Raw genomic sequence first — 227,708 nt, 5'->3', positions numbered from 1 at the left:
TCGCTGCCGCAGGCCGCCTACACCGACCCGGCCGTCTTCGCCGCCGACCTGGACCACGTGTGGGCCACCGGGTGGCTGTTCGCCGGCCACACCTGCGAGCTGGCCCACCCCGGCGACTACGTGACCCGCGACGTCGGCCGGGACCGGGTGATCGTCGTCCGCGGCGAGGACGGCGCGCTGCACGCCCACCACGACGTCTGCGCGCACCGCGGGTCACGGCTCACCACCGCCGACCGCGGCTGCGTCCGCGCGTTCGTCTGCCCGTACCACCAGTGGGTCTACGGCACCGACGGCCGGCTGCGCTCGGCCCGGCTGATGGGCACCGGCTTCCCGGTCGGCGACTACCGGCTCGCCCCCGTCGCCGTCCGCGAGATCGAGGGGCTGGTGTTCCTCTGCCTGGCCCCCGACCCGCCGGACATCGAGGGGTTCGCCGCGGCGCTGGCCCCGCAGCTCGCCCCGCACCGGCTCGCCGACGCCCGCGTCGAGACACGCCTGTCCTACCGGGTCGCGGCCAACTGGAAGACGCTCGTGGAGAACAACCGCGAGTGCTACCACTGCCGCGGCAGCCACCCCGAGTTCACGCTGTCCAACTTCGACCACGGCGTGAACGGCGATGTCCGGTCGAGCCCGCGCTACGAGGCCGCACTCGCCGACGCCAGGGCGCGGTGGACGCGGCGCGGGCTGCCCGGCGAGGAGGTCAGCTTCCCCGGCGGCGCCTGGTACCGGACCGCCCGGCTCCCGCTGCGCGACGGGTTCGTCACCGAGTCCCTCGACGGCCGCCCCGTCGCCCCGTTCCTCGGCACGCTGACCGCGGAGGACGCGGGCAGCCTGCGCATCGTGGGGCTGCCGGACCTGTGGGCGCACGCCAACTGCGACTACGCGGTGACGACCCGGCTCTCCCCCGTCGACGCCGGCACCACCGACGTCGAGGTCTGCTTCCTGGTCCGCGCCGACGCCTCGGGCGTCGACACGGACGCGCTCACCGCGGTGTGGCGCTCGACCTCGGAGCAGGACTGGGAGCTGTGCGAGAACAACTACGCCGGGATCGCGTCGCGCGGGTACCGGCCGGGGCCGCTCTCCCCGGTCGTCGAGGCGTCCGTGGAGGGGTTCCTCACCTGGTACACGGCCGCCCTGGACCGGGGCCGCGCCGCCTCGGCCTGATCCATCCCCCGGCGGGCACCCGGGGTGCGACGGGGGCCTGCCGGGTGGTGTGTGCGACCGCCCTCACTCGGGCGTACGACGCCGGTCGACCGGGGACGAGTGCCCCGCCACACCGGCGGATCCCCGCCCCGGTACCAGCGGTAACGTCGATGTCGAGACCCCGGGGCCCCGCCCGGAAGAGCGGCGGGCCGGGCCGGGGAGTGGAGGTGTCGGATGACGGGTGAGTCGCCTGCGGAGCGCGAGATCCTGCTGCACGGCCAGCGGGTCAGCTACCGCGAGACCGGTGCGGAGCACCGGCGTGCCGTCCTGCTCGTGCACGGCCTGGCGGGCAGCTCGTCGACCTGGGCGCCCGTGCTCGCCCCGCTCGGGCAGCACCTGCACGTGATCGCCCCGGACCTGCTGGGTCACGGTTCCAGCGAGGCCCCGCGCAGCGGCGACTACTCCCTCGGCGGGTTCGCGACCGGCCTGCGCGACCTGCTCGTGGCCCTCGGCATCGAGCGGGTGACGATCGTCGGGCACTCGTTCGGCGGCGGCGTGGCGATGCAGTTCGCGCACCAGTTCCCCGAGTACGTGGAGCGGGTGGTGCTGGTCTCCAGCGGCGGCCTCGGCCACGACCTCGCCCTGGCGCTGCGCGCAGCCAGCCTGCCCGGCACCGAGCTGGTGCTGCGGTCGGCGGCGTCGCTGACCCCGCGCTGGATGCGCCGCACCGTGCACCGGATCGCGCACCGGGTGGGCAGCGTCCCCGCCTCCGACGTCGACGGCGTGCACGCGGCCTGGGAGTCCTTCGCCGACCGCGGCACCCGCGGTGCGTTCGTGCACACCGCCCGCGGCGCGCTCGAACCGTCCGGGCAGCGCCTCGACGGCGCGCAGCGCCTGCACCTGCTCGACGAGGTCCCGGTGCTGCTGGTCGGCGGTGACCGGGACAAGGTCATCCCGCTGGAGCACACCCTCGCCGCACACGAACGCCTGAGCGGCAGCAGGCTGGAGGTCTTCCCCGGTGCCGGGCACTTCCCGCACGCCGAGCAGCCGTCGCGGTTCGCCGCGCTGCTGCACGAGTTCGTCGACGGCACCGCACCCGCCGACGGCGGCCGCGACGCGGTGCGGCGGCGGATCCTCGGTCTCCCCCGGCTCGGCGCCGCCCCCGACGACCTCGCCGCGGATGGCATGGCGCGCTGAGCGCCCACCTCACCCGGGCGTCACCGCGACGTCCAGCTCGTCGCCGTCGGCGGTGAGCCGGACGGTCCCGCCGGGCCGCAGGTCCCCGGACAGCAGCAGCCGGGACAGCCGTCGCTCCACCTCGCGGCCGATGGTGCGGCGCAGCGGCCGCGCGCCGTGCTCGGGCCGGTGCCCGCGGCGGGCGAGGAGGTCGATCGCGGCGTCGTCCGCGTCGAGGGTGACGCCCTGGGCGCGCAGCCGCTCCCCCGTCTCGGCCAGCATCATCTCCACGATCCGGTGCAGCTGCGCCGGGGTGAGCGGGGCGAACAGCACGATCTCGTCGATCCGGTTGAGGAACTCGGGCCGGAAGTGACCGCGGGCGAGCGCCAGCAGCGGCTCGCGGACGTCGTCGAGCGGGGTCCCGGCCGTGGCGGCGGCGAGCAGCTGCTCCGAGCCCAGGTTGCTCGTCATGATCACGATGGTGTGCCGGAAGTCGACCGTGCGGCCGCGGGCGTCGGTCAGCCGGCCGGCGTCGAGCACACCGAGCAGCGCCGAGGTGACCTCGACGTGTGCCTTCTCGATCTCGTCGAGCAGCAGGACGCAGTACGGGGTGCGGCGGACGGCCTCGGTGAGGCGGCCGCCGTCGTCGTGCCCGACGTAGCCGGGCGGTGCGCCGATCAGCCGGGACACCGACGCGCGGTCGGTGTACTCGCTCATGTCGAGGCGCACGATCCGGTCGGGCGAGTCGAAGAGCGCGTCGGCGAGCGCCCGGGCCAGCTCGGTCTTCCCGACCCCGCTGGGCCCGAGGAACAGGAACGACCCGACGGGCCGGTCCGGGTGGCCGAGCCCGGCCCGGCCGGCACGGACGGCGTCGGCGACGGCCTCCACGGCGTCGTCCTGCCCGACGACGCGGGCGTGCAGGTGGTCCTCCAGCGCGAGCAGCCGGTCGCGCTCGTCGGTGCCGAGCCGGGCGACCGGGATGCCGGTGCGCCGGGAGACGATCTCGGCGACATCGTCGGCGGTGATCTCCGGGCGCCCGCCGGACGGGGACGCGGCACGCAGCCGTTCCAGCTCCCGGGTGAGCATCGCGGCCCGCTCGAAGTCCTCGGAGTCGACCGCCACCTCCCGGGCCCGGCCCAGCTCCTCCGCCTGCCGCGCGGCGGCACCGGCCGCGGCGTCGCCGCCCGCGGTGCGCATCCCGGCCCGGGCGGCGGCCCGGTCGAGGAGGTCGATCGCCTTGTCCGGCAGGAACCGGTCCGGGAGGTAGCGGGCGGACAGCGCGACCGCGGCGTCGAGCGCGCCGTCGGTCAGCCGGACGCCGTGGTGGCTCTCGTACCGGGCGCGCAGCCCGTGCAGGATCGCGACGGTCTCCGGCTCGGTCGGCTCGGGCACCGGGACCGGTTCGAAGCGCCGCTCCAGCGCCGCGTCCCGTTCGATGTGGCGGCGGTAGTCCTCGGTGGTGGTCGCGCCGATCATCCGGAGCGCGCCGCGGGCGAGCACGGGCTTGAGGATCGACGCGGCGTCCATCGCGCCCCCGTCGGCGGCGCCGCCCGCTCCGACGACCAGGTGCAGCTCGTCGACGAACACCACGATCCGCCCGTCCGCGGCGACCACCTCGTCGATCACCGCGGTGAGCCGCTCCTCGAACTCGCCGCGGTACTTCGTGCCCGCCACCATCCCGGCGAGGTCGAGCGCGACCACCCGCACGCCGCGCAGGACCGCGGGGACCTCGCCCGCCGCGACCCGGGCGGCGATCCCCTCGGCGATCGCGGTCTTCCCGACGCCCGGTTCGCCGACCAGCACCGGGTTGTTCTTCGCCCGGCGGCCCAGCACCTCCAGCGCGGCGTCGATCTCGGCGGCGCGCCCGACGACGGGGTCCAGGCGCCCGGCGGCGGCGTCCGCGGTGAGGTCGCGGCCGAACCGGTCGAGCCCGCGGGTCCCCCGGCTCCCGGGTGGGCGACGGTCGGGGTCGGTGTCCTGGCCGGAGGTGCCGTCGAGGTCGCCCAGGGTCTCGAACAGCCGGCCGAGCAGCGGTTCGAGCGGGCCGAGCGCATCGCGGAACGGGTCCTGGGGCATGGCGGCCTCCTCCGGGCGGCCGTGCGGTACGTCCGCCCCTCCACGGAGATGGTGCACCGTCAGCGCAGGCCGAGCACGCGGGCCGCGTTCTCCTTGAGGATCAGCGGGCGCACCTCGTCGCGCAGGTCCAGGCCCGCGAAGTCCTCCAGCCACCGGTCCGGCGTCACCACCGGGAAGTCCGACCCGAACAGCACCTTGTCCCGCAGGTAGCTGCCCGCGGCCCGCACGAGCTGCGGAGGGAAGTACTTCGGCCGCCAGCCGGACAGGTCGATGTAGGCGTTCGCCTTGTGCGTGGCGATCGCGATCGCCTCGTCCTGCCAGGGCACCGACGGGTGCGCCATCACGATCGTCAGGTCCGGGTGGTCGGCCGCGACGTCGTCGAGCAGCATCGGGTTCGAGTAGCGCAGCTTGATGCCGCGCCCGCCCGGCAGGCCCGCGCCGATCCCGGTCTGGCCGGTGTGGAACAGGGCGGGGACCCCGGCCTCGGCGACGGCCTCGTACAGCGGGTAGTGGGCACGGTCGTCCGGCTCAAACTCCTGCAGCGACGGGTGGAACTTGAAGCCGCGGGCGCCGCGCTCGGCCAGCCGGCGGATCCGGGCCACCGACGCGGCACCGCCGTGCGGGTCGACCGAGCCGAACGGGATCAGCACGTCCGGGTGCTCCGCCGCGGCGTCGAGGATCTCCTCGCTCGACAGCGCCGGGTGCCCGGTCGCCGTGGCCGCGTCGACGGTGAAGACCACGGCCGCCATGGACCGTTCCCGGTAGTGGGCGGCGATCGTCGCGACGGTCGGGGTGCGGTCCTGGCCGGCGCGGAAGTACCCGGCCGAGGCGTCCATCAGTTCCTGGTCGAGCGACAGGCAGCCGTGGCCGTCCTGCTCGACGTGGGTGTGCACGTCGATCGCGACGAGCCGGTCGAGGTCGAGCGTCACGGCGGTGTCCCCTCCCCGGGGTCGGTCAGTGCGGTGTAGCCGAGCTCCAGGCTCTGCCGGAACAGCGGGTGCTGGACGTCGGGCACCGCGCCGAGCATCTCCTCCTCGATCGCCCCGACCAGCGGGTCGCAGCGTTCCAGCAGGTCACGGCCGGTGGTGGTCAGGGTGAGCAGCAGGACACGGCGGTTGTCCGGGTCCCGGCGGCGGACGACGTGGCCGTGCTTCTCCAGCCAGCGCACCATCTCGTTCATCGTCTGCGGGGTGACGAAGGAGCGCCGGGCGAGCTGCGCGGACGACAGCCCGTCCCGTTCGCGCAGGGCGGTGAGCGCCGTGAACTGCAGGGTGGTGAGCCCGTGCGGGCGCAGCGCCTCGTCCATCCGGGCCCGGATCGCCAGTTCCAGGCGCTTGACGAGGTACAGGGTGAGCGGTCGGTCCGGCACCGCAGGATCCTCCCGCACCGGCGCGGCGGGCGTCGTCGCCGTCATCCGTACCGCTCCCGCAGGGCGGCCTTGAGGACCTTCCCGGACCCGGTGCGCGGCAGGTCGTCGGCGAAGTCCACGTGCCGGGGCACCTTGTACCCGGCGAGCCGGTCGCGCAGGTGCGCCCGGATGCCGTCGGCGTCCGCCGCCGCCCCGGCCCGCAGGACGACGACCGCCCGGGGAACCTCGCCCCACCGCGCGTCCGGCGTGCCGACGACCGCGCACAGCTCGACGGACGGATGCTCGTAGAGCGCGGACTCGATCTCCGCGGGGTAGACGTTCTCCCCACCCGAGATGATCATGTCCTTGATCCGGTCGACGACGGTGACGTAGCCGTCGGCGTCGGCGGTGGCGACGTCACCGGAGTGCATCCAGCCCCCGGCCAGCGCCTCGTCGGTGGCGTCGGGCCGGTTCCAGTAGCCGAGCATCACGTTCGGCCCGCGCACCAGGATCTCGCCCCGCTCCCCCGGTGCCACCGGCTCGCCGGACGGGCCGGCGATCCGGACGTCGGTGAAGAACGACGGCACCCCGGCGGTGCCCGCCTTGGTCCGCGCCGACGCCGGGTCGAGCACGAGCACGCCGGGCGCGGTCTCGGTCATCCCGTAGCCCTGCACGAACGCGAGGCCCCGTTCCAGCCACCGGCGCGCGGTCGCGGCCGGCACCGGGGACCCGCCGCAGAGCAGGGTCCGGACGCTCGACAGGTCGGTGTCCGCCCACTCGGGGCGGGCGGCGAGCGCGTCGTACATGGCGGGGACGCCGAACAGCAGCGTCACCCGGTGCCGGGCGACGAGCTCCAGCGCGGCGGTCGGGTCGAACGCCTCCATCAGCACGCACGTCCCGCCCTTGAGCAGGGTGGGCAGGCACGTCATGCCGAGCGCCGCGGTGTGGAACAGCGGTGCCGCGACGAGCGCCACCTCGTCGCCGGAGAGGTCCGACTCGACCAGGACGTTCACGCAGTTCCAGGTCAGGTTGCCGTGCGAGAGCACCGCACCCTTCGGCCGGCCGGTCGAGCCGGAGGTGTACATGATCAGGCACGGGTCGTCCGGCCCGACCGGCTCGTCGACCGGCTCCGCCGCGGCGCCGGCCAGCGCGTCGTAGGAGCCGCCGACGACCAGCCGCTCGCGCAGCGTCCGGGCCGCGGCGGCGTCGACCAGCGCCCCGGCCGCCGGGGTGTGCACCAGCACCGACACCCCGGCGTCGTCGAGCACGAACGCCAGCTCGGGGGCCGCCAGCCGGGCGTTGACCGGCACGAACACCGCCCCGAGCGACGCGGTCGCGAACAGTGTCTCCAGGTACGCCGGGTGGTTCGGGCCGAGGTAGCCGACCCGGTCGCCGCGCCGCACCCCGAGCCCGCGCAGCCCGGCGGCGAGCGCCGCGGTCCGCCGGGCCAGGTCGGCGTAGGTGTCGTGGCGGTCGCCGTGCACCAGCGCCGTCCGGCCCGGCGTCATCCGGGCGCGGCGCGCGGGCCACGACCCCAGTCCGTCGTCGCGCACCGGGCTACTCGCTCGCGTACGCCGACAGGCCCGGGCGGTAGGACTTGTCGTCGAGGAACTGGCTCAGGCCCTGCTGCCGGCCGCGCTCGGCGTCGAGGAACTGGGACTGCTCGAGCTTGGCGTAGAGGTAGTCCTCGGCCTGCTCCCACGGCATCTCCTGGGCGAGCTTGTAGCCCACCTTCGCCGCCCGCATGACGACCGGGTTCATCGACGCCAGCTTGAGCGCCAGCTCGCGGGTCCGCTCGCGCAGCCGCCCGGCCGGGACCGCCTCGTTGACCAGCCGCATCCCGGCGGCCCGGCGCCCGTCGAACGGCTCGCCGGTCATGATGAAGTACAGCGCGTCGCGCTGGCTCACGGTGGCCGCGAGCGCGCGGGACACCACGCCGCCCGGCGGGATCCCCCAGTTGATCTCCGACAGGCCGTACTGCGCCTCCTCGTCGGAGATCGCCAGGTCACAGGCCACGAGCGGGGTGAAGGCCCCGCCGAAGCACCAGCCGTTGACCATCGCGACCGTCGGCTTGGACCAGTTCGAGAGGCGCTTCCACTGCCACTCGGCCGAGGCGCGGCGGACCCGGATCTGCAGGCCGGGGTCACCGGACTCGTCGACCTCGCGGAAGTACTCCTTGAGGTCCATCCCGGCGGAGAACGCGTCGCCGGAGCCGGTGAGCACGAGGACCCTGCAGCGCGGGTCGCCCTCGAGGGCGTCGAGGGTCGCGACCATCTCGTCGTTCAGGGTCGGGCTCATCGCGTTCCGCTTGTCCGGGCGGTTCAGCGAGACCCAGGCGATCCCCTCGTCGAACTCGACGAGGACGGTGTTGCCCCAGGGTTCGGTCATGGTCGTTCCTCTCAGAAGGGGTAGCGCGCGGACTCCGCGCGGACGGTGACCCACTGGGTCTCGGTGAAGGCCTCGACGTTGGCGCGGGCGCCGCCGACCCGGCCGACGCCGGAGGCTCCGACACCGCCGAACGGGGCGGACGGGTCGTCGTTGACGGTCTGGTCGTTGACGTGCACCAGGCCGGTCGGGATCCGGTCGGCCAGTGCGAGCCCGGCCGCGGGGTCGGCGGTGATGACGCCGAGGGACAGCCCGTACTCGGTGTCGGACGCCGTCTCGGCGGCCTCGTCGAGGGTGTCGAACGGACGCACGCAGGCGACCGGGCCGAACACCTCCTCGGCGTAGGCGGGGACGCCCGGATGGCAGTCGGCGAGCACCGTGGGCCGGAAGAAGGGGCCGTCGGCGGTCCCGCCCTGCACGAGCCGGGCGCCGGCGGCGACGCTGCGCTCGACGAGATCGGCGACCTTCGCGAGCTGGCCGTCGTCGATGATCGGGCCGAGCGCGACCTCGCCGGTGAACGGGTCACCGACCGGCAGCTGCTCGGCCTTCTTCCCGAGGAGCTCCACGTAGCGGTCGTAGAGCGAGCGGTGCACCAGGTGCCTGCCGGTGGCCATGCAGATCTGCCCCTGGTGCAGGAAGCTGCCGAACGCCCCGCAGGAGGCGGCGGCCTCCAGGTCGGCGTCCGCACACAGGACGAGCGCGCTGTTCCCGCCGAGCTCGAGGTGGGCGCGCTTGAGCAGCTCCCCGGCCTTCGCGCCGATCGCGCGCCCGGCCCGGGTGGACCCGGTGAAGGACAGGACCGGCACCCGCGGGTGCTCGACGAGCGCGGCGCCGGCGCCGGCGCCGCCGGGCAGCACCTGCAGCACCCCGGCCGGGAGCCCGGCGGCCTCGAGGACGCGCGCGATGACGACGCCGCCGCACACCGCGGTGCGCGGGTCCGGCTTCACGACGACCGCGTTGCCCAGCACGAGCGCCGGGGCGACCGACCGCATCGACAGCAGCAGCGGGAAGTTGAACGGCGACACCACCGCGACGACGCCAGCCGGCACCCTGCGCTCCAGGCTCACCCGGCCCGCGGCCGGGAGCAGCTCGCCGTACGGGGCCGACGCCAGCGCGGCGGCCTGCGTGCACTCGCCCGCCGAGCCGTCGATCTCGATGCCGGCCTTGAGCCGGACCGACCCGGACTCGCGGACCAGCCAGTCGGAGATCTCGCCCGCGTGCTCGGCGAACAGGGTCGCGGCCCGCAGCAGGACGGCGGCGCGCTCGGTGTGCGGGGTCGCCGCCCACTCCTTCTGCGCCGCCACGGCCCGCTCGACGGCGGCGTCGACGTCGGCGGGGCCGGCCGCGCCGACCGAGCCGAGGACGGCACCGGTGGCCGGCTCGCGGACCTCGCGGACGCCGTCGCCACCGGGTGTCCAGGCACCGGTGAACACCCGGTCCTGCCACGTCGCGGGATCGAGGAAAGCCACCCGAACCTCCTTGGTCGATTATCAGGTTTCCTGATGAAGATGAGCCGAGAGTGCGGCGATGAGATGCGTGAGCGCAAGACTGAGTGGCCCGCGTCACCCGTAGAGCGGAAGGATTCCTGTCGTTCAGACCGAGGGGCGGCCGCGCCGCACCTCGTCCAGCCTGCGCGCCCGGACGGCCTGCTCGAACGGCGTGTCCCCGCGCGAGCCCCGGTCGCCGAGCTCGTCGTGCAGCCGGGAGATCCGCGTGCTGTCGTGGTGCGAGGCGAGCTCGGCGAGATCCGGGTCGGACTCGGCGAGCAGCTGCCGGAACCGGTGCTCGGCCAGCGGTCCGAGCCGGTCGTAGACCTCCAGGAACAGCCGCTGGGCGTCGGTGCGCAGCCACCCCGGCGGCAGCATCTCGGCGGGGAGGTCGGGGTCCCGCTCCGGGAAGGCCCGCCACGCCACCCGCAGCTCGGTGCGGATCCGCAGGGCATCGGCCGGCCCGATCCGCCCGGCAGCCAGGTCCTCGCGGAGCGGCTCGTAGGTCCGCACGAATCCGCGGTAGTCCGCGGCCAGCCCGTCGAGGTCGAACGCCGCCGCGGGCCCGCCGCCGGACGGCCCGCCGGGCACCTCGGTCGCGCGCAGCACCGTGGCCCGCGCGACGCCCAGCTCCGCGACGAGGTCGCGGGCGGGCCCGGCGAGATCGCGCGGCGAGACCCAGAGCCCGTCGTAGAGGGCGGCCAGGCCGAGCACTCGCAGCCGGGACCGCAACGCGGTGCGGACCTCGCGCTCCTGCTCCGGCACCGAGAACGCGACGACCGTCCAGCACCCGTCCCACTCGGGGGCGGACGCTCCGAAGGTGAGCATCCGGTGCGTGCGGTCGACGATCACGTCGCTGGTCCGGGGCGGGATGCCGTAGGCGGTCGTCCGGCCGTGCCGGGACACCGTCAGCAGGTCCTTCGCGGCGAGCCGGCGCATCGCGGCACGCGCGTTCTCCTGCCCGATGCCGAACTCGGCGAGCAGCCGCACCAGCGCCGCGGACGGGATGTGCTCGTCCCGCCAGTACCAGTAGTCACCGAGCAGCGAGGTCAGCAGCAGCTGCGGCTCGGCCCTGGCCCGCCCGTCGTCCGACATCGGCATCCCTCCGTCCGGGAGCGTACGTGTCGCCGATCGGACTTCCGCACAGCGGAAGCGGGGTGTTGTATTAGGCGACATCTCATGCGACGCTCGTCGCCATCATCGTCGGCAATGGTCCGGTGCACCATCCCGGCCCCGACGACCACATGGCTCGACCCAACGCAGGGAGAACCTCGCCATGCGCCTCATCCGCCACTCGCGCCCAGGTCGCTGGGCCCTCGCGGTCGTGGCCGCGTCGGCCGCGCTGGCCACCGGCTGTGGAGCGACCGTCGGGGAACCCACCCGGACGCCCCCGCAGCCCGGCGCGAACACCGCACTGCACGCCACGCTGCCGGACTCGGTCAAGGAGTCGGGAGTGATCCGGTTCGCCGGGGACTCGCACCCGCCCTACCGCACCGTCGGCGGCGGCGGCGGCGGCGAGATCACCGGCATCGACGCCGACATCCAGGACGAGCTGAGCCGGGTGCTCGGCGTCCGGATCGAGACCAGTGTGGTCGACAGCCTGCCCGCGGCGCTGCAGGGCATGCTCGCCGGCCGCTACGACGCGTTCAACGGACCGGTGAAGGTCACCGCCGAGCGCGAGCGCCAGTTCGACACCGTCACCTGGATGACCACCCGGACGTCCTACGTCGTCCCGGCGGACCCCCCGACCCCGATCGCCGCGACCGAGGACCTCTGCGGGCGGCGCGTCGCGGTCGTCTCGGCCAGCGTCGTCGAGGAACAGCTGCGCCGGCTCTCCGGCTACTGCGAGCGGACCGGGCGCGGCGCCGTGGAGTCCGTCGGGCTGGCCGACACCAACGCCACCCTGCTCGCCGCCCAGTCCGGCCGGGCCGAGGCCGCGGGCATGACCCAGGCCGCGGCGATCGACGTGACCAGCCAGCAGCAGGGCGCCTACACCTACGTCACGCAGACCGAGGAGCAGGGCGCGACCGCCGACAAGCTCGCGCTCTACGTGGCCAAGTCCAGCGAGCTCGGGCCGGCGATGCAGGGCGCCTTCGAGGAGCTGTTCCGGGACGGCAGCTACCGCCGGATCATGCAGAAGTGGGGCCTGGACGACGTGACCGTGCCCGCCCCCGAGTACAACGCGGGGACCGCACCGTGACCGCCGCCGGGACGACCGGCACGCCTGCCACCGGGACCACCGCCGGGGCCGCACCGGGCGGGCCGCACGACGTCGCCACCGCGCGTCCCCGGCTCCGGCCGGGCCGGATCATCGCCTCGGCCGTGCTGGCGCTGATCGCCGTCCAGCTCGTCGCGTTCGGCGTCGGCAACGAGCGGTTCCAGTGGGACGTGGTGGCCGAGCACCTGTTCGATCCCTCGGTCCTGCGCGGTCTGGGCACCACGATGCTGCTCGCCGTCCTCGCCATGCTGATCGGCTCCGTGCTGGGGGGGCGCGCTGGCCGCCGCGCAGCTGTCCGACTTCGGGCCGACCCGGTGGGCCGCGACCGTCTACGTCGGCGTCTTCCGCGGCATCCCGCCGCTGGTCCAGCTCATCTTCTGGTTCAACCTGGCCTACCTGCTGCCGCGGATCTCGATCGGCGTCCCGTTCGGCCCGACGCTGCTGAGCTGGGACGCGAACGACCTGATCACCCCGCTGACCGCGGGCGTCATCGGCCTGTCGCTGGTCCAGTCCGCGTACATGGCCGAGATCATCCGCGCCGGGATCCTCGGCGTGGACCACGGCCAGCGCGAGGCCGCCTCGGCGATGGGCTTCACCCCGGCGCAGACCTTCTTCCGGATCATCCTGCCGCAGGCCATGCGGGTGATCATCCCGCCGTCCGGCAGCCAGTTCATCACGGTCGTGAAGGGCACCGCACTCGTCTCGGTGATCGCGATGAACGACCTCCTGCACTCCGTGCAGGTGATCTACAACCAGACCTACGAGATCGTCCCGATGCTGATCGTGGCGTGCCTCTGGTACCTGACGGTCGTCACGCTGCTGACGATCGGGCAGCGCAGGCTGGAGCGCCGCTTCGCCCGCGGTCACGTCCGGACGACCCCCTCCGGAGGTGCCTCGTGAACCCCGTCCTGTCCCTGCGCGGCACGACCAAGCGCTTCGGCGACCACACCGCGCTCGACGCGGTCGACCTCGACGTGGCCGAGGGCGAGGTCGTCGTCGTGATCGGGCCGTCCGGCTCCGGCAAGTCGACCCTGGTGCGCTGCGTCCACCAGCTCGAGTCGATCGACGGCGGCGGCATGTACCTCGACGGCGAGCTGCTCGGCTACTCCGAGCACCGCGGCGCGCTGCGCCCGCTCACCCCGAGGGGGACCGCCGCCCAACGCCGCCGGATCGGCATGGTGTTCCAGCAGTTCAACCTGTTCCCGCACTTCAGCGCGCTGCGCAACGTCACGGAGGCACCGCGGCGGGTGCACGGCCGCAGCGCCGCCGACGCCGAGCGCGACGCCATGACGCTGCTGGAGCGGGTCGGGCTCGGCGACCGCCTGCACCACTACCCGCGCCAGCTCTCCGGCGGCCAGCAGCAGCGCGTCGCGATCGCCCGCGCGCTCGCCACTCGGCCCCGGATCCTGCTGTTCGACGAGCCCACCTCGGCGCTCGACCCGGAGCTCGTCGAGGAGGTCCTCGGCGTCCTGCGCGGCCTCGCCGCCGACGGCCTGACGATGGTCGTCGTCACCCATGAGATGGCCTTCGCCCGCGAGGTCGCCGACCGCGTGGTGTTCATGGAGGCTGGCCGCATCGTCGAGACCGGGCCGCCGTCGCAGATCTTCGGGAACCCGTCGAGCGAGCGGCTGCGCACGTTCCTGTCCCGACACACCCGGGAGGTCCCCGCATGACGGCACCGACGGGCATCACCGTCGCATCGGTCCCGGACCTCATCCTCGACGAGCCCGACCCGGCGTCGTTCCTGGCGCCGTCGGCGGCGCTGCTGCGCGCCGCGGACGTGACCGTCGGCCACGTCGAGGTCCCGCACTCGACGACCACGGTGCAGGTCTCCACCGACGTCCCCGCCCCACCGGCGGACCCGGCCGCGCTCGGCGCGCTGACCGCCGCCGGGTTCGACGTCGTCACCCTCGCGGGCAACCACGTCTTCGACGCGGGCGAGGAGGGCGTGACCGACACGGTCGCGCACGCCCGGAAGGCGGGCCTGCTCACCGCCGGGGCCGGGGCCGACCTCGCCGAGGCGCGCGCCGCGGCCGTCGTCGAGCGGGGCGGGCTGCGGATCGGCGTGCTGTCCTACAACTGCGTCGGGCCGCGGGAGTCCTGGGCGACCTCCCGCAAGGCGGGCTGTGCCTACGTCCACGTGCTCACCCACTACGAGCTCGACCACGCGAGCCCCGGCGGGCCGCCGCGGATCTACACCTTCGCCGACCCGGGCTCGCTGGAGGCGATGGCCGACGACGTCGCGCGGCTGCGCGCCGAGGTCGACGTCGTGCTGGTCGGCCTGCACAAGGGCGTCGGGCACACCCCCGCCGCGGTGGCGATGTACGAGTCGCCGGTGGCCCGGGCCGCCGTCGACGCCGGCGCCGACGCCGTGTTCGGCCACCACGCGCACATCCTGCGCGGCATCGAGGTCTGGCGCGGGAAGCCGATCTTCCACGGGCTCGGCAACTTCGTCACCGTCACCCACGCCCTGACCCCGGCGTCCGGCGGGGACAGCGCCGAGCGCGACGCGTGGGCGGCGAAGCGGAAGGAGCTCTACGGCTTCGCCCCCGACCCGGACATGCCCTTCTACCCGTTCCATCCCGAGAGCCGGGACACCGTCGTCGCCACCTGCCGGTTCGACGGGTCCGGCGGCCTCGTCGAGGCGGGCGTCGTCCCCTGCCGCATCGACGACGCCGGCCGCCCCGTCCCGCAGGGACCCGACTCACCGGTCGTCGGCTACGTCCGCGACATCACCACCCGCGCCCGGCTGGGCGGCAGGCTGGTCCGCCGCGGCGACGACTGGCTCGTCGCCGGGGCGGGCACGTTCGAGGAGATCGCATGACCCACCAGCCGCTCGCCGGCCGCACCGTCATCGACCTGACCACCGCGCTCGCCGGGCCCTACGCGACCCTGCTGCTCGCCGGTCTCGGCGCCACCGTGATCAAGGTGGAGAACCCCGCCACCGGCGGGGACACCTCCCGCAACAACTCCCCGTACCTCGGCCGGGACGGCCTGGCGCTGGGCCGCACGCACGACGACGACATGTCCGTCTCCATGCTGCTCCGCGGCCGGGGCAAGCTCAGCGTCACGCTCAACCTGAAGGACCCGCGGTCGAAGACCGTGTTCACCGACCTGGTCCGCGGCGCCGACGTGCTCGTCGAGAACTACTCGCCGGGCGTCACCACGCGGCTCGGCATCGACTACGCCGCCGTGCGGGAGATCAACCCGAAGCTCGTCTACACCTCCATCAGCGGGTTCGGCGCGCAGGGCGGGCCCGGCTCCGGCAAGGCGATGGACGCGATCATCCAGGCGCTGTCCGGGGTGATGATGACGGCCGGGGAACCGGGCGGTGATCCGGTCCGCTTCGGCCTGCCGGTCGGGGACCTGCTGGCGCCGCTGTACGCGGTCGTCGGGACGGTGTCGGCGCTGCTGCAGTCCGAGACCACCGGCGAGGGCCAGCACGTCGACGTCTCCATGCTCGGGGCGCTGACCTCACTGGTGGCCTGCGAGCCGTTCGACGCCTACGACGCCGTCGGCCTGGAGCAGCGCACCGGCGCGATGGTGCCGCGGCTGGCGCCGTTCGGGATCCTGGAGGCCGCCGACGGGCACATCGCGCTGTGCGCGCCCACCGACGCGTTCGCCCGCGGGGTGCTGCGCGCGATGGGCCGCGACGACCTCGTCGACGACGACCGCTACCGCACCCGCGACCAGCGGGTCGAGCGCGCGGACGAGCTGCACGCGCTGATCGGCGCCTGGTGCCGCGGGCTGCCCCGGGCCGAGGTCATCGACCGGCTCACCGCCGAGGGGGTGCCCGCCGCCGAGGTCCGCGACCCGCGGGAGGCGGTGCGCGACCCGCTGGTGCGCGACCGGCGCGAGGTCGTCCCGCTCGCCCACCCGCGGCACGGCGCGACCGCCGACCTGTCCGCGACCGGCGTGCCGATCGTCTTCTCCGGCTCCGACGTCGGGCTCGACGGGCCCGCACCCGCGCTCGGCGAGCACAACGACCGCGTCTACCGCGAGCTGCTCGGCTACGACGCCGACGAGATCGCGGCGCTCACCGCCGACGCCGTCATCTGATCCTGCCGACCCACACACCGTCCCGGGGGACCACCATGTCCGCAGCACTGGCTGCGCTGCTCGACCCTGCCCTGCCCGGCCGCACGCCGGACCGGCCGGTCGCCGGCTACGTCGGCGCCGACGTCCCGGTGGAGCTGCTGACGGCGGCCGGGTACCACCCGCTGCGGCTGTCCGGCTCGCCGCACGAGGACGCCTCGCCCGGCCGCCGGCTCCTCGGCGGCGGACTGGACCCGGTCGCCTGCTCGGTGCTGACCCGGCTGCTCGCCGGGGCGTACGGGCAGCTCGACGTGCTCGTCGTCTCGCGGGACTGCGAGGCGTCGCTGCGGCTGTTCTACGTGCTGCGCGAGCTCGCCCGGGTGGAGCCGTCGGTGGCGCTGCCGCCGGTCCACCTCGTGGACGTCCTGCACCTCCCGCACCGCACGACCACCCGCTACGTGCTGGCGAAGGTCCGCGGTCTGCGCACCTGGCTGGCCGGGCGGTCCGGGCGCCCGGCCGGTGACGACGCGCTCGCCGCCGCCGTCGCCGCGCACGACCGGGTCCGCGGCCTGCTGCGGGCCACCGGCGACCTGCGGGCGCAGCGCGGGCTCACCGGGACCGAGTTCCTCGGCGTCGTCGACGCCGCGACCGCGCTCCTGCCGGACCGGGCCGCGGAGCTGCTGACCGCACTGGTCGCGGAGCTGCCGGACCGGGGCCCGCGGCCCGGGCACCCGGTGCACCTCACCGGCTCCTCGCACGACTCCCCCGACGTGTACGCCGCGGTGGAGGCGGCCGGGCTGCTCGTCGTCGGGGAGGACCACGACCGCGGCGACCTCCTCGCCGCGACCGACGTCGGCGACCCCGGCGACCCCGCGGGCCTGGAGCTCGCGCTGGCCGAGCGGTACCAGTTCAACGGGCCCGCGGCGCCGCGGGCGTCGATCGCGGAGCAGGCCGCGCACACCGCGGCCCGGGTCCACGCCCGCGGCGCGGCCGGGCTGCTCGGGTACGTCCGCCGCCACGACGACGGCCCGCCCTGGGACTGGGCCGCGCAACGCGCCGCCGCGGGCGTCCCGGCGGCGTCGCTGGAACACCAGCCCTACGGCCGCGTCGATCCGGACGCCCTCGACCGGGCGGTGCGCACGCTGCGGGCCCCGGCGGTGGCCGCATGAGCGCCCCGGCCCGCACCGGACGGCTGCCCAGCGCGGCCGCGGCGACGGCGTACCAGCGGCAGTGGTTCGCCGACCTGCACCGCGACCACGTTCCCGGCGCCCCGCTCGCCCTGGTCAACGCGGACGCCCCGCAGGAGGTCTTCCGCGCGATGGGCATCCCCTACGTCGTCAACCAGTGGTGGGCCTCGATCGTCGCCGCCAAGCGCCGCACCCAGGACCACCTCGCCCGGCTCCGCGAGCGCGGCTACCCCGACCACACCGAGCAGTACAGCTCCACCGCGCTCGGCAGCGCCTTCGACCCGGACCCGGCGAGCGCCCCGTGGGGCGGGCTGCCGATGCCGTCGATCGTGCTCGCCGAGACCACCGGCGACGCGTCCCGCAAGATCTTCGACGTGTGGGGCGAGCAGCCCGGCGTCACCTTCTACCCGCTGGAGAGCGCGGCCGCGGACACCGTCCCGGAGCGCTGGTGGGAGCTGATGCCGCACCACTGGGAGGACGCGGTGGGCTCCGACCGGCTCGACCTCATGGTCGGCGAGCTGGAGGGCCTCATCCGGTTCCTGGAGCAGACGACCGGCCGCCGGTTCTCCGAGCAGCGCTTCGCCGAGGTGCTGGCCCTGACCAACGAGCAGGAGGAGTGGAACCGGCGCACCCGCGACCTCGTCGCGGCCGCCCGGCCGTGCCCGGTCGCCGTCACCGACTCCATCCCCGCGGTGATGATCCCGCAGTGGCACCGCGGGACCACGTGGGCGCGCGACGCCGCCCACCGGCTGCACGACGAGGTCGCCGGCCGGGTGTCCGCGGGCGCCGCCGTGTGCGACGGCGAGCGGGCCCGGCTGATGTGGGTCGGCCGCGGCCTGTGGTTCGACCTGGAGTTCTACCAGCGGTTCCAGGAGCGCTACGGCGCCGTGTTCGTGTGGTCGATGTACCTGGCGATCGCCGCCGACGGCTACGTCCGCTACGGCGACGACCCGCTCCGCACCCTCGCCGCGCGGTTCGCGGCGTTCTCCGACCAGCTCTACACCCCGCCGTGGTCCGCCGAGTGGTACGTGAAGGAGGCCCGCACGCACGGCGTGCAGGGTGTCGTCCACCTGGTGTCCGACGACGCCCGCGGCAGCTGGGCGACCAGCCGCGCGCTGCGGGCCGCCGGGATCCCGGTGCTGGAGCTGCACGCCGACAACGTCGACGCCCGCCGCTCCGACCCGGACCACCTGGACCGCACCGTCGGGAGCTGGATCGAGGCCGAGGTGCTGCCCCGGGCCGATGACTGAGGCCCCGCCCCGGCCCCGTACCGGGCTCTCCACGCCCGCGGTGCTGGCCGGGGCGCTGGTCGCGCTGTTCACCGGCTCCCTCACCAACACGATCATCGGGATCGCGCTGCCGACGATCGCCGGTGAGCTCGGCGGGCAGGACCGGGTCGCGTGGGTGGCGGCCGCGGCACTGCTCACGATGACGGCGGCGACCCCGGTGTGGGGCAAGCTCGCCGACCGCCGGGGCCCGCGGCCGATGCTGCTCGCGGCGATCGCGCTGTTCGTCGTCGCGTCCCTGGTCGCCGGGCTCGCCCCCACGATGGGCTGGCTGATCACCGGCCGGGCCCTGCAGGGCGCGGCGTCGGGCGGCATCCTGGCCTGCGCGAACGCGCTCGTCGCGGTGCTCGTCCCGGCCCGCGAGCGCGGCCGCTGGACCGGCTGGTTCGGGCTGTCGTTCGGCACCGCGTCGGTGGCAGGGCCGCTGATCGGCGGGCTGCTGGTGAGCCCGGGCGCGCCGGGCTGGCGCTGGTGCTTCCTCGGCGTCGTCCCGGTGACGCTGGCCGCCGCGCTGCTCGTGCGGCTCGCCCCCGACCACCGCCCCGGGTCCCGCGACGCCCCGCTGGACCACCTCGGTGCCGCGCTGCTGGCGCTCGCCTCCGGTGGGCTGGTCGTCCTGCTCTCGGCGGGCGGGGTGGCGTGGCCGTGGTCGTCGCCGGTCACCGTGGTGCTCGCCGTCGCCGTCGTGGTGACGACGGTGCTCGCCGTGCTGCGCGAGCGCCGCGCACCGGACCCGATCCTGCCGCCGCGGCTGTTCCGCAGCCGCACCGTCACCATCGCCTGCGCCGCCGGCCTGCTCGTCGGCACGGTGATGTTCGGCGGGATCATCTACCTGCCGCAGTTCCTGCAGGTGGTGCACGGTCACGACGCCATGACCGCGGGGCTGCTGATGCTCCCCCAGATCGGCACCATGATCGTCGCCTCGGCGGTGGCGGGCCGGCTGATCGTGCGGACCGGGCGCTGGAAGAGGTTTCCCGCGGCCGGTTGCGCGCTGCTCGTCGCCGGGCTGGCGGTGCTCGCCCCGCTGACCCCGGCCACCCCGGCCTGGCAGGTCGCCGCCGGGATGGCGCTGCTCGGCGCCGGGACCGGACTGACCCAGCAGGTGCTCGTGCTCGCCGCGCAGAACGCGGCCGGGCCCGGCGACGTCGGCGTCGCCGGGTCGTCGGCGACCTTCGCCCGCACCCTCGGCGGCGCCGTCGGGGTCGCGGTGTTCGGCGCGCTCATCGCGGCCCGGCTGCGCGCCGACCTGCCCGCCGCGCTGGGCGCGGCCGGGCTCCCCGCCACCGACGACGGCGTCCGGCGGCTGCTCGGCACCCCCGCGCAGGTCGCGGCGCTGCCCGGCCCGCTCGCCGACGCCGTGCGGGCCTCCTACACCCACGGGCTCCAGCTCGTCTTCCTCACCACCCTCCCGGTCGCGGTGCTCGCGCTCGTCGCGGTGCTGCTGATCCGCGAGACCGCGCTCGACGAGGGCGCGCCCGCCCCCTGACCCACCGCTCCACGCCCGACCCGACCGCTGCACCATCGACCGCTGCACGGAGGCTCCGCCATGCCCGGAAACCGCCGCCGGACACTGCTCGTGTCCGCACTCGTCGTCCTCGGCCTGGTGGCCGCCCTCGGCATCGCACTGCTCGTGGTGCCACGCCCCGCGGTCGCCACCGCGGACTCCGCACTCGGGTCCTACGCACCGGAGAAGCAGTTCACCGAGCGGATCACCGAGTCGTTCCTCCTCCCGATGCGCGACGGCACCCGGCTCGCGGTGAAGCTCGACCGGCCGGCGGTCGACGGGCGGGCCGCGCCGGGGCCGTTCCCGGTGCTGTGGCAGCACAGCCTCTCGACCGAGCGCAAACCCGAGGACGGCGCCGGCCCGAAGACCGGCGGGATCCAGACGATCCCGACGCTCACCGACCACGGCTACGTCGTCGCCCAGGTCGCCCGCCGCGGCAACGGCCAGTCCTTCGGGGTGCGGCGCGGCTACAACGACCGGCTGGAGGCGAACGACACCTACGAGGTCACAGAGTGGCTCGCCGCGCAGCCCTGGTCCGACGGCAACGTCGGCGTCTACGGCTGCTCGAACACCGGTGACGCCGCGATGCACACCCTCACCGTCCGGCCGCCGCACCTGAAGGCGGTGCTCGCGGGCTGCTTCTCCTGGGACAAGTACGACGCGTGGCGGGTCGGCGGCATCTCCGCCCAGTGGGGCTTCGGGCCGTCGCGCACCGTCGAGCAGGACCTCGCGAACACCCCGGTCGACGGCGACGAGGACAAGACCCTCCTGCGGGAGGCCGCCGTCGAGCACCAGAGGGCGACGCCGCTCGCGGACATGTGGCGCGGGATGCCGTACCGGGACAGCTGGACCTCCGCGACGCAGTCCCGGTTCTGGTCCGAGGGCAGCGTCGGCAGCTACGCCGACCAGGTCCGGGCGGCGGACGTCCCCGTCTACGTGATCGGCGGCTGGCACGACGAGCTCCGCGGCCAGGGCATCGCGACACTGCTGAACGTGCCCGGCTCACGGCTGCTCGTCGGGCCGTGGAAGCACTGCGAGAACGCGGGGTTCGGGCTCGTCGAGGAGGCGCACCGGTTCTTCGACCAGCACCTCAAGGGCATCGACACCGGCATCGACGCCGAACCGCCGATCCACTACGCCACCCCGCGGTCCGACGCCGCCGACGCCACCGGCCTGGAGTGGACGGCGGCGCAGAGCTGGCCCCCGGCCGGGACCGCCCCGCAGCCCACGACGCTCGGCGGCGACGGCGTCCTCGGCTCGGCCGCACCCGGCGCCCGCGGGTTCACCGTGGACACCGCGGCGGAGTGCCCCACCGACCCGGGCAGCGGCTCCACGATCCAGCCCTGCCACATCCCCGGCAGCGGGACGAGCTGGACCGGTCCCGTGCTCGACGCGGCCACCGAGCTCACCGGCACCCCGGTCGCCGACCTGACCGTACGGACCGACCGTCGCGACGGCGACGTGTTCGCCTACCTCGAGGAGGTCGCCCCGGACGGCCGGACGACCGTGATCACCGAGGGCCGGCAGCGGATCTCGCTGCGCGCCGAGCACCCCGCGCCCTACACGCTGCCCGAGGGCGTGCCGTGGCACCGCGCCTACGCCGCCGACGCCGCCCCGGTCACGCCCGGCGCGGCGGTGCGGCTGCGGTTCGCGATGCTGCCGACGTCGTACGAGGTCCCGGCCGGGCACCGCATCCGGGTCACGGTGACCGGGCACGACCCGCGCGCCACCGGCCCGCTGCCCGACGCCGACGGCGCCCGCATCGAGGTGCTGTCCGGTCCGGACACCGCGTCCTCGGTGACGCTCCCGCACCACACCGGCTGACCCACCGGACCACGGAGGACATCCCATCAGGACCGCCGCCGGTGGTGGCCCCGTCACAGCGGGCAGCCACCGGCGGGCCGGGACATCTACCATCGCCCGGTGACCGAGAACCACCACGTGATCATCGGGGCGACCGGTTGACCGCTCCCGGACCGGCGGGTACCGACCTCGCCGGAACCCCGGGCAAGGGACTGCGGACGGGCGCGATCGGGCTGTGGGGCAACACGGCGATCGGTCTGGGTGCGACGGCACCGGCGTACAGCCTCGCCGCCACCCTCGGCTACGTCGTGCTCGCCGTGCACGACAAGGCGCCGGCGATGTTCCTCGTGGCGTTCGTGCCGATGCTGTTCGTCGCCGTCGCCTACCGCGAGCTGAACCGCTCCGTCCCGGACTGCGGGACGACGTTCACCTGGGGCACCAAGGCCTTCGGGCCGTGGGTCGGGTGGATGGGCGGCTGGGGCGTCGCGGTCTCGGCGATCATCGTCCTGGCCAACGTCGCCGAGATCTCCGCGATCTACACGCTGCGGGCGGCCGGGCTCGACGACCTCGCCGAGAACACCCTGGTCAAGGTCGGTCTCGGCGTCGCGTTCATCGCGGTGATGACCTGGATCAGCCACCGCGGGATCGTGCTGTCCGAGCGGTTCCAGAACGTGCTGGTCGTCGCCCAGATCGCCGTCCTCGCGCTGCTCGCCGTCGGTGCGCTGGTGCTGGTCGCGACCGGTGACGCCGGCCCGCAGGCGGTCGCGCCGAGCTGGGAGTGGTTCAACCCCGTCGGCGTCGACGGCTCCGCGCTGGCCGAGGCCGTCATCCTGTGCATCTTCATCTACTGGGGGTGGGACGCGTGCCTCGCCGTCGGCGAGGAGACCCGCGGGTCGGACTCCACCCCCGGCCGGGCGGCGCTGCTCGCGACGGCGATCCTGCTCGCCGTCTACCTGCTGGTGGCGGTCGCCGTGCAGTCCTACGCGGGGCTCGGCGCCGAGGGGATCGGGCTGGGCAACGCGGCCAACGCCGAGGACGTCATCACCGTGCTCGGCGCGCCGATCGGTGGCCCGGTGCTCACCACGGTCCTGCTGCTGACGGTCGCGATCTCCGCGGCCGCCTCCACCCAGACGACGATCCTGCCGACCGCCCGCGGGGCGCTGGCGATGGCCGTCTACGGGGCGGTGCCGCCGCGGTTCGGGCGCACCCACCCGCGGAACCGGACGCCCGACTTCGCCACGCTCGTCATGGGCGTCTCGGCGATCGCGTTCTACCTCGTCCTCGGCCTCGTCAGCGACGACGCGCTGCAGGACACGATCGCCTCGCTCGGCCTGGCCGTGGCGTTCTACTACGGCATCACGGCGTTCGCCTGCGTCTGGTGGTTCCGGGACTCGCTGCTGACCTCGGCCCGTCACCTGCTGCTGCGCGGGCTGCTGCCGCTGCTCGGCGGGCTGGTCATGGTGTGGGCGTTCGTGCAGAGCGCGATCGACATGCTCGACCCGGAGTACGGCGAGACCAGCTTCGGCCCGGTCGGCGGGGTCTTCGTGATCGGCGTCGGGATGATCGTGCTCGGGGTCCCCCTGATGCTGGCCTGCGCGGTACGGCTACGGGCGTTCTTCCGCGGCGAGCTCCTGCACGCCGGCACCCCCGTCCTGGTCCCCGAATCCGGCGACCCGCCCCACGGCGGCTCCTGACCCGTCCCCGGTGGTCACGGATCGGGAAGGGATCCGGCCACATGTGGCCGCCACACCTCCCGATCCGTGATCACCGGCCCAGGGGGCCGGTCAGGGCGTCGTCCAGGATCGCGAGCCCGCGGTCGATCTCGGCGTCGGTCGCGGTCAGCGGCGGCGCGATCCGGAAGGTCCCGCCCATCCCCGGCAGCTGGACGATGTTCATGTGCAGGCCGAGCTCCGCGCACCGCCGGGTCACGGCGGCACCGAGCCGGTCCGCACCCGCGCCACCGGCCTCGCCGTCGTCGACCAGCTCCAGCCCGACCAGCAGGCCCCGCCCGCGGACGTCGCCGACCGAGGGGTGCCGCGTCGCCAGCTCGTCCAGCCCGGTGCGCAGCCGGGCGCCGAGCTCGCGGGCGCGCAGGTCCAGGCGGTCGCGTTCGAGGACGTCCAGCACGGTGTTGCCGACGGCGGCGGGCAGCGGGTCGTTCACGTGCGTGGTGAGGAAGAGGAACCCGCGGTCGTGCGCCTGCTCCTCGATCTCCGCGCTGGTCAGCACGGCCGAGAGCGGGAGCCCGGCACCGAGGGTCTTGGACAGCGTGAGGATGTCGGGGACGACGCCGTCGCGCTCGAAGGCGTAGCGGTCACCGGTGCGGCACAGCCCGGTCTGCGCCTCGTCGAGGATCAGCAGCATGCCGCGCTCGTGGCACTTGTCGCGCAGCGCCGCCAGGTAGCCGGGCGGCAGGTCGATCACCCCGCCCGAGCTGAGGATCGGCTCGACGATGCAGGCCGCGAGCGCACCGGTGGACTGCGCGTCGATCAGCGAGAAGCCGAGGTCCAGCTGGCGGCGCCAGTCGAGCCCGCCCGCGGCGTCGACGACGTCCGGACGGAACCGGTCGGGCACCGGGAGCGCGAAGTTCCCCGGGGCCGCGGGCCCGTAGCCGTGCCGGCCGGCGACGTAGGTGGCGTTCGCCGCGGCGCCGGTCATGCCGTGCCAGGACCGGGCGAACGACACGATCTCGTGCCCGCCGGTGACGAGCTTGGCCATCCGGATCGCGGCTTCGTTGGACTCGGCGCCGGTGCTGAGCAGCTGCACCTTGTCGAGCGCCGGGACGCTCTCCGCGAGGCGCCGCGCCAGCTCGATCACCGGGCGGGACAGCATTCCGCTGAACAGGTGATCCAGCCGTCCGACCTGGTCGCGGACGGTCGCCACGATCTCCGGGTGCGAGTGCCCGAGGATCGCGCTCATCTGGCCGGAGGTGAAGTCGAGCAGCTCGCGGCCGTCCTCGGTGAACACCGAGCAGCCCTCGGCGCGGTCGATCACGCCGGGGCTGAACGTGCCGTGGCCGAAGTAGCGGACGAGGTGCCGGTCGGCGGCGTCGTCTCCGGCGGTCGGGGCGGCGGGCGCGGTCGCGGTGTCCGTCATGGGTCCGACGCTACGAACCCGTTCTGTGCGCGTCCATCGCACGATGCCGACGCTGCTGTTCGACCTGGCCGCACAATGGGTGGGTGCTGAACCCCTACCGGCTGCGCATGCTGACCCTGCTGGACGGCCTCGGGACCGTCCGGGCGGTGGCGGAGACGATGCACGTCAGCCCGTCGACGGTGTCCCAGCAGCTCGGCGTGCTCGAGTCCGAGACGCGCAGTGGCCTGTTGGAACGGACCGGGCGCCGGGTCCGGCTCACTCCGGCCGGGCTGGTACTCGCCCGGCGCGGGCGGGAGATCCTCGACCGGATGGCCGACGCCGAGGCCGAGCTGCGCGCCCTGCACGACGAGCCGATCGGGAACGTGCGACTCGGGGTGTTCCAGAGCGCGATCCACACCCTCGCCGTCCCCGCCGCGGAGCGGCTGGCGGCGTCGCACCCGCACCTGCACGTCGAGCTCGTCGAGTCCGAGCCGCACGAGAGCGGGCCGGCACTCGGTACCGGGGAGCTGGACGTCGTCGTCACCACCACCGACCACGTCGCGTTCCCGTGGGACCGTGACCTGGAGATCGTCCCGCTCGGGACGGACCCGGTGGTGCTGGTGCTGCCGCCGGACCATCCGCTGACCCGGCACCGGGTCGTCGACCTGGCCGCGTGCGCGACGGAGACGTGGGCCCTCGACCGCCCCGGGTCCTACATGGCGGAGCTGACGGCGCGGCTGTGCCACGAGTCGGGGTTCGAGCCCCGCACCGCGTGCCGGTTCGGCAACTACCTGCTCCTCCTGCAGCACGTCGAGGCGGGACGCTCGGTGGCGCTGCTGCCCGCGCTGGCCGTCGCGCCGGGGCACGCCGTCGTCACCCGCGGGCTGACGACGCCGGTGCACCGCAACGTCGCCGTCGTCCGGCGACGGGCGAGCGGGCTGCGCACCGCGGTCGACGCCGTCGTCGAGGCACTGCTCGACCATCCCGAGCTGGCAGCCCTGTCCGCCCCGGGTCCGCCCTGACCCGCCCGACGCCCCGCCACCTCCGCCGCCCCGCCGCCCCCCGTTGCGCGTCCCGCGGAACGGGGGCGCCGACCACCGCGCTCACCGGATCCGCCGACGCTCACCGGATCGCGTGAGCGTGGCCGGGTTCCGTGAGCGCGGCCGGACTCGGCGAGCGTGCCGGACTCGGCGAACACAGCCGGACCTGGTCGCCACGCCCGGACCCGCCACGGGGCCGCGACCTGCACGCTCACCGGATCGGCTCCGCTCACCGAACCTGCCCGCGCTCACCGGATCGCGTGAGCGCGGGCAGGTTCGGTGAGCGCCACGGCCCTTGCCGCGTTCCGCGGAACGTGGCAACGGGGCAGCGGGGCGGGGCGGGGCGGGGCGGGGTGGTTCAGGACACGAGCAGGAAGGGCACCACCATCGTCAGGATGGTGAAGGCCGGGCCGATGAGGACCATCGCGAAGCCCCACACCGTCAGCCGGTTGGAGAGCACCTTGCGCTCCGGTTCCGACGCCGAGGCGACGATCGTCGCGCCGGTGGTGGAGAACGGCGCGCAGTCCACCAGCGACGCCGAGATCGCGAGCGCGTAGATGAAGCCCGTCGTCTCCAGCCCGCCGCCGACCACCAGGAGCGGCACCGCGAGCGGGATGAGCGCGCCGAGGATCCCGATGGTGGACGCGAACGCCGACACCAGACCGGCGATCACACAGAGCACGATCGCCGCGACCAGCGGGACGTTCACCGAGCGGGCGAGCTCCCCGAGCTGGTCGATCGCACCGAGCCGGGTGAGCACGCCGACGTAGGTGAGGATCCCGCCGAGCAGCAGGATCGTGCCCCAGTCGACCTTCGACACGGCCTTGCGACCGACCTCGGGGTTCCAGAGCGAGAGTCCGACCGCGAGGGTGAGCGCGACGACGCCGAGGTTCACGTCGACGTCGAGGATCGTCAGGGTGAAGAACCCGACCACCAGCAGGACGAGCGTGGCGAGCACGCCGATCTGCAGCCCGTTCAGGGGCGGGGCCGGTTCGGTCTCCGCGCGCGTCGCCGTGGCGACGCCGCCACCGGCCGGTCCCCCGGTCGACGACGCCGTGCCGCTCCCCGAACCACCGGTCCCGGCACCGCCGTTCCCGGCACCCCGCGAGCGCCGCACCAGCTCCGGCCCGCCGAACATCAGGAACGCGACGAGCACGACCAGGGCGTTCACCCCGACCGACAGGAAGAACATCAGGCCGGCGTCGTAGGGGATCCCGGCCGTGCGGGCCACCGTCCCGACGGTGATGCCGTTGATGCTGGTCGGCGCGAGCGCCCCGCCGACGATCGCGGAGCTCATCGCGATGCCCATCAGCGTGGGGCTGATCCGGTGCGTGGTCGCCAGCGACATCGCGATCGGCACGACCGCGAACGCGGCGTGCGAGGTGCCCAGGCAGGCCACGGCGGTGCCGATCAGCCACATCGCCCACGGCAGCAGCGCGACCCGGTCGCCGACCACGCGCACCGAGCGGTCGACCAGCCAGTCGATGGTGCCGGTCTCCCGGGCCATGCCGAACAGGTAGGTGATGCCCAGGAGGATCAGCAGGGCGTCGACGGGGAAGTCGGCGAGGATGTCGTCGAGGCTCTCCCCGACCACCCCGATGCCGACGAGGAACGCCGCCACCAGCGCGAGCGCTCCCATGTGCACGTTGCGGATCGCCGAGATCGCGAACACCGCCGCGAACACGACCAGCGCGATGACCTCGGCGCTCATGCCGGCACCCCCGCCCCGGTCATGGCGGACTCGGCGACCCGGTGCGCGGCGAGCGCCCCCGGGTCGGCGCCGTCGAGGTCGTCGACGCGTACCAGCTCACCGGCCGGCACCGCGCGGTTCAGCCGGGTCCCGGCGAGCAGGTAGTACGGCGCGGTACCGGGCTCGGCGGTCACCATCACCGGCGCGACGCCGGCGATCTCGTGGTGGTGGCCGGTCACGGTGAACTCCGTGCCCGCCTCCAGGTCACCGGCGGTCCGGGCGGCCAGCAGGGTGGTCGGCCGGGGCTGCGGTGCGGGCCCGGACCCGTCGACGGCGGCGTGGATCGTCAGCGGCGTCTCCGCGCCCATCGCGTGGTACGGCCAGTAGAGGCAGGCGTAGCGCCCGTCGCGGCTGACGACGTGCCCCTTGCCGCGCAACATCTCCCAGGTCACCGGGTCGCCGGTGCGGACGACGGCGAACACGCCCCCGGCGACGCTCGCCTCGCCGGGCAGGCGCAGCGCGGAGAAGACGTCGACCACGCCGTCGTGCTCGCGGACCCCGCCGTGCTCGCGTGCGGCGTACACGTCGGCGAGCTCGGCGATCCGGGCGACCGGGTAGTGCAGGTCCTCCCGGTCGGGGACGGCGCCGGTGCGGGTGGCGACCACGGTCATCTCGCAGAGGTCGGCCGCGGCCGACCGCTTCAGGCCGGCGACGGCGTCGGCGCGGGCCGCGAGGGTCGCCCGCACGTCGGTGCCCAGCTCCAGCAGCCCGGCCAGGGCCGGCACCTCGACGGTCACGTCGTTCTGGACGAGGGTCCCGGCCGCGGGGTCGAGGACGAGGTCGTACTCCCCCGCCTTGCCGATCGCGACGATCTCCAGCCCGGTGGCCGACACCCAGTCGACGAGGCGGATCAGGTTGGCGGGCTGGTCGCCGTCGGCGGGGAGGTAGGCGCGACCGGCGGCACGGGCCCGCTCGGCGAGGGCGACGCCCGCGACCGTGTCGACCTCCTTGGAGACCATGACGACGTGCACGCCATGGTCGAGGGCCGCCGCGGCGCAGGCGGTCCCGACGTCGATCCGCCCGGTGGCCTCCACGAGGACGTCGACACCGTCCCAGGGCACGTCCGCGGCGTCGGTGAGCACCGTGGGGCCGCCGGAGCCGGGGCCCAGCTCGGCGAGGGTCCGCTCCAGGCCGTCGACGTCGGGATCGACCAGGACGGCCGGCACCAGTTCCGGTGTCTGCCGCAGCTGGGCGAGCAACGTGCGGCCGTAGCCGCCGTTCGCCCCGGTCAGCGCGATCCGGACGGGCGCATGGGCCCGTGCGGAATGGGGATGGATCACCGTTGCTCCAATCTGGCACCGCACTCTCGTCCCCCGGCCGGACCGGGGGTGGCGTGACTCTGACACAGGATCTAGATTTCTACAAACATGCCCCAGATTTTCACAAGGAGGCTCATCCGATGCTCGGAGCCGTCGCCGACGACTTCACCGGCGCCACGGATCTGGCGATCATGCTCCGCCGCAACGGTCACCGCGTGGCCGTGGTGATCGAGGAGCACGACCCGGATCCCGCCGTGCGCGAGGGGCTCGACGCCGTCGTGGTGGCGTTGAAGTCGCGTACCGCGCCCGTCGCCGAGGCGGTCGCCGCGTCGGAACGGGCGGTGGACCGGCTGCGCGGCTGGGGCGCCGACCGGCTCTACGTGAAGTACTGCTCCACGTTCGACTCGACCGACCGCGGCAACATCGGCCCGGTGCTCGACGCCGTCGCCGACCGCGCCGGGGCCGGCACCGTCGTCGTCGCGCCGGCGCTGCCCGCCAACGGCCGCACCGTCTACCAGGGACATCTGTTCGTCGGCGCCGAGCTGCTGGAACGCTCCCCCATGCGGCACCACCCGCTCACGCCGATGACCCGCTCCCGGGTCGCGGAGCTGCTCGCCCCGCAGACCCCGCACGCCGTCGACGAGATCCACCTCGCCACGGTCCGCCGGGGCCCCGGCGCGGTACGCGCCGCGCTCGCGGAGGCGGCGGGCCGCTACGTCGTCGTCGACACGGTGGACGACGACGACCTGCGGGTCCTCGGCGCGGCCGTCGCCGGCGCACCCGTCGTCAGCGGCGGCTCCGGGCTCGCCCTGGGGCTGCCCGATCCCGGGACCCCGGCCGACGACTGGCGCCCCGCCGCCCCCGGACGGGTCCGCCTGACCCTGTGCGGCAGCGCCTCCGCCGCGACCCGGCGCCAGGTCGCCGACGCCGCCCGCACCGCACCGTCGCTCCGGATCGACCCGGTGACGGCGGTGCGGGACCCGGACGCCGAGACCGCGCGGCTGACGGCCTGGGTGCGGGAGCAGCCGGTGGGCTCCGCGCCCGTCGTCTACGCGACCGCGGAGCCGGGCGACGTCGTCGCCGAGGTGGACGGCGCCGCCGTCGCCCCCGCCGTCGAGGCGGTGCTCGCGGCCGCCGGGCACGCGCTCGTCGCCGACGGCACCGTGTCCCGGCTCCTGGTCGCGGGCGGCGAGACCAGCGGTGCCGTGGTCCGGTCGCTCGGCGCCGGCCTGCTGCGGATCGGGCCGGAGATCGCCCCGGGCATCTGCTGGACGGCCGCGACGACCGCGGACGGCCGGGCGGTCACCCTCGCCCTCAAGAGCGGGAACTTCGGTCCCGACGACCTGTTCACCTCGGCCTGGGACGTGCTCGCGTGAACGCCGTCGACGCGCTGCTGGCCGCGGGCGCCCGGGTGGTCGCCGATGGGCTGAGCCCCGGCACCAGCGGCAACATCAGCGTCCGCGACGGGGACCGGGTCCTGGTCAGCGGGTCCGGGACCTCGCTGGGCCGGCTGGGCCCCGACGACGTCGCCGTGCTCGACCTCGACGGCAGGCACCTCGACGGTGCCCGGCCGTCGAAGGAGTGGCCGCTGCACCTGGCGTTCTACGCCCGCGACCCGGAGCACCGGGCCGTCGTGCACGTCCACTCCCCCTACGCCGTCGCCGCGTCCTGCCTGGAACCGTGGTCCGACGCGAGCGCGGTGCCGCCGCTGACGCCGTACTACGTGATGCGGGTCGGGCAGACCCCGCTGCTGCCCTACCGGCCGCCGGGCGATCCCGGCCTGGGCGACGACCTGCGCGGGTGCCCCTGGGAGCTGCGCGCGGCGCTGCTCGCCAACCACGGCTCCGTCGTCGCCGCGGCGGACGCGGCGCAGGCGTGCGAGATGGCCGTCGAGCTGGAGGAGGCGTGCCGGATCGCCCTGCTCACCACCGGGCTGCCGCGCCGCGGGCTCACCCCGGACGCGACCCGCGAGCTGGCCCGGCGGTGGGCGAGCCCGTGGGGCGGGCGCACTACAGTCGGATCGTCGAGGAGGTAGCCATGGCGAGCCCGCCGCTCATCCCCGAGCAACGCAGGCAGGAGATCCTCCGGCTGCTCCGGCAGTCGCAGGTGCTCAGCTTCAACCAGCTGACCGAGCAGCTCGGCGTCAGCCACATGACCGTCCGGCGCGACGTCGAGGCGCTCGCGAAGCAGGGCGCCGTGGAGTCCACACCGGGCGGTGCGCGGCTCGCGAGCCGGCTGCTGCGCGAGCCGGACCGCGACGAGAAGGCGGTGGCCGACCGGCCGGAGAAGGAGGCGATGGCCGTCGCGGCGGCCGCCATGGTCACCGACGGCATGACCGTCTACCTCGACGCGGGCACCACCGTGCAGGCCATGCGCCCGCACCTCGGGCACCTGCGCGAGCTGACGGTGGTCAGCAACGACCTCGCGACCGTCGCCGACTTCCTCGACCACCCGGGAGTGGACCTCATCTGCCTGGGCGGGCGGGTCGAGCGGGAGAACCGGTCCACCGCGGGGCGGCTCGCGACCCTCGCGCTCAAGGAGCTGTCGCTGGACGTCGCGTTCCTGTCGTCGAGCTCGTGGGACGTCGGGCACGGGGTCACCACGCCGGTCGAGGCCAAGGTCGACGTGAAGCGCGCGGCGCTGGCCGCCGCCGGGTCCACGGTGCTGGTCGCGGGCAGCAGCAAGTACGGCCGGTTCGCCCGCTACCGGGTGCTGCGGCTCGACGAGGTCGACACGGTGATCACCGACGACGGCCTCGGCGACGCCGCGGCCGGCGAGATCGAGGGGTCCGGTGCGGAGCTCGTCCGGGTCCCGGCCGCAGCGCGCTGAGCCGGCCGGTGGGCACCGGCCGCTGCCCGCCGGGACCGGAGCTACCCTCGGGAACGTGGCAAGATCGGAACCGGGACCGGACGGCACGCCCGTCGAGCCGGAACGGCGCGACCGGCGGTTCCCGGCCCGGCTGTTCCGTGCGGGCACCGAGCCCGACCCGCGGTTCACCCTCGCCAACGAGCGCACCTTCCTCGCCTGGATCCGGACCGCGCTGGCACTCGTCGCCGGTGGTGTCGCACTGGAGGCCCTCGGCCTCGACCTGCAGCCGGGCCTGCGGCTCGCGGCGTCGGTCCTGCTGATCGTCGCCGGGCTGCTCACCCCGGTGCAGGCGTGGGTCGGCTGGTACACCACCGAGCGGGCGCTGCGTCTCCGACGACCGCTGCCGCCGCCCGCGCTGGCGCTCCCCACCGGGATCGCGGTGGTCGCGGCCGGTGTCCTCGTCGGGCTGGCCGTGCTGCTCCGATGAGCTCCGAGCGCACCGGGCCGCTGTTCGACGCCGGCCTGCAGCCCGAGCGCACGGGCCTGGCCTGGCGGCGGACGGCGATCTCCCTCGCGGCCGGCTCGCTCGTCGCGATGCGCATCCTGCCGGGCGACTCCGGGGACCTGCTCCTGCTGCTGCCCGGGGTCGTCGGGTTCGCCGTCGCCGTCGGACTCCTGGTCATGACCGAACGCCGCTACCTGCACGTCCACCGGACCCTGGCCTCGGACCACACACCGCTCGTCGGGGGCGGGGTGTCGATGCTGTGCACCGCCCTGGCCTGCGTGCTGTTCGCGGTCGCCGCGCTCGGATTCGTGCTCGCCGGCTGACCCGACCCGCGTCGCACCGGTGCAGGATGTCGGTGGACCCCGCACGACCCCACGTGAACGACCCGAGAGGTGCAACCGGACGTGACGACACCATCCCCCGAGGACCTGCCCGCCGCCGGGCTCCCGCGCCCGCTCGACGGCCTGCGGGTCGTGGAGTGCGCGAGCTTCGTCGCCGGACCGACGGGCGGGATGACCCTCGCCCAGCTCGGCGCCTCGGTCATCCGGATCGACCCGATCGGCGGCGGCCCGGACCACGGACGCTGGCCGGCCGCCGGGCACGGCACCGGCGACTCGTACTACTGGGCCTCGCTCAACAAGGGCAAGCGCTCGGTCACCGTCGACATGCGGTCCGACGAGGGCCGGGAGCTCGTGCTCGCCCTCGCCACCGCCCCCGGCGAGGACCGCGGGGTGCTGGTGGACAACGTCGTCGGCCGCCGCTGGATGGCCAACGACGCCCTCACCGCCCGCCGCGCGGACCTGATCCACGTCCGCGTCCAGGGCTACCCCGACGGGCGCCCCGCGGTCGACTACACGGTCAACGCCGAGGTCGGGATCCCGCAGATCACCGGCAGCGAGGAGGGCGCGGCACCGGTCAACCACGTGCTCCCCGCCTGGGACCTGGTCACCGGCCTCACGGTCTCCACCACGGTGCTCGCGGCGCTGCACCAGCGGACCCGGACCGGGCGCGGGGTGTACTCGGAGATCGCGCTGTCCGACGTCGCGCTCGCCGGGGTCGCGAACCTCGGCTGGCTGTCCGAGGCCGAGGAGCACGGTCACGAGCGGCCACGGCACGGCAACCACGTCTACGGCAGCTTCGGCGTGGACTTCGCCTGCTCCGACGGGGAACGCGTCATGGTCGTCGCGCTCACCCCGGGGCAGTGGAACGCGCTGGTCACGGTCACCGGCACCGAGGCCGTGTTCAGCGCCCTGGAGAAGGCGCTCGACGCCGACCTCGCCGACGAGACCGAGCGCTACCGGCTGCGCGAGACGATCGCCGCCGTGCTCAAGCCGTGGTTCCTCGCCCGGGACTCGGCGACCGTCGAGACCGAGCTCAACCACGCGCGCGTGCTGTGGGGCCGCTACCAGGGGATGACGCACGTGGCCGGCGAGCACCGGGCGGGCGTCCACCCGCTGCTGGCCGATCTCACGCTGCCCGGCGGGGCGAGCGGCATCACCGCCCGCTCCCCCATCCGCTGGGACGGCGAACACGGCGCCCCCGGGAACGCGCCGCAGCTCGGCCGGGAGACCGACGACGTGCTGGCCGGTGAGCTCGGGCTGTCCGAGGCCGAGATCGGCGCGCTGCACGACCGCGGCGTCGTCGGCTGACCGCACCGCGCGGGCCCGACCGTTCCGGGCCCGCCCGGCAGGACGCCTGCGCCGTCAGCCCGAGCCGGTGAGCGCCCCCGCGACCGGGCCCAGCGGCGGGGCCCACTCGCGGATCTGCACGTCGGCGATGACGCCGGCGGCGGTGTAGGGGTCTCCGTCCACGATGGCCTGCACGGCGTCGCGGCCGGGCGCGCTGAAGACCAGCAGACCGCCGGCGGGCTCGTCCGGCGCCCATGCACCGGCGACGAGCAGCTCGGGCCGCTCGGCCAGGTAGCTGCGGTGGGAGTCGCGGGTGGCGAGCCTGCGGTCGTGGTCGTCGGTGTAGGTGTAGATCACGGCGAATGTCGGCACGGCACCATCCTGCAACATCACCGGCGGCCGCGGGACGGTCAGGCCGGTCGTCCGACGTGCGGGTGCACCGCACGCCCGTCTCCGGGCATCAGTCCCCGTCCGTGGGCGGGGCGGTCCGCAGCGGGTCGTCGAGGGACATGGTCGCCCGCTCGCTGGAGCGGACGTGATCGCGCATCGCGAACTCGGCGCCGAAGCCGTCCTTCTCCCGCACCAGGTCCAGGACCCGCCGGTGCTCCGACAGCGACGCACCGAGCCGGCCGGGCCGCGTGAGCGATGCCGACACCAGCCGGTGGTACGCGAGCTGGTTCATCAGCGTGCGGTAGTGGGCGGTCAGCCGGGTGTTGTCGGCCCCGGTGACGACGAGCTCGTGGAACTCGTGGACGAGGTCGGCGTAGGTGCCCGCGTCACCGGCGTCGACGGCCGCGCCGGACCGTTCGAGGTTGTCCTCCAGCCGGTCCAGCACCGGGGTGTCGCCCCGTGCGGCGAGCAGCCGTGCCGCCATGCCCTCGAGCATCTCCTTGAGCTCGAACAGCTCGACGAGCTCGCGCCGGCTCGGCACGCGCACGAAGGTCCCGACCCGCGGCCGGATCTCGACGAGACCCTCGATCTGCAGCTGCTTGAGCGCCTCGCGCACCGGGGTGCGGCTGACGTCGTACTCGGTGGCGAGCGCGAGCTCGGAGAGCGGCTGCCCCGGCTGCCGGGCCCCGCTGACGATGGCCTCGCGCAACCCGTCCAGCACCCGGGCCTGCGCGCCCCGGCCACTGCCGGTCGAGGGCCCGCCGCGCTCCGTGACCACACCCATGCCGGGACCCTAACTTGCATGCCAGGGGTCCCGTCAGGCCATCGCCAGGTACTGCGTCTCCAGGAAGGCCCGGATCCCCTCCCGTGCCCCCTCGCGGGACAGGCCGCTCTGCTTCATGCCGCCGAACGGCGCGCTCGGCTCCGAGACGACCCCGCGGTTCAGCCCGACCATCCCGCACTGCAGCGAGCGCGCGATGTCCGTCCCGGCTCGCACGTCCCGGGTGAACACGTAACCGGCCAGCCCGTACTCGGTGGCGTTGGCGATCCGCACCATCTCCGCCGGGTCGGTCCAGGTGGTCACGGGGGCGACGGGGCCGAAGATCTCCTGCCCGGCGAGCGGCGAGCCGGGGGCGACGTCGCGGAGGACGAGGGGCGCGACGAACGAGCCGGCCGCCGGGATCCCGGCGGGATCGTGTGCCGGGACGGCGCCGGCCCGGACCGCGTCGTCGACCAGGGCGTTCACCCGGCGCACCGCCCGGTGGTCGATGAGCGGGCCGATCGTGGTGCCCTCCTCGGAGGCGGGCCCGACCCGCTGCCCGGTCACCGCCCGGGCGAAGGCCTCCACGAACTCGTCGGCGACGGCGGCGTGCACGAGGAAGCGGTTCGCCGCCGTGCACGCCTGCCCGGCGTTGCGGAGCTTGGCGGTCATCGCCCCGGCGACGGCGGCCTCCACGTCGGCGTCGGCGCAGACCACGAAGGGCGCGTCGCCGCCCAGCTCCATCGAGCAGTTCACGACCCGCTCGGCGGCCCGCCGCAGAAGCAGCCGCCCCACCGGCGTCGACCCGGTGAAGGACAGCTTCCGGACGGCGTCGTGCTCCAGCAGGGCGGCCGCGACGTCCCCGGCGCGGGTCGTCGGGAGCACGGTCAGCACGTCCTCCGGGGCGCCCGCCTCGACGAGCAGGTCCCGGATCGCCAGTGCCGTCAGCGGCGTCTCCGCGGCCGGTTTGAGCACCGCGGTGCAGCCGGCGGCGAGCGCGGGCGCGACCTTGCGGGTGACCATCGCGGCGGGGAAGTTCCACGGCGTGATCAGCAGGGCGACGCCCGCCGGCTGCGCCGTGACGACGGTGAGGCTACGGCCGTCGGGCGACGTGCCGAAACCGCCGTCGGGGCGCACGCCCTCCTCGGCGAACCAGCGGAAGAACTCCGCCGCGTAACCGACCTCGGCCACGGCGTCCGCCGTGGACTTGCCGGACTCGCGGCTGATCAGGGCGGCGAGTGTCGTGGTGCGTCCGACCATCAGCCGGTGCGCGGTGGCGAGGATCTCCGACCGGCGCCGGGGCGGGAGGCCGGACCAGCGGGGCAGTGCCGCCGCGGCGGTGTCCGCGGCGGCGACGGCGTGGGCGGGATCGGCGTCGGCGACCCGCGCGATCTCCTCGTCGGTCGCGGGATCGGCGACGGCCAGCTCGCGCTCGGTCGCGACCGGCCGGCCGCCGACGAGCAGCGGGTGCCCGGGCAGGGTGGTGGTCATCGTGGTCTCCGCGGGGCGTCGTGGGGTGGGGCGGCCGGGACGGCGTCGATCCCTCCGGCGCGCAGGTCGTCGGGGTGCAGCGGGCCGGGGCGCAGCCGGACCGCGGTGAGACGCAGCTCGGCGGCCACCGCGGCGGCGATCCCCGCGGCGCCGGCGAAGTCCCCTCCCCCGCATCCGCCGGACGCCCGGCCGCCGGCCGGTGCCCGGAGGTGGACCACCGCGCCGCCGGTGCGGGCGACGGCGGCCAGCGAGTCGTCCAGCTCACGGCGGCACCGGCAGGTCCGGCCGCCGAACACCTCGCCCGCCGCGCACTCGACGTGGACCGCGAGGGTGGGACGGTCGGTGGCGGCGTGCGGGCTCAGCAGCGCGAGGTGCTCGGCGCCGGTCGGCTCGTCGAGGAGGCCGACGACGTCGAACGGGCCGTGGTCGGTGGGCAGCGTCGTCCGCGAGCTGCGGCGGAGCCGCACGCCGTGCCGGTGGCGGTGCCGGACGAGGCGCGCGACGTCCAGCACGGGGACGTCGTGCCGGCCGGCGAGCGCGTCGATCTCGGCCCGGTCCGCGGTGCGGCCGGCGCCGGGGTCGCCGGGACCGGTCACGAGCTCGGCGATCAGGCCGACCGGCGGCAGGCCGGCCAGCCGGCAGAGGTCCACGGCGGCCTCGGTGTGCCCGGCCCGCTCGAGGACGCCGCCCGGCCGGGCGCGCAGCGGCAACACGTGCCCGGGCCGGGTCAGGTCGCGTGCGACGCTCGCCGGGTCGGCCAGCACCCGGGCGGTGCGGGCCCGGTCCCGGGCACTGATCCCGGTGCCCACGCCGGTGGCGGCGTCCACCGAGACCGTGTACGCGGTGCCGTGGTGGCCGGTGTCGTGCCGCACCATCGGGGGCAGGTCGAGCTCGTCGGCCCGGGCGGCCTCCATCGGCACGCGCAGGAAACCGGAGGTGTGCCGGACCGTCCAGGCCACCCACGACGGCTCGGCGAGCGCGGCGGGGAGGACGACGTCGCCCTCCCCCTCGCGGCCGGCGTCGTCGACGACGAGGACGGGCCGCCCGGCCCGGAGGGCGGCGAGCGCGCCGGCGACCCCGTCGCACCGCGCCGCGGCGGGGGCCCCGGCCGGTTCGAGGACCGCGGTCACGACGCCGTCTCCAGCTGGGCCAGCGCGTGGAACCCGCTCTCGTGGAAGACCAGCGGGCCCCGGCCGGGGTGGGTGCACTGCCGGTGCACCCGGAGGAGCACCAGGTCGTGGTCACCGGCGGGCACGGCGCGCTCGACCGAGCAGTCGAGCCAGGCCGACGCCCCGCCGAGCAGCAGCGCACCGTCGTCGGTGGGGTGCAGGTCGAGTCCGGCGAACCGGTCGCCCTGCTTCGACGCGAGCGCGCGGCAGGCCCGGTCCTGCCCGTCGCCCAGCACGGACAGGCCGATCCGGGCCCGGTCGCGCAGCCGCGGCCAGGTCGTGGAGGTGTGCTGGACGCAGAGCCCGACCAGTGGCGGGTCGAGCGAGACGGCCACGAACGAGCTCGCGGCCATCCCGACCGGGGTGCCGTCGTCGTCCAGCGCGCACACCGCGGTGACGCCGCTGGGGAACCGCCCGAAGACGCGCCGCAGCCCGGTGGCGTCGACGGCCCCATCGGCCATGGTGGGGATCAGCTCGGACATCGGTGCGTTCCTCCTAGTGTCATGAGTCGCGAGTTCGCGACATATTTGTAAGGTGGTCTGGTGGCACGGACCGGACGACCCAAGGCCGAGCTGATCCTGTCCGACGATGAGCGGTCAGCGTTGGAGGAATGGATTCGCCGCGGGTCGACTCCGCAGGCGTGGGCGCTGCGGTGTCGGATCATCCTGGCGTGCGCTTCGGGCGCGACGAACAAGGAAGTCGCGGCGCAGACGGGGTCGGCTGCGCACACGGTGGGCCGGTGGCGTGCCCGGTTCGTTGCTCACCGGATCGCCGGGCTGGGGGACCTGCCCCGTCCGGGCGGTCCGCGCACGGTCACCGACGCTCAGGTCGCCGAGGTGATCACCACGACGTTGGAGTCCAAACCGGCTGATGCGACGCACTGGTCGACCCGCGGGATGGCCGAGCATTCGGGGTTGTCCCAATCGACGATCTCGCGGATCTGGCGCACCTTCGGGTTGGCCCCGCACCGAGCCGAGACGTTCAAGCTGTCCACCGATCCGTACTTCATCGAGAAACTCCACGACGTCGTCGGTCTCTACCTTGACCCGCCCGAGCGGGCGCTGGTGTTCTGCGTGGACGAGAAATCCCAGATCCAGGCCTTGAACCGGTCCCAACCAGTGCTGCCGATGATGCCCGGCATCCCGCAGCGACTGACCCACGACTACGTGCGGGCAGGAACCACGACGTTGTTCGCCGCGCTCGAGGTCACGACCGGGAAGGTGATCGGGTCGCTGCATCGCCGCCATCGCGCGAGCGAGTTCCGCACGTTCTTGACCAGGCTCGACCGCGAGGTCCCCGCCGAGCTGGACGTGCACCTGGTGCTGGACAACTACGCCACCCACAAGACCCCGGCTATCAAGACCTGGCTGGTGGCTCACCCGAGGTTCCACCTGCATTTCACCCCGACCGGATCGTCGTGGCTCAACCTGGTCGAGCGTTGGTTCGCCGAGCTGACCACCAAGAAGATCCGCCGCGGCGTGCACACCTCGGTCCCCGCCCTCGAAGCCGACATCCGCGACTGGATCGCCGGCTGGAACAACAACCCCAAGCCCTTCGCGTGGACCAAGACCGCGGACGAGATTCTCGAACGACTCACCCGATATCTGAAGCGAATCCCTGACTCAGGACACTAGGACCGCAGGACGAACGGGTCGCCCGCGGGCTCGTCGCTGGTGTTGATCCACACGCTCTTCAGTCGCGTGTACTCGCGGACGACCTCGGTGCCGTGCTCGACACCGAGACCGGAGGCCTTGAACCCGGACCGCGGCGACAGGGGGGACATCGCGCGGTACATGTTCACCCAGACCGTGCCGGCGTCCAGGGCGGCCGCGGCCCGGTGGGCGCGGGCGAGGTCGCGCGTCCAGATGCCGGCGGCGAGGCCGTAGTCGGTGTCGTTCGCGATCCGCAGTGCCTCCTCGTCGTCGAACGGGATGATCGCGACGACCGGGCCGAAGATCTCCTCGCGGCACATGCGGGTGTCGTTGCCGAGGCCGGTGAACACGGTGGGCTCGTGGAACCAGCCGCCGAGCCCGGTGTCCGGGCGTCCGCCGCCGTGGGCGACGACGCCGCCCTCGGCGCGTCCCGCGGTGACGTACTCCTCGACCTTGGCGAGCTGGGCGGCCATCGCGAGCGGCCCGAGCTCGGTGCCCTCGTCGAGGGGGTCGCCGATCCGGATCGTGCGTGCCCGCTCGACGACACGCTCGACGAGCTCGTCGTAGACCGACCGGTGGGCGAGCACCCGGCTGCCGGCGATGCAGGTCTGCCCGGCCGCGGCGAAGATCCCCGCGATGACACCGTTGGCCGCGCTCGCGACGTCGGCGTCGGCGAAGACGAGCTGCGGGGACTTGCCGCCGAGCTCGAGCCCGGCGCGCACCAGGCGCCGTCCGGCGCGCTCGGCGATCCACGACCCGGTCGCGGTGCTCCCGGTGAAGGACAGCTTGGCGACGTCGTCGTGGTCGACGAGCGGGGCACCCGCCTCGCCGCCGAACCCGGTCACGACGTTCACGGCGCCCGCCGGGAAGCCCGCCTCCTCGAACAGCGGGGCGAGCGCGAGCATCGAGGCGCTCGTGTACTCCGAGGGCTTGACCACGGCGGTGTTGCCGCAGGCCAGCAGCGGCGCCAGCTTGGCGACGGTCAGTGTGAGCGGCGAGTTCCACGGGGTGATCGCGCCGACCACGCCCACCGGCTCGCGCAGCGTGTAGTTGAGGACGTCGACGCTGCTCGCCGGGATCGTCTCGCCCTGGATCTTGTCGGCGAGCCCGGCGTAGTAGAAGAAGTACTCGGGCAGCCCGGCGAGCTGGGCCCTCATCTCGCGCAGCAGCTTGCCGTTGTCGGTGCTCTCGGTGCGGGCGAGCTCCTCGGCGTGCTCGCCGACGAGCTCCCCGACCCGCCGCAGCAGGGCACCGCGCCGGGTCCGGGACATCCGCCGCCACCCGGGCGACTCGAACGTCGTGCGGGCCGCCTCGACCGCGCGGCCGACGTCCGCCGCCGTGCCGCGGGCGGCCTCGTACCAGGGCTGCCCGGTGGTCGGGTTGTCGCTGCCGAAGTAGGCGCCGTCGGCCGGCGCGACCCGCTCGCCGCCGATGAGGTGGTCGTGGCGCGGCAGCGGGGTGGTCCGCCGCTCCGGCGCGGCGGGGGCGTCCGGTGTCGTGGTCATGGGGCCAGCGCTCCTCACGAGGGGTCGGTCGGGGTGGGTACCGGGTCGGGGTCGCCGAGCAGGTCGAGGACGGCGTCCGGGCGCTCCAGCGGCAGCAGGTGGCGGGCGCCGTCGACGACCACGGCCCGCCCGTGCGGGACGCGGCCGGCCAGCGCCCGCGACATCGCCGGTGTGGAGCCCGGGTCCTCGGACCCGGTCACGGCCGTCACCGGCGGGACGAGCCGGGGCAGCTCCGGCCAGAGCTCGGCGTCCGCCCGGGCGAACACCGCGTAGCAGGCCAGGTAGGACGACGGCCGGTTCGCCGCGAGGGTCCGCCGGACCCGGTCGGCGAGCTCCGGCTCCGCGGCGGTCCACTCCGGGGAGAACCAGCGCCGCACCGCCGCGTCGAAGGTCGCCGCCAGGTCGGTGCCTGCCGCGCCGAGCCGGGCGGCGACCGCGGCCCGCTCGTCGTCCGAGCGGCCTGCGACCCCACTGACCAGCGTCAGCCGGGCGACCCGGCCGGGGTGGTCGAGCGCGACCCGGGTGGCGACGAGCGCGCCGAGCGAGAAGCCGACGAGGTGCACCGGACCGCCGGCCCCGGCGACGACCTCCGCGACCGGCGCGGCCAGGTCCGCCAGCTTCGTCCCGGCCGGGGCGTCCGGTGCGGAGCCGTGCCCGAGCAGGTCGGGGGCGTGCACGGTGTGTCCGGCGGCCGACAGCTCCGGCGCGACGCGGTCCCACAGGGTGTGGTCCAGGCCCACACCGTGCAGCAGGACCACGTCGGCCGGGCGGCTCACTTCTCGCTCGACAGCGGTGCGAGGCGGGCCTGCGGGCGGCCCTGCGCGGCGGCGGCGAGACCGACGACGATCTCGTCGGCGCGGGGGCCGTCCGGGACGCGCGCCTCGACGGTCTGGTGGTGCGAGCGGATCGTCGCGTCGGTGACGTGCTTGAGCGGGATGTCGAACACCGTCCCGGCGGCGGCCCGCTTCTCGACGGCCGGTAGCAGCGTGGTCGCCTGCGCGGCGTCGCGGAAGTGGTTGCCGAACTTCAGGGTGTGGATCAGCCCGGAGCCGTGCTCGATCTCGCCGTCGAGCCCGACGATCGCGGCCTTGCCGTAGGCCTCGACCGGCGCGCCGAGCGCGGCCACGACCCGGTCGGACAGCAGCTTCCCGAGTTCGGGGGCGACCTCGTCGATCGTCGGGCCGAGGTCGTCGACGAAGCCGTGGCCGGCCCACGGGTTCTCGACCACGGCCAGCACGACCGCGACCCGGGCGGCGGGCTCGACCGGCCGGCCGCCCTCGGTGTGGATCTCGTCGACGACGGTGTGGATGCTGCGGACGGTGACGCTCATGAGACGGACTCCATGTGGTTGCGGTGGTCGGTGGACGGGCCCGGCGCCCGGTCCAGGACGTGCCGGTCGAGCGCGGCGTCGGAGCGCCGGTCGCCGATGCGGGCGTTCGGGCGGGGACCGTCGGCCGCGGCCGCGATGACGGCGATCTCCCCGGGCCGCGGGCCGTCGGGCACCCGGACGGTGATGGTCTGGTAGTGCGAGCGCGTCGCGGCGTGGTCCTTGTGCCACAACGGGACCGTGAGCGGGGTGCCGGCGGCCGCGCGCTGGTCGGAGAACACGATGATCGACTCGCCCTCGGTGCGGTGCCGGAGCACGTTGCCGAAGAACGGCGTGTGGATCAGCGCACCGGCGTGCTCGAGCTCGCCGTCCAGGCCCACGATCGCCGCCTTGCCGAACGCCTCGACCCCGGCCGCGCCGCCGAGCGCGGTGAGCAGCCGGTCCGACAGCTCGTGCGCGATCTCCGGAGCGAGCCCGGCGACCTCCGGCGAGAGGTCGTCCTGGATCCCGCGGCCCCGCCACGGGTTCGCGACGACGGCGACGACCGCGGCCCGCCGGACCGGTGTCCGCACCGGCTCCCCGAGCTCCCGCACGCTCTCCTCGACGACGGTGACGATCCGCCGGATCGCGCTCACGCGGAGCCCTCGGCGAACTGGGGCATGACCTTCTCGGCGAACAGCTCGAAGCTGCGCATCGCCTTGCCGTGCTCGAGACCGGGGTGGGTCGTCCACAGCAGCAGGTCCTGCAGGTTCAGCTCGGACTGCAGCTCGTGCACCTTCTCCGCGACGTGGTCCGGGGTGCCCACCAGCAGGTTGCGCTCGGCGAGGAAGTCGTAGTCGAGGTCCCGCCCCGTGATGTCCTCGCCGACCTCGCGCAGGTTGTTCAGTCCGCGCCAGTGGCAGATCCAGCGGTAGGAGGTCAGCAGCGCCTCCTCGAAGTCGGCGCGGGCCTGCTCCATGGTGTCGGCGACGTAGACGTCGCGGACCAGCGACAGGCCGGTGCCGAGTGCCTGCTCGACGCCGGTGGCCTCGGACAGGGTGTCCCGGTAGAGCTCGAACCGGCCCTTCAGCTCGGAGATCGGCGGCATCCAGAAGATGCCCTTCATGCCGGCGCGGGCGGCGCCCTGGATCGATCGCGGGGTGTCGATGACCTGGGAGAGCGGCGGGTGCGGCCGCTGGAACGGCTGCGGGACGACCTTGAGCGCGTCGAGCGTGCCGTCGGCGCCGACGAACTCCGGCGAGGGCGGGGACAGCGGGTGGTCCCAGCCGATCCCGGGCGCGGGGTAGGTGTGGAAGTCCCCCTGGTGGGAGAAGAAGTCGCCGCTCCAGGCCTTCCGCAGCACCTCGACGGTCTCCTCGAACAGGGCGCGGTTCTGCTCCTGGTCACGGGGGTCGGCGGACGGGTTGAGGTTCATCGCCTCGCGGCCGTAGAGCCCGCGCCCGACGGCGACCTCGGCCCGGCCCCGCGAGAGCTGGTCCAGCATCGCGATGTCCTCGGCGAGGCGCATCGGGTTCCAGAAGGTCACGATGTTGGCGGCCTGGCCGATGCGGATCCGCGAGGTGCGTGCCGCGATGTCGGTGCCCATCAGCACCGGGTTCGGGACGAGCTCGTAGCCCTCGTGGCCGAAGTGGTGCTCGGTGTACCAGATCGAGTGGTAGCCGGCGGTGTCGGCGTAGGTCGCGACGTCCCGGATCTCGTCGAGCACGCCCGCGACGTCGTCGAGCCGGCCGGGGGCGCCGACGTTGTGGAAGATGGAGAAACGCATCTCAGGACTCCTTCGTCGATGAGTGGCCGCCGATCCGGTGGTCGGCGGTGAGGGTGGCCCGCTCGCTGGAGCGGACGTGGTCGCGCATCGCGAACTCCGCCCCGATGCCGTCCTTGCCGCGGACGAGCTCGAGCACGTGCCGGTGCTCGGCGAGGGACTCCCCGAGGCGGCCGGGCCGGGTCAGCGAGGCCGACACCAGCCGCTGGTAGGCGAGCTGGTTCATCAGCGTGCGGTAGTGCGTGACGAGCTGGGTGTTGTCGGCGCCGGTCACGAGCAGCTCGTGGAACTCGTGGACCAGTGCGGCGTACCCGTCGGCATCGCCACGGGCCACCGCGCGGTCGGAGCGCTCGATGTTCTCGTCGAGACCGTCGAGCTCCCGGACCGGGCCGCGGGCGGCGAGCAGCCGGGCCCCCATGCCCTCGAGCATCTCCTTCAGCTCGAACAGCTCGACCACCTCGCGGCGGCTCGGGGCGCGGACGAACGTCCCCACCCGGGGCCGGATCTCGACCAGCCCCTCGATCTGCAGCTGCTTGAGCGCCTCCCGGACCGGGGTCCGGGACACGTCGTACCCGTCGGCCAGCACGACCTCGGACAGTGGCTGCCCGGGCAGGTACAGGCCCTCGATGATGGCGCGCCGCACCCCGTCCAGGACGCGCTCCTGCGCACCCCGCCGAGCGACCAGCGCCGCGGTCTCTTGCATGCATCACAAGCTAAGAAGTAGCGAGGTTCCCGTCAAGAGCGAGCGGTCGATCTCTGCGCCTCTGGTGCATTTCGCCTGATAAATGCCAGGTCGACGGGAGCGGTCATGTCGCGACGCGACGACATGGCGAGGGTTGACCACCCCCGTCTTGCATGCCACAGTCCCGCTCATTGCAGCCCGGGACTCGCCCGGCTTCTCGCTGCACCGCTCCATCGCTCCACGCACCGGAGGCATCAATGTCGACGCCCAGAGCCGAGTCGTCGCGGACCCGACGACCCGGCCCCGTCCTGTTCGTCTCGCTCGGGCTGACGCTCGCGATCGTGGCCTGGGGAGCCGCCGCCGGTGAGTCGCTGTCCCGCGCCGGGTCCGCCGCGCTCGACGGCATCACCCGCGGCTTCGGATGGGCCTACCTGCTGGTCTCGCTCGGGTTCCTCGTCTTCCTGCTCTTCCTCGCCTGCAGCAGGTTCGGCCGGCTCCGGCTCGGCCGTGACGACGAGCGGCCCGCGTTCCGCAGGCTCACCTGGTACGCCATGATCCTCTCGGCCGTGATGGGTATCGGGCTGATCTCCTACGGGGTCGCCGAGCCGATCGCGCACCTCGCGGCCCCGCCGCACGGCCTCGCCGCACCGATGACCACCGACGCCGCGGTCACGGCGATGCAGTTCTCGTTCTTCGACTGGGGCCTGCACGCCTGGGGCATCTTCGCCGTCGTCGGGCTCGCCATGGCGTGGTCGATGTTCCGGCGCGGCCGCACCGGCCTCGTCAGCGCGCTGTTCCGGCCGCTGCTCGGGCGCCGCGCCGACGGCCCGGTGGGTGGCGCGATCGACGTCTTCGCCGTCGTCGCCACGCTGTTCGGGACGACGACGTCGCTCGGACTCGGCGCGATGCAGATCAACGGCGGGTTCACCGCCCTGTTCGGGATCCCGAACTCGACGGGCGTCCAGTTCGTGATCATCGGGGTGATCACGCTGCTGTTCACCGCGTCCGCACTCACCGGCGTCGCGCGCGGCATCCGCTACCTGTCCGAGGCGAGCATGGGGCTCGGCGCGGTCCTGTTCGTGTTCGTGCTGATCGCCGGGCCGACCGTGTACCTGCTCGACCTGTACGTGCAGTCGGTGGGCCGCTACCTGAGCGAGCTGGTCGCGACCAGCCTGATCACCCCGGCCAACGGCGACATCGACTTCATGCAGTCCTGGACCTACTTCATGCTGGCCTGGTGGCTGTCCTGGGCCGCGTTCGTCGGCGTCTTCCTCGCCCGCATCTCCCGCGGCCGCACGGTGCGCGAGTTCGTCGTCGGGGTGCTGCTCGTCCCGAGCCTGGTGTTCTCGATCTGGTTCACCGCGTTCGGCGGGACGGCCATCCACACCGACCTCGCCGGGACGACCCGGGTCGCCGCCGCCGCGGCGGCGGACGCCAACTCCGCCTTCTTCACCATGCTGCAGTCGCTGCCGCTGCCGTCCGTCACCTCGGTGGTGACGATCGTGCTCGTCGTGCTGTTCTTCGTGTCCGGCGCGGACGCCAACACCTACGTCCTCGGCATGCTGACCAGCCGCGGCACCGAGCACCCGCCGGCCTGGATCCTCGCGCTGTGGGGCCTGGTCACCGGGGCCGCCGCGATGGCGCTGCTCGTCGCGGGCGGCCTGGAGTCGCTCCAGCAGATGGTCATCGTCAGCTCCGCGCCCTTCCTCGTGGTCGTCGTCGGGGTCGCCGTCGCGTTCTGGCGCGACCTCTCGACCGACCCGGTCCTCCCGCCCGCCGGGCCGGGACCCGCCCCCGGCGACCGGGAGACGACCGGCGGGGAGGACGCGGCCGTCCGGCAGGTCCCCGACGAGGCCACGACGGCCGTCCGCTGACCCACGCATCCCGGCCCGGCCGCCGGGTACCCGACCCCGAGGAGCCGCCATGCCCGACAGCCCGCCGCTCGCCGGTCTCCGCTTCCCCGGCGGGGAGGTCCCGGCCGAGGTCCGCTGCGACGACCTGCCCCTGTTCGACGGTCCGGTGTGGACCAGGATCGCGCGCCGGGCGGACGCCCCCGGCGGGCTCACCGTGATGGCGACCCGGTTCGCCGCCGGCGCCGGGACGGCCTGGCACCACCACGACTCCGACCAGACCCTCGTCCTGTCCGCCGGCCGGGGTGCGGTCGAGTACGCCGACGGCCGCGCGCTCGCGCTCTCGCCGGGTGACGTCGTCACCGTCGCCGCGGGCGAGCGGCACCGTCACCTGGCCGGCGCCGACGGCATGACCCACCTGTCGGTGACCACCCTCGGGGACACCCACCTCGACCCGTGAGCCCACGGAGGGCTGACAGGTGTTGACCGTGCCGTGGCGGCATGGTGTCGACTACGGGTGTCGAGCTGCCCGGCCGGTCCGGTGCACCGCCGGGACGAGGGGACGATGACCGTGCAGAGCGAGAACCTGATCGTCGAGGACGTGCTCCTCCTGCTGATGGACGACACGTACGGCGTCCCGGCCGGGGCCGGGACGCTGCACCAGACGCTGGGCGGAGCGGTACTGGTCGAGCTCGCCCTGCTCGGCCGGATCCGCCCGGAGGACGGGGGTGCCTGGTACAAGGGCACGACGATCGTCGCCACCGGCGACGGCCCGCTCCCCGACCCGCTGCTGCAGGACGCCTACGACACGGTCGCCGCGCGGCCGCGGCACGTCCAGTCCCAGCTGGTCACGATCGGATCCACGCTCTGGAAGCCGCTGACGGAGCGCCTCGTCGAGCGCGGGTTCCTGCGCCGCGAGCGCAGGCGTTTCCTGGGCCTGGTCCCGACGACCAGGCTCCCCGCGGCGGACACCGGCTACGAGTACGCACTGCGGGAGCGGATGCAGGCCGTCCTCGAACGCGGCGAGGAGCCCGACGCCCGGCTCGCCGCGATCATCGCGCTGATCTCGGCCAGCGGGACGCTGCCGAGCCTGGACCCGGTCCCGAAGTGGTCGGGCCGGGTCGCGACCCGAGCCAAGGAGCTGGAGCAGGGCAACTGGGGTGCCGCCGCGGTGAGCAGCGCGGTGATCGCGGCCGCGGCGGCGCTGTCCGCCGCCAGCGCGGCCGTCGTCGTCACCACGGTGTCGTCCTAGACCTCCCCACCCTCCAGCAACACCACCGGGACGTCGACGAGGCGGCTGCGCAGGTACTCCCCCAGTCCCTTGGCCTGCGGATCCGGCCGGGTGGCCGACGCGACGCCCGCCCCGAGGATCCCGACGACGACGATGTTGACCGCCCGCAGGTTCGGCAGCTCGTAGCGGTGGATCTCCAGGTCCGCGGCCTCGGGCAGCAGCTCCCGGACCGTCGCGGTCGTCAGCAGCCCGCGCAGCCAGGCGTACTCGGCGTCGGTGCGGACCCAGACGCCGATGTTGGCGTTGCCGCCCTTGTCCCCCGACCGCGCCCCGGCGATCTCACCGAGCGGAAGCCGCCGGGTCGGCCCGCCGACCGGGGCCGGCGGCGCGGCCTCCGGGGCGGGGTCCGGGACCGGACCCGTCACCGGGGCGTGTCCGACGGTGCGCACGGCACCGTCCGGCATGGTGACCCGGTGCCCGACCTCGGACGCGGGCACGAGCGTGGGCCAGTACACGCCGAACGCGCTCTCCGCCGAGGGCGGGGTGGTCGTGTGGAAGCCCGGGTAGCCGCCGAGCGCGAGCTCCATGGTGGTGTTGGAGAACGCCCGCCCGACCTTCCGCCGGTCGGGGTCCTTCACCGTGATCCGCAGGTGCGCGGTGGCCTCGGCGTTGGCCGGTGCGTCGGGGTGGTCGAAGCGCAGCAGCTGCGTGTCGAACTCGGCGAACCGGTCCCGCCCGCCGAGCAGCTCGGCGAGCTGCTCGGTCGCCCACTCCGCCTTCTCCTCGATCCGGGTGCCGGTCAGCACCAGGGTCATGGTGTTGCGGTAGCCGCCCTCGTGGTTGAGCGCGACCTTGAGCTCGTCGGTGGGGGCGCTGCCGCGGGTGCCGGAGATCCGGACCCGGTGCTCACCCTCCTGGCTCAGCTGCGACGTGTCGAAGTGCGCCACGGCGTCCGGGCCGAGGTAGGCGGGCCGGCCGATCTCGTAGAGCAGCTGCGCGGTGACGGTGCCGACCGAGACCAGGCCGCCGGTCCCCTCGTGCTTGGTGATCACCGAGGAGCCGTCCGCCTCGACCTCGGCGATCGGGAACCCGGGATAGCGGCGGTCGGTGACCTCGGAGAAGAACGCATAGTTGCCGCCGGTCGCCTGCGGCCCGCACTCGATGACGTGCCCGGCCGCCATGGCACCGGCGATCGCGTCGAGATCGGTCCGCTCCCAGCCGTGCCACCAGGCCGCCGGCCCGACGACGACCGAGGCGTCGGTGACCCGCCCGGTCACGACGATGTCGGCGTCCGCCCGCAGCGCCTCGGTGATCCCCCAGGCGCCCAGGTAGGCGTTGGCGGTCACCGGGTCGACCCCCGCGTCGGCGAGCTTCGCACCGGTGTCGAGGTGGGCCAGCGGGTGACCGGCGGCCTGCAGCTCGTCGAGCCTGCCGACGAGGTCGTCGCCGTCGACGTGGGCGATCCGCGGGGCGAGCCCGAGCCGCTCCGCCAGCGCACCGAGCTCGGCGGCCAGGCCCGCGGGGTTGAGCCCGCCGGCGTTGGAGACGATCCGGATCCCCCGGTCCAGGCAGGTGCCGAGGATCTGCTCGACCTGGGTGAGGAAGGTCTTCGCGTAGCCGGTGGACGGGTCCTTCTGCCGGGCCTTCCAGAGGATCAGCATGGTGAGCTCGGCGAGGTAGTCGCCGGTCACGACGTCGACCGGGCCACCCTCGACCATCTCGCGTGCGGCGGAGATCCGGTCGCCGTAGAACCCGGAGCAGTTGCCGATCCGGACGGCGCGGCGGGGTTCGGCGGTCACGGGCGTCCTCCTGGGGTGTGCGGGACGGGCACGGCGCCGGGCGCACGGCCGGGGCCGGGAGCACCGGCGAAGGTCTGCGCGATCGAGATCCACTCGGTGGCGACGGGGCCGTCGACGGCCAGCGCGGTGTCGGAGACGTGGCGGCGCTGGGTGACGGTGAGGCAGAAGTCCAGGGCGGTGCCGGTGACCCGGTCGGCGGCGTCGGCCGGGCCCCACTCCCATCGCGCACCGGACGGGGCGTCGAGCTCGACCCGCACGGGCGTCGCGGGCACCGGGCGTTCGTGGAGCGTGTACACGAACCCGAACGTCCGGACGCCGAGGTGGGCGACGTGCCGGAGCCGGTCGCTGGGTTCGCGGACCGCACCGAGCGCGTCGGCGACGTCCTGGCCGTGCGCCCAGGTCTCCATGAGCCGGGCCGTCGCCGAGGACAGCGCGCTCATCTCCGGGCCGTACCAGGGCAGCCTGGTCCTCGGCTCCAGGCCACGGAAGGTCCCGACGAACGCGGAGCGGGCACGGTCCAGCCAGGCCCGGACCTCGTCGGCCCCCAGGTGGGCGTGCTCGGCGGCGATCCGGTCCGGGAAGTCCGTCCCGCCCGCGACGAGGACGTCGGCGTCGCGGCGGAACCCCTCCGGGTCGGCCGCGGCCTGCGTCGCGGTCTCGTCGAAGTACGCCAGGTGGGTCAGCTGGTCGCGGACGTCCCAGCCGGCGGCGGGGGTGGGCGTGGCGATGCCGTCGTCGTCGAGTGCGGCGACCAGATCGGCCAGCACGCGCGTCTCGGCGACGAGGTCGTCGAGGACGCCGTCCAGGGTCACCGTCATCGTCAGACCCCCTGCCAGACCGGCGTGCGCTTCTCCCGGAAGGCGAGCGGGCCCTCCTGGGCGTCACGGGAGCGGTACACCGGCTCCCAGATCTCCTCGGCACGGTCGTAGGCCTCGGCGCGGGAGTGGGTCGCGGACAGGTACGCCGTCCGCTTCGCGGCGAGCACCGACAGCGGGGCGTTGGCGGCGATCCGTTCCGCGAGCTCCTGGGTGCGCTCCCGCAGGCGCTCGGCGGGCACGACGTCGTTGACCAGGCCGTACGCCTGGGCGCGCGCCGCGTCGATCGGGTCGCCGGTCAGCAGGATCTCCATCGCGATCCGGGGCGGGACCAGCCACGACAGCGGCGCCGCCCACGGCGACCCGCGGCCGATCCGCACCTCGGAGACGGCGAACCGGGCGTGCTCGGCGGCGACGACGAGGTCGCACTGCTGGGCGAGCAGGAACCCGCCGCCGAAGGCGATGCCGTTGACCGCGGCGATCGTCGGCTTGGCAACGTCGATGTTGCGGCCCAGCTGGGGCAGGAAGTCCGGCGGCGGCACCGTCAGCGCCGTGTCGTTCATCTCCTTGAGGTCGCCGCCGGCGCAGAACGCCTTCTCCCCCGCGCCGGTGAGCACGAGCACCCGGGCCCCGTCGTCGGCGTTGAACCGGTGCACCCCGTCGAACAGCCCCTCGCGCACGGCCCTGCTCAGCGCGTTCCGTGCCTCGGGACGGTCGATGGTCAGCCAGGCGACGCCGTTCACGACCTCGTAGGTCACCTCGGACATCAGGCATCCTCCTTCTCGTCCGCGATCTCGTCGATCACGGCCAGGACCGCTCCGGTGTCGACGGTCTGCCCGACCTCGACGGCGACCTCCGCGACCACACCGGCCAGCGGTGCCCGCACGGAGTGCTCCATCTTCATGGCCTCGAACACGACGATCACCGCGCCGGCCCCGACCTCCTGCCCGGCCTCGGCCGCGACCCGGACGACGGTGCCGGGCATGGGCGCGAGCAGCGACCCCGGGGCGGCCTCGGTACCGGGCTCGGGCAGCCGCGGCCGCTCGGTCAGGGTCGTGCCGCCGAGCACGCTGTCGCAGAACACCTCGTCCCCGGCGACGTGCACGGAGACGGTGCGGCGGACGCCCGCCACCCGCAGGTCGACCCGGTCGGGCCGGGCCTCGATCAGCACCGGTGAGTCCAGCGGGGTGCCGTCGACCGACGCCGTGAGGCCGTCCCGGGTGATCCGGTAGCGCACGTCGACGTCGGTCTCGCCGATCCGGTACCAGGCGTGCTGGGACGCCCCGCCGACGTTGCGCCACCCGGTCGGGACCGGGCGCTGCACGGGGGCGTCGGCGCGGCGGGCCGACTGCGCGGCCAGCGCCGCCGCCAGCGCGTGCACCGCCACCGTGTGCTGCGGCACGGTGCCGACCAGGGCCGACGGATCGTGCCGGGTGAGGTAGCCGGTGTCGGTGCGCCCGGCGAGGAACTCGTCCTCGCGCAGGACCGCCACGAGCAGGTCGCGGTTGGTGACCAGGCCGTGGAGCTGCGCCTCGGAGAGCGCGCGCGCGAGCTTCCGTGCCGCCTCCGCACGCGTGCGGCCGTGCGCGATCACCTTGGCCAGCATCGGGTCGTAGTGCGTCCCGACCAGCGAGCCGTCCCGCACCCCGGTGTCGACACGGACGCCCGGCAGCTCCGGGATCCGGAACCGGTGCAGGGTGCCGGAGCCGGGCAGGTAGTCGGCCGCCGGGTCCTCGGCGTAGAGGCGGGCCTCGATCGCGTGCCCGGTGATCGTCGCCCCGCGGACCTCGGCCGGGAGGGGGTCGCCCTCGGCGACGCGCAGCTGCAGCGCGACCAGGTCCAGCCCGGTGACCTCCTCGGTGACCGGGTGCTCGACCTGCAGCCGGGTGTTGACCTCCAGGAAGAAGAACTCGCCGTCGGGGGCCATGACGAACTCGACGGTGCCGGCACCGGTGTAGCCGATCGCGGCACCGGCGGCCACGGCCGCGTCGCCGAGCTGCGCCCGCAGCGCGTCGTCGACGGCCGGGGACGGGGCCTCCTCGATGATCTTCTGGTAGCGCCGCTGGATCGAGCACTCCCGCTCGAAGAGGTGGACGACGGTGCCGTGGGTGTCGCCGAAGATCTGCACCTCGACGTGGCGGGGGTCCTCGACGTACCGCTCGAGGAACACGGTGCCGTTGCCGAACGCGGACGTCGCCTCGCGCCGGGCACCGGTGACGGCGTCGACGACCTCGTCGGCGGCGCGCACGATGCGCATGCCCCGGCCGCCGCCGCCGTACGCGGCCTTGACCAGCAGCGGGTAGCCGATGCCGTCGGCCATCGCGGCGATCGTGGCGGCGTCGACCTCCTCGGCGTCGTCGACGGTCGCGCCGGGCAGCACCGGCAGGCCCGCCTTCTCCATCAGCTCCTTCGCCGCGATCTTGGAACCCATCGCCTCGATCGCCTCGACCGGCGGGCCGACGAAGGTGATGCCCTCGTCGGCGCAGGCGCGGGCGAACCCGGCGTTCTCGGAGAGGAAGCCGTAGCCGGGGTGGATCGCGTCGGCCCCGGTCGCCCGCGCCGCCTCGATGATCTTCTCGACGCGCAGGTAGGTGTCCGCGGGTGCGGCGCCGGGGAGCAGCACCGCCTCGTCGGCGGCCTCGACGAACAGTGCGTCGGCGTCCGGGTCGGAGTGGACGGCGACGGTGGCGATGTCGAGCGCACGGGCCGACCGGATGATCCGCTCGGCGATCTCACCGCGGTTCGCCACCAGCAGCTTGTGGATGGTCATCTCCTGCCTCACATCCGGAAGACGCCGAAGCCGCGGCGGCCCTCGACGGTGTTCGAGTGCGCGGCCGACAGGGCGATACCGAGCACGGTGCGGGTGTCACGGGGGTCGATCAGGCCGTCGTCGTAGAGCTTCGAGGTGACGGCGAACGAGTGCGACTCGGACTCGATCTGCTCCTCGATCGCCGCGCGGTTCCGCTCGTCGGCCTCGGCGTCGAACTCGCGCCCCGACGACTCCGCGGACTGCTTCCCCACGATCGACATGACGCCGGCGAGCTGGGCGGCCCCCATCACGGCGAGCCGGGAACCGGCCCAGGCGAACATCATCCGCGGGTCGTAGGCGCGTCCCGACATGCCGTAGTTGCCGGCGCCGAACGAGGCCGCCAGGTTGACCGTGATGTGCGGGACCTTGCTGTTGGCCACCGCGTTGATCATCTTGGAGCCGTCCTTGATGATCCCGCCCTGCTCGTAGGACTTCCCGACCATGTAGCCGGTGGTGTTCTGCAGGAAGATCAGCGGCGTGTCGGTCTGGTTGGCCAGCTGGATGAACTCCGCGGCCTTCTTCGCCTCCTCGCTGAACAGCACCCCGCGGGCGTTGGCGAGGATGCCGACCGGGTAGCCGTGGATCGACGCCCAGCCGGTGACCAGGCTCGTCCCCCACAGCGGCTTGTACTCGCCGAAGCGGGAGCCGTCGACGACGCGGGCGATCACCTCGCGCGGGTCGAACGGGACCTTGATGTCCGACGGCGCGATGCCCAGCAGCTCGTCGGGGTCGTGGACCGGCTCGTCGGCGGGCCGCGTCGGGCCGGGGCCGAGCTTGTGCCAGCCGAGCTCGGAGACGATCTCGCGGCCGATCCGGATGGCGTCGTGCTCGTCGACGGCGAAGTGGTCGCACAGCCCCGACACCCGGGCGTGCATCGACGCGCCGCCGAGCTCCTCGTCGTCGGCGTCCTCGCCGGTGGCCATCTTCACCAGCGGCGGGCCGCCGAGGAAGACCTTGGCCTGCTGGTCGACCATCACGGCGTAGTCGCACATACCGGGCACGTAGGCGCCGCCCGCGGTGGAGTTGCCGAACACCAGCGCGATCGTCGGGATCGCCATCGAGGAGAGCTCGGTGAGGTCGTGGAAGATCTTGCCGGCGGGCACGAACAGGTCCGACTGGGTCGGGAGGTCGGCGCCCCCGGACTCCACGAGGTTGATCACCGGGAGCCGGTTGACGCGGGCGATCTCGAGTGCGCGCAGCGTCTTCTTCAGCGACCACGGGTTCATCGCCCCGCCGCGGACGGTCGGGTCGTGCGCGATGAGCACGCACTCGACCCCGGAGACGACGCCGATGCCGGTCACGATCGACGCGCCGACGGTGAACCGGGTCCCCCAGGCGGCCAGTGACGACAGCTCCAGGAACGATGCGTCGCGGTCGAGGAGCAGCTCGATCCGCTCCCGCGCGAGCAGCCGTCCGCGGTCGTGGTGGCGCTTCTGGTAGCGCTCCCCACCACCGGCGACGGCGGTCTGCAGCTGCTCGTCGAGCTCGGCGAGCACCTTCTCAGACTGGCTGCGGTTGCTGAGGTAGGTCTCGTCCGCGGTGTTCAGCGCGGAACGCAGGACGGTGGGCATGGTTCTGCGGGCCCCTTCGGATCGGAGGAGATCAGTACGAGCGGGTGAGCCCGAGGCTGTGCTGGGCGACGAAGTTGAGCACCATCTCCCGGCTGACCGGGGCGATCCGCAGCAACCGCGAGATCCCCCAGTACGGCAGCAGGCCGTACTCGGTCGCCAGCCCGTTGCCGCCGTGGGTCTGGATGGCGGCCTCGACGGCGGCGCCGGCGGCCTCGGCAGCGGCGTACTTCGCGACGTTCGACGCCTCCCCGGCCGGCAGTCCCCCGTCGTGCAGCCAGGCGGCCTTCGACGTCATCAGCGCCGCCAGGTCGGTCTCGATCCTCGCCTTGGCCAGCGGGTGCGCCACGCCCTGGTGGCTGCCGATCGGGACGTCCCAGACCGTGCGGGTGGTCGCGTACTCCGCGGCCCGGCCCAGCACGTGCCGGGCGACGCCGACGCACACCGCGGCGCCGGTGATCCGCTCCGGGTTGAGCCCGTGGAACACCTGCTGGAAGCCCTTGTGCTCCTCGCCGAGGAGCGCCTCCGCGGGGAGGCGGAGGTCGTCGAAGTGCAGGACGAACTGCTTCTCGGGCAGCTTCGCCGACACCGGCAGCGGGGTCCGCACCAGGCCCGGTGCGTCGGTCGGCACCAGGAACAGTGAGAGCTTCCCCTTGCCGGTGTTCTCGTCGACCCCGGAGCGGGCGACCAGCAGGATCGCCTCGGCCTCGTCGACACCGGAGATGTAGTGCTTGGTCCCGTTGACGACCCAGTCGGCACCGTCGCGCCGGGCGACGGTGGAGAGCCGGTGGGTGTTGGAGCCGGCGTCGGGCTCGGTGATCGCGAAGACCACCTTCGCCTCGCCGGAGGCCATCCGGGGCAGGTAGTGCGCCTTCTGCTCGGGCGTCCCGAAGTCGGCGATCATCTCGCCGGAGATCGCCGCCGACACCAGCAGGAGCAGCTGCGGGCAGCCCGCCGCGGCGGTCTCCTCGCACACCATCGCGAGCTCGACGAGCCCGGCGCCCCCGCCGCCGTACTCCTCGGGGAGGTTGATCCCGAGGAAACCGCTGCTCCCCAGCTTGGCCCAGAGTTCCGAGGTGGGCTCGCCCGCCTCGGCCCGCGGGACGTAGTACTCCGGGCCGAACTCCGCCGCGATCGCCCGCACCGTGTCCCGGAGGTCCCTGTGCTCGGGGCTCTCCCGAAAGTCCACCTCGACTCCTTCAGCCGTCCTCGGCCGGTCGCCCCGGCGCGGAGTACATCGTCGTTCACTTTCGTCGACGTTGGCAAGCCCCGGCGCCGGGCCGCTCGACCCGGCAAGTCGGCAGCTCATGCCCGGTTTCGACGCCCACCTCGACACCTTCTCATGACGGGGATCACACCGCCATATCTCGGGCTTATGTGAATCGAGTGTGACTCAAGGGTTGTCTTCGTCACCCGAGCCCGCGATGCTGACCGCCGTCCGGTGAACGGCAAGGAGGCTGGTGTGGACCTGCTCGGGAAGATCGACGTCACGACGCTGCGGGGCAGGCGGGCGGTGAACCGCTGGGAACGCACGGCCGTGGGGGACGTCTTCGAACGGCTCACCTGGAGCTACCCGGACGCGACGGCCGTCACCGGACGGCCCGGCGCCTACGGTGAAGAGAGATTCGCATCGGTGACCTACCGGCAGGCCGACGAGATCGCCTGCCAGGTGGCGCACGCGCTCGCCGGCCAGGGCCTCGAACCGGGCGCCCGGGTCGTCCTGTTCTGCGAGAACTCGGTGGAGGCCTACCTCGCGAAGATCGGCATCGCGAAGGCGGGCATGGTCGCGATGCCGATCAACCCCTCCCTCGCCACCGACGTGCTGGAACACCTGATCGCCCAGGCGGAGCCCGGCCTCGCGATCGTCGACGCCGAGCTGTGGCCGCGCGCGGAGGAGGCGTTCACCGGGACCGGCCTGCGGGTCGGGGCGACGGTCACCATCGGCGGCGGCCCGGTGGCGGGGTCCCCCTCCTTCGGCGGCTTCCTCGACGGCCACCCCACCACCGAGCCCGAGGTCGAGATCCACGGCGACGACATCTGGCAGCTGCTCTACACGTCGGGGACCACGGCGATGCCGAAGGGCGTGATGACCTCGCACGCCGCCAGCCACCTGGCCGGCCTGAACTTCGCCGTCTCGCTGACCCGTGGGCTCCGGGTGGAGACCGAGCTGAAGGTCCTCACCTACCTGCCGATGATCTACCACGTCGGCGACCAGATCTTCACGCTCTCCGCGTTCCTGTCCGGCGGCTCGCTGGTGCTCGGCCGCCGGCCGGTGCCCGACCAGGTCGTGGCCGCGATCGCCGAGGAACGGCCGACGGCGGTCTGGGCCGGGTCCCCGCAGTTCGTCGCCGCGCTGGCCGCGGAGGCCGACCGCACCGGGGCCGACCTGTCCAGCCTGACCGTGCTCGTCTACGGGTGGGGCGCGCTCGCCCCCGACGTCTACGCCACGCTGCTGCGCGAGGCGCCGGGACTGACCGTGCTGGGGATCTTCGGCCAGACCGAGGCGATCGCCTGCCACCGGTTCTGGCCGGCGAAGTGGCCCGAGGTCTACGACCGCTCGGCACCGGCCGTCAACTACGTCGGGGTGCCCAGCCCGCTGCTCGCCTCCGACGTCGTCGACGAGACCGGCGCCTCGCTGCGGGACGCCCCGCACACGCCGGGCGAGGCCGTCTACCGCAGCCCGATCGTCACGGCCGGCTACTACCTGAACGAGGACGCCACCCGCGAGGCGTTCCGCGGCGGCTGGTTCCACTCCGGCGACAGCGCCGCGGTCGACGACGACGGCCTCCGGATCATGGTGGACCGCTTCAAGGACATCGTGAAGTCGGGTGGCGAGAACGTGTCCAGCCTGCGCGTCGAGTCGGTGCTGCACTCCCACCCGGCCGTCGAGAAGGCGGCGGTGATCGGACTCCCGCACGCGCACTGGGGCGAGGCCGTGACCGCCGTCGTCGTGCTCCGGGCCGGCGCCGCGGCCGACCAGGAGTCGATCATCGAGCACTGCCGGGCCCGGCTCGGCGGCTACGAGACGCCCAAGGCGGTCGTGTTCGCCGACGCCCTGCCCGAGACCGTCGGCGGGAAGATCCTCAAGTACAAGCTGCGCCACGAGCACACGACGCTGTTCGGCCAGGGCTGAGGGGGACGACGATGCCGCTGGTCACCCTCGACGTCGACGACGGGATCGCGGTCGTCCGGCTGGCACGGCCGGAGCACCTGAACGCCCTGTCCGACGAGCTGCTCGACGACCTGGAGTCCACCCTGGACACCATCGATTCCCGCGCCGACGTGCGCGCGGTCGTCGTCGCCGGCAGCGGGCGGGCGTTCTGTGCGGGCGCCGACCTGCGCCGGCTGCGTGCGCGCCTCGACGGCGCGCAGGACGCGATCCTGGCCTTCGTGCGGCGCGCCGGGGAGTTGTTCGCCCGCGTCGAGGCCTCGCCCCGGCCGGTCGTCGCGGCCGTCCACGGCTACGCGGTGGCCGGTGGCTTCGAGCTGGTCCTGGCCGCCGACATGGTCGTCGCGGCCGAGGGGACGCTGCTCGGCGACGGGCACCTGCGGTTCGGGATGACCCCCGGCGGCGGTGGCGCGGTGCGGCTGCAGCGCAAGGTCCCGGCCAACGTCGCGACGCGGCTGCTGCTCACCGGCGACCTCGAGCCGGCCGAGCGGTTCGTAGGGTGGGGCCTGGTCGAGGAGGTCGTCCCCGCCGACGACCTCCTGCCCGCGGCGCTGCGCCTCGCCCGCCGCGTCCTCACGCGGAACGACCGCGGGGTCGCCGAGATCAAGCGGGTGGCCCGCGCCGCCCGCGACCTGCCGACCGACGAGGCCCTGGAGCTGGAGTTCGACGCCTTCGCGGGCTACGTCGGCTCGGACGAGCTGCGGGCCGGGCTGACCAGGTTCGCCGAGCGGAGCGGGTGATCCCCTCTTCACCGGCGGGCCCCCGATCGACATCATCGGCGGACATGGACTTCTCCCTCCCCGACGACCACCGCGACATCCGGGCCGCCGTCGCCGACCTCGCCGGCCGGTTCGACGGCGACTACTGGACCCGGCACGACCGGGAGCACCTGTTCCCCACCGAGTTCTACCGGGCCTTCGCCGAGGCCGGCTGGCTCGGCATCGGGATCCCCACCGAGTACGGCGGTGGTGGCCTCGGTGTCGCCGCCGCCGGGCTGCTGCTGGAGACGATCGCCGCGTCCGGGGCGGCGATGAACGGGTGCACCCCGCTGCACCTGAGCGTGTTCGGCATCAACGTCGTCACCCGGCACGGCAGCGAGGAGCTCCGCCGGGAGGTCCTCCCCCGGGTCGCGACCGGGGAGCTGCAGGTCTGCTTCGGCGTCACCGAGCCCGATGCCGGCACCGACACCTCGCGGATCCGCACCGTCGCCGTCCGCGACGGCGACGGCTACCGGATCAGCGGCCGCAAGGTGTGGATCTCCAAGGCGGCCGAGAGCGACCGGATCCTGCTCGCCACACGGACCGCCGAGCGCGACCCCGCCGCGCCGATGGAGGGCCTCTCGATCTTCCTGGTCGACATGGACGACCCCGGCATCGCGACCCGGGCGATCCCCAAGATGGGGCGCAACGCCGTCGCGTCCTACGAGGTCACCCTCGACGACGTCCGCGTCCCCGCCGGCCGGCTGGTCGGCGCCGAGAACGAGGGCTTCCGGGTCCTGCTCGACGGGCTCAACCCGGAGCGCATCCTGCTCGCCCACGAGGCGCTCGGCATCGGGCGGGCCTCGGTCGACGCCGCCGTCCGCTACGCCGGCGAGCGGGAGGTCTTCGGCAGGCCGATCGGGCAGAACCAGGGCATCGCGTTCCCGCTCGCCGAGGCGAACGCCCGCCTCGACGCGGCCGAGCTCGTCTGCCGGCAGGCGGCCTGGCTCTACGACCGGGGCGACCGCTGCGCCCGCGAGGCCAACACCGCGAAGTTCCTCGCGGCCGACGCCGGGTACCGGGCCGCCGACCAGGCGCTCCAGACCTTCGGCGGGATGGGGTACGCCGACGAGTACCACGTGAACCGCTATTTCCGCGAGGCCCGGCTCATGCGCATCGCGCCGGTCAGCCAGGAGCTCGCGCTCGCCTTCATCGCCCAGAACGTCCTCGGGCTGCCCAAGTCCTACTGACCAGGAGACCACCACCCATGAGCCTGCCCGTCGGCGTGAACGCCGGACACTTCTCCACCGGGATCCCGGACGGTTTCGCCGACCGGGTGCGCGAGATCGAGGACCTCGGGTTCGACGGCATCTGGTTCGCCGAGGCGTACGGCTCGGACGTCTTCACCCCGCTCGCGTTCTGCGCCGCGCTGACCGGCCGGATCCGGCTCGGCACCGCCGTCGCCCAGATCCCCGCCCGCACCCCCGCCGCCACGGCGACGACGGCCGCCACGCTCGACCACCTGTCCGGCGGGCGGGTGGTGCTCGGGCTCGGCGCCTCCGGCCCGCAGGTGTCCGAGGGCTGGCACGGGGTCGCCTACCCGCGCCCGCTCGCGCGCACCCGCGAGTACGTCGACGTCGTCCGGCAGGTGCTCGCACGCGAGCGACCGCTCACCTACCGCGGCGAGTTCCACGAGCTGCCCCTCGACGGCGGCACCGGGCTCGGCAAGCCGCTGCGGTCGTCGTTGCACGTGCGGCGCCCCGGCCTGCCGATCCAGCTCGGGGCGGAGGGGCCCCGCAACATCGCGCTCGCCGCCGAGATCGCCGACGGCTGGCACGCGATGTTCTTCTCCCCCGCGTTCGACGGCTTCTACCGCGAGGCGCTCGACGCCGGGTTCGCCCGCCGCGGCGGCCGGCCCGACCGGTTCGAGGTCGTCGCGACCCTGCCGGTGGTCGTCGACGACGACGTCGACCGCGCCGCCGACCGGGTCCGCCCCGACCTGGCCCTCTACATGGGCGGGATGGGCGCGCGGGGCGCGAACTTCCACCACGACGTCTTCGCCCGCATGGGCCACGCCGAGCTCGCCGCCCGCGTGCAGGACCTCTACCTGCGCGGGGAGAAGGCGGCCGCCGCCGCGGCGATCCCGACCGCGCTTGTCGAGCAGGTCGCCCTCGTCGGCCCGGCCGCGAAGATCCGCGACGACCTCGGCCGCTGGGAGGACACGGTCGTCGACTCCATCGCGGTGCAGGGCCTGCCCGAGGACCTGGCCGCGGTGTCCCGAGCCCTGATCCCCTGACCCGCGCCCGCACCCGCGCCGCACCGCACCGCGCCGCGCCGGCCGCCCGCAGGGCTCTCACGACCCGCGCCGCGCACCCGCGCCGGACCGCTCCCGCACAGGTTGAGGGCACCCCGCACAGGTCCAGACTCGTGCGGCTACCTCACAAGGGGCGCGGCTGCGCCATACGGTGCGCGGCTGCGCCACGAGGCGTGCGGCTGCACCCCAGCGCCCCGCGCCGCCCGCCGCGCCGCGCCCGGCACCGCCGCGCCCGCCACGCCGTGGCCGCACAGGTTGATGGCGATCCGCACAGGTTCGAAGGCGTGCGGCTGCACCACAAGGCGGCTGGCACCTCAGAAGGTGTGCGGCTGTCTCACGGGGTGGGGCCGCGTCGCGAGGTGTGTGGCTGCGGTGTCGGGACCGCTCAGGGGAACATCCTGCGCAGGTCCGGGCGGTTCAGCTTGCCGCTGCCGGTCCGCGGCAGCGCCTCCACGACCTCGATGCGGCGGGGCTTGTGCATCCCCCGCAGGTTCGGGTTCGTCGCGCACCAGTCCGCGACGGCCTCGGCGGTCACCCCGTCCCGGTTCGGTACGACGACCGCGGTCACCTGCTCGACCCACCGATCGTGCGCCGTACCGATCACCGCGACCTCGGCGAGGTCGGGGTGCGCGGCGAGGTGTTCCTCGACCATCTGCGGGAAGACGTTCTCCCCGCCGGAGACGATCATGTCGTCGATCCGGTCGACGTAGTAGAGGTAGCCGTCGGCGTCGGTCGACACGAGGTCACCGGTCCGGAACCAGCCGTCCGACCACTTCTCGGGTGCGTCGATGTTCCAGTACCCGGGGGTGACGGCGTCGCCGCGCACCCACAGCTCGCCGACGCCGTCGTCGCCGGGGCGCAGGTCGGGACCGCCGTCGACGGGCACGAGACGGGTGTCGACGATCTGCTCCAGCGGGCGGCCCATCGAGTCCGGCCGGCGGGTGTCACCGGCCCGGTAGGAGACGACGAGCCCGTTCTGCTCGGTCTGCCCGTAGATCTCGACGCCGACGATGCCGGTGCCCGCCTCCAGGCGTGCGATCGCCGCCGACGGCGTCCGCGAGCCACCGAACATGCAGATCCGGAACGAGTCGAGCACGACCGGGGCCTTCACCGTCCGGTTGCCGACGTCGATCATCATCGTGGAGATGAGGCCGCCGTAGGTGGGCCGCAGCCGCTGCGCCAGCTCGATCCAGCGGACGACGTCCCACCGCGGCATGAAGGTGATCTGACCGCCGCGGACGAGGATCGGCAGGCTCGCCAGCTGCAGGCCCCCGACGTGGAAGAGCGGCATGCAGTTGAGGACGTGGTCGTCCGCGGTCAGCTCGTAGAAGTCGATCGCACCGTCGACCTCGGCGGCGATGTTGCGGTGGGTCTGCCGCACGCCCTTGGGTTTCCCGGTGGAGCCGGAGGTGTACATCAGGCAGGCGTCGTCGCGGTCCAGCCGCGGTACGACGGTGCCCATCGGCTCGTGCGCGGCGACGGCGGCGGCGAACCCGCCGTCCGGGCCGGTGGTGAGGAGCTCGGGGCCGCCGCCGTCGAGCAGGGCGCCGACGCGGTCCCGGTCGTCGGCGGTCAGGACGAGGACCGTCACCCCGGAGTCCTCGATCGCGTACCGCAGCGGGTCGTCCGGGAACATGTGGTTCAGCGGGACGCCGACCGCCCCGGCCTGCCAGGTGCCGAGCAACCCGACCAGGTACTCCAGGCAGTTCGGCAGGAAGAAGCCGACGCGGTCGCCGGGCCGTACGCCGGACGCCCGCAGGTGCGCCGCGAAGCGGGCGCCCTGCTCGGCGAACCCCGCGTAGTCGATCTCGACGTCGTCCAGGCGCAGTGCGACGGCGTCCGGCCGGTCCGCCGCGGAGCGGCGCAGCAGGGTGGCGATGTTCAACTCGGCTCGTTCCTTCCGACCTGACCGCATGTGTGGCCGGCGGCGCACGGTGCCCCGCCCCGGGCCCGGGTCGTGGACGGATCGGCCGGCCACACCCTCGGGACCGTGTGCATCAAGTCACAGGCGCGCCGCGGTTGTCAATAGCCATTCACTAAGACGGACGCGCGTGTCCGCCCGAGCGGCGTGCCGGCCCCGGTCGCGAACCCCTCAGCGGCCGGCGGACGCCGTCGCCGGCCGGGTGCCGGTGCCCGACCCGTCCGGCGACTCCAGCCGCAGGATCGCGTGGGCCGCGTCGCGCAGGAGGCCGCGGAGGGCGGCCTCGGGCAGCAGGACCTGGTGGAACAGCACGGACTGGATCGCGCCGATCGCGGTGTGCGCGAGCGTGCGGACCACGTTCTCGTCGCGGCCCGGGGCGAGCTCGCCGAGCAGATGCACCCACTCCTCGATGTAGAGGCGCTGCTTGCGGCGCAGCCGGACCTGGTCGTCGGCCGGGAGGTTCTGGATCTCGTTGTGGTACACCTGCGCCAGGACCCGCTTGCCCACCACGAAGTCGACCTGGCCCGCGATGAGGTCCTCGAGCGCGTGCTCCAGGTCGGTCGCGCCCTCCACACTGCGGCGGCCGTCCTCGAGCAGGTCGTCGATGATCCGCTCGAAGAGCGCCACCAGTATCGCGGACTTGCTGTCGAAGTGGCGGTAGATCGCGGAGCCGGTGATGCCCGCGCGCTCGCCGATGTCCGCCATGGAGACGGCGTGGAAACCGTTGTGGGCGAGCAGCTCGGCGGCAGCACGAAGGATCTTCTGCTTGCGCGCGGGATCGCGGGTGCGCTGCACCACGGCTACCTCACACCTGAGCGGGTCACGGGCGGATGTTATCAGTCGTTCACCGGTCGGGCCGCCGCGACGCGTGCCGGAGCCGTAACGGACCGGGGCCGGGCACCGAGTTCCGGCGACCCTGGTGGGGCCGCCCGGCCGGTGCCGGGCCTCCCGCCGTCGGCAGGCCCGGAGGCGCCCATGTCCACCGAACCGCCCGGCGGCGACGGCCCGTACTACGTCATCGTCGACGTCGACATCCACGACGTGTCCCGCTACGCCACGTACATGGAGCGGGTGCGGCCCGCGCTGGAGGAGGCCGGCGGTCGCTACCTCGTCCGGGGCGGCGCCCAGACCCGCTACGAGGGCGAGTGGGCCCCGGCTCGGCTGGTGCTGCTGGAGTTCCCCTCGAAGACGGCGTGGGAGTCGTTCTACTACGGCGACGCGTACGAGGGCATCAGGACGATCCGCGACGAGACGAGCACGGCCCACATGGTCGGTGTGGAGGGGATGACGCCGACGGACCGGTGACCTGGACGGGCCGGCGCGGACGGCCCCGTGCCGGGACCTGTCCCGCAGGGTCGCCAATTCTGGGGTTGGCCGGGGAGCGGTCCCGGCCCGACGCTCGGACACCCGTCCCGGACACGCGGAGGCACCCGTGACCGACACCGACCCCGCAGGCACCGCCCTCGACCGGAAGGAACTGGCCGCGCGCGCCATCCGGATCATGGCCGACGGCACGCCCGCCGACTTCGAGGCCGTCGTGCACCCGGAGGCGCTCAACCGCGAGGCCGACCGCGAGCCGGCGGCGGCGCGGGGGCGCGGCCCGGCCGCCTTCCACGCGACCGCGCAGTGGCTGCGCGCGGCCTACGGCGAGCTGGCCTGGGAGATCCACGACGTCGTGGCGGACGGGGATCTCGTCGTCCTGCACACCACCATGTCCGGCCGGCAGACCGGCACCTTCGTCGTGTTCGACGACGACGCCCGGCCCCTGCACGCCTTCCCACCGACCGGGCGGCGGTTCGCCGCCACCCAGACCCACTGGCTCCGCTTCGCCGACGGCATGGTCGTCGAGCACTGGGCCAACCGGGACGACCTGGGCCAGGCCGCGCAGCTCGGCTGGAACCCGCCGTCACCGTGGTACGTGCTGCGGACGGTCCTGGCGTCCCGCCGCGCGCGCCGGGACGCCGCCCCGTCGTGACGACGCTCAGACCGGCTTGATGTTGACGTTGCGGTGGAAGACGTTGCCCGGGTCGTACTCGGCCTTGATCCGGGCGAGCCGGTCGAGCTTCTCCCGCCCGTAGGCGGCCAGGACGCGCTCGTCGTCCACCTCGTCGGACATGGAGTTCACGTACCCGCCGATCCCGAGACCCAGCGGTCGGAGGTCGTCCCAGATCGCACGCGCCCACCTCCGATCCCTCACGAGCTCCTGCGGATCGGCGCAGACGGGGGACAGGAACACCTCGTACTGCGGTATCCGCCGACCGCCGTAGGCGGTGTCCTGCTCGCCGGTCTCCAGGTAGGCCTCGTCGAGCCGGTAGACGATCATGGCCGTGAGCGGCGAGACCTTCTGCGGGAGGAGTTCGGTCAGGACCTCGATGACCGGCTCGGTGAAGTCTCCGATCTCGATGCTCTTCTCGTAGCAGTGGAACCCCCAGGCGGCGCCCTCGTCGAGCAGCTGCTGCAGTTCGGTGTAGTGCATGGGCGTCACGAAGTCGAACAGCGGTGGGAGCCCGGCCCGGACCCGGTCCACGACCTGCGCGTGCGCGGCGGGGTCGCCGAACCCGCTCAGCAGGAGGACGTAGCCGGGCCGGTGGTGCTGCTCCTCGGGGACGAACGGCGCGGGCGGCGCGTTCGTGAACGCGATGAACGCGTTGAGCGAGCGCGGCAACGCCCCGACGACGTCGCGCATCAGCCGCAGCGCCTCGGCGCCCCGCTCGACCTCCCAGAAGAAGAACCCGAACTCGACCATCGGACCGGCCTCGTGGAGGCGGAACTCGAACTCCGTGACGACACCGACGTTGCCGCCCCCGCCCCGGACGGCCCAGAACAGGTCCGGGTTCTCGTCGGCGGAGGCCCGCAGCACCCGCCCGTCGGCGACGACGACCTCGGCGGACTCGAGGTTGTCGATCGTCAGGCCCGCCTGCCGGCTCAGCCAGCCCATCCCGCCGCCCAGCGTCAGGCCGGCGACGCCCGTGTGGCTGATCGCCCCGAGCGGGACCGCGAGCCCGTACGCCTGGGTGGCGGCGTCGACGTCGGCGAGCAGGGCGCCCGCCCGCACCCGGGCGCGCCGGGCCTCCGGGTCGACCACGACACCGCGCATCCGGCTGAGGTCGATCATGAGGCCGTCGTCGCCGGTGCACCGGCCCGCGACGTTGTGCGCCCCGGAGCGGATCGAGATCTCCAGCCTCACCGCCTGCGCGTACCCGACGGCGGCGACGACGTCCCCCGTCGACACGCACTGCGCGATCACCGCGGGCCTGCGGTCGATGTCGGCGTTCCAGACCCGCCGGACGTCGTCGTAGTCCCCGTCCTCGGCAGTGACGACGCGACCGTCCAGCGCGGTGCGGAGTGCCTCGTGGGCGTCGGCTGTCCGGGTCATGGTTCCTCCACGGACCCGCCGTCCGGCGCTCGGCAGGCCGGAGCGGGCCCCGGCCATGGTCCAGCGCCCCGCTCCGGCGCCCATCGACCGGACTGGTGAAATCCCGTCAGGCCCGGTGATCACGGATCGGGAGGCGAGGCGGTCACGGATGTCCGCGTGGCTTCCCGATCCGTGATCACGTCGGATCAGGGTCAGGGTCAGGTGCGGGAGCGGCCGGTCCAGTGCGGTTCCACGCGGGCCCAGTCCTGGGCCCAGGCGCGGGCGTAGCACCGCGCCGTCCACCGGAACAGGAGTGCGGCGAGCAGCCACAACGCGCCTCCGGCGAGGACCGCCGCGATCGTGCCGACGGCGAGGGTGGCGACCCAGATGTCGGCCGCGGCGGGCGGCGGCGGCACCAGCCGGTCGTCGGCGGTGGTCCACACCTCGACCGCGGACCCGGCGGGGCCGGTCACCGGGACGACGGTGTGTCCGGTGTGGATCTCACCGTCGTGGCCGGTCCAGCGCACGGTCGCCGGGTGGTGGAGGGCCGGGGCCTCGCGCCCGACGGTGACGGTGCCGGTGACCAGCACCGCGGCCGTCGGGCTGCGGTCGGCGGCCTCGGCCCGCGCCCGCCCGACGGCGTCGGTGTGGACCGTGGACGCGAGCGTCAGGCACAGCACCGCGGCGAGGGCGGCCAGGACGCCGAGGAACACCGACAGACCGTCCTCGATGCGCTCGGTGCGCCGCCGGAGCCGGGACGGCGCGTCGGTACCGCCGGTGTTGTGGCCCATGACCGGCCTCCGATCGACCCCGCCGATCGTGGGCACCGGCGCCGCGGCCGGACAGGGCCGGACGCACGGATGCAAGGGGCCGGGGGTCCCGTCCGCACCGGGCCGGACGGCACGGGGACGACCGGACCAGCGAGGACGGGTGACCTGGGTCCCGGGCACGACGGGTCGTTCGCGCCTGTCGCGGAGCGCGCACCGGGTGGGATCGTCGGGCGCCGTCAGGGCACGCAACGTGGGAGGGGACCATCCGATGATCACCAGGATCGACGGTCTGCCGGAGGGCGTCGACGGCGTCCGTGCGTCGGGCACCATCTCCCGGGCCGACTACGAGGCCGCGGTCGTCCCGCTGCTGGACTCCGCAGCGGCCGCGGGCCGCCGGCTGCGCGTGCTGGTGGTCCTCGACGACGCGTTCGACGGCATCACGCCCGACGCGATGTGGGAGGACGTCACCCTGGGCCTGCGTGCACTCCCGCTGTTCGACGGGTGCGCCGTCGTCAGCGACCGGGAGGCGGTCCGTGTCGCCTGCCGGGTCGCGGCCGTGCTGACACCGTACTCGCTGGCCGTGTTCCCGGAGTCGCAGCAGGACCGCGCCGTCGCCTGGCTCGAGGGGCTCCCGGCCGCCGGGTTCTCGGTGGAGCTGCGGCCCGACGACGGCGTCGCCGTCGTCCGGGTGGACCGGGCGTTGCGGGCCGCCGACTTCGACCGGCTCCGGCAGGAGATCGACTCCTGGTACGCCGCGCACGGCGAACTGGCCGGTCTGGTGCTCGTCGCGTCGTCGTTCCCGGGGTGGGAGAACCTGAGCGGCCTGGTCCGGCACGCCGAGTTCGTGATGCAGGAACACCGCCGGGTGCGGCGGGTCGCGCTCGCCCTCGACGGGATCCTGCCCACCCTCGCCCCGGCCGTCGCCGGGACCGTGCTGCACCCCGGCGTCCGGCACTTCCGGCACGCCGACGTCGAGGCCGCGATCGCCTGGGCGGGCGCGGACCGCCCGGCCGCGGTCGACCACTGAGGTGACCGGCCGGGAGGTGGACGACGTGCCGCTGGGCACCCACGTGACCGGTCTGCGGCTGGACCGGGCGGAGATCCTCGCCGTGCTGGGCGCGGCGACCCGCGCGCCGTCGGTGCACAACACGCAGCCGTGGCGGTTCCGGCTGCGCTCCGGGACGATCGACGTGCTCCGCGACCCCGAGCGGTGGTTGCGGGTCGCCGATCCCGACGGCCGCGAGCAGCGGCTCGCGTGCGGGGCGGCGGTGCGCACGCTGCGGCTCGCGTTGATCGGGCTCGGGCACCGGCCGTTCGTGACCCTCCACCCGGACCGGACCGATCCGTGGCTGATGGCCACCGTGCGCCGCGGGAGCGGACGCCCGGCCACCGTGCCCGAGCAGGCGATGCTCGACGCGATCGGCGTCCGGCGGACCCAGCGCACCGACTTCGGCCCGGGCGGGGTCACGGCCGAGGCCCGGCTCGCACTGCGGCGGGCCGCGATCGACGCGGGGGTCTGGCTCGATCTCGTCGCCGACCCCGAGGTCGCCGACCGGCTCGGGGCGATGGCCCGGCGGGCCTACCGGACCCGGATGGACGATCCCGCGTTCCGGGCGGAGGTGGCCCGCTGGACGTCGTGGGCCGACGACCGGCACGACGGGGTGGCAGCCGATCTCGGCGGTCCGGCGGTGTCCCCGTCGGCGGTGTGGCTGCCCGGTGGCGCGCGGCCGGCCGACGGGCAGGGCCTGTCACCGTCGTCGCCGCTGCTCGGGTTCGTCAGCACCCACGCCGACGGGCCCGCCGAGGAGGTCCGCGCCGGTGAGGGCCTGCAGTCCGTGCTGCTCGCCGCGGCCGCGCACGGCCTGTCCGCGGCGTTCCTGTCCGAGCTGATCGACGTCGAGCCGGTCCGCACCGACGTGCACCGCCTGCTGGGGCGGCCCCGCCGGATCCAGGCGGCGATCCGGCTGGGTGTGGCCACCGCGAGCCCGCCCACGCCCCGGCGGCCGGTCGAGGACGTCCTCACCGAGGACTCGGAGCCACTGCCCCCGTGTGACCGGGCCCGGCCTCACACCTCGGCGGCCGGGCCCGCAGCGGTGACGTCGGCGTCGGCCGGGGTCTCCGCCCGGGCGGGGACGATCACGACCGGGCACCGCGCCCGCCGGGAGCACGCGGCGCTCACCGAGCCGAGCAGCATCCGGCTGACCGGCCCGTGCCCGTGGCTGCCGAGTACCAGCATCGCCGCTCCGGCGGACGCGGCCACGAGCCCGTCGACGACGGGTTCCTCCCGCAGCTCGCCCTCCACCCGGATCCCGGCACGCGGGAGCACCGCCGCGAGGTCGGCCTCCAGCGCGAGCTGCTCCTCGTGGCGGACGGTCGACCGCATCTCGACGACCGGGGCGGGCGGGGCGAACAGCGCCGTCGGGTCCCAGACCCGCACCGCGCGCACCCACCTCCTGCTCCGTGCAGCCTCGGCGAGCGCCCAGGTCAGGGCGGTGCGGGAGGTCGGTGACCCGTCGACGCCGACGACGATCTCGTCGGGGCGCGGGCCGGTCCGTCCGGTGGCGTCCATGGTGTCTCCTCGGTGGGTCGGTGCAGGGGGTGTCCGCAGGCTGCGCTCTCCGGCCGTGTCCTGTGACCGGCACTCCCACCCGCCCCGGTGGGGACCATCGCCCCGCGGGCGACAGGGCCTTCGCGACTGGGAACGGCGACGGGCGGGGGCCACCGTCGGGGCCCGTCCCGCCTCCGGGAGGAGCATCCCGTGCACGCGCAGATCGTGGTCGAGTCCCTGTTCGGCAACACCCGGACCGTCGCCGACGCGGTGGCCGACGGCCTGCGCGGGCGGGGCTGCGACGTCGTCGTCGACCCGCCCTCCCCCGGCACCCCGCTGCGCCCGGGCGACCTGCTGGTCGTGCTCGGCCCCACGCACGCGCTCGGGATGAGCCGGCCCTCCACCCGCGCCGACGCCGTGCGGCAGGGCGCGGGCGGGTCCGGCGCCGACGGCATCCGCGAGTGGATCGACCGGTTGCCGCCCGCCTCCCCGGGCGACGCACGGTTCGCCTGCGCCGACACGCGGGTCTCGCCGTGGATCCCCGGGTCCGCCGCACGGTCGGCGCACCGCGCGCTCCGCCACCGCGGGTACCGGCCGGCGGCACCGCCGGAGTCGTTCGTGGTCACCGGCAACGGCCCGCTGCGTCCCGGCGAGCCTGACCGGGCCCGGGCGTGGGCGCGCACCCTCGTCCCCGCCCCGACGACGACCGGCACGCCCTGACGGCGGGCCGGGCCACGCCGCCGGGGCTCACCGCTGGTCGCCGTCGGGCAGCGGGCGCGCGCCGACGACGATCAGTGCCACGCCCACGAGCAGCACCACGGACCCGGCGACGACCGCCGCCACCACGGCGGCGAGGCCGGTGGCCCCGGTGCCGCCGCCGATGCCGAGCCCGGCGCCCAGCAGCACCAGCCACGCCCCGATCCCGAGCAGGACCGACCGGCCCGTCGGGGGAGGCTGGACCACGGCCGCCGGCGTGACGGTCGTCGTCCCGGGCCGGGTGCGCAGGGCCGTCGAGCCCGCGGCCGCCTCGGTCGCCGCGGGTGCGGCGGCGCGGGCCGAGGTGCCCGGGCCGGGCAGCGGGCCCGCGGGATCCGTCCCGCCCTGGTCCATCCGCATCGGGGGGTAGGCGTCGGTCATCAGACCGGCGTAGGCGACCACCCGCAGCACCCACCGGTCGATGCCGGTGACCAGGCCGAACAGTCCTGCCGGGTAGCCCCCGGTGAACAGCAGCAGCACCGCGACGAACAGCACGAGCAGGGACAGGAGCCCACCCCCTGCCCGGGCCAGGCCGGTCCCGCCTGCGCCCACCAGGAACGCCAGCACCGCGTAGTGCGGCAGCGCGAGCAGCCACCACTTGACCAGCACCAGCCCGCGGGACAGGGAGCCGGGGTAGGCGACGTCGAGCCGGGCCGGGTCGTCCGGGGAGTCGTCGAGGGCGAACCGCGGGTAGCGGTCCGTGCCGAGGCCGCCGTAGCCGTACCAGGCCACCCGCCACCACCACCGGATCACGCCGAGGTTGAACCCGAACAGCACGCGCGGGTAGCGGCCGGTCACCAGGATCGCGAGGAACGCCGCGATCGTCAGCACCCACACCGCCGCCCCGAGCACCGCGAGCACCACGATGTGCGGGACCAGCAGCAGCCATTTCACCAGCCAGAGCCACCGCGACAGGACGGGATCGAGCCGGGCCTGCAGGCGCACCGGTGACCCCGGGTCCGAGGTGGCCGGATCCGTCGAGTTCGTCATGCACAGACGGTTCGCCCGTCCGCGGAACCGGGGCCAGTGACGACCGTCCCGTTCCGGGGGCCGGAGGTCACGGGCGCGGCGGGCCGGTCGGCCCTGCCGCCGTCAGGTGCTCGTGGCCTCGACCTCGGGCATGATCTCCTCCTTGATCCGCTTGAGGTCGTCGAGCGTCTTCGCGACCGGCACGTCCGCGAACGGCGGCCAGAACATCGGCATCGTCATCCCGGCCTCCTTGTAGGCCTTGAGCCGGTCCGTGATCTGCCGTGCGGACCCGACGAGGAGGTTGGTGAGCTTACCGCCGGGAGACTGGTCGACGTCGGTGTCGGTGATGACGGTCCACAGCATGCTGCTGATCTCGAGGTCGTCGACCGTGCGCTCGCTGCCGATCTCACCGAGCTCGCGAGCGATCTCGGTCCGCCAGCGGGTGATGTCCTCCGGGGAGTCCTGGATCCCGATCCAGCCCGCGAGGCCGTACCTGCTGATCCGCGTGGCCGCGCGCCGCGGGTCCTTCAGGCCGCTGAAGAAGATCGGCGGGCCGGGCTTCTGCAGCGGCTTCGCCCCGAACCCGCAACGGTCGAAGTCGGCGAACTCGCCGTGGTACTCGAAGACGTCGTCGCCCCAGACGCCCTGCATGATCTCGATCGTCTCGCGCACGTGCTTGTTGCGCTTCGGGAAGATGTGCGACGCGCTGGAGGCCGCGAACTCCTCGGGCATCCACCCGGCACCGACGCCGACGTTCAGCCGTCCGCCCGACAGGTGGTCGATGGTGGCCATCTCGGCCGCCAGGACACCCGGGGACCGGAACGGGGTGTCGATGATGCTCATCCCGATCCGCACCGTCGACGTCTTCGCCGCGAGCCACGGGATGAGCGGCATGCCCTGCAGCCACTCGCCGCGCGAGGACACCGGGAGCCCCTTGGGCATCTCGGGGATCATGCCGAACGAGTACTGCAGCTCCCCGCGGTCCGACGCCTCCGGCACGACGATGCGGTCGAGCGTCCAGACGGAGTCGAAGTCCAGGTCCTCGGCGAGGGCGGTCAGGTCCTCCAGCTCCGTGACCGTCACCTTGTCGCGGAAGTTGGGGAGATAGAGAGCGAGCTTCATGCAGACGGCCTCCTCGCCGTTCGGGGGTGATGTTCCGGGGTGGAGCGGGATCAGGTCGCGACGTCCAGGAACGTCTTCCTGATGTCGGCCTTGAGCACCTTCCCGATCTTCGACCGGGGCAGGTCCTCCCAGACCTCGATCTGTTTCGGCGTCTTCACGCTGCCGATGCGGGTCTTCACGAACGACGTCAGCTCCGCCGGGTCCAGCGTGCTGCCGGGCCGGACCTGGAGGACGGCGGTGAGCCGCTCGCCCCACTTGTCGTCGGGAAGGCCGATGACGGCGCAGTCGGCGACGGCGGGATGGGCCATCAGCACCTGCTCCACCTCGGAGGAGTAGACGTTGAACCCGCCGGTGATGACCATGTCCTTCGCCCGGTCGACGATGAACAGGAAGCCGTCGTCGTCTAGGTAGCCGATGTCGCCGGTGTGGTGCCAGCCGTGCGCCGAGACCTCCGCGGTGGCCTTCTCGTTCCGGAGGTAGCCACGCATGACGAGCGAACCGCGGACGACGATCTCGCCCCGTTCGCCCCGGGCGAGCAGCCGGCCGTCGTCGGTCATGATCCCGACGGTGACCAGCGGGGACGGCCGTCCCGCCGAGGACAGCCGCTCACGGGCGACCGTCCCGTCCGGCGCGAAGTGGTCCTCCGGCGCCATCGTGGAGATCATCATCGGGGCCTCGGTCTGGCCGAAGAGCTGCGCCATCACCGGGCCGATCCGGGAGAGGGCCTCCTCCAGCCGGGTCACCGACATCGGCGCGGCGCCGTACCAGAAGCACTGCAACGACGACAGGTCCCGCCCGTCGAGCGACGGGTGGTCGAGGACCATGTAGATCAGCGTCGGCGGCAGGAACGTGTGCGTCACCCGGTGCCGTTCGACGTGGTCGAGGAAACCGCCCACGTCGGGGGCGCGCATGACGACGATCGAGCCGCCGCGGCACAGCACCGGGAAGCACAGCACGCCCGCGGCGTGGGTGAGCGGTGCCAGCGCCAGGTAGGTGGGCCGCCCGCCGTCCGGCGGCCACGGGTAGCTCATGAGCGTGATCGCCGTCATCGTCTCGATGGTCGTCCCGGTGAGCACCACCCCCTTGGGACGGCCGGTGGTGCCGCCCGTGCCGACGACCATCGCGACGTCGTCCGGGCACTGCCGGTCGACCGGCCCGGCGTCGGCCCCCGCGGCCAGGAACTCCGCCCAGCCGGTGGCCCACTCCGGATCGGCGTCGAGGCAGACGAGGGTCCGCAGCCGCGGCAGGTCACCGCGGATCGCGTCCACGAGCGGCGCGAACGACGACTGGAAGATCAGGACCGAGCACTCGAAGAGCTCGAGGAGCTCGCGGTTCTCGCCCGCCTCGTTGCGCGGGTTGATCGGGCACCACACGGCACCGGCGCGGCTGATCCCGAACACGCAGGTGAACGACGTCGGGTCGTTCGCCGAGAGGATCGCGACCGTGTCCCCCGGCTCGACACCGTGCCCGACGAGTGCCGCGGCGACCCGGTCGCCCAGCTCCCGCACGTCGCCGTAGGTCGCGACCTCGCCGTCGCAGACCAGGCAGGGCGCACCCGGATCCAGGGACGCCCCCTTGTCGAGATGGTCGACGAGGCGCATCACATGCCCATGCCGCCGTCGACGGGCAGGCCGGCGCCGTTGACGAAGCGGGACGCGTCCGACGCCAGGAACGCGACGGCGTCGGCGATGTCGGTGACCTCGCCGAGCCGGCCCGACGGCGTGAGCTCGACGACGGCGCCCACGGCAGCCTCCGGGCTCTCGAACAGCCCGAGCCCCGCGGTCTCGACGGCGAGCTTCTGGCCCATGGCCGTCGGCACGAGCCCCGGGAAGACGCAGTTGACCCGGACCCCGTAGCCGAGCTTGCCCGACTCCATGGCCGCGACCCGGGTGAGCCGGTCGATCCCCGACTTGGTGGCCGAGTACCCGCCGATCGCGGGGAAGGCGATGGTCGCGGCGACCGAGGCGATGTTGACCACCGAGCCGCCCTGCCCGGCCGCACCGCCCGGGCGCATGGCGCGGAACGCGTGCTTGATCCCCAGCATCGTGCCGAGCATGTTGACCTCGAGCATGGCCCGCACGTCGCCCGGGTCGGTGTCGACCAGGAGCTGGGTGACCTCGAGACCGGCGTTGTTGACGACCACGTCCAGCCCGCCGAACCGGTCCACGGTGGAGGCGACCGCGGCGGACCACGACCCGTCGTCGGTGACGTCCAGGTGCACGGAACCGTGCCGCTCGCCGAGCGACTCGGCGAGCTTGGTCGCGAGATCGTCCTGGATGTCGGCGACGACGACCGAGGCCCCGGAGTCGGCCAGTGCGCGGGCCATCCCCTCACCGAGGCCCTGCGCGCCCCCGGTCACGAGCACGGTGCGTCCGGTCAGGTCGATCTGAGTCACTGGCACTCCTTCATCGGCGGTGATGGGAGCCACACCCTCGTGGAAACTCTGACCGACTGTCAAGATATCGCTGACCAGTCGTCCAGATTTTGGTGACCATCCGTCACGAGGATCGGTTAGGGTGGCGATCCGGACGACCGGGGACGAGGGGCGGTGGCATGGCGCGGGCCAATCCGATCGACAAGCACGACGCACGCCGCAGGGCGCTCGCGGACTCGGCGCTGCGCACGCTCGGCGAGCTGGGTTTCGCCCGGTCGTCGCTGCGGGAGATCGCGAACAACTCCCCCTTCAGCCACGGCGTCGTGCACTACTACTTCGGCGACAAGCTGGACCTGATCGTGTACTGCGTCCGGCAGTACAAAGCCGTCTGCGTGACCCGCTACGACGGCGCGGTCGCCGGCTCGACCACCGCCGACGGCCTGGTCGCCGCCTTCGCCGACACGCTGCGCCAGACGATCGTCGATGAGGCACCCATGCACCGCCTCTGGTACGACCTGCGCTCTCAGAGCATGTTCGAGGAGGGCCTGCGGGAGGCCGTCCAGCAGATCGACCGGACGCTCGAGGACATGGTCTGGCGGGTCGTCACCCGCTACGCCGAGCTGGCCGGCTCCGGCACCGCGCTCACCCCGCACACCGCGTACGGGATGTTCGACGGCGTGTTCCAGCAGGCCGTGCTGGGCTACCTCGCCGGGCACGAGCAGGAGGCGCTCGACGTGCTCCGGGCCGAGGTGCACGACCTCATGCCGCTCACCCTCCGCGCACCTCGGGCCGACGCGGCCTGACGGGGCGCGCCGCCGGTGGGAGCATCCCCCGCGTGGACGACACCACGACGCTGCTCGACCTCACCCACGCCTGGCACCGCGCGATCGCCCGGAACGACGCGGACGCCATCGCGGCGTTCATGGCGCCGGACTGGGTGCTCGTCGACCACGACGGCGTGGGTACCCGCGAGAACTTCCTGTCCCTCGTCGCCACCGGCCGGCTGCGCCACAGCCTCATGAAGCCGGTTCCGCGCAGCGAACGCGTCCGGGTGCACGGAGACCTCGGGTACGTGACGGCCCGGGTCCTCAACACCGCGCACGTCGAGGGCCGGGAGCACCACGCCGACGAGTGGACCACCGACGTCTTCGTCCGGCGTGCCGGCCGGTGGGAGTGCGTGCTGTCGCAGGTCACCGCCGCACGCCCGGACGACGACGGGTAGTCAGCAGGCGATCCGCACGGGGCGGCCGGACCGGACCGGCACCCCGCTCGCGAACATGACGTGATCCGGGCGGCGCCCCGCCGCACCCGGGACGCCGGTGGCGGGACCAGCCCCGTCGCCGTCGTCGAGCACTTCCGCCGTCCGCAGCGGCCCATCCGACCGGCCAGGACCGGCAGGACCCGGGCCGTCCGTCACGGCTCCGACGATGACGCACACACGCGTCCCCGGCCCCTGCGCGATCCGCGTCTGGACAGCCGTCGGGATGCAAACGTATATTCTTTACCATCAGAATATACGATCATCGGCGATGATCATCTTCCACCACGGAGGTCAAGGGTGACCGACTCGCAGATCGCTGCCCGGAGCGCCGACGGCGTGCCGGGCGGTGATCCCTCACCACAGCCGAACCGCCGGATGCGGAACCGGGTGCTCCTGTCGAGCTTCGTCGGTTCGGTCATCGAGTGGTACGACTTCTACCTCTTCGGCATCGCCTCGGCCGCCGTGTTCGGGCAGCTGTACTTCCCCGAGTTCAGCTCCACGGCCGGCACCCTCGCCGCGTTCGCCACCCTGGCCGCAGGCTTCATCGCCCGGCCCCTCGGCGGGATCGTCTGGGGCCACTTCGGCGACCGGGTCGGCCGCAAGGGGATGCTCGTGCTGTCCATCGTGCTGATGGGCGTGGCGACGACCGTCGTGGGGCTGCTGCCCACCTACGCGACGATCGGCATCTGGGCGCCGCTGATCCTGGTGCTGATGCGCCTGGTCCAGGGCGTGTCGGCCGGCGGCGAGTGGGGCGGGGCCGTGCTCATGTCCATGGAGCACGCACCGAAGCGCCGCGGCCTGTCCAGCTCGGTCGCACAGATGGGGCTCTACGGCGGGATCCTGCTGGCCAACGGGGCCTTCGCGGCGGCGGCCGCGCTGACCGGCGACGCGTTCCTCGAGTGGGGCTGGCGCATCCCGTTCCTGCTCTCGGCCGTGCTCGTCCTGATCGGTCTGTGGATCAGGCTCGGGGTCGAGGAGAGCCCGGTGTTCACCCAGGCCCGTGAGCAGGCGGACCTGGCCACCGCCGAGAAGCCGCAGGTGCCGCTCGTCGAGGTGCTCCGCCACCCGAAGAACCTGCTCCTGTCCGTCGCGCTCGTCCTCGGTGCGTTCGCGGCGAGCGCGCTCTACGGCACCTGGATCGTCAGCTACGGCATCACGGAGGGCTTCCCGCGCGCGGACATCCTCAACGCCGTCCTCGTGGCGGCGGCGATCGGCTTCGTGTTCCAGCCGGTGTTCGCCTACCTGTCCGACCTGTGGGGCCGGCGCGTCGTCGTCGGTGTCGGCGCGGTCCTGCAGGCGCTCAGCATCCCGGTCATGTTCGCCCTCATGGACGGCGGCGGCACCGGCGCGATGTACCTCGGGATCTCCCTCGCCGCGTTCGCCCACGCCATCGTCTACAGCCCGCTCGGCGCCTGGCTCGGCGAGCTGTTCCCGACCACCCAGCGGTACACCGGGGCCTCACTCGGCTACCAGATCGCGGGCACCATCGGCGGCGGCTTCACCCCGCTGATCTGTGCCTCGCTGCTCGCCGCCTCGGGCGGCGGCACCACCGGCATCTCCCTGTTCATCGGCGCGACCTGCCTGCTGACGGTGATCGCCGTGTTCTTCGCCGCCGAGACCAGCCGCAGCACGCTCCGGTGACCGCGCCGACCCGCCCGTCCGGCACGCCGCAACTCCGCAGAGGAAACCCATCATGACCCTCACCGACGCCCGTCCCGCCGACGCGCCCGTCGAGGAGAAGCTCGGCATCATCGACACCGACTTCCACCCGATGCCGCTGCCGACCGACCCACAGGTCGCCGAGCACCTGCCGCAGCGCTGGCGCGACTACATCGCCCGCTACGGCACGGGCAGTTTCGGCGGTGGGGTGTCCCCCTCGCAGCGCGAGTTCACCCACCGCCTCGACGCGGTGGACGGGCACGGGCGGGTCGGCGTCGACCCGCACCTGGCCGTGGAGCAGGTCGTCGACCGGTACGACATGTCCGCCGTCGTGCTGACCTGCCCGCAGACCTACATCATCACCCACGGCGGGGCGAACATGCCCCACGAGTGCGCCGTCGCGATCTATCGCGCCTACAACGACGCGCTGGCCCACACCTGGGCCGGCGCCGACGACCGGTTCAAGGCCAGCATCACCCTGCCGCGCGACCTCGCCGGTGCCGCCGACGAGATCGTGCGCTGCAAGGAGGGCCCGCACGGCGACTCCTACGTCCAGGTCCTGATGTCCCCCGCCGGGCAGGACCCGCTCGGCAAGCAGCGCTACTGGCCGATCTTCGAGGCGTGCGAGCACTACGACATCCCGCTGGGCTTCCACGTCCCGGGGATGGGACGCCAGCCGACCGGATCCGGCCGCCAGAACTTCTACGCCGAGATGCACGCCGCGTTCGCGGTGCTGCCGATCTCGATGGTGTCCAGCCTGGTCTTCGAGGGTGTCTTCGAACGCTTCCCGAGGCTGAAGGTCGCACTGCTCGAGCTGGGCTGGGACTGGGTCGTACCGTTCTCCTGGCGCCTCGACGCGACCTTCGACAAGCTGCGCGACGAGCTCCCGCACCTGACCCGCAGGCCGTCGGACTACCTGCGCGAGCACTTCTGGTTCTCCACCCAGCCCGTCGAGGAACCGGAGGACCCGGCGTGGACGCCCGACGTCTACGCGATGTTCGAGGAGTCCGGCTTCGCGGACCGGCTGATGTTCTCCTCCGACTATCCGCACTGGGACTTCGACTCGCCCTACGAGTCCGTGCCGCAGTCGTTCCCGCTGGAGCGACGGCGCAGGATCCTGGGCGCGAACGCGAGCGCCCTGTACGGGATCCCGCTGCGGCCGGGGCACGGTGTCCCCGCGGTGGGTGCCTGACATGGCGATCGTCGAGACATCCCGTCGCCGGCGGGCCGCCCGGCTCCTCGACCACACCGACGCCCGGCGCGCTGCGGCGCGGGCCCTGCCCCGCGGCATCCGGGAGTACGTCGACGGCGGCTCCGAGGGCGAGGTGACGTTGCGGCGCAACGCCCGGGCCTTCCAGGACGTGGCGTTCGCCCCGCGGATGGCCACCTGGGTCGACGAGCCCGGCCTCTCCACGACAGTGCTCGGCACCCCGGTCGACCTACCCGTGCTGACCGCCCCGTGCGGGGGAATGCGCCTGGTGCACCCGGACGGCGACATCGGGCTGGCGACGGGTGCCGCGCGGGCGGGCACGATCCACGTCGCCAGCTCCGCCGCCGGATACACGCTGGAGGAGATCGCCGCCGTCGCAGGTCCGCAGTGGTTCCAGCTCTACCGCTTCTCGTCGCAGGCCACGATGGAGAACCTGGTCGGCCGCGCGCAGGCGGCGGGCTACACCGCACTCGTCGCGACCGTCGACACCGCTGTGGCGGGTTTCCGCCCGCGCGACTACAAGAACGGATTCAGCTACTCGATGCGGGTCAACGCCCGCAACGCGGTCAAGCTCGCGCCCCAGCTGCTGCCGAAGCCGGCGTGGCTGGCCCGGTACCTCGCCGACGGGCTGCCGTTCGAGATCCCGAACACCGCCGAGGTGACGGTCGACGGCAAGCCGATGGTGCTCACCGAGATGACCAAGGGCGGCGCGGGCTCGCACTCCCCCACCTGGACCGACGTCGACTGGCTGCGCGCGCACTGGAACGGGCCGCTCGTGGTCAAGGGGGTCATCACCCCCGACGACGCCCGCCGTGCCGTCGCGGCGGGTGCGGACGCGGTGATCGTCTCCAACCACGGAGGGCGCCAGCTCGACGGATCGCCCGCCACCCTCACCGCCCTGCCGCGGATCGTCGACGCCGTCGGTGACCGGACGGAGGTGCTGCTGGACAGCGGGATCCGCCGCGGCAGCGACGTGCTCAAGGCGCTGTCGCTGGGGGCCCGCGCGGTGCTCGCCGGCCGGCTGCCCGCCTGGGGTCTGGCCGCCGCAGGCACCGCAGGCGTCGAGCAGGTGCTGGAGATCCTGCGCAGCGAGATGGTCCGGACCATGCGGCTGATGGGCTGCCGCGACGTCGCCGACCTCGACCCGACCTGGCTGGACCCGTACACGGTTCCCGGCCGTCCCACGAAGGAGGTGGAGGTCCCGTGACGACCTCACCCACGCGGCGCCCGGGCCGCACGACCCGGTTCGTCGTCGGCCGGGTCGACGAGATCCCACCGGGAGAGCGCCGGATCGTCGAGGCCGGTGGCCGCGAGATCGGGGTGTTCAACATCGGCGGCCGCTACTACGCGATGCTCAACCGCTGCCCCCACCTGGGGGCGCCGCTGTGCGAGGGCGGGGTCGTCAACCAGATCGAGTCCAGCGCCCCCGGCGACGTCCGCCTCGACGAGGGCCGGACGTTCGTGACCTGCCCCTTCCACAACTGGGAGTTCGACGTCGAGACCGGCCGATCCTCCTGGAACCCGGCGCTGCGGGCACGCGCGTTCGGCGTCGCCCTCGAGGGCGCGGACGAGGTCCGGGCCGCCCTCGACCGTGGCGAGATGGGCCGGATCCCCGGCCCGTACACCGTCGAGACCGTCGACGTGGCGGTCGAGTCCGACTACGTCGTGCTGTCACTGCGCCCCGCACGAGGAGGAATCCGAATGACCGTGTCAAGCCGCGATAGCGGGTTGTGGTGCGGTGATGGTGAACATCCTCCGGTCACGCAGCAGGGCCCACAGGACGTCGACCAGGCGTCTGGCCAAGGCGAGCAGAGCCTGGGTATGAAGCATTCTTTCGCTGCGTTTGCGCTGGTAGAAGGCCCGGGACGGGCCATTGACCTTGAGGCTGGACAGTGCGGCCATGTAGAACACTCGCCGCAGGCGGCGGTTGTAGCGTCGTGGGCGACGCAGGTTCCCGCTGATCCGGCCGGAGTCCTGGGGCACCGGGACGAGTCCGGCGTAGGAGGCCAGCCGCCCTGGAGAGGTGAATCCGCCCAGTTCAGGGCCGACACCGCCGTGGGTGGCGGTGAGGAACTCCGCGCCCAGGATGGGTCCGAGACCGGGCAGCGACTCGATGATCGCCGCGTCCGGGTGGGAGCGGAACACGGTGGTGATCAGCTTGTCGGTGTCCTTGATCTCCCGGTCGAGTTCCAGCAGTCGTCGGGCCAGGCCGGCAACAAGGATCGCGGTCCGCGTCTCGCTGGGCAGTGCCACGGTCTGGGCGTGGGCGACCTCGACCGCGGTGGCGGCCATCGCAGCAATACCCGGTGCCCACGCCCGATGGGCACGCAGGTACTCGATCACCCCTGCCTCGCCGGCGTCCCGGAGGGCCTGGGGTGTCTGGAACCCGGTGACCAGCACCAGAGCGCTGCGGGTGGAATAGTCGAATGCCGCCTCGAGACCGGGAAAGATCGACCCGAGCAGGTCACGCAGCCGGTTGACCCCGCGCACCCAGTCGGCCATCAGGTCCTCGCGATGGGCCACGAGCCGGGCCAGTTCGGCAGTGGTCTCATCAGTGGCGGTGACCGTGGTGAGGTCGGCGCCGCGCATGCGGGCGGTCTCGGCGATGACCTTCGCGTCACGGGCGTCGGTCTTGGCCTCGCCCCGGAACACGCCGCTCATCCGGTCGACGACCCGACCGGGGACATAGACCACCTGCTGGTCGGCCGCGGTGAGGACCACCTGCAGCAGCGCCGCATAGCTGCAGGTCAGGTCGATGGCCCACCGCACGTCCTGGGCCGCTTCCGCAGCGCGGGCCAGCAACGCCTCGATCGCGGCCTGGTCGTTGCTGACCTTGCGGGAGAACACCACCTTGCCGTCGGTATCGATCGCGCACGCATGGTGCGTCCTCTTCCCGACGTCGATCCCGATCCAGATCACTGGCCGTTGCGCCACGCGCAGGCTCCTGTCGTTGCAGGTCACGCCCGTGGACAACCCGCCATCAGGTCCCTAATCAGCGACGGTCCGCACAGATCCGAATCAGTGGCCAGGCCTGTCCAGCACGACGGGGCGGCCATTCCTTCCGAGCCACCGAAGCGACAACACCTCATCAGCCACACCCCGTCGTCCCGGGCATCCGGGGCACCAACCCCGAACACCTACGACCTTAGGGACACCTCATGACCACCCCCCTGCTGCAGGGCACCACGCGCGACGCCGTGTGGTCCGGCCCGGTGATCGACTGCGACGTGCACGCCACCCCGCCCTCGCTCGAGGCGCTCTTCCCCTACACCGACCCGGTGTGGGTGCAGGGCGCGCGGGAACGCGGGTGGCGGGGCCCCAACGGGCAGGCTCTCGCCTACCCGCCGAACGCCCCGACCACGGCACGGGACGAGTGGCGGCCCGAGGACCGCCCGCCCGCGTCCCGGCTGGCGGACCTGCAGGACCACATCCTCGACCCCTGGCGGACCGAGGTCGCGCTCGTCAACACCGCCTACGGCGTCGACTCGCTCCGGCACCCCGACTGGGCAGCGGCGCTGGCCCGCGCCGTCAACGACTGGCTGATCGCCGAGTGGCTCGACCGCGACCCACGGCTGGTCGGTTCCATGGTGGTCCCCGCCCGCGATCCCGCCGCGGCCGCCGCCGAGATCGAGCGCGTCGGTGGGCACCCGCGGATCGTGCAGGTCACCATGCCGGTGCGCTCGGAACGGCTCTACGGACAGCGGGTGTTCTGGCCGGTCTACGAGGCGATGACCCGGCACGACCTGGTCATGGGGCTGAGCTGGGGCGGCACCTCCGAGGACGCACCGTCCCCGACCGGGTACGCCTCCTGGTACGCCGAGGAGTACGCGGCGGAGATCCAGGTCTACGGCGCGCAGATGACCAGCATGATCTACGAGGGGATCTTCCAGAAGTTCCCCGGCATGCGGGTCACCATGCTGGAGAGCGGTTTCGGGTGGGTGCCCACCTGGAGCTGGAGCATCAACAAGAAGTGGAAGGGCCTGCGCCGGGAGATACCGTGGGTCGACCGGCTGCCCACCGAGATCATCCGGGACCACTTCCGGTTCTCCATCGCCCCGGCCGACCTCGGCCCGGACGAGCACGCCCGGAAGATCATCGAGTGGCTGGGGTCCGAGGACCTCCTGCTGTTCGCCACGGACTACCCGCACCTGCACACCGACGATCTCTCCCGGGTGCTGGACCTCATGCCGGAGTCCATGCGGCCCCAGGTGATGCACGCCTCGGCGAGGCACTGGTACCGGCTGGACAGGGCGCTCGGATGAGCTACGCCGTCACCACCGAGACCCACCCCAACCGCCTCCGCGGGATCCTGGAGGCGGGCGGCACCGCCGTCGGGCTGGCCTGCCACACCGGCGACCCGCACGTCGCGGAGACCCTGGCCGTGGCCGGGTTCGACTACCTCTACCTCGACCAGCAGCACAGCGTCGGCGGGCTGGCCACGCCCGTCGACATGCTGCGCGCCACCGCCCGGACGGGCACCACCGCGCTGGTCCGGGTCGCCGCGAACGACCCCGTGCTCGTCGGGCGGGCGCTCGACGCCGGCGCCGAGGGCGTGATCGTGCCCGGCATCGAGTCGGCGGAGGAGGCCCGCCGGGCCGCGGCGGCCGTGCACTACCCGCCGACGGGGGTGCGCAGCTGGGGCCCGACCCGCTCGGCCTACGGCCTGGGCCCGGACCCCGTGACCGTCAACGGACAGGTCCTGTGCCTGGTCATGATCGAGACCGCGGTGGGCGTGGCGAACGCGAAGGACATCACTGCGGTCCCCGGCGTGCACGGGGTGTACATCGGGCCCGGCGACCTCGCCGTGAGCCTCGGCCTCGACCCGGTCACCGGGCCGCGTGAGGAGCCGCACCGGGCCGCCGTCGCCGGGATCGTCTCGGCCTGCGCCGCGGCCGGGATCGCCGCCGGGATCACCGGCGACCCGGTCACCGAGTCCGGCCGCGGCTTCCGCATGGTCACCGCCGGCTCCGACGTCGGCTTCCTCAAGGCGGGTCTGGGTGCCGCGCGCGCCGCCCGCGACGCACTGATCGAAGGAGACTCATGAGCACCGTGAACACCCTGCGGGGCCCGATCGACGCCACGCGGATCGGCACCACCCTGATGCACGAGCACATCATGGCCCGCAATCCCGAGCTCGAGCAGAACATCGAGCACCCGGAGTACGACGAGGCCGCGATCGTCGAGCGCGCCCGGACGAGCCTGACCTCGCTGCACGAGGACAAGGGCATCGACACCTTCGTCGACCTCACCGTGCTGGGTCTGGGCCGCGACATCCCGACCGTCCAGCGGCTCGCCGAGGGGGTGCCGCTCAACATCGTCGTGGCCACCGGCTACTACACGGCCAAGGACCTGCCGACCTACTTCCACACCCACGCGCCGGACGGGCTCGTCGGGAGGACCCTCGGCGGGCCGGACGTGCTGGAGACGATGTTCACCCAGGACATCACGACCGGCATTCCGCGCACCGACGGCGTCCGTGCCGGGATCATCAAGATCGTCACCGACGAGCACGGGATCACGCCGGACCTCGACCGGGTCTACCGGGCCGCCGCCCGCGCCCAGGCCGAGACCGGGGTCCCGATCTCCACGCACACCAATGTCGCCCACGCCAACGGCCGCGACCAGCAGAAGTGGTTCGCCGCCAACGGTGTTGACCTCGAACGCACGGTCATCGGCCACAGCGGCGACTCCACGGACCTGGACTACCTCAAGGAGCTCATGGACAACGGTTCCTTCATCGGCATGGACCGCTTCGGCATGGAGTTCGTGCTCGACGACGCGAGCCGCATCGACACGCTCGTGACGCTGCTGGGACAGGGGTACGCGGAGAAGATCACGATCTCGCACGACGCCGGATTCTTCTCGATCAACACACCGCCGTCCTGGCGCGCGGAGCACACGCCGAACTGGCACCACCACCGCATCTCCGACCACGTGCTGCCGGAGCTGCGCAGGCGTGGGGTCACCGAGGACCAGATCACGCAGATGATGGTCGTCAATCCCGTCCAGGTGCTCACCGGCGACACCGCGGCCGCGCAGGCGGTCGCCGCGACGGCGCTCGGCGCGGGGGTCTCGTGACGGCCGAGCAGCCGACCGAGGTCACCGCGGCCGTCACCGCGATTAAGCCGGAGGCCGACGGCATCGTCTCGCTGCACCTCGCGCCCGCTGCCGGGGACAAGCTGCCCGCCTGGGAGGCGGGTGCGCACGTCGATCTCGTCCTCGGCCCGGGCCTCGAACGGCAGTACTCGCTCTGCGGGGACCCGGCCGACCTGACCCGCTGGCGGCTCGGGGTTCTCCGGGAGCCGGAGAGCCGGGGCGGCTCGGCCCACGTCCACGAGCGGCTGGCGGTCGGCGACGAAGTGGTCTGCCGGGGACCGCGGAACAACTTCTCCCTGGTCGACGCCGACCGGTACCTGTTCGTCGCGGGCGGGATCGGCATCACCCCGATCCTGCCGATGGTCAGGGCGTGCGAGGTGGCGGGAAAGCCGTGGCGCCTGTTCTACGGCGGGCGGGCCGAGCCCACCATGGCGTTCCGGGAGGAGCTCGCACACCACGGGGACCGGGTCGTCCTGTGGCCACAGGAGTCCCACGGTGTCCTCGACCTGGACACCGTGCTGGGCTCCCCCACGGCCGGCACCGCGATCTACTGCTGCGGGCCGGGCGCCCTGCTCGACGCCGTCGAGCAGCGGTGCGCCGCCTGGCCGGCCGGTTCGTTGCACCTCGAACGGTTCCGGCCCAGGGACGGGGCGCTCGACGGCGGGAACACGGCGTTCGAGGTCGAGCTCGACGCGTCCGGCATCACCCTCACCGTGGGGGCCGGCCAGACCCTCGCCGAGGCGATCGAGGACGCGGGGGTGGACCTGCCGACCTCGTGCCGGGAGGGGACCTGCGGGACCTGCGAGACCTACGTCCTCGAGGGGGAACCGGACCACCGCGACTCCTACCTCACGGCGGAGGAACAGGCCTCCGGCGAGGTGATCATGCCGTGCTGCTCCCGCTCCCGCTCGGCCCGGCTCGTGCTGGACCTCTGACGAGCCCGGGCCGGCTCAGCCCGCCAGGCGCCCCGGGCTCCGGGGCGCCTGCGGCATGTCCGGCTCGCCCCAGAACTCCAGCGAGTCCAGCCACCGCATGAGCAGCTCACCGGTCCCGGCGAAGTGCGCAGCCGTCCGCTCCCGAGAGGCGTCGACGTCGCCGGCGGCGAGGGCGTCGATCAACGGAGCGTGCTGGGTGCGGTTGACCTCGGACCAGCCGGGCACCACGTGGAAGTTCTCGGGGAACTGCAACGGCACCAACCTGCTCGCCGCCCGCGCGAACCAGTCCAGCTTCGGGGCGTCGGCGATCACCGACACGTAGTGGTGCAGCGTGGAGTTGAGCTCGGTGGCGAGGTGCCCGTCGTCCGGGTCCGCACCGCGGATCCGCCGGTCGATCTCACGCAGGTAGTCCACGTCCCGCGCGGTCGCGCGGGAGGCGGCGCGCGCCGCGATCTCGCCCTCCGCTGTCGACCACATCAGGTAGGTGTCCTCGACGTCCTTGCGCCGGATGGCCGCGACCCGGAACCCCCGGTTCGGCTCGTGGCGCACCCACCCGTCCTGGGACAGCAGCAGCAGGGCCTCACGCACCGGGGTCACGCTGACGCCGAGCTGCTCGGCCAGCTGCCCGAGCCGGAGCGTGTCACCGGGGTGCACGGTCCGCGCCATGATCTGGTCCCGGATCGCGCTCGCGACGTTCCCGCGGAGCTGCTCCTTCCCTGCTCGTGCCACGGCGACGATCCTACCGGCGAGAGGTGGCCGCGGCGCCGCACGACGCAGCCCGGGATCGCCCGGCCCGCCGTGGTGTGACGAGATCGGGCGACTACGGGGAGCGGGACTTGAGTGTGCCGTAGCGGCACGGTGTCCGATGGACCCCGACACCGACACCCGGGGAGCACACCATGACCGTGACCGGACGCCCGACCGGGCAGCAGCCGGCACTGATCGACATCGAGACCTTCTTCGCCGACCCGGAGTTCGGCAGCCCGTCGCTCTCCCCCGACGGCACCCGGATCGCCTACCTCGCGCCCGCGCACGGACGCCGCAACGTCTGGGTCCGCGGCATCGACGAGACCCACGACGACGCCGTCTGCGTCACCCACGACACCCGCCGCGGGATCACCACCCACCTGTGGACCGACGACCCCCGCTGGCTGCTGTACCTCCAGGACACCGACGGGAACGAGGACTGGCACCTGCACCGCGTCGACCTCGACGCCCCCGACGAGCCGGCCGTCGACCTGACCCCGATGGATCCCGGGTCGCGGGTGTTCGCCGCCGACCCGGAGACCACGGTGCCCGGCACCGTCATCGCGTGGATGAACCCGCGCCCGCTCTACGTCGACGTGTTCCGGATCGACGTCGCGACCGGCGAGTGGACCCCGCTGGTGGAGCGGACCGATCCGGCCGAGACCTTCCTCGTCGACCGGACCGGCCGGGCGTCGTGGTTCGTGTCGCAGGACGCCGACGGCACCTACGAGCTCGCCGCCGCCGACCCGGAGACCGGCAGCAGGCACGTCGTCCACCGGGCCGGCGGGCCGGAGCACCCGATGGGCGTCTTCGCGGTCCCGACGCCGGACGGCAGCGCCGCCCTGGTGGGCGACTACCAGGACTCCGACGACCTCCGGCTGCTCCGGGTCGACCGCACGACCGGCGAGCAGACCGTGCTCGCCGCCGTCGAGGGGCACAGCCTCGACACCCTGAGCGCGGCGTCGGACGCCCTGCCGCCGACGGTGTTCGTCAGCCGTCGCACCGGCGAGGTCGTCGCCGCCCGGTTCACCGGGGACCGGCCCCGGATCGTGCCGGTCGACCCCCACTTCGCCGAGATCCAGGCCGCGCTGGAGACGCTGTCCGACGGCGTGCTCGGCTGGGTCCACTCCGACCTGGACGAGCAGCGCTGGCTGGTCACCTTCCTGCACGACCGGGAGCCGCAGACCACCTGGTTCTACGACCACACCACCGGCGACGCCCGGCGGCTCGACGGCGGCGCCCCGGCTCTCGACCCGGCCGGGCTGGCGCCGATGGCAGCGGTCCGGTTCCCGGCCCGCGACGGCCTCCCGCTCCACGCGTTCCTCACCCTGCCCGTCGGCGTCGCACCGGAGGGCCTGCCGCTGGTGCTCCTGGTCCACGGCGGACCGTGGATGCACGACACCTGGGGCTACAACCGGACCGTCCAGCTCCTGGCCAACCGCGGCTACGCCGTGCTCCAGGTCAACTTCCGCGGCTCCACCGGATACGGGCGCCGGCACCTCACCGCGGCGGTCGGCGAGTTCGCCGGCGCCATGCACGACGACCTGATCGACGCCGCCGACTGGGCCGTCGCGCAGGGGTACGCGGACCCCGCCCGGATCGCGATCGCCGGCGGCTCCTACGGCGGCTACGCCGCACTCGTCGGCGTCACCGTGACCCCGGACCGGTTCGCCGCCGCCGTCGACTACGTCGGCATCTCCGACCTGGCCAACTTCCTGGCCACGCTGCCCCCGTTCGTCCGCGCGAACATGACCAACAACTGGATCCGCTACGTCGGCGACCCCGACGACCCCGACCAGCTGGCGGACATGCGGCGCCGCTCCCCCATCACCATGGTCGACCGGATCCGCACCCCGCTGCTCGTCGCGCAGGGTGCGAACGACGTGCGCGTCGTCCAGGCCGAGTCCGACAACATCGTGGCCCCGCTGCGCGAGCGCGGCGTCCCGGTCGAGTACCTCGTGGCCGGCGACGAGGGCCACGGCTTCGAGAACCCGGAGAACCAGGTCATGCTGCACCGGGCGATCGAACGGCACCTCGCCGAGCACCTCGGGGGCCGCCGGGCCGCGGCCGGCTGACCCCCGCGACCCGCCGCAGGGCCGTGCCGATCGCGCTCCGCGGCGGACCGGGATATCATCGGGTCACGGGACACCTGGCGCATCCGGCCGGAGGCACGACGACGCGCTCCGGCAGGCACGAAAGCCACGGACGTGATCGCCCAGCAGGTCCCGGACACGTCTCGGGGCGCGCTCGGCATTCCCCGATGCTCGTGACCCGATCGCAGCACCCTGCGCGGTGGGGCCGGCTCGGCCGCCCTGCCGGCTCGGCGAAGGAGAAGTTGTTGGCTCGACGAGGCAGGCCCCAGACCAGGGCTCGCCAGGACACACCGAAGTCCCCGAAGTCCCGCAGGCGTGGGCGCGACCACGGCGGTGAGCGCAGCGACGTCATGACGGTGCTCGCCCGGTCCGTCCGCGAGGTCCAGGCCGCGCTGCGGAACAGCCGGGTGACGCCCGCGACCCGCACGAAGTTCCAGGCGGTGACCCTGCTGCTGCGTGACGGGCGCGCGCGGATCCTCGCCGACGGGCAGACCACCGAGGCGCGCCGGTCCGAGCAGCTCAAGCGGCTCGACGAGCTGGCGCGGACGCTGGCGTCGACCGCCCGTCCGCGACGCGGGGCTTCTGGCCCTGCTCAGCGAGGACGCCGTCGTCTCCGACGAGGCGCGGGCGCTCACCCGGGACGTGCTGCGCGAGGCCGGCGTCGAACCGGCCGACAGCACGGTCACCGAGGTCGTCCCGCCCCCGGAGCCCACGGTCACGGCGAGCAGGCCCGGGGTGGTGCCGCAGTCGGTCGTGTCGCGGCAGATGGCCAACCCCTTCCTCGCACCCGACCTGTCGGCCGCCCGGCCCAGCACGACCCGCCCCACCCCGCTCACCGGCTGGGAGCTGCTCGACCCGCTGCTGCGGTCGTTCGAGCGCGCCGGGACGGGTGCCTCGGCCTGCATGTCCCTCCCCGAGCCGGACGACCGGCCCGCGCGGAGCCGCGTGGACCTCATGCCCCACCAGGCCGGGCTGGTCGCGGCGGCCGCGGACGGGCACCGGACCTTCCTGCTCGCCGACGAGCCGGGGCTCGGCAAGACCGCCCAGGCGCTGCTGGCCGCGGAGGCCGCGGACGCCTACCCGTTGCTCGTCGTCGTGCCCAACGTCGTGAAGACGAACTGGGTGCGTGAGGCGGAGCGCTGGACGCCGCGGCACCCCGCCACCGTGATCTACGGCGACGGCGACTCGATCGACGGGTTCGCCGACGTCGTCGTCGTGAACTACGACGTGCTCGACCGGCACGTCGGGTGGCTCGGCGGCTTCGGGTTCCGCGGGATGGTCATCGACGAGGCGCACTTCATCAAGAACAAGACCTCCCAGCGTTCGCAGCACGTCCTGGAGCTGTCCGAGCGGATCCGGGCCTTCACCCCGCGCCCGCTGCTGATGGCCCTCACCGGCACCCCGCTGATCAACGACATCGAGGACTTCCTCGCCATCTGGCAGTTCCTGGGCTGGATCGACGGGAAGAAGCCGCTGCCCGACCTGATGAACGCCCTGACCGCGACCGGGCTGACGCCGGCCGACCCGCGCTTCTACGCCGCGGCCCGGCAGTGCGTCGTCGATCTCGGCATCGTCCGCAGGCGCAAGATCGACGTCGCCGCCGACATCCCGGCGCGGCGCATCGCCGACCTGCCCGTCGAGCTCGACGGCCCCGCCGGCCGGTCGATCCGCGCGGCCGAACGCGATCTCGCCCGGCGCATGGTCGAGCGCTACTCCGACGCCCTCGCGAACCGGCGGTCCGGCGCGGTCGTCGACGGCATCGACCACGACCTGGTGCGCCAGGTCGCGCGGTGGGAGCAGAAGGACGCGCTGTCCTCCCCGAGCGGTGACAACGTGTTCGGCACGATGCGCCGCATCGGCCGGGCCAAGGGCGGGCTCGCGGCCGACTACGCGGCCCAGCTCGCCCGCAGCGCCGGCAAGGTCGTCTTCTTCGCCAAGCACGTCGAGGTGATGGACACGGCCGAGGAGCTGTTCGCCCGGCAGGGGATGCGGTTCGCCTCGATCCGCGGTGACCAGACGGCCGCCGCGCGCCAGCGCAACATCGACGCGTTCACGAACGACCCGGACGTCGCCGTCGCGGTCTGCTCGCTCACCGCGGCCGGGGTGGGGATCAACCTGCAGGTCGCGTCGGACATCGTGCTCGCGGAGCTGTCCTGGACCGCCGCCGAGCAGACCCAGGCCATCGACCGCTGCCACCGCATCGGCCAGACCGCGCCGGTCACCGCCTGGCGGGTCATCGCCGCGCAGACGATCGACGCGCGGATCGCCGAGCTGATCGACGGCAAGGCCGGGCTGGCCGACCAGGCCCTCGACGGCATCGAGGACGACGGTGACTCGTCGGGTGACATCCAGCTCGAGGCGATGGTGTCGCTGCTGACGACGGCGTTGTCGGAGGCACCGGCGCACCACGGCACCTGACCGGGCGGTTCAGCCCGTCCGGTCGAGGCCCGCGTCGTGGACGAGCAGCGCCACCTGGACCCGGTTGTTCAGGTCGAGCTTGGTCAGGATGGCCGAGACGTGGGTCTTGACCGTGGCGATGCTGACGTGGTGTCGGGCGGCGATCTCGGCGTTCGACCGTCCGGCGCCGAGCTCGATCGCGACCGCGCGTTCCCGCTCGGCGAGCACCGCCAGTCTGCGGCGCGCCACGTCGCGGGCCGAGTCCTCCCCTCCGCCGGCCACGCGGTCGATGAGCCGCCGGGTGACCTCGGGCGAGAGCACCGGGCGCCCCGCCGCCGCGTGCCGGATGGCGAGGACGAGCTCGTCGGGCGGGGTGTCCTTGAGCAGGAACCCGGCCGCTCCGGCCCGCAGCGCCCGCAGGACGTGCGCGTCGGCGTCGAACGTCGTGAGCACGACGACCTGCGGGGACCGGGGACGCCGGCGCAGCGTCTCGGTCGCGGTCAGCCCGTCGGTGCCGGGCATCCGGATGTCCATGAGCACCACGTCCGGTGCGTGCCGCTCGGCGAGCTCGATCGCCTCGGCGCCGTCACCGGCCTCGGCGACCACCCGGATGTCGGGGGCACCACGCAGCATCATCGTCAGTCCGAATCGGACGACCGGGTCGTCGTCCACGACCAGCACGTCGACGGTCGGGGCGGGCTCGGTGCTCACGCCGGCCACGGTAGCCGCATCCCGACCCGCCACCCACCCGACGCCGTCGGGCCGTAGTCCAGCCCTCCGCCGACGAGCGTCGCCCGCTCGGCCAGCCCGCGCAGACCCTCCCCCGACCCGGCCGGGGCGGCGGGGACGTCCGGTGGCGCCGGCGGTGTCCGGTTCTCGACCTCCGCGGACAGGTGGTCGCTGGGCTCGCCCTCGATCCGGACGACGACGGGGGCGCCGGGAGCGTGCTTGCGGGCGTTCGTCAGGCTCTCCTGCACGAACCGGTAGAGGGTCCGCCCCACCGTCTCGGGGACCTCCCGCCCGCCGGTCGTCACCGCGTGGGCGTCGCGCAGCTCGACCGGGGTCCCGGCCCGGTCCGTCTCGTCGATCAGCTCGGTGATGTCGGCGACGCCGGGCAGCGGGAGCTCTCCCACCGGTGCCCGGAGCACACCGATGACCTCGCGGAGGTCCTGCAGGGCGCGGTGGGCGTTCTCCCGGATCACCTCAGCGGCCCGTGCGGTCTCCTCCGCCGACGCCGTCCGGTGGAAGGCCAGCGCACCCGCGTGGACGCTGAGCAGCGACAACCGGTGGCCGAGGACGTCGTGCATCTCGCGGGCGAGCGTCTCCCGGGCCTCGTGCTGGGAGCGTTCGGCGCGCAGGCGCGCCTCGACCTCGGCGACCGAGGCCCGTTCCCGCAGGGACGCGACGAGCTCGCGGCGGCTGCGCACGAGCATGCCCCACGCGACGACGGCGGCGTGCCCGGTGACCAGCAGCACGACCATGACCCAGGCCGGGATCCCGGGCTCGGGCCGGAACCCGAAGAACACCCCGAACGCCGCCAGGCTCGCCACAGTGAGCGTCAGCGTGACCCGCGTCGAGCAGTGGACCGCCACGGTGAACAGCGCGACGAGTGCCGCCGTGCTCGCCGACTCGGAGAACGTGCAGACCGCGACGAGGGTCGCCGCGAGTGCGACCGGGTACCGGCGCCGCCACCACAGCCCGAGGCAGCAGAGCAGTCCGACGACGAGATCGAGGTGGACGAACCACTCCGGCAGCGGGCCGGGCATCCCGAGGCGCCGGTCGGCGGTCTGGAGCGTGACCACGACGGCGATCACGAACAGCGTGGCGTCGGTCCCGCGGGAGCGCCACGCCGCCCGCTCCTCGCCTGATACCCAGCCCATGGCGCCGAGCCTAGGGCCGCGGCCGGGGCCGCTCCTCCCCCTCGTGGCCCGTCCTCTCCGACTTCGGTCGGAGGATCGGCGCCCGTCGGCCGATCCGGGCGGCCGGGCGGCCTTCCTAGCGTCCGTCCCATGTCCACACGGACCCGACAGACCGGTGCGACGGCCGCGCCTCCACCGGCAACCACCACCGTCCGGCCCGGCTGGGGCGAGATCGTCGCCGGCCTGGTCCTCATGGGGATCGCGGTGTACCGGATCCCACCGATCCTCGGCGACCACGCCGCGGCGCTGGGGCCCTGGTACGGCATCGCGCTGCTCGCCCTGCCCGCCGTCGCCGCCCTCGGCGGGTTCACCACCTCGGCCCGGGCGCGCGTCCGGTCCTGGAGCGCCGTCGGTGTCCGCCGGGCCTCCGCGCGGGCCGTGCTCGCCGGCGCCGGCGCCGGGGTCGCCGCGCTGGCGCTGACCGTGGCGGTCACCGCGGTGCTCGGCGCCGCCGGGGTCCCGCTCGGCGGGGCCCGGCCGGACACGACGGTCGTGGGCCTGCTGGTCCTCGGCCTCGTCACACCCGTGGCGCAGGAGCTGCTGCTGCGCGGGGTCGTGACCTCGGCGCTGCTGCGGCACGGTGCGGTCGTCGGGGTGCTGGGCAGCGCGGTCGTGTCGGCCGCCGCCGCGGTGCTCGTCCTCGCGCTGCTGCCCACCGCGTCCATCGGTGTGGTGTCCGCGGCCGTCGTCGGACTCGTCGCCGCGGAGCTCCTGCGGCGCACCGGGTCCGTCTGGCCGGGGGTCGCCGCGCACGTCGTCTGCACGACGCTCGCCCTGACCCTGGTGATGCTGTCGTGAGCGGCGCCGCCGGTCAGCGGTCCGGTGACGGCCCCGGCAGCCGGGCCAGCGCGCCGTAGCCGTTGGCGTCCCCGTCCTCGCGCGGGTCACCGGACCCGCCGGGTTCGGGGCGCCAGCGGGGAAGCAGCACCACGCCCGGATCGAGCACCGTGTACCCGGCGAGCATGCCGGTGACCTGCTCCCGGGTGCGCATGGTGACGGGTGTGGGCGTGGTGTCGAACACCTCGTTGACGACGGTCTGCTGCTCGGCGGAGAAGCTCGTCGCCGCGAGATGGGAGACGGCCAGGTAGCTGCCCGGGGCGCAGGCCTCCCGGTACGCGGCGACCATCCCGGCGGGATCGTCGGCGTCGGGCAGGGCGTGCAGGATCGCGATGGCCAGCACGGCGACCGGACGCCCGAAGTCCAGCAGGTCCGCGACCCCGGGCGCCGCGAGCACCTGCTGCGGATCACGGACGTCGGCGTGGGTCATCGTCGCGCGGGGATTGCCGGCCAGCAGCCGGCGAGCGGCCGTGACCGCGACCGGCTCGATGTCCACGTAGGCCACCCGCGCCCACGGGTTCGCCGCCTGGGCGATCTCGTGGACGTTCCCGACCGTCGGCACCCCCGATCCCAGATCGAGGAACTGGTCGATCCCGGCCGCGACCAGGCCGCGGACGACCCGGCCCAGGAACGCGCGGTTGGCCAGGGCGAACGTGCGGGCGTGCGGCGCCGCCCGCAGGGCCCGGTCCGCGGCCTCGCGGTCGATGGCGAAGTTGTGGGACCCACCGAGGTAGTAGTCGTACATCCGGGCCAGGTTCGGCACGTCCAGGTTCGGGACCGGCGCATCACCGTCGCTGCCCACTGTGTCCACGACGTGGACGGTACCGACCCCCGGGTGCCCGGGCAGCACGACTAGTGCAGGGTCTGCAGCGCGTCCTTGGTGAACGGGACGAGCTCGGACTCCCGGCCCTCCAGCACCTTCTGCGCCCACTCCGGGTCGGCCAGCAGGGCGCGCCCCACCGCCACGAGGTCGAACTCGTCGTCCTCCAGGCGGTCCAGCAGGCGCTCGACGCTCTCCACCCCGGCCCGGGCGGTGCCGCCGGCGAACATCTCCGGCGCGAAGACCTGGTCCAGGCCGACGGAACCGACCGTGATGGTCGGCCTGCCGGTGACCTTGCGGGCCCATCCGGCCACGTTCAGGTCCGAACCGGACTCCGGGAACTCCGGCTCCCAGTAGCGCCGCCCCGACGCGTGGAACGCGGTCACACCGGCGTCGGCGAGCGGCGTGAGCACGGTGGCCAGCTCGTCGGGGGTCCGCGCGAGCTTCGCGGCGTAGTCACCCGCCTTCCACTGGGAGAACCGGAAGACGATCGGGAAGTCCGGCGAGACGGCCCCGCGGACCGCCGCGACGATCTCGGCGGCGAACCGCGCCCGCTCGGCCGGGCCGCCGGCGTAGGAGTCGGTGCGCCGGTTGGTGCGCTCCCACAGGAACTCGTCGATCAGGTAGCCGTGGGCGCCGTGCAGCTCGACGCCGTCGAAGCCGACCCGCTCCGCCTGCCGTGCGGCCTCGGCGAACGCGCCGATGATCCGCTCGAGGCCTGCCGCCGTCAGCGCCTCACCGGCGCCCTCGGTCCCGTCCAGCCCGATGCCGGACGGGCCGACGGTCGGGGCCTCCGGGAACGGCTCGCTGCCGGGGGCGCGGGTGATGCCGACGTGCCAGAGCTGCGGCATGATCCGGCCGCCGGCCTCGTGCACGCCCGAGACGACCTCGCCCCAGCCGGCCAGCGCCGCCTCGCCGTGGAAGAACGGCACGGTCGGCACGTCGCCCGCGGACGGGTCGTCCACGTAGGTGCCCTCGGTGATGATCAGTCCGGTGCCCGCCGCGGCGCGGCGCCGGTAGTAGGCCGCGACGTCGTCACCGGGGACGCCGCCGGGCGAGAAGGCCCGGGTCATCGGGGCCATGACGATCCGGTTCGGCAGCTCGGCGGAGCCGAGGGTGAGCGGCCGGGCGAGGATCTGTGCTGCGCGCGTGGACATGTCGGTTCACTGCTCCTGGATGACGGGGCCGTCCACGGGCACGTCGGCGGGTCCGGACGGGAACGGATCGAAGTGTTCTGATCAAAGATACATATGAGCGCCCGAAGTGCAACCGTGACCATTACAGTTTCTCACGTGGCCGGTCCGGCCGGTACGCTGTGGCCACGACCGTGGAGGGGAGGCCCGCCGTGCTGGACATCCGGTTCTCCAGTGCCCTGCAGGCGATGCTGTACCTCGCGATCGCCGCCGAGCGCGACGAGCCCACGACGAGCTCCGCACAGCTGGCGGAGGCGCTCGGCACCAACCCGAGCCTCGTCCGCAAGCTGCTGGTGCCGCTCGGCGCGGGCGGGCTGATCGTGTCGACCAAGGGGCGCACCGGCGGCACCCGGCTGAGCCGGCCGGCGGAGCGGATCACCCTCGCCGAGATCTACCGCTGCGCCGTGGGCGAGAAGCCGCTGTGGGCATGCCGGCCGGAGAGCGAGCACGTCTGCCTGGACACCGGGAACGCGGCCCGGTACTTCGCCGAGCTGACCGCCGAGACGGAGCGGGCGGTGCTGGAGTCGCTCGAGCACCGCACCCTCGCCGGCGCCGTCGCCGAGATGCGGCGGCTCGACCGGGAGCCCGCGACGACCTGAGCGCGCCTCAGCCCGCGCCGGCCGCCATCCCCCGCCACAGCAGGTCGGTGAGCTCCGCGGCGTGACGCTGCCACTCGCCGTCCGGATCGAGGTAGAGCAGGCCCCCGAGGCCGCGCAGCACCGTCTCGGGGTCCAGGTCGGCACGCACGGCCCCGGCCCGGACGTTCGCCCGGACCAGCGTCGACGCCGCCTCCACCATCGCGGCGTACGCGTCGGCGGCCACGCCCTCGCCGGACGGGCCCGCGGCCTGCAGCGCACCGGCAAGGCCACGCTTGGTCATCATGTAGCGGGCCAGGTGGTCGGTCGCCCAGGTGCGGAACGCCTGCTCCGGGCTGAGCGACTCGAGCAGGCCGGGGACCACCTCGACGAGGTGCCGGACCTCGCGCCGGTACACCGCGAGGACCAGCGCGTCCCGCGTGGGGAAGTGCCGGTAGACGGTGCCGACACCGACGCCCGCCTTCTTCGCGATGGCGTTGAACGAGGTCTCGCCGCAGGTGATCGACTCGGCGGCGACGGCGAGGATCCGGTCGTGGTTGCGACGCGTGTCCGCACGGCGGTGACTGACCGATCCGCTCGTCATCGCTCCTCGCCCGGTCGTTCCTCGTCCTGGTCGGGTCACCGTAGTCCAGAACCGCGGACGTGCGGGGACACGCACGCTTTGCCGAGCGGATAACTATCCGCTAGCGTGGGACACGGCGCCACTCACCCACCCGACCACCACCGGGCCCCTGCGACGGCCGCGACCGGCCGGGGCCCGCGGGAAAGAGAGACAGTGGACATCTCCCTCGACATCAATGGTATGAGCGAACGACTGGACGTCGAGCCGGGCGTGACCCTGCTCGACGCGTTGCGCGAGCGGCTCGACGTGACCGGCCCGAAGAAGGGCTGCGACCGGGGCCAGTGCGGTGCCTGCACCGTGCACGTCGGCGGCAGGCCGGTGCTCTCCTGCCTCACCCTGGCCGCGACGGTCCGGGAACCGGTGACCACCGTGGAGGGCCTCGCCGCCGGGGACGAGCTGCACCCGGTGCAGCAGGCCTTCGCCGACCAGGACGCCCTCCAGTGCGGCTTCTGCACCTCGGGGCAGGTCATGTCGGCCGTCGCCGCGGTCGAGCAGGACGTCGCCGACGTCCGGGAGTTCATGTCCGGCAACCTCTGCCGGTGCGCGGCCTACCCGAACATCGTCGCGGCGGTCGAGCAGGCGAGGCGGGCCGATGCGACCGTTTGAGCTGACCGCACCCGGCACCGTCGACGACGCCCTCGACTCCCCCGGCGCGTTCCTCGCCGGCGGGACGACGCTCGTCGACCTGATGAAGCTGGACGTCCTCACCCCGGAGCGGGTCGTGGACATCAACGCGCTGCCGCTGCGCGGCATCGACACCACCGACGGTCTCCGGATCGGCGCACTGGAGCGGATGAGCGACGTCGCGGCGCACCCCGGGACTCCCCCGGTGATCGCACGGGCCCTGCTGCTGAGCGCCTCCCAGCAGCTCCGCAACATGGCCTCGATCGGCGGCAACCTGATGCAGCGCACCCGCTGCGGGTACTTCCGCGACGTCGCCGTGCCCTGCAACCGCCGCGATCCCGGCAGCGGCTGCCCGGCGATCGGCGGGGCGAACCGGATGCACGCGGTCCTGGGCACCAGCGACGCGTGCGTGGCGACCCACGCGAGCGACCTCGCGGTCGCCCTCGTCGCCCTCGACGCCCGGCTCCGGCTGGCCGGGCCCGACGGTGACCGCACCGTCGCGCTGACCGACTTCTACCGCACGCCCGGGGACACCCCTTCGGTCGAGAACGACCTGCGCACCGGCGAACTGATCGGCGAGGTGCTCGTCCCCCGGCACGACCACCTCACCCGGTCCACCTACGTGAAGGTGCGCGACCGGCAGTCCTACGAGTTCGCACTCTGCTCCGCGGCGGTCGCCCTCGACGTCCGCGACGGCCGGGTCGACGACGTACGGGTCGCGGTCGGTGGCGTCGCCACCGTCCCCTGGCGGCTGCCCGCGGTGGAGGACGCGCTGCGCGGCGCCCCCGCGACGCAGGCGTCCTTCGAGGAGGCGGCCGCGGTGGCGTCGGACGGCGCCCGCCCGCTGTCCGGGAACGCGTTCAAACTCCCCCTGGTGCGCCGGACCGTGGTCCGCGCACTGCTCGAGGCGATGCAGGAGGACCCCGCATGAGCGCCAGGCTCGAGGCACCGCTGAAGGTCACCGGCCGGGCGCGGTACGGGGCGGACCACACGCCGCCCGGCACCGTGTACGGGTACGTCGTCCTCAGCACGGTCCCGCACGGCGAGATCACGGCCATGGACGTCACCGCGGCCCGGGGAGCACCCGGCGTCGTCGCCGTCTACACGCCGTTCGAGCCGCTGACCCTGCGCACGCCCGAGACGATGCTGGGCCGGACCTGGGTCCCCCTGCAGGACACGGAGGTCACGTACTACGGCCAGCCGGTCGGGTTCGTGGTCGCCGAGACGTTCGAGCAGGCACGGGACGCGGCGGCGACCGTCGACGTCACCTACCGGCCCCGGCCGGCGTCGACCTCGATGCAGGACGGCCTCGCGACCGCCGAGGACGCACCGCCCGCCATGGACGGGTCGCCGCCGTCGCTCGCCGTCCTCGCGTCCGGCGTCGGGTCCATCGAGGACGCGATCGCCGCGAGCCCGGTCGTAGTCGACGCCACCTACACCACCGCGACGCAGAACCACGCCGCGATGGAGCCGCACTCCGCCGTCGCGGTGTGGGAGGACGGCAGGCTGACCCTCCACAGCGGGAACCAGGGTTCGGACCTGCAGGCGGCGTCGGTCGCCGACGCGCTGGGCCTCGACCACGCGGCGGTGCACGCGGTGAACCCGTACGTCGGAGGTGCCTTCGGCGGGAAGGGACACACGTCGGTGCCCGCCTTCCTCGCCGCGGCCGCCGCCCGCGACCTGGGCAGGCCGGTCAAGGCCGCGCTCACCCGCGAGCAGGTGTTCACCGCCACCGCGACCCGGCCGGCGACGGTGCAGCGGCTGACGGTCGGCGCCGGGAAGGACGGCTCGCTGGTCGCCCTGCGCCACGACTCGTGGTCCAGCACCCCGATGGACCGCTCGTTCGTCGAGCCGACCTCGCACGGCACCTCGCGCGAGTGGTACGCCACGCCGAACCTGGCCATCAGCCAGAAGATGGTGCCGCTCAACGTCCCGCCGACGACGTTCATGCGCGCACCGGGCGAGGCGCCCGGCTCCTTCGCGCTGGAGAGCGCGATCGACGAGCTGGCGGTCGCGCTGGGCATGGACCCGATCGAGCTCCGTCTGCGGAACAGCTCGCTCGCACCTCCCGGCAAGGACCTCCAGTGGTCGAGCAAGTACCTCGACGAGTGCTTCGCGCTGGGTGCCGCCCGGTTCGGCTGGTCGGAGAGCCGGCGGCGGGACCGGACCGACGGCGACTGGCAGGTCGGGGTCGGCACCGCGACCGCGATGTTCCCGGCGCTGCGGTTCCCGGCGTCGGTCCGGGTGACTCTGCACGACGACGACACCGCCGAGGTCGCCACCAGCGGCGCGGACCCGGGTACCGGCCTGCTGACCGTGATGTCCCTGGTCGGCGCCGAGAACCTCGACGTCGACGCCTCCCGGGTGACACCCCGGCTGGGCGACTCGGAGCTGCCGGCGGGCGGGATGTCCGGTGGCTCGACGGGGACGGCCAGCGTCGGCTCGGCGATCATGGTCGCCGCACCGCAGGTCCTCGACCGGCTGCTCGGGCTGGCCGCCGGACCGGGAGGGCCGTTCGAGGGCGCCGAGGTCACCTACGCCGAGGGCCGGGTGCTCACCCGCGACGGCGCGAGCATGACGTTCGGCGAGGTGCTGCGCGCGACCGGCCACGCGTCGGTCGCCGCCGTCGGCTCGTCCGCCCCGGGCGAGGAGCTGACCAAGCACTCGTTCAGCTCGTTCGGCGCCCAGTTCTGCGAGGTCCGGGTGCACCGGTGGACCCGCGAGATCCGCGTCTCGCGGATGCTCGGCGTCTTCGACGCCGGCCGGATCGTCAACGACCGGGCGGCCCGCAGCCAGATCCTCGGCGGCATGATCTGGGGCGTGTCGGCCGCGCTCCACGAGGGACTGGAGATCGAGGGCGACGGCCGGCTCGCCAACGGCGACCTCGCGGGCTACCTGATCCCGGTGAACGCCGACATCCCGGAGATCGACGTCGAGTTCGTGCAGCACCCCGACACCTTCCACAACCCCGTCGGGGCCCGCGGGCTCGGCGAGATCGGGGTGGTCGGCATGGCCGCGGCGGTGGCCAACGCGGTCCACGACGCGACCGGCGTCCGGGTCCGGAACATCCCGATCATGCTCGAGGACCTCCTCGGGGAGGACGGTTGACCGTCCACCGGTCCCCGGCCACCCGCCCGCCGACACGGCGCCGGGTGGCCGGGTCCGGCCGGACCGGGTGATCACGAAAGGCCCGGTGCGCCCCGCTCACCCCAGCGCGGCCGAGATCGTCCGGGTGGTGTCCAGCAGGCGGTCGAGGTGCTCACGGAGCGCCCCGAGATCGGCGACCATCCGGATCGAGGTGATCGACAGCGCGCCGACGACGGTCCCGGTGGAGTCGGCGATCGGCGCGGCCAGGCAGTTCACGAACTCCTCGTGCTCGCCGTCGTCCACCCCCCAGCCGCGCTCGGCGATCCGGTCGAGCTCCCGGTCGAGCTCGTCGGGACCCAGGGTGGCGGGGGTGTGCCGCGTCCAGTCCGCGTCGGCCAGCAGCTCCGCCCGCCGGGCTGCCGGGAGCTGGGCGAGCACGACCTTGCCGACCCCCGTGCAGTTGAGCCGCACCGGGAGCCCGATCCGCGAGTACATCCGGATGCCCGAGGCGTCCTCGACCTTGTCGATGTAGAGCACCTGCCCCTCGATGAGCTGCGCCAGGTGCAGGGTGTGTCCGGTCTGCTCGTGCAGCCGCCGGACGGCGTCGTGCGCGATCCGGCGCAGGTCCAGCTTCTCCAGGGCCTGCTGGGCGATCGCGATGATGCGCGGCCCGATCGCGAAGGTGCCGTCCGAGTAGCGGATCAGGAAGCTCGCGCGCTCGAGCGTCTGGAGCTGGCGGAAGATCGTCGACGGGTGGACCTGGAAGTGCTCGGCCACCTGTGCGGTGCTGCGGGGTCCTTCGGCGATCAGCTCGATGATCTGGGTGGCCCGGTGGACGGTCGACGACATCGGGGCCCTTCTCGGTCTGCGGAGCGGCTTGACGGGAGCGGCTAGGCTCCGGCTGCATCATTCTCAACAGCGATTGCAATTATTGCAACCACCCGGAGGAGTGTCGTGGCCGGCCCACCCAACATCGTCTTCGTCATCACCGACCAGCAGCGGTTCGACACGGTGGGCGCGCTCGGCCACGAGCACGCGCGGACCCCCACCCTGGACCGGCTGGTCGCCGAGGGCACGGCCTTCACACGCACCTACGTGACGGCGCCGTCGTGCGCCCCGTCGCGGGCGAGCCTGTTCATGGGCATGTACCCGCACTCCACCGGGGTGCTGCGCAACGAGGACCCCTGGCACCACAGCTGGGTCGAGCAGCTGGCGGACGCCGGGTACCGGTGCGTGAACGTCGGCAAGATGCACACCTACCCCTACGAGACGTCCGCCGGGTTCCACGAGCGGCACGTCGTCGAGAACAAGGACCGCTTCCCGCTCACCAACCCGCACTACCTCGACCAGTGGGACAAGGCGTTCTGGACCCGCGGGGTGACCAAGCCGGGCCGCGGCGTCTACCGCGAGCGGCCCGACTACCGGGAGCGGATGGGCGCCTTCGTCTGGGAGGCCCCCGACGACCTGCACTCCGACACGTTCGTCGGCGGGCTCGCCGAGATGTGGCTGGACCGCTGGACCGGCGACGGACCGTTCTTCCTGCAGGTGGGGTTCCCGGGACCGCACCCGCCGTACGACCCGACCGCGGAGGCACTGGAGCGCTACGACGGCGTGCCCATGCCGCCCGCCGTCCGCACCGCGGACGACCTCGCCGCGCAGCCGGCCGCGCTGCAGGAGCTGCGCCGGCACAACGAGGAGACCGACCACGACTCGGTCGTCCACCTGGCCGACCCGGACGACGAGCAGATCGACCGCCAGCGCCGGCACTACATGGCCAACGTGTCCATGATCGACGACCAGGTCGCGGGCATCGTGGAGGCGCTGCGCCGGCGCGGGGTGCTCGACGACACGGTCATCGTGTTCGCCTCGGACCACGGCGACTGCCTGAACGACCACGGGCACATCCAGAAGTGGACGATGTACGAGCCCAGCGTCCGGGTGCCGCTGATCGTCTGGGGCCCGGGACGGGTCGCCGCCGACCGGCGGATCGACGGACTGACCTCGCTGATGGACGTCGGCCCGACGGTGCTGGAGCTGGCGGGCGTCGAGCCTCCGGAGTGGATGGAGGCCCGGTCGCTGCTGCCGGCGCTGCACGGCGAGGAGTGGCCGGGCCGCGAGCACGCGTTCTCCGAGCACGCCCGGGACAAGGTGCTCACCGGGACCGCACTGATGACGATGGTCCGCGACGACCGGTACAAGCTGGTCGAGCTCGTCGACGACGACCGCGGGCAGCTCTTCGACCTCGAGCGCGACCCGCAGGAGGAGCACGACCTCTGGTACGACCCCGCGTACGACGAGGTCCGCCGCGAGCTGCTCGGGGTGATCTCGCGGTGGCGCGCACAGAGCGCGCTCACCACGGCCCCGTGGAAGGCCGCCTTCCGCTGACGACGTGGACACCCCGGCGGGTCCCGGCCGCACCCGGGCCCCGCCGGGGGCGGTCACCACTCGGCGAGCGAGCCGTCCGGGTAGCGCCAGGTCGGGCTGCGCCAGGCGTGCCCGCGCCGGTCCGCGTCCCGGACGGCGGCCTCGTCGATCTCCACCCCGAGCCCGGGCCCGGTGAGCCGCTCGATCCAGCCCGAGCCGAACTCCAGGACCGACGGGTCGGTCACGTAGTCGAGCACCTCGCCGTCGTCGTTGTAGTGGATGCCGATGCTCTGCTCCTGGATCAGGTGGTTCGGCGCGGCGAAGCCCACCTGCAGGCTGGCGGCCAGCGCGATCGGCCCGAGCGGGCAGTGCGGGGCGATGTGCGCACCGTGGGCCTCGGCGAGCGCGGCGATCCGGCGCACCTCCGAGATGCCGCCGGCGTGCGAGAGGTCCGGCTGCAGTACCGCGACCCCCGCGTCGAGCACGGGGAGGAAGTCCTGCCGGGAGTACAACCGCTCGCCGGTGGCGATCGGCACCGAGCTGGACTCGACGATCCGCGGCAGCAGGTGCCCGTTCTCCGGGACGACCGGCTCCTCGACGAACAGCGGCCGCAGCGGCTCCAGTGCGGCGAGCAGCCGTCGCGCGTCGGCCGCACCGACCCGGCCGTGGAAGTCGACGGCGACGTCGCGGTCCGGCCCGAGGACCTCGCGGGCCGCGGCGACCCGCTCGGTCACACCGTCCAGCTCCCGGTGCGTCGCGAGCGGCCCGATCCGGCCGCTCGCGTTCATCTTCACCGCCGTCAGGCCGGACTCCACACGGGCCGCGACGGCGTCGGCCACCTCGGTGGGCTCGTCACCGCCGATCCAGCCGTAGATCCGGATCCGGTCACGGACGTGCCCGCCGAGCAGCGTGTGCACCGGCACCCCGAACCGCTTGCCCGCGATGTCCCACAGCGCCTGGTCGACCCCCGCCACGGCACTGGCGAACACCGGACCGCCCCGGTAGAAGGTGCCGCGGGTCATCGTCTGCTACAGGTCCTCGATGCGTGACGGGTCGGCCCCGTGCAGCAGCTCTGCCAGCTGGCCGACCGCGGCACGGACGGTCTCCGCGCTCCCCTCGACGACCGGCTCGCCCCAGCCGACGAGGCCGTCGTCGGTCTCGATGCGCAGGAACAGCCAGCGCGGCGGGACCAGGAACGTCTCGACACGAGCGATCTTCACCAGGACTCCTTCGTCGCCTGTGGATGCGGGTTGACACGCCGCCGGGCCTGGTTAGGGTAAGTCGCACTCCGGATATTGCACAAACGATTGCATTATTTGCAATCACTCGATGCACACCGGCGTGTCCCGGCACGGAACCCAAGGAGGGGTAGTGGTGCGTCGACACGGGGTGGCCCTCGTCGCGATGGCGGTGGCGTCGTTCCTGCTCGCCGGGTGCGGCTCCGCACCCGCAGGTGGGCCCGGTGCCCCACCGGAGGCGGGCGGGACGCTGACGTTCGCCAACTGGCAGTGGAACGAACCCGGCCGCGGCGAGAAGATCCTCGAGGCCGTCGAGGCCTACAACAAGGCCAATCCCGCCGCCCGGATCGAACCGGTCGCGATCACGCGCGCCGACTACGAGAAGACGATCAGCACCCAGATCGGCTCCGGCGGCGGGCCGGACCTCCTGGCCAGCCCGGCGCCGTTCTTCCACACGATGGCCGACGCCGACGTGCTGGTCCCGCTCGACGACGTCCTCGATCCCGGGCAGGAGGCCACGCTCCGGCCGAACAACGCCGAGCTGCGCGTCGACGGGTCCCGGCTCGGCCTCGTCTGGGGTGTCGCCCCGTACGCGCTGTTCTGGAACCAGCGCCTCCTCGACGAGGCCGGTGTCACCGCGCCGCCGCGCACGTTCGACGAGCTGCTCGCCGCGGCGACCCGGGTGCACGAGCGCACCGGGAAGATCGGCTTCGCCACCCGGCACCAGCTCAACGAGGAGGACGCCTGGTGGGACGACTTCGCCAGCTGGGTCTACGGGTACGGCGGCGGCTGGTCCACCGACGGCCGCCTCACGATCGACAGCCCGCAGAACGTCGCCGCCGTGGAGGCGTTCGCCCGGATCTACTCCTCCGGGGCCTTCGCCGTCGGCGACGACGCCTCCACGTTCCGGAGCAAGTTCGGCGCCGGTGAGGTCGCGTTCGTGCTGGACAACGCGACCGTGGTGAGCAGCGCGCTGGCCAACAGCTCCGCGCTGACCCCGGCCGACGTCGGCTCCGCGGTCCTCCCCTTCCCCAGCGGATCGTCCGGCGCCCAGTCCAACGTGATCGCGATCAACGCGAACTCACCGAACCAGGCGCTGGCCAAGGACTTCCTGCACTGGATGTACACCGAGGGCCCGCAGCGCGGCCTCGCCGACGCCCAGTTCCCGGCCGGCAACGGCACGACCGTCGCGCCGCCCGCCGCGAAGGTCGCCGCGAACCGGTGGGTGGACTCGTTCTACACCCAGCTCGAGGACTCGCAGAGCCTCGTCGTCCCCGGGTTCGAGACCGAGACCCCGCAGATCCGCAACATCGTCCTGACCCGTGTCCAGCAGGTGCTCACCTCCGACGTGAGCGCCGCCGAGGCCCTGGCCGAGGCCCAGCAGGACGCCGAGCAGCTGCGGTGAGCCCCACCCAGCCCGACACGTCTGGAGCAACGATGCCCGGTCCCGCAGCTCCGCCGGGCGCGGCCACCGCGTCCCGCCCGGCCCCACCGGCGACGGCCGCACCGGCGCGGCGCCGGCCGCGCCGCGTCCTCGCGCCGTACGCCTACGCCGGCCTCGGCGCGGTCTTCCTGCTGGTCTTCGCCGGGATCCCGCTGCTGTGGGGCATCGGCCTGAGCGTCACCGACACCCGGCTGCTGCGCCCGAACGGCGGCTCGTTCGTCGGCCTGGAGAACTACGCGCAGCTGTTCTCCGGCAGCGCGCTGCTCCGCTCGGTGCTCACCACCCTCGTCTACTCCGCCGCCACCGTGGCCGGTGCGCTGGTGCTCGGCACCGTCTCGGCGGTCGTGCTGAACCGGGCGTTCCCCGGCCGGCTGCTCGCCCGCGCCGTGATCGTGATGCCGTGGGCCGTCCCGACGGTCGCCGTCGCGCTCGTCTTCCGGTGGATCTACAACGACTCGGCCGGTGTCGCCAACACCGGCCTGCGGGCGCTCGGGATCGGCGAGGCCGGCTGGCTGACCGACCCGGACTTCGGGATGGTCTCGGTCCTCCTCGCCACGGTCTGGAAGGTCACGCCCTTCGTGATGCTCGTGGTGCTGGCCGCGCTGCAGTCGGTCCCGGAGGAGCTGTACGAGGCCACCCGGGTGGACGGCGCCGACGCGCTGGCCACGTTCCGCCTCGTCGTGCTGCCGTTCCTGGCCCCCACCCTGAAGATCGCCGGGCTGCTGATGACGATCTGGTCGTTCCGGCGGTTCGAGATCATCTGGCTGCTGACCGGCGGCGGGCCGGTGGACGCCACGAACACCGTCGTCGTCTCGCTGTACCGGGAGGCGTTCAACAACAGCCGGCTCGGCCTCGGCGCCGCGATCGGCGTCGTCGGCCTGAGCCTGTCGGTCGTCGTCACCGCCGTCTACTCCGCGATCGAGCGGCGCAACGCGCGGCAGGAGGCGGGCTCGTGATCGGCCGTCGCAACCTCGGGGCCGGGGTGCGGACGCTGCTGGCCGTGGCGCTGGCCGTGCTCGCCGGCTTCCCGCTGTACTGGATCGTCAACACCGCGATGACCCCGACCGACCAGCTCTACGGCGGCGGGCAGACCCTCCTCCCGGACTTCACCCGCTCGCTCGAGGTGTTCTCGGTCCTCACCTCCGACACCCCGTTCCTGCGGTGGATGGGCAACTCGGCCGTCGTCGCGTTCGGCACCACGCTGTTCAGCCTGCTGATGGCCACGCTCACCGCGTACGCCCTGTCCCGCTACCGGTTCACCGGCAAGGGGCTGCTGGGCTTCGGGTTCTTCGCGACCCAGATGCTGCCCGAGGCGCTGCTGGTGGTGCCGCTGTACTCGATGTTCGCCGCGCTCGGGCTGCTCAACGAGCTGTTCGGGCTCGTGCTGGCGAACACGGCGTTCGCGATGCCGGTGGCGACCTTCCTGCTCAAGGCCGCGATGGACGGCGTGCCCTACGAGATCGAGGAGTCCGCCCGGGTCGACGGCGCGGGTTCGCTGGGGATCCTGCAGATCATGCTCGTCCCGCTGGTCGCGCCGTCGATGGCGGCCGCCGCGGTGATCGTGTTCTTCGACGGGTGGAACGAGTACCTGTTCGCCACGACGTTCATGTCCGAGCGGGACAGCTGGACCGCCTCCACCGGGCTCGCGTCCTTCATCGGGGAGTACCTCACCCCGCTCGACACCGTGTTCAGCGCGGCGCTGGTGTTCACCCTGCCCGCGATCGTGTTCTTCCTGCTCATGCAGCGCAGGATCGTCTCCGGCCTCACGGCCGGGTCGGTGAAGGGATAAGCCGATGCCGTCCATCGTGTTCGACCAGGTCTCGAAGAGCTTCGGGGACACCCCGGTGATCGCGGACTTCCACGCCGAGGTGCCGGACCGGGACTTCCTCGTCCTGCTCGGCCCGTCCGGCTGCGGGAAGTCGACGATGCTCCGGATGATCGCCGGGATCACCGAGCTGAGCTCCGGCGAGATCCGGTTCGACGACCGGGTGGTCAACGACCTGACCCCGCGCCAGCGCAACATCGCCTTCGTCTTCCAGAGCTACGCGCTCTACCCGCACATGACGGTGCGCGCCAACATCGGGTTCCCGCTCGTCATGGACCGGGCCCGCTGGTGGCACCACGTCCCCGTGCTCGGTGGGCTGGCCCGGCGCGCGATCCTGCGCAGCCCCGAGGTCAGCGCCCGCATCGAGGAGGTCGCGGCGACCCTGGAGCTGACCGGCTACCTCGACCGCAGGCCCAAGGCGCTGTCCGGCGGGCAGCGGCAACGGGTCGCGCTGGCCCGCTCGCTGGTCCGCGAGCCGGACGTGTACCTGCTCGACGAGCCGCTGAGCAACCTGGACGCGAAGCTCCGCACCCAGATGCGGGCCGAGATCTCCGCCCTGCACGCGCGGGTCGGGAAGACCTTCGTCTACGTCACGCACGACCAGGTCGAGGCGATGACCATGGGCACGCGGATCGTCGTGCTGAACGACGGCGTCGTCCAGCAGTACGGCGAGCCCCGCGAGATCTACGAGCGCCCCGCCAACGAGTTCGTGGCCCGGTTCATCGGGTCGCCGCCGATGAACCTGGTCGACGCCGAGGTGGACGACGGCCGGCTCCGGGTGGGCGGTGTCGCCGTCCCCGGCACCACCGGGGCGGCCGCCGCGCTCACCGCGCAGGACCGCACGACGATCCGGATGGGCGTGCGGGCCGAGCGGATCCGGGTGGACCCCGCCGAGGGGCCCACCGGTGACGGGCTCGCGGCGCGGGTCACCACGGTCGAGCACCTGGGGGCGGAGACGATCGTCGGGTTCCGGCTGGACGGGGACACCGCGCCCGAGGAGCCGCTGCTGGCCCGGATGCCCGGCGACGTCCGGCTGGACCCGGGCGCGCCGTGCCACGTCCACCTCGACACCACCGGGGCCGGCTGGTTCGCCCCGGAGACGGGAGTGCGGGTTGAGCTCTGAGCACGCCGCACCGGTCCCGTCCACGCTGTGCGTGGGCGAGACGATGATCCAGCTGGCCACGTCCAGCGGCCGGCCGTTGACGAGCGCCCCCGACCTGGACGTGCGGGTCGCCGGCGCCGAGGCCAACGTCGCCGTCGGCATGGCCCACCTCGGCGCCGACGTCGAGTGGTTCGGCCGGATCGGTGCGGACCCGTTCGGGACGCGGGTGCTCGACCTGCTCCGGGAGCGCGGCGTGCAGGTGGACCGGGCGCCGGCGGACCCGGCGCTGCCCACCGGGCTCTACGTCAAGGACGTCGCCGTACCCGGCAGCCCGGTCTACTACTACCGGCGCGGGTCGGCCGCCTCGGCGCTGTCCACCGACGACCTGCCCGCACTGCGGCTGCCCGACCGCAGGCTGTGCCATCTCAGCGGCATCACCCCGGCCCTGTCCGCGTCCTGCGACGCGCTCCTCGAGCGGATCGTGCGGGGGCGGACGGGCGCAGGCCCGCTGGTCAGCTTCGACGTCAACCACCGTCCGGGGCTCTGGTCCGCGGCCTCGGCCGCGCCCCGGCTGCTGGAGCTGGCCCGCGCGTCCGACGTCGTGATCGTCGGCCGGGACGAGGCGGAGCGGCTGTGGGACACCCCCGACGCCGCAGCGGTCCGCGCGCTGCTGCCGGGCGTCCCCGAGGTCGTCGTGAAGGACGACGACCGGGGCGCGACCGTGTTCACCGGGACCGCGGAGGTCTTCGTCCCGGCCCTGCAGGTCGACGTGATCGAGCCGGTCGGGGCCGGGGACGCGTTCGCGGCCGGGTACCTCGCCGGGCTCCTGGCCGGGTACGACGCCGCCCGCCGGGCCCGGCTCGGCCACCTCATGGCGGCGCTCGCGTTGCGGCACATCGGCGACCTGCCCCCGCTGCCGGAGGCGGACCGCATCCGCCGGCTCGCCGAGGGCACCACCGACGACTGGGCGGCCCGCCGCGGCACCGGGCTGCACGAGCTGGAGGCGCTGCTGTGAACCCTGCCGAGGAGCTGTTCGCCGGCCACCGGGTGATGGCGATCCTGCGGAACCTGCCGCTCACCGAGACCCTGCGCCTGGCCCGCACCGCCTGGGACCTCGGCATCGAGCTGGTCGAGGTCCCGATCGGGTCGGCGGACGCCGTCCCCGTGCTGGAGGCGGTGCTGGCGGAGGGGCGTGAGCGGGGCCTGCCGGTGGGGGCGGGCACCGTCACCCGCCCCGAGCAGGTCGACGTGTGCGAGCAGCTCGGTGTGCCGTTCTGCGTCGCCCCGGGCCTGGACGCCCGGATCGTGACGGGCTGTGCCGAGCGGGGCATCGCGCACCTGCCCGGGGTCGCCACCGCCTCGGAGATCCAGGCCGCGGTGGCGCTCGGCTGCACGTGGGTGAAGGCGTTCCCGGCCGACGCGCTGGGCCTGCGCTGGTTCACGGGGATGGCCCGCGGGCCGTTCCCCGAGGTCTCGTTCGTCGCCACCGGCGGGATGGACGCCCGGTGCGCGCCGGACTACCTCGCGGCCGGGGCGTCGATGGTCGCCGTCGGGTCGGCGCTGGACGACCCGGACCAGCTGGGCCGGCTCGCGGCCGTCGTCGGGGGCACGGGGTGACGGACGGGCGCCGCCGGCCGGGGCCCGGTCAGCCCTCCCCCGGAGCGGCCGCGGCGCGGGCGGCCTTCTTCTCCCGGTCCTCCTTGTAGCCGCGGTAGCCCGCGCGCACCGACACCACGGCCACCAGTCCCAGGGTGATCCACAGGGCGTAGTCGTCGATCATCAGGACCACGTCGACCGCGTGCTGTCCGACCCCGTAGCCCAGCCCCGCCACGAGGCCGGTGATCATCGCGGCGCCGATCGCGTCGAAGACCAGGAACCGGACCAGCCCCATACCGCTCAGCCCGGCGACCGCGAACACGGCGGGTGCCGGGATCCCCGGCAGCGCCGCTGCCATCACGACCAGCGGCATCGCCCACGCGGGCCAGGACCGGACCCGCGCCACGAACCGCTTCGCGACGTCGCCCGGCGCCCACAGCTCGATGATCTTCTCGCCCCACCGGCGGCCGGCCAGCCAGAACAGCCAGTCGAACTTGATCATCCCGAACACGCCGGCGGCGACCACCAGCCAGAGTGCGCCCTCACCGATCCGGGCGAACGCGGCACCGGCACCGATCGCCGACAGGCTGCCGGTGACCGCGCTGAGGGCGATCGGGTGCGACGCCAGGAGGAACGGCCGCACCGGCATCGACGCCATCATCAGCAGCACGACACCGAAGGTCGCGAACACCAGGAACTTGTCGCCCCGCGACATCGGGTGGTCCCACGGCACGGCGTCCCGCCATGCCTGCTTCGCCTCGGCCAGCTCCTCCGGCGAGTAGTCCTTGCTGCGCCACCGGAAACGCTTCCGCGGTGCCGGCGGAGCCGGGGCGGCGACACCCGCCGCGGGGACCACCGGGATCGGCTCCGTCGTGCTCCGCGCGGCGTCCCGCTCGCTGCGCCGCGGCCAGCTCGTCCCCGGTGCCCGGCCGTCCGCGTGCTCGTCCATCCTGGTCATCGCTCCTGCTCCCGTCGCTCGTCGTCGGTGGGAGCAGTCGACACGATGCCGTTACGGCACGGTCAAGTCAGGCGCCGGCGGCGTCCTGCCGGGCGAGCTCGGCGACCAGTGCGTCGGCGGCCGCCTTCAGCCTCGGGACGGCGGAGTCGACCAGGGTGTCGGTCATCCGGGTCGTCGGCCCCGAGATGGAGACGGCGGCCGGCAACGGCCCGTCCAGCGCGACGGCGACGCACCGCACCCCGAGCTCCTGCTCGCCCTCGTCGATCGCGTACCCGGTCGCACGGACCTTCTCCAGCTCGGCGCCGAACTGGTCGATGTCGGTGACGGTGTTGTCGGTGTGCCGGACGAAGTCGGTGTGCCGCAGGATCTCCCGCGCCCGGTCGGCCGGCATGCGGGCGAGCAGCGCCTTCCCGACGGCGGTGCAGTGCGGCGACACGCGGCGCCCGACCTCGGTGAACATCCGCATCGAGTGCCGGCCGGGCTCCTGGGCCACGTAGACGACCTGGTTGCCCTCCAGCATCGCCAGGTTGGCGCTCTCCCCCAGCTCGTCGACCAGGCTCGCCAGCCGCGGCTGGGCCCAGACGCCGACCAGCCGGCCCGCGGTGTCCCCGAGCCGCACGAGGCGGGGGCCGAGCGCGTACTCCCGCGACGACTGCTGCCGGACGTAGCCGCGCCCGGCCAGGGTCCGGACGAGCCGGTGGATCGTGGGCAGCGGCAGCCCGGAGCTGGCGGCGAGGTGGGACAGGCTCACGGTGCCGCCGGCGTCGGCCATCGCCTCGAGCAGGTCGACGGCCCGTTCGACGGCCTGGACGGTCCCGGAGCGCGCGGGGACGCCACCGGCCACCTCGGCCGCCACGTCGTCGTCGGACACGTTCTTCCGCATGACGGAAGTCTAGCCCTCGTCCGGCGCCGGGGCGTGGACCTCGGCGGCCCGCTCCACGACCTGCTCCACCGACCCGCGGCGCAGCAGCCGGCCCCGGGGCACCGCGCCCGCTCCGGTGTCCACGTCGTGACCGGCCAGGATCGTCCGGCGGACCACGCCGGCGAGCGACCGGCCGGCGTAGGCGCTGACCTTGTTCTTGTGGTGCAGCCGGGCCGGGTCGACGACGAACGCGGCGTCCGGGGCGAAGACGGTGAGGTCGGCGTCGTAGCCCAGTGCGACCTTCCCCTTGGAGGTGAGCCCGACCAGCTCGGCGGGCTTGGCCGCCATCCACCGCACGACCTGCTCCAGCCCGATGCCGCGCCGCCGGGCCTCGCTCCACACCAGGGACAGCCCCAGCTGCAGCGACGACACCCCGCCCCAGGCCAGCCCGAAGTCCCCGGAGTCGAGCAGCTTCAGCTCCGCCGTGGAGGGCGAGTGGTCGGAGACGATGCAGTCGATCGTCCCCTCCAGCAGCCCCTCCCAGAGCAGCTCCCGGTTCGACGCCTCCCGGATCGGCGGGCAGCACTTGTGCGTGGTGGCGCCGTCGGCGATCTCCTCGGCGAACAGCGTCAGGTAGTGCGGGCAGGTCTCCGCGGTGATCCGGACGCCGTCGCGGCGCGCGGTCGCGAGCATCGGCAGCGCGTCCGACGACGACACGTGCAGCACGTGCGCCCGCGCCCCGGTCCACCGCGCCCGCTCGATCACCTCGGCGATGGCGAGGTTCTCCGCGCCACGGGGCCGCGATGCCAGGAACGACGCGTACGCCGAACCGTGCGGGGTGGGCGCCTTCTCGATCGCCCGCGAGTCCTCGGCGTGGACGATCATGACGGCGTCGAACGTGGCCAGCTCGGCCATGTCCCGCTCCATCTCGTCCGCGTCGAGCGGCGGGAACTCGTCGACGCCGGAGTGCAGCAGGAAGCACTTGAAGCCGAAGACGCCCTCGTCGTGCAGGCCGCGCAGGTCACCGGCGTTGCCCGGCACCGCGCCGCCCCAGAACCCGACGTCGACGAAGGCCTGGTCGGCGGCGACCTTGCGCTTCACCTCCAGCGCCGCGACGTCGACCGTCGGCGGGATGGAGTTCAGCGGCATGTCGACGATCGTGGTGACCCCGCCGGCCGCGGCGGCCCGGGTCGCCGAGGCGAAGCCCTCCCACTCGGTGCGGCCGGGCTCGTTGACGTGCACGTGGGTGTCGACGAGCCCGGGCAGCAGCACCTCGTCGTCGGCGAGCTCGATCACCCGGGTGCCGTCGAGGCCGTTGCCCAGCGGCTCGATCGCGACGATCCGCCCCCCGGTGACGCCGACCTCCCGGGGCTGCTCCCCGGCCGTCGTCATGATCCGCTGCCCGCGGACCACCAGGTCGTAGCTCGTCACGATGCCTCCAGGGGGAATCCGGTGATCTTCTTGGTGCGCGGGGCCGCGTAGGTGCGGGACTTCGAGGTGGACAGGCCCAGGCGGACCAGCGACTCCGCCACGGTGACGGCGGCGGGGACACCGTCGACGACCGGCACGCCGGTCTCGGCACGGACCTTCTCCTCCAGGCCGGCCATCCCGCCGCACCCGAGGCAGATCACCTCGGCGCCGTCCTCGGCGACCGCCCGGCGGGCCTGCGCGACGATCGCCGCGACCGCCCGGGCCGGGTCCTCCTCCAGCTCGAGCACCGCCAGCCCGGACGCGCGGACCGACGCGCACCGCCGGTCCAGCCCGGCCAGCAGCAAGCGGTCGGAGATGAGCGGGACCGTGCGGTCCAGGGTGGTCACCACCGAGTAGCGGTGCCCCAGGTACATCGCGGTGGCGGCGGCCGCCTCGGTGATGTCGACGACGGGTACGTCGAGCATCTCCTGCAGACCCTCGCGGCCGTGCTCGCCGTAGCCGGCCTGGATCACCGCGTCGAACGGCTCGCGGTAGCGGGCGACGGCGTCGGCGACACCGACGGCGGCGAGGTAGCTCTCCAGATTGCCCTCGACGGACTCGGCGCCGAACCGCGGCGTCAGCCCGACGATCTCCGTCCCGGGCGCCGCGACGGCACGCGCCGACGCCGCGATCGCCTCGGTGACCGACTCGGTGGTGTTGACGTTGACGACGAGGATCCGCATGTCGCGCAGTCCTTCCGTTGCAACTCGGGAGGGCGGGGGTCAGTGTGGTCAGTGTGGTCAGTGCTCGGAGGACCGCACCGCGATGTGCTCGCCGGACACGGCACGGTAGTCCGCGCCGCGCGGGGCGACCAGGACCGTTCCGATCGCGGCGACCGCGGCGCCGAGGAACCAGGAGAACGGTGCGACGGCCTCCATCGCGGGGACGAACCCGGCCACGACGGCCAGGGCCGCCGAGGGGACGAAGACCGCGACCGCGCGCAGGTTGACCCCGCTCCGGTAGTGGTAGGCACTGTCCGGGTCCTCCGAGTAGAGCGCGGGCACGTCGACCCGGCCGCGCCGCACCAGCCAGTAGTCGGCCATCACGATCCCGAACAGCGGCCCGAGCAGCGCGCCCAGCACGCCGAGGAAGTAGACGATCACGACCGGGTTGTCGTAGAGGTTCCACGGCAGGATCACCAGGCCGAGCACGGCGCTGACGATCCCGGCCCGGCGGAAGTCCAGGACCGTCGGCATCAGGTTGGACAGCGCGTAGCAGGGCGCGACGAAGTTGGCCATGAGGTTCACCGCGACCGTCAGGACCAGCAGCGCGGCCGAGGCGAGCAGCAGCAGCGGCGTGTTCGGGATCGTGTCGACGACGTCGCTGGGGCTGGAGATTACCTGCCCGTCGATCCGGAACTGGCCACCGGCCAGCACGACGACCACGAACCCGAAGAACAGCGTGTTCGGCAGGATCCCCCAGAAGCTGCCCCGGCGGATCGCCGACGTGCTGGTGGAGTTGCGGGTGAAGTCGCAGAAGTTGAGGACGAACGTCCCGTAGATCGCCGTCCACAGAGCGGCACCGGCGAGGATCTGCACCCACATGGTGCCCCCGGTGAGGGGCTCGGGCACCGACCAGGCGATGTCGCCGCCGGTCTGCCAGAGCATCCAGCCGGCCAGCGCGGCCAGGGTGACCAGCACGACCGGCCCGGCGAACGCCTCGTAGCGGCGGATGCCGTCCATGCCGTACAGCAGGATGACGACCTGGATCACCCACAGCGCCAGGAAGCAGATCCAGCCGAGCGCGGACAGGCCGAGGAACGAGACCTCCTCCAGCGCCCCGGCTCCGGGGGCGACGGCCAGCACCATCACGGTGAGCACCTGGGTGGCGAGGTAGGTCTGGATGCCGAACCAGGCGATCGCGACGACGCCCCGGACCATCGCCGGCAGCTGCGCGCCCCGGACCCCGAACGAGATCCGGCTCATCACCGGGAACGGCAGCCCGGTCCGCCAGCCCATGTACCCGGCGACCGTCAGCAGGACGAACAGCAGCAGCGCCCCGATGCCCAGCGACACCATGATCTGCCAGGCGCCGAGACCGAGCGCGAACAGGCCGAGCGCGAAGCCGTAGTTGCCCAGGCTGTGCACGTCGACGGCCCAGAGCGTGAAGATGTTGTAGGCCTTCCACGACCGGCCCTCGACGCGGGTCGGGGCGAGGTCGTGGTTGTACAGCCGCGAGCTGAGATCACCGGGTACGGCGTCCTGCTCGGCGGAGGTGCCGGTCGTACCGGGGCGCGTCATCGGGCCACCTCTCCGCCGGTTCCGCGATACGGAACCGTTCTCTTGTCTGGCGGAATCACGCTATGGCGGCGGTCACGACGCCGTCAAGGGGTCGCCGCCGACCGGCGGCGCTTGACAGCCTTGACCGGCCGTGTTGCGATTCTCACCGCACTACGGAAACATCTTTCCGCATTGTGAAATCTGCTCGGAGGCTTCGGTGACCGCTCTCTTCTGTTCCGGCGACGCGATGCGCGGCGGACGGCTGCACCACAACGTGTCCGCGCACCCCTTCCTCGGGGCCGTGCGCACCGCGCCGCACTACCGGATGTACTCCGTGCGCGACGGGTTCCCGGCACTGCTCGAGGACCCGTCCGGCGGGGTCCCGCTGGCCGGGGAGATCTACGACGTCCCGCTCTCGGCGATCCGCACCGACTTCCTTCCGGACGAGCCGCCGGAGCTGGAGCTGACCGTCGTCGAGCTCGACGACGGCCGCGACGTCCTCGCCGTCGGCCTGCGGCCCGGCGTGCTGGAGCGGCAGGCCGACGAGCTCACCGACATCACCGCGCACGGCGGGTGGCGGGCCTACAAGGGCCTGCCCGACCCCGCCTGACGCCCTCGACGAGGAGGCACTGTGTCCACGTTCCCGTCCACGCCCCTCCCCCTGACCGTCAACTGTTCCATCGTCTTCGGCGACGTCCCGCTGCTCGAACGGCCCGCGGCCGCCGCGGCGGCCGGGTTCGACGCCGTCGAGTTCTGGTGGCCGTTCGACCGGCCCGTCCCGTCCGACCACGAGGTCGACGCGTTCGTGACCGCGGTGTCCGACGCCGGTGTCGTCCTCACCGGGCTCAACTTCGCCGCCGGTGACATGCCCGCCGGCGAGCGCGGGATCCTGTCCGACCCGGACCGCGCGACCGCGTTCGCCGACAACGTCGAGGTCGCGGTCGGGATCGGGTCCCGGCTCGGGACCACCGGCTTCAACGCCCTCTACGGCAACCGGATCCCCGGCGTCGCCCCGGAGGCGCAGGACGAGCTCGCCGCCGAGCACCTCGCCCTCGCCGGGCGCGCGGCCGCCCGGATCGGCGCGGTCGCGCTGCTCGAGCCGGTCAGCGGGGTCGACGCCTACCCGGTGCGGACCGCGGCCGACGCCGTCGCGGTACTCGACCGGGTCGGGTCCGACGACGTCCGGCTGCTGCTCGACGTCTACCACCTGGCCGTGAACGGCGACGACCCCGCGGCCGCGATCGACCGGTACGCCGGCCGGATCGGCCACGTCCAGATCGCCGACGCCCCGGGACGCGGCGAGCCCGGCACCGGCGGTCTGCCGATCGCCGGCCTCGTCGACCGGGTGCACGCCGCCGGCTACCGCGGCCGGATCTCGCTGGAGTACAAGCCCACCACCTCCGAGCCGTTCGCCTGGCTCGCCCGCCCGGAAGGAGCACGCGCATGAGCAGGACCGTTGCGTTCGTCGGACTCGGGATCATGGGCGGTCCGATGGCCCGCCACCTGGCCGCGGCCGGGCACGACGTCGTCGGGTTCAACCGCAGCCCGGAGAAGACCCGCGCGCTGGTCGAGGCAGGCGGGCGGGCGGCGGCGTCGGTCGCGGAGGCCGTCGACGGTGCCGACGTCGTCGCGCTGATGCTGCCGGACTCGCCGGACGTCACCTCCGTCCTCACCGACGGGGTGTTCGACGCCGCGAAGCCCGGCACGCTGATCGTGGACTTCTCGACGATCCGGCCGGACGTCGCCCGCGACCTGGCCGCGCAGGCGTCGGACCGGGGGCTGCGGATGATCGACGCGCCGGTGTCCGGCGGGCAGGCCGGCGCCGAGAACGCCGCTCTCTCGATCATGGTCGGCGGCGCGGAGGCCGACGTCGCCGACGCGCGCCCCCTGCTCGACGTCGTCGGGAAGACCGTCGTGCACGTCGGGCCGAGCGGCGCCGGGCAGACCGTGAAGGCCGCGAACCAGCTGATCGTCGCGGGCAACATCGCGCTGCTCGCGGAGGCGCTGGTGTTCCTGGAGGCGCACGGCGCCGACCTCCCGGCCGCGGTCGAGGTGCTCGGCGGCGGGCTCGCCGGATCGGCGGTGCTGAACCAGAAGGCGCCGAAGATGCTGGACCGCGACTTCGGTCCCGGTTTCCGGATCGACCTGCACCACAAGGACATGGGCATCGTGTCCGAGGCGTCGCGCAGCGCCGGGGTCGTCACGCCGGTGGCGGCCCTGGTCGCCCAGCTCGTCGCCGCGACCCGCGCGGCGGGCGACGGCGACCTCGACCACTCGGCCCTGTTCCGCACGGTCGCGCGCCTGAACGGGGCGGAGAAGTGACGCGCATGCGGGCCGTCGACGCGGCCGTGCGGATCCTGGAGATCGAGGGTGCGACGCAGGCCTTCGGCGTCCCGGGGGCGGCGATCAACCCGTTCTACGCGGCGATGCGCCGCCGCCGCGCCGAGCTCGGCGACCGCGCGGGCGGGATCGGCCATGTGCTGGCCCGGCACGTCGAGGGCGCCGCGCACATGGCCGAGGGCTACACGCGGTCGGGCCCGGGGAACATCGGCGTCTGCATCGGGACGTCCGGCCCCGCGGGCACCGACATGATCACCGGCCTGTACTCGGCGGCCGCCGACTCGATCCCGATCCTGGCGATCACCGGGCAGGCGCCGGTCGCGCGGCTGCACAAGGAGGACTTCCAGGCCGTCGACATCACGGCCATCGCCGCCCCGGTCACGAAGATGGCGATGACGGTGCTGGAGGCCGCGCAGGTGCCGGGCGCGTTCGCGCAGGCGTTCCACCTGATGCGGTCCGGGCGGCCCGGCCCGGTCCTGATCGACCTGCCGGTCGACGTGCAGCAGACCGAGATCGAGTTCGACCCGGACACCTACACGCCGCTGCCGGTGCACCGGCCCGCTGCCACCCCGGCGCAGGCGTCGAGGATGCTGGACCTGCTCTGCTCCGGGGAGCGGCCGGTGATCGTCGCGGGCGGCGGGATCGTCAACGCCGACGCGAGCGCCGAGCTCGTCGAGCTGGCCGAGGTGCTCGGCGTGCCGGTGGTGCCGACGCTGATGGGCTGGGGCACGATCCCCGACGACCACCCGCTGGCGGCCGGCATGGTCGGGCTGCAGACCGCGCACCGCTACGGCAACGCCACGTTCCTGGAGTCCGACGTCGTGCTCGGCATCGGCAACCGGTGGGCGAACCGGCACACCGGCGGGCTCGACACCTACCGGCGCGGGCGCCGGTTCGTGCACGTCGACATCGAGCCGACCCAGATCGGACGGGTGTTCGCCCCCGACTACGGCGTCGTCTCCGACGCCGGCGCCGCGCTGCGGGTGCTGCTCGACGAGGCCCGCCGCCGGCGCGACGCGGGCACGCTGCCCGACCGCTCGGAGTGGGCGGCACAGTGCCGGGAGCGGCGGGCGACCCTGCTGCGGCGCACCCACTTCACCGAGATCCCGATCAAGCCGCAGCGGGTGTACGAGGAGATGAACCGGGTGTTCGGCCCGGAGACCCGCTACGTCACGACGATCGGGCTCTCGCAGATCGCCGCCGCCCAGTTCCTGCACGTCTACCGCCCGCGGCACTGGGTCAACTGCGGCCAGGCCGGCCCGCTGGGCTGGACGATCCCGGCCGCGATCGGTGCCGCCGTCGCCGACCCGTCGACGCCGGTGGTCGCGCTGTCCGGCGACTACGACTTCCAGTTCATGCTCGAGGAGCTGGCGGTCGGCGCCCAGTTCGGCGTCCCCTACGTCCACGTCGTGGTCAACAACTCCTACCTGGGGCTGATCCGGCAGGCGCAGCGGGCGTTCGACATGGACTTCGAGGTGCAGCTCGGCTTCGACAACATCAACGCCGATCCCGAGAGCGCGCTGCCGAAGGGCTACGGCGTCGACCACGTCCGGGTCGCCGAGGGGCTCGGCTGCGTCGCGCTCCGGGTCGCCGACCCGGAGCTGCTGGAGCCCACCCTGCACCGGGCGTCGCAGCTGGCCCGCGAGCACAAGGTGCCGGTGGTCGTCGAGGTCGTCCTGGAGCGGGTCACGAACATCGCGATGGGCACCGCCGAGATCGACGCGGTGACCGAGTTCGAGGACCTCGCGCACACACCGGAGGACGCGCCGACCGCCGTCGGCCACCGCCGGTGAGCGCGATCCTGCTGGCACCGGACAAGTTCAAGGGCTCGCTCGACGCGGCCGGGGTCGCCGCCGCACTCGCCGACGGCATCGCCGGGGTGGCGCCGGACCGGGAGGTCCGGCGCTGCCCGGTCGCCGACGGCGGTGAGGGCACCGTGGCCGCGGCGCTGGCCGCGGGCTGGACACCGGTCACGGTGCCCTCGACCGGCCCCACCGGGGTCCCGCTCACCGCGACCTACGCCCGTCGCGGTGCGGTGGCGCTCGTCGAGCTGGCCGCCACCTCGGGGCTCGCGGTGCTGCCCGGCGGCGTCCCGGACCCGCTCGGGGCGGGGACCGAGGGGCTCGGCACGGTGCTCGCGCACGCCCTCGGTGCGGGGGCGACGGAGCTGGTCGTCGGGCTCGGCGGCAGCGCGACGACCGACGGTGGCGCCGGGATCCTGCGGGGGCTCGGTGCGCGCGTCCTGGACGGCGACGGCCGGGACCTCCCGCCGGGCGGCGCCGCGCTCGCGCGGGCCGACCGGATCGACCTCACCGGGCTGCACCCGCGGCTGCGCGGCACCCGGATCGTCCTCGCCGCGGACGTCGACAACCCGCTGCTCGGGCCGGACGGCGCCGCCGCGGTCTACGGCCCGCAGAAGGGCGCCGACCCGGCGCAGGTCACCGCGCTCGACGCGGCGCTCTCCCGGTGGGCGCGCGTCGTCGCCGGAGCGGCAGGCCGCGACCCGGCAGCACTCGCGGCAGGCCGCGACCCGGCGGCACTCGCGGGCGGCACCGGCGCGGGCGCCGCGGGCGGGGCCGGGCTCGGTCTGACCGCGCTGTGCGGCGCCACGCTGCGACCCGGCCTCGGCACCGTGCTGGACCTGACCGGCTTCCACGACGCGCTCGGCGGCGCCGGGCTCGTCGTCACCGGCGAGGGCCGGCTCGACGGCCAGACCCTGCACGGCAAGGCACCGGCCGGTGTCGCCGCCGCGGCACGGGCGGCCGGGGTCCCGGTCGTCGCCGTCGCCGGGGAGGTCGCGCTCGATCCGGCGGCCGTGCGCGCGGCCGGGTTCCGTGCCGCGCACGCCCTCGTCGACCTCGCCTCCGACCGGTCGGAGGCGATGACCGACGCCGCCCGGCTGCTGCGCCGGGTCGGCGCCACGATCGCCCGCCTCGTGTAGGAGGGCGGGCGGGTCACCCGCCCGTCGCCACCGCCCGGTCCCGGGCGGCCGGGGCGCCGGAGCCCGGCCCGTCGACCCGGTGGGTGTCCGCGCGCCGCGGCGCGGGGACGCCGGCGGTCCCGCCGGGTTCGCGGGACCCCGCGAGCTCGCGGACCGCGACCTCCGCGGACGGGTACGCGCTGCACCGCAGCAGGACCCTGCGGGCCGGGAGCGGGAGCAACTCGGCCCGGCCGCCGCACCCGGCGAGGTGGGTGTGCACGGCCCCGCCGCGGGTGCGGCCGACGAGCGAGCCGAGCGTCTCGACCGCGGTGCCGTCGAACTCGGTCACCCCGGTCACGTCCACCACCAGGTGCGCCGGGACCCGGCCGCACGCGCGCTGGGCGTCGAGGAGACGCCCGAGCGCGGCGACACCCGGGCCGTCCAGCCGTCCGCTGACCCGGACCAGCCGCACCCCGGGTGCCGCCGTCTCGACCGCCAGCCCGATCCCCGGATCCACCTGCACGTCGTCCTCCCTCGCCGTCGTCGCGGGCACGGACGGCCCGCCGGGGGGACCTACCCGGCGCCGGAGCGTCCACACCCGCGTGCGGACGACCGGTCCGGTCCGGTCGTCCGCACGACGGGCCGGCCGCGACCCACCGGAACGAGTGTGATACACATCACCGGTCTTCGGAACCGGTGCCGGGAGGACTTTCGGCCCTGACGAGCACCGGAGCACGGGGCGCACTCTCGTCGGGTCGGTCGCACCGGCCGACGACGGACCCGCCACCCGCCGCTGGGGAGCGGGCGGGTGGTACCCCGGTCGGGGTCGGCGCGCTCGGGACCGCCGGCCCCGGCCACCGTCGTGAGAGGCCGCAGACCGCGCACGGGGCCGGGACGCACCGCGCGGCAGTCGGCCGGACAGGGGTCAGGCGGGCGTGCGGCCGGAGCGCGGCACGACGGGCGGGCCGCGGTGCGATCCGCCGGTGCGCGACGACGTGCGCGACGCCGTGGTCGCCGCGGTGCCGGTGCTCGGCACCCGGCCCGGGCGGGGGCCCGGTCCGGAGACGGCCGCGCGCCACCGCGGCCAGCATCTCGAGGATCGACTCGAGCGACGGGTAGCGCCCGTCGGGAAGCGGTGCGAGCTGGTTGCGCAGCACTCCGCTGACCCCCCAGGCCTCGGCCTCGGCGATGACCTGCCAGCGACAGGCGGGCCACTGCAGGCCGGCCAGGACACGTCGCAGGTTCTCGCGCAGGTGCTCGACGTGCGGCGGGGCCGGCGGCGGGAGCGGGGGCGGCGGGACCGGCGCCGGCAGCGGCAGCCGGCGCCGTCGGGCGGGACCGTTCACGCGACCTCCCCCGTCCCGAGGTCGAGCTGCTGGGCGCCGGTGCACTCGGGGTCACCGTCGAGGTGCCGGTAGCTGAAGGTCGGCATCTCGGTGGGTGCGGCGGGGTCGGCGTGGCGGAAGATCCGGCACACGGATCCTTCCGCCACGGTCGACCAGCACCGCTCGCATATTCGTAGTCGGGGAGTGTTCTGAGGCATGGGTTCACCGCCAGGGCCGGGACTGGACACGTCCTGCCGCAGGGCCGCCTCGGGAAGGTCGGCGGACCGGCGTGCCGGACCGTCCGAGTGTGGGTGATGACACACCCCGGGTGCCACTCGTGGCGTCCGGTGCCACCCGCCGGGACGCAACCGGTCCCGATTTCCGGAACGGTCCGTGTTCGGACTCCCGCCTGCCGGGGTACGGGTCAGCCCCCGTCGCCGGCCCGGTAGGTCTGCTCCAGATCGCGGATCTCGCCGATGCCGGCGAGCTCGGCGAACGCGTCCAGCCCGCCGAGCCGGTCGAGCATCCCGGCCGGGGTCCCGTCCGCCTTCAGGCGCGCGAGCAGCTCGGTCATGCCCGCGGTCGCCGCCAGCAACGTGCCGACGGGGAACAGCACCAGGGCGAAACCGAGCTCGGCGAGCCGGTCGCGGGAGAGCGGCGGGGTCCGTCCGCCCTCGGCCCAGTTGAACACCAGCCTGTGCCCCTGCAGCGCTGTGGCGACCGTCTCGATGTCGGCCTCCGACGTCGGCGCCTCCACGAACAGCAGGTCGGCACCGGCGTCGGCGAACCGGCGCGCCCGGTCGATCGCCGCGTCGAGTCCGTCGACGGCGGCGGCGTCGGTCCGGGCGATGATCAGCAGGTCCGGATCGGTGCGGGCGTCGGCCGCGGCCCGGATCTTGGCCGCCATCTCCCCGGCCGGGACCACCTGCTTGCCGGCGAGGTGCCCGCACCGCTTCGGCATCACCTGGTCCTCGAGGTGCAGTGCGGCCACCCCGGCCCGCTCGTAGTCACGGACCGTCCGGATGACGTTGATCGCGTTGCCGTAGCCGGTGTCGGCGTCGGCGATCAGCGGCAGGTCGACGGCGTCGGCCAGCCGGGCCGCGTGCGCGGCCATCTCGGCCCCGCCCAGCAGCCCGACGTCCGGACGGCCGAGCAGGCCCGCCGTCGTTCCGAAGCCGGTCATGTAGACCGCGTCGAAACCCGCCTGCTCGACGAGCCGGGCGGACAGCGCGTCGTAGGCGCCCGGGGCGAGCACGGGCCCGCCCTCGTCGAGCAGGGCGCGCAGCCGGGCACGCCGGTCGCCGGGGGCGGGGTGGCTGATCAGGTCGGCCACGGGTGGCTCCTTCCGTCGTCGTAGGGGTGAGTGAACCCTGTGCACCGCACGGACGCACGCAGGGATCCGGCCGGGTGACACCCTCGTCGCGACGTCCCGGGGACGGGGGTTCTCCCCACTGTCCGCGGTGGTGCGGCCCGGAATGATCGGACGTCGTGACCGCCCCCCGGCCCGTCGCCCCGCGCGACCTCTCCGACCGTCTCCGCCATCCCGTCCCCCAGCTGTTCGTCTACGCCTTCGCGATCGTCCCGGCGATCGCGCTCGTCGCCGCCGTCCCGCTCGCCTGGGGATGGGGCCTGACCTGGCTGGACGCCGGGCTCGCGATCGGCATGTACGTCGTGTCGATGCTCGGCGTGACGGTCGGTTTCCACCGCTACTTCACGCACGGCTCGTTCAAGGCGACCCGGGCGCTGCGGATCGCGCTGGCGGTCGCCGGCAGCCTCTCGGTGCAGGGACCGGTCCGGCACTGGGTCGCCGACCACCGCAGGCACCACGCCTACGCCGACGCCGAGGGCGACCCGCACTCGCCGTGGCGGTACGGCACCTCCCCCTCCGCGCTGGTCCGCGGGTTCTGGCACGCCCACATGGGGTGGATCTTCGACCGCTCGCTGACCGACCAGCGCCGGTTCACCCCGGACCTGCTGGCCGACCCCGACATCGACCGCGTGCACCGCGGCTTCACCCTGCTCACGATCCTGTCCGTGTTCGGCCCGGGTGTGGTCGGCGGCCTGGTGACCTGGTCCTGGTGGGGCGCGTTCACCGCGTTCTTCTGGGCCGGGCTGGTGCGCGTCGCGGTCTCGCACCACGTGGCCTGGTCGACGAACTCGATCTGCCACATGATCGGCGAGCGCCCCTACCGGGCCCGGGACAGGTCGACCAACGTCTGGCTGCTCGCCATCCCGAGCATGGGCGAGTCGTGGCACAACATGCACCACGCGGACCCGACGTCGGCGCGGCACGGCGCCGGCCGCGGCGAGATCGACATCTCCGCCGGGACGATCCGGCTGTTCGAGCGGCTCGGCTGGGCGCACGACGTCCGGTGGCCGACCGAGAAGCGGCTCGCGCGGCTCGCGGCGAACCGGACCGAGGACGCCACGGCCTGACCGCTCCGGGCGGCACCCGGGGTCACCCCTCGGTCGCCGCCGGCGGGACGGCGTGCACCGCGCCGTCGATCCGCAGCCGGCACCGGTCGCCGGGTGCCCACCGCTCCCCCGGGGCCGTCCGTACCCGCACCGGCGGTCCTGCCGGTCCGTCCGGACGTGCCGAGACCAGCAGTGCCTCCCCGCCGAACTCGGTGCGCTCCACCACGGCCGGTGTCCCCGGCGCGGTCGGCCCGTCGATGAGCACCTGCTCCGGGCGGAGCACCACGACGACCGCGCCGTCCGGGCCGTCCAGGTCCGGCGCCGTTCCGGGACGGATCGGCGCGCGGCCCAGGACCGTCGTCGCGACGCCGCCGGTGCGGTGGGCCGGGAGCAGGGACGCCTCGCCGACGAACCCGGCGACCCGCGCGGTCGCCGGGGCGGTGTAGAGCTCGCGGGGGCTCGCGGTCTGGACCAGCACGCCGCCGTCGAGGACGGCGACCCGGTCGCTCACCGAGAGCGCCTCGCGGTGGTCGTGGGTGATCAGGACGGCAGTGCTCCCCGCCGCACGCAGCGCCGCGACGGCGTCGGCCCTGACCTGGTCGCGGAGGCCGGCGTCGAGCGCGGAGAACGGTTCGTCGAGCAGGACGACCGCCGGCTCCGGTGCGAGCGCGCGGGCCAGCGCGACGCGCCGCCGCTCCCCGCCGGAGAGCTCGTGCGGCATCCGGGCCCCCTTGTCCGCCAGCCCGACCAGCTCCAGCAGGTCACCGACCCGGCGGCGCCGCACCGCACGCACCGCGGCCACCTGCCGCCACCGCCCGGGGCCACCGGCCCGCAGCCCGAACCCGACGTTGCCGGCCACGTCGAGGTGGGAGAACAGGGCGCCGTCCTGCGGGACGAGGCCGACCCGGCGCCGCTCGGCGGGCGTGCCCGTGACGTCGGTCCCGAGGAGGCCGACGGTCCCGGCGTCCGGCCGGTGCAGCCCCGCGACCACCCGCAACAGGGTGGTCTTCCCGCTGCCACTCGCCCCGAGCACCGACACCAGCTCGCCGGGACCGGCGTCGAGGTCGACCCCGTGCAGGACGGGCGCGCCGCCGTACCCCGCGACGATCCCCCGCACCGACAGCGTCGTCCCCGCTGTCACCCCCGCTGTCATGCCCGGTCCCCCCGGACCAGCAGTGCCGCGGGCACGCACGCCAGCAGCAGCAGGGCCAGCGCCGCGGGGGCGGCCGCCCCGTAGGCACCGCGGGCGGTCTGCGCCCACAGCTCGGTCGCCAGCGTGTCCACCCCGGTCGGGCGCAGCATCAGCGTCGCGGGCAGCTCCTTCATCGCCGTCACCGTCACCAGCAGCCCGCCCGCGGCGACCCCCGGCCACGCCTGGCGCGCCGTCACCGTCCACCACGTGCCGGACGCGCTGCGCCCCAGCGTGCGGGCCACCTCCTCGACCTCCACCGGCACCCGCTCCACCGACGACCGCACCGCCCCCAGCGCCTTCGGCAGGAACAGCAGGGCGTAGCCGAACACCAGCACCGGCGCCGTCTGGTAGAGCCCGGGCACGACGGCCAGCGACAGGAACACCAGCGACAGCCCGACGACGACGCCCGGCAGCCCCTGCCCCAGGTAGGCCACCGACTCCACGGCGGCCACGACGCGCGAGCGGTGGCGCGCGGCCAGCACCCCGACCGGCAGGGCCAGGAGCACCGCGAGCACCGCAGCGGCGCCGGACAGCAGCAGCGTCCAGCCCGCCGCCGTCAGCAGCCGGGGCAGGTCGGCACCGACACCACCCGCCGCGACGATCCGCCCCACCAGCACCGCCGGTGGCGCCAGCAGGGTCAGCGCGGCGACCGTGCCGAGCCCGGCCACGCAGAGCGCCCGCACGGCGGCACCGGGACGGTGCGGGGGGATCCGGTGGGTCGCCGTCGTCGCGGGGGCCCGGGTGAACCGGCGCCGGGCCGCGCGCTCGGCGGCGACCAGCAGCAGCGTCAGCACCGCCAGCACCAGGGCGGTCACCGCGGCGCCGGTGCGGTCGATCGTGCCCTCGTAGGCGGCGCGGACCGCCCAGGTGAAGGACTCGTAGCGCAGCAGTGCGGGCGCCCCGAAGTCCGACAGCGTGTACAGCGCGGCGAGCAGTGTCCCGGCGAGTGCCGCAGGCAGCGCCTGCGGCAGCGTCACCGCGCAGAACGCGGCGACCGGGCCCCGGCCGAGGGTGCGTGCGACGTCCTCGGGGCCGGTGTCGGCGGCCCGCAGCGCGGCGGCCGCGGGCAGCGTCACGTACGGGGTGCAGGCGGCCACCAGCACCAGGGTGAGCGGAACCAGCCCGCTCGCCGCCGGCCGCACGGCGAGCACGGCGAACGCGAGCAGGTAGGACGGCACGGCCAGCGGCAGCGCGGCGAGCACCCACCACAGCCGCGGCCAGGGCAGCCGGAGGCGGACCAGCAGCGCCGCCGTCCCGAGGCCGAGGACGAGGCAGCCGGCGGACACGCCGAGCACGAGGACACCGGAGTTCACCGCGAGCTGGAGGGTGCGCTCGCGGACGAGCAGCGACCGGACCCGCTCGGGTGCGGCCTCCCCGACGCGGACCACCAGCCAGACGAGCGGCAGCGCGGCGAGTGCGGCGACGGACGCCCCGGCGGCCGACAGCGTCCGCGGGGTCCGGGAGCGCCGCGCGGCCGGGACGCCCGGAGCGGTGTGCTCCGGGGCCCCGGCCGGGCGGACGGCGGCGGGTGCGCTCAGAGCAGCCCGGCCTCGGTCATCATCCGGGTGGTCTCGTCGAGCGAGGCGAGATCGGACAGGTCGAGCTCGGGACCCGCGAGCTCGGCGAGCGCCGGCACGCCCTGGGGTCCCGGCACGCCCGCGACCAGCGGGTACTCGGTGGTCTCCTCGGCGAAGTACCGCTGCGCGGGCTCGGAGACCAGGAACCGGACGAGCTCCTGTGCCTCCGCGGACTGCGCCGCCCCGGTGAGGATGCCGGCGCCGGTGACGTTGACCAGCGCGCTCGCGGTGCCCGGATCCCCGAACCGGAGCTTCGCGCGCTGCATCGGGGTCTCCGCGCTGGTCCAGTAGTAGTGGTTGATCAGGCCGGCGTCGACGGTGCCCGCCTCCACCGCCTCCAGCACGGCACCGTTGCGCTCGAAGACCTGTGGCTCGTTCGCCGCCAGCGCGGTCAGCCACTGCCGGGTGGCCTCCTCGCCGTCGGTGACCCGCATGGCCGTGACGAACGCCTGGAACGACGCGTTGGTCGGCGCGTACCCGACCCGCCCACGCCACTTCGGGTCGGTCAGCTCCCGCACGTCACCCGGTGCCTCCGCCTCGGGGACGTCCTGGCTGTCGTAGGCGACGACGCGGGCCCGGCCGGTCAGCCCGACCCACGTCCCGTCGGTGGAGGTGAACCCGGCGGGCACTGCACCGGCGACGTCGGCGGGCAGCGGCGCGAACCGCCCGGCCCCGGCGAGGACGCCGAGGGCACCCGCGTCCTGGGACAGGTAGACCTGCGCCGGGGTGCCGTCGCCCTCCTCCTGGATCTGCGCGGCCAGCTCGGTGGTGGAGCCGTAGCGGGTGTCGACGGTGATCCCGCTCTGCTGCTGGAACTGCTGGATCAGCGGGGCGATCAGCTCCTCGTCCCGTCCGGAGTAGAGGGTCAGGGTGCGTGGCCCCTCGGCGGCCGGGCTCGCCGCCGGCTCGGCCGGAGCGGGGGCGCCGCCACCGCACGCGGTGACCAGCAGCGAGACGGCGAGCAGCGCGCCCGCCGCCAGGCCGCGCTTCGGGGATCGGATCACGTCGGAGTCCTCCGGATTCTCATGGCGGGGTGTCCGGAACGCGTCGGGTGTCCGATCACTCCCGTTCCGGGCGAGGGCAGGCTAACCTCGGTCGACGGTGGGGGGATCTCCCGAGAATTGAGGGGGTGCGTGGCCGTGCTGCGGGTGCTGCTGGTCGACGACCACCGGTCCTTCACCGACCTGCTCGTCCTCGGCCTGGGGGCCGAACCCGGGATCGGCGTCACCGGTGTGGCGCACACGGTCGACGCGGCGCACGCCCTGCTCGACGGCTGCGACGTCGTCGTGCTCGACGTCCGCCTCCCCGGTGGCGGTCTCAGCCTGCTCCCGGCCGCGCACGCGGCGGGTGCCCGGACACTCGTCCTCACCGCGCACCCGCGCCCCGAGCCCGCCCGCCGGGCGCGCGCGGCGGGGGCCGCGGGCTTCCTGGGCAAGGAGACGCCACTGGCCGGCATCGTCGCCGCGGTCCGCACCGTCGCGGCCGGCGGGACCGTGCACGGGACGGCCGTCCTCGAGCTCCCGCACCTGACCCCGCGCGAGCGTGACGTCCTCGGGTCGCTGGCCCGCGGCCGCGACGCGACCCGCATCGCCCACGAGCTCGCACTGTCCGTGCACACGGTGCGCGACCACGTCCGGGCGCTGCTCGGCAAGCTCGACGCCCGCTCGCAGCTGGAGGCGGTGGTCACGGCCGAACGTCTCGGCCTGGTCGCGCTCGATCCGGAGGGCGAGCCCCTGGCCGGCGGCCGATGAGCCGGACCGGCCCGCACCCGGTCCGGCGGGCGTTGCTCGGGCACGTCCTGGGCACCGTCGCGGCGGCGGCCCTGGTGTGCGCGCTCGTCACCGCCGGGGTCTGGTGGCTGGCCCACGACGAGGCGGAGCGACGGGCGGAGCAGGTCTCACGCCGGGTCGCCGCGGCCGTCGTCGTGCCGCTGGCGGACCGCGACCTGGCCGCCGCCGGCCCGGCGGCGCGGGACCGGCTGCTGGCGGACCTCGCCCCGTTCCGGACGGTCGGCATGGTGAGCCGGGTGAAGATCTGGCTGGTGGAGGGCCCGTCGGCGCGGGTGGTGTTCTCCGACGAGCCGCGGCTGGAGGGGTTCACCCGGCGGTTCGATCCCGACCTGGCCGCCCGGCTCGACGGTGGCGCTGCCGTCGTCCTCGCGGTGCCCGACGACCCCGAGCACCGCTTCGAACAGGGCGGCGGGCTGCGCGAGGTGTTCCTGGGGTTCACCGACGCGGCGGGTCGGCCGGCCCGGGTGGAGGTCTACGTCCCGGTCGACGTCGAGGGCTCGACGGCTCGCGCCGTGGGCCTGCTGGTGCCACCCGTGGTGGGCGGGCTGCTGGCCGTCGCACTCGCGGTGCTGCCGCTGTCGGTCGCGCTGGCGCGGCGCCGGGAGCGGGAACGGATCGAACGCCGGGACGCGGCCCGCTACGGGCTCGCCGCCGGGGAGCTCGCACGCCGCGACCTGGCCCGCCGCCTGCACGACGACGTCCTCCCCGGCCTGGCCTCGGCCGGGCTGATGCTGGATCTCGCCCCGGCCCGGCCGGAGCTGGTGAGCCGGGCACGGGAGACCGTCGGCGACGGCGTGCTCCGGATCCGCTCGGTTCTCGACGACCTGCTCCCCGCCGACGTCGACGCGGCGGGTCTCCCGGACGCGCTGCACCGGCTGGCCGCCGGCGGGGAGCCCCGCGCGAGCGTCGCCGTCCCCGGCGCGGCGGGCCTCCCGGACGCCACCGCGGTCCTGCTGCACCGGATCGCCGGCGAGCTGCTGCGCAACGTCCGCGCGCACGCCGCGGCGTCGGCCGTGGGGGTGGACCTCGCGGTCGGGGGTGGCCGGGCCCGGCTCACCGTCACCGACGACGGCACCGGGTTCGACCCGGGCCGTGGCCCCGAGCCGGGGCACATCGGCCTGCTGCTCGTGCGCGACGCCGCCCGCGACGCCGGTGGGGAGGTCACCGTCCGCAGCGCCCCGGGCAGCGGGACCACGGTGACCGTCGACCTCCCGGACGGCCGCTGACCCCGCACGGGCGGGGCGCGCGACCGATGTGTGCGTGATGTGCGCCGTCGCACTCTCGGCAAACTTGCGCATCGTGCACGTTCGCCGCGTACGATAGTTGCGTGACGTCAACTACTCGCTCTCCGGAGGAGGCCGCCGCCCACCGCCGCGCCGTGCTGCTCCCGCTCAGCGGTCTGCTCATGGCCCTGTTCGTGGGCGTGCTCTCCAGCACGATCGTGTCCAACGCGCTGCCGCGGATCCTCGGCGACCTGGGTGGTACCCAGGCCGAGTACACCTGGGTCGTCTCGGCCTCGCTCCTCGCGATGACGGCGTCCACCCCGATCTGGGGCAAGCTCGCCGACCTCTACTCCAAGAAGCTGCTCGTCCAGGCCGCGATCGGGATCTTCCTGATCGGCTCGCTGCTGTGCGGCCTGGCCACCGAGACCTCGCAGCTCATCGGCTTCCGGGTGCTCCAGGGCCTGGGCATGGGCGGGCTGCAGGCGCTGACCCAGGTCGTCATCGCGGCGATCATCACCCCGCGCGAGCGCGGCCGGTACATGGGCTACCTGTCGGCGATCATGTCGCTCGCGGTGGTCGGCGGCCCGCTGCTCGGCGGCGTCATCGTCGACTCCCCGCTCGGCTGGCGCTGGTGCTTCTTCGTGGGCGTCCCGCTGGCCGCGATCTCGCTGGTCGTGCTGCAGCGCACGCTGAACGTCCCGACCGAGCGCCGCGACGACGTCTCGATCGACTACGTCGGCGCCCTGCTCATCGCGGCGGGCGTCTCCGCGATGCTGCTGTGGACCTCGCTCGGCGGCAAGCAGTTCGAGTGGTCGTCGCCGCTGTCGTTCGGCCTGGTCGGCGGCGGTGTGGTGCTGCTGGCGCTGGCGGTCCTCGTCGAGCGCCGCGCCAAGGACCCGGTCGTCCCGCCGTTCCTGTTCCGGGACCGGACGTTCGTGCTCGCCACCGTCGCCAGCCTCTTCGTCGGCGTCGCGATGTTCGGCTCGACGATCTTCCTGTCGCAGTACTTCCAGCTCGCCCGGGGCGCCACGGCGACCGAGGCCGGCGTGCTCACCCTGCCGATGATCGTCGGCATGTTCCTGGCCTCGAACGTCGCGGGACAGCTGATCAGCCGCTACGGGCGCTGGAAGCGCTACCTCGTGATGGGCGGCGTGTTCCTCACCGCCGGCCTCACCCTCGGCGCCACGGTCATCTCCTCGACCGTGCCCTACTGGCAGGTCGGGCTCGCCATGCTGCTGGTCGGCCTCGGCGTCGGCATGACCCAGCAGAACCTCGTGCTGGCCGTGCAGAACACCGTGGCGCTGCGGAACATGGGCGCCGCCAGCTCGACGGTGACCTTCTTCCGGTCCCTCGGTGGCTCGGCGGGCGTCGCCGGTCTCGGCGCGCTGCTCGCCTCGGTGGTCGCGACACGGACGTCGTCGGGGCTCGCCGCAGCCGGTGTCGACGGCGGCGGGGCCACGCAGGGCGGTCAGGTCCCGAACATCGCGGAGCTGCCCGAGCCGGTCCGCTCGATCGTCATGGACTCCTACGGCCACGCGATCGCGGAGATCTTCCTGGTCGCCGCGCCGCTGGGTCTGCTCGCGCTGATCGCGATCCTGTTCCTGCGCGAGCAGCCGCTGCGCGACACCATCGACCTGGAGCCGGAGACCCCGGCCGAGGGCACAGCCGCGGCACCGGCGGTCCGCCGCGACGACACGCACGGCGCGGCGCCCGGCCCGGTGCTGCACGGCGTCGTCCGCGCCGACGGGGTCCCCGCACCGGGGGCGGTCCTCACCGTCCTCGACCGCAACGGGACCGAGGTCGGCCGCACCCGCGCCGACGACGACGGCCGGTACCGCGTCTGCGTCGCGACCGGCACCGTCTCCACGGTCTACCGGTGGGACGGCCGCCCCGCCGCGCACCGGCTGACCGTCCCCGCGACCGGCCTGCGGTTCGACGTCGACCTGGCCCCCTCGGCCGGGCCGGTCCGGCCCGAGGTCGTCTCGGTGATCGACCGGCCGGCACGGGAGAACGCGCGGGCCGACCGTGTCTGAGCAGCAGGCGCCGCCCGGGCGCCGGGAACGGAAGAAGGCCGCGACCCGGGCGGCGCTGGCCGCCGCGGCGTTGCAGCTGTGCAGCGAACGCGGTCTCGACCAGGTGACCGTCGAGCAGATCGCCGACGCCGCCGACGTCGCCCCGCGCACCTTCTTCAACTACTTCACCTCGAAGGAGGAGGCGATCGTCGCGGGGAACGCGGCGACCGCCGACACCCTGGTGGCCGCGTTCACCACCCGGCCCGACGACGAGCCGGTCGTCGTGGCGCTCCGGCACGCGCTGCGCGCCGTCGTCACCGATCCCGGCTATCTCGGCCGGGTCCGGCAGATGCGGGCGCTGCGCGAGTACCCGACCGTCGTGGCGCACCACATGGCGGCGTTCGCGGCGCAGGAGCAGGCGCTCGCCGCCGCCGTCGTCACCCGGACCGGGACCGACCCGGCCCGGGACCTGTTCCCGACGCTCGCCGCGGCCGCGGCCGTCACCGGGCTGCGGGTGGCGGTGCAGCACTGGCTCGGCGACCACGGCCCCGATCCGCGCGGGCCCGAGCTCACCGAGCTGGTCGACGAGGCGATGGCCGTGTTCGACGGTGGCCTGCGCGCCGTCGCCGGGGCCCCGGCCTGATCCGGCCGGGCCGCCGGGGATCATCACGGGCGTGACCGTCACGACCCTGGCGCTGCCCACACCGGCGCCGCTCGAGCTGACCGTGCACGCCGCCGACGACCCGGCGGCGCCCGTCCTGCTGGTCGTGCCGGCAATGGGGATGCGGGCGTCGTTCTACACGCCGCTGCTCACCGCGCTGCGGAGGCCGGGACGTCCGCCGCGGTCACCGAGCTGCGCGGGCACCAGGCCCGGCCCGCTCCCCCGCCGTCACGCCGGAACGACCACGGCTACGACGACCTCGTCGGCGACCTCTCCGCCGCCGTCGACACGGTGCGGGAGCAGCTGCCCGGCGCGCCGGTACTGCTCGTCGGGCACAGCCTCGGCGGGCACCTGGCGGCCGCGTACGCCGCCCGGCACCCGGACCGGGTCGAGGGCCTCGCGCTCGTCGCGTCGGGCAGCGTGCACTGGCGGGCGTGGGGGCCGGTGCACCTGCTGCGGACCCAGGCGGCCGTCGCCACGTCGCGGTTGCTGGGGCACTTCCCCGGCGACCGGGTCGGCTTCGCCGGGCGTGAGGCGCGCGGCCAGATGGCCGACTGGGGCCGGTGGGCCCGGACGGGGCGGCTGGCGTTCGGGACCCCGCGGGTCGACCACGGACCGTCGATCGCGGCCGTCCACCTGCCCGTCCTGGGAGTGACCTTCGAGGGCGACCGGCTCGCCCCGCCCGCGTCGGCGGAGGCGCTGATCGGGATGTTCCGCTCCGCCGACGTCACGCGCCGCCGGCTCCCGGCCGGCGGCAGGCGCCCGCACTTCGGCTGGGCCCGCGAGCCCGGCACGACCGTGCCGGAGCTGGTGTCCTGGGCACGCCGGGCCACCGGGGGCTGAGCGCCGGGGAGGGTCAGGCGCGGCGGCGGCCCGACCAGTGCGGCTCGTGGTCGGCCCAGTCGACCTGCCACGCGTGCGCGAACCGGCGCGCGGTCCAGCGGAAGCCGAGATGGCCCGCACCCGCCAGCACCACGCCCCAGGCGACGAGCGTCATGAACGCGGCCGCCACGCCGACCGTCACGGCATCCGAGGGGGTCGACGGCGGCGGCGTCAGCTCACCGTCGGGCCCCACCCAGACCGTGATCCGGTCCCCCACCTGGTAGAGCCCGGGGACCGAGGTCTCCCCGCTGCGCGCCGCTCCGTCGGGAGCGGTCCAGCCGACGGTGACGGCCTGCTGACCGGTCTGCATGTCGCTCACCGCGGTCGTCCGGTCGGTGACCTGCGCCGGCACCGCGGTGCGTTCCGCTGACTCGGTGGCGCCACGCTCGACGACGGTGCCGTGCGCGGAGGTCCCCGCCATCCAGGCGACGAGCAGGCCGACGGCGACGAGCAGGCCGAGCCCGACCGCCAGCACGTCCTCCCAGCGGGCCGCCGAGCGGCGCATCCGGTCGGCGCTGCCCGGGGCGGGCCGTGGGCCGGTGCGTCCCGGGCCGTCGGCTGTGCGCATCGTTCCTCCTCGAGATCAGGTCGTCGGGTCCCACGACCGCCGGTGAGGACCCGATCACCGAGAAGTACCCCCGTTATTGCTTCGAGACATCGTCTCGCGACGAGGATCACGCGTGACGCGGTCCACGACCGGCGCACGTCACACCGGGTCAGGACGCAGGTCGGCGCACCGTCGTCGCTCCGGGCCGCCCGCTCGCCGCCCCTGGCCTCCCTCTCGTCGCGGGACCGGGTTCCGCGGCAACCGCCGCCGCACCGGGGGCGTCCACCGGAGGTCGGTCCGCGACACCACCCGTCCGGGTGAGGGGTGGACGCGACGGCGGAGGGACGGTGCGCGATGGGTGACCGTGAGCGGCGGCGACGCCGGGCGGCGGTGGTGACCGGCCTGGTCCTGGTGACCGGTGTCGGGCTCGGCGGCACGGCGGTCGCGACGGCCGATCCCGAGCAGAGCCGGGTCGCTGCGGCCGCGCACGCGGAGCCCGCGGCGCCGGGAACGCCCTGCTCGGCGTCGGTGCGGGCGTGCGTCGATCTCGAGACGCGGCAGGCGTGGCTCGTGTCCGGCGGGACGGTCGAGCGGGGCCCGTTCCGGGTCACGACGGGAGAGGCCGGCAAGGAGACCCCGGTCGGGCACTCCTTCCGCGTCTACCGCAAGGAGGCCGACCACCGCAGCGGCGAGTACCCGGGCCCCGACGGCCGGCCCGCGCGGATGCCGTACTCGGTGTTCTTCGCCGACGGCGGCGTCGCCTTCCACGGCGGTGACCTGTCCCGCGAGTCGGCCGGCTGCGTGAAGCTGCAGCGGGCCGACGCGAAGCGGTTCTTCGACACCCTGCAGATCGGCGACAAGGTCCAGGTCGTGCGGGGGTCCGTCGAGAACGGGCACCGCGCGGAGGCCCGCGGGCGGGCCTGACACCCGGCCTCGGGCGGGGTCAGCCGGCGAGCACGACCTGGGTGCGCTCCGGGACGCGGTAGGCGTCGACGATGCGGTTCAGCTCGGCCTGGTAGTACAGCGTCTGCAGCCCGAACACGAAGCAGAGGAGCAGCCCGACGACCGGGTTGCAGGTCACGGCCAGACCGGCGGACCGCTGCGCGTCGGCGATGCGTCGACCGGTGTTGTAGAAGGAGATCAGCGGAGCGATCACCGTCCACCCCAGAAGGAGGAGGACGAGCATCGGGCCGGCGACCGGGACCTGACGGCGGGGGTCGAACTCGGCCATCTCCCGGTGGATCTTGTAATACCAGACCAGGCTGTAGATCCCGAGGGTGATCAGCGGGAGTCCGAGCCAGACGGCCACGGGATGCCGACGCTTCATGGCGAGACCGGTCGCAGCGCGCTGGGGGGCGGCGAGCTCGCCGGGACGCCACGGCTCGATTCCCGTGCCGGGGTGTCCTCCGGCCACCGGTGCGGCCGTCCCGCCGTACGACCCTGCACCGGTTCGCTGTCCCGCCTGGTGCCGCCGGTCCGGCTGGTACCGCGGGTCCGGCTGGTGCCGCGGGTCCATGGGCGGGCGCACCCCGGACGGGGGAAGGTGCGGGTCGGACGGGTACTGCGGCCGGGTCATCGACGCTTCCGATCTGCAGGGAGCGTGGTGTCGGCGACCGCGCTCGTCACTGCAGGTTCGAGGGTTGCGGCGGTGTCGTTAACCGGGCGGCCAGGGTGCCGGCCGCATCTCATCAGAAGTGACGAATCGGGCTCTGCACACGGCCAGGGCCGACCCGCGACGTCGTCGCGGACCGGCCCCGTGCGGTGTGGCGGGTCAGCTCGTGCTGGCCGCCCGCTTCGGCAGCACCCAGTCCGGGCGCGGGAAGTGGCAGGTGTAGCCGTAGGGGTACTTCTGCAGGTAGTCCTGGTGCTCCGGCTCGGCCTCCCAGAAGTCACCGGCCGTGACCACGTCGGTGGTCGCGGGCCCCGGCCACAGCTTCGAGGCGTCCACGTCGGCGATCGTGTCGAGCGCGACCGCCTTCTGCTCCTCGGTCGTGTAGTAGATCGCGGAGCGGTAGCTGCGCCCGACGTCGTTGCCCTGCCGGTCCTTCGTCGACGGGTCGTGGATCTGGAAGAAGAACTCCAGGATCTCCCGGTAGCCGATCCGCTCGGGGTCGAACACGATCTCGACGGCCTCGGCGTGGTCGCCGTGGTTGCGGTAGGTCGCGTTCGGGGTGTTCGGGTCGCCGGAGTACCCGACCCTGGTGGAGACGATGCCCGGGCGCACGCGGAGGAGTTCCTGCACGCCCCAGAAGCAGCCGCCGGCGAGGATCGCAGTCTCGGTCATCGATCTGACCTCCCTGTGTCGGTTCCGCCCGGTCCAACGACGACCGCGTCCCCGATGTTCCGCGGGGACCGCGGCCCTCAGAGCAGCCGGGTGACCTTGTTCAGCCCGTCGTAGCGCACCGGCGAGATCTTCACCCGTGCCCCGGAGTACGGCGCCTCGATCATCTTGCCGTCGCCCAGGTACATCGCGATGTGGTGGGTCCGGCCGTTCTCCGCCCAGGAGAGCATGTCGCCGCGCTGCATGTCCGAGATCGACACCTGCTCGCCGGCGTCCGCCTGGTTCCCGCTGTAGCGCGGCAGGTCGATGCCGGCGCCGGCGAACGCGTAGAGCATCAGCCCGGAGCAGTCGAAGCCGACCTTGTTGTAGTCGCCGTAGGAGTCGGCGACGCCGCCGTCGCGGATGCCGGTGGTCGGGCCGCGGGAGTTGCCGCCGCCCCAGGCGTAGATCGTGCCGATCTGCGCCATCGCGCGGTCGATCACCATCTCGACCGCGGACGACCCGGTACGGCGCGGCGCCGGCCCGGAGTCCGACGGCGCCTCCTCCCGCGCGACCCGGCTGCGGGCCTCCTGCCGGGCACGCCGGTCGGCCTCGGCCTGCAGCCGCGCCTGCTCGGCCTGCCAGGCGTCGAACCGCTGCCGCTGGGCACGCAGCCCGGCGTCGGCGTTCTCGGCCGCGTCCAGACGTGCCTGGACGCCCGCCCGCTCGGCCCGCACGCCGTCGAGGCGGCCCTGTTGCTCGTCGGCGGACGCGGCGGCGGAGGCCAGCGCGTCGTCGGCGGCGGCCGACGCCTCCTCGGCGGCGGCGCGCCGCCGGTCGGCCTCCTCCTGCGCGGCCCGCGCGAGCGAGTCCGCGTTGGCCTGGGCGATCCGGGCCTGCTGCAGCTGTTCCAGCACGGCGGCCTGGTCCTCGCTGAGCGCGTCGGTCAGCCGCGCGCGGTCCACGAGGTCCTGCGGGTCGGTCGCCCGGGACAGCAGCCCGAGCGGGCCGAGGTCGAGACCGTGGGTGTAGACGTCGCCGACGAACGAGTCGAGCCGGGTCCGGGCGTCGTCGACCGCGCGACCCGCCTCCTCGGTGGCCCGGCGGGCGTCGAGCGCGCGGGCCGCGGCCGACTCGGCCTCCCGGCCCGCGGTGTCCGCGGTGTCGCGGGCCTCGAGCGCCTCCTCGTTGCGGGCGGCGACCTGGATCTGCAGCTGTTCGAGCTGCCCGTCGAGCTCGGCGAGCCGGGCGGTGAGCCTGCCGACCTCCGCGGTCCGCTCCTGCACGCCCTGCCGGCTCTGCTCCAGCTCGTCGTCGCCCGGGTTGGGCGGCGGGGGCGGCGGCTGTGCCGGCGCTCCGGGAACGGTCGTCGCCGCGGTGGTGACGACACCCGCCGCACCGACCGACGGCGTCGCGAGGAGTACGGCGCCGAGCAGCGCCAGCACGCCGACGGCCGTCGGCACACGCTTGCGCGTCACGCGTCGTCCTCCCCTCGGAGCGGGTACGGGCCGCGCTCGGGGTGCGAGGGCCCGTTGATCGCGACGAAGGGTGCCACTCCTGCCCCGCCGACCACGTGCGACACACCGGGCGCAGCGCTCCCGTCCGCCGCTCGGGCGACGCGACGGGCACCACACCCGCCTCGCGCGGCTTATAGGACAGGCGTACTATTTGGGTCACCAGGGTCCGCGCTGCCGTGTCAGAGGCGGTGCGCGAGACTCCGACACGACGCCGGTGAGCAGCCCGGTCGCGAACGGCCTGCCGCTCACCGAAACCGGACGCAGCACGCCCACCACCACGGGAGGGACCACCAAGTGGCCAGCACCGACAGCTTCGGCGCCAGAGGACAGCTCGACGTCGGGGGCACCGGTTACGAGATCTTCCGGCTCTCCGCGGTGGAGGGCTCGCAGCGCCTGCCGTTCAGCCTGAAGGTCCTGCTCGAGAACCTGCTCCGCACCGAGGACGGGGCCAACGTCACGGCGGACCACATCAACGCCCTGGCGAACTGGGACCCGCAGGCCGAGCCGGACACCGAGATCCAGTTCACCCCCGCCCGCGTGATCATGCAGGACTTCACCGGTGTCCCCTGCGTGGTCGACCTCGCGACCATGCGCGAGGCCGTGACCGAGATGGGCGGCGACCCCGCCAAGGTCAACCCGCTCGCGCCGGCCGAGCTGGTCATCGACCACTCGGTGATGATCGACTTCTTCGGCACCGCCGACGCGTTCGAGAAGAACATCGAGTTCGAGTACGGCCGCAACAAGGAGCGCTACCAGTTCCTGCGCTGGGGCCAGGGCGCCTTCGACGAGTTCAAGGTCGTCCCGCCCGGCACCGGCATCGTGCACCAGGTCAACATCGAGAACCTGGCCCGCGTGGTCATGCCCCGCAACGGGCAGGCGTACCCCGACACCCTGGTCGGGACCGACTCGCACACCACGATGGTCAACGGCATCGGTGTGCTGGGCTGGGGCGTCGGCGGCATCGAGGCCGAGGCCGCCATGCTCGGCCAGCCCGTCTCGATGCTCATCCCGAAGGTGCTCGGCTTCAAGCTGACCGGTGAGATCCCGACCGGTGTGACCGCCACCGACGTGGTCCTGACGATCACCGAGATGCTCCGCCGCGAGGGTGTCGTCGGCAAGTTCGTCGAGTTCTACGGTGCGGGCGTCGGCGCGGTGCCGCTGGCCAACCGCGCGACCATCGGCAACATGAGCCCGGAGTTCGGCTCGACCGCCGCGATCTTCCCGATCGACGACGAGACCGTCCGCTACCTGAAGCTGACCGGCCGCTCCGCCGAGCAGATCGCGCTCGTCGAGGCCTACGCCAAGGAGCAGGGGCTCTGGCACGACCCGGAGCACGAGCCGGTCTACTCGCAGACCCTGGAGCTGGACCTGTCGACGGTGAAGCCGTCGATCGCCGGCCCGAAGCGCCCGCAGGACCGCATCGAGCTGTCCGAGGCGAAGCCCGCGTTCCGCAAGTCGGTCCACGACTACACCGACGACGAGGCCGCCGAGGGCACCCTCAGTGGGGTCGACGAGTCGGGCGACGAGTCGTTCCCCGCCAGCGACGCCCCGGCGCTGAGCTTCGCCGACGACGACGCCGCGCCGGTCGTGCACTCCGCCGCGAACGGTGGCGAGGGCCGCCCGTCCAAGCCGGTCACGGTGAGGTCCTCCTCGCGCGGCGAGTTCGTGCTCGACCACGGCGCGGTCGTGATCGCCTCGATCACCTCCTGCACCAACACCTCGAACCCGAGCGTCATGCTCGGCGCCGCGCTGCTGGCCAAGAACGCGGTCGACAAGGGCCTGACCACCAAGCCGTGGGTCAAGACCTCGATGGCCCCGGGCTCGCAGGTCGTGACCGACTACTACGAGAAGGCCGGCCTCTGGCCCTACCTCGACAAGCTCGGCTACAACCTGGTCGGCTACGGCTGCACCACCTGCATCGGCAACTCCGGCCCGCTGCCGGAGGAGATCTCGCAGGCGGTCAACGACAACGACCTCACCGTCGTGTCGGTGCTGTCGGGCAACCGGAACTTCGAGGGCCGGATCAACCCGGACGTCAAGATGAACTACCTGGCATCCCCGCCGCTGGTCATCGCCTACGCGCTGGCCGGGACGATGGACTTCGACTTCGAGGCCCAGCCCCTCGGGCAGGGCTCGGACGGCACGGACGTCTTCCTGCGCGACATCTGGCCGTCGAGCGAGGACATCACCTCGGTCGTCGACTCCGCGATCGACTCGGACATGTTCACCAAGAACTACTCCGACGTCTTCCGCGGCGACGAGCGCTGGCGCGCGCTGCCCACCCCGGAGGGGCAGACCTTCGAGTGGGACCAGCAGTCCACCTACGTCCGGAAGCCCCCGTACTTCGAGGGCATGGCCTCCGAGCCGTCGCCGGTCTCCGACATCGCCGGTGCCCGGGTGCTCGCCCTGCTCGGCGACTCGGTCACCACCGACCACATCTCGCCGGCCGGCGCGATCAAGCCGGGCACCCCGGCCGCGCAGTACCTCGACGAGAACGGCATCGAGAAGAAGGACTACAACTCCTTCGGCTCGCGGCGCGGCAACCACGAGGTGATGATCCGCGGCACGTTCGCGAACATCCGGCTGCGCAACCTGCTCCTGGACGACGTCTCCGGTGGCTACACGCGGGACTTCACCCAGGACGGCGCGCCGCAGGCGTTCATCTACGACGCCGCACAGAACTACGCCGCCCAGGACACCCCGCTGGTCGTGCTCGGCGGCAAGGAGTACGGCTCCGGGTCGTCGCGCGACTGGGCGGCCAAGGGCACCGCGCTCCTGGGCGTCAAGGCCGTGATCGTCGAGTCCTTCGAGCGGATCCACCGGTCGAACCTGATCGGCATGGGTGTCATCCCGCTGCAGTTCCCGGAGGGCGAGTCGGCCCGGAGCCTCGGGCTGGACGGCACCGAGACCTTCGACGTCGCGGGCATCACCGAGCTGAACGACGGGAAGACCCCGAAGTCGGTGCACGTGACCGCCACGAAGACGTCGGGCGAGACCGTCGAGTTCGACGCCAAGGTCCGCATCGACACCCCCGGTGAGGCGGACTACTACCGCAACGGCGGCATCCTGCAGTACGTCCTCCGGGGCATGCTGAAGAGCTGACGCGCACACCACCACACGCGGAGCCCGTCCCCCCGTCCCGGGGTGGCGGGCTCCGTCGCGTCGGGCGGGTCAGCCCGGGGCACCGAGCTCGCGGGAGATCCGCCGGGCCGCGTCGACGGCGGCGCGGCCGTGGTCGTCGAACACGTCGGCGGTCATCCGGACGGTCGGGCCGGACACCGACAGCGAGCCGACCGGACGGCCGTCGGTCCCGACGATCGCCGCCCCCACCGCCGCGATGCCGTCGGAGAGCCCCTCCGGGTTCACCGACCACCCGCGCTCACGGACACCGGCCAGCCGGTCCCGCAGCGTGTCCGGGTCGGTGACCGTGAACCGGGTGGAGGGCGGCAGCGGCCCCTGCAGGTAGGCGTCGATCTCGGCGTCGGGGCACGCGGCGAGGTACGCCTGCCCGGTCGCCGAGGCGTGCAGCGGGATCCGGTGGCCCAGCGGCAGGAACGCACGCAGCCGGTGCGCGGTGTCGAGCCGCTCGATGAGGACGAGGTCCCGGCCGTCCGGTGCCGCCAGGTGGATCGTCTCCCCCGTGACGAGCTGCAGCTCGTGCAGCACGGGCAGCGCGCGGTCGCGCAGGCCGCCGGCGTCGCGGGCCTGGTTCCCGACCGCGAACGCGCGGTAGGTCAGCCGCCAGCGCGACACGTCGTCGGTGGTGCACCAGCCGACCTCGGCCAGCGTCAGCAGCGTCCGCTGCACCGTGGACTTCGGCAGCCCGACGGCCCGGGCGAGATCGGACAGGCCGATCGGCTGCCGCTGGCCGACGGCCTCGATCACCCGCACCGCCGAGACCACGCTGTTCGTCGCCGCCACTGCTTGACCCCTCACGGACGAGTGATTACGGTCCCATCGTCGGTCCATTCAGCGAACCACTGTGCCATCTGATGGACCGATACGACAAGGACGCATACCAACGGGGGTAGGCACGTGGCGGTACAGATCATCGCGCTGGCGGTGTTCGCGGCGGTGTTCGTGATCGCCGAGGTCCGGCGCTCGCACATCGGCATCGTGATGTTCGCGGCCGCCGCCGGGATGGGCCTGCTCGTCGCCGGCCTGGCCCTCGACGACATCGTCTCGGGGTTCCCGGTCGACATCCTGATCCTGCTGGTCGGCGTCACGTTCTTCTTCGGGATCGCCAAGGCCAACGGCACGATCGGCCGTCTCGTGGACCGGGCACTGGTCGTGGTGGGCGACCGCAGCGGCGCGCTGCCGCTGACGTTCTTCGTGCTCACCGGCGTCGTCTCGGCGATGGGCTCGCCGCTGGGCGGTCTGGTCATGGCCCCGATCGGCATGTCGGTCGCGCACCGCCGCGGGATCGACCCGATGCTGATGGCGCTCGCGATCGGCACCGGGCTCTCCGCGGGCGGTTTCGCGCCGACGTCGCTGTTCGGCATCGTCACCTGGGGCACCGCGAACACGGCGGGGATCCCGCTGAACCCGCTGGCCCTGTTCGCGGTCGCGATCGTCGCGAACCTGGTGCTGCTGGCCGTGTCGTACCTGATGTTCGGCTCCCGCAGCCGGTCCCGGACGGCCGTCACCACCGGTGGGGGCGCCGGTCCGGAGCTCGGGGACGACGAGCCGCCGGTCGCTCGCGAGCCGTTCCGGGCGATCCACCTGATCACGGTGACGGCGATGCTGGGCCTGGTCGCGGCCGTCGTCGTGCTCGCGGTGCTCGGCAACGAGCCCGACGTCGGTGTCCTCGCCTTCGCCTTCGGCGCGGCCCTCACCCTCATCGACCCCGACCACGGTCGCGGCGCGCTGAAGGAGATCGACTGGTCGACCGTGCTGCTCGTCGGCGGGATCATCACCTACGTCGGCGTGCTGCAGGAGATCGGTGCGGTCGACCTGCTCGGCGACCTCGCTGCGCAGCTCACCGTGCCGCTGCTCGCCGCGTTCGTGATCTGCGCGGTCTGCGGGCTGGTGTCGGCGTTCGCGTCGACGACCGGCATCCTCGCCGCGCTCGTCCCGCTCGCGATCCCGCTGGTCCAGCAGGGCGGCCTCCCGGGCTGGGCCCTGATCTGCGCGCTCGGCGTCTGCTCGTCCATCGTGGACGTGTCGCCGTTCTCCACGGTGGGTGCGACGCTGGTCGCGACCACCGTCGACCCCGACGAGCGGCCGCGGATGACCGCGCTGCTGACCCGCTGGGGCCTGTCCATGGTCGTGATCGGCCCGCTCGCGCTGGTCGGTGCGCTCGTGCTGCCCGCGATGGCCGTCTAACCGTCACGTCAGGAGTTCGCAGTTGTTCCTCACCTCGCTCACCTCGGGTCACGACCTCGACCGTGCCGTCGTCGTCGGCGACGAGGCGGTGTCCCGCGCGGAGCTGGTCGACCGCGCCGGCCGGTTCGCCGCGGGCATCCCCGGTGACGGCCCGGTCGCGGTGCACGCGACGGCGTCGCTCGACACCGTCGTCGCGGTCACGGGCTGCATCCTGGCCGGCGTCCCCGTGGTGCCGGTCCCCCCGGACTCCGGGCCGGCCGAGCGCGGCCACGTGCTGCGCGACTCCGGTGCGACGGCGTGGGCCGGGGACCGTCCCGACGGCGTCGACCTGCCCGCGGTCGTCCCGGGCGGCGCCGCGGTCTCCCTCCGCGAGATCGATCCCGAGCGCACGGCGATGCTGCTCTACACCTCGGGGACCACCGGCGCCCCGAAGGGCGCTCAGCTCTCCGGCCGGGCCATCGCGTCCGGCCTGGACGGCCTGTTCGACGTCTGGGACTGGACCCCGGACGACACGGTCGTGCACGGTCTCCCCCTGTTCCACGTGCACGGCCTGATCCTCGGCGTGCTCGGGGCGCTGCGCCGCGGCTCGCGGGTGGTGCACACGGTGAAGCCGCAGCCGGCCCGCTACGCCGCGGCCGGCGGGACGATGTACTTCGGCGTCCCGACGGTCTGGAACCGGATCGTGGAGGACCCGGAGTCGGCGCGGGCGCTCGGCCGGGCCCGGCTGCTGGTCTCGGGCAGCGCGCCGCTGCCGGCGACGCTGTTCGAGCGGATCGCCGGTCTGACCGGGCAGGCGCCGGTCGAGCGGTACGGCATGACCGAGACCATGATCACGCTGAGCGCACGGGCGTCCGGCGAGCGGCGCGCGGGCTGGGTCGGGATGCCGGTCCCCGGCGCGGAGACCCGGCTGCTGCCCGCGGCCGACGGCGAGACCGGCGAGGTCCCCGACGACGGCGAGACGGTCGGGCGGCTCGAGGTCCGCGGCCCGATGCTGTTCGGCGGCTACCTCAACCGCCCCGACGCGAACGACGAGTGCTGGGCGGGCGACGGCTGGTTCCGCACCGGCAACCTCGCCGTACGCGAGCCGGGCGGGTTCCACCGCATCGTCGGCCGCGAGTCCACCGACCTGATCAAGTCCGGCGGGTACCGGATCGGGTCCGGCGAGATCGAGGCCGTGCTGATGGACCACCCCGGGGTCGCCGAGGTCGCCGTCGTCGGGGCCCCGGACCCGGACCTGGGCCAGCGGATCGTCGCCTTCGTCGTCGGTGAGGGCACGGCGGAGGCGCTCATCGACCACGTCGCGTCGCAGCTGTCCTGGCACAAGCGGCCGCGCGAGGTCGTGTTCGTCGACGCGCTGCCCCGCAACCCGATGGGCAAGGTGCAGAAGAAGCTGCTCGGTCAGTAGCTCCGCGGGAGTCCGAGGACCTGGGTCCCGATGTGGGCGAGCACCAGCTCCTCGGACACCGGGATGTTCCGCGCGATGCGGGCATCCCGGAACAGCCGCTCCACCGGGTACTCCTTGGAGTAGGCCATCCCGCCGAACGTCTGGAACGCCCGCTCGGCCGCCTCCCAGCCGACCTGGGCGCCGGTCAGCTTCGCGATGCTGGTCTCCGCGTGGCAGGGCTGTCCCTGGTCGTAGAGCCACGCGGCCTTGTAGGTCATCAGCCTGCCCAGCTCGGTCTTCGCCTTGATCTGGGCCAGCGGGAACTGCACGGCCTGGTTGGCGCCGATCGGGCGGCCGAACACCTCGCGGTCGCGGGCGTAGCGGACGGCGACGTCGAGCGCGGCGTCGGCGGACCCGACCCCGCCCGCGGCGGCGAGGATCCGCTCCGGGTTGAGCACGTCCCACAGCACCGCGAAACCGGCGTCGACCTCGCCGATCACGTGGTTCTCCGGGACGCGGACGCCGTCGAGGAAGACCTGGCTGGAGGTCACGACGTTCGAGCCCATCTTCGGGATCGGCGTGTACCGCAGCGTCCCGGCGGCGACGGCCTCCTTCACGTCGACCAGCAGCAGGGTGAACCCGCTGGTCCGGGGACGGGCGTCGGCGGCGGGGGTGGTGCGGGTGATCGCGACCATCCAGTCGGCGTTCTCCAGGCCGGAGATCCAGATCTTCTGGCCGTCGATCACGAAGTCGGAGCCGTCGCGGACCGCCCGGGTGCGGATGCTCAGCGCGTCGCTGCCCGCGTCGGGCTCGGTCAGCGCCATGCAGAAGTGCAGCTCGCCGGACGCCAGGCCGGGCAGCAGCCGGGCCTTCTGCTCGGCGGTGCCGTGCCGGGCGAGGGTGGTCGCGCCGAAGCCCGGGGTGAGGATGTAGAGGAAGGTGCCCGCGGTGCCGCCGGACGCCGCGAGGGTCTCGCAGGCGACGGCGAGCTCCAGCATCCCCTGGCCGCCGCCGCCGTACTCCTCCGGGACGGTCAGCCCGAGCCAGCCGCCCGCGGCGAGTTCCTCCCACACCTCCCACGGGAACCGGTGCTCGTCCTCCAGCCGGGACCAGTAGGCGTGGTCGTGCCGGGCGCCGATCGCGCGGACGCCCTCCTGCACGGCGAGGGCGGTCTCGGGCAGCGCGAAGTCCATCGGGCGTCCTCTCGGGATCGGTCTCAGACGAGCGGCCGGCCGAGCCGGCGGCGCACGCGCATGTCGGTCAGGCAGGCGTTGTAGGGCAGCCGGCGCACGGCGGGCGGGAGCCGGAACAGCATCGCGCCGGTCCGTCGCATCCGCTGCTCGAACGCGCGCCGGTCGTCGTCGGACCAGGGCAGGCCGAGCATGCTCCGGAACGGCTCGTGCAGGAAGCCGGTGGTGTACCAGCGGTGGCGCGCGGCGCCGATCCGGCCGGCCGGGCCGAGGTACTCGCGGTCCAGCAGGCGCTCGAAGTACGCACGCATCCGGTCGTCGATCGCGACATCGGCGAGACCGGCCGCCCAGTACTCGTCGAACGCGTCGCGGTCGGCCGGCCACTGCTCGGGCCGGACCTGCAGTGTCGTGCCGAGGGCGGCGCACTCGCGGTAGACGTCGTCGGGCAGCCGCATGCCGGGCTCCCCCACCAGCAGCCCCCAGGTGTCCTCGAACGCCCGGTACAGGCAGGCCGCGACCCAGAGCTGCAGGTCCCGGTCGGTGGCCCGGTAGGCCACCGGGCTCTCCGCGGTGGAGACGACCCGGGCGTGCGAGCGGCCGACGGCCCGGCGGTAGGCGCGCCGGTCGTGGTCGGTGCCGAGCAGCGCGACGCCGAGGTAGGTGTTCGTCGTCCGGAACCGGTGGACCGGGTGCTCGAACAGGTTGCCGCTGGTCACCCGGCTCTCCCGGACGCCGTGACCGACCGGCGGCAGGGACAGCTCCATGATCACGTTGGCGGTCGCCGAGAGCAGGACGGGCCCGAGCACGAGATCGCGGGCCGTCCGCGGCAGCCGGGCGGGTGCGACGACCGTCATCGGGACCTCCTGCAGCGGTGCGGGATCTGAGAACGACCGTACTCAGATTGCCGGGCGGTCGGCAAGCGGGCACCATCGGCACGGTGAGCGACCTGCGGACCTACGGCGGCGTCGACGGCGACCGGCGCCGCGCGGACCGGCGGGCGCAGCTGGTCGGTGCCGGGCTGGAGCTGCTCGGCACGCCCGGCGGCGACCTGACCGTGCGCGCCGCCTGCCGCGGGGCCGGGCTCGCGACCCGCTACTTCTACGAGAACTTCACCGACCGGGACGCACTCGCCGCCGCGGTCTACGACGCCGTCGTCGACGAGGTGGCCCGCGCCGCGGCCGGGGCCGTCGACGGCGCCCCGGGCCCGCACGAGGCACGGGTGCGGGCCGGGGTCGAGGCGATCGTCGGGGTGGTGGTGGACGACCCCCGCAAGGGACGCGTGCTGTTCGGCCCCGCCCAGGCGGCCCGGCACGCCGAGACCGCGAGGCTGTTCGTGCGGCTGTTCGTCGAGCGCCGGCCGGACCCCGACGACCTGCTCGGGGCGTTCGCGGTGGGCGGGCTCGCCCGGGTGCTCGGCTCGTGGACCGCCGGTGACCTCCCCGTGGACCGTGCGCATCTCGTCGACCGGTGCACGGCGCTGCTGGTGGCGGTGCAGCGCGGCTGACTCACGCTCGCACGCGCGGCCGGCGCGCTGCTAGCGTCGGCGGTGCGCCCCCGATGGGCCCAGCCGGAAGGAGTCCCCGCACCCGCCGACGCCATGCGTCGTCGGCGTTCCCGCACGGGCCCGCGGGCGCAGCTCTCCTTCCACGTGTCTCCGCGCGCGGTCCCGCACCGACCCGGAGGAGATCCATGACCTGCACGTTCAACCACACCATCGTCGCCGCACGGGACCGCTCGGTCTCGGCGGCGTTCTTCCGCCACGTGTTCGAGGCGGCCGAGGCCCCGTCCTGGGGGCCCTTCACCAACCTGCTGCTCGACGGCGGAGTACTGATCCAGTTCGCCGATCTGCCCGAGGACCGGTTCCCGGAGGTCCAGCCGCAGCACTACGCGTTCCTCGTCGACGACGAGCTGTTCGACCGGGCCTACGGCCGGCTCGTCGCCGACGGCGTCGAGCACTGGGCCGATCCGCAGCAGACGCTGCCCGGGGAGATCAATCACGGGCACGGCGGCCGCGGGGTGTACTTCCGGGACCCGGCCGGCCATCACCTGGAGATGATCACGCAGCCCTATCTGTAGGACGGCGCGGGCCCGGGCGGCCAGACTGTCGTCGTGATCGACGACGACGCGACCGTCGCCCGGGCCCGCCGCTGGCTCGACGCGGCACGGGTGCACCCCGGCCGGGCTCCGTCCTGGATGGATCCGCTGCTCGCCGGGCTCGGCACCGCGCAACCGGGCGACATCAGCCGCAACGACCATCCGGCCGACCACGTCGGGCCCCGGCAGTCGGCGGTGCTCGTCCTGCTGGCCCTCGGCGACGACGGGCCGGAGGTCGTGCTGGAACGCCGTGCCCGCCGGTTGCGTCACCACTCCGGGGAGATGTCGTTCCCGGGCGGGCGCCGCGACGAGGGCGACGCCGACCCGGTCGCGACCGCGGTCCGCGAGGCCGTCGAGGAGACGGGCCTGCGTCCGTCCGGGGTGGACGCGGTCGCGCTGTTCCCGCGGCTCGTCCTGCTCACCGGCTTCCATGTGACCGCGGTGCTCGCGCACTGGCACACCCCCGGGCCGCTGGCCGCCGTCGACCCCCGGGAGACCGAGGCGGTGCTGCGGGTGCCGCTGGCCTCGCTCGCCGACCCGGCGCACCGGTTCGCGCTGCGCGCCGGTGGCGGGCGGTGGCGGGGCCCGGGCTTCCGGGTCGGCGACGACGTCGTGTGGGGCTACACCGGCGAGGTGCTCGACGCCGTGCTCCGGTTCGGCGGGTGGCACCGTCCCTGGACGCCCGGCCCGGAACAGGTCTGGGAGGAGCTCGCCCGCCGCCCCGACTGACTCCCGCCGAGATGCAGCTCAGCGTCGCCGGAAAGACCGGCGGAGAGCGCTGAGCCGCATCTCGGCGGGGACGGTCCGGATGCGGACGAGTCGGGTCAGGGGTGCGGGTGTCCCGGGTCGACCCACGGCACGTGCTCGGGATCGGCGACGCCGTCGATGTCGAGGTTCACCACGACCGGCTCCTGCCCGGAGCGGGTCAGCACGCACTCCAGGGGCTCGTCGTCGAGCGCGTTGATCTCCTGGTGCGGGACGTACGGCGGCACGAAGATGAACCCGCCCGGCCCGGCCTCCGCGGTGAACTCCAGGTTCTCGCCCCACTTCATCCGGGCCCGCCCGCGGACCACGTAGATCACGCTCTCCAGCTCTCCGTGGTGGTGCGCACCGGTACGGGCACCGGGGTGGATCGTGACCGTCCCGGCCCACAGCTTCTCCGACCCGACGCGGTCGTGGGTGACCGCCGCGGCCCGGTTCATCCCCGGCGTCTGCGGGGTGTTCGTGTCGAGCGCGTCCCCGGGGATCACGCGGACGCCGTCGTCGCGCCAGTCGGTGGTCATGCGGCCACCGTAACCGTCAGGACGGACGGGTGGCCCGGAAGCGGAACGACCGCCCGCCCAGCTCGGTGCCGGGTTCCGCCAGCCCGGCCGCGGCCAGCCGGGCGGGCAGCCCGTCCGGGTCGACGACGGTCATCGTGTCGCCGACGTGGATCAGCCGGAACCGCAGGCTGAGCCGCGAGTCGATGCCCGCGAACGTCCCGCCGGGGCGCAGCACCCGGGTGGCCTCGGCGAAGAGCCGGTCCTGCTCGGCGGGCGTCGGTACGTGGTGCAGCATCGTGAAGCAGACGACGGCGTCGAAGCTCCCGTCCGGGAACGGCAGGGCCGCACCGTCGCCGTGCCGGACGTCGACGCCCAGCTCCCGCCCCAGCCCGTCGCGCAGGTCGGCGGCCATCACCGGGTCCACCTCGAGCGCGGTGAGCGCACCGCTGCGCGGGGCCAGCCACCGGGTGGTGACGCCGTAGCCGGGCCCGATCTCCAGCACCTCACCGGCGAGGTCGACACCCCGGGTCGCCCACGGCAGCGTCGTGCCGTGCATCCGGTCCGCCCACGAGTCGGAGCGGCAGATCCGCTGATGGAGAACGTTCATCGCCATGCAGGCGACGCTAGGGCGCCCGCCCGGCGGCCGGGAGTCGCTAGGCTGCCGGATCGTGTCGCGTTCCGGCCTCCCGGCGCACGTGCCGGACGTCCCGGGCGCCGCCGTCCTGGTCTCCCGGATCCCGCTGGACCGCGGGCACGTGTTCGGTGAGCACGCGCACCCCGCGCACCAGCTCGCCTGGGCCGGGCGGGGTGTGCTGCGGGTGACCCTCGGTGCGACCGGCTGGGTGCTCACGCCGGGCCGCGCGCTCTGGATCCCGGCCGGCGCGGCGCACACCACGGCCGCGACCGAGGCGTCCGCGATGCGCGGGGTCTACCTGTGGCCGGACCGCTGCCCCGCCGCCTGGGACGCACCCGCGGTGCTGGCGGTCGACCCGCTGCTCGCCGCGCTCATCGACCACCTCGCCGACCTCGGGCTCGACGACGGCGAGCGGCACCGCGCCGAGATGGTGCTGTTCGATCGCCTCGGCCCGGCCCGCGACGCCGGCGGGCCCGGAACCGCCGTCCGGCTGGTGTGGCCCCGCGACCCGCGCGCCCGCCGGGTCGCCGACGCACTCGCCGCCGATCCCGCCGACCCGCGCGACCTCGCCGCCTGGGGCCGGCTCACCGGGGCCGGGGAACGGACCCTGTCGCGGATCTTCCTGGCCGAGACCGGTGTCGGCCCCGGCCGGTGGCGGACCCTGCTGCGGGTCCGGACGGCGCTGGAGCTGCTGGGCTCGGGGCTGCCGGTCGGCACGGTCGCGCGACGGGTCGGCTACGCGACGCCGAGCGCGTTCGTCGCGGCGTTCCGGCGCGCGACCGGCACGACGCCCGCCGGTGTGTTCGGCCGCTCCGGCCGGTAGCCACCGGCCGGACGGTCAGACCAGCGCCGCCGAGACGACGACGGCGACCAGCGCCCCGGCCCCGACCAGCACCCCGAGTGCCGCGCTCCACCACGCCCGCGGCGCGGGGACCGCCTCGCGCCACCGGACCGTCGCGATGCCGAGGCCGGCACCGGCCAGGGCGCACCCCAGCACCCAGAACGGCAGGAGCGCCCAGGCCACGTCCCCCCGTGCCCAGGACAGGACCAGGAAGAACAGCGCCCAGCCCGCGGCGCCGACGAGCTCCGGCCGCCGGAACGGGCCCGTCGCCCACCAACCGCCGCGCGCCGCCACGAGCACCGAGATCCCCGCGTAGACGGGGAACACCGTCGCCAGCAGGATCTGGATCCAGCCGACGAGGCCCGGCCCGTCCGAGTCGTCGCCGAACAGCGCCGGGGCGTCGAGCAGACCGACCGCGATCCGGTCGACGCCGCGGTCGGCGTTGCCGAACACCACCACGGCCCGGTCCGCGGCGGGCTCGACGAGCACCGACGTCCGGATGCCGCCGGAGCCGCCGTTCTTCCAGAGGAACGTGCGGCCGTCCTCCTCGAGGGTCTCCCAGCCGTAGCCGATCCGGCCCAGGTCGGACGGGAAGCGCGGCTGTGCGGCCGCCGAGACCACGGATCCGGGGTCGTCGAGTGCACCGACGTACCGGACGAGGTCGTCGACCGTGGACCAGACGCCGATCCCGGCCGGCGCGTCGCCGGCGCTGATCCAGGGGTGCAGCGGACGGTCGCGCAGGTCGTGCCCGATCGCGGCGCCGGTCGGCGGCGCGCCGGGGAGGCCCGTGGAGGCCATGCCGAGCGGTCCCGTCACCACCTGCTCGACCAGCTGCGGGTAGGGGGTCCCGGTCCGCTCGGCGAGCACCTGGCCGAGCAGCGCGAAGCCCAGGTTGGAGTAGACGTCCTCGCCGCGGGGGCCGAGTGTCGCGCCGTCGGCGGCGGCGAACACCTCCTCCGGGGTGCGCTCCACCGGCGGCGTGCCGACGAACCCGTTCGCCATGTTGTGCAGCAGCAGCGGGGCGCCGCCGGCGTCGACCGGCAGCCCCGACCGGTGCGACGCCAGCTCGGCGAGGGTCACGTCGCCGACCGGGCCCCACGGGCGCTGCGGGAGCACGTCACGCACCCGGTCGGTGCCGCGCACGACACCGCCGAGCTCGAGGTCGGCCAGTACCGCGCCGGTCACGGTCTTGGTGACCGACCCGATCTCGAACGGCGTCGAGGCGTCCAGCGGGGTGCCGCGGCCGTCGTCGCCGACCCCGGCCGTGACGGTCGTCCCGTCCCCGGTCACCGAGGCGACCAGGCCGTGGGCGCCGTCGTCGCCCGCGAGTGCCCGCAGGCGCTCGGCGAGCACCGGGTCCCCGGTGGACTCCGGCCCGATCGTGGCGGGGGCGGGCGCGAGCAGGGCACCGAGCGCCCCGCACACCAGGGCACCGGCCAGCGCGGCACCCAGCAGGCGTCGACCGGTCGTGGGCTCGGCGGAGGTCATGCGCCTACGTTATTCCGGAATTACGTCATAGAGCAACTCAGGAGGCGGTGAGCAGGCTCAGCGCGAACCGCCCGTCGGGGTCGGTCCACCGGCGCGTCGGCGCGAACCCGGCCGACGCGACGACCTCGTCGAGCGCCTCGGGACGGAACTTGGCCGAGATCTCGGTGACCAGCTCCTCCCCCTCGGCGAACGCCACGTCGAGATCCAGGGCGGCGACCCGGACCCGCATGTCCCGGCCCGCCCGCAGCCGCATCTCGATCCACGAGTTCTCCGCGTCCCAGAGCGCGACGTGCGAGAACGCCTCGACGTCGAAGTCCGCGCCGAGCTCCCGGTTCAGCACCCGCAGCACGTTGCGGTTGAAGTCGGCGGTGACGCCCTGCGCGTCGTCGTAGGCGGGCACCATGACGCCCGGGTCGGTCGCCAGACCGGTCCCCAGCAGCAGCTGCTCCCCCGGCGCGAGCACGCTGCGGACGTGCGCGAGGAACTCGTGCCGCGGCCCGGGCAGCAGGTTGCCGATCGTGCCGCCGAGGAAGGCGATCATCCGCTTCCCGCCCGGCTCGGCCCCCGGGAGCCGGTCCAGGTCCTTCGTGAAGTCACCGACGACCCCGTGCAGCGCGAGCGCCGGGTAGTCGCGGTGCAGCTCGTCGATCGCGCCGCGCAGGGCGGACTCGCTGACGTCCTGCGGGACGTAGCGGTGCAGTGTCCCGGCCTCGGCGAACGCGTCGAGCAGAAGCCGGGTCTTCGTCGACGATCCCGACCCCAGCTCGACGACGGTGTCCGCGCCCGACGAGCGCGCGATGTCGGCGACGGAGTCGGTGAGCAGGGCCCGCTCGGTGCGGAACGGGTAGTACTCGGGCAGCTCGGTGATCCGCTCGAAGAGCTCGGACCCGCGGGCGTCGTAGAACCACTTCGGCGGGAGCTCCTTGGGCCACGCGGTGAGGCCGCGGGTGACGTCGGCGCGCAGCGCGGCGCCGGCGTCGGCGCCGGTCAGGTGGACGTCCAGCTGGATCGTGCCGGGTGAGGTCACGGTGCTCCTTGGGTTACCGGTCGGGTGTCACCGGGTGCAGCTCGTGGTGACCCGGGCGGGCCACCACCAGGTGCCGGTCGGGCACCTGGGTCCAGTCGGGGAACGCGTGGGTGGGTTCGGAGGCGACGGTCGTCGCGTCCGGGGTGGAACGGACGGCGAGCGCGTGCCGCCAGGCCGTCGCCCAGACCGTCCCGCCGTCGGTGAGCAGCAGGTTCAGCCGGGAGTCCGGGGCGTCACGCTCGACGAGCTCGCAGGTCTCCGCGAGCACCGTGCCGGGGTCGTCGCCGGCGGCGAGCCTGCGTCGGACGAGCGCCCACAGCACGGCGGAGTCGGTCGGGGCGTCGAGGGTCATGAGGTCCTCGGCCGGGAGCCCGGACGCGGCCTTCACCAGCGACCCCGGCCACCCCCGGACGACGCCGTTGTGGCTGAACAGCCACCGGCCGTCGGTGAAGGGGGCGGCGGCCGTCTCCACGACGGGCATCCCGACCGTCGCGGACCGGATCGCCGCCAGCACCGCGCCCGACGACGTCGCCCCGGCCAGCGCCGCGAACGACGGGTCGGCCCACAGCGGGCTCGCCGAGCGGACCCGGACGGGCGCGGCGCCGGGCGCCGGGTACCAGCCGGCGCCGTAGCCGTCGGCGTTGATCGTGCCGCCGCCCCGCATGTCGGCCGGGGCGTAGGACTGCGCGAGCAGCCCGTGCTCCGGTTCGAGCAGGATCGAGGCCAGCGTGCGCGGCGGACCGAGGTGGGCCAGGTGCCGGCACACCGTCAGCGGGCGGTGTCGACGGCCGGGCGGGCGTCGCGCGCCAGCCGGAACCCGGAGAAGATCTGCCGGCGGATCGGGTGGTCCCAGTTGCGGAACGTGGCCCGCACCGCGGCCGGGTCGGTGCCGAACGATCCCCCGCGCAGGACCTTGTAGTCCTTGCCGAAGAACACCTCGGAGTACTCGGGGTACGGGTACATCCGGTAGCCCGGGTAGGGGTGCCAGCCGGAGTCGCACCACTCCCAGACGTCGCCGAGCAGCTGGTGCACGCCCAGCGCGGAGGCGCCGTCCGGGTAGGCGCCGACCGGCGCGGGCCGCAGGTGCCGCTGCCCGAGGTTGGCGTGCCGCGCGGCCGGCTCGTCGTCGCCCCAGGGGAAGCGCCGGGAGCGGCCGGTCGCCGGGTCGAACCGGGCGGCCTTCTCCCACTCCGTCTCGGTGGGCAGCCTCCTGCCCGCCCACCGGGCGTAGGCCTGGGCCTCGTGGAAGGTCACGTGGACGACGGGCTCGTCGTGCAGGACCCGCTCGACGACGCCGAACCGGCGCCGCCACCAGGTGCCGTCCGCGTCGCGGGACCAGAACCGCGGCGCGGTCAGGTCCTCGGCGAGCCGGTGCGCCCAGCCGGTGTCCGTCCAGAGCCGCTGGTCGTCGTAGCCACCGGCATCGACGAACGCGAGGTACTGCCCGTTCGTGACGGGGTAGGCGTCGATGAGGAACGCCGGCACGTCGACGGTGTGCGCAGGACGCTCGTTGTCCAGCGCCCACGGCTCCGCGGAGGTGCCCATCTCGAACGGTCCCGCCGGGACGAGCACCTCGGCGCCCGGGGTCGCCGGTGTCGCCGGGCGGGGCGGGGGCGGCGCGTCGAGCACCGGGGTGCCGTCGCGCAGCTGGTGGGTGGCGAGCATCGTCTCGTCGTGCTGCTGCTCGTGCTGGACGATCATGCCGAAGGCGAAGCCGTCGGTCTCCAGCGGACGGCCGCGCAGCGGGCTGCGGTGCAGCGCGTCGAGCGCCTTGTCCCGGACCTCCCCGACGTACTGCCGGGCCTCGGCCGGGGTGAGCAGCGGTAGCTCCACCCGGGACGAGCGGGTGTGCTGGAAGGCGTCGTACAGGCCGTCGATCTCGGGGCGCAGCGGCTCACGGCCGCCGACGTCGCGGACCAGCCACAGCTCCTCCTGGGAGCCGATGTGGGCGAGGTCCCAGACCAGCGGGGACATCAGCGGGGAGTGCTGGGCCTGCAGCTCGGCGTCGTCGAGTGCGGTGAGGCCGGTGCTGCGGTCGCGGGAGCGGGCGAGCAGCGCGGCCACGCGGTCGCGCATCGCCTCCGGGGACTCGCCGGGCACGGCGGGTCCGGTGGTCGGCTGGACGGTCATCGCACACCCTCCTCGATGCGGTGGCGCTCGGCGGTCTCGCGGGGTCCCGGGACGTCGCCCAGGTGGAGCCCGGCCGGGAACGGGACGGCGGCGGCCGCCGCGGTGCCGTCCTCCAGCGGGAACACGTCGTCGGCGGGGCACCGGCCGCGCAGCACCCGGTGCTCGGTGATCTCCCGCAACCGGGCGAGCAGCGGCCCCGGCGCGGTGGTCAGGGGGTGCCCGCCGGCGGCGAGGACCTCGTGGGCGAGCGGGAACAGCGCGGCCGCGGCGGCGGCCAGTGCCGGGTCGGCGAGCGCGTCGCGGGCCGCGGGCACCCACGCGTCGCGCACCGGCTCGCAGATCTCCCGGACCCGATCGACGACCCCGTCCGACGACGTCAGCGCGAGCAGCACCGCCGCCGGGACCGCCCAGTCGTCGCCGGGCTGGCCGTCGACGTAGCGGACCTCGAGATGGCCCTGCGGGCGGACCGGCGGGAACAGGGTCGAGACGTGGTAGTCGAGATCGGCGAGCGTCGGTGGCCGGGCGAGGATGCCGTCGCGGACCGCGCCGGAGGCCCAGTCGGCGAACGTCACCCCGGGCGGCACCGCCCAGGAACCGGTTCCGCGGACGCAGAGCAGCGGGGTGTCGACGACCCGCCGCGCCCAGGCGGCGGCCGGGTCCTCCCCCGCGGCCAGGAGCTCCGGCGGCGCGGTGCGGGACGGGTCCAGGCTGAGCCAGCACGCCTGCCGGGACGACTTCCAGCCGGTCCGGCGGCCGTGCTGCACCGGCGAGTTCGCGAACGCGGCGAGGAGCACCGGGCCCAGCTCGTGCAGCACCGCCCAGCGGTCGGCGACCGTGTCGGCGGGACCGGCGTCGAGGCTGACCTGGACGGCGGAGGTGGAGCACATGCCGCTCCGGCCGTGCGGTCCGACCTGGTCGAACACGCACTCCATCGCGGCGTAGCGCGGGAGGTCGAGGAGCCGCTGCGCGGGGCGGACCGGGTCCGCGGCGCGCGCGTGCGGGTGCAGCCCGTACCGGGCGAGGAGTCCGTGGAGGTGTGCGGCGTCGGCGGTCACGTCACCGATCAGCGGGGTGAGGCCGTCCGACGGGGCACTGGAGATCTCGATCTGGCCACCGGGCTCGACGGTGACGACACCGCCGGCGGGCAGCGGCAGCCCGTGCGAGGCGGGATCCAGGGCGGGTGGGGTGTGTGCACCGAGCGCGGTGCGCAGGAGGTCCGGGTCGACGGGGTCGGCCGGACGGTCAGGGTGGTGGAGCATCCACTCGATCTCGACGCCCACCAGGGCGGGGGGCCCGTGCTTGAAGCAGACCGAGGCGATGTAGGCCTCGGCCGCAGCCCGGCTCCGGAGCACACCGTCGCCCCGGCCGGTGCTCTCCTCGTGCGTGGTCACCACGAAAACGCTACCCCTGCCGTGTGACGATCGCAGGTCGTCGGCGGGTCCGGATCGCCACACCCGGGACGCGCCCGTCACGGCCCCCGGCAAGCCGGACAACCGTACGGAATACTGGTGCCCATGCCCCGCGTCAGCACGGACCAGCTCGCCGCACGACGGCGGCAGATCCTGGACGGCGCGCGCACCTGTTTCGCCGACCACGGCTACGAGGGCGCGACCGTCCGCCGGCTGGAGCAGTACACCGGGCTGTCCCGCGGCGCGATCTTCCACTACTTCCGGGACAAGGAGGCGCTGTTCCTCGCGCTCGCCGAGGACGACGCCGGCCGGATGGCGGGTGTCGTCGCCGAGCAGGGCCTGGTGCAGGTGATGCGCGAGCTGCTCGACGACCGCTCGGACCGCAGCTGGCTGGGCACCCGGCTGGAGGTGTCCCGGCGGCTGCGCACCGACCCGGAGTTCCGGGCCCGCTGGCAGGAGCACTCCGGTGCGCTCACCGCGGCGACCCGGGCCCGGCTGGAACGCCAGGCCGCGGCCGGCGCGCTGCGCGACGACGTCCCGGTGCCGGTGCTCGCCCAGTACCTGGAGCTGGTGCTGGAGGGCCTGGTGTCGCACCTGGCGATGGGCCTGCCCGCCGACGACCTCGACGCCGTGCTGGACGTCGTGGAGAACGGGGTCCGGGCCGCCGCCCACACCCCCTGATGCGTCGCGGCCTGCGCGGCAGGATGATCGGGCGCATGCCGTTCCCCTTCCACCCGGCCGGTGACGACCCGGTACCGGTGGCCGTCCGCGGGTTCGCCCGGGCGCACGCCGATCTCGTCGAGCTGCGCGAGGACCCGATCCACCTGGTCGCCCGGCACCGCGCGCCCGGCAGGCGGGTCGGCCTCGTCTCCGGCGGCGGCTCCGGGCACGAGCCGCTGCACGCGGGCTTCCTCGGCCGCGGGATGCTCGACGCCGTCGCCCCCGGCCCGGTGTTCACCTCACCGCACAACAAGGCCGTGCTGCACGCCTCCCGCGCCGCCGCGGGCCCCGGGGGCGTGATCCACGTCGTCAAGAACTACACCGGCGACCGGATCAACTTCGGCATCGCCGCCGAGCGGCTGCGCATGGAGGGGATCGACGTCCACCGGGTCCTCGTCGACGACGACCTCGCCACCGACGGCCTCGACACCGCCACCGGGCGGCGCGGCACCGGTGCGACCGTCGTCGTGGAGAAGATCCTCGGTGCGGCCGCCGACGCCGGCGCCGGAGCGGCCGAGCTGGCCGCGCTCGGGTCCGACGTCGCGGCCGCCTCGCGGAGCCTCGCCGTCGCGTCCCGGGCGCAGACCTCCGCCCGGACCGGTGAACCGGCGTTCGCCCTCGACGGCGAGCTCGACTACGGCGTCGGCATCCACGGCGAGCGGGCGCAGCGCTCGATCCCGCGCCCGCCCACCGGGGAGCTCGTCGCCCGGATGCTCGACGAGATCGTGGCCGGGCTGCCCGACGAGGTGGGCGGACCGCCGAGCAGCGACGTCGTCCTCGTCGTCAATGGCATGGGCGGCACCGCGCTGCTCGAGCTGTACGTGCTCGCCGAGCTCGCCGCCACCGGGCTCGCGGAGCGCGGGCTGAACCTCGCCGGGCTCCTGGTGGGCACGTTCGTCCCGGCCCTCGACATGGCCGGGTTCTCGCTGACCCTGACCCGGATGCAGCCCGCGTGGAAGGACCACTGGGCCGCACCCGCCGAGACCGCCGCGTTCCCGCGGCAGCACGAGGAGGTGGCCCGGTGATCGACCAGGACGCCGTGCTGGACCGGTTCGCCCGCGCCGTCGAGGACGGCCACGGGGCGCTCACCGACCTCGACCAGCACTCCGGCGACGGCGACTTCGGCGACAACCTGCGGGCCGGGGTCCGGCACGCGGTGCGGCTCGCCGAACGGGGCCCGCGGCGCGGGTTCTCCGCGCTCGGCGAGGTGTTCCTCGACGAGGTCGGGGGCACGAGCGGCCCGCTGCTCGGGCTGCTGTTCACCGAGATCGCACGGTCCCTGACCTCGTCGCACGCCCCCGGCACCCACGACGTCGCCGCGCTGGCCGCCGGCGCCCGGGCCGGGCTGACCGCGATCCAGCGGGTCGGCGAGGCCGAGGTCGGCGACCGGACGCTGGTCGACGCCCTCGCCCCGGCCGTCACGGCCTTGGGCCGGGACGGGGTCGCCGCGGCCGCCACCGCCGCCCGTGAGGGTGCCGAGGGGACCGCCGACCTCACCGCACGGCACGGCCGGGCGTCGTACGTCGGTGAGCGGGCCAAGGGCGAGCCCGACCCGGGCGCGGTCGGGGTCGCCGTGCTGTTCTGGGCGATCGCGCGCGTCGCCGAACCGGACGCCACGCTCACGCCGCCGCTGCCCGGCCTCGGCTGAGCGCTACGTCCGCGCCTCCTCCGGCGCGAACTGGGTCCGGTGCAGGGTGGCGTACCGGCCGCCGGCGGCCAGCAGCTCGTCGTGCGTGCCGGTCTCCACGACCTGCCCGGCCTCCAGGACGGCGATCCGGTCCGCCGCCCGCACCGTGGACAGCCGGTGCGCGATGACGATCGCCGTCCGCCCGGCGAGCGCCTCGGTCAGTGCCTCCTGGACGGCGACCTCGGACTCGGAGTCCAGGTGCGCGGTCGCCTCGTCGAGGATCACCACCCGCGGCCGGGCGAGCAGCAGCCGGGCGATGGTGAGCCGCTGGCGCTCACCGCCGGAGAGCCGGTAGCCGCGCTCCCCCACGACGGTGGCGAGACCGTCGGGGAGCAGGGCGAGCAGCTCCCCCAGCCGTGCCCGGTGCAGCGCGTCGACCATCTCGTCGTCGGTGGCGTCCGGGGCGGCGTAGCGCAGGTTCCCGGCGATCGTGTCGTGGAACAGGTGCCCGTCCTGGGTGACCATGCCGACCGCGCCGCGCAGGGTGGCGAAGCTCAGGTCGCGGACGTCGACGCCGGCCAGCTCGACGGCGCCGGAGCCGACGTCGTAGAGCCGCGGGACCAGCGAGGCCAGCGTGGACTTGCCGGCGCCGGACGTGCCGACCAGCGCGAGCAGCCCGCCACCGCGGATGTGCAGGTCCACCCCGTGCAGCACCTCGGTGTTGGTCCGCTGGTCGAGCACCGCCACCTCCTCCAGCGAGGCCAGCGAGACGTCCTCGGCGCTCGGGTAGGTGAACCGCACGTCGCGCAGCCGGACGTCGACCGGGCCGGCGGGCAGCGGCGAGGTCCGCGGTCGCTCGGTGATCGCCGGCCGGAGGTCCAGCACCTCGAAGACGCGCTCGAACGCGACGAGCGCGGTCATGACGTCGACGCGGGCGTTCGCCAGCGCCGTCATCGGCGTGTAGAGCCGGGTCAGCAGCAGCCCCAGCGCGACGACGGTCCCGGGCGGGATCGCGCCGGTCACCGCCAGGTAGCCGCCGAGCCCGTAGATCAGGGCCTGGGCGAGCGCGGACACCAGCTGCAGGGCCGTGACGAACAGCCGGGAGACCATGGCCGACCGGACCCCGATCTCGCGGACCCGGGCGACCTGCCCGCGGAAGACCGCCGCCTCCTCGCCGGGGTCGCCGAAGAGCTTCACCAGGGTGGCGCCGGGTGCGGAGAACCGCTCGGTCATCTGGTTGCCCATGGTCGCGTTCAGCTCCGCGGCCTCCCGCCGCAGCTCCGCGAGCCAGATGCCCATCCGGCGGGCGGGGAGCACGAAGATCGGCAGCAACAGCATCGCCAGCACGGTGACCTGCCAGGCGAGCCCGATCATCACGGCGACGGCCAGGACCAGCTGGATGCTGTTGGACAGCACCGTCGACAGCGTGCCGGTGATCGCGGTCTGGGCGCCGATGACGTCGTTGTTCAGCCTGCTGACCAGCGCGCCTGTGCGGGTGCGGGCGAAGAACGCCAGCGGCATCGCCTGCACGTGCGAGAACACCGCGACCCGCAGGTCCTCGATCAGTCCCTCGCCGAGCCGGGAGGAGAACCAGCGGCCGGCGAGCCCGACGACCGCCTCCAGCACCGCCATCCCGGCGATGCCCGCGGCGATCACGATGATCACCCGGGCGGCGTCCGGGAGACGGTTCGCGTCGACGATGGTGTTGACCACCCGGCCGGCCAGCAGCGGCGTGACGACACCGATCACCGCGGTGACGGTGGTCAGCGCCAGGTAGGCCAGCAGCCAGCGCTTGTACGGGCGGACGAAGGCCCAGATGCGGGGCCAGGTGCCCTCCGCGATGGAGCCACGGCGGATGGACGTCGAGTCCGCTCCCCGGACGACTCCGCGCATCAGGGTGAGCGGGCGATCCAACGGTGTGTCCCTTTCGCCGGTGGTGGACGGCGAAGGTCCACGTTACGACGACGCGGGACGCCCGGCGCGGCGACCGGTGCCGGACGGACGACGACGCCGCCCCGGGCCCGTGTCGCGGGCCCGGTCGACGGCGTCGCCGGAGGTCGTTCCTGGGCGCGCGCCGTGCCCGGCGCGCGCCGTGCCCGGCGCGCGCCGCCGCGGGTGCTACTTCTTCTTGGTGCGCGTGGCGCCTCCGCGCCCGCGCAGCGTCACTCCGGTCTCGGAGAGAACGCGGTGCACGAATCCGTACGAGCGACCGGTCTGCTCGGCGAGCGAGCGGATGCTGGCGCCCTTCTCGTACTTCTTCTTCAGATCCGCGGCGAGTTTCCCCCGCTGCGTCCCGGTGATCCGGGCGCCCTTCTTCAACTCGGCCATGGGCCCTCCTCATCCCCACCGCGGATGCCCCCGCGGACCGCCGCATCCGGCGCGACGATCAGGCCATGATGATCCAGATGATGATTTCTGGCCAGAACGCGGAAAACGAGATCGGTGAGCGGTTACCCCAAACGGCGCATACCGATCAGTGACCGGTCGAACACGGGTAGATCGATCAGCAGAACCACGTCACCCGATGGAATCTGTAGCGGACAATGGGTAGAACCCGATCATCACAGGAGCGGTCACCATCCATGATCGCGATGCTCCGGTCGGGTGATCACGACGCCGTGCGACGACCGGTGGGTGATCACCGGTCCGGCCGTCACGCGAGCTGGACGAGCTCCAGGTACTCCGCCGACCAGTGGTCCTCGGTGCCGTCCGGGAGCACGATCACCCGGTCCGGCTCCAGCGCCTCGACCGCGCCCGGGTCGTGCGTCACCAGCACCACGGAGCCCTCGAACCGGCGCAGTGCGTCGAGCACCTGCTCCCGGCTGGCCGGGTCCAGGTTGTTCGTCGGCTCGTCGAGCAGCAGCACGTTCGCCGCGGACGACACCAGCCCGGCCAGCGCGAGCCGGGTGCGCTCGCCGCCGGACAGCGTCCCGGCCGGCTGGTCGAGCTGCTCGCCGGAGAACATGAACGACCCCAGCAGCGTGCGCAGCTGCTGCTCGTGGGCGTGCGGCGAGGCGTGCCGGATGTTGTCCCAGACGCTGGCGTCCATGTCGAGCGTGTCGTGCTCCTGGGCGAAGTAGCCGGTCCGCAGCCCGTGCCCGGGGACGACGTCACCCGCGTCCGGCGTCTCGGTGCCGGCGAGCAGGCGCAGCAGCGTCGTCTTGCCCGCGCCGTTGAGGCCCAGCACGACGACCTTCGACCCGCGGTCCACCGCGAGGTCGACGCCGGTGAACACCTCCAGCGAGCCGTACGCCTTGGACAGCCCCTCGGCCGTCATCGGCGTCCGGCCGCAGGGCGCCGGGATGGGGAACCGGATCTTCGCGACCCGGTCGTCCTGGCGCTCCTCGTCGAGCCCGGCGAGCAGCTGGTCGGCCCGGCGGGCCATGTTCTTCGCGGCGACGGCCTTGGTGGCCTTCGCACCCATCTTCGCGGCCTGGGTGTGCAGCGCGGACGCCTTCTTCTCGGCGTTCGCACGCTCCCGGCGGCGGCGCTTCTCGTCGGTCGCCCGCGCCTCGAGGTACCGCTTCCAGTCCATGTTGTACTGGTCGGCCTCGCCGCGGGTGGCGTCGAGGAACCAGACCTTGTTGACGACCGCGGCCAGCAGGTCGGTGTCGTGGCTGATCACGACGAGCCCGCCCTCGTGGTTCTGCAGGAACCCGCGCAGCCAGGTGATCGAGTCGGCGTCGAGGTGGTTCGTCGGCTCGTCGAGCAGCAGCGTCGTCGCCGACTGGGAGCCGCCGTCGGAGGCCGCGAACAGGATCCGGGCCAGCTCCACCCGGCGGCGCTGGCCACCGGACAGGGTGCGCATCGGCTGGGCGAGCACCCGGTCCGGCAGGCCGAGGTGGGTGCAGATCCGCGCGGCCTCGGACTCCGCCGCGTAGCCGCCGAGTGCGGAGAACCGCTCCTCGAGGCGGCCGTACTCGCGGACGACCTTCTCGTTCTCCGGGCCGTCGACCAGCTCGGCCATCGCCGTCTGGGCCTTCTCCATCTTGGCCAGCAGCGTGTCCAGGCCGCGGGCCGACAGCACCCGGTCCTTCGCGGTGACCGACAGGTCACCCTCGCGCGGGTCCTGCGGGAGGTAGCCGACCGGCGAGTTCGACGCGATGTCGCCCGAGTAGGGCTCACCCTCCCCCGCCAGGACGCGCATCGAGGTGGTCTTGCCTGCGCCGTTGCGGCCGACGAGGCCGATCCGGTCGCCGGGCTGGATGCGCAGGTTCGCCCCGGAGAGCAGGATGCGGGACCCGGCACGCAGTTCGAGGTCGGTCGCGGTGATCACGTGAAGAAGCTCCAGACGGAGTGCGGAGGGCGGCGCTGAGAGGACGGGCTGCGGGCACGGCGGTGCCCGGTGCGCCGGCTACTCGATCAGGACCACGCGCCAAGGCTACCGGCCCGGTCGAACGGTTTCCCCACGTAGGGTCGGTCGCCATGACCGATCTCACCTCCCTGTCCGGCCGTGCGGCGCTGGTCACCGGCGCCTCGCGCGGCATCGGTTACGGCATCGCGGCCGGCCTGCTCGCCCGTGGCGCGTCCGTCACGGTCACCGGTCGCAAGGTCCCTGAGCTGGAGGCGGCGGCCGCCTCCCTCGCGGCGGAGACCGGGGCCGGCCCGGACCGGGTCCTCGCGGTGGCGGGCAACGCGGGCGACGCCGCGCACCGCACCGACGCCGTCGACCGGACGGTCGCGGCGTTCGGCTCCCTCGACGTCCTGGTCAACAACGCCGGGACCAACCCGCACTACGGGCCGCTGGTCGAGGCCGACCTCGACGCCGTCCGGAAGGTCTTCGACGTCAACGTCGTCGCCGCGCTCGGCTTCGTCCAGGAGGCACACCGGGCCTGGCTGGGCACCCACGGCGGCTCGGTGGTGAACGTCGCCTCCGTCGGCGGGCTGCGGCCGGCCGGCGCGATCGCGGCGTACGGGGCGTCGAAGGCCGCCCTGATCAAGATCACCGAGGATCTCGCCGGGCAGCTCGGCCCCGGGATCCGGGTCAACGCCGTCGCGCCCGCGGTGGTGAAGACCCGCTTCGCCGAGGCGCTGTACGCGCACGACGAGGAGGGGGTCGCCGCGACCTACCCGCTCAAGCGGCTCGGGGTGCCCGCCGACGTCGCCGAGGCCGTCGCGTTCCTGGTGTCCGACGCCGCGTCCTGGATCACCGGGGAGACCCTGCGGATCGACGGCGGCAGCCTCGCCACGGGCCGCCACGCGTGACCTCACCCGGCGACCGTCCGCCGAGCGGGTGCGAGGTCGACGTCCTCGTGCTCGGCGGCGGTCCGGCCGGTCGGGCGCTGGCAGGCGCCTGCGCGGCCCGCGGCCTGCGCACCGCGCTCGCCGACCCCGCGCCGGACCGGCCCTGGACGGCGACCTACTGCGCCTGGCCGGAGGAGCTTCCCCCCGGTCTCCCGGAGTCCGCGGTCGCCGCCCGGCCGCCGGCGCGCGTCGTCGTCCCGGGGGACGGTGGCACCCGCGATCTCGGTCCGTACCTGGTGCTGGACACCGGGGGGCTGCGCGCGCACCTGGACGCAGGACTGACCGGCGTCACCGTGCTGTCCGGCCGCGCCGACGACGGCGACGTCCGCCCCGGGCCGGACGGGTACCGGGTCCGGCTCCGGGGCACCGGCGCAGGCACCGGCACCGGCACCGGCACCGGGCACGTCACCTCCGCGCTCGTCGCCGACGCGACGGGCGCGCCGTCCCGGCTCCGCCCGGCGGCCGGGACCCGGGCCGAGCAGACCGCCTACGGCGTCGTCGTCCCGGAGGCGGCGGCCGCACCGGTCGTCGCACCGGGCGAGGCCGTGTTCATGGACTGGCGCTCCCCCGCCACCGAGCCCCCCGCGGGATGGACCGACTGGCCGACGTTCCTCTACGCCGTCCCCTACGGCGACGGCTCCGTCCTCCTGGAGGAGACCTCGCTGGCGCGGCGGCCCGGGCTGCCGCTGCCGGAACTGCGGGACCGGCTGGCCGCACGGCTGGACGCGCTCGGCGTCGTCGTGCCCGGGGACGCGCCGGTCGAGCGGGTGCGCTTCCCCGTCGACACCCCGCGCGGGCCACGCCACCCGCTGCCGTTCGGCGCCGCGACACCGCTGGTGCACCCGGCCACCGGGTTCAGCGTCGCCCCCGCACTGCGGCTCGCTCCGGCGGTCGCCGACGTCCTCGCCCGGCACCTCCCGGACGACCCGGCCCGCGCCACGACGGCCGCGCACCGGCTGCTCTGGTCACGGTCGGCCCGCCTGGTGCACCGGCTGCGACGGCACGGGCTGCGGACCGTGCTCGACCTGCCGGCCGGTCTGGTGCCGGCGTTCTTCGACGCCTTCTTCACCGGACGCCGCGGACGGGCGTTCCTCACCGGCCGCGACGACCTGCCCGGGACCCTCGCCGGGATGGCGGGGGTGTTCGGGGCCGCCACCGCACCGGTCAGGTGGCACATGCTCCGCTCCGCGGCACCGTTTCACCCGAAAGGACGGTGACCCGCCGCCCTCATGATCAGTTGAACGGGTACCAGTAGTAGCGTCGAACGACTCAGTGCAGAGGACCGCCTGCGGCGCGGAACCGGGGTGGTCCGCTCCCCACCCGGAGGTGGCCCATGCCCGCTTACCAGACCATCGTCGTCGGCACCGACGGCTCGTCCACCTCGTTCGCCGCCGTCGAGCGTGCCGCCGGGGTCGCCGCCGACAGCGGCGCCACCCTCGTCATCGTGTCGGCCTACACCCCGGCGAGCCGCGAGGACACCGCCGCGGCGGAGGACGCCCTGAAGGACGAGGCCTACCTCGTCACCGGCTGGACACCTGCCGAGGAGGCGCTCCGCGAGGCCGCCGACCGGGCCGCGAAGGTGGGTGCTGCCAACGTCAGCACGCACGCCGAGGACGGTGCTCCGGTCGACGTGCTGCGCAAGGCGGTCAAGGACCACCACGCGGACCTGCTCGTCATCGGCAACCGTGGCCTGAACACCTTCTCCGGGCGCCTGCTCGGCTCGGTCCCGGCCGACGCGACCCGCCGGGCCGGTGTCGACGTCCTGGTCGTGCACACCACCTGAGCGGTGTCGGACACCTCGCCCGGCGACGACCGGGAACGCACGGAGCTGCCGGATCCTGCGTCGATCGACTGGAGCGAGCTCCCGGACGCCGTCCTCGACGAGCTCATCCTCGGTGCGCCCCGGGAGTTCACCCGGGACGAGCTCGTCGAGATGACGGGTCTCGACCCGGAGGAGTCCGGGCGCCTGTGGCGCGCGATGGGCTTCCCGGACTCCGACCCGGACGAGCGGATGTTCACCCGCGCCGATCTCGACGCGGCACGCAAGGTCCGAGCGCTGAGCCGGGACTGGCTGCCCGATCCCGGCGCCCGGGAGGCCGTGGCCCGCGCGGTCGCGCAGTCGCTGTCCCGGCTCGCCGAGTGGCAGATCGGGATGCTCGCGCAGATCGCCGCCACCTACACCGGTGAGCTGACCCCGCGCGCGGCCGCCCAGGTCGCGGCGGACGTCCTGCCCGAGCTGGAGCACCTGCAGGCGTACGTGTGGCGGCGGCACCTGGCGGCGACGGCCTCGCGGTGGACGGCCGGCGCGCAGCGCTCCGACGCCGAGACCATGGTCGCGGACACCTGGCCGTTGTCGGTGGGGTTCGCCGACATGGTGGGCTTCACCCGCACCACCCGGCGCCGCACCATGGACGAGCTCGGCGAGATGGTGGAGCGGTTCGGCGCGGCCACCAACGAGGTGATCGCCAACGGGCGCGGGCGCATCGTGAAGACGGTCGGCGACGAGGTCCTCTACGTGACCGAGCACCCGGCCGACGCCGCCGCGATCGCGCTCGGTCTCCGGGACCGGGTGCGGACCGAGCCGTCGCTGCCGCAGCTGCGGATCGGGATCGCGCACGGCATGGTCCTGTCCCGCTACGGCGACGTCTACGGCGAGGTCGTCAACGTCGCCGCCCGGCTCACCTCCGAGGCCCGGCCGGACACCGTGCTGGTGGACCGGGAGATGCACGAGGCCCTGCGCGACGACCCGCGGTTCGACCTGCGGCGGATCGCGACCCTCCACACCCGCGGCTACACCCACCTGCGGGCCTGGGCCCTGCGCGGTGCCCGGGAACGCTGAGGCTTGACCTGCAGCCCGGTTCAGGCGGCAGGCTCACGGCCATGGCGACAACCAGCGCGACCGGCGCCCCACCCACCATGGCGGCCTACCTCGACCGCATCGGCGTCGCACCGGGGCCGCCGGACCTGGCGCTGCTCACCCGGATCGTGCGCGCCCACGTCGCGGCCATCCCGTTCGAGAACCTCGACCCCTTCACCGGGGTCGAACCGCCCGTCGACGGCGACGGCGTCGCCGCGAAACTGGTGCACGGCCGTCGCGGGGGCTGGTGCTTCGAGCACAACCGCCTCCTGCACGACGTCCTGCGCGACCTCGGGTACCAGGTCACCCCGCTGGTCGGCCGGGTCCGCATCGGGCTCGGCGACGACGCCCCCGCCACCTCACGCACGCACCGGCTGACGCTGGTCGCGACCGGCGAGGGCACGTTCGTCGCCGACGCCGGCTTCGGCGGGACCGTGCCGACCACGCCGCTGCGGCTCGTCGGCGGCACCGTGCAGCCCACCCCGCACGCCGATCACCGCTACCTCCGCGGCGACGACGGCGGGTGGCGGCTGCAACGGCGCGGGTCCGGCGACTGGGTCACCCAGTACGACTTCGACCTCGTCCCGACGCCGGACGTCGACTACGCGATGGGCTCCTGGTACCTCGTCCACCACCCGGACTCGGGGTTCCGCAACGGGCTCACCGCCGCCCGCTCCGCGGACGACCACCGCGCGACCCTCGACGGGACCCACCACACCGTCCGGTACGTCGGCGGACCCACCGAGCGTCGCGAGCTGACCTCACCGGCCGAGGTCGTCGACGTCCTGGAGGACCGCTTCGGGATCGACACTTCCGGCGTGCCCCGCCTGGAGGACCGGATCCGCGAGGTGCACTTCTCCTGAGCCCGTGCCCGGACACACGCCGGGCCGGACCCCCGCGCGGGGGTCCGGCCCGATCGTCGTGTCAGGTCGGTACCGGTGTCAGACCCGGAACCCGAGGGCGCGCAGCTGCTCGCGGCCGTCCTCGGTGATCTTCTCCGGGCCCCACGGCGGCATCCAGACCCAGTTGATGCGGATGTCGGACACCAGGCCGCCGTCCGGACCGGCGGTCAGCGCGGAGCGGGTCTGCTCCTCGATGACGTCGGTCAGCGGGCACGCCGCCGACGTCAGCGTCATGTCGACCACCGCGGTGTCGCCGTCCCGGTCGATGCCGTAGACGAGACCCAGGTCGACGACGTTGATGCCCAGCTCGGGGTCGACGACGTCCTTCATCGCCTCCTCGAGCTCCTCGACGGACGCACCCTCGGTGCTCGCCGGAGGCTCGGGCATCCCGGCCGCGCCGCGGACGACGTCCTCGGTCTCGGTGTTCTGCTGTTCGGTCGTCTCGCTCATGCCGGAGAACCCTCCGTCTCGCTGGTCGGATCGGGCAACACTGCGTCGGTGCGGGACACGGCGTCCTTGAACGCCATCCACCCCAGTAGAGCGCACTTCACCCGTGCCGGGTACTTCGCGACGCCGGCGAAGGCGACACCGTCGCCGATCACGTCCTCGTCGGGCTCGACCTGGCCCCGCCCCTGCGCCATCTCCTGGAACGCGGCCATCATCTTCCACGCCTCGCCCACCGGGCGTCCGGCGACGAGATCGTGCAGCACCGACACCGACGCCTGGCTGATCGAGCAGCCGAGCGTCTCGTAGGACACGTCGGTGACCGTCCCGCCGTCGACCTTGACCCGCAACGTGACCTCGTCCCCGCAGGTGGGGTTCACGTGGTGGGTCTCGGCGTCGTACGGCTCGCGCAGGCCGGACCCGTGCGGGTCGCGGTAGTGGTCCAGGATGATCTCCTGGTACATCTGCTGGAGCTGCACGATCACACCGTCCCGAAGAACTTCTGGGCGGCCCGGATGCCGTCGGCCAGCGCCTCGACCTCGTCCACCGTGTTGTACACCGCGAACGACGCCCGCGCGGACGCGACGATCCCGAACCGCCGGTGCAGCGGCCACGCGCAGTGGTGGCCGACCCGGATCGCGACGCCGCGGTCGTCGAGCACCTGGGACAGGTCGTGCGCGTGGATGCCGTCCACCAGGAACGACACCGCTCCCCCGCGCAGCTCCGCCCCGGGCGGACCGATGATCCGCAGCCCGTCGATCGCCGGCAGCTGCTCCAGGGCGGCCGCCGTGAGCGACGCCTCGTGCGCCGCCACCGCGTCCATCCCGATCGCCTCGAGGTAGTCGACGGCCGCACCGAGGCCGACGGCCTGCGACGTCATCGGCACGCCCGCCTCGAACTTCTGCGGCGGCGGGGCGTAGGTGGAGCCCTCCATCCGCACCAGCTCGATCATCGACCCGCCGGTGAGGAACGGCGGCAGCGCCTCCAGCAGCTCCCGGCGGCCCCAGAGGACACCGACGCCGGAGGGTCCGAGCATCTTGTGCCCGGAGAACACCGCGAAGTCGACGCCGAGCGCGTGCAGGTCCACCGGCATGTGCGGGACGGACTGGCACGCGTCGAGCACCGTCAGCGCGCCGACCGCCTTCGCCCGCTCCACCAGCTGCGCCACCGGCGCGACGGCGCCGGTCACGTTGGACTGGTGGGTGAAGGCGACGACCTTGGTGCGGTCCGAGAGCTCGAGCGAGTCGAGGTCGATCCGACCCTCGTCGGTGACGGAGTACCAGCGCAGGGTCGCCCCGGTCCGCCGGCACAGCTCCTGCCAGGGCACCAGGTTCGCGTGGTGCTCCAGCTCGGTGATCACGACCTCGTCGCCGGGACCGAGCGCGAACCGCTCGGACTCCGGGCCGAGGCCGTCCCGGACCGACGCGTTGCCGATCCCGTAGGCGACCAGGTTGACACCCTCGGTGGCGTTCTTGACGAACACGACCTCGTCGACGCTCGCGCCGACGAACGCCGCGATACGTGCCCGGGCGGACTCGTAGGCGTCCGTGGCCTCCTCGGCCAGCTGGTGCGCGCCCCGGTGGACGGCGGCGTTGTGCCGCTCCAGGAACGTGCGCTCGGCGTCGAGCACCTGGCGCGGACGCTGCGACGTCGCGCCGGAGTCGAGGTAGACCAGCGGCTTGTCCTCGCGCACGGTGCGCCCGAGGATCGGGAAGTCCGCCCGGACCCGGGCCACGGCGTCGGCGTCGAGGCCGGCCGTGGTCCCGGTTCCGTGGGTGAAGGTCATGTCAGACCGCCGCGGCAGCCTGGGTGAACCGGACGTAGCCGTTCTTCTCGAGCTCGTCGGCCAGCTCCGGACCGCCGGACTCGACGATGCGGCCACCGGCGAACACGTGCACCCGGTCGGGCTTGATGTGGTTCAGGATCCGCGTGTAGTGCGTGATCAGCAGCACGCCGGTCTCGCCACCCTCGCGGTACCGGTTCACACCCTCGGAGACGACGCGCAGGGCGTCGACGTCGAGGCCGGAGTCGGTCTCGTCCAGGACGGCGATCTTCGGGTTCAGCAGGCCGAGCTGCAGCACCTCGTGGCGCTTCTTCTCACCGCCGGAGAAGCCCTCGTTCACCGAGCGGTCGGCGAACTCGGCGGAGATGTCCAGGTCGGACATCGCCTCCTTGACCTCCTTGACCCAGGTGCGCAGCTTCGGCGCCTCGCCGCGGACCGCGGTGGCGGCCGAGCGCAGGAAGTTCGCCATCGACACGCCCGGGACCTCGACCGGGTACTGCATGGCGAGGAACAGGCCGGCACGGGCCCGCTCGTCGACCGCCATGTCCAGGACGTTCTCGCCGTCCAGGAGCACCTCGCCGGAGGTGATCGTGTACTTCGGGTGGCCGGCGACGGCGTAGGCCAGCGTCGACTTGCCCGAGCCGTTCGGACCCATGATCGCGTGCGTCTCGCCCGCGCGGACGGTGAGGTTCACCCCGCGCAGGATCTCCTTGGGACCGTCCTCGGTCTCGACCGAGGCGTGCAGGTCCTTGATCTCCAGAGTGGACATCTTCTCTTTCCGTGGTGGTCGCAGTGCCCGATGGTCGCTTCGCCGGTTGCGCTCAGGCGCCCGTGATGGCCAGCTCGGCCTCGACGGCCGCCTCGAGGCGCTCGCGCAGCTCGGGGAGGGTGATCTTGTTCAGGATCTCGCCGAAGAAGCCCCGGACGACGAGTCGCCGGGCCTGGTCCTCGGGGATGCCGCGGCTGCGCAGGTAGAACAGCTGCTCGTCGTCGAACCGGCCGGTCGCGCTCGCGTGACCGGCGCTCACGATCTCGCCGGTCTCGATCTCGAGGTTCGGGACCGAGTCGGCACGGGCGTGCTCGGTGAGCACCAGGTTCCGGTTGAACTCGAACGTCTCGGTGTTCTCCGCCGCGGCCCGGATCAGCACGTCGCCGATCCACACCACGTGCGCGGAGTCCTTCGAGTCGCTCTGCAGCGCGTTCTTGTACAGCACGTTCGACTTGCAGTTCGGGACCGCGTGGTCCACGAGCAGCCGCTGCTCGAGGTGCTGCCCGGCGTCGGTGAAGCCCAGGCCGAGCAGCTCGGCGTCCCCGCCGGGACCCGCGTACCGGATCGTCGACGACACCCGGACCAGGTCGCCGCCGAGCTGGACGGCGGTCGCGCGCAGCGTGGCGTCACGGCCGACGTTGTAGTGCTCGGCGCCGACGTGCACGGCGTCGTCGGCCCACTCCTCGGTGACCACCAGGGTCAGCCGGGAGCCGTCGCCGAGGACGACCTCGGTGTTGTCGGCCAGCACACCCGAACCCCGGTGCTCGACGACGACCGTCGCCTGCGTGTGCGGGGTGGTGCGGATGTGCAGGTGGCCGGCCGCCGTCGCGCCCGCACCGGGGCCCTCGACGGTGATCGTCACCGGGTCGAGCTTCTCGCCGTCCAGCGTCACCACCGTGGCCTCGGTGAAGCCGGACCACGCCGCGGCGGCGACCCGGTCGAAGGGCACGCCGCCCTCGCCGAGCCGTGCGTCGCCGCGGCCGACCGTCTCCGTGGTGACCCCGGCGGTCTCGGTCACCGAGACCTTCGCCGAGCCCTGCAGGTCGGCGGACCCGTCGTGCAGGCCCTTGAGCCTGCGCATCGGGGTGAACCGCCAGTTCTCCTCGCGACCGCCGGGAACCTCGAAGGCCTCGACGTCGAAGGACTGGAACCGCTCGCCGGCCGAGGCGATCGGCACCTCACCCTGGCCCTCCTTGGCCCCCTTCAGCTCGGGGGCGAGGCCAGCAACATCCGACGTCATCCGACGGAACCCTCCATCTGCAGCTCGATCAGCCGGTTCAGCTCCAGCGCGTACTCCATGGGCAGCTCGCGGGCGATCGGCTCGACGAACCCGCGCACCACCATCGCCATCGCCTCGTCCTCGGTCAGACCGCGGCTCATCAGGTAGAAGAGCTGGTCGTCCGAGACCTTCGAGACGGTGGCCTCGTGCCCCATCGACACGTCGTCGTTGCGGATGTCGACGTAGGGGTACGTGTCCGACCGCGAGATCGTGTCCACCAGCAGCGCGTCACACTTCACCGTCGAACGGGAGTTCTTCGCACGCGGGTTGACCTGGATCAGGCCGCGGTAGGACGTCCGGCCGCCGCCGCGCGCCACCGACTTCGAGATGATCGACGACGACGTGTTCGGCGCCAGGTGGACCATCTTCGCGCCGGCGTCCTGGTGCTGGCCCTCGCCCGCGAACGCGATCGAGAGGACCTCACCCTTGGCGTGCTCGCCCATCAGCCACACGGCCGGGTACTTCATGGTCACCTTGGAACCGAGGTTGCCGTCGACCCACTCCATGGTCGCGCCCTCCTCGGCCTTGGCGCGCTTGGTGACCAGGTTGTAGACGTTGTTCGACCAGTTCTGGATCGTGGTGTAGCGGCAACGGCCGCCCTTCTTCACCACGATCTCCACCACGGCCGAGTGCAGCGAGTCCGTCTTGTAGATCGGCGCGGTGCAGCCCTCGACGTAGTGCACGTAGGCGCCCTCGTCGACGATGATCAGCGTCCGCTCGAACTGACCCATGTTCTCGGTGTTGATCCGGAAGTAGGCCTGCAGCGGGATGTCGACGTGCACGCCCGGCGGCACGTAGATGAAGGAGCCACCCGACCAGACGGCCGAGTTCAGCGCGGAGAACTTGTTGTCCCCGCTCGGGATCACCGAGCCGAAGTACTCCTTGAACAGCTCCGGGTGCTCCTTGAGGGCGGTGTCGGTGTCCAGGAACACCACGCCCTGCTCCTCCAGGTCCTCGCGGATCTGGTGGTAGACGACCTCGGACTCGTACTGCGCGGCGACACCGGCGACCAGGCGGGCCTTCTCCGCCTCGGGGATGCCCAGCTTGTCGTAGGTGTTCTTGATGTCCTCGGGCAGGTCCTCCCAGGAGGTGGCCTGCTTCTCCGTGGACCGCACGAAGTACTTGATGTTGTCGAAGTCGATCCCGGACAGGTCCGAGCCCCAGCGCGGCATCGGCTTCTTGCCGAAGATGTCGAGCGCCTTCTGCCGGAACTCGAGCATCCACTCGGGCTCGTCCTTGAGGCGGGAGATGTCGGCGACGACCTCCGAGGAGAGGCCACGCTTCGCGATGGCACCCGCCTCGTCGGAGTCGGCCCAGCCGAAGTCGTACCGGCCGAGCGCCGCGATCGTCTCCTCCTGGGTGAGCTCGGTGCGCACTTCAGGAGTGGTCGTCATACGGACTGCCTCCCTTTCGGGGACCGTGGTGGGAGATGGTCCCGCCTTCGGCGGGGCCTTCTTCTTCTTGCATCTTCCGCAGCCAAGCAGCTGGTTGCGGATCTACGGCGCGGGACGGCGGCGCCGAGTTCTCTTGCACGCTCCGCGACCAACCTGCTGGTTGCGGATCTACGGCGCGGGACTCCGACACCGAGTTCTCCTGCACGCTCCGCGACCAACCTGCTGGTTGCGGATCTACGGCGCGGGACGGTAGCGCCGAGTTCTCCTGCACGCTCCGCGACCAACCTGCTGGTCGTGGAGCTGCGGCGCGGGGGGTCGGCACCTTCTCCCGCTCCCCCTGCCGTGCCCGCGCGCGGAGTTCGGGATCCTCGAGCGGGACGTGTGTGGTGCACGCGGCGTCGCCGCGTGCGATCGTCGCCAGCCGCTGCACGTGGGTGCCCAGCAGCTCGGCGAACGCCTTCGTCTCGGCCTCGCAGAGCTCCGGGAACTCGGCGGCGACGTGCGCCACCGGGCAGTGGTGCTGGCACAGCTGCACCCCGAACCCGCCCCGGCGCGTCTGCGCAGCGTAGCCACGGGCGCTCAGCACCCGGGCCAGCACCTCGGCGCGGTCCTGCGGGTCACCGGCGGAGACCACCTCGGTGATCTCGGTGCCCAGCAGGTCGTGCACGCGGCGGCGCGCGAACGCGTCCACCGCGTCGTCCCCCGCCGCCTCGGCGAGGAAGCGCAGGGCCGACGTGGCCAGGTCGTCGTAACCGTGCCCGAAGCGGACCCGGCCCGCGTCGGTCAGCAGGTACTCCTTCGCCGGACGGCCGCGCCCGCGGGGGCGGGCGGACCGTACGGGTGCCCGGACCTCGGCCTCGCCGTCGGCGATGAGCGCGTCCAGGTGCCGCCGCACGGCGGCCTCGGTGAGCTCCAGCTCGGCCGCCACGACGGCGGCCGTGACCGGCCCCTGCTCCATGAGCACCCGGGCCACCGCGGCCCGGGTCCCGCTACCGGACGCGGGCAGCACCGCGTCGGACCCGTGCCCGCAGGCGGGGTCCGTGCGCGTCTGCGCCGTCCGGTTCGTTTTCACAACACCAGTGTTGCGGATATCCCGGCGGGGGGCAAAACCGGCCCCCGTTCGTCGTGACGCGGCTCACCCGTCCGGACGGTCGCGGCCGGTGAGGACCGGGGCCCCGGGCCCGGAAGCCGCCCCACTAACCTGCTGGGTCATGGTGACGCCCGAGGTCGCCCCACCCGGGCGCGACGACTCCTCCACGCGAGCGGCGCCGGCGCCCGGCTCGTCCGGACCCGGCGCCGACCCGCCGCGGACCGCCCGGCGCGGGCTGCGCGAGCAGGCACGCATCGCGCGGATCATGGGGCTGACGGGCGCGATCCTGATGGGGATCAGCGCGCTGGGGTCCGGCGCCTTCCCGGCACCGCACCCGATGAACGGCCTGCGGCTGATCGGGCTGCCCGCCCGCAACGTGACCCTGGCGATCGCCGTGACCTACGCCGGGCTGCTGATGGTCGTCACGGCATGGCTGTGGATCGCCCGGATGCTGACGGCCCGCGGCGCGAAGCACCCGGCACCCGAGCGGCGTGAGCTCACCCGCACGGCGCTGCTCTGGGGGATCCCGCTCGCGCTCGCCCCGCCGATGTTCTCGAAGGACATCTACAGCTACCTGGCACAGAGCGCGACGCTCGCCCGCGGGATCGACCCGTACACGATCGGCCCGGCGCAGGCACTCGGCGTCGACGACCCGCTGACCCGAGGCATCCCGACGATCTGGCGGGACACCCCGGCGCCCTACGGCCCGCTGTTCCTCGGGCTCGGCCGGGTGATCACCGCGTTCAGCGGCGACGACGTCGTCCTCGGGATCTTCCAGCACCGGATCCTGGCGCTGGCCGGCGTCGCGATGCTGGTCTGGGTGCTGCCGCGGCTGGCGAAGCGGTTCGACCTCGACGCCGGTCTCGTGCTCTGGCTCGGCGCCGCGAACCCGCTGGTGCTGTTCCACATGGTCAGCGGCATCCACAACGAGTCGATCATGATTCCGCTGATGCTGGTCGGCCTGCACGTGATGCTCGGCAAGGACGAGGGCGTCCGGTCACCATGGCGGATCACACTCGGAGCGGCGCTGATCGTGGCCGCGGCGTCGGTGAAGCTGCCCGCGCTGCTCGCGCTCGGCTTCGTCGGTGTGTACCTGGTCCGGCAACGTGGCGGACGGGTGGTCGACTGGGCCGTGATGATCAGCTGGCTCACCGCCGTCGCCGCGGTGGTCTTCACGTTCTTCAGTGCGATCACCACGCTCGGCTTCAACTGGCTGCGCGGCCTGTCCGCGCCCAGCGAGATCCTCAGCTGGATGTCGGTCAGCACCGACGTCGGCCTGCTCTCCGGGCAGATCGGGCGGGTGCTCGGGCTCGGAGACCACACCGACGCCACCCTCGCCATCGCACGCGGCCTGTTCGTGGTGCCGATGGTGATCGTCGTCGTGGTGCTGCTGCTCGCCTGCCTGCGCGGGCGACTCGACCCGGTCACCGGGACCGGTGCCGGGCTCGGCGCCGTGGTGCTCCTCGGGCCCGTCGTGCACCCGTGGTACCTGTTCTGGGCGCTCCTGCCGCTGGTCGCGACCCGGGCGATGCCCCGCTACCGGCGGGCGATGCTGGTGCTCTCGGCGTTCCTCGCGCTCGTCGTGCCGCCGACCGGTGCCGACTTCATCTTCCGCGCGTTCCAGCTGCCGCTGGCCATCGTCGCGTCGCTGGTGATGTTCGCGCTGTCCCTCCTCGTCGTCCGGCGGTGGCTGCGGGCGCCCGCGGAGCCGGACCCGACCCCGGTGCCGGTCCCGTGAACGCCGCGCTGGAGGTCCGCGGGCTGGTGGTCCGCTACGGCACGACGACGGCGGTGGCCGGGATCGACCTCGATCTCGCCCGCGGGGAGGTGCTCGCCCTGCTCGGCCCGAACGGTGCCGGGAAGTCGAGCACCGTCGAGGTGTGCACCGGTTTCCGGCGCCCCTCCGCCGGGCAGGTCACGGTGTTCGGCCACGCGCCCGACGACGACGCGGTCCGCCCCCGGGTGGGCGCGATGCCCCAGGGGGGCGGCGCCTATCCGGCCGTGCGCACCGGCGAGATGCTGCACCTGGTCGAGGCCTGCGCGGCACACCCGATCGACGCGAACTACCTGCTCGACGTCCTCGGCCTGCGACCGCGGGCCGCGACCCCGTTCAAGCGGCTCTCCGGTGGCGAGCAGCAGCGGCTCGCGCTGGCCTGCGCCGTCGTCGGGCGCCCGGAACTCGTGTTCCTCGACGAGCCGACCGCGGGGCTGGACCCGCAGGCCCGGCACCTCGTGTGGGACCTGGTGCGGGCGCTGCGCCGCGACGGGGTCGGCGTCCTGCTCACGACACACCTGATGGACGAGGCCGAGCAGCTCGCCGACGACGTGGTGATCCTCGACCGGGGCACCGTCGTCGCACACGGCTCCCCCGCCCAGCTCACCGCGGGCGACCAGACCGAGCTGCGTTTCCGGGCCCGGCCCGGGATGTACACCCGGGGGCTCGACGCCCGGCTGCCCGCCGGGTACGCGACCACCGAGACCGCGCCCGGCCGGTACCGGGTCCGCGGCCGGATCGACCCCCGCGCGCTCGCCGCGATCACCTCGTGGTGCGCCGACCAGGGCGTGATGGCCGACGACGTCCAGGTGGTGCGCCGCAGCCTCGAGGACGTCTTCCTCGACCTGACCGGACGGGAGCTGCGCTCGTGACCGAACGGTTCCCCGCAGGCACCTTCGCCCCCGACCCGGGGCGCGGCAACACCCTGACGATGCTGCGGGCCCAGGGCGGGCTGGAGACCCGGCTCGCCCTGCGCAACGCCGAGCAGGTGCTGCTCACCCTGCTCATCCCGGCCGCGCTGCTCGCCGCGCTGACCCTGGTGCCCGCGATCCCGGCGCCGGAGCCGCGGGTGGACTGGGTCCTCGCGTCGATGCTCGCGCTGGCCGTGATGAGCTCGGCGTTCACCAGCCAGGCGATCGCGCTCGGTTTCGACCGGCGCTACGGCGCGCTGCGCCGGCTCGCCGCGACCGCGCTGCCGCGCTGGCTGCTGGTCTGCGGCCGGCTGGCGGCGGTCGCCGCGGTCGTCGTCGTCCAGGTGGTGCTGCTCGGGATCCTGGCCCTCGCGCTCGGCTGGTCACCGGCCGGCGCCCGGCTCGACGGCGTCGTGCTGGCCGTGCTCCTCGGTGCGGCCGCATTCGGGGCGCTCGGGATCCTGGTGGGCGGCACGCTGCGGGCCGAGATCGTGCTCGCCGTCGCCAACGTCGTGTGGTTCGTACTGCTGCTGGCCGGCGGGATCGTGGTACCGGTGGCGGACCTGCCAGGGCCGCTGTCGGTGGTGGCCGCCTGGCTGCCGTCCGGGGCACTGGCCGAGGCGCTGCGTGCCGCGCTCGGGGCGGGTGAGTTCCCGCCCGCCGGGCCGCTGCTCGTCCTCGCCGGGTGGGCCGTCGTGGCCGGGCTGGTGGCGGCCCGCACCGTGCGCTGGCGCTGACCCGACCACCCCGCTGATCACGGATCGGGAAGGGAACCGGCCGGACACGGCCGCGACGCTTCCGGATCCGTGACCACCGGCCGGGCTCGGGCGATCCTGACTTCTGGCACAGGCATGACGAATCGGGCGCTGCCACGCTCGACGGGGCCAGCCCGCCACCTCCTGTACGGAGCGCCCGTGACCGTCGCGCACCCCGCCCCGCCGACCCGGCGGCTCGCCCCCGACCTCGCCCGCGGGGCGATGCTCCTGCTCATCGCCATGGCGTACGCCGGGGTCCACGCCGGCAGCGCGTTCGGCACCGACGTCGCGGGCGACCCGCTCCGGGACCGGATCGCCGCCGTCCTCACGACGCTGTTCCTGGACAACCGCGCGTTCCCGATGTTCGCGATCCTCTTCGGTGGCGGGCTGGCCTGGACGGTGGCCCGCCACCGCGCCCGCGGCACCGACGACGTCTCCGTCCGCCGGATCCTGCGCCGCCGCGGCGGCTGGCTGCTGCTGTTCGGCGCCGTGCACGCGTTCCTCGTGTTCCCCGGTGAGATCCTCGCGTCCTACGGCCTGGCGACCCTGCTGACCGGATGGCTCCTGCTGCGGCCCACCCGCTCGATCGTCCGCGCCGCGGGCTGGTTCGGCGCGCTGTCCCTGGTCACCGTCCCGATCTTCATGATCGGGCTGCGCCTCGGCGGATCGGAGATGCAGGCGGTACCGGGGTACGCCTCCCCGGAGGACTGGGTGGTCCGGCTGTGGTCGCTCCCGGCGTCACCCCTGGTCGTCGCGCTCGGCTACCCCCTGTTCCTGCTGGTCGTACTCGGCTACCTCGCCGGACGGGCCGGTCTGCTCGACGACCCGGGAGCGCACCGCCCACTCCTGCGCCGGATCGCCGGCGGCGGTGTCGCCGTCTCCGTCGCCGGGGCCGTACCGGCGGCGCTGACCGCCGTCGGCGTGCTCGCCGTCCCGCCGGTGACGGGTGGCCTGCTCCTCGCGCTGCAGGTCCTCACCGGGGTCGCGGGCGGAGCGGGGTACGCGGCGCTGTTCGCCCTGTGGGGGCTGCGTGTCGAGGCGGCACCGGGGCGGATCGTGCGCGCGGTCGCGTCGGCCGGGCGCCGCTCGCTGACCTGCTACCTGCTGAACTCGGCGCTGGTCGCACTGCTCCTGCAGCCCGATCTCGTCGGGCTCGGCCCGTCCGCCGGCGCGGCGGGTGCGCTGCTGGTCGCCGCCTTCGTCTGGACGGCGACGGTGCTGCTGGCCGACCGCCTGGAGCGGGCCGGCCGCCCCGGCCCGGCCGACGCCCTCCTCCACCGCCTGGTGCACCGCCGCCCGCTCCCCGAACCCCGCTGATCACGGATCGGGAAGGGAACCGGCCGGAAACGGCCGCGACGCTTCCGGATCCGTGACCACCGGCCGGGCCCGGGCGGCCGTTCTTCTACCATTCGTAGTGTGTCCCGCCTCCTCGCCCGCGTGCCGTCCACCCCGCCGGTGCTGATGCGCCGCCTGGCGATCGCGAACCTGGTCGCCCAGATCGGGATCGGCGTGACCGGGTCGGTGGTGCGGGTGACCGGTTCCGGCCTGGGCTGCTCGACCTGGCCGCAGTGCGAGCCCGGCAGCATGGTCCCGGTCTCGCACGCCGAGATCGCGCCGCTGCACATGTGGATCGAGTTCGGGAACCGGCTGCTCGGTGTGCTCGTCGTCCTCACCGCCGGGGCAGCGCTCCTCGGCGCCTACTTCACCCGTCCCCGCCGCCGGCGGCTCCGGGGGCTCGCGCTGGCGATGCCGCTCGGCGTCGTGGCGCAGGCCGTCATCGGCGGCATCACGGTGCTCGCCGGGCTGGCCTGGTGGACGGTGATGCTGCACTTCCTGGCGTCCATGGTGCTGGTGTGGTTCGCGGTGCTGCTGGTGTCGGCGGCGACCGAGGCCGACGGTCCCGTCACCCGCACCGTCCCGGCGGCCGGGCGGGGCCTGGTCGCGGTCTCGACGGCCGTGCTCGGCGCGCTGCTGGTCGCCGGGACGCTGGTCACCGCGGCGGGCCCGCACGGCGGCGACCCGGACACCCCGCGCCTCGACGTCGACATCCCGTTCCTCGCACAGCTGCACGCCGACCTGCTGTTCGGCTACCTCGGCACGCTCGTGGGCCTCGGCTTCCTGTTGCACGCCACCGGGGCGTCCCAGGTCCTGGTCCGGCGGTTCCGGATGCTGGTGCTCGTCGTGCTCGCCCAGGGCGCGCTCGGGGGCGTGCAGTACGCGCTGGGTGTGCCGGAGCTGCTCGTGTCGCTGCACGTGCTCGGGGCGGGGCTCGTCACGGCCGCCGCCGCCGCGGTGTGGGCGGGTACGGCCACCCGGCCCGACGCCGCGGTCCCCGGACCGGCCGCGAACCTGCCCGGGTCCGGCGCGGACCGCCCGCTCGCGGGCAGCGGCGCCGACCGCGCCTGAGCCGGCAGCGGCGCCGACCAGGGCTGAGCCGGGAACGGCGCCGACCAGGGCTGAGCCGGGAACGGCGCCGACCGGGGCTGAGCCGGGAACGGCCGGACGGATCTGCACGGGACGCCTGTAGTACGGCACTCTGGTGCCATGACCTCCGGATCCCGGCTACGGCGCGGTGGTGTCGCCGCGGCGCTCGCGGCCGCGCTGGCCGCCGCCCTCACCGCCGGCCTCGTCACCGCACGGGCCGCGTCGGCCGCCCCCGAGCTGCCGCCGGTGAGCCCGGAGGAGCTGGTGGCCTCGGTGCTGTCGGCGAAGCCCGTCGCGCTGGCCGGCACCGTCGCCGTCGACAACCGGCTGGGGCTGCCGTCGGTCCCGGGCGTCGCCGAGGACACGCTCGCCGACGGCACCTCCACCGCGCGTGTCTGGTCCGACGGTGCGGGCCACGGCCGCCTCGCACTCCCCCGTCCGGACGGCGAGCGCACCTACGTCCGTGACGGTGAGGGCACCTGGGCCTACGACTCCGCCGACCGGACCGCCACCCGCATCCCCGCCCGGACCGGCGACGGCCCGGACCGGCCCGACCGCGACCCGCAGGCCGCCGCGACGGAGATCGTCGGCGCGCTGCGCGGCACGAGCACGGTCGCCGTCGACGGCACCACCGAGGTCGCGGGACGTCCGGCGTACACCCTCGTGCTGACCCCCGCGGCCGGCGAGCGCACGGTGCTGCGCGAGGTCCGCGCAGCCGTCGACGCCGAGACCCGGATGCCGCTCGAGCTGACCGTCCTCGGGGCCGGCGCGGAGCCCGTCCTGCAGATCGGGTTCGACGACCTCACCGTCGGCCCGCAGGACCCGTCGCTGTTCACCTTCACCCCGCCACCGGGTGCCACCGTGGAGAACGCGCCCGCCCACGAGCGCGGCCGGGGTGGCCCGCCCACCGGGGCCGAGCGGCCCCGGGCGGTCGGTGAGGGCTGGGACACGGTCGTCGTCGGCACCGTCCCGCAACGTGCCCCGGACGGCACGGGCGGGCAGCCGGACCGGCCCGACCTGTCTGCCCTCGGCACACCCGTCTCCGGTGCCTGGGGCAGCGGCCGCGAGATCACCACGACCGCGGGCTCGGCGATCCTCACCGACGACGGCCGGTTCGCCGCCGGTGCGGTCGGCACCGACGTGCTCGGCGCGGCTCTCGCCCGGTGAGCGGATCCGGACTCGGCACCACCACGGGCACGGACACCGGGCTCCGGCCCGCGCCACCCGCCGCGCGGGTACGGGAGCTGCGGAAGGTCTTCGGCTCCGTCACCGCGGTCGACGGCGTCGATCTCGACGTCCCGGCCGGTTCGGTGTTCGGCATGCTCGGCCCCAACGGGTCGGGGAAGACGACCCTGATCCGCATGCTGCTCGGGCTGACCCGGCCGACCTCGGGCACCGTAGAGCTGCTCGGCCACCCCGTCCCGGGCGGCCTGGCCGCCGCTCTCCCGGACGTCGGCGCGCTCGTCGAGGGCCCCGGCTTCCACCCGTTCCTGTCCGGCCGGGAGAACCTGCGGCGGGTCGCCGCCACCGAGCCCCGGCTGTCCGACCGCGAGGTCCGGCCGGCCGCCGACGCCGCGCTGGAGCGGGTCGGGCTCGCGGGAGCGGCGGACCGCCGGTTCCGCGGCTACTCGCTGGGTATGAAGCAGCGGCTGGGCCTCGCCGCGGCGCTGCTCGTGCCGCGGCGCCTCGTCGTGCTGGACGAGCCCACCAACGGCCTGGACCCGGCCGGCACCCGGGAGATCCGCACCGTCGTCGCGGAGCTGCGGGCCTCCGGCGCCACGGTGCTGCTGTCGTCGCACCTGCTCTCGGAGGTGGAGGCGGTGTGCACGCACGTCGCCGTGCTCAAGCAGGGCACGCTGCTCGCGTCCGGCGAGCTCGGCCGCCTGCTCGACGCCGTCGCCGGGGGCTGGGAGATCGCCACCGCCGACGTCCCGGGCGCGCTGCGGGCGCTGCGCGACGCCGGCGCCACCGCCCACGCCGACGGCGCCGGGGTGCTGGCCGAGGACGGACCGGACGGCGCCGTGCTGTTCGCCGCGCTCGTCCGCGCCGGGGTGCCGGTGCACGGACTCCGCCGGCAGCGCCCGGACCTGGAGACCCTGTTCACGAGGATCACCGAGTGACCGTCACCGCCGACGCCCGCCCGGTCTCCTGGCGACGCCTGCTCGGCGCCGAGCTCCGCTGGGTGTTGCGCCGCCCGCGCACCTGGATCATGTTCCTGCTCCTGGCCGCCGTCCCGGTGCTGATGGGGCTGGGGATCGTGCTCGCCGACGGGCCCCGACGTGGCCTGGTCGGCGAGGTCGTCGGCAACGGCCTGACCCTCCCGGTCGCCGCGCTCTCGCTGCTCCTGGCGCTCCTCCTGCCGCTCGTCGTCGCCGTGGCCGCCGCGGACGCGATCGCCGGGGAGGGCCAGCACGGCACCCTGCGCGGGCTGCTGCTCGCCCCGGTCGGGCGGCTGCGGCTGGTCGCGATGAAGGCGTTCGGGGTGCTCGTGGTGGCCGCCGTCGCGGTCACGCTGGTGACCGTCACCGGGCTGGTCGCCGGGTGGGCGATGATCGGCCCGCCGGTGGTGCTCGCCGGCACCGGCGACGGCGGCGCGCTGCTCACCCTGTCCGGCTCCGTCCTGACCCTGCCGGACGCCCTGTTCCGGGTCGGCGTCGCCGCCGGATGGACGCTGGTGCAGCTGGCCGCGGTCGGCGCCGTCGCGCTGGCGGTCTCGTCGTTCACCGAGCACCCGCTCGTCGTGCTGTCCTCGGTGCTGGGCGGCCTGATCCTCTTCGGCGTGCTGGGTGCGATCCCGGCGCTGGAGCCCCTCCGCCCGTGGCTGATCACGACCGGCTGGGGCGCCGCCACGGACGTCCTGCGTGACCCGCTGCCCTGGTCGCAGCTCGGCCGCAGCTCGCTGGTGGCCGTGGGATATCTCGCGGCCGGAGCGGCCACACTGGTGGTCCGGATGCTGCGCCGCGACGCGTGAGGGCATGATCGCCCACGGCACCGGAGTCGATCGAGGAGGACACATGCGTGCGGTACGGGTGACGAAGGCCGGCGGGCCCGATGTGCTGGAGGTCGCCGAGATCGACACCCCGGCCCCGGGTGCCGGTGAGGTGCTCGTCGGGGTCGCCGCAGCCGGCGTGAACTACATCGACACCTATCAGCGCGAGGGCATCTACCCCATGGAGACGCCCTACGTCCCGGGGCTGGAGGGCGCCGGACGGGTCGTCGCGCTCGGCGAGGGCGTCGACGGCGTCGCCGTCGGGGACCGGATCGCGTGGGCCGCGACGCTGGGCAGCTACGCCGAGCAGGTCGTCGTGCCGTGGGACCAGGCCGTGCCCGTGCCCGACGGCGTCGCCGACGACGTGGCCGTCGGCGCGCTGCTGCAGGGGATGACGGCGCACTTCCTGGTGAACGACACCTTCCCGCTCGCGGGTGGTGAGACCGTGCTGGTGCACGCCGCGGCCGGCGGGGTCGGGCTCCTCCTCACCCAGCTGGCGACCGCCAGGGGCGCCCGGGTGATCGCGACGACCTCCAGCGAGGAGAAGGCGGCGCTCGCCCGCGCCGCCGGTGCGGCCGAGGTGATCGACTACACCCGGGTGGACGACCTCGCGGCCGCCGTGCGCGAGCTGACCGGCGGCGAGGGGGTGCACGCCGCGTTCGACAGCGTCGGGAGGACCACCTTCGACGCGAGCCTCGCGTCGCTGCGCAAGCGCGGGATGCTGGTGCTGTTCGGTGCCGCGTCCGGGCCGGTCCCGCCGGTCGACCCGCAGCGGCTCAACGCAGCGGGATCGGTCTTCCTGACCCGGCCCAAGCTGTTCGACTTCGTCGACACCACCGAGTCGCTGCGGGCGAAGGCCGGCGCCGTCTACGGCGAGGTCGCGGCCGGCCGGCTCGACGTCCGGATCGGGCACACCTACCCGCTGGAACAGGCCCGGACCGCACACGAGGACCTCCAGGCGCGGCGCACGACCGGGAAGCTGCTGCTCCTGCCGTCCTGAGCCGGGATGCTATGAACGGTCCTGTGCCGAGCCAGCCCGCGGAGACGCCCTTCCACGATCTCGACGCCTACCTCGCCCTCCCCCGCCTCGCCGGGCTGGCGCTGTCACCCGACGGCAGCCGCCTGGTGACCGGCGTCGCGGAGCTCGAGACGGACGGCACGCGGTACCGCACCGCGCTGTGGGAGATCGATCCGGCCGGGGAGGACCCGCCGCGCCGCCTCACCCGTGGGGCGGCCGGCGAGTCCGGCCCGGTCTTCACCCCCGGCGGGGACCTGCTGTTCCGGTCGGCGCGGTCCGATCCGGACGCGTCCGGCGACGGCGAGACGCCGTCGGGGCTGTGGCTGCTGCCCGCGGGCGGGGGTGAGGCACGCCCGGCCGGGACGCGTCCCGGCGGGATCGACGACGTCGTCGTCGCGCGGGAGGCGGGGACCGTCGTCGCGTCGTCTCCGACCCTGCCCGGGGCGGTGACGGGCGCGGACGACGAGCGCCGGCGTACCGCCCGCAGCGAGGCGAAGGTCTCGGCGATCCTGCACACCGGCCACCCGGTGCGGCACTGGGACCACGACCTCGGGCCCGCCGAGGTCCGGCTGCTCCGCAACGACGGCGCGGACTGGACCGACCTGACACCGGCCCCGGGCCGCGCGCTGGACGAGGCCGGCTTCGACGTCTCCCCCGACGGGACGACCGTCGTGACCGCCTGGAACACGCCCCGCGGGAACGGGCGGCGGCGCAGCCGGATCGTCGCGATCGGCACCGACGGCGGCGGGCACCGCGACCTCCTCGCCGGCGACGGCCACGAGTACTCCGGGCCGCGGGTCTCCCCGGACGGCCGCACCGTCGCCGTCCTCCGCGAGTCGGTGTCCACACCGGACACCGCCCCGCGCACCGATCTGGTGCTGGTCCCGCTCGCCGGGGGCGCGCCGCGCCCGGTCGCGCCCGGCTGGGACCGCTGGCCGTCGGCCGTGCGGTGGGTCCCCGACGCGTCCGCGCTGGTCGTCACCGCCGACGAGGACGGCCGCGGCCCGCTGTTCCGCATCGATCTCGGCGCCGGCCCGTCCGACGACGTCGTCACCCGGCTCACCGGCGACCACGGCTGCTACACCGATCCGGTGCCGAGCCCGGACGGCCGCTGGGTCTACGCGCTGCGCACCGCCTACGACGCCCCGCCCGCACCGGTCCGGGTGGACGCCCGCACCCCCGGCGCGACCCCCCTCCCCCTGGCCGGCCCGGCCGACGCCCCGGAGCTGCCCGGCACGCTCACCGAGGTCGAGACCGTCACCGGGGACGGCACCCGGGTCCGCGGCTGGCTGGTGCTGCCCACCGGTGCCGGCCCGGACGCCCCGGCCCCGCTGCTGCTGTGGATCCACGGCGGGCCGCTGAACAGCTGGAACGCCTGGTCGTGGCGGTGGAACCCGTGGCTGATGGCGGCCCGCGGCTACGCCGTGCTGCTCCCCGACCCGGCGCTGTCCACCGGCTACGGCCAGGACTTCGTGCAACGCGGCTGGGGTCACTGGGGCGGGCCACCGTTCGACGACCTCATGGCCGTGACCGACGCCGCCGTCGCCCGCCCGGACGTCGACGCGACCCGTACGGCCGCGATGGGCGGCTCCTTCGGCGGCTACATGGCGAACTGGACCGCCGGGCACACCGACCGGTTCGCGGCGATCGTCACGCACGCCAGCCTCTGGGCGCTCGACCAGTTCGGGCCGACGACCGACCACGCCGAGTACTGGCTGACCGAGATGACACCGGAGATGGCGCGGGAGAACAGCCCGCACCTCCACGCCGACGCGATCACCACGCCGATGCTGGTGATCCACGGCGACCGCGACCACCGGGTCCCGATCGGCGAGGGCCTGCGGCTGTGGTGGGACCTGGTGTCCCGGCAGGCGGACCCGGAGGCGAACCCGCACCGGTTCCTGTACTTCCCGGACGAGAACCACTGGGTGCTCGCGCCGAACCACGCCAAGCTCTGGTACGAGACCGTCCACGCGTTCCTGGCGGCGCACGTGCTCGGCGAGGAGTGGGAGACCCCCGAGCTGCTCCGGTGAGCACCGGCCCCGAGGCGGTCGCGGAGGCCCACACCCGCCGCACCAGGACCGACCCCTGGCTCCGGGCGTTCACGGCCCCCGTCCCGGCCCCGGTTCGCACGGGATCAGGTCGCTCGCACGGGATCGGATCCCGTGCGGGCGGACCGAAGCCGTGCGAACACGGGCGGGAGGCTCCGCGGGGGGCGCTCGACGGGATGCCGGTCGCCGTGAAGGGGCGGTGGCGGCTCGGGGGCGGGGCGCCGGCGGTGCGGCGGCTGCTCGCGGCGGGGGCCGTCCCGATCGGGACGACGTCGGTGCCCCGCGGTCCCGGGTACCAGACGTGGGGTGCGACCGACCGCGGCCCGACCCGCAACCCGTGGCGCGGCGACCGGTCGCCCGGCGGGTCGTCGGCCGGGTCGGCAGCGGCCGTCGGAGCGGGCATCGTGCCGCTCGCGACCGGGTCGGACGGCGCCGGCTCCGTCCGCATCCCGGCCGCCTGGTGCGGGATCATCGGGTACCGGCCGACGTCCGGGCTGGTGCCGTCGACGGACCCGACCGGGCTCGCGACCCCTGGTGTGCTGGTCCGGGATCCCGCGCTGCTGCGGCCCTGGCTGGACGCGGTCACCACGGGACCCGTGCCCGCCGGGTCCGGTTCCGGGGCCGGGAGCGACGCGGGGTTCGCCACGGCCGCGTGGTCCGACGATCTCGGGTTCGCCGCCCGGGAGCTCGATCCGGACGTCGTCGGGATCGCCCGGGCCGCGGCGGCCGACCTGCTCCGCGCGGCGGGGGCGGCCGCCGTCGACGTCCCGCTGCGGCTCCACGACCCCGCTCCGGCCTGGACCGCCCTGCGCCACCCGGACGCCGGTCCCGCCGCGGTCCGGGCCGCCCACGAGCTGCGCGCCGCGAACGACCGGGCGCTACGGGCGTTCTTCGCGCGGGCCGACCTGCTCCTCACCCCGACCACCCCTGCGGGGCCGCACGGTCACGACGGACCAGGCGGGCGGATGAGCGTGGCCCTGACCTGGGCGTTCAACCTGTCCGGGCATCCCGCGGTGAGCGTCCCGGCGGGGTTCGGCCCGGACGGCTGTCCGGTCGGCCTGCAGATGGTGGCCCGCCACGGCGCCGACGAGGCGCTGCTCGATCTGGTCGCGGCACACGTGCCGGTGGCCCGTGCGGCACCGTTCTGACCGCACGCACGACCCCGCACGGGGCGGCGGATCAGAACAGCAGCGGGAGCCCGAGCGCCGCGTCGACGGCGATCGCCGCGAACAGCACGCACAGGTAGATGTTCGAGAGGTGGAACAGCGGCATCGGCGACACCTCGCCGCCCGCCTTCACCTCGGCGTGCAGCTTGTGCGCCCGGACGACGAAGTAGATACCGCCGAGCGCCGCGACGGCGAGGTACACCCACGACGTCGCCGGCAGCAGGAGCAGGCTCCACGCCACCATCACCCAGCTGTAGACGACGATCCGGACCGTGACCGCGGGAGCGGGGGCGATCACCGGGAGCATCGGCACACCGGCCGCGGCGTAGTCCTCGCGGTAACGCATCGCGAGCGCCCAGAAGTGCGGCGGCGTCCAGAAGAAGATCACGCCGAACATGACCAGGGCCGGCCACTCGACCGAGCCGGTGACGGCGGCCCAGCCGATCACCACCGGCATGCAGCCCGCGGCACCGCCCCAGACGATGTTCTGCGAGGTCCGCCGCTTCAGCAGCAGCGTGTAGACGAGCACGTAGAAGGCGATCGCGGCCAGCGACAGCGCGGCGGCGAGCCAGTTCGTGGTGAACCCGAGCCAGACCGAGCTGAGCGCCGCGAGCACCAGACCGAAGATCAGCGCGTGCCGGGTGGGGACCTGGCCCTTCGCCAGCGGCCGCCGGGCGGTGCGCTTCATCTTCTGGTCGATGTCGGCGTCGGCGACACAGTTCAGCGCGTGCGCCGCGGCCGCGGCCATCGCCCCGCCGAACAACGTGGCGACGATCAGCCACAGCGACGGGACGCCGCGCTGCGCGAGGAACATCGCGGGCACGGTGACCACGAGCAGCTGCTCGATGATCCGGGTCTTGGTGAGGCCGAGGTAGGCCGCCACGGTGGCGCGCACCCGGGCCCACCGGCCCGCCGGTGCAACCGGCGCGGGCGCCTCGGTCGCCGCCCCGGACCCGGCCGGCGGGGGCTGTGCGGGCTCCGGGGAGTCCGGCGTGACCTCGGCGGGCGCGAATCCGGCGGTCGAGGTCTCGACGGCCCGGTTCCGCCGGGAGGCGGGTGCGCTCACCTGTTCGTACCTCGCTCGGCTCGGCAGTTCTTCGACTCCGTCCCTGCGCGGTGGTCGACCGCACGGTCCGGGGCTGAGAGCGGAGGTCGCCGGAGTCCCGCCGACGCTCTAGTTCTACAGCGCGTCGATGCTAACCCTTCGCATGCCGGAGGGCCCCGCGGGGTACGCCCGTCCCGGGTGTCCGGAACGGGCGCCGTGACCGGCGGCAAAGCCGCAGGCCCCGGGCCCGCGCAGTAGGGTGGGCGCCGCCGGGGGCGGCAGCGGTGCCGCCGGGTCCTCCGGAGCGCCGCAGCGTGTCCGAGGAGCCTGCGGAGTGCACGCAGACCGCCCGCGGCACGACCGTCACATGCCGACGCGAGTACAGGAGCCACCGTCTTGTCCGAGACCGCCACGTCCCCCCACGCCGGGGACGCCGCCGTCGCCGCGCTCACCCGCGCGCACGTGCCCGCCGACTGGACCGACCTGGACCGCAGGGCCGTGGACACGATCCGCGTACTCGCCGCGGACGCGGTGCAGAAGTGCGGCAGCGGCCACCCGGGCACCGCGATGAGCCTGGCCCCGCTGGCGTACACGCTGTTCCAGCGCGTCATGCGGCACGACCCGGCCGACCCGGACTGGATGGGCCGCGACCGGTTCGTGCTCTCCGCCGGGCACTCCAGCCTCACCCTCTACATCCAGCTGTACCTGGCCGGCTACGGCCTGGAGCGGGAGGACCTGGAGCAGCTCCGCAAGTGGGGCTCGCTGACCCCGGGTCACCCGGAGTACGGCCACACCCGCGGCGTCGAGATGACCACCGGCCCGCTGGGCCAGGGCCTCTCCTCCGCGGTCGGCATGGCGATCGCGTCGCGCCGTGAGCGCGGCCTGTTCGACCCGGACGCCCCCGAGGGCGCCTCGCCGTTCGACCACCAGATCTACGTGATCGCCTCGGACGGCGACATCGAGGAGGGCGTCGCCTCCGAGGCGTCGTCGCTGGCCGGCCGCCAGGAGCTCGGCAACCTCACGGTGATCTACGACGCCAACGAGATCTCGATCGAGGACGACACCGCGATCGCCCTCAACGAGGACACCGCGAAGCGCTACGAGGCCTACGGCTGGCACGTCCAGACCGTCGAGGGCGGCGAGAACGTCACCGGCATCCTCGACGCGCTCGAGGCGGCCCGCGCCGAGACCGCACGGCCGTCGATGATCGTGCTGCGCACGGTGATCGGCTACCCGGCGCCCAACAAGATGAACACCGGGGCCGCGCACGGCGCCGCGCTGGGCGACGACGAGGTGCGCGCCGTCAAGGAGGTCCTGGGCTTCGACCCGGACCGCGACTTCGAGGTCGACGACGACGTGCTCGCGCACACCCGCGCGGTCGGCGAGCGCTCCCGCGCCGCACACGACGCGTGGCAGGGCACCTTCGACGAGTGGGCCGGCCGCGAGCCGCACCGCAAGCAGCTGCTCGACCGGCTGGTCGCGGGCCGCCTGCCCGAGGGCTGGGCCGAGGCGCTCCCGACCTTCGAGGCCGACGAGAAGGGCCTCGCGACCCGGAAGGCGTCCGGTTCCGTGCTGGCCGCCCTCGCCGACGTCCTGCCGGAGCTGTGGGGCGGCTCGGCCGACCTCGCGGAGTCGAACAACACCTCGATGAAGGGCGTCGACTCGTTCGGCCCCAAGTCGGCGTCGACCGGCATGTGGACCACCAGCCCGTACGGCCGCACGCTGCACTTCGGTGTCCGCGAGCACGCCATGGGCGCGGTCCTCAACGGCATCGCGCTGCACGGCCCGACCCGCGCCTACGGCGGCACGTTCCTGGTCTTCTCCGACTACATGCGCCCGGCCGTCCGGCTGGCCGCGCTGATGAAGACCAACCCGATCTACGTCTGGACGCACGACTCGATCGGTCTCGGCGAGGACGGCCCGACCCACCAGCCGATCGAACACCTCGCGGCGCTGCGCGCCATCCCGGGCCTCTCGGTCGTCCGCCCCGGCGACGCCAACGAGACCACCTACGCCTGGAAGGCCGCCCTCGAGGCGGTCGACGGCGGCCCGGTCGGGTTCGCGCTCACCCGGCAGAACGTCCCGACGCTGACCGGTACGACCGCCGAGGGCGTCGCCCGCGGCGGCTACGTCCTGGAGGAGGCCTCGTCCGGCGTCCCGCAGCTCGTGATCGTCGCGACCGGCTCGGAGCTGCACCTCGCGGTGCGGGCGCGCAAGACCCTCGAGGCCGAGGGCTTCGGTACCCGGGTGGTGTCGATGCCGTGCATCGAGTGGTTCGAGGCGCAGGACCAGGACTACCGCGACTCGGTGCTGCCGCCCGCGGTGCGGGCCCGGGTGTCCGTCGAGGCGGGCATCGCGATGCCGTGGCGCGGCTACGTCGGCGACGCCGGCCGCTCGGTGTCCATCGAGCACTTCGGCGCCAGCGCCGACCAGGCCACCCTGTTCGAGAAGTTCGGCTTCACCGCCGACACCGTCGCCGAGGCCGCGCGGGAGACCCTCGCCGCGGCCGAGAAGAGCTCCTGAACCCGACGGCACCCGATCGCAAAGGAGAGCAACCCATGAGCAACGATCGTCTGGCCGCACTGTCGGCGGCCGGGGTGTCCATCTGGCTCGACGACCTGTCCCGCGAGCGCCTGAACAGCGGCAACCTCGCGCAGCTGATCGAGCAGAAGAACGTCGTCGGGGTCACCACCAACCCGACGATCTTCGCCGGGGCGCTGTCCGACGGCGCCGCCTACGACGAGCAGGTCCGTGAGCTCGCCGCCCGCGACGCCGGCGTCGACGACGCGATCCGCGAGATCACCGTCGCCGACGTCCAGCAGGCCTGTGACGTCTTCTCCGGCACCTGGGAGCAGACCGGCGGCGTCGACGGGCGGGTCTCGCTCGAGGTCGACCCGCGCCTGGCGCACGACACCGAGCAGACCGTGGCCCAGGCCCAGGACCTGTTCAAGGCCGTCGACCGGCCGAACCTGCTGGTCAAGATCCCGGCGACCGAGGCGGGCCTGCCCGCCATCACCCGGGCCACCGCGGAGGGCATCAGCGTCAACGTCACGCTGATCTTCTCGGTGGAGCGGTACAAGGCCGTCATGGACGCCTACCTCACCGGCCTGGAGCGGGCCCTGGAGAACGGCCAGGACCTGGCCCGGATCCACTCCGTCGGCTCGTTCTTCGTGTCCCGCGTGGACAGCGAGATCGACGGCCGGCTGGAGAAGATCGGCGGTGACGAGGCGCTCGGCCTGCGGGGCCGGGCGGCGGTGGCCAACTCCCGGCTGGCCTTCGCGGCCTACCGGAGCGCGTTCTCCGGCGCCCGCTGGGACGCACTGGCCGCCGAGGGCGCGAACGCCCAGCGGCCGCTGTGGGCGTCGACCGGGGTCAAGAACCCGGACTACCCGGACACCCTCTACGTCACCGAGCTCGTCGTCGGCAACACCGTCAACACGATGCCGGAGAAGACGCTCGAGGCGTTCGCCGACCACGGCGAGGTCGAGGGCGACAAGGTCACCGACACCGCGGGTGCGGCCCAGCAGGTCTTCACCGACCTCGAGGGCGTCGGCATCGACCTCGACGACGTCTACACGGTCCTCGAGAACGAGGGCGTCGAGAAGTTCGAGAAGTCCTGGACGGAGCTGCAGGACACCGTCCGGCAGCAGCTCGAGGCTGCGAAGTAGTTGGCGGACGACACTCCCGGCGGCGACGGGGCCGATCTCGGCTCCGCCGCCGCCGGCGGTCCCACCGGGCACTCCCCCGCTCCCGTCCGGGTGCTCCTCGCCGGAGAACCCTTCGCGGGGGCGGCGCGGCGGATCGCGGCCGAGCTGGCTGGCGAGACCGTCGCGTCCCGGCTCGCCGACGGCGACCCCAGCGTCTGGGGGTCCGCCGCGGCGGGCCGGACCGGCTGGACCGCCCTCGCCCGCAGGTCCCGGCCGCTGGCCGGGCAGGTCGCCGCGCTGCGCGAGCGGTTCGCCGTCGCCGGCGCGCACCGGGTGCTGCTGGTCGGCACCCCCGACGCCGTCTCCGCCGCGCGGCTGGTCGCGGCCCACTCCCCCGACACCACCCGGCTCACCGCGCTCGACAGCGCGGACCCGGTGCAGGTCGCCGAGGCGCTGTCCGGCGCGCTCGACGAGACCGTGCTGGTCGTCGCGGACCCGGCCGGTGACGACCCGGTGGTCGGCGCCGTCCGGCACACCGTCGCGGCCGTCCTCGCCGACGAGGTCGGCCCGGCCGCGCTCGCCGCCCGCACCGTGCACGTCACCGAGCCCGGTTCCCCACTGGACACACCGGACCCGGACGGCACCGTCGTCGTCACCCTCGACGCCGACGTCCCCGGCCGGTTCGGCGCGCTCGGACCGCTGGGCCTGGTGCCCGCCGGGCTGGCCGGTGCCGACGTCGCCGGGCTGCTCGCCGACGCCGTCCCCACCGAGCAGGCCCTCGCCGCCGACGACCCCGACAACCCGGCCCTGCTGCTCGCCGGGGCGCTGGCGGCCGCCCGCGGTTCGGTGCTCGTACTGCGCGACGAGGTCCGGTCCCCGGCCGTGACGGCCTGGCTCGGACCGCTGCTGACCGCGGCCGGCCTGGTCGCGGTGGCCGCCGGCCCCGGCGAGCCGGTGCCCGCCCGGGCCGGCGCGGAGGCCGGACCACCCGGCGCCGTGGAGGTGCACGCCGACGGCACCGGGGCGGTTCCCGGGCCGGGTGGCGGCGCCGTCCGCACCGACGCGGGGCCCGGCGCCGCGATCGTGCTCTGGCAGGTCGCGGCCGCACTCGCCGCGCGGGTGCTCGACGCCGACCCGTTCGCCCCCGCGGTCCCCACCGCCGATCCCGGCGGGCCCGACCCGGAGCCGTCCTTCACCGACGGCGGGATCGCCGTGCACGCCGGGGACTGGCTGCCGTCCGGGGTGGACACCGTCGCCGGTGCCCTCGACGCCCTCGCCGCCGCCGCGGGCGACGGCGGTCACCTGGCGGTCTCCGCCTGGCTCGATCCCGAGTCGGACGCCTCGGTCGGTGTGCTGCGGGGCCCGCTCGCCGAGCGCGCCGGGCTCCCGGTCGCGTTCGGCTGGGCTCCCGGCTGCCGGGCCGGTGACACCGGCGCGCCCGACCGCGCCGTCCACTGCCACCTCACCGGCGGCGGCCTCGACGGTGGTGAACCGGCAGGCGACCCGGTGTCCGACGGCACCGTGGGGTCACCCGGCCCGGGTGGTGATGATCCGTTCGGCGCGGGAACCGCGCCGGAACCGTCCGGACTGGCTAGCCTTCATGCGGCGCAGGCCCGCGCGGTCGTCGAGGACCAGCGGCGCCGGGGACGGCCGGTGCTGCGGCTGCACCTGGCCGATCGGCTGACCGGCCTGGTCACGCTGGCGCGAGCCGTCCAGAACTGACACGGTCACACACACAGGAAGGCCGAGGAGCGATGCCCACCGCGAACGGCGGCCGGACCAACCCGCTGCGCGATCCCCGCGACAAGCGGCTCCCCCGCATCGCCGGCCCGTGCGGACTGGTGATCTTCGGGGTCACCGGTGATCTCTCCCGCAAGAAGCTGATGCCGGCGATCTACGACCTCGCCAACCGCGGCCTGCTCCCGCCGGGCTTCGCGCTCACCGGGTTCGCCCGCCGCGACTGGGACTCCGAGGACTTCGGACAGGTCGTGTACGAGGCCGTCCGGGAGCACGCGCGGACCCCGTTCCGCCAGGAGGTCTGGGACCGGCTGGCCGAGGGCCTGCGGTTCGTCCAGGGTGCCTTCGACGACGACGCCGCGTTCGACGAGCTCGAGCGCACCGTCCGCGAGCTGGACGAGAAGCGCGGCACCGGCGGGAACCACGCGTTCTACCTGTCGATCCCGCCCAGCGCGTTCCCGGTCGTCTGCAAGCAGCTCGCCCGGTCGGGGCTGTCCGCCCAGGAGGACCCGGACGTCTGGCGCCGGGTGGTGATCGAGAAGCCGTTCGGGCACGACCTGGCCTCGGCCAAGGAGCTGAACGCGATCGTCAACGAGGTCTTCCCCGAGGACTCGGTGTTCCGCATCGACCACTACCTCGGCAAGGAGACCGTCCAGAACGTCCTCGCCCTCCGGTTCGCGAACCAGCTGTTCGAGCCGATCTGGAACGCGAACTACGTCGACCACGTGCAGATCACGATGGCCGAGGACATCGGGCTGGGCGGGCGTGCCGGCTACTACGACGGCATCGGCGCCGCCCGGGACGTCATCCAGAACCACCTGCTGCAGCTCCTCGCCTTCACCGCGATGGAGGAGCCGACGTCGTTCTCGTCGGACGAGCTGCGCGCCGAGAAGATCAAGGTGCTGAAGGCGGTCAAGCTCCCGCTGCCGCTGGACGAGACCACCGCCCGCGGTCAGTACGACGGCGGCTGGCAGGGCGGCGAGGAGGTCCCCGGGCTCAAGGAGGAGGAGGGGTTCAACCCCGACTCCACGACCGAGACCTTCGCCGCGATCACCTGCGAGGTCGAGAACCGCCGCTGGGCCGGGGTGCCGTTCTACCTGCGCACCGGCAAGCGGCTCGGCCGGCGGGTCACCGAGATCGCCGTCGTCTTCAAGCGTGCCCCGCACCTGCCCTTCGACGAGACGATGACCGAGGAGCTGGGGCAGAACGCCCTGGTCATCCGGGTCCAGCCGGACGAGGGGGTGACGATGCGGTTCGGCTCCAAGGTGCCCGGCAACCAGATGGAGGTCCGCGACGTCACGATGGACTTCGGCTACGGCAACGCCTTCACCGAGTCCTCCCCCGAGGCCTACGAGCGGCTCATCCTCGACGTCCTGCTCGGGGAGCCGTCGCTGTTCCCGGTGAACGAGGAGGTCGAGCGGTCCTGGGAGATCCTCGACCCGGTCATCGAGCACTGGTCGGGGTTGCCCGACGGGCCCGACGGCTACCCGGCCGGATCCTGGGGTCCCGACTCGTCCGCCGAGATGCTCGCCCGCACCGGTCGCCACTGGCGCCGGCCCTGACCTCCGAGGAGCCGACACACATGATCATCGATCTGCCGTCGAGCAACACCTCGGCGGTCAACCGCAAGCTCGTCGAGCTGCGCGAGTCCGGCGGCGTGTTCGCGCTGGGCCGGGTGCTGACCCTGGTCGTCGTCACCGACGACGGGCCGGAGCTGGAGCGCTCGATCGACGCCGCCAACGCCGCCAGCCGCGAGCACCCGTGCCGGGTCATCGTGCTGGCCCGCGGGCAGCGCCGGGCCTCGCCGCGGCTCGACGCGCAGATCCGGGTCGGCGGTGACGCCGGCGCCAGCGAGGTCATCGTGCTGCGCGGCTACGGCCCGCTCGCCGCCGAGGAGGCCGGTGCCGGCATGGTCATGCCGCTCCTGCTGCCCGACGCACCGGTCGTCGCCTGGTGGCCGGGCGAGGCCCCGGCCGCACCGTCGGAGGACGCCGTCGGGCGGCTCGCGCAGCGCCGGATCACCGACGCGCTGTCGTCGAAGAACCCGACGAAGGCGTTCGAGCAGCGGCGCAAGGACTACGCCCCCGGCGACACCGACCTCACCTGGACCCGGCTCACGCACTGGCGGGCCCAGCTGGCAGCCGCGCTGGACGTGCCGCCCCACGAGGAGGTGACCTCGGCCGTCGTCGCGGGTGAGGTCGTGTCGCCCTCCACCGAGCTGGTCGCCGGCTGGCTGGCGTCCGCGCTCGGGGTGAAGGTGAAGCGGTCGCCGTCGGAGAAGGCCAACGGGCTGTCGATGGTCCGGCTCGTCCGCGCGTCGGGCGACGTCGAGCTGGCCCGTCCGGACGGCAAGACGGCCCGGCTCACCCAGCCCGGGCAGCCGGAGCGGCTGATCGCGCTGGCACGGCGGCACGTGTCCGACTGCCTCGCCGAGGAGCTGCGCCGGCTCGACCCGGACGAGGTCTACGCCGAGGCGCTCGAGGGAGTGTCCCGGGTGACCCGCGGCCGTACCCCGGTGAAGGTGTGAGCATGAGCGAGAACGTGCAGGTCGCCGTCCACCCCGACGCCGACGCCCTGGCCGCCGCCACCGCGGCGCGGCTGATCACCGCGCTGGTCGACATCCAGGCCGGCGGTGCCGTCCCTCGGGTCGTGCTCACCGGTGGCGGGGTCGGGATCCAGCTGCTGCGTGACGTGGCCGCCTCCCCGGCCCGCGACGTCGTCGACTGGGGGTCGGTGGACCTGTTCTGGGGCGACGAGCGCTTCGTCCCGGCCGACGACGCCGAGCGCAACGAGAAGCAGGCCCGCGAGGCCCTGCTCGACCAGCTGCCGCTCGACCCGGCGCGGGTGCACCCGATGCCGGCCGCCCCCGCCGACGGCGGCACCCGGGAGGAGGCCGAGGAGGCCGCCCGGGACTACGCCCGGGTGCTGCGCGACCTGGCCGGGCCGGACGGCGACGGCATCCCCGCCTTCGACGTGACGCTGGTCGGCATGGGCGAGGAGGGGCACACGCTCTCGGTCTTCCCGGACTCCCCCGCCGTGCACGAGCAGGCGCCGTCCGTCGTCGCGGTGTTCGACTGCCCGAAGCCGCCGCCCACCCGCATCTCGCTCACGCTGGCCGCCGCCCGGCGCTCGCGTGAGGTGTGGGTCGTCGCCGCCGGGGCCGGCAAGGCACCGGCCGTCGCGGGTGCCCTGACCGGTGTCCCGGAGACCGAGCTGCCGGTCGGCGGGGCGCGGGGGACCGAACGGACCCGCTGGCTGCTCGACACCGCGTCCGCCGCCGAGCTGCCCGGGTCGCTGCACCCGCGGCCCTCCTGAGCCCACGACCGGGACTGTGAGATCGCGCCCGTCCGGCGGGTGCCGGGCGCGGCGCTCCGGTTAGGGTCCGCCGCATGCGCATCGGCACCCCGCTCGGCCCGGCCCCCACCCGCGTGCTGCTCCTCGGCTCGGGTGAGCTGGGCAAGGAGGTCGCGATCGCCTTCCAGCGCCTCGGCGTCGAGGTGGTCGCGGTCGACCGCTACCCGCACGCACCCGCGCACCAGGTGGCGCACCGCTGGCACGCGATCGACATGACCGACCCCGTCACGCTCGCCACGCTCATCGAGCAGGAGTCCCCGGACCTGATCATCCCGGAGATCGAGGCGATCGCGACCACCGCGCTGGCGGCGATCGAGGCCGCGGGCACGACCGTCGTGCCGACCGCCCGCGCCGCGCAGCTGACGATGGACCGTGAGGGCATCCGGCGGCTCGCCGCGGAGGAGCTGGGGCTGCCCACGTCGCCCTACGCCTTCGCCGACACCCTCGACGAGGTCCGCGCGGCCGTCGACCGGGTCGGGCTGCCGTGTGTGCTCAAGCCGGTCATGTCGTCGTCGGGCAAGGGACAGTCGGTCCTGAAGTCGGCCGACGACGCCGAGGCCGCGTGGGAGTACGCCCGCACCTCGGGCCGGGTGTCCGCGCCGCGCGTGATCGTCGAGGGCTTCGTCGAGTTCGACTACGAGATCACCCAGCTCACCGTGCGGCACGCCGGCGGGACCGCCTTCTGCGACCCGATCGGCCACCGCCAGGAGAACGGCGACTACGTCGAGTCCTGGCAGCCGCAGCCGATGTCGGACGCGGCGCTCGCCGCGTCCCGCGACGTCGCCGGCCGGATCACCGAGGCCCTCGGCGGGCGCGGGATCTTCGGCGTGGAGCTGTTCGTCCGCGGCGACGAGGTGCTGTTCTCCGAGGTGAGCCCCCGCCCGCACGACACCGGGCTGGTCACGCTCGCCACCCAGCGGCTGAACGAGTTCGAGCTGCACGCCCGCGCCGTCCTCGGCCTTCCGGTCGACACCGCGTTGCGCGCCCCCGGCGCGTCCGCGGTGGTGTACGGCGGTGACGACCTCGACGCGCCCGACTACGAGGGCGTCGCGGAGGCGCTCGCCGTCGAGGGCGCCGACCTGCGGCTGTTCGGCAAGCCGTCGGCGAGCGAGCGCAGGCGGATGGGGGTCGCGGTGGCGTACGCCGACGACGTCGACACCGCGCGGGAGCGGGCCCGCCAGGCCGCCGGGCACGTCCGGCCGGTCGCCCGGAGCTGAGTCCCGCCTGCGGTGGGCCGGTCCGCCACGCCGCCCACGGCGGGCCGGACGCGACCTACCGCGGGTAACCTCGACGTCGGAGGTGGAGCGATGGCGGGTCGCACCGGACTGGTGGTGGCGGGCGCCGGAGCCCGCGGCGCGTACGAGGCGGGGGCGCTCACGGAGCTGCTCCCCCGGCTGACCCGTACCTGGTCGGCGCCGTCGGTGCTGGTCGGGACGAGTGCCGGCGCCCTGAACGTGGCCGCGCTCGCGGGCCTGACCGGCACCGATCCCGAGGAGGCCGCTGCCGAGCTGGTGACCCGCTGGGAGTCGGTGCGGACCAGTGAGGTCGTCGCGCTCCCGTCGTCGGCGTTCGAGGCGGGCGCGGCCTACCTGGGCGACCTCGCCGGTGTCCCGTCCGCCCTGCGACGGCTGCTGGGGCTGCCCGATCGCGTGACCCGGCTGCTCGACGCCGAGCGCCTGCGCCCGGTCGTCGAGCGGGTCGTCGACTGGGACCGGCTGCATCACGCGATCGCCCGCGGCCCGGTCGACGCGGTCGGGGTGGCGTGCACGTCGGCGGGCACCGGTGGGACGGTCGTGTTCGTCGAGCGCGGACCCGATGTCGGGCTCCCGCCCTACGACCCGGGCCGCGACATCCGCTACGTCGACGCCGTGCTGACCCCGGACCACCTGCTGGCCTCGGCCGCGGTGCCGGTGCTGTTCGCACCCCGCCGGATCGAGGGCCCCGACCCCGGCTGGTACCTGGACGGCGGTGTCCGCCTGAACACCCCGCTCAAGCCGGCGCTGCGGCTCGGCGCGGACCGGATCGGCGTCGTCGCGACGACGCCGGCCGTGCCGGTGCCGGAGGCGGCCGACCCGCCCGCGGACGTCCCCGACGTCTACGCGGTCGCCGCGCTCGCGCTGCGGATCGTGCTCGGCGCGGGCGTCACCGAGGACCTCCGGACGCTGCGGGCGGTGAACGAGCTCGTCGAGCGCGGTGTGGACGGGCGGCACCGCCGGATCGGGAGCTGGTTCACCGGGCCGCCACCGGACCGCGGGACCGAGCTCGCCGACCTCGCCGCCGAGGTCCGCCGGACCGAGTACGGCGGCCTCTGCGCGCTGCGCAACCCGTCGCTGTTCGTGCTGGAACGACTGGTCGGCGGCGGGGTGCCGGACGTCGACCCGACGCACGGGGCGGAGCTGCTGAGCTTCCTGTTCTTCGATCCGGCGTTCGCGTCCGCGGCGGCGGCGCTGGGGGCGGCGCACGCGACGTCGGCGGCTGCTCCCGACGGGCCGGAGCCGGCCCGGCGCGCCCGCGCGTGACCCGGGACCGCCACCGCCACCGCACCGGGCGGGGTCGGACGGCGTCGCTGCCGCGTTCGCCCGTCCGGACCCGGACGACCGCCTCGACCGGCTGCACCCAGATCTTGCCGTCGCCGATCGTGCCGGTCCGGGCCGCGGCGGCGATACCGTCGACGACCTTGTCGACGAGCTCGACATGTTGAGCACGCATCGGGACCGACCGGCCCCGGCGCACCAGACCGGACATCGGTGTCGCAGCACCCCGAAAACGGACCATCGGCGTGATCCGGGCGGTTCCCGCCGTGGCCGATGAGTCCGCACGACACCCCCGGTCGGTACTGCGGACAGCGGCCCACACCGGACCGCCCGGGGAAGGGACACCGCCATGACCACCAGGTCCACCACCGCCACGACCGGCTCGGCCCGCCCGCTCGCCGGGACGATCGCCCTCTGGGTGCTGCAGGTCGTGCTCACCGGCGTCTTCGTGATGGCGGCACTACCGAAGATCAGTTTCGATCCCGTCGCCGTCGCCGGGTTCGACCTGCTGGGGCTGGGCGTGCCCGGCATGGTCGTCGTCGGCTGGCTGGAGCTCGCCGGGGCGGTCGCGTTGCTGGTCCCGAGGCTGTGCGGGCTCGCGGCGACCTGCCAGGTCGCCCTCATGGTCGGCGCGACCGTCGTCACCGCGATCCTGATGCCGGGGATGATCGCCTTCCCGGCGGTGGTGCTGGTGCTGGTCTGTGTCGTCGCCTGGTTCCGCCGGCACGACACCGCGGCGCTGCTGCGGATGGTGCGCCGCTGAACGCCCCGCCGCCCCGGAGACGACCTCCGGGGCGGCGGGCCGTCGCGGGGTCAGACGGTCTCGTCGGTGAGCCGGCCGTGGTTGTGGTCGTCGTAGGCGGCGAGATCGAGGAAGCCGTGCCCGGAGTAGTTGAACAGGACGACCTTCGCCTGACCGGTCTCCTTCGCGGCCAGCGCCTCGTCGATCGCCGCGGCGATCGCGTGCCCGGTCTCCGGTGCGGGGATCCTCCCCTCGGTCCGGGCGAACTGCTTGGCCGCCTCGAACACCTTGCCCTGCGGGTAGGCGGCCGCCTCCATGCGCTCGTCCCGCACCAGGGCCGACACCAGCGGCGAGTCGCCGTGGTACCGCAGGCCGCCCGCATGGATCGACGGCGGCACGAAGTCGTGCCCCAGGGTGTACATCGGCATGAGCGGGGTGAGCCCCGCGGTGTCGCCGAAGTCGTAGTCGTAGCGGCCCTGGGTCAGCGTCGGGCAGGACAGCGGCTCGACGGCGAGCAGCCGCACACCCGCGTCGGGGACGAACGGGAAGGCGATGCCGCCCAGGTTCGAGCCACCCCCGCAGGACCCCACGACGACGTCGGGCAGCCGCTCCCCGGCCAGCTCGAGCTGTTCCTTCGCCTCCAGCCCGATCATGGTCTGGTGCAGCACGACGTGGTTCAGCACGGAGCCGAGCGCGTAGTGGGTGTCGTCGCGGCCGACGCAGTCGCGGACCGCGTCGGAGATCGCCGAGCCGAGCGATCCGGGCTGGTCCGGCTCGTCGACCGGGGACGCGACGACCTCGCCGCCCCAGGTCTCGATCGCGATCCGCCGGTAGGGCTTCTGCCCGTACGAGGCCCGCACCATGTAGACCTTCAGGTCCAGGCCGAACTGCGCCGACGCGAACGCCAGCGCGGTGCCCCACTGCCCGGCGCCGGTCTCGGTGGTGAGCCGGGTGGTGCCGTCCTGGGCGTTGTAGAACGCCTGCGCCACCGCCGTGTTGGTCTTGTGGCTGCCGGACGGTGAGACCGACTCGTCCTTGTAGTAGATCCGGGCCGGTGTCCCGAGCTCCCGTTCGAGCCGGGCGGCCCGCACCAGCGGGGTCGGGCGCCACAGCCGGAGGATGTCGAGAACCTCACCGGGGACGTCGATCCACGGTGCGGCGCTCACCTCCTGCTCGATCAGCGCCGCGGGGAAGAGCGGCGCCAGGTCGTCGGGGCCGACCGGCTCCCGCGTCCCCGGGTGCAGCGGCGGCTGCAGCGGGGCCGGCAGGTGCGGCACGACGTTGAACCAGGCCTCGGGGATCCGTTCCGGTGGCAGCGTCCAGCGGGTCATGACCTCGGAACCTATCCCGGAGGTGCCGTGGGTCACGAGAGGGGCGCGTCTCCGGGATCGTCGATCCGCACCGCGACCTGCTCGTTGTCGTGGGTCCAGCAGACGTAGGAGTAGCGGACGCCGTGCTTCTCGGCGTACTCCCACCAGGCGCGGGCCTCGTCGCGCTCCCAGCCCGGGAAGTTGAGGAACTCGTCGAACAGCACGATGCTGCCCACACGCAGCCGCGGGCCGACGGCGGCCAGCACGGTCACCGCCGACGAGTACAGGTCCGAGTCGACGTGCAGGAAGTCCACCGGGCCGGGGTGCTCGGCCAGGAACCCGTCGAGGGTGTCGTCGAACAGACCGGGGACCAGCTCGGCGCCCGGGATCTCGGGCAGCGCTCCGACGTCGTCGAACGCGCCGGCGGGGAACCCCGCCCGCCACGTCTCGGGCAGGCCGGTGAAGGTGTCGAAACCGTGGACACGGCCGTCGGCGCGGTGCGCGGCGATCATGCGGAGGGTCCTGCCGCGGTAGACGCCGAACTCGCACGCCATGCCACCGGAGGGGGCCAGCGAGAGCGCGTGCGCCAGCGTCGCGTCCGGGGCCGGCAGCGCGACCGCCCCGGCCAGGTGGTCGCGGGCGAACCGGGCACTGCTCGCGACGGCCTCCCGCTCGCCGGCGGCGAAGACGTCGCGCCGGTCCCGGATCTCGGTGGCCCGCAGCTCGGAGAGCACGCGGTCGGCCTCGGCGCGGACGCGCCCGTCCAGCTCCTCGCGCAACGCGGCCAGCTCGGCCCGCAGCGTCGCCGTCTGGGCGGCGGTGTGCCGGGCCAGCGCGGCGTCGACCAGCCGGCCGGCGCGGCGGCGGGCACCGTGCAGCAGTGTGCGGGGGCCGCGGATCTACAGCTCCCGGGACGCCCGGAGCCGGCCGAGGGCCTCCTCCAGGATGGCCTCGCCGTCGGCGTCGCTGCGCCGCTCCTTCACGTAGGCCAGGTGCGTCTTGTACGGCTCGGTGCGCGGCGCGGCCGGCGGGTTCTCGGAGTCACGCCCGCCGGGCAGGCCACAGCGCGGACAGTCCCACGTCTCCGGGACCTCGGCCTCGGCGGCGAACCAGGTGTTGTTGACGTGTCCGTTCACGCAGTAGAACGGGATCCGTTCGCGTGCCGCGGTCTCGCCGCGCTCGGACTCGCCCATCGGACCGGCCCCGACCCGGGTGCCGCGGATCGCGTTGCCACCAGCCATCGTGTCGTCCCTCTCGCTCGCACTGGCGCGATTACGGTGTCAGGCGTTGCCGGCCAGCAGGAGGCCGTTGCCGACCACCGCGATGAACCAGATCAGCCCGACGAAGATCGTGTAACGAGCGACGTTCCGGTCGGCGGCCGCGGAGCCGGACAGGCTCGACTGGACGCCACCGCCGAAGAGGCTGGTCAGACCACCGCCCTTGCTGCGCTGCAGCAGGACCAGCGCGATCAGCATCACGCTGGTCACGATGAGGATGATCTGCAGGGTCAGGATCACGTGCACTTCCCAATCTGCGGTCGCTCGTGGAGTGGCCCAGGATACTCCGACACCCCGGGACCGTGTCCGGCCGGGTCGCCCACCTCCCCCACATGCGGCTCGGGGAGCTCCGGCCTGGGCCGGAGCTCCCCGAGTCGTGGACACGTGGCGGGACCGCCGGGCTACGGCAGGGGGCCGCCCGCGGCGATCGCCGAGAGCTTCGCGAACTCCTCGGCGTCCAGGCTCGCCCCGCCGACCAGCGCGCCGTCGACGTCGGTCTGGGCGACGATCTCCCCCACGTTCGACGACTTCACCGAGCCGCCGTAGAGGATCCGGGCGCCAGCGGCGACGTCGTCGCCGTAGAGCTCCTGCAGGGTCTCGCGCAGCGCGGCACAGACCTCCTGGGCGTCCGGGGGACCCGCGACCTTCCCGGTGCCGATCGCCCAGACCGGCTCGTAGGCGAGCACGATCCCGGCCGCCTGCTCGGCGGACACCTTCTTCAGGGCGCCGCGCAGCTGGTCGGTGCAGTGCTGCACGTGCGTGCCGGCCTCGCGGACCTCCAGGCCCTCGCCGACGCACAGGATCGGGGTGATCCCGTGCTTGAGCGCGGCGAGCACCTTGGAGTTCACGACCGCGTCGTCCTCGGCGTGGATCTCCCGGCGCTCCGAGTGCCCGACGACGACGTACCGGCAGCCCAGCTTCGCGAGCATCACCCCGGACACGTCACCGGTGTAGGCACCCGAGTCGTGCGGGGACAGGTCCTGCGCCCCGTGCACGACCCTGAGCTTGTCGCCGTCGATCAGCGTCTGGACGCTGCGGATGTCGGTGAACGGCGGCAGGACCGCGACCTCGACCTTGTCGAAGTACCGGTCGGGCAGTGCGAAGGCGAGCTTCTGCACGACCGCGATGGCCTCGAGGTGGTTGAGGTTCATCTTCCAGTTGCCCGCGATGAGCGGGGTACGGGATGCCATCAGGCCTCACCCTCCAGGACCGCGACGCCCGGCAGGGTCGCGCCCTCGAGGAACTCGAGCGAGGCGCCACCGCCGGTGGAGATGTGCGAGAAGCCGTCCTCGGCGATGCCCAGCGCCCGCACCGCGGCCGCCGAGTCACCCCCGCCGACGACGGAGAACGCGGCCCCGTCGGCGATCGCCTGCGCGACCCCGCGGGTGCCGTCGGCGAACGGCGCCATCTCGAACACGCCCATCGGGCCGTTCCAGAAGATCGTCCTCGCCTCGGCGATCCGCGCGGCGAACGCGCGCACCGAGTCCGGACCGATGTCCAGGCCCAGCCAGCCGTCCTCGATCGCGTCCACCGGCACCGTCTTCGTGTTCGCGTCCGCGGAGAACGCGTCGGCGACCACGACGTCGGTCGGCAGGACGATCTTGCCGGACTCCAGCAGGGTCCGGCAGGTGCCGACCTGGTCGGACTCCAGCAGCGAGGAGCCGACGCCGTGCCCCTGGGCGGCGAGGAAGGTGAAGCACATCCCGCCGCCGACGAGCAGCGTGTCGACGGTCGGCAGCAGCGCCTCGATCACGGCCAGCTTGTCCGAGACCTTCGACCCGCCGAGCACGACGGCGTAGGGCCGCTGCGGGTCCCCGGTCAGGGTCCGCAGCACCTCGACCTCGGAGAGGACGAGCCCGCCGGCGTAGGGGTCGAGCCGCTGCGCGACGTCGTAGACCGACGCCTGCTTGCGGTGCACCACCCCGAAGCCGTCGGACACGAACGCCGCGTCGTCGCCCACGAGCGAGACCAGCTCGTCGGCGAACGCGCCGCGCTCGGCGTCGTCCTTGCTGGTCTCGCGGGCGTCGAACCGGATGTTCTCCAGCATGACGACGTCGCCCGCCGCCATGCTCGGGAGCGGCCTGCCGTGCTCCACCAGCCGGACCGGGGCGCCGAGCAGCTCACCGAGCCGCCCGGCTGCCGGGGCCAGCGAGAACCGGGCCTCCGGGCCGTTCTTCGGACGGCCCAGGTGCGCGGTGACGACGACCTGCGCGCCCGCACCGGACAGCGCCTGGATGGTCGGCACCGAGGCGCGGATGCGGCCGTCGTCGGTGATGTTCCGGTCGTCGTCGAGGGGAACGTTGAGATCGGAACGGACCAGGACGGTCCGGCCCTGAACGCCCTCGGCGACGAGGTCGTCGACGTTCTTCACAGCTTCGACGCCACCAGCCCGGCGATGTCGACCAGACGGTTCGAGTAGCCCCACTCGTTGTCGTACCAGCCGACGATCTTGACCTGGTTGCCGATGACCTTGGTCAGGCCCGCGTCGAGGATGCAGGAGTGCGGGTCGGTCACGATGTCCGAGGACACGATCGGGTCCTCGGTGTACTTGAGGACGCCCTTCAGCGGGCCCTCGGCGGCGGCCTTCATCGCGGCGTTGACGGCCTCGACGGTGGTCTCGCCCTTGACCTCGACGGTCAGGTCGGTGGCCGAGCCGGTGGGAATCGGCACCCGCAGCGCGTAGCCGTCGAGCTTGCCCTTGAGGTGCGGCATGACCAGCGAGATCGCCTTGGCGGCACCGGTCGAGGTGGGGACGATGTTCAGCGCGGCGGCCCGGGCGCGGCGCAGGTCCTTGTGCGGGCCGTCCTGCAGGTTCTGGTCGGCGGTGTAGGCGTGGATCGTGGTCATCAGACCCTTCTCGATCCCGACCAGGTCGTCGAGCACCTTGGTCATCGGCGCCAGGCAGTTCGTGGTGCAGGACGCGTTCGAGACGATGTTCTGCGAACCGTCGTAGTCACCGTCGTTGACGCCCTTGACGATGGTGATGTCCTCGTCGGACGCGGGGGCCGAGATGACGACCTTCTTCGCGCCGGCGTCGAGGTGCTTCGACGCGGCGTCGCGCTTGGTGAACAGCCCGGTGGACTCGACCACGACGTCGACGCCGAGGTCCTTCCAGGGCAGCTCGGCGGGGTCGCGGACGGCCAGGCCCTTGAAGCCCTTGCCGTCGACCACGATCTCGTCGCCCGAGGTGGTGACCTCGTAGGGCAGGCGGCCGAGGATCGAGTCGTACTTCAGCAGGTGCGCGAGCGTCGCGTTGTCGGTGATGTCGTTCACCGCGACGATCTCGATGTCCGTCGTCCCGGCGGCGCGCTGGGCGTCCACCGCCCGCCAGAAGTTCCGGCCGATGCGGCCGAAGCCGTTGACTCCTACGCGGACCGTCACAGTGCCTCCATGGGCTCGTCGTGCGTGTCGTCTTCGCCCCGGCACGCCGGGTCCCGGCGGCGGGGGTGGCAGGTCGATCGCCGCACTCCGCCCCGTCGGGCGGAGGCCACGTGCCGTGCTCGGCCGCCACCCTATCGGCGCATCGGCGCGCGCGGATCCCGCGTACCCCGTGACCTGCGCCGCGATCCGCTCCTCGCACCCGGCCGTGGCCCGTGCCGGACGCCCGGCACGGGCCACCGGCGACCGCTCAGGCGATGCGCAGGAACTTCCGCCAGGCGGGACGGGTGTCGGCGACGGCGGCCGCGGCGCGCTCGTCGTCGGAGAAACCGTCGACCGGCTCGTGCGGCTGGACCGCCCGGGCGCGGGACACGAACGCCGTCGCGGCGGACAGCGCGGCGGTGACGCCGGCGGCGCCGGGCCCGGCGGTGATCGTCGCCGGGGCGGGGACGCCGAAGCGCGCGGCGGCGGCCGGCCCGTCCGTCCGCTCGGCCAGTGCGACGGCGGCGGTGCCCTGCCCGTCGTCCGTGGCACCCTCGGCCTGCTCCGTGGCGGCCTCGGCCGGACCCGCCGGCTCCGGGCGCTTCGCGGCCGGGATGCCACCACTGGTGACGTCGACCAGCGCGACCTCCCAGGCGTAGGTCGAGCGCTGGTGGGCGATCCGCTCCCGCACGTGGGACGGGTCGCCGACCGCCGCCTCGCCGACCAGCAGCACGACGACGCGCTCCGGCCGGTCGTCCTCCGCACGGGCGGCGAGCTCGTCCCCGACCGCGTCGAGCAGGCGGGCGGCGCCGATCCTCAGGTCGGGGCCGTCGACCGGACGGAGCTTCGTGGCGAGCGCGGTGCGCGCGCCGCCGGCGTCCACCGGGGTCGCGGGCGGGTGCGAGCCGTCGGCCAGCGAACGCGTCAGGTCGTCACCGGTGGACAGCACGACCTGCAGCGACCCCGGCTCCGCGGCCTGGGCGTCGAGCAGGTCGACGAGGCCGGCGCGGAGGGCGGGGAGCAGCGGTCGCAGCATGCTGGATCGATCGAGATGCACGGCGAGAAGAGTGGAGCCCGGGTTCGTCACGGCGGCATCATGCCGGACCCGCCGCAGCGGCCCGGTGACGGGGTGTGATCACCGCGGAGGGCGGGCCGGAGGGGTCCGCCGACGCCGTGCGTCAGCGCCCCTCCTCCTCCAGCATCTCGGCCGTGACGGCCGACTCGGTGTCCGGGATGCCCAGCTCGGCCGCCTTCTTGTCGGCGGTCTGCAGCAGCCGCCGGATCCGGCCGGCGACCGCGTCCTTGGTCATCGGCGGGTCGGCGAGCTGGCCGAGCTCCTCCAGCGACGCCTGGGTGTGCTGGGCACGCAGCGTCCCGGCCGCACGCAGGTGCTCGGGCACCTCGTCGCCGAGGATGTCCAGGGCGCGCGAGACCCGGGCGGCCGCAGCGACCGCGGCCCGTGCGGACCGGCGGAGGTTGGCGTCGTCGAAGTTCGCCAGGCGGTTCGCGGTCGCCCGGACCTCGCGCCGCATCCGCCGCTCCTCCCAGGACAGCACGCTCTGGTGCGCGCCCATCCGGGTCAGCAGCGCACCGATCGCGTCGCCGTCGCGGACGACCACCCGGTCCGCCCCGCGGACCTCACGGGCCTTGGCCGCCACCCCGAGCCTGCGGGCCGCGCCGACCAGCGCGAGCGCGGCCTCCGGGCCGGGACAGGTGACCTCGAGCGCGGAGCTGCGGCCGGGCTCGGTCAGCGAGCCGTGTGCCAGGAACGCGCCCCGCCAGGCGGCCTCGGCGTCGGACAGGTCCCCGGACACGACGGGCGGCGGCAGCCCGCGGACCGGACGCCCCCGGTTGTCGAGCAGGCCGGTCTGCCGGGCCAGCCCCTCGCCGTCGCGGATCACCCGGATCACGTAGCGGGCGCTGCGGCGCAGCCCGCCCGCCGTGATCACGTGGGCGTCGGCGGTGTGGCCGTACAGCTCGTGGATCTCGCGGCGGAGCCTGCGGGCCACCGATCCGGTGTCCACCTCGGCCTCGATGACGACGCGGCCGCCCACGATGTGCAATCCGCCGGCGAAGCGCAACAGCGAGGCCACCTCGGCGCGCCGCGACGACTGCTTGGTGACGGTGAGCCGGCTCAGCTCGTCCTTCACCGTGGCGGTCATGGCCATTCGGGGCTCCTTCCGCGCTGCGGGCCGTGGTCGTCGTTCCCTGTCGTTCCGGCCTCGCGCCGGCCCACCGGGGCCAGGACGTCGAGCACCTCGAGCAGGGCGCCCGCGAGGGCGTCCGGATCGTGCCGTGGGGTCGCTGCGTCGGCGTCGGCGACGTCGGCCAGCCACACCCGACCGCCGGGGACCAGCAGGTCGGCCGCCGCCGCGTGCAGCCTGTCCGGCAGTGGTACCGACCCGCTGTCGGCCAGGACGGCGTGCGCCCGCAGGTCGGGCGCGTGACCGGACAGTACTTCAAGGTGCTGCTCCGGCGAGAAACCGGCGGTCTCCCCCGGCTCCGGTGTGAGGTTGAGCAGCACGACGCGGGCCGCGGAGGTCTCCAGCAGCGCGTCGCGCAGGCCGGGCACGAGCAGGTGCGGCAGCACGCTGGTGAACCACGAGCCGGGCCCCAGCAGGACGGCATCGGCCTCCAGGACGGCGCGTACGGCCTCGTCGCAGGCCGGCGGATCCTCCGGCCGGAGCCACACGCGCCGGACGCGGCCGGGGGTGGAGGCGACCGCGACCTGCCCGCGGATGCGGTGCGCACGGTCCCGGCCGTCGAGTGCGACCTCCGCCTCGATGTCCAGCGGCACCCGGGCCATCGGCAGCACCCGGCCGGCGCAGCCGAGCAGCCCGCCGAGGGTCTCCAGCGCCCGGACGGGATCGCCGTCGCGCTCCAGCAGGCCGGCGAGCAGCAGGTTCCCGACGGCGTGCCCGGCCAGCGCACCGTTGCCGCCGAAACGGTGCTGCACGAGACCGGACCAGAACCGGCCGTCGGCGTCGTCGGCGGCCAGCGCGGACAGCGCCATCCGCAGGTCGCCGGGCGGCAGCAGCCCGAGCTCGCGGCGCAGCCTGCCCGAGGACCCGCCGTCGTCGGCGACGGTGACGACGGCGGTGATCCCGGCGACGGCCGGGCAGCGGCGCAGGGCGGTCAGGGTGGCGTGCAGGCCGTGGCCGCCCCCCAGCGCCACCACCCGCATCCCGTCCGGTCCGGTCACTCGCGCCCCATGTCGCGGTGCTCGACGTTGACCTGGACGCCGTCCTGCGCGGACAGCCGCCTGCCGATCTCCTCGGAGATCGCGACCGAGCGGTGCTTGCCGCCGGTGCAGCCGACGGCGACGGTCAGGTACCGCTTGCCCTCGCGGCGGTAACCGGCGCCGACCAGGTCGAGCAGCTCCAGGTAGCGGTCGACGAACTCCTCGGCGCCCTCCTGGGACAGCACGTAGTCGCTGACCTCGTGGTCGCGCCCGGTGTGCTCGCGCAGCTCGGGGATCCAGTGCGGGTTGGGCAGGAAACGCACGTCGACGACGAGGTCGGAGTCGAGCGGGAGCCCGTACTTGTACCCGAACGACAGCACCGTGATCCGCGTGGCGGCGTGCGCGCTCTCCCCCGCGAACGACCCCTCGATCCGCGACCGCAGGTCGTGCACGGACAGGTTCGAGGTGTCCACGACGAGATCGGCGTCCTCGCGGAGCGGGCGCAGCACCTCGCGCTCGGCGTTCAGCCCGTCGGTGATCCGGCCGGCGCCCTGCAGCGGGTGCGAGCGCCGGTTCTGCTCGAACCGCCGCACCAGGACGGCGTCGGACGCCTCCAGGAACAGCAGCCGCGGCCGGTAGCCCCGTCCGTCCAGGTCCTTGATGACCGCGCCCAGGTCGTCGGTGAAGGCACGGGACCGCACGTCCATCACGACGGCGATGCGCGCCACCTCGCCGCGCGCCCGCGAGCCGAGCTCCACCATCGTCGCGATCAGCTCCGGGGGCAGGTTGTCGACGACGAACCAGCCGAGGTCCTCCAGCACCTTCGCCGCGGTGCTGCGCCCGGCCCCGGACAGGCCGCTGACGACGGCGACCTCGATACCCGGGCCACCGTCCGGAACCTGCTCCCCTGTGCCCGTCATCGCTGTTCCCCCTCGGTCGACGCTCCGGTCCCGTTACCGCCGTGCAGTGCGGCGACGACGGTCTCCGCGGTGCGCCGGCCGAACCCGGGCACCCCCGCGATCTCCTCCACCCCGGCCGCGCGCAGCTTGCGCACCGATCCGAAGTGCTTCAGCAGCGCCTGCCGGCGGGCCGGGCCGAGCCCGGGGACGCCGTCCAGCGCGGAGGCCGTCATGCCCTGGGAACGACGCTGGCGGTGATAGGTGATGGCGAAACGGTGCGCCTCGTCGCGGACCCGCTGGAGGAGGTACAGACCTTCACTCGTCCGGGAGAGGATGACGGGATCGTCGTCGTCCGGGAGCCAGACCTCCTCGAGGCGCTTGGCGAGACCGCACACGGCGACGTCGGTGATCCCCAGCTCGGCGAGCTCGGCGGCCGCCGCGTCGACCTGTGGTTTCGCCCCGTCGACGACGAGCAGGTTCGGCGGGTAGGCGAACTTCTTCGGCCGGCCGGTCTCCGGGTCGATGCCGGTCCGGACGGTGTCGCCCGGGGCCACCTCGCCGAACCCGGCGGTGGGCTCGGGCTCGTCGGCGGTCTCGGCCAGGAAACGCTTGAACCGGCGCCGGACGACCTCGGCGATGGACGCGACGTCGCCCTGGTCGCTCGCGTCCTTGATCTCGAACCGTCGGTACTCCGACTTGCGGGCCAGCCCGTCCTCGAACACGACCAGCGAGGCGACGACGTTCGTGCCCTGCACGTGGCTGACGTCGATGCACTCGATCCGCAGCGGGGCCTGGTCCAGCTCCAGGTTCTCCTGGATCTCCTGCAGCGCCGCCGAGCGGGCGGTGAGGTCGCCGGCCCGGCGCAGCTTGTGCTGGGCGAAGGCCTCCTTGGCGTTGCGGGCGACGGTCTCGGCGAGGTCCTTCTTGTCGCCGCGCTGCGCCACCCGCAGCGACACCTTCGAGCCGCGCAGCCCGCTCAGCCACCGTTCCAGGGCGGCCCCCTCGGCGGGCAGCACCGGGACGAGGATCTCCTTCGGGACGGGCTGCATCGCGTCGTCGGCGGCGCCGGCGAGCGCGTGCTGCTCGCCGTAGAACTGCGACACGAACCGCTCGACGAGCTGCTCGGTGTCGGTCGGCTCGACCTTGTCGATCACCCAGCCGCGCTGGCCGCGGACCCGGCCGCCGCGGACGTGGAAGATCTGGACGGCCGCCTCCAGCTCGTCCTCGGCGAAGGCGACGACGTCCGCGTCGGTCCCGTCGCCGAGGACGACGGCCTGTTTCTCCATCGCGCGGCGCAGCGCGCCCAGGTCGTCGCGCATCCGGGCGGCCCGCTCGAACTCCAGGTTCTCCGACGCCTCCGCCATCTCCTGCTCGAGCCGCCTGACCATCCGGTCGGTCCGGCCGGAGAGGAAGTCGGAGAAGCCCTCGACGATGTCGCGGTGCTCGTCGGCGCTGACCTTGCCGACGCACGGCGCCGAGCACTTGTCGATGTAGCCGAGCAGACAGGGACGGCCGATCTGGCCGTGCCGCTTGAACACCCCGGCCGAGCAGGTGCGGGCCGGGAACACCCGCAGCAGCAGGTCGAGGGTCTCCCGGATGGCCCAGGCGTGCGCGTAGGGCCCGAAGTAGCGGACCCCCTTGCGCCGCGGCCCGCGGTAGACGTGCAGCCGCGGGTACTCCTCGTTCATCGTCACCGCGAGGACCGGGTAGGTCTTGTCGTCGCGGTAGCGGACGTTGAACCGGGGGTCGTACTCCTTGATCCAGTTGTACTCGAGCTGGAGCGCCTCGACCTCGGTCCCGACGACGGTCCACTCGACCTTCGACGCGGTCGTGACCATCTGCCGGGTGCGCGGGTGCAGCCCGGACAGGTCCGCGAAGTAGGAGTTGAGCCGCTGCCGCAGGCTCTTCGCCTTGCCGACGTAGATCACCCGGCCGCGCGGGTCGGAGAACCGGTAGACGCCCGGCGACTCCGGGATCGTCCCGGTCGCCGGACGGTACGTGCTCGGGTCGGCCATGGTGCTTCCCAGGGTAGTTCCGGGGACCGACACGCGGTCCGGCCCCCGGCTCCGCCGGGCGCCCCGAGCGGGGTGTAGGGACGGACCGGTGCCGGCATCCCCGCGCACCGGCGCGCCGCGGCCACCGTGGCGGGGCCGCCGTCGGAGACTGTCGGGGCCCTCCGGTAGAACCGCCCTCGAACACGAGTTCGACCCGCCCGGCCCGAGGAGAGCCCATGAGCACCGCGCACGACATCGAGTTCGGCACCGCGCCGGGCGAGGTCCCCGTCCCGGAGGCGCGGCTCGACACCATCCGGAAGCTGCTGGCCAAGGCCGAGCGCGCCGGCACGCCGGACGAGGCCGAGATCTACACCGGGAAGGCCGTCGAGATGATGGCCCGGCACGGGGTCGACGAGGCGCTGCTCGCGGCCACCGGCCCCCCGCGCACGGACCCGATCGGCCGGGCGACGATCGACATCGACGACCCGTACAGCGGGGCGAAGGCCCGGTTGCTGGGCTGGACAGCGGCGGCGCTGCGCTGCCGGTGGGTGATGCACGACCACCGCAACGGCCGGGTCGCCGCGGTGACCGTGTTCGGCCACGCGTCGGACCGGGAGCGGGTCGAGCTGCTCTACACCTCGCTGCTGCTGCAGAGCTCGGCCCAGGTGAGCGCGCTGCGCCCGCCGCACCCGGGCGAGTCGGTCGTGGCCTACCGCCGGTCCTGGATCTACGGGTTCGCGGCGCGGATCCACCAGCGGCTGCTCGAGGCCGAGCAGGAGATCGTGTCCGAGGTCGCGGAGGCGGGCGGGGCCGGGCCCGGCGGGTCCACCGGCCCGTCGGTCGAGCTGGTGCTGGCCGATCGGGGCGACCGCGTCGACGAGGCGTACGCCGCGGAGTTCGGGACGTTGCCGCGGGCCCGCAGGCCGCAGGTGTCGGGCTCGGGCCACCGGCGGGGCGCCGCCGCGGCCGACCGGGCCGATCTCGGCGGTCCCGCGGTGCAGGGCCGGGGCCGTGTGCGCGCGCTGGACCGCTGACCGGCCGGGCGCCGGTCCGGCCCGGGGCGGGTCACTCCCCCAGGACGGCGGCGCGGTGCAGCTCGCGCAGGTTCCGCACGCCGCGCACGGCGAGACCGCGGTCGACGGCCTGGACGGCGAGGACCGGGTGGTACTCGTCGTCGGGCAGCTCCAGGCGGGCCGAGGAGGCACCGTCCGGGAAGGAGACGCCGAGCACCTCGGTCCAGGGGAACCAGCGGGTGCTCAGCACGTTGCGGACCTCGATGCCGTTGCGGTCGGCGCGGGCCCGCGGCCGGGCCATCAGCAACAGCCCACCGGCGACGAACGCCCCGATCACCACCATCGCGACCTGGTCGGCCGGGCGGAAGATCACGCCGGTGTCCTCCGCGGGCATCAGGTACGCGACGACCACGAAGAAGACCATGATCGCGGCGGCACAGACCCAGGCGGTGACCAGCAGCGCGCGGGGGCGCAGCGTCACCGCGTCCGGCCCGGGCCCGGTCGCGTCGGCCCGCGGGGTGTCCTGCTGCGGCTGCTCGGTCACGGTGTGTCCTCCCTGCGGGGCCCGGTCGGGGCCACGGCTCACGTGCTGGTCGCGACGCCGGCGCGCAGGTCGCGCAGCACCAGCGCCGACTCGAGGGCGGCCAGACAGGCCTCGGTGCCCTTGTCCTCGGCCGAGCCCGGGGCACCGGACCGGTCCACCGCCTGCTGGACGGTCTCGGTGGTGAGGACACCGTTCCCGACCGGGGTGGCCTCGTCGAGGGCCACCCGGGTCAGGCCGGACGTCACGGCGTCGCAGACGTACTCGAAGTGCGGGGTGCCCCCGCGCACGACGACGCCGAGGGCGACGACCGCGTCGTGGGTGCGGGCGAGCTCCTGGGCCACGACCGGGAGCTCCACGGTGCCGGGCACCCGGACGACGGTCGGCTCGGTGCCGGATTCGCGCGCGGTCGCGACGGCCCGCTCCAGCAGGGCGTCGACGATCTCGGCGTGCCAGCGGGCGGCGACCACACCGACCCGGAGCCCGGTCGCGTCCAGCTGCGTGGCCCCGGCGGGCCTGCCCTCACCGCTCATGGCTCGATTCTCGCCGGTCCGGCGGCGCACCGGGGCACCGGGGTGTTCCCGGGCCCGGTGCGCTCCACCGGTGCCGCTCCGGTCAGCGGCCGGGGTCCGCGACGCCACCCAGGTCGGGCAGGTCGTGGCCCATCCGGTCGCGCTTGGTCCGCAGGTAGCGCAGGTTCTGCGGGGTCGCCCGGACCGGCATCGCCTCGCGGCCGACCACGCGCAGGCCGTAGCCCTCCAGGCCCGCCCGCTTGTCCGGGTTGTTGGTGAGCAGCCGCATCGACCGCACGCCGAGGTCGGCGAGGATCTGGGCGCCGATGCCGTAGTCGCGGGCGTCGGCGGGCAGGCCCATCGCCAGGTTGGCGTCGACGGTGTCGGCGCCGGCCTCCTGCAGCTGGTAGGCCTGCAGCTTGTGCAGCAGGCCGATCCCCCTGCCCTCGTGCCCGCGCATGTAGAGCACCACGCCGCGGCCCTCGTTCGCCACGGCCTCCAGGGCGGCGTCGAGCTGGGGGCCGCAGTCGCAGCGCAGCGAGCCGAGGACGTCGCCGGTGAGGCACTCGGAGTGCACCCGCACGAGCACCTCCTCGCCGTCGTCGGCGGGGGTGCCCACGGGGCCCATGACCATCGCGATGTGCTCGACGCCGTCGAGCAGCGAGTCGTAGCCGTAAGCGAGGAAGTCGCCGTGCCCGGTGGGGATCCGGGCGGTGGCGATCCGCTCGATGTGCTTCTCGAACCGGCGCCGGTAGGCGATGAGGTCCGCGATCGTGATCAGCGTGAGGTCGTGGTCGGCGGCGAAGACGCCGAGCTCCTCACCCCGGGCCATGTCGCCCGCGTTCTTCTCCGACACGATCTCGCAGAGCGCACCGGCCGGCGGGAGGCCTGCCATCCGGGCCAGGTCGACGGCGGCCTCGGTGTGGCCGGGGCGGCGCAGCACGCCGCCCTCGCGGGCCTGGAGCGGCAGCACGTGCCCCGGGCGGACGAGGTCCGCGGACTCGGTCGCCGGGTCGGCGAGCAGCTGGATGGTGCGGCAGCGGTCCTGCGCCGAGATGCCGGTGGTGACGCCCTCCTTCGCGTCCACGGTGACCGTGTACGCGGTCCGGAAGGAGTCCCGGTTCGTGTGGTGCATGGGCGGCAGGTCGAGCCGCTCGCAGGTGTCCTCGGTGATCGCCACGCAGACGTAGCCCGAGGTGTAGCGCACGGTGAAGGCCAGCAGCTCCGGGGTCGCCTTGGCCGCGGCGAAGATGAGGTCGCCCTCGTTCTCGCGGTCCTCGTCGTCCATCACGACGACGGGCTTGCCCTCGGCGATGTCGGCGATCGCCTTCTCGATCTGGGCGAAGCGCTCCGCCCGCTCGCTCGGGCCCATCACGGTGTGCGGGTGCTCCGGCAGCTTGCCGGAGGCGTCCGCCTCCGGAGCGCTGCCCGGGGTGGTCGACGGCTCGCTCACCGCGCGGCCCCTTCCTGTCCGGACCCGGGGCTGCCCTGCAGGTACCCCGCGGTCATGCGTTCCACGTACTTGGCGATCACGTCGACCTCCAGGTTGACCGGGTCACCGGGGGCGCGCGAGCCCAGGGTGGTGTCGGCCAGGGTCGTCGGGATCAACGCCACACCGAACCCGTCCGGGTACACCGTGGCGACGGTCAGCGACACGCCGTCGACGGCGACCGAGCCCTTCTCGACGACGTACCGCGCGAGCTCGGCGGGCAGCGAGAAGCGGACCTCGTCGCTGCGGTCACCGGGGGTGCGCGAGACGACGGTACCGACGCCGTCGACGTGGCCCTGCACGATGTGCCCGTCGAGGCGCCCGCCGGCGGGGACCGCCCGCTCGAGGTTGACGCCGGAACCGGCGCCGACGACGCCGATCGAGGTGCGCTTCAGGGTCTCCGGGACGAGCTCGAGGGTGAGCACCTCCGCACCCGTCCCGTCCACGACGGCGGTGAGGCAGCACCCGTTCACCGCCACCGACTCGCCGTGCCCGACCTCGGCGGCCAGTGCCGCCCGCACGGTCAGGACGACGACGTCGCCGTCGGTCCGGACGTCGACGACCTCGCCGACCTCCTCCACGATGCCGGTGAACATCGGTGTTCCCTCCTGCTATCCGATCGGCGCGGGCGCCGGTCGTCCGTCGATGACCACGTCCCCGCCGCTGCGGCGGACCTCGTCCACCTGCAACCGCACGATGTCCGCGATCGTTCCCACCCCCGCGTCACCGAGGGCGTGCGGGCCCGCACCGAGCAGGGCCGGGGCCAGGTGCACCAGCACCCGGTCGACGGCGCCTGCGGCGACGAACGCTCCGGCCAGGGTCGGCCCGCCCTCGAGCAGCACGTCCACCGTGTCGCGGCGGACGAGTTCGGCGAGCACCTCACCCGGATCGCGGGTTCGGAGGTGGACCACCTCGGCCTCCCCTGCGGCCCGGTTCGAGAGCCGCGCGCCGGGCGGGACGTCGCGGTGCCCGACCACCACGCGCAGCGGCTGGTGGTCGAACAGGGTGCCGTCGGGCCGGCGAGCGGTCAGCGCCGGGTCGTCGTCCAGGACGGTACCCGTGCCGGCGACGATCGCGTCCATCCTGCGGCGCAGGTCATGCACCTCGGCGCGGGCCTCGGGGCCGGTGATCCAGCGGCTGGTCCCGTCGGCGGCGGCGACCCGCCCGTCGAGCGTGGTCGCCACCTTCCAGGTCACGTGCGGGCGTCCGGTGTGCTGGCGGTGCAGCCAGCCCCGCAGCGGCCCGCGCCCGACCTCACCGGCAAGTGTGCCGAGCGTCACCTCGACCCCGGCCGCGCGGAGCCGGTCCAGGCCGCCCGCGGCGACCGGGTTCGGGTCGGCGAGCGCGGCGTACACCCGGGCGATCCCGGCCTCGAGGAGACCGTCGACGCACGGCGGGGTCCGCCCGCTGTGGTTGCAGGGCTCCAGGGTCACCACGGCGGTCCCGCCGGCGGCGCGGTCCCCCGCCTCGGCCAGCGCGACCCGCTCCGCGTGCGGCCCGCCGGGCGGCGTGGTGGCCCCGGTCCCGACGACGGCGCCGGCCCGGTCGAGGACGACACAGCCGACGGCGGGGTTCGGGCTGGTCGTGCCGTGCACGAGATCGGACGCGGCGAGGGCGCGGCGCATCGCGGCCGGCACGGCGTCCCGCGCGGTCGTCCGCGCAGCGTCCCGCCGTGCGGTGTGCGCGGAGTCCGGCGCCGCGTCGTCGCGTGGGGTCACCCGCCCGGTCCGGTCAGCCGGCCCAGCGGTGCGGGTTGCTGCGGCGCACGCTGTCGCGCAGGGCGGCGACGGCGCGCCCGGGGTCCTCGGCGTTGTAGACGGCGGACCCGGCGACGAAGCAGTCGACGCCGGCCTCGGCGGCCTGCTCGATGGTCTCGGCGTTGATACCGCCGTCGATCTCGACGATCAGCTTCAGGTGCCCGGTGTCGACGAGCCGGCGCGCCGCGCGGACCTTCTCCAGCACCTCGGGCATGAAGCTCTGGCCGCCGAAACCGGGCTCGACGCTCATCACCAGAAGGGTGTCGTAGTGCTTGAGGACCTCGACGTACGGGTCGAGCGGGGTCCCCGGCTTGATCGACAGGCCGGCGAGGGCACCGGCGGCCCGCAGGTCGCGGGCGAGCATCACCGGGTCGCGGGCGGCCTCGACGTGCACGGTGACGTTCTTCGCGCCGGCCTCGGCGTAGCCGGGGGCCCAGCGGTCCGGGTCCTCGATCATGAGGTGGCAGTCGAGCGGGATGCCGGTGGCCGCGCGCAGGCTCTGCACGACCGGGAGCCCGAGGGTCAGGTTCGGGACGAAGTGGGCGTCCATCACGTCGACGTGCAGCCAGTCCGCACCGGGGTCGCCCGCGGTGCCGTCGGCCGACGGCCCCACGGCGGCGGCCTCGTCCGCGAGCCGGGCGAAGTCCGCCGAGAGGATGCTGGGCGCGATCATCGGGTGCACGACGGCAGGCTATCCCTGCCACCCACGGCCTCCGGCACCCCCGTGCGAGGGAGGAATCACACCGCGCACGAGGGTGACGGGCATCAGCCGAGCGGCTTGCGGATCAGGGCGAGGAACATGGCGTCGGTCCCGTGCCGGTGCGGCCAGAGCTGCACCGCAGGCCCGTCGCCGAGACCGGGCAGGTCCGCGGGGAGGCAGGCGCGGGCGTCGAGCTGCTCGACCGGGCCCGCCGGGCCGGGACGGTCCTCGCGACCGACGATCCGCCCGACCACTCCGGCGGTCTCCGACACGTGCGGCGAGCAGGTCACGTACGCGACGACGCCGCCGGGCCGCACGTGCCCGAGCGCGGCGACGAGCAGCTCGCGCTGCAACCGGGTGAGCGCGGCGGTGTCCTCGGGGCGGCGGCGCCAGCGTGCCTCCGGCCGCCGGCGCAGCGCACCGAGGCCGGTGCAGGGGGCGTCGACGAGCACGCGGTCGAAGCCGCCCTCGGGCAGCGGCGCCTCACGGCCGTCGGCGACGTGCACGGTGACCGGGAGGTCGGCGGTGGCCTCGCGGACGAGCCCGGCGCGCCGCTCGCTGCTCTCGACGGCGTCGAGCGTCCCGCCGTGAGCCGCGACCAGACCGCCGAGCAGCGACGCCTTGCCACCGGGGCCGGCGCAGAGGTCGAGCCAGCGACCGGTGTCCTCGCCGAGCAGCTCGGCGCGGGCGAGCGCGGCGGCGACGAGCTGGCTGCCCTCGTCCTGGACGAGCGCGAGCCCCTCGGCGACGGCATCGAGTTCGCCGATGTCACCGCTGCCCGGCTCGAGGTGCACCCCGTAGGGCGACCAGGGCGCCTCCTCCCCGCCGGTCGCCAGGGCGAGCTCCTCGGCGGAGATCTCCCCGGGGCGGGCGAGCAGGTGGACGCGGGGCCGGGCGTCGTCGGCCGCCAGCGCGGCGGTCAGTTCCTCACCGGTGTCGCCGAGGGAGTCCGCGAACGCCTGGGCGATCCAGCGCGGGTGGGCGTGCCGGAGCGCGGCGTTGCCGACCGGGTCCTCCGCCGGGTCCGGGGCGAGCCGGTCGAGCCACTCCGCCTCGTCGTGCTCCCCGATCCGGCGCAGCACGGCGTTGACGAACCCGGCCGACTGCGAGCCGTGGTCGCCCCGGACGAGCTCGACGCAGGTCGAGACCGCGGCGTGCGCGGGAACCCGGGTCCGGAGCAGCTGGTAGGCGCCCAGCCGCAGCGCGTCCAGCAACGGGTGCTCGATCTTCGACAGCGGCCGGTCGGTGCAGGCGTCGATGACGGTGTCGAGCAGTCCCTGGGCACGCAGGGTGCCGTAGCCGAGCTCGGTGGCGAGCGCGGCGTCCCGATCCCGGAGCCGGTACCGGCGCAGGATCCCGGGCAGCGCGAGGTTGGCGTAGGCGTCCCGCTCCCGGACGGCGGTCAGCAGGTCGTACGCGGCCTGCCGGGCCGGGTCGACGGCCGGTGGGCGGCCGGGCCCGACGCGGCCACGGGGCGGCCCCGCGTTCCGCGGGCCCGCGGTGCGCTCGCGCCGTCCACCGTCGCGCCGGTCGTCGTCGCGGCGGGGCGACCGGCCGGTGTCGCGGTCCCGGCGTGGACGGCCGTCCCCGCCGTCCCGCTGGTCCCGCCCGCGGAAGCCACCGTCGCGCGGGGCTCCGGTGTCGCGCCGCCGGGCGACGTCGCCGCCGGACCGGGAGTGGCTGGGGCGACGGTCGTCCCGGCCACCGCGGTCGGGGCGGTCGGGGCGGTCGCCGCGGGCACGGTCGTCGCGCCGCGGGCGGTCGTCGCGGCGGTCCCGGTCACCACCACGTGGACGGTCGTCGCGCCGGTCCCGGTCGCGGGCGTCACGGGGGCGCCCGCCCCGGTCACCACCCGGCCCACGCCGGTCGCCACGGGGTGCGCCGCGGTCGTCGCGGCGGCGGTCGTCGCCGCGCGGTCCGGGGTCCTGCTCGCTCACGTCGTCTCCTCGGCGGTCGTCCGCCGCGGCCGGGAGCGTTTCCCGGCCGTCCTCGCTCGTCTCGCTGTCCCTCCGCGGGCCCGGTGTCCCCGGCCCCACGGGGTCACCTCAGGTACTCGCCCGGTTCGATCCGGGCCCCGCGGGCCCAGTCCGGGGCGGGCATCAGGCGCTTGCCCTTCGGCTTCACCTCACCGAGCTCCACCGGGACGGTCGCCGTCCCGGCCAGCACCCGGCGGCGCTCCACGCGCAGCTCCCCCGGCGCGAGCTCGACCTCACCGGTCCGCAGCGGCCGCACCGGGCCGAGACCCAGCCGGTCGTCACGGAACTCACACCACGCCCCGGGCTCGGGGGTCACCGACCGGACCAGGCGGTCGATCGCGGCGGCCGGCGACGAGAGGTCCACGCGCGCATCGGCAGGGGTGACCTTCGGGGCGAGGGACACCCCCTCGGCCGGCTGCGGCACCGCCTCGACGGTGCCGTCCTCGATGCCGTCCAGCGTCGCGGTGAGCAGCTTCGCACCGGACTCGGCGAGCCGGCCGAGCAGCGCTCCCGCGGTGTCGCCGCCGCCGACCGTCTCGGTCACGACGCCGAAGGTCGGGCCGGTGTCCATGCCCTCCTCCAGCCGGAAGGTCGTCGCGCCGGTCACGTCGTCGCCGTGCCGGAGCGCGGCCTGTACCGGCGCCGCGCCGCGCCAGGCGGGCAGGAGCGAGAAGTGCAGGTTGACCCAGCCGTGCGCCGGCACGTCCAGCACCGCGCGGGGCAGCAGTGCCCCGTAGGCGACGACCGGTGCGCAGTCCGGCGCGAGCTCGCGCAGCACCTCCACGAACTCCGGTCCGGCGGGCTTCGCAGGCGTGAGCACCGGGATCCCGGCCTCGTCGGCGAGCGCGCCCACGGGCGAACGGGTCAGCCGGCGTCCGCGCCCGGACGGCGCGTCCGGCCGGGTGAGGACGGCGACGACGTCGTGCCGCGGGGAGTCGAGCAACGCCCGCAACGCGGGGACGGCCGGCTCGGGGGTGCCGGCGAACAGCAGCCTCATCGCGCCCTGCCGAACATCGGGTGCGGGCTGGTCCGCACGACGGGCTCGGGCTCACCGAACCACGATGCCTCCCGGATCTCGCGCATCGCCTGCTTCCGGGTCTCGGCGTCGAGGCGGTCGACGAAGAGGACACCGTCGAGGTGGTCGGTCTCGTGCTGGATGCAGCGCGCCAGGAGCTCCGACCCCTCGACGACCTGCGGCTCGCCGTGCACGTCCCAGCCGCGGCCGACGACGGTCAGCTTCCGCCGGCAGTCGAAGCCCAGACCGGGGATGGAGAGACAGCCCTCCGGGCCGACCTGCTCCTCCTCGCCGACCGCCTCCCACGTGGGGTTGATCAGGTGACCGGCGAACCCGTCGCACTCGTAGACGAACACCCGCCTGCTCACGCCGATCTGCGGCGCGGCGAGGCCGGCCCCGCCCTCGGCGTGCATCGTGTCGGTGAGGTCGGCGACCAGTTTGCGCAGCTCCGCGTCGAAGTCGGTGACCTCGGTGGCGCGGGTGCGGAGCACGGGGTCGCCGAACAGCCGGACGGGCTGGATGGACACGGTTCTCCTCGCGGACGGTGCGGACGGTGCGGACGGACGTGCGGGCGGGCCGCGGCGGCAGGCGGCGGCCGGGAGTGGTCGGCGCTCCATTGTGCCACTGCACGTCCGCGCCGGGCCGGGCCCCGCGGCCGCGGCGCGGCGGACCCGATGGCGCCTGCCGGGCGGCGTCCGGTGGACCGGCGCACCGGCAGGACCCGGGCCGGGCGTGCCGTGCCGGGCCGGCCGGGCCGGGCCGGGCCGTGCCAGGCTCAGTCGATCTCGTCCGGGTCCAGGCGGACCCGCACGGTCTCCGGTGCCTTCCGCGCGGTCCGCGACGCCTGGGCGTCGTGCAGGGCGGCGGCGAGCCGGCGCCCCGACCGCCGCGGAACCCGAAGCAGCCCCCGTTCCCGGACGTCGTCGCGGTCCGGGCCGGTCCCCCCGGGCCGCTCCACCGGGTCGATCTCCACCGGCCCGAGCAGCTCCACCCCCTCCGGCGGGTCCCGGTCCGGGTCGAGGACGGCGTCGCAGATCTCCGCGACCGCGGCGGGCGGTCCCTCGACCGCCGCCATCCGCACCGCGGGCGGGAACCCGACCTCGGCACGCTCGGCCAGCTCGCCCTCGGCGTGCCAGGCCGGGTCCCACCGGACGAGTGCCTGCACGGTCGGGATCGACGAGTCGGCGACGACCACGACCCGGCCGCCGTCGCCGTGCGGGACGACCCCGGCGGCCGCGGCGAACCAGCGGCGCAGGGTCTCCTCCGCGACCCGCAGGTCCGGGCGGGCGAGCATCGCCCACCCGTCCAGCAGCAGCGCGGCGCCGTAGCCGCCCTCGGCGACCGGCTCCGCGCCGGGCGTCGCGACGACGAGCGCGGGGCCGGCCTCGACGTCGTCGAGCACCGCCACGCCACCACCGGACGTCCGCACGGGCACACCCGGGAAGGCACGGCCCAGCTCCTCGGCGGTCCGGCCCGCGCCGATCACCCCGGCCCGCAGCCGCCGGGACGCGCAGTTGCCGCACCGGAAGGAGGTCTCCACCCGCCCGCACCAGCGACAGGACGGCAGCCCGGACGAGCCGTCGTCGCCACGGGCTCCGCCCGGGCCGGGCCGCGGGAGTCCCAGCGGCCCCGCGCAGTGCCGGCACCGTGCCGCCTCCCGGCAGGACGCGCAGGCCAGGAACGGCAGGTAGCCCGAGCGCGGCACCTGGACCAGCACCGGGCGCCCGGCGGCCAGCGCGGTCCGGGCGGCCTCGAACGCCACCCCCGGGACCCGCGCCGCCCGGGCCGACGGGTCGCGCACGAGCTGGGTGTCGGACTCGCCGATCGCGGTGACCCGCGGCGCCCGGGCACGGACGGTGGCCCGGTCGGCGACGACGGCCTGTGCCCACCCGGACTCGACGAGCAGCTGCGCCTCCGCGGTGCGGGCGAACCCGGCGACCAGCACCGCCGCGCCCTCCCGGTGGGCGCGCAGCACGAGCACGTCCCGGATCTGCGGGTACGGCGCGCGGGGCTCGGAGTGGGAGTCGTCGCCGTCGTCCCAGACCGCCAGCAGGCCGAGCTCACCGAGCGGGGCGAACGCCGCCGACCGCGTCCCGACGACCACCCGGACGCTCCCCCGGCGCACCGCCAGCCACCGGCGGTAGCGCTCGGCCGGGCCGAGGTCCGCCGAGAGCGCGACGACGGCGTCGTCACCGAGCTGCGCCGCGCAGGCGGCGTGCAGCCGGTCGACGTCGCGCTGGTCGGGCACCACCAGCAGTGCCGAGCGGCCGGCCGTGCGGCACGCCGCGGCGGCCTCGGCGAGCCGGGCCGCCCAGTCCTCACCGGGCACCGGCTGCCAGACGGCGTGCGCGGCCCGGCCGCCGGCCAGCGCGTCGAGCAGGGCTCCGCCGCGGGGGTAGGTCTCCCAGCCGGCCCGATCGGGCGCGGCGGGCTCGGGCACGGTCCGCTCCCGCGGCGTCTCCGACTCCACGCGCGCGTGCCGGGCGGGGATCGCGAGCCGCAGGACGTCGGCGAACACCCCCGCGTAGCGGTCGGCGACGGCGCGGGACAGACCGGCCACCTCCGGTGTCAGCACCGGCTCGGCGGACACCACCTTGTCCACCCAGGCGAGCTTCCCGCCGTGCGCGGAGTCCTCGACCCGTTCCAGCAGGTACCCGTCGAGCATCCGGCCCGCGAAACGCACACGCACCCGCACGCCGGGCACCGCGGCGTCGTCGAGGTGCGACGGGACCCGGTAGTCGAAGGGGCGGTCCAGGTGCGGCAGCGGGACGTCGACGGCGACCCGCGCAACCGGCAGCGCGGCAGCCGCCGTCCACTCGCCGCGGTTCCTCGCGGGGCGCCGGGCCGGCGACCCACCCGTGCGGGCGGTGCGGGGCGTCGCGGGAGAACTCACGCGGTGGGTCTACCACGCGGCACCGACCGGCCCCGGACACGCCCGTGGCCGGGCCCGCGCGATGCGGACCCGGCCACGGTGTGGTGCGGGGCGGTCAGGCTCCGACGGCCGACTTGAGCGCGTCGGCGCGGGAGGTGTCCTCCCACGGCAGCTCGACGTCGGTCCGGCCGAAGTGGCCGTACGCGGCGGTCGGCGTGTAGATCGGCCGCAGCAGCTTGAGGTCGCGGATGATAGCGGCCGGACGGAGGTCGAAGACCTCCTCGATCGCCTTCTGGATCTTCGCCGGGTCGACGTTCTCGGTGCCGAAGGTCTCGACGAACAGCCCGACCGGGGCGGCCTTGCCGATCGCGTAGGCGACCTGCACCTCGATGCGGCCGGCGAGACCGGCGGCGACGGCGTTCTTCGCCACCCAGCGCATCGCGTACGCGGCGGAGCGGTCGACCTTCGACGGGTCCTTGCCGGAGAAGGCGCCACCACCGTGGCGGGCCATGCCGCCGTAGGTGTCGACGATGATCTTCCGGCCGGTGAGGCCCGCGTCACCCATCGGGCCGCCCAGGACGAACCGGCCGGTCGGGTTGACGAGCAGCTTCGGCTCGGCCGGGTCCCAGCCCAGGGCCTCGACCTCGGGGTTCACGACGTGCTTGCGGATGTCGGGGGCCAGCATGCCGTCGAGGTCGACGTCCGCGGCGTGCTGCGAGGACAGCACGACCGTGTCGAGGCGGGCCGGCTTGTCACCCTCGTAGTCGATGGTGACCTGGGTCTTCCCGTCGGCACGCAGGTAGGGCAGCGTGCCGTTCTTGCGGACCTCGGTCAGCCGGCGGGACAGCCGGTGCGCCAGCGCGATCGGCAGCGGCATCAGCTCGGGGGTGTCCTCGCAGGCGTACCCGAACATCAGGCCCTGGTCGCCCGCGCCCTGCTTGGCGATCTCGTCCTCGGCGGACTCGACGCGCTTCTCGTAGGCGGTGTCCACGCCCTGCGCGATGTCCGGGGACTGCGCACCGATGGCGATGTTCACGCCACAGGACGCGCCGTCGAAGCCCTTCGCCGACGAGTCGTAGCCGATCTCGAGGATCCGGTCCCGCACCAGCTGCGGGATCTCGACGTAGGCGTTGGTCGTGACCTCACCGGCGACGTGCACCTGTCCGGTCGTGACCATGGTCTCGACGGCCACGCGGCTGCTCGGGTCCTGCGCGAGCATCGCGTCGAGAACTGTGTCGCTGATCGCGTCACAGATCTTGTCGGGGTGGCCCTCGGTGACCGACTCACTCGTGAACAGACGGCGGCTCGTGTTCGACACGCGCTGTATCTCCATCCCGTTGGGGGTACTGCGTTCACTCCGGCGCGGCGAAGACGCCGCGCACGCCAGGGACGCGTCCATGATCGGAACGCCCTCCGAGCGGTAACCCTAGTCCAGATTTCGGCTCCCCACGGGGTAGCGGAGGGGGACCTCACATACGGAGCGTGTTCGACAGCGGGTCGCCAACTACCCGCTGTCGCCGGATGGGGTGATTGACCGTCGCCGTCACGAATCGATCGGGCGTCGGCTCGTTGGTCGTGTCGACGCACCCGCACACCGGCGGGAGCGGCACGGGACCAGACGGAACGGCGGGTCCGCCGTCCGCCGTCGGCACGGAGGTTGAACCACGATGAAGCCGAACTCGCGACGGATCGCCGCCGTCGTCGGCGCCCTTGCGGTGACCGGCGTCACCGCGGTCGGTGTGATCGCCGGCACCGCGACCGCGGCCAGCACCGGCACCTGCACGTCGAGCGTCAACGTGCGCTCGGAGCCCTCGGAGACCGCACCGATCGTCGGTGTCTGCGAGCGCGGCGAGAGCACTTCGATCGGTGAGACCGAGGACGGCTTCGTCGAGCTCCCCGAGTTCGGCGGGTGGGCCGTCGCGGACTACGTCTCGACCTCGGGCTCGTCGTCCCCGCGGACCGGCACCTCCGAGGACTCGCTCACGCCGAGCAGCTCGGAGCGGTCGGCCTCGCCGACGACCAGCAGCAGCCCGCGCTCGTCGTCCTCCGACGACGAGGGGTCGGCCGACCGGAGCGGCTCGCCGTCGGAGTCCTCGGACTCCACCGGGTCCTCGCGCACCTCCGAGCGGTCGGCGTCGCCGTCCTCGGAGCGCAGCGCGACGCCGGCCGAGTCGTTCTTCTCGGACGACGACGACTGAGTCGACCCACCAGCGACGACGGCCCCGCCCCGGAGCGATCCGGGTGCGGGGCCGTCGTCGTCGGAGCGGTGCGGTGGCTCAGACCAGGCGCGGGGTGACCGCGTCCCAGATGCGGGAGGCCAGCAACGCCTTGGAGCCCATCGGGAGTTCCTCCTCGCCGCCGTCGCGGGCGAGCAGCCAGCCCGCGTTGTCCGGGGTCTCGAAGGCCTTCCCCTCACCGACC

At 74.2% G+C, this 227,708-nt stretch carries 207 protein-coding genes and 4 pseudogenes (2 of these 211 cut by a window edge); 104 read left to right on the top strand and 107 right to left on the bottom strand.

Annotated elements, in window-relative coordinates; genetic code table 11:
* Positions 1-1,161, top strand: partial view of an aromatic ring-hydroxylating dioxygenase subunit alpha gene (locus AD017_RS25695; RefSeq protein WP_060575822.1) — the 3' portion only. 39 nt of this gene lie to the left of the window's left edge; only the last 1,161 of its 1,200 coding nucleotides appear in the window; its start codon lies beyond the left edge, outside the window; its stop codon occupies positions 1,159-1,161.
* A gap of 213 nt (positions 1,162-1,374) precedes the next feature.
* The gene (locus AD017_RS25690) at positions 1,375-2,337 is read left to right on the top strand and encodes an alpha/beta fold hydrolase (protein WP_075314313.1); all 963 of its coding nucleotides are present in this window, start codon (positions 1,375-1,377) and stop codon (positions 2,335-2,337) included.
* 9 nt (positions 2,338-2,346) lie between these two features.
* Here the strand turns inward: AD017_RS25690 and AD017_RS25685 are convergent, their stop codons facing one another.
* The 7 genes from AD017_RS25685 to AD017_RS25655 form a co-directional block, all read right to left on the bottom strand.
* Entirely contained in the window at positions 2,347-4,392 is a 2,046-nt protein-coding gene (locus AD017_RS25685; protein ID WP_060575821.1) for an ATP-dependent Clp protease ATP-binding subunit, read from the bottom strand.
* Positions 4,393-4,451: 59 nt separating this feature from the next.
* Positions 4,452-5,321 (bottom strand): amidohydrolase family protein, encoded by an 870-nt coding sequence (locus tag AD017_RS25680; protein ID WP_060575820.1) that lies wholly within the window; start codon positions 5,319-5,321, stop codon positions 4,452-4,454.
* Positions 5,318-5,806, bottom strand: coding sequence for a MarR family winged helix-turn-helix transcriptional regulator (locus AD017_RS25675; protein WP_033200257.1), 489 nt, complete (start codon positions 5,804-5,806; stop codon positions 5,318-5,320). Before AD017_RS25675 ends, AD017_RS25680 begins: the two co-directional genes overlap by 4 nt.
* Complete coding sequence (locus tag AD017_RS25670) at positions 5,803-7,293, bottom strand: long-chain fatty acid--CoA ligase (RefSeq protein ID WP_060575819.1); 1,491 nt, start codon at positions 7,291-7,293, stop codon at positions 5,803-5,805. The genes AD017_RS25675 and AD017_RS25670 overlap by 4 nt, the downstream gene beginning before the upstream one ends.
* Positions 7,294-7,297: 4 nt before the next feature.
* Entirely contained in the window at positions 7,298-8,128 is an 831-nt protein-coding gene (locus AD017_RS25665) for a p-hydroxycinnamoyl CoA hydratase/lyase (protein ID WP_010232107.1), read from the bottom strand.
* Positions 8,129-8,139: 11 nt separating this feature from the next.
* Complete coding sequence (locus AD017_RS25660; protein WP_060575818.1) at positions 8,140-9,594, bottom strand: benzaldehyde dehydrogenase; 1,455 nt, start codon at positions 9,592-9,594, stop codon at positions 8,140-8,142.
* A gap of 123 nt (positions 9,595-9,717) precedes the next feature.
* Positions 9,718-10,713: a PaaX family transcriptional regulator C-terminal domain-containing protein gene (locus AD017_RS25655; protein WP_010232113.1), complete on the bottom strand. Its 996-nt coding sequence runs from the start codon at positions 10,711-10,713 to the stop codon at positions 9,718-9,720.
* Between the two features lie 175 nt (positions 10,714-10,888).
* Here AD017_RS25655 and AD017_RS25650 point away from each other — a divergent pair, with 175 nt between their 5' ends.
* From AD017_RS25650 to AD017_RS25605, 10 genes are all read left to right on the top strand, one after another.
* A complete protein-coding gene (locus AD017_RS25650; protein ID WP_060575817.1) occupies positions 10,889-11,812 on the top strand; it encodes a transporter substrate-binding domain-containing protein in 924 nt (307 codons plus the stop codon).
* Positions 11,813-12,106: 294 nt separating this feature from the next.
* Positions 12,107-12,730, top strand: coding sequence for an amino acid ABC transporter permease (locus AD017_RS25645; RefSeq protein ID WP_227012871.1), 624 nt, complete (start codon positions 12,107-12,109; stop codon positions 12,728-12,730).
* Positions 12,727-13,503 (top strand): amino acid ABC transporter ATP-binding protein, encoded by a 777-nt coding sequence (locus AD017_RS25640; protein ID WP_060575816.1) that lies wholly within the window; start codon positions 12,727-12,729, stop codon positions 13,501-13,503. Before AD017_RS25645 ends, AD017_RS25640 begins: the two co-directional genes overlap by 4 nt.
* On the top strand, positions 13,500-14,654 hold the full coding sequence (locus AD017_RS25635; protein ID WP_060575815.1) for a CapA family protein: 1,155 nt from the start codon (positions 13,500-13,502) through the stop codon (positions 14,652-14,654). The genes AD017_RS25640 and AD017_RS25635 overlap by 4 nt, the downstream gene beginning before the upstream one ends.
* A complete protein-coding gene (locus AD017_RS25630; RefSeq protein ID WP_010232120.1) occupies positions 14,651-15,889 on the top strand; it encodes a CaiB/BaiF CoA-transferase family protein in 1,239 nt (412 codons plus the stop codon). The genes AD017_RS25635 and AD017_RS25630 overlap by 4 nt, the downstream gene beginning before the upstream one ends.
* A gap of 35 nt (positions 15,890-15,924) precedes the next feature.
* Positions 15,925-17,034, top strand: coding sequence for a 2-hydroxyacyl-CoA dehydratase family protein (locus AD017_RS25625; RefSeq protein ID WP_060575814.1), 1,110 nt, complete (start codon positions 15,925-15,927; stop codon positions 17,032-17,034).
* Positions 17,031-18,302 carry a 2-hydroxyacyl-CoA dehydratase family protein gene (locus AD017_RS25620; RefSeq protein ID WP_060575813.1) on the top strand — a complete coding sequence of 424 codons (1,272 nt, stop codon included), beginning with the start codon at positions 17,031-17,033 and terminating at the stop codon, positions 18,300-18,302. The genes AD017_RS25625 and AD017_RS25620 overlap by 4 nt, the downstream gene beginning before the upstream one ends.
* Positions 18,295-19,824 carry an MFS transporter gene (locus AD017_RS25615; protein ID WP_060575812.1) on the top strand — a complete coding sequence of 510 codons (1,530 nt, stop codon included), beginning with the start codon at positions 18,295-18,297 and terminating at the stop codon, positions 19,822-19,824. Before AD017_RS25620 ends, AD017_RS25615 begins: the two co-directional genes overlap by 8 nt.
* Before the next feature lie 60 nt (positions 19,825-19,884).
* Positions 19,885-21,666 (top strand): CocE/NonD family hydrolase, encoded by a 1,782-nt coding sequence (locus AD017_RS25610; protein WP_060575811.1) that lies wholly within the window; start codon positions 19,885-19,887, stop codon positions 21,664-21,666.
* A 137-nt stretch (positions 21,667-21,803) separates the two neighbouring features.
* Positions 21,804-23,339, top strand: coding sequence for an APC family permease (locus tag AD017_RS25605; protein WP_060575810.1), 1,536 nt, complete (start codon positions 21,804-21,806; stop codon positions 23,337-23,339).
* 70 nt (positions 23,340-23,409) lie between these two features.
* Here AD017_RS25605 and AD017_RS25600 read toward each other — a convergent pair whose 3' ends face one another.
* The gene (locus AD017_RS25600) at positions 23,410-24,741 is read right to left on the bottom strand and encodes an aspartate aminotransferase family protein (protein WP_060575809.1); all 1,332 of its coding nucleotides are present in this window, start codon (positions 24,739-24,741) and stop codon (positions 23,410-23,412) included.
* A gap of 83 nt (positions 24,742-24,824) precedes the next feature.
* On the opposite strand from AD017_RS25600, the gene AD017_RS25595 reads away from it, so the two are divergent.
* On the top strand, positions 24,825-25,742 hold the full coding sequence (locus AD017_RS25595; RefSeq protein ID WP_010226470.1) for a LysR substrate-binding domain-containing protein: 918 nt from the start codon (positions 24,825-24,827) through the stop codon (positions 25,740-25,742).
* A gap of 376 nt (positions 25,743-26,118) precedes the next feature.
* Here AD017_RS25595 and AD017_RS25590 read toward each other — a convergent pair whose 3' ends face one another.
* A complete protein-coding gene (locus AD017_RS25590) occupies positions 26,119-27,471 on the bottom strand; it encodes an SLC13 family permease (RefSeq protein ID WP_060575808.1) in 1,353 nt (450 codons plus the stop codon).
* Positions 27,468-28,790: a homoserine dehydrogenase gene (locus tag AD017_RS25585; protein WP_060575807.1), complete on the bottom strand. Its 1,323-nt coding sequence runs from the start codon at positions 28,788-28,790 to the stop codon at positions 27,468-27,470. Before AD017_RS25585 ends, AD017_RS25590 begins: the two co-directional genes overlap by 4 nt.
* A 119-nt stretch (positions 28,791-28,909) precedes the next feature.
* Here AD017_RS25585 and otnK point away from each other — a divergent pair, with 119 nt between their 5' ends.
* The 6 genes from otnK (at position 28,910) to AD017_RS25555 (ending at position 33,731) form a co-directional block, all read left to right on the top strand.
* A complete protein-coding gene (gene otnK, locus AD017_RS25580; protein WP_060575806.1) occupies positions 28,910-30,145 on the top strand; it encodes a 3-oxo-tetronate kinase in 1,236 nt (411 codons plus the stop codon).
* Entirely contained in the window at positions 30,142-30,804 is a 663-nt protein-coding gene (locus AD017_RS25575) for a class II aldolase/adducin family protein (protein WP_060575805.1), read from the top strand. The genes otnK and AD017_RS25575 overlap by 4 nt, the downstream gene beginning before the upstream one ends.
* 2 nt (positions 30,805-30,806) lie before the next feature.
* Positions 30,807-31,598 (top strand): DeoR/GlpR family DNA-binding transcription regulator, encoded by a 792-nt coding sequence (locus tag AD017_RS25570; protein ID WP_010228166.1) that lies wholly within the window; start codon positions 30,807-30,809, stop codon positions 31,596-31,598.
* Positions 31,599-31,653: 55 nt separating this feature from the next.
* Positions 31,654-32,064, top strand: coding sequence for a YidH family protein (locus AD017_RS25565; RefSeq protein ID WP_050802332.1), 411 nt, complete (start codon positions 31,654-31,656; stop codon positions 32,062-32,064).
* Entirely contained in the window at positions 32,061-32,405 is a 345-nt protein-coding gene (locus AD017_RS25560; protein WP_010228170.1) for a DUF202 domain-containing protein, read from the top strand. Before AD017_RS25565 ends, AD017_RS25560 begins: the two co-directional genes overlap by 4 nt.
* Before the next feature lie 81 nt (positions 32,406-32,486).
* Positions 32,487-33,731, top strand: coding sequence for a CoA transferase (locus AD017_RS25555; RefSeq protein ID WP_227012583.1), 1,245 nt, complete (start codon positions 32,487-32,489; stop codon positions 33,729-33,731).
* Positions 33,732-33,785: 54 nt separating this feature from the next.
* Here AD017_RS25555 and AD017_RS25550 read toward each other — a convergent pair whose 3' ends face one another.
* The 5 genes from AD017_RS25550 to AD017_RS25530 form a co-directional block, all read right to left on the bottom strand.
* The gene (locus tag AD017_RS25550; RefSeq protein WP_010228175.1) at positions 33,786-34,082 is read right to left on the bottom strand and encodes a YciI family protein; all 297 of its coding nucleotides are present in this window, start codon (positions 34,080-34,082) and stop codon (positions 33,786-33,788) included.
* 88 nt (positions 34,083-34,170) lie between these two features.
* Entirely contained in the window at positions 34,171-34,884 is a 714-nt protein-coding gene (locus tag AD017_RS25545; RefSeq protein WP_010228177.1) for a GntR family transcriptional regulator, read from the bottom strand.
* A gap of 33 nt (positions 34,885-34,917) precedes the next feature.
* Positions 34,918-36,351 (bottom strand): NAD-dependent succinate-semialdehyde dehydrogenase, encoded by a 1,434-nt coding sequence (locus tag AD017_RS25540; protein ID WP_082398928.1) that lies wholly within the window; start codon positions 36,349-36,351, stop codon positions 34,918-34,920.
* Positions 36,348-37,481 carry a 3,4-dihydroxy-2-butanone-4-phosphate synthase gene (gene ribB / locus AD017_RS25535; RefSeq protein WP_060575803.1) on the bottom strand — a complete coding sequence of 378 codons (1,134 nt, stop codon included), beginning with the start codon at positions 37,479-37,481 and terminating at the stop codon, positions 36,348-36,350. Before ribB ends, AD017_RS25540 begins: the two co-directional genes overlap by 4 nt.
* On the bottom strand, positions 37,478-38,002 hold the full coding sequence (locus AD017_RS25530) for a flavin reductase family protein (RefSeq protein ID WP_060575802.1): 525 nt from the start codon (positions 38,000-38,002) through the stop codon (positions 37,478-37,480). The genes ribB and AD017_RS25530 overlap by 4 nt, the downstream gene beginning before the upstream one ends.
* 60 nt (positions 38,003-38,062) lie before the next feature.
* Here AD017_RS25530 and AD017_RS25525 point away from each other — a divergent pair, with 60 nt between their 5' ends.
* Complete coding sequence (locus AD017_RS25525) at positions 38,063-39,154, top strand: IS630 family transposase (RefSeq protein ID WP_060575005.1); 1,092 nt, start codon at positions 38,063-38,065, stop codon at positions 39,152-39,154.
* Here the strand turns inward: AD017_RS25525 and AD017_RS25520 are convergent.
* The 6 genes from AD017_RS25520 to AD017_RS25495 are packed head-to-tail and all read right to left on the bottom strand — an operon-like array spanning position 39,151 to position 44,469.
* Positions 39,151-40,677: an aldehyde dehydrogenase gene (locus AD017_RS25520; protein WP_174521772.1), complete on the bottom strand. Its 1,527-nt coding sequence runs from the start codon at positions 40,675-40,677 to the stop codon at positions 39,151-39,153. The two genes, AD017_RS25525 and AD017_RS25520, sit on opposite strands and share 4 nt — an antisense overlap.
* A gap of 14 nt (positions 40,678-40,691) precedes the next feature.
* On the bottom strand, positions 40,692-41,453 hold the full coding sequence (locus AD017_RS25515) for an alpha/beta fold hydrolase (protein WP_060575801.1): 762 nt from the start codon (positions 41,451-41,453) through the stop codon (positions 40,692-40,694).
* The gene (locus AD017_RS25510; RefSeq protein ID WP_010242156.1) at positions 41,450-42,007 is read right to left on the bottom strand and encodes an amino acid synthesis family protein; all 558 of its coding nucleotides are present in this window, start codon (positions 42,005-42,007) and stop codon (positions 41,450-41,452) included. The genes AD017_RS25515 and AD017_RS25510 overlap by 4 nt, the downstream gene beginning before the upstream one ends.
* Positions 42,004-42,639, bottom strand: a complete 636-nt coding sequence (locus AD017_RS25505) for an amino acid synthesis family protein (RefSeq protein WP_060575800.1) — start codon at positions 42,637-42,639, stop codon at positions 42,004-42,006. Before AD017_RS25505 ends, AD017_RS25510 begins: the two co-directional genes overlap by 4 nt.
* Positions 42,636-43,769: an LLM class flavin-dependent oxidoreductase gene (locus tag AD017_RS25500; RefSeq protein WP_010242152.1), complete on the bottom strand. Its 1,134-nt coding sequence runs from the start codon at positions 43,767-43,769 to the stop codon at positions 42,636-42,638. Before AD017_RS25500 ends, AD017_RS25505 begins: the two co-directional genes overlap by 4 nt.
* 1 nt (position 43,770) lies before the next feature.
* Positions 43,771-44,469 carry a GntR family transcriptional regulator gene (locus tag AD017_RS25495; protein ID WP_060575799.1) on the bottom strand — a complete coding sequence of 233 codons (699 nt, stop codon included), beginning with the start codon at positions 44,467-44,469 and terminating at the stop codon, positions 43,771-43,773.
* A 236-nt stretch (positions 44,470-44,705) separates the two neighbouring features.
* Here AD017_RS25495 and AD017_RS25490 point away from each other — a divergent pair, with 236 nt between their 5' ends.
* The 3 genes from AD017_RS25490 (at position 44,706) to AD017_RS25480 (ending at position 47,550) form a co-directional block, all read left to right on the top strand.
* The gene (locus tag AD017_RS25490) at positions 44,706-46,322 is read left to right on the top strand and encodes a BCCT family transporter (RefSeq protein WP_060575798.1); all 1,617 of its coding nucleotides are present in this window, start codon (positions 44,706-44,708) and stop codon (positions 46,320-46,322) included.
* A 49-nt stretch (positions 46,323-46,371) separates the two neighbouring features.
* Positions 46,372-46,758 carry a cupin domain-containing protein gene (locus AD017_RS25485; protein ID WP_010242145.1) on the top strand — a complete coding sequence of 129 codons (387 nt, stop codon included), beginning with the start codon at positions 46,372-46,374 and terminating at the stop codon, positions 46,756-46,758.
* 105 nt (positions 46,759-46,863) lie between these two features.
* Positions 46,864-47,550 carry a GPP34 family phosphoprotein gene (locus AD017_RS25480; protein ID WP_060576613.1) on the top strand — a complete coding sequence of 229 codons (687 nt, stop codon included), beginning with the start codon at positions 46,864-46,866 and terminating at the stop codon, positions 47,548-47,550.
* Here AD017_RS25480 and AD017_RS25475 read toward each other — a convergent pair.
* The 6 genes from AD017_RS25475 to AD017_RS25450 all read right to left on the bottom strand — a co-directional run bounded on the left by AD017_RS25475 (position 47,547) and on the right by AD017_RS25450 (position 55,709).
* Positions 47,547-49,247, bottom strand: a complete 1,701-nt coding sequence (locus AD017_RS25475; protein WP_238592033.1) for an acyclic terpene utilization AtuA family protein — start codon at positions 49,245-49,247, stop codon at positions 47,547-47,549. The genes AD017_RS25480 and AD017_RS25475 overlap by 4 nt on opposite strands.
* Before the next feature lie 77 nt (positions 49,248-49,324).
* The gene (locus AD017_RS25470; protein ID WP_060575796.1) at positions 49,325-50,146 is read right to left on the bottom strand and encodes a TIGR03084 family metal-binding protein; all 822 of its coding nucleotides are present in this window, start codon (positions 50,144-50,146) and stop codon (positions 49,325-49,327) included.
* A 2-nt stretch (positions 50,147-50,148) separates the two neighbouring features.
* Entirely contained in the window at positions 50,149-50,910 is a 762-nt protein-coding gene (locus tag AD017_RS25465; protein WP_010243012.1) for an enoyl-CoA hydratase/isomerase family protein, read from the bottom strand.
* Complete coding sequence (locus AD017_RS25460) at positions 50,910-52,913, bottom strand: biotin carboxylase N-terminal domain-containing protein (protein WP_060575795.1); 2,004 nt, start codon at positions 52,911-52,913, stop codon at positions 50,910-50,912. Before AD017_RS25460 ends, AD017_RS25465 begins: the two co-directional genes overlap by 1 nt.
* A gap of 8 nt (positions 52,914-52,921) precedes the next feature.
* On the bottom strand, positions 52,922-54,523 hold the full coding sequence (locus AD017_RS25455; protein WP_010243020.1) for an acyl-CoA carboxylase subunit beta: 1,602 nt from the start codon (positions 54,521-54,523) through the stop codon (positions 52,922-52,924).
* A 31-nt stretch (positions 54,524-54,554) separates the two neighbouring features.
* Entirely contained in the window at positions 54,555-55,709 is a 1,155-nt protein-coding gene (locus AD017_RS25450) for an acyl-CoA dehydrogenase family protein (protein ID WP_060575794.1), read from the bottom strand.
* A gap of 273 nt (positions 55,710-55,982) precedes the next feature.
* Between AD017_RS25450 and AD017_RS25445 the strand changes: the two genes are divergently transcribed.
* Genes AD017_RS25445 through AD017_RS25430 form a run of 4 tightly spaced genes read left to right on the top strand, consistent with a single transcriptional unit; the run spans position 55,983 to position 60,683 of the window.
* Positions 55,983-57,653, top strand: a complete 1,671-nt coding sequence (locus AD017_RS25445; protein ID WP_060575793.1) for an AMP-binding protein — start codon at positions 55,983-55,985, stop codon at positions 57,651-57,653.
* A gap of 11 nt (positions 57,654-57,664) precedes the next feature.
* Positions 57,665-58,429, top strand: a complete 765-nt coding sequence (locus tag AD017_RS25440; protein ID WP_060575792.1) for an enoyl-CoA hydratase/isomerase family protein — start codon at positions 57,665-57,667, stop codon at positions 58,427-58,429.
* A gap of 44 nt (positions 58,430-58,473) precedes the next feature.
* Positions 58,474-59,637: an acyl-CoA dehydrogenase family protein gene (locus AD017_RS25435; protein ID WP_060575791.1), complete on the top strand. Its 1,164-nt coding sequence runs from the start codon at positions 58,474-58,476 to the stop codon at positions 59,635-59,637.
* Positions 59,638-59,660: 23 nt separating this feature from the next.
* The gene (locus AD017_RS25430; protein WP_060576612.1) at positions 59,661-60,683 is read left to right on the top strand and encodes an LLM class F420-dependent oxidoreductase; all 1,023 of its coding nucleotides are present in this window, start codon (positions 59,661-59,663) and stop codon (positions 60,681-60,683) included.
* Positions 60,684-61,086: 403 nt separating this feature from the next.
* Here AD017_RS25430 and AD017_RS25425 read toward each other — a convergent pair whose 3' ends face one another.
* Both AD017_RS25425 and AD017_RS25420 read right to left on the bottom strand, forming a co-directional pair.
* The gene (locus tag AD017_RS25425; RefSeq protein WP_060575790.1) at positions 61,087-62,586 is read right to left on the bottom strand and encodes a class I adenylate-forming enzyme family protein; all 1,500 of its coding nucleotides are present in this window, start codon (positions 62,584-62,586) and stop codon (positions 61,087-61,089) included.
* A 207-nt stretch (positions 62,587-62,793) separates the two neighbouring features.
* The gene (locus AD017_RS25420) at positions 62,794-63,417 is read right to left on the bottom strand and encodes a TetR/AcrR family transcriptional regulator (RefSeq protein WP_227013349.1); all 624 of its coding nucleotides are present in this window, start codon (positions 63,415-63,417) and stop codon (positions 62,794-62,796) included.
* A 180-nt stretch (positions 63,418-63,597) separates the two neighbouring features.
* On the opposite strand from AD017_RS25420, the gene AD017_RS25415 reads away from it, so the two are divergent.
* Positions 63,598-63,927: a DUF1330 domain-containing protein gene (locus tag AD017_RS25415; RefSeq protein WP_075295782.1), complete on the top strand. Its 330-nt coding sequence runs from the start codon at positions 63,598-63,600 to the stop codon at positions 63,925-63,927.
* Between the two features lie 127 nt (positions 63,928-64,054).
* Positions 64,055-64,597 carry an ester cyclase gene (locus tag AD017_RS25410; RefSeq protein ID WP_010231381.1) on the top strand — a complete coding sequence of 181 codons (543 nt, stop codon included), beginning with the start codon at positions 64,055-64,057 and terminating at the stop codon, positions 64,595-64,597.
* A gap of 6 nt (positions 64,598-64,603) precedes the next feature.
* Here AD017_RS25410 and AD017_RS25405 read toward each other — a convergent pair whose 3' ends face one another.
* The gene (locus AD017_RS25405; protein ID WP_060575788.1) at positions 64,604-65,998 is read right to left on the bottom strand and encodes an FAD-binding oxidoreductase; all 1,395 of its coding nucleotides are present in this window, start codon (positions 65,996-65,998) and stop codon (positions 64,604-64,606) included.
* A 197-nt stretch (positions 65,999-66,195) separates the two neighbouring features.
* Positions 66,196-66,768: a hypothetical protein gene (locus AD017_RS35480; RefSeq protein ID WP_010231377.1), complete on the bottom strand. Its 573-nt coding sequence runs from the start codon at positions 66,766-66,768 to the stop codon at positions 66,196-66,198.
* Between the two features lie 247 nt (positions 66,769-67,015).
* Here AD017_RS35480 and AD017_RS35475 point away from each other — a divergent pair, with 247 nt between their 5' ends.
* Entirely contained in the window at positions 67,016-67,774 is a 759-nt protein-coding gene (locus tag AD017_RS35475) for an STAS/SEC14 domain-containing protein (RefSeq protein ID WP_010231375.1), read from the top strand.
* Positions 67,775-68,812: 1,038 nt separating this feature from the next.
* Here AD017_RS35475 and AD017_RS33635 read toward each other — a convergent pair.
* Complete coding sequence (locus AD017_RS33635) at positions 68,813-69,316, bottom strand: universal stress protein (RefSeq protein WP_010231373.1); 504 nt, start codon at positions 69,314-69,316, stop codon at positions 68,813-68,815.
* A gap of 189 nt (positions 69,317-69,505) precedes the next feature.
* Here AD017_RS33635 and AD017_RS25390 point away from each other — a divergent pair, with 189 nt between their 5' ends.
* Positions 69,506-70,015, top strand: coding sequence for a hypothetical protein (locus AD017_RS25390; RefSeq protein ID WP_060575787.1), 510 nt, complete (start codon positions 69,506-69,508; stop codon positions 70,013-70,015).
* Between the two features lie 27 nt (positions 70,016-70,042).
* Here the strand turns inward: AD017_RS25390 and AD017_RS25385 are convergent, their stop codons facing one another.
* The 4 genes from AD017_RS25385 to AD017_RS25370 form a co-directional block, all read right to left on the bottom strand.
* Entirely contained in the window at positions 70,043-71,041 is a 999-nt protein-coding gene (locus AD017_RS25385) for a DUF4389 domain-containing protein (RefSeq protein ID WP_145982582.1), read from the bottom strand.
* A 102-nt stretch (positions 71,042-71,143) separates the two neighbouring features.
* Positions 71,144-72,142 carry an LLM class flavin-dependent oxidoreductase gene (locus AD017_RS25380; protein ID WP_060575786.1) on the bottom strand — a complete coding sequence of 333 codons (999 nt, stop codon included), beginning with the start codon at positions 72,140-72,142 and terminating at the stop codon, positions 71,144-71,146.
* Between the two features lie 50 nt (positions 72,143-72,192).
* Positions 72,193-73,743, bottom strand: a complete 1,551-nt coding sequence (locus AD017_RS25375) for a long-chain fatty acid--CoA ligase (protein WP_060575785.1) — start codon at positions 73,741-73,743, stop codon at positions 72,193-72,195.
* Positions 73,743-74,537, bottom strand: coding sequence for an SDR family NAD(P)-dependent oxidoreductase (locus AD017_RS25370; protein WP_060575784.1), 795 nt, complete (start codon positions 74,535-74,537; stop codon positions 73,743-73,745). Before AD017_RS25370 ends, AD017_RS25375 begins: the two co-directional genes overlap by 1 nt.
* Positions 74,538-74,695: 158 nt before the next feature.
* Here AD017_RS25370 and AD017_RS25365 point away from each other — a divergent pair, with 158 nt between their 5' ends.
* The 6 genes and pseudogenes from AD017_RS25365 to AD017_RS33630 form a co-directional block, all read left to right on the top strand.
* Entirely contained in the window at positions 74,696-75,319 is a 624-nt protein-coding gene (locus AD017_RS25365; RefSeq protein WP_010226135.1) for a TetR/AcrR family transcriptional regulator, read from the top strand.
* Positions 75,320-75,351: 32 nt separating this feature from the next.
* Entirely contained in the window at positions 75,352-75,738 is a 387-nt protein-coding gene (locus tag AD017_RS25360; protein WP_060575783.1) for a nuclear transport factor 2 family protein, read from the top strand.
* Between the two features lie 336 nt (positions 75,739-76,074).
* Positions 76,075-77,418 (top strand): MFS transporter, encoded by a 1,344-nt coding sequence (locus AD017_RS25355; protein ID WP_060575782.1) that lies wholly within the window; start codon positions 76,075-76,077, stop codon positions 77,416-77,418.
* Between the two features lie 52 nt (positions 77,419-77,470).
* Positions 77,471-78,628 carry an amidohydrolase family protein gene (locus tag AD017_RS25350; protein ID WP_060575781.1) on the top strand — a complete coding sequence of 386 codons (1,158 nt, stop codon included), beginning with the start codon at positions 77,471-77,473 and terminating at the stop codon, positions 78,626-78,628.
* A gap of 1 nt (position 78,629) precedes the next feature.
* Positions 78,630-79,853: an alpha-hydroxy acid oxidase gene (locus tag AD017_RS25345; RefSeq protein WP_060575780.1), complete on the top strand. Its 1,224-nt coding sequence runs from the start codon at positions 78,630-78,632 to the stop codon at positions 79,851-79,853.
* Positions 79,850-80,119, top strand: a pseudogene (locus tag AD017_RS33630) (Rieske (2Fe-2S) protein); the annotation flags it as partial. The gene AD017_RS25345 and the pseudogene AD017_RS33630, both read left to right, overlap by 4 nt.
* A gap of 237 nt (positions 80,120-80,356) precedes the next feature.
* Here AD017_RS33630 and AD017_RS25335 read toward each other — a convergent pair.
* Positions 80,357-81,580, bottom strand: coding sequence for an IS110 family transposase (locus AD017_RS25335; RefSeq protein ID WP_060572134.1), 1,224 nt, complete (start codon positions 81,578-81,580; stop codon positions 80,357-80,359).
* Between the two features lie 224 nt (positions 81,581-81,804).
* Here AD017_RS25335 and AD017_RS25330 point away from each other — a divergent pair, with 224 nt between their 5' ends.
* The 4 genes from AD017_RS25330 to AD017_RS25315 are packed head-to-tail and all read left to right on the top strand — an operon-like array spanning position 81,805 to position 85,677.
* Positions 81,805-82,908 carry an amidohydrolase family protein gene (locus tag AD017_RS25330; protein WP_060575778.1) on the top strand — a complete coding sequence of 368 codons (1,104 nt, stop codon included), beginning with the start codon at positions 81,805-81,807 and terminating at the stop codon, positions 82,906-82,908.
* Positions 82,905-83,690 (top strand): HpcH/HpaI aldolase/citrate lyase family protein, encoded by a 786-nt coding sequence (locus tag AD017_RS25325; RefSeq protein ID WP_060575777.1) that lies wholly within the window; start codon positions 82,905-82,907, stop codon positions 83,688-83,690. The genes AD017_RS25330 and AD017_RS25325 overlap by 4 nt, the downstream gene beginning before the upstream one ends.
* Positions 83,687-84,724, top strand: coding sequence for a phosphotriesterase (locus AD017_RS25320; protein WP_060575776.1), 1,038 nt, complete (start codon positions 83,687-83,689; stop codon positions 84,722-84,724). The genes AD017_RS25325 and AD017_RS25320 overlap by 4 nt, the downstream gene beginning before the upstream one ends.
* Positions 84,721-85,677 (top strand): PDR/VanB family oxidoreductase, encoded by a 957-nt coding sequence (locus AD017_RS25315; RefSeq protein WP_174521771.1) that lies wholly within the window; start codon positions 84,721-84,723, stop codon positions 85,675-85,677. The genes AD017_RS25320 and AD017_RS25315 overlap by 4 nt, the downstream gene beginning before the upstream one ends.
* 15 nt (positions 85,678-85,692) lie before the next feature.
* Here AD017_RS25315 and AD017_RS25310 read toward each other — a convergent pair whose 3' ends face one another.
* A complete protein-coding gene (locus AD017_RS25310; protein ID WP_060575775.1) occupies positions 85,693-86,406 on the bottom strand; it encodes a GntR family transcriptional regulator in 714 nt (237 codons plus the stop codon).
* A 170-nt stretch (positions 86,407-86,576) separates the two neighbouring features.
* Between AD017_RS25310 and AD017_RS25305 the strand changes: the two genes are divergently transcribed.
* Together AD017_RS25305 and AD017_RS25300 are read left to right on the top strand one after the other, a co-directional pair.
* Positions 86,577-88,499, top strand: a complete 1,923-nt coding sequence (locus AD017_RS25305; protein ID WP_174521770.1) for a S9 family peptidase — start codon at positions 86,577-86,579, stop codon at positions 88,497-88,499.
* Between the two features lie 474 nt (positions 88,500-88,973).
* Complete coding sequence (locus tag AD017_RS25300; RefSeq protein ID WP_227012582.1) at positions 88,974-90,935, top strand: DEAD/DEAH box helicase; 1,962 nt, start codon at positions 88,974-88,976, stop codon at positions 90,933-90,935.
* Positions 90,936-90,944: 9 nt separating this feature from the next.
* Here the strand turns inward: AD017_RS25300 and AD017_RS25295 are convergent, their stop codons facing one another.
* Both AD017_RS25295 and AD017_RS25290 read right to left on the bottom strand, forming a co-directional pair.
* Positions 90,945-91,634: a response regulator transcription factor gene (locus AD017_RS25295; RefSeq protein WP_060575774.1), complete on the bottom strand. Its 690-nt coding sequence runs from the start codon at positions 91,632-91,634 to the stop codon at positions 90,945-90,947.
* Positions 91,622-92,794 carry a sensor histidine kinase gene (locus AD017_RS25290; RefSeq protein ID WP_060575773.1) on the bottom strand — a complete coding sequence of 391 codons (1,173 nt, stop codon included), beginning with the start codon at positions 92,792-92,794 and terminating at the stop codon, positions 91,622-91,624. Before AD017_RS25290 ends, AD017_RS25295 begins: the two co-directional genes overlap by 13 nt.
* 129 nt (positions 92,795-92,923) lie before the next feature.
* Between AD017_RS25290 and AD017_RS25285 the strand changes: the two genes are divergently transcribed.
* The gene (locus AD017_RS25285; protein ID WP_060575772.1) at positions 92,924-93,631 is read left to right on the top strand and encodes a type II CAAX prenyl endopeptidase Rce1 family protein; all 708 of its coding nucleotides are present in this window, start codon (positions 92,924-92,926) and stop codon (positions 93,629-93,631) included.
* Positions 93,632-93,644: 13 nt separating this feature from the next.
* Here the strand turns inward: AD017_RS25285 and AD017_RS25280 are convergent, their stop codons facing one another.
* Complete coding sequence (locus AD017_RS25280; protein ID WP_227012581.1) at positions 93,645-94,481, bottom strand: SAM-dependent methyltransferase; 837 nt, start codon at positions 94,479-94,481, stop codon at positions 93,645-93,647.
* 41 nt (positions 94,482-94,522) lie between these two features.
* Positions 94,523-95,647 carry an NADH:flavin oxidoreductase gene (locus tag AD017_RS25275; RefSeq protein ID WP_010233243.1) on the bottom strand — a complete coding sequence of 375 codons (1,125 nt, stop codon included), beginning with the start codon at positions 95,645-95,647 and terminating at the stop codon, positions 94,523-94,525.
* 188 nt (positions 95,648-95,835) lie between these two features.
* Between AD017_RS25275 and AD017_RS25270 the strand changes: the two genes are divergently transcribed.
* A complete protein-coding gene (locus tag AD017_RS25270; RefSeq protein WP_033199940.1) occupies positions 95,836-96,282 on the top strand; it encodes an Rrf2 family transcriptional regulator in 447 nt (148 codons plus the stop codon).
* Between the two features lie 7 nt (positions 96,283-96,289).
* Here the strand turns inward: AD017_RS25270 and AD017_RS25265 are convergent, their stop codons facing one another.
* Positions 96,290-96,862 (bottom strand): TetR/AcrR family transcriptional regulator, encoded by a 573-nt coding sequence (locus AD017_RS25265; RefSeq protein ID WP_060575771.1) that lies wholly within the window; start codon positions 96,860-96,862, stop codon positions 96,290-96,292.
* A 192-nt stretch (positions 96,863-97,054) separates the two neighbouring features.
* Here AD017_RS25265 and AD017_RS25260 point away from each other — a divergent pair, with 192 nt between their 5' ends.
* The 3 genes from AD017_RS25260 to AD017_RS25250 are packed head-to-tail and all read left to right on the top strand — an operon-like array spanning position 97,055 to position 100,633.
* A complete protein-coding gene (locus AD017_RS25260; protein WP_060575770.1) occupies positions 97,055-97,507 on the top strand; it encodes a (2Fe-2S)-binding protein in 453 nt (150 codons plus the stop codon).
* A complete protein-coding gene (locus tag AD017_RS25255; protein ID WP_010233255.1) occupies positions 97,494-98,456 on the top strand; it encodes a xanthine dehydrogenase family protein subunit M in 963 nt (320 codons plus the stop codon). The genes AD017_RS25260 and AD017_RS25255 overlap by 14 nt, the downstream gene beginning before the upstream one ends.
* Positions 98,453-100,633: a xanthine dehydrogenase family protein molybdopterin-binding subunit gene (locus AD017_RS25250; protein WP_010233257.1), complete on the top strand. Its 2,181-nt coding sequence runs from the start codon at positions 98,453-98,455 to the stop codon at positions 100,631-100,633. The genes AD017_RS25255 and AD017_RS25250 overlap by 4 nt, the downstream gene beginning before the upstream one ends.
* Positions 100,634-100,729: 96 nt before the next feature.
* Here the strand turns inward: AD017_RS25250 and AD017_RS25245 are convergent, their stop codons facing one another.
* Complete coding sequence (locus AD017_RS25245) at positions 100,730-101,461, bottom strand: IclR family transcriptional regulator (protein ID WP_010233260.1); 732 nt, start codon at positions 101,459-101,461, stop codon at positions 100,730-100,732.
* Between the two features lie 105 nt (positions 101,462-101,566).
* Here AD017_RS25245 and AD017_RS25240 point away from each other — a divergent pair, with 105 nt between their 5' ends.
* Complete coding sequence (locus tag AD017_RS25240) at positions 101,567-102,997, top strand: sulfatase (RefSeq protein WP_060575769.1); 1,431 nt, start codon at positions 101,567-101,569, stop codon at positions 102,995-102,997.
* Positions 102,998-103,050: 53 nt separating this feature from the next.
* Here AD017_RS25240 and dgoD read toward each other — a convergent pair.
* Positions 103,051-104,196: pseudogene (dgoD, locus tag AD017_RS25235) on the bottom strand (galactonate dehydratase).
* Positions 104,197-104,347: 151 nt separating this feature from the next.
* On the opposite strand from dgoD, the gene AD017_RS25230 reads away from it, so the two are divergent.
* Genes AD017_RS25230 through AD017_RS25205 form a run of 6 tightly spaced genes read left to right on the top strand, consistent with a single transcriptional unit; the run spans position 104,348 to position 110,202 of the window.
* On the top strand, positions 104,348-105,619 hold the full coding sequence (locus tag AD017_RS25230; RefSeq protein ID WP_168170469.1) for an ABC transporter substrate-binding protein: 1,272 nt from the start codon (positions 104,348-104,350) through the stop codon (positions 105,617-105,619).
* A 32-nt stretch (positions 105,620-105,651) separates the two neighbouring features.
* Positions 105,652-106,614, top strand: a complete 963-nt coding sequence (locus AD017_RS25225) for a carbohydrate ABC transporter permease (RefSeq protein ID WP_060575767.1) — start codon at positions 105,652-105,654, stop codon at positions 106,612-106,614.
* Complete coding sequence (locus AD017_RS25220) at positions 106,611-107,447, top strand: carbohydrate ABC transporter permease (protein ID WP_060575766.1); 837 nt, start codon at positions 106,611-106,613, stop codon at positions 107,445-107,447. Before AD017_RS25225 ends, AD017_RS25220 begins: the two co-directional genes overlap by 4 nt.
* Positions 107,448-107,451: 4 nt before the next feature.
* On the top strand, positions 107,452-108,606 hold the full coding sequence (locus AD017_RS25215; RefSeq protein WP_060575765.1) for an ABC transporter ATP-binding protein: 1,155 nt from the start codon (positions 107,452-107,454) through the stop codon (positions 108,604-108,606).
* Complete coding sequence (locus AD017_RS25210) at positions 108,596-109,600, top strand: sugar kinase (RefSeq protein WP_227012580.1); 1,005 nt, start codon at positions 108,596-108,598, stop codon at positions 109,598-109,600. The genes AD017_RS25215 and AD017_RS25210 overlap by 11 nt, the downstream gene beginning before the upstream one ends.
* Positions 109,597-110,202, top strand: a complete 606-nt coding sequence (locus AD017_RS25205) for a bifunctional 4-hydroxy-2-oxoglutarate aldolase/2-dehydro-3-deoxy-phosphogluconate aldolase (protein WP_202968920.1) — start codon at positions 109,597-109,599, stop codon at positions 110,200-110,202. Before AD017_RS25210 ends, AD017_RS25205 begins: the two co-directional genes overlap by 4 nt.
* A gap of 28 nt (positions 110,203-110,230) precedes the next feature.
* Here the strand turns inward: AD017_RS25205 and AD017_RS25200 are convergent, their stop codons facing one another.
* From AD017_RS25200 to AD017_RS25180, 5 genes are all read right to left on the bottom strand, one after another.
* On the bottom strand, positions 110,231-111,139 hold the full coding sequence (locus AD017_RS25200) for a DedA family protein (protein WP_060575764.1): 909 nt from the start codon (positions 111,137-111,139) through the stop codon (positions 110,231-110,233).
* Between the two features lie 67 nt (positions 111,140-111,206).
* Positions 111,207-112,022 carry an IclR family transcriptional regulator gene (locus tag AD017_RS25195; RefSeq protein WP_010228210.1) on the bottom strand — a complete coding sequence of 272 codons (816 nt, stop codon included), beginning with the start codon at positions 112,020-112,022 and terminating at the stop codon, positions 111,207-111,209.
* Positions 112,023-112,031: 9 nt separating this feature from the next.
* Positions 112,032-113,393: an allantoinase AllB gene (allB, locus tag AD017_RS25190; protein ID WP_060576606.1), complete on the bottom strand. Its 1,362-nt coding sequence runs from the start codon at positions 113,391-113,393 to the stop codon at positions 112,032-112,034.
* Between the two features lie 35 nt (positions 113,394-113,428).
* Positions 113,429-114,154, bottom strand: a complete 726-nt coding sequence (locus tag AD017_RS25185) for an aspartate/glutamate racemase family protein (RefSeq protein WP_010228205.1) — start codon at positions 114,152-114,154, stop codon at positions 113,429-113,431.
* Between the two features lie 57 nt (positions 114,155-114,211).
* Positions 114,212-115,711, bottom strand: a complete 1,500-nt coding sequence (locus AD017_RS25180; RefSeq protein ID WP_060575763.1) for an NCS1 family nucleobase:cation symporter-1 — start codon at positions 115,709-115,711, stop codon at positions 114,212-114,214.
* Between the two features lie 196 nt (positions 115,712-115,907).
* On the opposite strand from AD017_RS25180, the gene AD017_RS25175 reads away from it, so the two are divergent.
* From AD017_RS25175 to AD017_RS25155, 5 genes are read left to right on the top strand one after another with little or no spacing between them, the layout of a single operon-like run.
* Positions 115,908-116,300, top strand: a complete 393-nt coding sequence (locus AD017_RS25175) for a gamma-glutamylcyclotransferase (protein WP_010228201.1) — start codon at positions 115,908-115,910, stop codon at positions 116,298-116,300.
* 21 nt (positions 116,301-116,321) lie between these two features.
* Positions 116,322-117,137: a hydroxypyruvate isomerase family protein gene (locus tag AD017_RS25170; RefSeq protein WP_082398920.1), complete on the top strand. Its 816-nt coding sequence runs from the start codon at positions 116,322-116,324 to the stop codon at positions 117,135-117,137.
* A complete protein-coding gene (locus AD017_RS25165) occupies positions 117,134-118,012 on the top strand; it encodes a 2-hydroxy-3-oxopropionate reductase (protein WP_010228197.1) in 879 nt (292 codons plus the stop codon). The genes AD017_RS25170 and AD017_RS25165 overlap by 4 nt, the downstream gene beginning before the upstream one ends.
* Positions 118,009-119,823 carry a glyoxylate carboligase gene (gene gcl / locus AD017_RS25160; protein ID WP_060575762.1) on the top strand — a complete coding sequence of 605 codons (1,815 nt, stop codon included), beginning with the start codon at positions 118,009-118,011 and terminating at the stop codon, positions 119,821-119,823. The genes AD017_RS25165 and gcl overlap by 4 nt, the downstream gene beginning before the upstream one ends.
* Positions 119,820-120,971 carry a glycerate kinase gene (locus tag AD017_RS25155; RefSeq protein ID WP_060575761.1) on the top strand — a complete coding sequence of 384 codons (1,152 nt, stop codon included), beginning with the start codon at positions 119,820-119,822 and terminating at the stop codon, positions 120,969-120,971. Before gcl ends, AD017_RS25155 begins: the two co-directional genes overlap by 4 nt.
* Positions 120,972-120,984: 13 nt before the next feature.
* Here AD017_RS25155 and AD017_RS25150 read toward each other — a convergent pair whose 3' ends face one another.
* From AD017_RS25150 to AD017_RS25140, 4 genes are all read right to left on the bottom strand, one after another.
* Positions 120,985-121,473 carry an STAS domain-containing protein gene (locus tag AD017_RS25150; RefSeq protein WP_060575760.1) on the bottom strand — a complete coding sequence of 163 codons (489 nt, stop codon included), beginning with the start codon at positions 121,471-121,473 and terminating at the stop codon, positions 120,985-120,987.
* Positions 121,474-121,627: 154 nt separating this feature from the next.
* A complete protein-coding gene (locus AD017_RS25145) occupies positions 121,628-122,296 on the bottom strand; it encodes a hypothetical protein (RefSeq protein ID WP_060575759.1) in 669 nt (222 codons plus the stop codon).
* Positions 122,293-122,427, bottom strand: coding sequence for a hypothetical protein (locus AD017_RS37090; RefSeq protein ID WP_255357021.1), 135 nt, complete (start codon positions 122,425-122,427; stop codon positions 122,293-122,295). The genes AD017_RS25145 and AD017_RS37090 overlap by 4 nt, the downstream gene beginning before the upstream one ends.
* A 272-nt stretch (positions 122,428-122,699) precedes the next feature.
* Positions 122,700-123,608: an oxaloacetate decarboxylase gene (locus AD017_RS25140; RefSeq protein WP_010224463.1), complete on the bottom strand. Its 909-nt coding sequence runs from the start codon at positions 123,606-123,608 to the stop codon at positions 122,700-122,702.
* Between the two features lie 155 nt (positions 123,609-123,763).
* Here AD017_RS25140 and AD017_RS25135 point away from each other — a divergent pair, with 155 nt between their 5' ends.
* Positions 123,764-124,711, top strand: a complete 948-nt coding sequence (locus AD017_RS25135) for a fatty acid desaturase (protein WP_060575758.1) — start codon at positions 123,764-123,766, stop codon at positions 124,709-124,711.
* A 22-nt stretch (positions 124,712-124,733) separates the two neighbouring features.
* Here the strand turns inward: AD017_RS25135 and AD017_RS25130 are convergent, their stop codons facing one another.
* From AD017_RS25130 to AD017_RS25120, 3 genes are all read right to left on the bottom strand, one after another.
* The gene (locus tag AD017_RS25130; protein WP_060575757.1) at positions 124,734-125,843 is read right to left on the bottom strand and encodes an ABC transporter ATP-binding protein; all 1,110 of its coding nucleotides are present in this window, start codon (positions 125,841-125,843) and stop codon (positions 124,734-124,736) included.
* The gene (locus AD017_RS37275; RefSeq protein ID WP_304438053.1) at positions 125,840-127,270 is read right to left on the bottom strand and encodes an iron ABC transporter permease; all 1,431 of its coding nucleotides are present in this window, start codon (positions 127,268-127,270) and stop codon (positions 125,840-125,842) included. The genes AD017_RS25130 and AD017_RS37275 overlap by 4 nt, the downstream gene beginning before the upstream one ends.
* Positions 127,271-127,416: 146 nt before the next feature.
* Positions 127,417-128,463: an iron ABC transporter substrate-binding protein gene (locus AD017_RS25120; protein ID WP_227012579.1), complete on the bottom strand. Its 1,047-nt coding sequence runs from the start codon at positions 128,461-128,463 to the stop codon at positions 127,417-127,419.
* Between the two features lie 129 nt (positions 128,464-128,592).
* Here AD017_RS25120 and AD017_RS25115 point away from each other — a divergent pair, with 129 nt between their 5' ends.
* From AD017_RS25115 to AD017_RS25095, 5 genes are all read left to right on the top strand, one after another.
* Complete coding sequence (locus AD017_RS25115; RefSeq protein ID WP_060575756.1) at positions 128,593-129,210, top strand: response regulator transcription factor; 618 nt, start codon at positions 128,593-128,595, stop codon at positions 129,208-129,210.
* Positions 129,207-130,475 carry a sensor histidine kinase gene (locus AD017_RS25110; RefSeq protein ID WP_060575755.1) on the top strand — a complete coding sequence of 423 codons (1,269 nt, stop codon included), beginning with the start codon at positions 129,207-129,209 and terminating at the stop codon, positions 130,473-130,475. Before AD017_RS25115 ends, AD017_RS25110 begins: the two co-directional genes overlap by 4 nt.
* 101 nt (positions 130,476-130,576) lie before the next feature.
* Positions 130,577-132,505 carry an MFS transporter gene (locus tag AD017_RS25105; RefSeq protein WP_139323894.1) on the top strand — a complete coding sequence of 643 codons (1,929 nt, stop codon included), beginning with the start codon at positions 130,577-130,579 and terminating at the stop codon, positions 132,503-132,505.
* On the top strand, positions 132,498-133,127 hold the full coding sequence (locus AD017_RS25100; RefSeq protein ID WP_010234245.1) for a TetR/AcrR family transcriptional regulator: 630 nt from the start codon (positions 132,498-132,500) through the stop codon (positions 133,125-133,127). The genes AD017_RS25105 and AD017_RS25100 overlap by 8 nt, the downstream gene beginning before the upstream one ends.
* Positions 133,128-133,337: 210 nt before the next feature.
* The gene (locus tag AD017_RS25095; protein ID WP_227012869.1) at positions 133,338-133,988 is read left to right on the top strand and encodes an alpha/beta fold hydrolase; all 651 of its coding nucleotides are present in this window, start codon (positions 133,338-133,340) and stop codon (positions 133,986-133,988) included.
* Positions 133,989-134,001: 13 nt separating this feature from the next.
* Here AD017_RS25095 and AD017_RS25090 read toward each other — a convergent pair whose 3' ends face one another.
* Positions 134,002-134,595, bottom strand: a complete 594-nt coding sequence (locus tag AD017_RS25090) for a hypothetical protein (protein WP_010241364.1) — start codon at positions 134,593-134,595, stop codon at positions 134,002-134,004.
* A gap of 333 nt (positions 134,596-134,928) precedes the next feature.
* Between AD017_RS25090 and AD017_RS25085 the strand changes: the two genes are divergently transcribed.
* Positions 134,929-135,498 carry a L,D-transpeptidase gene (locus AD017_RS25085; RefSeq protein WP_060576602.1) on the top strand — a complete coding sequence of 190 codons (570 nt, stop codon included), beginning with the start codon at positions 134,929-134,931 and terminating at the stop codon, positions 135,496-135,498.
* A gap of 19 nt (positions 135,499-135,517) precedes the next feature.
* On the opposite strand, the gene AD017_RS25080 is transcribed toward AD017_RS25085, so the two are convergent.
* The 3 genes from AD017_RS25080 to AD017_RS35470 form a co-directional block, all read right to left on the bottom strand.
* Positions 135,518-136,150: a DUF4234 domain-containing protein gene (locus AD017_RS25080; RefSeq protein WP_227012578.1), complete on the bottom strand. Its 633-nt coding sequence runs from the start codon at positions 136,148-136,150 to the stop codon at positions 135,518-135,520.
* A 195-nt stretch (positions 136,151-136,345) separates the two neighbouring features.
* Positions 136,346-136,858, bottom strand: a complete 513-nt coding sequence (gene msrA / locus AD017_RS25075; protein WP_060575753.1) for a peptide-methionine (S)-S-oxide reductase MsrA — start codon at positions 136,856-136,858, stop codon at positions 136,346-136,348.
* A 77-nt stretch (positions 136,859-136,935) separates the two neighbouring features.
* On the bottom strand, positions 136,936-138,312 hold the full coding sequence (locus AD017_RS35470) for an NlpC/P60 family protein (protein ID WP_060575752.1): 1,377 nt from the start codon (positions 138,310-138,312) through the stop codon (positions 136,936-136,938).
* Between the two features lie 333 nt (positions 138,313-138,645).
* Between AD017_RS35470 and AD017_RS25065 the strand changes: the two genes are divergently transcribed.
* A complete protein-coding gene (locus tag AD017_RS25065) occupies positions 138,646-141,453 on the top strand; it encodes an aconitate hydratase (RefSeq protein WP_060575751.1) in 2,808 nt (935 codons plus the stop codon).
* A gap of 69 nt (positions 141,454-141,522) precedes the next feature.
* Here the strand turns inward: AD017_RS25065 and AD017_RS25060 are convergent, their stop codons facing one another.
* A complete protein-coding gene (locus AD017_RS25060; RefSeq protein WP_082398918.1) occupies positions 141,523-142,272 on the bottom strand; it encodes an IclR family transcriptional regulator in 750 nt (249 codons plus the stop codon).
* 114 nt (positions 142,273-142,386) lie between these two features.
* Between AD017_RS25060 and AD017_RS25055 the strand changes: the two genes are divergently transcribed.
* Together AD017_RS25055 and AD017_RS25050 are read left to right on the top strand one after the other, a co-directional pair.
* Positions 142,387-143,676 (top strand): SLC13 family permease, encoded by a 1,290-nt coding sequence (locus tag AD017_RS25055; RefSeq protein WP_010226935.1) that lies wholly within the window; start codon positions 142,387-142,389, stop codon positions 143,674-143,676.
* A gap of 22 nt (positions 143,677-143,698) precedes the next feature.
* Entirely contained in the window at positions 143,699-145,081 is a 1,383-nt protein-coding gene (locus tag AD017_RS25050; RefSeq protein WP_060575749.1) for an acyl-CoA synthetase, read from the top strand.
* Here AD017_RS25050 and AD017_RS25045 read toward each other — a convergent pair.
* The gene (locus AD017_RS25045; RefSeq protein ID WP_060575748.1) at positions 145,075-146,253 is read right to left on the bottom strand and encodes an acyl-CoA dehydrogenase family protein; all 1,179 of its coding nucleotides are present in this window, start codon (positions 146,251-146,253) and stop codon (positions 145,075-145,077) included. The two genes, AD017_RS25050 and AD017_RS25045, sit on opposite strands and share 7 nt — an antisense overlap.
* A 23-nt stretch (positions 146,254-146,276) precedes the next feature.
* On the bottom strand, positions 146,277-147,104 hold the full coding sequence (locus tag AD017_RS25040; RefSeq protein ID WP_060575747.1) for an oxygenase MpaB family protein: 828 nt from the start codon (positions 147,102-147,104) through the stop codon (positions 146,277-146,279).
* Positions 147,105-147,187: 83 nt separating this feature from the next.
* On the opposite strand from AD017_RS25040, the gene AD017_RS25035 reads away from it, so the two are divergent.
* The 3 genes from AD017_RS25035 to AD017_RS25025 all read left to right on the top strand — a co-directional run bounded on the left by AD017_RS25035 (position 147,188) and on the right by AD017_RS25025 (position 149,073).
* Positions 147,188-147,754, top strand: coding sequence for a TetR/AcrR family transcriptional regulator (locus AD017_RS25035; RefSeq protein WP_010226943.1), 567 nt, complete (start codon positions 147,188-147,190; stop codon positions 147,752-147,754).
* 185 nt (positions 147,755-147,939) lie between these two features.
* Complete coding sequence (locus AD017_RS37520; RefSeq protein ID WP_060575746.1) at positions 147,940-148,326, top strand: VOC family protein; 387 nt, start codon at positions 147,940-147,942, stop codon at positions 148,324-148,326.
* Between the two features lie 33 nt (positions 148,327-148,359).
* Entirely contained in the window at positions 148,360-149,073 is a 714-nt protein-coding gene (locus tag AD017_RS25025; protein ID WP_010226947.1) for a CoA pyrophosphatase, read from the top strand.
* 95 nt (positions 149,074-149,168) lie between these two features.
* Here AD017_RS25025 and AD017_RS25020 read toward each other — a convergent pair whose 3' ends face one another.
* Together AD017_RS25020 and AD017_RS25015 are read right to left on the bottom strand one after the other, a co-directional pair.
* Entirely contained in the window at positions 149,169-149,627 is a 459-nt protein-coding gene (locus tag AD017_RS25020; RefSeq protein ID WP_033199062.1) for a cupin domain-containing protein, read from the bottom strand.
* Between the two features lie 16 nt (positions 149,628-149,643).
* Entirely contained in the window at positions 149,644-150,219 is a 576-nt protein-coding gene (locus AD017_RS25015; protein WP_010226950.1) for a class I SAM-dependent methyltransferase, read from the bottom strand.
* A gap of 55 nt (positions 150,220-150,274) precedes the next feature.
* Here AD017_RS25015 and AD017_RS25010 point away from each other — a divergent pair, with 55 nt between their 5' ends.
* The gene (locus AD017_RS25010) at positions 150,275-151,063 is read left to right on the top strand and encodes a helix-turn-helix transcriptional regulator (protein WP_060575745.1); all 789 of its coding nucleotides are present in this window, start codon (positions 150,275-150,277) and stop codon (positions 151,061-151,063) included.
* 15 nt (positions 151,064-151,078) lie between these two features.
* On the opposite strand, the gene AD017_RS25005 is transcribed toward AD017_RS25010, so the two are convergent.
* From AD017_RS25005 to egtA, 5 genes are read right to left on the bottom strand one after another with little or no spacing between them, the layout of a single operon-like run.
* Complete coding sequence (locus AD017_RS25005) at positions 151,079-152,569, bottom strand: serine hydrolase (protein WP_060575744.1); 1,491 nt, start codon at positions 152,567-152,569, stop codon at positions 151,079-151,081.
* A gap of 37 nt (positions 152,570-152,606) precedes the next feature.
* Positions 152,607-153,596 (bottom strand): L-histidine N(alpha)-methyltransferase, encoded by a 990-nt coding sequence (egtD, locus tag AD017_RS25000; RefSeq protein WP_010226955.1) that lies wholly within the window; start codon positions 153,594-153,596, stop codon positions 152,607-152,609.
* 13 nt (positions 153,597-153,609) lie between these two features.
* Positions 153,610-154,362 (bottom strand): ergothioneine biosynthesis protein EgtC, encoded by a 753-nt coding sequence (gene egtC / locus AD017_RS24995; protein ID WP_010226957.1) that lies wholly within the window; start codon positions 154,360-154,362, stop codon positions 153,610-153,612.
* Positions 154,363-154,364: 2 nt separating this feature from the next.
* Entirely contained in the window at positions 154,365-155,726 is a 1,362-nt protein-coding gene (gene egtB, locus AD017_RS24990) for an ergothioneine biosynthesis protein EgtB (RefSeq protein WP_060575743.1), read from the bottom strand.
* Complete coding sequence (egtA, locus tag AD017_RS24985) at positions 155,723-157,117, bottom strand: ergothioneine biosynthesis glutamate--cysteine ligase EgtA (protein WP_227012577.1); 1,395 nt, start codon at positions 157,115-157,117, stop codon at positions 155,723-155,725. The genes egtB and egtA overlap by 4 nt, the downstream gene beginning before the upstream one ends.
* Before the next feature lie 123 nt (positions 157,118-157,240).
* Between egtA and AD017_RS24980 the strand changes: the two genes are divergently transcribed.
* The 3 genes from AD017_RS24980 to AD017_RS24970 are packed head-to-tail and all read left to right on the top strand — an operon-like array spanning position 157,241 to position 159,503.
* Complete coding sequence (locus AD017_RS24980; RefSeq protein WP_010240459.1) at positions 157,241-157,816, top strand: TetR/AcrR family transcriptional regulator; 576 nt, start codon at positions 157,241-157,243, stop codon at positions 157,814-157,816.
* A 35-nt stretch (positions 157,817-157,851) separates the two neighbouring features.
* Positions 157,852-158,880, top strand: coding sequence for a dihydroxyacetone kinase subunit DhaK (locus AD017_RS24975; protein ID WP_010240456.1), 1,029 nt, complete (start codon positions 157,852-157,854; stop codon positions 158,878-158,880).
* A complete protein-coding gene (locus AD017_RS24970) occupies positions 158,877-159,503 on the top strand; it encodes a DAK2 domain-containing protein (protein ID WP_060575742.1) in 627 nt (208 codons plus the stop codon). The genes AD017_RS24975 and AD017_RS24970 overlap by 4 nt, the downstream gene beginning before the upstream one ends.
* A 3-nt stretch (positions 159,504-159,506) precedes the next feature.
* Here AD017_RS24970 and AD017_RS24965 read toward each other — a convergent pair whose 3' ends face one another.
* The 3 genes from AD017_RS24965 to AD017_RS24955 form a co-directional block, all read right to left on the bottom strand.
* Entirely contained in the window at positions 159,507-161,375 is a 1,869-nt protein-coding gene (locus AD017_RS24965; RefSeq protein ID WP_010240453.1) for an ABC transporter ATP-binding protein, read from the bottom strand.
* A gap of 225 nt (positions 161,376-161,600) precedes the next feature.
* Positions 161,601-161,810 carry a helix-turn-helix domain-containing protein gene (locus tag AD017_RS24960; protein WP_010240451.1) on the bottom strand — a complete coding sequence of 70 codons (210 nt, stop codon included), beginning with the start codon at positions 161,808-161,810 and terminating at the stop codon, positions 161,601-161,603.
* A 325-nt stretch (positions 161,811-162,135) separates the two neighbouring features.
* Entirely contained in the window at positions 162,136-163,758 is a 1,623-nt protein-coding gene (locus tag AD017_RS24955) for an ABC-F family ATP-binding cassette domain-containing protein (RefSeq protein WP_060575741.1), read from the bottom strand.
* A gap of 149 nt (positions 163,759-163,907) precedes the next feature.
* Here AD017_RS24955 and AD017_RS24950 point away from each other — a divergent pair, with 149 nt between their 5' ends.
* The 5 genes from AD017_RS24950 to AD017_RS24930 all read left to right on the top strand — a co-directional run bounded on the left by AD017_RS24950 (position 163,908) and on the right by AD017_RS24930 (position 168,446).
* The gene (locus AD017_RS24950; protein WP_060575740.1) at positions 163,908-164,687 is read left to right on the top strand and encodes an SDR family oxidoreductase; all 780 of its coding nucleotides are present in this window, start codon (positions 163,908-163,910) and stop codon (positions 164,685-164,687) included.
* Positions 164,684-165,943 (top strand): lycopene cyclase family protein, encoded by a 1,260-nt coding sequence (locus AD017_RS24945; RefSeq protein ID WP_060575739.1) that lies wholly within the window; start codon positions 164,684-164,686, stop codon positions 165,941-165,943. Before AD017_RS24950 ends, AD017_RS24945 begins: the two co-directional genes overlap by 4 nt.
* Before the next feature lie 116 nt (positions 165,944-166,059).
* The gene (locus AD017_RS24940) at positions 166,060-166,509 is read left to right on the top strand and encodes a universal stress protein (protein WP_010242208.1); all 450 of its coding nucleotides are present in this window, start codon (positions 166,060-166,062) and stop codon (positions 166,507-166,509) included.
* A 3-nt stretch (positions 166,510-166,512) separates the two neighbouring features.
* A complete protein-coding gene (locus AD017_RS24935; protein ID WP_010242205.1) occupies positions 166,513-167,565 on the top strand; it encodes an adenylate/guanylate cyclase domain-containing protein in 1,053 nt (350 codons plus the stop codon).
* A 41-nt stretch (positions 167,566-167,606) separates the two neighbouring features.
* Positions 167,607-168,446, top strand: coding sequence for an arylamine N-acetyltransferase (locus AD017_RS24930; protein WP_082398916.1), 840 nt, complete (start codon positions 167,607-167,609; stop codon positions 168,444-168,446).
* Positions 168,447-168,524: 78 nt separating this feature from the next.
* Here the strand turns inward: AD017_RS24930 and AD017_RS24925 are convergent, their stop codons facing one another.
* The 7 genes and pseudogenes from AD017_RS24925 to AD017_RS24895 form a co-directional block, all read right to left on the bottom strand.
* Positions 168,525-168,935, bottom strand: a complete 411-nt coding sequence (locus tag AD017_RS24925) for a metal-sulfur cluster assembly factor (protein ID WP_010242198.1) — start codon at positions 168,933-168,935, stop codon at positions 168,525-168,527.
* Entirely contained in the window at positions 168,932-169,408 is a 477-nt protein-coding gene (sufU, locus tag AD017_RS24920) for a Fe-S cluster assembly sulfur transfer protein SufU (RefSeq protein WP_050802560.1), read from the bottom strand. The genes AD017_RS24925 and sufU overlap by 4 nt, the downstream gene beginning before the upstream one ends.
* Before the next feature lie 2 nt (positions 169,409-169,410).
* Positions 169,411-170,715, bottom strand: coding sequence for a cysteine desulfurase (locus tag AD017_RS24915; RefSeq protein ID WP_060575737.1), 1,305 nt, complete (start codon positions 170,713-170,715; stop codon positions 169,411-169,413).
* Between the two features lies 1 nt (position 170,716).
* Entirely contained in the window at positions 170,717-171,481 is a 765-nt protein-coding gene (sufC, locus tag AD017_RS24910; protein WP_010242190.1) for a Fe-S cluster assembly ATPase SufC, read from the bottom strand.
* A gap of 52 nt (positions 171,482-171,533) precedes the next feature.
* Complete coding sequence (sufD, locus tag AD017_RS24905) at positions 171,534-172,721, bottom strand: Fe-S cluster assembly protein SufD (protein WP_029240033.1); 1,188 nt, start codon at positions 172,719-172,721, stop codon at positions 171,534-171,536.
* Complete coding sequence (gene sufB / locus AD017_RS24900) at positions 172,718-174,154, bottom strand: Fe-S cluster assembly protein SufB (protein ID WP_029240032.1); 1,437 nt, start codon at positions 174,152-174,154, stop codon at positions 172,718-172,720. The genes sufD and sufB overlap by 4 nt, the downstream gene beginning before the upstream one ends.
* A 283-nt stretch (positions 174,155-174,437) precedes the next feature.
* Positions 174,438-175,112, bottom strand: a pseudogene (locus AD017_RS24895) (helix-turn-helix transcriptional regulator); the annotation flags it as partial.
* 253 nt (positions 175,113-175,365) lie between these two features.
* Here AD017_RS24895 and mptB point away from each other — a divergent pair.
* The 11 genes from mptB to AD017_RS24840 all read left to right on the top strand — a co-directional run bounded on the left by mptB (position 175,366) and on the right by AD017_RS24840 (position 188,314).
* The gene (gene mptB, locus AD017_RS36550) at positions 175,366-176,982 is read left to right on the top strand and encodes a polyprenol phosphomannose-dependent alpha 1,6 mannosyltransferase MptB (protein WP_060575736.1); all 1,617 of its coding nucleotides are present in this window, start codon (positions 175,366-175,368) and stop codon (positions 176,980-176,982) included.
* Complete coding sequence (locus AD017_RS36545; protein WP_029240031.1) at positions 176,979-177,890, top strand: ABC transporter ATP-binding protein; 912 nt, start codon at positions 176,979-176,981, stop codon at positions 177,888-177,890. The genes mptB and AD017_RS36545 overlap by 4 nt, the downstream gene beginning before the upstream one ends.
* A complete protein-coding gene (locus tag AD017_RS24880) occupies positions 177,887-178,666 on the top strand; it encodes an ABC transporter permease (protein ID WP_060575735.1) in 780 nt (259 codons plus the stop codon). Before AD017_RS36545 ends, AD017_RS24880 begins: the two co-directional genes overlap by 4 nt.
* A 177-nt stretch (positions 178,667-178,843) precedes the next feature.
* Positions 178,844-180,001, top strand: coding sequence for a DUF418 domain-containing protein (locus AD017_RS24875; protein ID WP_082398915.1), 1,158 nt, complete (start codon positions 178,844-178,846; stop codon positions 179,999-180,001).
* 144 nt (positions 180,002-180,145) lie between these two features.
* Positions 180,146-181,090, top strand: coding sequence for a heme A synthase (locus AD017_RS24870; RefSeq protein ID WP_060576599.1), 945 nt, complete (start codon positions 180,146-180,148; stop codon positions 181,088-181,090).
* A gap of 138 nt (positions 181,091-181,228) precedes the next feature.
* Positions 181,229-182,275 (top strand): outer membrane lipoprotein carrier protein LolA, encoded by a 1,047-nt coding sequence (locus tag AD017_RS24865; protein ID WP_060575734.1) that lies wholly within the window; start codon positions 181,229-181,231, stop codon positions 182,273-182,275.
* A complete protein-coding gene (locus tag AD017_RS24860) occupies positions 182,272-183,228 on the top strand; it encodes an ABC transporter ATP-binding protein (protein ID WP_060575733.1) in 957 nt (318 codons plus the stop codon). Before AD017_RS24865 ends, AD017_RS24860 begins: the two co-directional genes overlap by 4 nt.
* Positions 183,225-184,079, top strand: coding sequence for an ABC transporter permease subunit (locus AD017_RS24855; RefSeq protein ID WP_060575732.1), 855 nt, complete (start codon positions 183,225-183,227; stop codon positions 184,077-184,079). Before AD017_RS24860 ends, AD017_RS24855 begins: the two co-directional genes overlap by 4 nt.
* Positions 184,080-184,122: 43 nt before the next feature.
* The gene (locus AD017_RS24850) at positions 184,123-185,097 is read left to right on the top strand and encodes a quinone oxidoreductase (RefSeq protein ID WP_060575731.1); all 975 of its coding nucleotides are present in this window, start codon (positions 184,123-184,125) and stop codon (positions 185,095-185,097) included.
* 23 nt (positions 185,098-185,120) lie between these two features.
* Positions 185,121-187,148 carry a S9 family peptidase gene (locus AD017_RS24845; protein WP_227012575.1) on the top strand — a complete coding sequence of 676 codons (2,028 nt, stop codon included), beginning with the start codon at positions 185,121-185,123 and terminating at the stop codon, positions 187,146-187,148.
* Between the two features lie 194 nt (positions 187,149-187,342).
* Positions 187,343-188,314 (top strand): amidase, encoded by a 972-nt coding sequence (locus AD017_RS24840; protein ID WP_082399379.1) that lies wholly within the window; start codon positions 187,343-187,345, stop codon positions 188,312-188,314.
* A gap of 31 nt (positions 188,315-188,345) precedes the next feature.
* Here the strand turns inward: AD017_RS24840 and AD017_RS24835 are convergent, their stop codons facing one another.
* Positions 188,346-189,227 (bottom strand): heme o synthase, encoded by an 882-nt coding sequence (locus AD017_RS24835; protein ID WP_050802551.1) that lies wholly within the window; start codon positions 189,225-189,227, stop codon positions 188,346-188,348.
* 546 nt (positions 189,228-189,773) lie between these two features.
* Here AD017_RS24835 and tkt point away from each other — a divergent pair.
* The 8 genes from tkt to AD017_RS24795 all read left to right on the top strand — a co-directional run bounded on the left by tkt (position 189,774) and on the right by AD017_RS24795 (position 200,634).
* Complete coding sequence (gene tkt / locus AD017_RS24830) at positions 189,774-191,900, top strand: transketolase (RefSeq protein ID WP_060575728.1); 2,127 nt, start codon at positions 189,774-189,776, stop codon at positions 191,898-191,900.
* A 35-nt stretch (positions 191,901-191,935) separates the two neighbouring features.
* Entirely contained in the window at positions 191,936-193,045 is a 1,110-nt protein-coding gene (gene tal / locus AD017_RS24825; RefSeq protein ID WP_010241757.1) for a transaldolase, read from the top strand.
* Complete coding sequence (locus tag AD017_RS24820; RefSeq protein WP_060575727.1) at positions 193,046-194,746, top strand: hypothetical protein; 1,701 nt, start codon at positions 193,046-193,048, stop codon at positions 194,744-194,746.
* A gap of 32 nt (positions 194,747-194,778) precedes the next feature.
* Entirely contained in the window at positions 194,779-196,323 is a 1,545-nt protein-coding gene (zwf, locus tag AD017_RS24815) for a glucose-6-phosphate dehydrogenase (RefSeq protein ID WP_010224760.1), read from the top strand.
* A gap of 20 nt (positions 196,324-196,343) precedes the next feature.
* Positions 196,344-197,288 carry a glucose-6-phosphate dehydrogenase assembly protein OpcA gene (gene opcA, locus AD017_RS24810; RefSeq protein WP_010224759.1) on the top strand — a complete coding sequence of 315 codons (945 nt, stop codon included), beginning with the start codon at positions 196,344-196,346 and terminating at the stop codon, positions 197,286-197,288.
* A gap of 2 nt (positions 197,289-197,290) precedes the next feature.
* A complete protein-coding gene (pgl, locus tag AD017_RS24805; protein ID WP_060575726.1) occupies positions 197,291-198,076 on the top strand; it encodes a 6-phosphogluconolactonase in 786 nt (261 codons plus the stop codon).
* Between the two features lie 74 nt (positions 198,077-198,150).
* On the top strand, positions 198,151-199,332 hold the full coding sequence (purT, locus tag AD017_RS24800) for a formate-dependent phosphoribosylglycinamide formyltransferase (protein WP_010224756.1): 1,182 nt from the start codon (positions 198,151-198,153) through the stop codon (positions 199,330-199,332).
* A gap of 90 nt (positions 199,333-199,422) precedes the next feature.
* Positions 199,423-200,634: a patatin-like phospholipase family protein gene (locus AD017_RS24795; protein WP_060575725.1), complete on the top strand. Its 1,212-nt coding sequence runs from the start codon at positions 199,423-199,425 to the stop codon at positions 200,632-200,634.
* 37 nt (positions 200,635-200,671) lie between these two features.
* On the opposite strand, the pseudogene AD017_RS34705 reads toward AD017_RS24795, so the two are convergent.
* Positions 200,672-200,800: pseudogene (locus AD017_RS34705) on the bottom strand (P-II family nitrogen regulator); the annotation flags it as partial.
* A 198-nt stretch (positions 200,801-200,998) separates the two neighbouring features.
* Here AD017_RS34705 and AD017_RS24790 point away from each other — a divergent pair.
* The gene (locus AD017_RS24790; RefSeq protein WP_060575724.1) at positions 200,999-201,412 is read left to right on the top strand and encodes a DoxX family protein; all 414 of its coding nucleotides are present in this window, start codon (positions 200,999-201,001) and stop codon (positions 201,410-201,412) included.
* A 50-nt stretch (positions 201,413-201,462) separates the two neighbouring features.
* Here AD017_RS24790 and AD017_RS24785 read toward each other — a convergent pair whose 3' ends face one another.
* From AD017_RS24785 to uvrC, 12 genes are all read right to left on the bottom strand, one after another.
* Positions 201,463-202,722: a TrpB-like pyridoxal phosphate-dependent enzyme gene (locus tag AD017_RS24785; protein ID WP_060576598.1), complete on the bottom strand. Its 1,260-nt coding sequence runs from the start codon at positions 202,720-202,722 to the stop codon at positions 201,463-201,465.
* A 32-nt stretch (positions 202,723-202,754) separates the two neighbouring features.
* Positions 202,755-203,480, bottom strand: coding sequence for a class I SAM-dependent methyltransferase (locus tag AD017_RS24780; RefSeq protein WP_082398914.1), 726 nt, complete (start codon positions 203,478-203,480; stop codon positions 202,755-202,757).
* A 120-nt stretch (positions 203,481-203,600) separates the two neighbouring features.
* A complete protein-coding gene (locus tag AD017_RS24775; RefSeq protein WP_010232080.1) occupies positions 203,601-203,942 on the bottom strand; it encodes an RNA polymerase-binding protein RbpA in 342 nt (113 codons plus the stop codon).
* Between the two features lie 39 nt (positions 203,943-203,981).
* Entirely contained in the window at positions 203,982-204,218 is a 237-nt protein-coding gene (secG, locus tag AD017_RS24770) for a preprotein translocase subunit SecG (protein WP_029239623.1), read from the bottom strand.
* Positions 204,219-204,379: 161 nt separating this feature from the next.
* Positions 204,380-205,168 (bottom strand): triose-phosphate isomerase, encoded by a 789-nt coding sequence (gene tpiA / locus AD017_RS24765; RefSeq protein WP_010232086.1) that lies wholly within the window; start codon positions 205,166-205,168, stop codon positions 204,380-204,382.
* Positions 205,168-206,349, bottom strand: coding sequence for a phosphoglycerate kinase (gene pgk, locus AD017_RS24760; protein ID WP_010232089.1), 1,182 nt, complete (start codon positions 206,347-206,349; stop codon positions 205,168-205,170). Before pgk ends, tpiA begins: the two co-directional genes overlap by 1 nt.
* Entirely contained in the window at positions 206,346-207,359 is a 1,014-nt protein-coding gene (gene gap, locus AD017_RS24755; protein ID WP_010232091.1) for a type I glyceraldehyde-3-phosphate dehydrogenase, read from the bottom strand. Before gap ends, pgk begins: the two co-directional genes overlap by 4 nt.
* A gap of 247 nt (positions 207,360-207,606) precedes the next feature.
* Entirely contained in the window at positions 207,607-208,395 is a 789-nt protein-coding gene (locus AD017_RS24750; RefSeq protein WP_145982580.1) for a hypothetical protein, read from the bottom strand.
* Between the two features lie 121 nt (positions 208,396-208,516).
* A complete protein-coding gene (gene whiA, locus AD017_RS24745) occupies positions 208,517-209,506 on the bottom strand; it encodes a DNA-binding protein WhiA (protein ID WP_010228348.1) in 990 nt (329 codons plus the stop codon).
* The gene (gene yvcK, locus AD017_RS24740) at positions 209,497-210,522 is read right to left on the bottom strand and encodes a uridine diphosphate-N-acetylglucosamine-binding protein YvcK (RefSeq protein ID WP_082399377.1); all 1,026 of its coding nucleotides are present in this window, start codon (positions 210,520-210,522) and stop codon (positions 209,497-209,499) included. The genes whiA and yvcK overlap by 10 nt, the downstream gene beginning before the upstream one ends.
* A gap of 14 nt (positions 210,523-210,536) precedes the next feature.
* Positions 210,537-211,439, bottom strand: a complete 903-nt coding sequence (rapZ, locus tag AD017_RS24735; protein WP_010228350.1) for an RNase adapter RapZ — start codon at positions 211,437-211,439, stop codon at positions 210,537-210,539.
* A complete protein-coding gene (gene uvrC, locus AD017_RS24730; protein ID WP_060575721.1) occupies positions 211,436-213,433 on the bottom strand; it encodes an excinuclease ABC subunit UvrC in 1,998 nt (665 codons plus the stop codon). Before uvrC ends, rapZ begins: the two co-directional genes overlap by 4 nt.
* A 215-nt stretch (positions 213,434-213,648) precedes the next feature.
* Here uvrC and AD017_RS24725 point away from each other — a divergent pair, with 215 nt between their 5' ends.
* Positions 213,649-214,446: a DUF2786 domain-containing protein gene (locus AD017_RS24725; protein ID WP_060575720.1), complete on the top strand. Its 798-nt coding sequence runs from the start codon at positions 213,649-213,651 to the stop codon at positions 214,444-214,446.
* Positions 214,447-214,477: 31 nt separating this feature from the next.
* On the opposite strand, the gene AD017_RS24720 is transcribed toward AD017_RS24725, so the two are convergent.
* The 11 genes from AD017_RS24720 to metK all read right to left on the bottom strand — a co-directional run bounded on the left by AD017_RS24720 (position 214,478) and on the right by metK (position 226,620).
* Entirely contained in the window at positions 214,478-214,906 is a 429-nt protein-coding gene (locus AD017_RS24720; protein WP_060576597.1) for a PH domain-containing protein, read from the bottom strand.
* Between the two features lie 101 nt (positions 214,907-215,007).
* Positions 215,008-215,499 carry a 6,7-dimethyl-8-ribityllumazine synthase gene (ribH, locus tag AD017_RS24715; protein WP_029239460.1) on the bottom strand — a complete coding sequence of 164 codons (492 nt, stop codon included), beginning with the start codon at positions 215,497-215,499 and terminating at the stop codon, positions 215,008-215,010.
* Positions 215,500-215,581: 82 nt separating this feature from the next.
* Positions 215,582-216,850: a bifunctional 3,4-dihydroxy-2-butanone-4-phosphate synthase/GTP cyclohydrolase II gene (locus AD017_RS24710; protein WP_033199365.1), complete on the bottom strand. Its 1,269-nt coding sequence runs from the start codon at positions 216,848-216,850 to the stop codon at positions 215,582-215,584.
* Between the two features lie 77 nt (positions 216,851-216,927).
* A complete protein-coding gene (locus AD017_RS24705; RefSeq protein WP_010228672.1) occupies positions 216,928-217,563 on the bottom strand; it encodes a riboflavin synthase in 636 nt (211 codons plus the stop codon).
* Positions 217,564-217,578: 15 nt separating this feature from the next.
* Complete coding sequence (gene ribD / locus AD017_RS24700) at positions 217,579-218,685, bottom strand: bifunctional diaminohydroxyphosphoribosylaminopyrimidine deaminase/5-amino-6-(5-phosphoribosylamino)uracil reductase RibD (protein ID WP_082398913.1); 1,107 nt, start codon at positions 218,683-218,685, stop codon at positions 217,579-217,581.
* A 13-nt stretch (positions 218,686-218,698) separates the two neighbouring features.
* Positions 218,699-219,397: a ribulose-phosphate 3-epimerase gene (gene rpe / locus AD017_RS24695; RefSeq protein WP_060576595.1), complete on the bottom strand. Its 699-nt coding sequence runs from the start codon at positions 219,395-219,397 to the stop codon at positions 218,699-218,701.
* Positions 219,398-219,489: 92 nt separating this feature from the next.
* The gene (locus AD017_RS24690) at positions 219,490-220,833 is read right to left on the bottom strand and encodes an RsmB/NOP family class I SAM-dependent RNA methyltransferase (protein ID WP_060576594.1); all 1,344 of its coding nucleotides are present in this window, start codon (positions 220,831-220,833) and stop codon (positions 219,490-219,492) included.
* Positions 220,834-221,464: 631 nt separating this feature from the next.
* Positions 221,465-222,397 carry a methionyl-tRNA formyltransferase gene (locus AD017_RS24685; protein WP_060575719.1) on the bottom strand — a complete coding sequence of 311 codons (933 nt, stop codon included), beginning with the start codon at positions 222,395-222,397 and terminating at the stop codon, positions 221,465-221,467.
* Complete coding sequence (gene def, locus AD017_RS24680) at positions 222,394-222,942, bottom strand: peptide deformylase (protein WP_060575718.1); 549 nt, start codon at positions 222,940-222,942, stop codon at positions 222,394-222,396. Before def ends, AD017_RS24685 begins: the two co-directional genes overlap by 4 nt.
* Positions 222,943-223,190: 248 nt before the next feature.
* Entirely contained in the window at positions 223,191-225,308 is a 2,118-nt protein-coding gene (locus AD017_RS24675; RefSeq protein ID WP_060575717.1) for a primosomal protein N', read from the bottom strand.
* A 94-nt stretch (positions 225,309-225,402) separates the two neighbouring features.
* A complete protein-coding gene (metK, locus tag AD017_RS24670) occupies positions 225,403-226,620 on the bottom strand; it encodes a methionine adenosyltransferase (protein ID WP_033200026.1) in 1,218 nt (405 codons plus the stop codon).
* 334 nt (positions 226,621-226,954) lie between these two features.
* Between metK and AD017_RS24665 the strand changes: the two genes are divergently transcribed.
* Positions 226,955-227,485 (top strand): SH3 domain-containing protein, encoded by a 531-nt coding sequence (locus AD017_RS24665; protein WP_060575716.1) that lies wholly within the window; start codon positions 226,955-226,957, stop codon positions 227,483-227,485.
* Positions 227,486-227,563: 78 nt separating this feature from the next.
* On the opposite strand, the gene coaBC is transcribed toward AD017_RS24665, so the two are convergent.
* On the bottom strand, positions 227,564-227,708 hold the final stretch of the coding sequence (gene coaBC, locus AD017_RS24660) for a bifunctional phosphopantothenoylcysteine decarboxylase/phosphopantothenate--cysteine ligase CoaBC (RefSeq protein WP_060575715.1). Its footprint extends 1,079 nt past the window's final position; 145 of the gene's 1,224 nt are visible here — the last part of the coding sequence; its start codon lies off the right edge, out of view; it ends in the stop codon at positions 227,564-227,566.

The sequence above is a fragment of the Pseudonocardia sp. EC080619-01 genome (assembly GCF_001420995.1).
In the GTDB taxonomy this organism is placed as follows: Bacteria; Actinomycetota; Actinomycetes; order Mycobacteriales; family Pseudonocardiaceae; genus Pseudonocardia.
Note: the sequence above shows the minus strand (reverse complement) of the source record. Positions and strands in the feature narration are given on the sequence as shown.

What these genes read in the sequence shown, in the direction of transcription:
- AD017_RS25690 (WP_075314313.1), top strand. Translation starts at nt 1,375, where the DNA reads ATGACGGGTGAGTCGCCTGCGGAGCGCGAGATCCTGCTGCACGGCCAG.
- AD017_RS25685 (WP_060575821.1), bottom strand. Translation starts at nt 4,392, where the DNA reads ATGCCCCAGGACCCGTTCCGCGATGCGCTCGGCCCGCTCGAACCGCTG.
- AD017_RS25675 (WP_033200257.1), bottom strand. Translation starts at nt 5,806, where the DNA reads ATGACGGCGACGACGCCCGCCGCGCCGGTGCGGGAGGATCCTGCGGTG.
- AD017_RS25665 (WP_010232107.1), bottom strand. Translation starts at nt 8,128, where the DNA reads ATGACCGAACCCTGGGGCAACACCGTCCTCGTCGAGTTCGACGAGGGG.
- AD017_RS25655 (WP_010232113.1), bottom strand. Translation starts at nt 10,713, where the DNA reads ATGCCGATGTCGGACGACGGGCGGGCCAGGGCCGAGCCGCAGCTGCTG.
- AD017_RS25650 (WP_060575817.1), top strand. Translation starts at nt 10,889, where the DNA reads ATGCGCCTCATCCGCCACTCGCGCCCAGGTCGCTGGGCCCTCGCGGTC.
- AD017_RS25635 (WP_060575815.1), top strand. Translation starts at nt 13,500, where the DNA reads ATGACGGCACCGACGGGCATCACCGTCGCATCGGTCCCGGACCTCATC.
- AD017_RS25630 (WP_010232120.1), top strand. Translation starts at nt 14,651, where the DNA reads ATGACCCACCAGCCGCTCGCCGGCCGCACCGTCATCGACCTGACCACC.
- AD017_RS25625 (WP_060575814.1), top strand. Translation starts at nt 15,925, where the DNA reads ATGTCCGCAGCACTGGCTGCGCTGCTCGACCCTGCCCTGCCCGGCCGC.
- AD017_RS25620 (WP_060575813.1), top strand. Translation starts at nt 17,031, where the DNA reads ATGAGCGCCCCGGCCCGCACCGGACGGCTGCCCAGCGCGGCCGCGGCG.
- AD017_RS25615 (WP_060575812.1), top strand. Translation starts at nt 18,295, where the DNA reads ATGACTGAGGCCCCGCCCCGGCCCCGTACCGGGCTCTCCACGCCCGCG.
- AD017_RS25610 (WP_060575811.1), top strand. Translation starts at nt 19,885, where the DNA reads ATGCCCGGAAACCGCCGCCGGACACTGCTCGTGTCCGCACTCGTCGTC.
- AD017_RS25600 (WP_060575809.1), bottom strand. Translation starts at nt 24,741, where the DNA reads ATGACGGACACCGCGACCGCGCCCGCCGCCCCGACCGCCGGAGACGAC.
- AD017_RS25590 (WP_060575808.1), bottom strand. Translation starts at nt 27,471, where the DNA reads ATGAGCGCCGAGGTCATCGCGCTGGTCGTGTTCGCGGCGGTGTTCGCG.
- otnK (WP_060575806.1), top strand. Translation starts at nt 28,910, where the DNA reads ATGCTCGGAGCCGTCGCCGACGACTTCACCGGCGCCACGGATCTGGCG.
- AD017_RS25570 (WP_010228166.1), top strand. Translation starts at nt 30,807, where the DNA reads ATGGCGAGCCCGCCGCTCATCCCCGAGCAACGCAGGCAGGAGATCCTC.
- AD017_RS25560 (WP_010228170.1), top strand. Translation starts at nt 32,061, where the DNA reads ATGAGCTCCGAGCGCACCGGGCCGCTGTTCGACGCCGGCCTGCAGCCC.
- AD017_RS25545 (WP_010228177.1), bottom strand. Translation starts at nt 34,884, where the DNA reads ATGGGTGTGGTCACGGAGCGCGGCGGGCCCTCGACCGGCAGTGGCCGG.
- AD017_RS25540 (WP_082398928.1), bottom strand. Translation starts at nt 36,351, where the DNA reads ATGACCACCACCCTGCCCGGGCACCCGCTGCTCGTCGGCGGCCGGCCG.
- AD017_RS25530 (WP_060575802.1), bottom strand. Translation starts at nt 38,002, where the DNA reads ATGTCCGAGCTGATCCCCACCATGGCCGATGGGGCCGTCGACGCCACC.
- AD017_RS25520 (WP_174521772.1), bottom strand. Translation starts at nt 40,677, where the DNA reads ATGACCACGACACCGGACGCCCCCGCCGCGCCGGAGCGGCGGACCACC.
- AD017_RS25510 (WP_010242156.1), bottom strand. Translation starts at nt 42,007, where the DNA reads ATGAGCGTCACCGTCCGCAGCATCCACACCGTCGTCGACGAGATCCAC.
- AD017_RS25500 (WP_010242152.1), bottom strand. Translation starts at nt 43,769, where the DNA reads ATGCGTTTCTCCATCTTCCACAACGTCGGCGCCCCCGGCCGGCTCGAC.
- AD017_RS25495 (WP_060575799.1), bottom strand. Translation starts at nt 44,469, where the DNA reads ATGCAAGAGACCGCGGCGCTGGTCGCTCGGCGGGGTGCGCAGGAGCGC.
- AD017_RS25490 (WP_060575798.1), top strand. Translation starts at nt 44,706, where the DNA reads ATGTCGACGCCCAGAGCCGAGTCGTCGCGGACCCGACGACCCGGCCCC.
- AD017_RS25485 (WP_010242145.1), top strand. Translation starts at nt 46,372, where the DNA reads ATGCCCGACAGCCCGCCGCTCGCCGGTCTCCGCTTCCCCGGCGGGGAG.
- AD017_RS25480 (WP_060576613.1), top strand. Translation starts at nt 46,864, where the DNA reads ATGACCGTGCAGAGCGAGAACCTGATCGTCGAGGACGTGCTCCTCCTG.
- AD017_RS25475 (WP_238592033.1), bottom strand. Translation starts at nt 49,247, where the DNA reads ATGGTCGAGGGTGGCCCGGTCGACGTCGTGACCGGCGACTACCTCGCC.
- AD017_RS25470 (WP_060575796.1), bottom strand. Translation starts at nt 50,146, where the DNA reads ATGACGGTGACCCTGGACGGCGTCCTCGACGACCTCGTCGCCGAGACG.
- AD017_RS25465 (WP_010243012.1), bottom strand. Translation starts at nt 50,910, where the DNA reads ATGTCCGAGGTGACCTACGAGGTCGTGAACGGCGTCGCCTGGCTGACC.
- AD017_RS25460 (WP_060575795.1), bottom strand. Translation starts at nt 52,913, where the DNA reads ATGACCATCCACAAGCTGCTGGTGGCGAACCGCGGTGAGATCGCCGAG.
- AD017_RS25455 (WP_010243020.1), bottom strand. Translation starts at nt 54,523, where the DNA reads ATGCCCACCGTCCTGCGTTCCGCGCTGAACACCGCGGACGAGACCTAC.
- AD017_RS25440 (WP_060575792.1), top strand. Translation starts at nt 57,665, where the DNA reads ATGCCGCTGGTCACCCTCGACGTCGACGACGGGATCGCGGTCGTCCGG.
- AD017_RS25435 (WP_060575791.1), top strand. Translation starts at nt 58,474, where the DNA reads ATGGACTTCTCCCTCCCCGACGACCACCGCGACATCCGGGCCGCCGTC.
- AD017_RS25415 (WP_075295782.1), top strand. Translation starts at nt 63,598, where the DNA reads ATGTCCACCGAACCGCCCGGCGGCGACGGCCCGTACTACGTCATCGTC.
- AD017_RS25405 (WP_060575788.1), bottom strand. Translation starts at nt 65,998, where the DNA reads ATGACCCGGACAGCCGACGCCCACGAGGCACTCCGCACCGCGCTGGAC.
- AD017_RS35480 (WP_010231377.1), bottom strand. Translation starts at nt 66,768, where the DNA reads ATGGGCCACAACACCGGCGGTACCGACGCGCCGTCCCGGCTCCGGCGG.
- AD017_RS35475 (WP_010231375.1), top strand. Translation starts at nt 67,016, where the DNA reads ATGATCACCAGGATCGACGGTCTGCCGGAGGGCGTCGACGGCGTCCGT.
- AD017_RS33635 (WP_010231373.1), bottom strand. Translation starts at nt 69,316, where the DNA reads ATGGACGCCACCGGACGGACCGGCCCGCGCCCCGACGAGATCGTCGTC.
- AD017_RS25385 (WP_145982582.1), bottom strand. Translation starts at nt 71,041, where the DNA reads ATGACGAACTCGACGGATCCGGCCACCTCGGACCCGGGGTCACCGGTG.
- AD017_RS25380 (WP_060575786.1), bottom strand. Translation starts at nt 72,142, where the DNA reads ATGAAGCTCGCTCTCTATCTCCCCAACTTCCGCGACAAGGTGACGGTC.
- AD017_RS25375 (WP_060575785.1), bottom strand. Translation starts at nt 73,743, where the DNA reads ATGCGCCTCGTCGACCATCTCGACAAGGGGGCGTCCCTGGATCCGGGT.
- AD017_RS25365 (WP_010226135.1), top strand. Translation starts at nt 74,696, where the DNA reads ATGGCGCGGGCCAATCCGATCGACAAGCACGACGCACGCCGCAGGGCG.
- AD017_RS25350 (WP_060575781.1), top strand. Translation starts at nt 77,471, where the DNA reads ATGACCCTCACCGACGCCCGTCCCGCCGACGCGCCCGTCGAGGAGAAG.
- AD017_RS25345 (WP_060575780.1), top strand. Translation starts at nt 78,630, where the DNA reads ATGGCGATCGTCGAGACATCCCGTCGCCGGCGGGCCGCCCGGCTCCTC.
- AD017_RS25330 (WP_060575778.1), top strand. Translation starts at nt 81,805, where the DNA reads ATGACCACCCCCCTGCTGCAGGGCACCACGCGCGACGCCGTGTGGTCC.
- AD017_RS25325 (WP_060575777.1), top strand. Translation starts at nt 82,905, where the DNA reads ATGAGCTACGCCGTCACCACCGAGACCCACCCCAACCGCCTCCGCGGG.
- AD017_RS25320 (WP_060575776.1), top strand. Translation starts at nt 83,687, where the DNA reads ATGAGCACCGTGAACACCCTGCGGGGCCCGATCGACGCCACGCGGATC.
- AD017_RS25305 (WP_174521770.1), top strand. Translation starts at nt 86,577, where the DNA reads ATGACCGTGACCGGACGCCCGACCGGGCAGCAGCCGGCACTGATCGAC.
- AD017_RS25290 (WP_060575773.1), bottom strand. Translation starts at nt 92,794, where the DNA reads ATGGGCTGGGTATCAGGCGAGGAGCGGGCGGCGTGGCGCTCCCGCGGG.
- AD017_RS25285 (WP_060575772.1), top strand. Translation starts at nt 92,924, where the DNA reads ATGTCCACACGGACCCGACAGACCGGTGCGACGGCCGCGCCTCCACCG.
- AD017_RS25275 (WP_010233243.1), bottom strand. Translation starts at nt 95,647, where the DNA reads ATGTCCACGCGCGCAGCACAGATCCTCGCCCGGCCGCTCACCCTCGGC.
- AD017_RS25265 (WP_060575771.1), bottom strand. Translation starts at nt 96,862, where the DNA reads ATGACGAGCGGATCGGTCAGTCACCGCCGTGCGGACACGCGTCGCAAC.
- AD017_RS25255 (WP_010233255.1), top strand. Translation starts at nt 97,494, where the DNA reads ATGCGACCGTTTGAGCTGACCGCACCCGGCACCGTCGACGACGCCCTC.
- AD017_RS25250 (WP_010233257.1), top strand. Translation starts at nt 98,453, where the DNA reads ATGAGCGCCAGGCTCGAGGCACCGCTGAAGGTCACCGGCCGGGCGCGG.
- AD017_RS25245 (WP_010233260.1), bottom strand. Translation starts at nt 101,461, where the DNA reads ATGTCGTCGACCGTCCACCGGGCCACCCAGATCATCGAGCTGATCGCC.
- AD017_RS25225 (WP_060575767.1), top strand. Translation starts at nt 105,652, where the DNA reads ATGCCCGGTCCCGCAGCTCCGCCGGGCGCGGCCACCGCGTCCCGCCCG.
- AD017_RS25215 (WP_060575765.1), top strand. Translation starts at nt 107,452, where the DNA reads ATGCCGTCCATCGTGTTCGACCAGGTCTCGAAGAGCTTCGGGGACACC.
- AD017_RS25200 (WP_060575764.1), bottom strand. Translation starts at nt 111,139, where the DNA reads ATGACCAGGATGGACGAGCACGCGGACGGCCGGGCACCGGGGACGAGC.
- AD017_RS25195 (WP_010228210.1), bottom strand. Translation starts at nt 112,022, where the DNA reads ATGCGGAAGAACGTGTCCGACGACGACGTGGCGGCCGAGGTGGCCGGT.
- allB (WP_060576606.1), bottom strand. Translation starts at nt 113,393, where the DNA reads ATGACGACGGCCGGGGAGCAGCCCCGGGAGGTCGGCGTCACCGGGGGG.
- AD017_RS25185 (WP_010228205.1), bottom strand. Translation starts at nt 114,154, where the DNA reads ATGCGGATCCTCGTCGTCAACGTCAACACCACCGAGTCGGTCACCGAG.
- AD017_RS25180 (WP_060575763.1), bottom strand. Translation starts at nt 115,711, where the DNA reads ATGACGCGCCCCGGTACGACCGGCACCTCCGCCGAGCAGGACGCCGTA.
- AD017_RS25165 (WP_010228197.1), top strand. Translation starts at nt 117,134, where the DNA reads ATGAGCAGGACCGTTGCGTTCGTCGGACTCGGGATCATGGGCGGTCCG.
- AD017_RS25130 (WP_060575757.1), bottom strand. Translation starts at nt 125,843, where the DNA reads ATGACAGCGGGGGTGACAGCGGGGACGACGCTGTCGGTGCGGGGGATC.
- AD017_RS25110 (WP_060575755.1), top strand. Translation starts at nt 129,207, where the DNA reads ATGAGCCGGACCGGCCCGCACCCGGTCCGGCGGGCGTTGCTCGGGCAC.
- AD017_RS25090 (WP_010241364.1), bottom strand. Translation starts at nt 134,595, where the DNA reads ATGCGCACAGCCGACGGCCCGGGACGCACCGGCCCACGGCCCGCCCCG.
- AD017_RS25085 (WP_060576602.1), top strand. Translation starts at nt 134,929, where the DNA reads ATGGGTGACCGTGAGCGGCGGCGACGCCGGGCGGCGGTGGTGACCGGC.
- AD017_RS25080 (WP_227012578.1), bottom strand. Translation starts at nt 136,150, where the DNA reads ATGACCCGGCCGCAGTACCCGTCCGACCCGCACCTTCCCCCGTCCGGG.
- msrA (WP_060575753.1), bottom strand. Translation starts at nt 136,858, where the DNA reads ATGACCGAGACTGCGATCCTCGCCGGCGGCTGCTTCTGGGGCGTGCAG.
- AD017_RS25045 (WP_060575748.1), bottom strand. Translation starts at nt 146,253, where the DNA reads ATGGACTTCGCGCTGCCCGAGACCGCCCTCGCCGTGCAGGAGGGCGTC.
- AD017_RS25040 (WP_060575747.1), bottom strand. Translation starts at nt 147,104, where the DNA reads ATGACGGTCGTCGCACCCGCCCGGCTGCCGCGGACGGCCCGCGATCTC.
- AD017_RS37520 (WP_060575746.1), top strand. Translation starts at nt 147,940, where the DNA reads ATGACCTGCACGTTCAACCACACCATCGTCGCCGCACGGGACCGCTCG.
- AD017_RS25020 (WP_033199062.1), bottom strand. Translation starts at nt 149,627, where the DNA reads ATGACCACCGACTGGCGCGACGACGGCGTCCGCGTGATCCCCGGGGAC.
- AD017_RS25015 (WP_010226950.1), bottom strand. Translation starts at nt 150,219, where the DNA reads ATGGCGATGAACGTTCTCCATCAGCGGATCTGCCGCTCCGACTCGTGG.
- AD017_RS25005 (WP_060575744.1), bottom strand. Translation starts at nt 152,569, where the DNA reads ATGACCTCCGCCGAGCCCACGACCGGTCGACGCCTGCTGGGTGCCGCG.
- egtB (WP_060575743.1), bottom strand. Translation starts at nt 155,726, where the DNA reads ATGACCGTCCAGCCGACCACCGGACCCGCCGTGCCCGGCGAGTCCCCG.
- AD017_RS24980 (WP_010240459.1), top strand. Translation starts at nt 157,241, where the DNA reads ATGCCCCGCGTCAGCACGGACCAGCTCGCCGCACGACGGCGGCAGATC.
- AD017_RS24975 (WP_010240456.1), top strand. Translation starts at nt 157,852, where the DNA reads ATGCCGTTCCCCTTCCACCCGGCCGGTGACGACCCGGTACCGGTGGCC.
- AD017_RS24965 (WP_010240453.1), bottom strand. Translation starts at nt 161,375, where the DNA reads ATGCGCGGAGTCGTCCGGGGAGCGGACTCGACGTCCATCCGCCGTGGC.
- AD017_RS24960 (WP_010240451.1), bottom strand. Translation starts at nt 161,810, where the DNA reads ATGGCCGAGTTGAAGAAGGGCGCCCGGATCACCGGGACGCAGCGGGGG.
- AD017_RS24950 (WP_060575740.1), top strand. Translation starts at nt 163,908, where the DNA reads ATGACCGATCTCACCTCCCTGTCCGGCCGTGCGGCGCTGGTCACCGGC.
- AD017_RS24940 (WP_010242208.1), top strand. Translation starts at nt 166,060, where the DNA reads ATGCCCGCTTACCAGACCATCGTCGTCGGCACCGACGGCTCGTCCACC.
- AD017_RS24930 (WP_082398916.1), top strand. Translation starts at nt 167,607, where the DNA reads ATGGCGACAACCAGCGCGACCGGCGCCCCACCCACCATGGCGGCCTAC.
- AD017_RS24925 (WP_010242198.1), bottom strand. Translation starts at nt 168,935, where the DNA reads ATGAGCGAGACGACCGAACAGCAGAACACCGAGACCGAGGACGTCGTC.
- AD017_RS24915 (WP_060575737.1), bottom strand. Translation starts at nt 170,715, where the DNA reads ATGACCTTCACCCACGGAACCGGGACCACGGCCGGCCTCGACGCCGAC.
- sufC (WP_010242190.1), bottom strand. Translation starts at nt 171,481, where the DNA reads ATGTCCACTCTGGAGATCAAGGACCTGCACGCCTCGGTCGAGACCGAG.
- sufD (WP_029240033.1), bottom strand. Translation starts at nt 172,721, where the DNA reads ATGACGTCGGATGTTGCTGGCCTCGCCCCCGAGCTGAAGGGGGCCAAG.
- sufB (WP_029240032.1), bottom strand. Translation starts at nt 174,154, where the DNA reads ATGACGACCACTCCTGAAGTGCGCACCGAGCTCACCCAGGAGGAGACG.
- mptB (WP_060575736.1), top strand. Translation starts at nt 175,366, where the DNA reads ATGGTGACGCCCGAGGTCGCCCCACCCGGGCGCGACGACTCCTCCACG.
- AD017_RS24870 (WP_060576599.1), top strand. Translation starts at nt 180,146, where the DNA reads ATGCGCCGCCTGGCGATCGCGAACCTGGTCGCCCAGATCGGGATCGGC.
- AD017_RS24865 (WP_060575734.1), top strand. Translation starts at nt 181,229, where the DNA reads ATGACCTCCGGATCCCGGCTACGGCGCGGTGGTGTCGCCGCGGCGCTC.
- AD017_RS24850 (WP_060575731.1), top strand. Translation starts at nt 184,123, where the DNA reads ATGCGTGCGGTACGGGTGACGAAGGCCGGCGGGCCCGATGTGCTGGAG.
- AD017_RS24840 (WP_082399379.1), top strand. Translation starts at nt 187,343, where the DNA reads ATGCCGGTCGCCGTGAAGGGGCGGTGGCGGCTCGGGGGCGGGGCGCCG.
- tal (WP_010241757.1), top strand. Translation starts at nt 191,936, where the DNA reads ATGAGCAACGATCGTCTGGCCGCACTGTCGGCGGCCGGGGTGTCCATC.
- zwf (WP_010224760.1), top strand. Translation starts at nt 194,779, where the DNA reads ATGCCCACCGCGAACGGCGGCCGGACCAACCCGCTGCGCGATCCCCGC.
- opcA (WP_010224759.1), top strand. Translation starts at nt 196,344, where the DNA reads ATGATCATCGATCTGCCGTCGAGCAACACCTCGGCGGTCAACCGCAAG.
- pgl (WP_060575726.1), top strand. Translation starts at nt 197,291, where the DNA reads ATGAGCGAGAACGTGCAGGTCGCCGTCCACCCCGACGCCGACGCCCTG.
- purT (WP_010224756.1), top strand. Translation starts at nt 198,151, where the DNA reads ATGCGCATCGGCACCCCGCTCGGCCCGGCCCCCACCCGCGTGCTGCTC.
- AD017_RS24795 (WP_060575725.1), top strand. Translation starts at nt 199,423, where the DNA reads ATGGCGGGTCGCACCGGACTGGTGGTGGCGGGCGCCGGAGCCCGCGGC.
- AD017_RS24790 (WP_060575724.1), top strand. Translation starts at nt 200,999, where the DNA reads ATGACCACCAGGTCCACCACCGCCACGACCGGCTCGGCCCGCCCGCTC.
- AD017_RS24785 (WP_060576598.1), bottom strand. Translation starts at nt 202,722, where the DNA reads ATGACCCGCTGGACGCTGCCACCGGAACGGATCCCCGAGGCCTGGTTC.
- AD017_RS24775 (WP_010232080.1), bottom strand. Translation starts at nt 203,942, where the DNA reads ATGGCTGGTGGCAACGCGATCCGCGGCACCCGGGTCGGGGCCGGTCCG.
- tpiA (WP_010232086.1), bottom strand. Translation starts at nt 205,168, where the DNA reads ATGGCATCCCGTACCCCGCTCATCGCGGGCAACTGGAAGATGAACCTC.
- whiA (WP_010228348.1), bottom strand. Translation starts at nt 209,506, where the DNA reads ATGGCCATGACCGCCACGGTGAAGGACGAGCTGAGCCGGCTCACCGTC.
- yvcK (WP_082399377.1), bottom strand. Translation starts at nt 210,522, where the DNA reads ATGCGGGTGGTGGCGCTGGGGGGCGGCCACGGCCTGCACGCCACCCTG.
- rapZ (WP_010228350.1), bottom strand. Translation starts at nt 211,439, where the DNA reads ATGACGGGCACAGGGGAGCAGGTTCCGGACGGTGGCCCGGGTATCGAG.
- uvrC (WP_060575721.1), bottom strand. Translation starts at nt 213,433, where the DNA reads ATGGCCGACCCGAGCACGTACCGTCCGGCGACCGGGACGATCCCGGAG.
- AD017_RS24725 (WP_060575720.1), top strand. Translation starts at nt 213,649, where the DNA reads ATGAGCACCGCGCACGACATCGAGTTCGGCACCGCGCCGGGCGAGGTC.
- ribH (WP_029239460.1), bottom strand. Translation starts at nt 215,499, where the DNA reads ATGAGCGGTGAGGGCAGGCCCGCCGGGGCCACGCAGCTGGACGCGACC.
- AD017_RS24710 (WP_033199365.1), bottom strand. Translation starts at nt 216,850, where the DNA reads ATGGGCCCGAGCGAGCGGGCGGAGCGCTTCGCCCAGATCGAGAAGGCG.
- AD017_RS24705 (WP_010228672.1), bottom strand. Translation starts at nt 217,563, where the DNA reads ATGTTCACCGGCATCGTGGAGGAGGTCGGCGAGGTCGTCGACGTCCGG.
- rpe (WP_060576595.1), bottom strand. Translation starts at nt 219,397, where the DNA reads ATGATCGCGCCCAGCATCCTCTCGGCGGACTTCGCCCGGCTCGCGGAC.
- AD017_RS24685 (WP_060575719.1), bottom strand. Translation starts at nt 222,397, where the DNA reads ATGAGGCTGCTGTTCGCCGGCACCCCCGAGCCGGCCGTCCCCGCGTTG.
- metK (WP_033200026.1), bottom strand. Translation starts at nt 226,620, where the DNA reads ATGGAGATACAGCGCGTGTCGAACACGAGCCGCCGTCTGTTCACGAGT.
- AD017_RS24665 (WP_060575716.1), top strand. Translation starts at nt 226,955, where the DNA reads ATGAAGCCGAACTCGCGACGGATCGCCGCCGTCGTCGGCGCCCTTGCG.